We start from the raw sequence: 230,686 nt of genomic DNA, 5'->3' as shown, positions 1-230,686 counted from the left end.
AAGGAGTATCTGGTGATTACGAATTCCAATAAAAAGAGCGCCGGATGCTGCACGAGAACTCAGCCGACGACCTACTCCCGCACCCCGCTACATATGCCCAATTTCTTCGAGAACTGATCGAAGCAAGAACTCAAGCGGCGAGGTCTCGTCCGGCAAGCAACGCCGTCTCCGCAGTGTAGAGATAGACAGTGAAACCGGCTTGAAGCTCTTCAACAAAGGATTGTCGGCGGCGACGCATTTGTTCCGAGCTTTGCCCGATAGATGCCATGCACCAAACTGTGGTGATCGCTGGGGAACGTCGCGGAGATACGCCTGAGCGGTTGGTGGAGCAAGTGATTCGCCTGGCAGGTAATCAGCAAGCTGCCCTCTCGTCGATACACTGGAGTCGAGGATCAGTCCCTGCTGGAGGATTCAACAGTTCACGATGGCTGTTGATAACTTCCTCTAGGTTCCATCCGAAATCGGGTCTTACTGGAACCACGTTCTTTGAGAATACTGAGTGATTCAGAAAGCAGACGCGGACGAGGCGCATCGCCGGGCAACAGCCTGGCAACGACACCGGCATTCAGACTTTGTCTGCCGAGATCAGATAGCTCGCCGACCTGTTCAGGTGTCAGCCAGCCACACGCCTTCAATGATGATGCAACCAACGAGCGCATCGATGCACGCAACCGTGGCATCGCACGAAAACCTCGCAAATAGCAAGAGTTGTCGAGTGCATCCGCTACTCTATGACACCCTTCCTGATGATTAGACATCCATATAAACGGAGCTCTCCGGTCATCAGGACTCCAAACGCGTTTCGAGCGCGCTCATAGAATGCGAGCCGATCAATCCGAATGGGTGCGGGTACCGATGGATCATAACGTCGAATCACATTCATGAAATCGGCTTCGACAGATGGGTCGAATTTTTTGTGGGCATCTACTTTCAGCATGACCAGCGGATCCGCGTAGGTCTCGAAGGGAAATAATGGCGCGATCCCTTCGAGGATATCCGTAACCGAGAGCCCATCGGAGCGAAGCAGCCGCCGGGCCATACTGGCTCCAGGAAAGTTAGAGTCGGCAAGGACCAGTTCATCTCCATGCCCCATCTCGCATAAGAGCTTGAGCAGCTCTGGGCTAACAACAGGTGAGATTCCCCTAAGCATTGCATCAGTCCTTTCGCTTTCGAAGTTACTGCGTGCTTAACTCAAGTCCAATAGATCCGCAGCGCCCCGTCGCTGGCATTACCGACTCCTTGCTGATATTAGCCTTCACTGGGCATCCTTCACACATCGGAAACCTACCGTACCTGAGCGATCGTAGCTGGGAGCCATCAACAGCAGCTTGCCGTGCTGATCGTTCCTGTACGCCTCGGGGAAATACCAGAGCGAACCGGATGGGCGATAGTGGCTGCCTCCGCGCAGAATTGCCGCGCGCGTGTGGTCGTCCACATATTCGTCCGTCCATTGCCACACATTCCCCACCATGTCCATCACGCCAAATGGGCTTGCTCCATTGGGGTGTGCATCCACATCGCTTGCCGGACCCATTACACGGCCATGGTCGGAGATCGGAGCAGGTGCATCGTTGGGATTCGTCCCCCAGTGGCAGGGAGTAATAGATGATGCCGAAATTGGACTTCTGGATGGATCAGGACTGGAATGCGCTGCCGACTGCCAGTCGCAATTGCCCCACGGATAGATGCGGCCGTCGTTTCCCTGCGCAGCATACTGCCATTCCCACTCGTGCGGTAGCCGCTTGCCTGCCCACTTCGCATATTCGCGTGCGTCTTCCAGGGATACCCATGTCACTGGCTTGTTCGCTGTGCCAGCCGGGTAGGTTCCACTCTTCCAGTCCTTCAAGAAATTCAAATCATCTTTGGGATGGTAATGCGATGCGTCAAGAAACTTCTTGAACTCCGCGTTGGTCACTGGGTACTTGTCGATGTAGAAGGGTTTGATCTGCATACGATGTTCGTGGAAGCGTTGCGCGCTGCTCTCCCACGGATACTGCACATCCACACCGATGTCATTCGATCCCTCGATTTCGATACCTTCGACTTTGAAATTGAAGTTGCCGCCTTCGATGCGAATCATCCCTTCGGGCGTAGAAGTTGCCGGCTGTGTGGGAGCGATCTCCACAAGCTTCTGCGGAAGCGCGGTCCACTCGTGTGAATAGTCGGAGAGCGGCTTCGCCGTCATCTGCGCCATCTTTGTCATCAGTTCCTTGATGGGGGCATTGGGTTCACCGGCGACCGCCAGCACGGCGCCGTACCCATGAGCCTCCAGGGCGAACTGCAAGATATCTTCCTTGCCTTCCGTCAACGGCTTCAGCTCCACACCGTGGTAGAGATCGAAATAACGCATGCCGTCCCGGTGCGGCACTGTCATCTGCTCACCGTCGACGTCGTATTCATTGCGATTGACAATCGTCCATACGGTTTGTTCGCCCAACGGCCAGCGGCTCGCATAGATTCCATATCGCGACATGGGGTAGTACGGTTCCCAACCGGTACTTGCGAAGAAGGGGGCCACGGCGCGCTCGATGGTTGCGACCCGGCGCGTTGCCTCTCCATCGCGCGGAGTCACGCCGTTCCAGATTCCCCAGACGTTCTCCCAACTCTCCCATCCTTCGCCATTGAAGAAGGCGTACTGCAAGGCGTCCGCTTTGTCGCGATCCCAGCGGCCTTGAATATTGACCTGGTGACGCGGTTCCAGCCAGCGATACCTGTCAACTTTGGGGGCAAACTCATATTTGTACTGACCCCAGGTGAGGACATTCCAGGCAAGTCCTTCATCAGCAGGGCCGCGCTCCGGCTCAAACGCCAACGGATGATTGATCTTTTCGGCGGCCAACGAAAACGCCAGCGGTACACCTTCCTGCGTATCGCCATTGATGCCGTCCGCATCGATCTCCTTCATGAGCTCGGCGATGGCATTGGGCCACGGCTTGCCGGGATCATGCGTGCCCTGGTCCCACATCATCATAGGAAACAGGACACGCACGCCGCGGCGATGGAAATCCTCCACCATCTTGCGAACACCCTCGACGCCTCCGGGCATCGATCGCACCATGTCAAGCTGATTGCGATCGTCGATGCCTGCGTTGGGATAAACCGCCCAAACCAGGACTGCATCGATGCCGCCATAACGCTTTTCAAGATCATCCAGATACTTGTCGACTGTGTACTGTCCCGCAATCGGGTCATAGAAATAGCGGTCGTGCACCATCATCTGGGGCTGAATAAAGCTGTGTTGGATCCATTGCAGTTGAGGGAGAGCGTAGCGGGACGAATCATACCCGATACGAATGTGCTCCTCCATTCGCCAGTGGGTCATGTCTGCGAGCCAGGCGGCGTGACTTGCAGAAGTACAGGGGACGTATCCTATCCATATCGGGTGACTCGTGTAGCAAGCGGGGGGAGGGAACTGCTGACCTTGCGGCCCAAAGAACAGACCCTGTGCAAACGCGGAACCAGTTAAAATTGCCGCCCCTGCGGCAAGGGCAGATATCCGAACAAAATTGCGAATTCCCGATTTCATTTCGTCTCCTATGTATTCAGGGTGCGCAGCGCCCGCGCGAAGAATCTGGCGGCCATATACGTGGCTCAACATTGGTTAGGGATTGTCAGTCGTGGGATTCTCTAGACTCGCTCGCATCAAGTCACTCTGACAGACTGTTCGGCGATGAATTGCTCCACTTCCTTGAGCGTGGGCATGGAAGGCTGGGCGCCTGGGCGTGTCACCGAAATACCTGCCACTGCGGTCGCAAACCGCGCGCTCTCAATCGCGCTCTTTCCCTTCATCAGGCCTACGGCAAATCCACCATTGAATGCGTCTCCCGCTGCCGTTGTATCGACCGCCCGCACGTCGAACGCTGGCAGGGCTTCGATCCTGCCGTCTCTATCCCCCACCACCACGCCTTCCTGCCCAAGTTTCAGCAAAACCCCCTGGGCTCCCTTTTGCTGCAGGCGCCGCACAGCGCTTCGCGGCTCAAGCTCCGCCGCTCCCGCTCCGTCAGCGGCATAGAAGGTTGCTTCCGTCAGGTTCGGCGTCAGCCACGTAACGTGCTTGAAAAGACCATCGGACAGAGTCGCAGCAGGAGCAGGATCGAGAATGAATGGAATTCCTTCGCGCGAGCAGATCTCACCCAGGTATTCAACTGTGTCCAGCGGAATCTCAAGTTGCGCCAGTACAGCACCCGCATTCCGAATTTCCGAGTAGTGCTGCTCCAGATATGCGGGCGTCAGTGTCGCGTTTGCGCCCGGGGTCACAATAATGCTGTTGTCTCCCGAAGCCGCAACACAAATGACCGCAATGCCTGACGGCCCATCATTTGTTTCTACAAGCTCAGTGTCGACGCCTGCACGATTCAGGTGCATGTGTGCTTCGCGTCCAAACGAATCGCTGCCGACGCGGCCAATCATGCGCACCGGGTATCCGAGCCGCGCGACAGATACTGCCTGGTTGGCCCCTTTGCCGCCAGGATAAATATTGAAGTCGCTGCCCAGAACTGTTTCTCCGGACAACGGCATTCTCTCGGTTACTGAAACCAGATCCGTATTGATGCTGCCCACAACGATAATAGGCTTTGAGTTCTGCAAGTGCGTCTCCTCGTATATCAATCAGCGCAGATTAGAAAGTGGTGCAATTGCAATCGTTCCCAGCCCACTCAAAAACAGAATGAACATCCAGGTCAGCAGTATCCTGGCCCTCGGTGAGGCCGACGCAAACTCATGCCAGATAAACACACCCCACGCTGCGGAGATCATGGTTGCGCCCTGGCCGATGGAGTACGAAACGGCCGGCCCAACAATGTGCGCTTTGGAGGCAAGAAAGTTCGCCAGCGCACCCGTGCACCAGATTGCTCCGCCAAGAATCCCCGCCAAATGCCAGCGCAGCGGCGCCACCCGATAGCTCTGCATCTTCACAGGCAGACCGGCGTCGAGCGGAAAGCGCATGAATAAATAGTTCACAGGCACAGCGCAGACAGCCACCCCAATGGCGAAGAAAAGAACTGCTGCGTACGGCTCAATTGCGTGTTCACCACTCATTGCCCCCGATACCAGCGGATAAAAACTTCCCATCAGCAGTCCAGAGATCAGACTGATGATCAGTCCGCGCCGTGCCGACCTGGGTTGTCCGCTCTCTCTTTGCCGGTAAGCCATTGCATCGAGCACAATGGCACCAACCACCAGCGCGATGCCTCCGAAAAGAAGAAGCGGATTGCCTTTCGGAGAAAGAATGTAGTTGCTGACTGCTCCAACCACCAGCGCGAGCCCGATTCCGACCGGAAATGCGACGGCTAATCCGGCAATATCGATGGCCGCAACCAGCAGCAAATTTGCAATGTTGAAGACTGCGCCCCCTGCAAAGGCCAGCAGAAGTGCCTGGCTCGAAGTCTTTGCTACATCCTGCAGGAACGGCATCCCTGTCGATCCAAAACTTCCAAATGTCAGACCCCACACTACCGCGGCCGCAATCAAGCCAAGAACATAGTCCCAGTAGAAGAGTTGAAAACGGTACCCCGGACACAGCTTGACCGCGTTTGCCCAAGACCCCCAGCACAGCATGCTTACCAACATCAACAACAGCGCAATCCAGTAGGCCTCAGGCTGATACATGGCTCTCCTTCGCATTTCAACAATTGCAGCCGCACGATGCGTGTGCGAAACTCCAGCTTGCTACACAATAAATAGCTGACCACTTATAGCTGGCCACTTGTTGTGGCAGCCAGATCCGGAAGCCAATCGGGTCTGACTGCCTCCAAGTGGGTCGTCTTGTGCTAAAAGTCCAACCGGAGCGCAAGCTGGACCTGTCTGGCGTTTTGGGCAGAAGTAATCTTGCCAAAGACAGACGAAGCGCTCGAGGTGGTTGGGTTGCTAAAGTTTACGTTGTTGAAAAGGTTGAAAAAGTCAGCGCGAAATTGAACTTTCGAGTTTTCACGGAACAACAGAGGAAAGTTCTTCACAAGGCTCATGTCGGTATCGAAATACGAGGGGCCGACAAGGCTGTTGCGTCCGCTGTTGCCGAAGGTTCCGTAGACGGCAGGCGCGACGAGCGGCGAAGCGAAGGCCGTTGTGTTGAAATATCCCGTTCTGGCCCACGAGTCACGGCCACCGCAACCTGCACAGGGGTTCGTGCCCGTCACGTTCAGGCGCAGGGCTCCAATATCCCTGCCCGCTCCGAGCCAGGGTGCTGCGGACCCGGTAGTAACAGAGAACGGAGTACCGCTGCTGTAACTCACAATTCCTGAAACCATCCATCCACCTGCAGCATATTTTGCAGGGCCCAGCTTCTCAAACTGCGGAAGATTCCAAACCCCGTTGACGCTCAACAGATGCTTCTGATTGAAGTCGGACCTGGCATATTCGCCGGCGATGGGACTGGCCGGATTTTGTGCAGTTCCACCATCCGCATCGGCATAGGAGCCCGCGTCGAGAGACTTCGCGAACGTGTAAGCGAATTGCATGGTATAATCCGCGGAAAAGCGCTTCCGTGCGGTGATCTGCATGGAGTTGTAATTGGAGAATCCAATATTGGCTATTCTTGTGATGCCAGCGTAATACTGGGGCAGGAAAGGACGGCGCGACTGCGCATTTGCTGCGGTACCTCCTGCGGAGTAGGGAGCCGCATTGGCCTGGTTCCCATCCCACAACTGGTTTCCGTGACTTCCAACATAGCCGGCCTGCACCATGAAGTCTTTCGGGAACTCATGCTGCACGTTGAAATTGTATTGTTGCGTGAACGCATTCTTGAGATGCGGGTCCGGCGAATAAAACTGCGCCGGAAACGGCCATAGCGGGTTCGTTCCGGGGTTGAGGTAGGGGTATGGGAATGGGTTTGTGTAACCAGTCCCTCCGTAGGGATTGGTGAAAGTATTCGGGGTGAATACCAGTTGCGTCTCGAATGGCGGCGCCTCAATTTCATTGGCCATGGTGATCGCCCCAGGTGCGTTATAGAAGATGCCATAACCTCCGCGAACCGATGTCTTTCCATCGCCGAAGACGTCGTAGGCAAATCCAAGCCGCGGCGCAAAGTCACCTTTGTCCATGAAGATGGTCCCGGACGGAATTCCGGGGTCCCCAGGAAATGCGAGGCCCGGAGGAGCGGTTGGGAATCGCGTGGAATGAAAACTCGGATCGAAGGTAACAGTAGGAGAGTCGTGATTAAATTCTACCCAGGGGAAGAAGAGATCCCACCGTACGCCCAGATTCAGTGTCAGCCGAGACGATGCCTTATATGCATCTTGAGCATAGAATCCCAATTCCACTGAATGCTCGTTACCGTAATAAGGGGTGTACTGTCCGAAGCTGATAGGCTTCCCAATAAGATAGTCGGCCCAATTGTTTCCCGTCTCAATGCCGCTAAAGGTTGGATTTCCGGCGGAGTTCGTGTCGATCCATTCGATGTTCTCGGCTTCACGAAGGGCCATCGCACCGAACTGCCATAGATGCTTTCCCTTGACCCATGACAGCTTTGCGTCGGCTTGTTTCAAAGCCGTATTTTCATACCATGGATTCCCTGAACCAAAACTTGTGACACCAGATACTGACACCAACGGAGAAACGTTGTATCCGCCGGTATTATATTGGGCTCCCATTTGCGTCCCCGTTATGATTGTTCCCTCGGGGGTGCCGGTGGTCGATAGATTTGTGTCCGAAAATCCGAAGTCGCCAATCAGGTTGGACGAGAACGTGTGTGTATCCCTGACGGTAGTACCCCAATTGGAGTTGGAGAAGTTGTCGTAGAACTTAGAGGAAATGATGGAGGAATATGGAGGACCGGTTACGGCCGAGGTAACCATATGGAAGAAACGTACATACGCCTGATCGTTTTTCGTTACGCGGTAATCGCCTCTGATCGTGTATTGGTTGCCGCTGGTAGGAGTTGCCACCTGGTCCGTATACGCCCACTGCCCGGAGGGCTGCAGGGTTGGAGTGGGTATGTAGGTATTCATGAAGGCCACTGACATCGTGTCCCATTCGCTCTTGGGAATTTGATTTGTGCCTGCATATCCATTGGCGGTAGTGTAATTACAGGGAGTGCTGCCAGTACCCGGACCATTGCCATTTGTACCGCATGTGGCGTTATACGGGTCGTGGAGTTGCGCTGTAAGAGCGCTAAAGTCCCCACTACGCTGAGCCGGTGTTATGGTGGCGAGATTCTCAAGAGTTACCTGATGAATTCGCAGGCCCTCGTAGGTGGCGAAGAAGAATACCTTGTTCTTGAGGACCGGTCCGCCGCCAGCGACGCCGAATTGGTTTTGTTTCAATATCGGTTTTGCCGCCGGAGCGGGCGCGAACCAGTTTCTCGCATTGAGCGCGTCGTTACGCAAAAACTCCCATGCCGATCCATGGAAGCTGTTGGTTCCCGCTTTGCTGACGGCTACAAATGCTCCTCCCGACGCATGTCCGTACTCTGCGCCGGCATTGTTTGTTATCAGCGAGAATTCCCCGATCGAGTCAGGATTGGGAAGGTTCGCTGGGCGGTTGTAGAGTCCGGTTACAAAGATAGCGCCGTCAAGTGAGACTTCACTGCCGTTAACGCGGCTTCCATTCACGCTGAAGGTCGGCCCATTGCGCTGGTTTATCACTGCGGGGGGCAGGGTGGCGGCACCTACTCCAGGCACGAGGGTGATGAGTTGCAGCGTATTGCGCGTGTTCAGGGGTAGCTCTTTAATCTGGGTGCTGTCCACCTCAGTACGGACAGTTGCCGAGCTGGTGTCCACCTGCGTTGCCTGCGCGGAGACTTCAACCGTTTCGTTTGTGCTGCCGACTTGCAGCACTACATCAACACGGGCATTTTGTCCGTCCTCAAGAACGATCCCGGACTGAGCGTAAGTTTTGAACCCCGCCCCTGTAGCCTTCAGGCTGTATGTGCCGACCGGCAGAGAAGGAATTGTATATTCGCCAGTCGCCGAGCTGGAAACGGTACGGTCCAGGCCGGTTCCTGTATTTGTAACCTCGATGGATGCACTGGGAATTACGGCTCCGGTTGGGTCTACAACTCTACCGGACATTTGCGCGTTCGTCGCTTGGGCGTTTGCGGAACTTCCCCAATTCATTGCAGTCAAAGCAAGCACCAAGAGCCATCCAGCTAGCCGACGACGTCTCGTTTTCATCTTCATGGTTCAGCCTCCATTTCCAATTCTTCTTTGAGGATTCGGCCGTCTGCGGCCCAGGCATGTGAGTAGCCTTGAAACCTTTCAAATTCTTCTTGTTCTTGTAATGCTGAAGATTCTCGAATCAGGCACTCAATATTTTGAATGCTTTCAAATTGTGATGATGTAGAACCCTACAACTGCATGTGGAATCTTGTCAATGTATTTTCTTTCTTTTTCCGACAGTTCTGTGCGCCTATGAATACAGGTATCTTAAGCCGCACACCTCCCGCCATCCGCATCTGCCAGGATCACCCCATCAATTCTGGTGGCGCAGAGCGCGCATGAAAGCTTTCACTGCAATCTATACTGAATCTGCGCTCACAAACACCTGGTTCCGCTTCCACCGCCGAGGAAAGACATCCCATGGCAACAATGAAAGACATTGCGAAGATTGCCGGCGTCTCGCTCGGAACCGTGTCTCACGTACTCAATGGAAGTGCAGGCGTCCGCGAACCGGTGCGCCGCCGTGTGCTTGATGCAGTCCGCTCCACCGGCTACCAGCCCAGCCAACTTGCGCGCGGTCTGCGACGCGTTCAAACCAACGTCATCGGAATGATCATCCCCGATATCACAAACCCGTTCTTTCCCGCTGTCGTTCGCGGCGCCGAAGATCAGGCGTTCTCCCATGGTTACCGGCTGATTCTCTGCAACACCGACAACGATCACTCAAAGGAGCTGGCCCACCTCAACGAACTTCGCACGTATCTGCCTGCCGGCCTCATCGTAATCCCCTCCACATTCAGCGATCTCACTACACAGGCGAAGTCTTATCGCGAAGTGGGCACGGGAGTCGTGTGTATCGACCGCCTCCCCAAAGATTGGGGAGGTGACACGGTCACTGCCAACAATCAGAAGGGCGCATACAAGGCTACCCAACATCTAATCCAGTTGGGGCATACACAACTCGCCACCATCTCCGGGCCTCTGCACCTGACCAACGCACGTGAGCGGCTCAACGGATTCAAGCAAGCCGTCAAAGAGGCCAGACTTCAGATCGCGTCTGAGTACATACAGGAATCGACCTTCGACAAACAGGGGGGAGTGACAAAGGCCGAGCTGCTGTTGCGTCTCATTCCGCGGCCTACCGCGATCTTCGCCGGCAACGACATGATCGCCCTCGGCGTGCTTGCTGCAATTCGTGATGCGGGCCTTCGCTGCCCCGAAGACGTGTCAGTGTTTGGCTTCGACGATTTGGAACTGGCTGAAACCACAAACCCGTCTCTTTCTTCCGTCTCTCAATCCGGCTACCATCTCGGATCGACGGCAGCGAACATCCTTCTTGAACGCATTCAGGGGTATATGGGGCCGGCCAAGCATATTGTTCTCGAAACATCGCTGAAGCTACGTGATTCGGTCGCTCCTCCTGCGCCTCACTTGCCTATAAGACGCGCAACTGCCGGCAAGCACCGTCCTGCTCCGGGCTAGCGGGATAGGTCCAATGGAAGGTTGCCTGGAGTTTGCAGCAGGAACCACTCTTCCCCTGCCAGCTCCGCAGACTGAAACCCCGAACGTGGTGGAGGCGGTGGCTACGGGCGACTTCGATGGAGACGGAAAGCAGGACGTCGCCGTGCTCGCCGAATATGCACGGGACGTGATTGCACCAGGGTATGGCTTTGAAACGGATGTGCCGTTTATGACCGCTCTGCTCGTTTACTACGGTCATGCAACTACGCCTGGGACCTATACAGTCACCGTTACTGGTACATCTGGAGCGACTACTCGATCTACCGGTCAATACGGTCTTTCACACAAAGTGAGAGGAGGTTCTCTTTTGTATTGTCACTTCTTGTAAATTGAGCGCTTATATCGTAGTATTGTTCGAGTAATTCATCGTATATCGCGCATAAGCAAGTATATTGAGCGCTTATATTGCAGATTGAGATTCGATCACCATGGCCCTTGAACTCGAAAACAAAGTGGTGGTGCTCACAGGCGGTGGAGATGGCATTGGGGCTGAATGCGCTCTGGCCTATGCGCGTGAGGGTGCATGGGTCGCCATCGTCGACAGAAACCTGGAGGCTGCGAAGCAGGTGGCGGAAGATGCCGGATCGCGCTGCTTTGCGATTGGCGCGGATGTCTCGGATGGAACACAGGTGGCGTCGGCGATTGAGAAAGTCCTGCAGACCTGCGGGCGCATCGATGCTGTACACAACAATGCGGGAGTGGCGAGTCCGTCGACTCCGCTGCATGAGACAAGCGAGGCGGAATGGGACCAGCTCTTCCGGGTCAATGTGAAGTCGGTCTATTGGACCACGCGCTTTGCGCTTCCGGCCCTGATGCAATCGAAGGGGACCATTCTCAATACGGCGAGCATGGTGGGGCTAATCGGCCAGGCTGACCACGCGGCCTATGTGGCGACCAAAGGCTCCTTGATTTCGTTGACCAAGGCAATGGCTGTCGATTATGCGCCTCATTCGATACGAGTCAATGCTATCTGCCCTGCCGCGGTATGGACGCCGATGCTGGAGCGCTGGTGCGGGGAGCAGCCGGACCCAACCGCAACGCGGCAGCTTCTTGACACGATTCATCTCCTGGGCCCGTCTCCGCGCGGCGATGTGATTGCTGATGTCGCGATCTTTCTTCTTTCCGAGCGGTCCCGCTTTATGACAGGATGCATTCTGCCCGTCAGTGGAGGCGCTGAGCTGGGATACAGGCGGCTGAACCAGGAGTGAATATGCCAGGCAGTAGTGCGATCACACGGATCACCGCCGTCGACATGCGATACCCGCTGCCTCCAGGAGCGGGTACAGACGCGGTGCACACGAATCCGGAATATAGTCTTGCCGTTACGCATCTGGAGACTGATGATGCGCAATCTGCAACGGGGATCACGCTCACGCTGGGTGAAGGCAATCGGCTCGTGTGCAACGCCATCGAGATTCTCGCCAGGCCCCTGCTGGGCCGCGCGATTGAAGATCTGATGGCGGATTTCGGAAGCGTATCCCGTCAGATCGCAAACGACTCGGCCATGCGCTGGCTTGGTCCGCATAAGGGCGTGGTCCATCTGGCGCTCGCCTCCATTACCAACGCCTGTTTTGACTTGTGGGCGAAGGCCCGTGGCGTTCCCCTTTGGAGGCTTCTGCTGGAGCTGACGCCGGAAGAGCTGGTTGGTACGCTCGATCTGAGCTATCTGGAGGAGGTTCTTCCGCGGCAGTGCGCGATTGATCTGATCCGCTCTCATCAAGTGAGCAGAGCTGAACGAGAAGGCATTCTCAAGAGCGGCTATCCGGGGTATGACACCTCTATCGGCTGGATGGCTTATGACGATGATAAGGTACGCGAATTGACCAAACGCGCGCTGGCGCGAGGGTTCTCCGCATTCAAGCTCAAGGTTGGGTCTGCGGACGAAAGCAGGGACATACGGCGGGCGCACATGCTGCGCGAATGTGCGGGAGACTCCGCAACGCTGATGTTCGATGCGAATCAGCAGTGGAATCTGCCGACAGCTATGAGGATGTGCCGCGACCTGGCGGTACTTCGGCCCTTGTGGATTGAAGAGCCAACGCATCCGGACGATCTGATGGCACACGTCGAACTTGCATCGGCGATTGCCCCGGTAAAGGTGGCCGCGGGCGAGCACATTCCGAACCGGGTTGTGTTCAAGAACTTTCTCCGCTCGGGAGCGATGCACTATGTTCAGGCAGATGCTACTCGTCTCGCGGGGGTTAGTGAGTTCCTTACTGTGAGCCTGCTGGCACGCAGACTTGGGCTTCCTGTGGTTCCGCATGTGGGCGACATGGGCCAGTTGCATCAACACCTGGTCCTGTTCAACCACATTGCGCTGGGACATGAGGTGAACTTTCTGGAGCACATTCCTCATCTGCGTCAGCATTTTGTGCATCCCGCCCAGGTTGAAGGAGGCGTGTACAGAACGCCGCAGGAACCGGGCGCTTCTCTGGATCTTGTGAATCTCTCCGTGATCGTCGCATGACGCCATCGACCTCGAGCGGAGTCATCCTCGCGGCAGTGGCTGGGCTCATGTCCGGCAACTGTATGCTGCCGTCGAAGTTCCTTCGCTCGTGGCGATGGGAGAATATGTGGGCTGTCTTCAGCCTGGTCTCCCTGGTGATACTTCCTTGGGGCCTGGCCTTCTGTTTTGTCCACAACCTCCACGCGATATACAGCTCGCTGCCACTCCCGGTATTTTTCATGCCTGTTCTATTCGGCGCGTGCTGGGGAGTGGCGCAAATTCTGTTCGGAATCTCCGTGGACCGCCTTGGGATGAGCCTCACGTATGCCATCGTCGTCGGTATGGGAGCGGCTCTGGGCACGCTGGTACCGATGATTGCTCTGGAGAAGAGCGAGCTGCACCGCCGCACGGTTGAGGCCGTTGTGCTTGGCATCGTCCTGATGGCCCTGGGCATTGTCCTTACGACACTGGCCGGCCGCCTTCGTGACAACGCGCACGCCGCACTGCCGTCGCATGGCGGAAAGAGTTATCGCGCCCTGATTCTGCTTGCGGTCCTCTGCGGATTTCTGGCGCCGATGCTGAACTATTCCTTCGCATTCGGGCAGCAGATTGCGAAGCAGAGCATCGTCTTTGGCAATTCTCCTGCGCTGGCGAGTTACGCCGTATGGCCTATCGGTCTCGCCGGCGGGTTCATTCCCAATGCCGGCTATGCGGCCTATCTGATCCTTCGGCGACGAAGTCTGCCGCTGTTTGCGAAGGCGTCTCCTGACATCTGGCTCGCATCTGCCATGGCCGTGTTGTGGATGGGCGCGTTCGCTGTCTACGGTATGAGCGCAGCCTTTCTTGGGAACTTAGGAACCTCCATCGGCTGGGCACTCTTTCAGATTTTCATGATCGTTGCGGCGAGCGTCTCGGGGCTACTGACTGGAGAATGGAAGAATGCTTCAGGCAGAGCGTTTGCGTACTTAATCTCTGGCATGTCCCTGCTCATCGCGGCGACGATCTTTCTGACGTTCACCAACCGAACGTAGCATGCTGAAGAACAGAGCAGCCATTGCGGAGCGCTATGGCTTTCTCTCCTCGGGCGGCAGGCTGCGAGGGTTCAATTACCGTGACGAGTTCCTGGTACCGCGCGTCTTCTTAGGCGGCGATGCCGGTCTCTTCTCCCAATTGTCGTATGCGCTCTGGGCAAACCGTGACATGGCATACCGCACATATTGCTCGGTGATGTCCGGCTGGCCTTCCTTGATAAGATCAATGATTCGCTGATGCGCTTCGAGGTCCTTGCCCCACACGGATGCGTCCTGTCCGGAGGACAGTACACGAATGCGCGCAAAGGCGAAGAGTGGAAGGAGAATCCTGCGCGACTGTTCGACAACGTAGACATTGCCCGACAGGTGACAGAGTTCGAGATGGAACTCAAGGTCTCCATCGAGCATGTCTTCGGGACGGTCTTCCCTGAAAGCCTTTCGCATCTTCACGAGGGCTTCTTCGAGAGAGGAGATATCCGCGCCTTTCTTCGTAGCAAGCCGCGCCGCCAGTCCCTCGATGGCGCCACGCAGCTCATACATGTCGAGCACGTTCTGCTCGCTGAGGCTGACCACGCGAGCGCTTCGCCCTGCGGCCTTCGTAACGAACCCGTCCTGTGCGAGCAGATTGATCGCTTCACGAACAGATGCCTGAGCGACGTTGAAACTCTGCGCCCAGGTGCCTTCAACGATGCGCGTACCAGGATGAAGCCTGCCGCACGCAATTTCCTGACGCAGGCGATCCGCAACGGTGTGCTTCACCAGCGTTTCAGGAGGATCGGCATTTGAACGTGCCACTCTTGTTCTCCTCTTCTGATTAATCTCATCCGAGGCTACCGGGAAATCGTTTCACAGTCAATCGGATATAAGCGCTTGAATAGCCGTATATCCTTCTTCCGACAATCGGGGCTTCGGACCATGGGTTGTGTAGATTTACTGACAATAAGCGCTCATAAATCATAGCCCGTCCTGGCGCACATCTGTTGGATTATCTTAAATATATGCAATTATTTATGCATGTCATCCGATAATGCATTTGACAATGGGTCATGTAACCGGGTACAGTTTTTCGCAATATGAGCGCTCAAATTTCGCAGTCGCCTGAGAAAAATCAGGCAGGTAGCTCGATGTTGAAAGCGCTCATTCTTCACAAAGGTTAGATATCGGCGCCGGGATAGTGATCCACGGTGCAGGAGGCAAGCATGATGCAAATAAGAAACGCGCTTCTACGGTTCGAGAGCCACTTTCTGGGAGCGGCGAGAATGCGAACAGTTCTCTGCCTGCTTCTTTTTCCACTGTGTGTTGCGGCGCACGCCCAGGTAGATCAAGGCGCCATTACAGGCACCGTTCACGATCCCTCCGGAGCGGTGATTCCAAACGCACTGGTCACGCTGACGAGCACAGATAGCGGCCTGGCGTTCCAGCGGCAGAGCAACGCGAGCGGCGTCTACATCTTCTCCCCCATTAAGATCGGGAACTACACGTTGAGTGCAGCGGCACCTGGGTTTGCGACGACGACTCGGAAAAACCTTCACCTCGATCTTCAGCAACGACTGGATGTCGATCTACAGTTGCAGCCCGGCGCTACGTCGGAGACGGTTACGGTGACCACGGCCGCTCCTCTGCTCCAGACACAGCAGGCAGCTGTCGGCCAGGTGATCGATACCCAGACCATCAACAACACGCCGCTCAACGGACGCAACTGGGTTTATATCGCTCAGCTGACCGCCGGCGTCGCGCCTCCCTTTGGGAATACGCGGGGCAGCGGCACGGGAGACTTCGTTGCGAACGGCCAGCGCGCCGAGCAGAACAACTTCATTCTCGATGGCGTCGACAACAATACAAACCTCGTCGACTTCCTCAATGGCTCCAGCTTCGTGATGCGGCCTCCGCCGGATGCTCTCGCGGAATTCAACATCCAGACGAGCAACTTCAGCGCTGAGTTTGGCCACTCTGCGGGCGCCGTGATGAACGCGAGCATCAAGTCCGGGACGAACCAGATCCACGGCGACGTATGGGAGTATCTGCGCAACACCAATCTCGACTCGAAGGATTGGGATGCAAGCACCATTCCTCCGTACCACCAGAACCAGTTTGGAGCGACGCTTGGCCTTCCCTTCTGGAGGAACCACCTGTTCTACTTCGGAGATATCGAAGCGAACCGCATCTCCATCGCCAACCCTACAACCACTACGGTTCCCACGGCGTTGATGCGTACCGGCGATTTTTCTGAGTTGCTGAATACCAGCCTCAACAATCAGGGCGTGCCTGTTCAGCTCTATCAGCCGAACTCAGGCGGAGCGCAGACGCTCTCATGCAACGGGACGAATAATGTCTTCTGCTCCAACCAGCTCGACCCGGTCGCGCAGAACATCATCAAGCTTTATCCGATGCCCAACTTTGGCGTCACGGGGCTTACCTATAACAACTACCGCACCAACGTGGGCCGCGCGGACAACACGATACAGTGGGACCAGCGCGTCGACTGGAATGTGAGCGCGAAGGACCAGGCCTACGCTCGCTACAGCTATGCTCACGAAATTATTACGCATGGACTGCCTCTGGGGCCGATCCTTGATGGAAGCGGATTTGGTGGCCAGTTCGATACGAATCTGGCGGAGAACTTCATGCTCAGTGAGACGCATGTCTTTTCTGCGAATCTCGCCAACGAGTTCCGCTTTGGCTACAACTGGATCGTTTCGCAGTACCACCAGCCCAACGCCAATGACTACACCCTGGCGGCTTCGCTCGGTCTGGGCGGTATCCCGAACAACGGGCCCGGCCTGGGCGGTCTTCCGCTTGGCTACTTCGACGGCTCCATCGGAATCAATCAGTGGGGTTCTGTCGGCACGCAGGACGAAGCGCAGAATGTCTATCAGATTCTGGACAACGTAACGCGCACGCTTGGAAACCACTCGCTGCGGGCTGGTGTTTCGGTCCAGTCGATTCGCGTGTTCGACCGCTATGCGGCAGCGCCTACCGGTCAGTACTTCTTCAACGGGCAGTTCACGTCGAAGGTTGGAAGCACAGTGACTACTGGCGCAGGAACCGCAGACTTCCTGATCGGCCAGATGCATCAGGCTGATATCTGGACCAGTCCCAACATCAACGATGCGCAGTGGTATGACGCGGCTTACCTCCAGGACGACTGGAGAGTCACACCGCGGCTTACTTTGAATCTTGGGGTCCGTTATGACCACTATGAGCCGTACAAGGAGAATGCCGGCAACCAGGCGAACTTCATCGCCACGGGAGGCCTGGGCATCGGCACAGGAACCGGCATCTATGAGCTACCCAGCCGGTCTCGCGGTCAGGACCTTGGTTCCGCATTCCTTGCGGCGTTGGCCAAGGACAACGTAACGGTCCAGTACAACTCCAACGATCGTCTGGCGAACGGGCAGAACCTCAACTTTGCTCCGCGCGTCGGCGTCTCGTTCCAACTGGATAATAAGACAGTCGTTCGAGCAGGCACGGGCATGTTCTATGGCGGCCTGCAGAGTCAGGGCAACACGAACCTGGGAACGAACTTCCCCTGGGCCAACGACGTGTATCTCTATGCTCCTAACTGCTCCGTGGGCAACTGTGCCTCGCTGTTGTCTGAAGGCATTTCGCTCAAGGACGGTCTGACAGCAAAGACCAACGTCGGGCTACAGAATTTTGTCTCCAACCCCGGTCTTCATGCGATCGACCCACATATCAAGACGCCGTATACGGTCAACTACAGCCTTGCCGTGGAACGCTCGATCACGCCAAACATGGCTGCAACACTCAGCTATGTCGGGAACGGGTCAAGGCATCTTTCGCTGTACTACGACCCGAACACGATTCGCGGCCTGTTTGCTCCTGGCATATCGACTCAGCAATATATGCCGTTCCCTGATCTTGGTGGCATCGGAACGATTCATTTCGGTGGCGACAGCAATTACAACTCGCTGCAGGCCAAGCTGGAGATGCGTACCGCGCATGGGTTGACCTTTCTCACAACGTATACCTATGCACATGCGTTCGACGATACCAGTGACGCGGGCGGACTCTCTACCGCAGTCGGTGACCGGAACATGGCGCTGATTCCGTATGGCCAGGAGTACACAAACTCGCCGTATGATGTCCGCCACCGCTTCACGCTGAATGGCAATTACCAGCTGCCCTTTGGTCAGGGACGCGCCTACCTGAACAGCTCGCGCTTGGCAGACTATGTGGTGGGCGGCTGGTCGACGAGCCTGGTATTTGCGGTGCAGACAGGCACTCCGTTTACGGTGTCCCCGAGCATCTCGACTGCGAATGGCGGCGGAGCACGCGCGATCCTCGTGGGTGATCCATTCAAGGCCGGTGGAACTCCAGACACAACCAACAACCCCAGTCTAACCTCCTGCCCGACACAGGTAAGGACTCGCAACAACTGGTACAACCCGTGTGCCTTCAGAAATCCGCTTCCTGGAAATCTGATTACAGGATCGACGATCGTCACGGATGAAGCGACTGCCATTGCGTACCTCGGTGGGCGCTCCAACCAAATCTATGGACCTGGCTATTCGCGGGTGGATATGTCGCTGTTCAAAACGTTCCCCACCTTCCGCGAGCAGACGCTGCAGTTCCGTGCCGACGCCTTCAACCTGTTGAATCATCCGACATGGGGCAATCCTTCGAACCAGGGGATTGGACCGCAGGGCGGTCAGATTACGGGAACCAAGTTCTTCCAGAACAACACGCCAGATGCGCGGTTTCTGCAACTCTCGCTGAAGTATCAGTTTTAGCCAACTGACGAGCTGGCCAACCAGCCAGCTCGTCGATTTCACACCGCGGGCCATAGGATACTTCTGTTGGCCCGCGATGCTCCCAACGGCCTTATCCTATGCTCGGGGGATTTCCTTGAATCGAACGCTCGCGTGTTGTCTTGTAGTTGCTGGTTTATCTCTGTCTGGGGCAACATCGACTGCTTACGCTCAACCGCATCGCCAACTTGACACACTTACCTTCGGCAACAGCACGGTCCGCGTGGAGTATGGTCTTCACACAGGGACCATGGATCTGCTTTGGCATGATGGCCACAAGCTGCTCGGTGTCTTCAGTGGAGCACAATTGGCCGATGGCCGCATGTTGTCCTCTACGGGATACAGTTTGCATGTTCTCGAACAAACGACTGCCAGGGACCGCAGCGAGCACGACTATGTCGTCCGGAGCAGCATGGCAGGGATGCCCGACCTGATTCAGCACATCACGCTGTATGACGGCAAACCGTGGCTCACGATACAGGCCGAGCTCGATGGCGAAGCCGCAGGCGTCGGCACGCGGCACTTCGATGCCGTGGCGACGAAAAATCCGGATGCAGTGCAACTCGGCAGCGGGGCACGATTGCGCGTGCTCCACGTACCTTTCGATAACGATATGTGGTTTCGCTTTAACAGCATGGATGTTGCTGCGATGAAGCAAGGGCAGACATATTCGAGCGACGAGGTCACGACGATCTTCGATAACGAAAGCCGCCAGGCGCTGGTGCTCGGATCGATCACGCATGATGTCTGGAAGACTGCGATCGACTTCCATGCCGCAAACGGACGGTTGAAGGATCTCGATGTGTACGGCGGCATCTCGTCGCCTACAGGTGTGCGTACCGACACGCACGACACTGTGCCACATGGGATCGTTCATGGTCAGTGGGTTGCTTCGCCACGCATCTTCATCGGCTCGTTTTCGGATTGGCGTGACGGCCTGGAGGCCTATGCCCGTGCCAATGCAGCGATACATCCTCCGCTTGTATGGCCGGCGGGAGCGCCTATGGGCTGGAACAGCTGGGCTGCTTATGGGGACCACATCAATGCGCATCGCTATCTTGGATCTGCGGCATTTGTCCGGGACAATCTCGTGCCGCAGGGCTTTGGACGCAATGGTGTCGTATATATCAACCTCGACGCCTTCTGGTCGGCGCTCGACGCGGTGCAATTACAGGATGCAGTTGCTGACATCAAGGCCATGCGTGGGGCGAATGGAATACATTTCGAGCCCGGTATCTACTGGACTCCCTTCGCCTATTGGTCCGACGATCTCGATGCGTATGTTGAAGGAACCAACATGAAGTATCGCTATCGTGACATTCTGCTCAAGGCCCCGGATGGTTCTTTTCTGCCGAAGGTGGATGGCGGCCGTCCGATTGATCCCACGCATCCTGGCACGAAGGAGCGCACAGCGTATTACATACAGCACTTCAAGCAACTGGGATTCAGATACCTGAAGATTGATTTTCTTTCGCACGGAGCACTGGAGGGAGCGCACTACGATCCAACGGTGCAAACGGGCATTGAAGCGTACAACATGGGCATGAAGGAGATTGTGGACCAGAATGCCGGACGCATGTTTCTGAGCCTTTCGATTGCACCACTATTTCCGTCGGGATACGGAAATGCTCGCCGCCTCTCCTGCGACACCAAGGGGCACATCAACGGGGAGGAGCAGTCGACGGAATACATGCTGAACTCACTTACTTACGGATGGTGGACCGATAAGAGCCTGTACATCGCCGACCCCGATCATGTTGTGCTCGGAACGAAGGCGGATCAGGGCGCACGTTCCGTAACGGAAGGCAAGAGCAGACTGCTCTCCGCAGTGATCAGCGGTGGGATGATTCTGGACAGTTCACGGCTGGCTGACGATCAGGAAGGGCAGGCGTTTGCGAAAGCTGTGTATAACAATCCAGCTCTCTTTGCCGTTGCCTCTGAGGGGAAAATCTTCCGGCCGCTGGAGGGCGATACCGGCGACAAGGCGACGAATGTATTCGTGCGGCCCTCGGCTCATGGATGGTATGTGGCTGTATTCAACTATGACGATAAGCAATCGCAGACCGTGCACATTCCACTGGCACGAATCGCTGCTGAGTTGAAGGATACGTCGCCAACCGTGAAGGATTTGTCTGGCAACGCCAGGCTCAGCGTAGAGCACGGAGTTATCAACGTCGTTCTACAACCGGCAGAGTCCAGGTTGATTGAAGTGCGGACGCGTCCATCGTGAGGATGCTTCGCTGCCCGCTTCATCGTTAGGTCTCAGCTAGTTTCAAGAACCACAGACGGGAGGACAATTCATTGATTACCGACCGACGCAGCTTCCTGCAGAGTGGCCTGGCGCTGGCTGCGTTGTCGCATATGCCCACGGACCTCACGGCACAGGACCCGACACGACTGACCGACATGCTTTGGTATCACCGGCCAGCCACACGCTGGCTGGGGGCACTGCCCGTCGGCAACGGTCGGCTCGGAGGCATGGTCTTTGGCGGGATCGAGACGGAGCGCATTGCGCTGTCGGAGTCCACGGCGTGGTCTGGCGCGCCCACAACGGGGTGCGTCAACCCAGGCGCGCTTTCGCACCTGCATGAGATACGCGAGCTCTTCTTTTCCGGTAAATACGACGAGGCACAGGCGCTGTGCAGTAAGTATCTTCCCGGCAGCATGAAGAACTTCGGCACGAACTTACCACTGCCGGAGCTACAGTTCGCATTTCAGAACCTCGATGGGCCTGCGGAGTATCGGCGTTCGCTCAACCTGGACGATGCTATCGCCAGAGTTCGCTTTCGCAGCGGCGGCGTTATCTTCACCCGCGAGGTCTTCGCAACTCATGCAGATGGCGTGCTTGCCATGCGATTCACGGCAAGCCATCGAGGTGCGATCGGCTTCAGCATGAGCTTCGGCACAGGCGTGATTCCCAACACGTTTCACTCAGAAGGTCAGGAAACGCTGGTGCTGAACGGTAACTGCTTCGAGCATCAGCACAGCAGCGGTCACGACGGCGTAGCCATTCAGATTCGCGCTCAGGTGCGCGCTCAGGGCGGAAGAATCTTCGCGGAGGGTCAGCGCATCTCCGTTACGGGTGCGGATGCGGCAACTATCCTGCTGGCCATCGGCACGAGCTATCACGGCGGTGTTCCGGAACAGATGTGCAGGCGCGCTTTGCAGGAAGCATCGAGCAAGACGTTTGAGCAACTTCGCCAGGCGCATATCAGCGACTATCAACCGCTGTATCGGCGCATGTCGATCGACCTTGGCCAAAGCTCGTCAAGCGCGCGTCTACAACCTACAGACGCACGGCGCAAGGCCGTCGAGAATGGGGTCGATGACCCGGAGTTGACTGCGCTCTTCTTTCAATACGGCCGCTATCTCACCATCGCGGGCTCGCGCGCTGATTCGATTCTTCCGCTGGCATTGCAGGGTATATGGAACGATGGACTCGCCAGCAGCATGGGCTGGACCGATGACTTTCACCTGGACATTAACACCGAGCAGAACTACTGGCCGACTGAGGTGTGCAATCTTTCTGAGTGTCAGACGCCTTTGTTCGGACTGATTGAACAGCTCGCTTCTGCTGGCAGGTCTACTGCGAAGGAGATGTACGGCTCGCCCGGATGGGTTGCTCATACGGTCACCAACCCATGGGGCTATACGGCGCCGGGCGACGTCGGCTGGGGCATCGTGGTTACTGCTGGCCTCTGGACCGCCGTTCAAATGTGGCAACACTACGAATTTACACGGGACACTATATTTCTCCGTACCCGCGCATATCCGGTGCTTCGTGAAGCAGCCGAGTTCTTCCTGCATTACATGGTGGTGGAACCCAGGCATGGGTGGCTTGTGACCGGGCCATCCGATTCTCCTGAGAACTGGTACATTGCGCCGTCGGGACATCACATCGCGGAGTCCATGGGGAACACGATCGACCGCGTGTTTGTGTATGCCCTCTTCAGCATGATCGCGGAGGCATGTACTACGCTCTCGATCGACGAGGACCTTCGTTCGCGGGTAGAAGCGGCGCGAGCGAAGTTGCCCCCATTTCAGATTGGCCGCCACGGACAGTTGCAGGAGTGGCTGGAAGATTTCGAGGATGCCGAACCGAACCATCGGCACACCTCGCATCTTACGGCGCTCTTTCCCGAAGACCAGATCTCACCGCGTACCACGCCCGCCCTGGCCCGTGCGGCCGAGGTGACGATCCAGCGTCGCATGGATGCTCCGCACTGGGAACAAAGCGAGTGGGGACGCGCGAACCTGGTGGTCTACTATGCGCGGCTGCTCAAAGGTGATGAGGCACACCGTTATCTCGTAAGCCTCATTGCGAAAGCGGCTGATGATAATTTGCTGACTTACTCCAGCGCAGGAGTAGCTGGAGCCGATTCAAATATCTTTGCCATCGATGGAAATACTGCCGGGAGCGCGGGGATCGCTGAAATGCTGTTGCAGTCTCAGGGAGGCGAGATTGAACTTCTTCCTGCCCTGCCGGCAGCATGGGCGAACGGCTCCATCCGCGGCATCTGCGCGCGCGGCGGCTATGTTGTCGATATGGAGTGGCGCAATGGCAGGCTGGACTGGGCCACTATCACCGCGAGACAAACCGGTTCTTCTCCCGTTCGTTATCGGGACCGCATGACGCATATTCGATTGAATGCAGGACAACAGATTCGTCTGCGCCCAGATAGCTTCAACGAAAGCGCAGCCGCGGCAACTGGTCCTGTGATTCATAGGAAGACGCCTTAGACCGGTCACTTGACTGCTAATCCCATCGATACCAGAAAGCCGGAGGATGACTTGAACTTATACCCACACCACTCTTCTTCGTTTTACAACCGCTACAACACCGCTCTGTGCTTTGCCGGAGTGCTTATCGCATGGTTCGCCTGTTCGGCCGTCGTTGCTCAGGCGCAGAAGCAGACGTCCATCCCTGAAGAGATCGAATGGACGTGGGAGGTGCGTCCCTCGCATCCCAATGCCAGCCTTCCTAACGTGCTATTGCTCGGGGATTCCCTCACGCGCAACTATTTTCCTGAGGTGGCAAAAGACCTGAATGATGTGGCGAATGTTTATCTCATGGCCTCATCCACTTCAGTAGGAGACCCGAGACTTCCCCATCAGATTGCGGAGTTCGCGGCGATGGAGCACGTCCGCTTCCGTGTCATTCACTTCAACAATGGCATGCACGGATGGGACTTTACTGAGGCACAGTATCGTGCCGCCTTCCCTGATCTGCTGCATAGCGTGGAGGCCCTGGCACCTGACCACAACTCACTCATCTGGGCGACCATCACGCCGGTGCAAGCGCACACCTTCAACGGTGCAACCAACGAGCGCATCGATGCACGCAATCGAATTGCACTCGCGCAGATCCGTGCCGCGAAAATTAAGGTGGACGACCAGCATGAGTTGATGGAGAAGCACCTGGATACCTATCAGGATACGGTCCACTTTGGCCCCGCGGGTGCAGCACTCATGGGCGATCAGGCGGCAAAGACCATCCGCGAGACATTACATCCATAGTCTGCGCCATGATATAAGTGGTCGCGCAAAATAGGACAGTGTTCCCAGGGACCTATCGAAATAGGCACCGGATCTGCGGTGTTGCGGAGGAGTATGCCCAGCCTCATTTCGGCGTTCGTGTCCGAATGCTTCGCCTCGATCGAGGGATGAGCCAATTTGACCTCGCCGAAGAAGTCGGGTTGTCAGAGGGACAAATCAACAATATTGAGCGCGGTAAGAGCTGGGTAGGAGAACTCACTTTTGCTCTTCTTGCAAAGGCTTTGCATGTCTCACAACCTGCTCTCACCGATTACAGAGAAAATGAAGCCTTCATTAAATCTGGTGGCCTCAAAAGGCGCGCTCCGCGCAAACCCGCCAAGCTCATTGTAAGGAACAGACGTCAAACACTTGTCTCTATTCCTGCGAAGAAGCGATAGAGCATAGACTGACACGTCGAATATCACCTGCGGGCTAGTTACGCGAGGACTTTACCTCAAACGTATGGGGAGAGCAAAGCTCAACCCGAAGATTCACCTGTGCATCATCCTCCACAAGTGGCACAATGTCTCCAATGAAGTCCGCCGTACAGAGCGACAACCGGCGTCTCAGCCCAACGCCAAGCCGATGGAAGGTCATCGTCGTCCTTGCGGTCAGTGCGGCAGCCCTCCTCACCGCAATGTCCTCACCCGCAGGTTCGATTTCACCACAGTCGCTCTGCTCTTCGGGTTCGTCGCGCTGTGTACCATAGCTATCCTGCACGCTCGTTTTCTTATCCTTACCCACAGGGGACACCGGAACACTACCACCTTCCTCGAACGGCGCAATGCCGTCGAACTCCGTCACGCAGAAGAGGCCCCAAGAGAAGAGCCTCGCTCGCTCGTTCGGCTTGGCGAGAGGCAGACGCTCTGCACAGCAGCGTATGAACAGAACGCAATCAAATTGGGCGTTGCATCTCCAGGTCGCAGGGGCTAGGGTGCAGTTGGCACGGCAGGTTTCGTTGTGCCAAAGGCATGTATTGTAACGAGATGAGAGTCGAGTACTTGGTAGCCCTTTTTCACGTCCACTCGGACAAGAGCTTGAAACGCCTTGCCTTTTCCTGTTTGGGGCACCGTGTTCACCTGAGTCAGCGCTTTCGACAGTTCTTCCACACCCGCCGTTGAAGTGACGAGAAGGGCTGCACCTTCGGTGCCTGTGGTGTCGATACCACCCAAGATTGCTATTTGGTGTTCAGGAGTCACACCAGACTGAAAAGTGACGAGAGCGTAGTCCTCTTCGATGCCGTGAGTCACTGGATCGTGCACAGTGGCATACTTTGATTGTTCTCCCGATCGCGGCCGACTGTTCACGATCTGATCGGACCACGGATCGTGCGTCGATGCCACGCTTTCAAACAGAAAATCTCCTGTGGGAATGATTTGCGCAACCGCAGGATTCTCCGAGGAGGACCCAAGCAAGATGACGTTGTGCCGCTCTAAATCGTCAGTACTGATGTCATAGCTGGATTTTACGATTGGCGTAGCGCCCATCTGCGCAAATTGACTAATCAACATGGCCATGGCCCTTAGGTCGCCCGTTCCTGTGTATCCGTTGTCGTAGAAGAGAGAGCCCGCTCTCGCCACAAGAGATGGATTCGAAGCAAACTGACGCGCCAGGTGTGAGTCAACGAGGACGCCTCGATTATCGGCGGCCCCATGCCGAAATCGAAAGAGGTCCCCAGAGCCGTCGATCAAGAACATGGTATCGGCATAAGCGATGATGGGGGTGGAATCCTCTTTGAGGAATGGTGCCCAGAATGATGCGACAGGATCGGCAGAGGTAAGTAACCTCTTTTGCGGCTCCTGGAGATCCTGATGGGTAGATATATGAGCCGTTGAAAGGTGACCAGCGAAGAACCCAACTGCTCCTATCACGAGACCGATCATGACCCATACCGGTCTCAAACCACGACCCTGTTGTGGCTCGTTTACACCTGTATGCCCCACATCCAAAGTCGGAGAACTGGTGGCTGCTCTGTTGTCTATATGGTCATCGAAGGACTCTTGTAATATACCTGCTTGATTTGCTGGGTCTGCAGCCGGTTCTTCGCTCAACCCGGTCCCACGATCTAAGCCCGGCGATCGACTTGGAACGCGTGCCGCAAAAGTCGCCCGGTAGGAGCCCGGAGGAACTTCGATCCGTATTTCGTCACCCGCTCCTTCGTCGTGCAAGTAATGTTGAGCGAGGCGCTTGCGGATCTCTGCTGCCCGTGCCCTGACGACTGGATCGTTGCCGGAATCGTAATCGGACGGACGCCCGAATACTTTGATTCCGATCATTCGTTCCCGAAGCAACTCATTTTCGTTGGCGATAGAGTGCTCGACAATGTACCGGAGCAAGGCCTGACACTGAGCGCTGGAACGAAAGGAATGTCCGGCCAAAACCTTCCCGAGCGCCCTTTCGATCTCAGCCTTTCGCGTTTCGTGGCCATCGTGCGGGACCATCGTACTCACATTCCGCTTTATACACACCCGCGAGTGTGCATGTCCAGGTTCTTTTGGAGGTACAGTACCCCCCTCTCGCCGGGGGTAGCCAGCGTCCGCCCCTGCACCTAAACCTATTTGTATGTGCAGCATGCGTAAGTTCCACGCTGGAGCACCGTAATTCACCTTACGGCTGTGGGGCGGTTCAAGTGTAATCCGCAGAAGCTCAACGAATCGCTTTCGGGAACTGGCTGATTTGGCAGTCGCGTAGACGCCGACGAGAGCGTATTTCGCGCAAACAAGATCAAAAGTCTTTTCGGAGGGCAAAACGATGTACAGAGCTTCTCGGAGCGCCATGCGTAGTATGAAGTTGTCAGTTGAATGGTGGAAGACCTGCAGGGTAGCTGCCCTGTGGCAAACATGCCTTCTGGGCGGCATCCTGTTGTTGTTCGCCCGCACAGGGTTTGCACAGCTATCGACGGCTTCGCTGAGCGGTGCTGTCCGAGATCCCAGCGGTGCTGTGGTTCCCAATGCCAAAGTTGTATTGAGAAATATGGCTACGGGTGTCGAGAACACAACCACTGCCAATAGCGTAGGCGCCTATGTCTTCCTGAATATAACGCCCGATAGTAGATTCACACTTGCGGCGACGGCTCCAGGCTTTGCGGTGCAGAAAATTCCTGAGTTCGCACTTGTAGTCGGGCAGGCCGCGACGATCGATTTTGTTCTGACTGTTGGCTCCCAAAACACCGTAGTGACTGTTCAAGGCACAGCACCACAACTGGAGGCGACGAGTGCCAATCTCGGCACGGTGGTCGGGACGAAACAAGTGAACGATCTTCCCCTGAACGGCCGTGACTTTACTCAGCTTCTTGCCTTCACTCCTGGAGTATCTCCGGTGAACAATGGGCAGGGCGGTCCAGGACAGGGTAGTTATGCAACACCGGAGCCATCCAATCAGAATTCCACGATTCCGTCTGTCAATGGGCAGGGCAACCGAAGCGATTACTTCTTCACGGATGGCCTGAGCAACTTTGGAGCCTTCCACAGCGTGTATGCCGTTCCGCCCATCATCGATGAGATACAGGAATTCAAGGTCGTGTCTCACGCCGACAGTGCGGAATATGGGTCGGTGCTAGGCGGCGTCGTCAATGTAGTCACAAAATCCGGTACCAACGATCTTCACGGTTCGGCATTCGAGTATTTCCGCGATGCGGGCATGGATGCCCATCAAGCTTTTACTGGGACTGCCAGCGCACCCTCTTTTACCCAAAACGAATTTGGCGGAGTCGTCGGAGGTCCGGTCCGGCTCCCGAAACTATACAACGGCAGGAATAAGACATTTTTCTTCGGCGCATATCAGGGATTCCGTTTTTCGCAGACCGAAGCTAACTTTATAAGAGTTCCCACTGCTGCGCAGCTCGCGGGGGATGAGAGCGACTGGCCTACGCAGATCTTCAACCCATTCACAACCGCACCGGATCCACTCCACCCTGGTGAGTTCACCCGTCAGCCCTATGCCGGGAACCAGATTACTCCGGACCCCAACATGGTGGCCTGGGCCAAATTTGTCTACCCTGCGGCCGGGCCTGTGCTCGACGCAGCCGGACATAATGCGACGGATTCAACCCCTACGACGCAGACCATCAACCAATGGACGGCCCGGATTGACCAAAAGCTTGGCAACAATGACACTGTTTGGTTTCGCTATAGCCGTGACACGAGTGTATTAAGCGAATCTGGCGGCGTTCCGGGACTTATCAATTCCGTTATCGTTCCCAACAGAAACTACGGCGGCAGCTATGTGCATGTCTTTAGTCCGAGTCTCGTTCTCCAGCTTGAATTTGGCCGTACTGAGGTCGGGGATAATGCAATATTGGAATTCACGAAGAGTACGCAAGCTCTCATCAGTCAGATTGGGTTCTCGCCATCATTTGTCGGCGACTTCGCGGCGGCACCAGGAAGAAACTTCCTTCCCGGGCTAGATATCGCCGGGGGCGGGGTTGGTGGCTCCTCCACATACGCTTCCCCAGGCGAAAACTACGCGCTACACCCCGATGTTCCCAATGCCAACCAATACGCCGGTGTGTTGACGAAGACATTTGGAAACCACACGATCAGCATTGGCGGAGGGTTCATCACCAATAAGTTTTACAGTCCGATCACGACCGATAACATCACATACGCGGCGGAGCAAACCGGAAACCCTGAAAATTCGGCGCAGGGCGGTAACCCGTTGGCCTCCTTTCTCCTCAACGTCCCAGAAGCCGCAGACCGGCGCAACGTTGTTACGGAAACGCGTCCTGGCGGTGTCATGAGTGAATTTCTGCAAGATTCTTGGAGGGTCACAAACAGCTTGACGATCAATGCCGGGCTTCGCTACGACCTCACGTTTTTCCCACCTGTGGGAACCACGAAGCAAATTGGCGTGAATGGCGGGCCGGAGACCGGCGACATAGATTTCAACACCGGCACCTATATCATTCAGAAGCTTCCTCCTGCCTGCAGTGTGCGCGGCTTCGCGCCGTGCATTCCCGGAAACGGGACCCTCCCGGCAAACGTCGTCGTGTCTCCAAACGATAAGATCATGCACAACACCTACACGAATGTTGGCCCCCACCTCGGCTTTGCCTATAAGCTCGCGGACCGCACGGTCATTCATGGAGCTGCCGGCATCGTCTACGACAATTGGGCGGGGGTATTGCAATTAGCGCAAAATATCGACGGACTGTGGCCCGACATCGGTCAACAGGAGCCCACTGGCTTAAACGTGCCGACTGATGCCTCACCGACACCGACGGTTACGTCTCAGAATCCGCTCGCAAGCAGCGGCAGCGGCACCTTCGTTCCAGCGCCTACGCCATTTACTCAGCAAGGATTTGAATACGATCCGAGAATGAAGAATCCTTATTCGGAACAGTGGAACTTTGGCGTGCAGCGACTGATTAGCTCGTCGACGACAGCGACTGTGAATTATGTCGGATCGAGCACGCACCGACTCGATGTTGGCGGCATCTATGGTGGCGCCCTGACCCCCGGGACTGGCCCGATTCAGCCGCGTCAGCTGTTTCCCTACATTGCACCGACGTTTTACGATCGCAGCACGGGCCGCGGCAATTACAACGCGCTGCAGGCTTCGTTGGAGAGGAGGTTCACCAACGGTCTCTCCTACTCGGTTTCCTACACCTGGTCAAAGTCCATCAATGTCGGAGGCGACGGATACTTCGGCGTTGAAGGCGGCGTTCCGCAAGATCCCTATAATCCGGGGCGCTTCGATCGTTCCGTATCGGGACTTGATTTAACGAACATCCTGGCTGTGAACACTGTGTATGAGATCCCCATTGGAAAGGGCAAGAGGTTTTCCACTGGAAACGGCGTCGTCGATTACATCCTGGGGAACTGGCAGATTAATAATATCTTCCAGGCCCATTCCGGTACAGCCTTTACCCCTCTTGATGGCAATGATGTTGCGAATACGGGAGCGCTTGGTTTCGTTGCATATGAACATTTGAATGTGGTGGGAAATCCAGCGCTTTCGCACAGGAGTGCAGCGAAGTGGTTCAATACGGGCGCGTATGCCGTGCCGGCGTTTGGAACCTACGGCAATGCGGGGCGCAATTCCCTCAGGGGCCCAAGCTATTGGGACTGGGATTCGTCGGTCTTCCGCCAGTTTCCGGTGGGTGAAGGGCGGCAATTCGAGTTTCGAGCCGAGGCCTTCAATTTGGCCAACCACGTGAACCTTGGGCTGCCCGACGGCACCATCACCGACGGGCCGGCTTTCGGCACGATTAGCGGCACTGCATACGGCAACACATCCTTAAACCGGCAGCTTCAGATTGCAGTGAAGTTTATCTTCTAAGGCTGTCAACCTCCGGGCAAATCCAGACCGGTTCGACTGGCGTGGATTTGTCCGGAGTAAATCAGTCCAGCAGTCGGTTCAGGGACCGCCGTAAGGATGTTCCAGTTTTGAGCTGTACGAGCGTTGGCGGCTTGTATTTCCGAGTTGGAGCAGTTCGGTCAATCAATGCAATTCTCAAGTCGAGAAAACGGTAACAGCACATGGTGGGGCGAGGGCGCTCCCATCATTATTCGAGCAAAACGGCGAGCTAGCAGAAATAGCCGCTTTCATGTTCTTGCGCTGTCGGTTGCCTGCCTGACCCTTAGCATGAGCTCAATCTGCGCAATCGTTCCACAGGAGGGTCCGACTCCGAGCGAACTTCTCGGCCAAGCCCAGAAGTTGCTTGAGGCAGGACGGCTCGCCGAAGCTGAATTGGTGCTGGATCGCGCTGAGAAGCAGGCTCCTTCTGATTCGGTGATCCTAACTCTGGATGCCAAAGTCAAAGGTAGGCTGGGCGAATACACCAGTGCTGTCGATCTTCTGAAGCGCGTAATTCAGTTGACCCCACAGCGCGCTGAGGCGCATGTCGATCTCGGGATTGCTCTCGCTGATTCTGGCGACCTGAACGACGCCCTGGCAGAAACGGCAACCGCGATTTCTATCGCTCCAACTCTTGCGATCGCACACTTGAATCGGGCACGGATACTGAGCGACATGGAGCGGGACCGGGAGGCAGACGACGAATTCGCTCTTGCGGCCCGCTTCGCTCCCCACAATCCAGACTGCTTCTTCTACTGGTCCTTGGCCGAGCGGGCGCAGGGAAACTTGGCGAAAGAAGCCGAATTGCTGCGGAAGGTGGTGAAGCTGCAGCCCGGCAACGTCAAGGCGCATATCATGCTTGCGGATTACCTCGTGTTTCAGAATCGGACTGCCGAAGCTGCAGCCGAGTATCGCACCGCCCTGGCAATCGATCCCAATTCAGCGCAAGCCATCTATAAGCTTTCGCGCGCTCTTCACAGCACTGATCCTGAAGAATCAAAGAGGCTGCGCGCCCAGTTTGACCGGCTCAAGGCGCAGAACTCTGTCGTCGATCAGGCCAAGGCGCTTGCCAATGAAGCTTTCCGCGCATTTACGGTGCAGGACTGGCGAGAGTCAATCCGCCTTTATAATGATGCGCTTGAAACCTGCGGAGATTGCGAGATCGAGAGCGCGCTGCACCGTGATCTAGGTCTGACGCTCTGCAGGGACGGCCTGATTGAACAGGGTACTAAGGAACTACACAAAGCACTCGTGCTTGACCCCGAAGATCGGGACGCCGCGAAAGCCCTCGAAACGATTCGCGTAAAGAATAAGACCGAATGAGCGAAGACCGCCCGGCCGGAAGAGGATTCTTGTGCTCAACTTTGCTCGCCCACCTAGCCGGGATGCATGATCGCGGCGTTCACTGACATATTTTCGGGAATGGAGAATTGCGAAAGAATGAACAACTACCGCGCAGTAAAGGGTCCATCGGTGTCTCGTCGAACATTTGCTAAGAGCTCATTATTGGGAATCTTGTCCCTGTTCTTAAAGAAACGTCTCAAGGGAACGACGCTCACAAGGAATACGCCCCCATCCACGTTTATTAATCCGCTGATCGGAGCAAGCACGAGCACCTTGCTGGGTGAGGGCAAGACATTTCCTGGCCCAACAACTCCCTTTGGAATGGTGCAACTGAGTCCGGACACGATTACAGGCGGGGTGAAAGGTCCCGGATACGCCTACGAGGGTGATAGTGCGCCCGGCTATTCATATGAACAACGAACGATCGAAGGTTTCAGCTTCACTCATATGAGTGGGGTCGGTTGGTACGGAGATTTCGGAAATCTCCAGGTAATGCCCACAACCGGGCCGATGAAGCTCGATCGCGGACGAGTGGATCATCCGGGGGAAGGTTGGAGGTCAGCATATCGCCACGCAAGCGAGAGCGCCGAAGCAAACTTTTATGCGGTGACACTCGATGATTACGGCATTGGAGTTGAACTCGCAGCCGCTCCGCGAGCGGGAATGCTGCGGATCAGTTACCCAGAAACAGATTCAGCACGTATTCAGGTGAATTTATCGCGCCGCATCGGAGGAACGTCTACCCGCCAATATGTCCGGATCGCTGGTGACAACGCAATAGAAGGCTGGATGCGGTGTCCATGTTCCGGGGGCGGGTGGGGAAATGGCGATGGCAAAGTCAGCTACACCGCTTATTTCCGCATGGAGTTCTCCATGCCGCTCGAACGATTTGGTATTTGGCAGATTGATGTGCCGGACGACGCATTTCCAGTTCAGCACGGTCTTGCGACCTCTTACTTTCAGACTGACGAATATCAGGAACTTGTCCAAAGCGGACAAGTGATCGCCCATGGCCGGGAGTGGGAGGGCAACCACATCGGCTTTTTTGCGGAATTTCCCTCACTTAATGCGGGCCGCAAGCTGTCGATCAAATCGGCAATTAGTTTTGTCAACGTTGAGGGAGCCCGAAAGAATCTCGCACACGATATTCCCGATTGGGACTTTGAGGATGTGCGCCGACAGGGAAGGGCGCTTTGGGACCAGGCGCTCAACTGTATCGAGATCGAGGGTGCTTCGGAAGATCAAAAGAAGATCTTCTTCACTGCCCTTTATCACGCGATGATTGATCCGCGCGTAATTTCTGACGTCGATGGTCAGTACACTAGGGCAGACGGAAGAGTTCACATCGCCGAAGACTATTCGCCAAGGACCATCTTCAGTGGCTGGGACGTGTTTCGCGGAGAATTCCCTCTCATGACGCTCTTGAACACGCGGCTAGTCTCCGACGAAATCAATTCTCTCGTAACGTTAGCCGAGGTGAGTGGCAAGGGTTATCTCGAACGCTGGGAGATCATGAACTCATACAGCGGATGCATGGATGGAGATCCGGCGACCTCAGTGATTCTCGACGCGTTTGTAAAGGGTATCAGGGGATTCGATCTCGAGAAAGCCTATGCGGCGTGCCGGCAGACAGCGACAGGTACAGGCGACGAGACGAACCGGCCTCAGAACGAATTTTATCTGCAACACGGATTTGTTCCCGAACAGATCTCCTGGACTCTGGACAACGCTTACTTTGACTGGTGCGTCGGACGTTTTGCAGCTTTATTGGGAAAGACAGATGACGCTCAGGTCTTCTCTGCGCGCTCACAAAACTACAAAAAGATTTTCGATCCCCATGTCAAAAGCATGCGAGCGAGAAGTGCAAATGGCGAATGGGTTCCCTGGCTCGGCGAGACGGAATTTGGTCAAGGTTGCACAGAAAGCAACCCGCTTCAGCAAATGTGGTTCGTACCGCATGATGTGCCGGGGCTGATCGAATTGATGGGCGGCGACGAAGAGTTTTCACGTCAGCTCGAGGACATGTTTGAAAAGACGCCACCCACGTTTGGGTGGAACGCCTATTACAACCATTCGAATGAGCCGGTCCACCATATCCCTTATTTATTCGTTTATGCAGGCAAGCCGTGGCTCACGCAGAAGTGGGTGCGGCGCATACTCACAGGTGCCTATCACAACGATGTCAATGGTATCTGTGGGAATGATGACGTCGGGCAGATGTCGGCATGGTTTGTGCTCGGTGCATTGGGCTTTTATCCCGTCTGTCCCGGTAGCGGAGTCTATATTCTCGGAAGTCCACTATTTAGTCGAACCGCAATCCATCTGGATGATCAACACTATAAGAGGAGTGTCTTTGAGATTGTGGCTGAGAAGCAGGCCCCAGACCATCCGTATATCCAATCTGCACTTCTAAATGGAAAGCCGTTGTCGCGCGCATGGCTTCGACACAACGAAATTGCTGCGGGCGGCCGCTTAGAACTGGTCCTGGGGCCCGAGCCCAACTTAACCTGGGCAACCGAGAAAGTGAATCGTCCCCCGAATGCAGGCGCAGAATTGTGAATCTTGATTGTGATTCGAACACGAAGCCAACACAGGACTCGCCGGTTATTCAGGAGACAGGATTGATCCGGCCATCGAACTTGCCGACAAAGGACCCATCGCCTATTCGGTATTTGAGCGCCTGGCTAAAAGTACGAATGGCTTCGCGCAAAAAGCGCGCCTCAAGCCTGTGCTCCGCTCAGTCGGAGGCACGGTTATAACCAGCGCCTCAAACGGGATAAACGATCGGTTGGTTTTGCCCACTGACCGCTCGAACAACACGATCCAAGGGAGAGTGAGCAATGAATAGGGTTGAAGAGCAGTCGACTGAAGTCCTTTCGACGCCAATTTCGAGAGAACGAAGAAAAGTATTGAGAGGGATTGCGGCATCCTGTGCCGGAATTGTGGGCATGACAATCGGATTACCCAACGCCTCGGCGGCTCCGGAAGCCGCTCAGCAGGTAGGGCACCGCGAATCGCAGGTCCCCTGTGTGCGGCGGAAGGTCGTTGCCTCAGACCACGTGACAGTAGTCGAGACCACCGCGGGGAAGGTTCGGGGATTCGAAAGAAGTGGCGTTTTCACCTTCAAAGGCGTGCCCTATGGCGCGTCCACCTCCGGCGCAAACCGCTTTATGCCACCGATGAAACCGGAGCCCTGGGCGGGCACTCGCAATGCATTGGCGTACGGGCGCATCTGCCCACAGGAAGATTCTGCACACTTTAATACTGACGGGAAAAACCTGGCAGGCGCGGACGAAGATGCGTTTCTGCTGCATCGAGGGTGCGCCATCTGCGTACCTGGAGAAGACTGCCTGCGCGTCAACGTTTGGACGCCAGAGATCAATGGATTGGGTAAACGTCCAGTGATGGTCTACATGCACGGGGGCGGGTTCTCTGGCGGTTGTGGCCACGACCTCCTTTCGTACGAAGGCGAGAGTCTGGCCCGGAATCACGACGTTGTAGTCGTGAACCACAATCATCGTTTGAATGTATACGGGTATCTGAATTTGCATGGCCTCGGCGGGAGTGAATTCGCTTCGTCGGCCAATGTGGGAATGCTGGACATAGTGGCTGTGCTCGAGTGGGTGCGCACACATATTTCGATGTTTGGCGGCGATCCGAACAACGTCACGATCTTTGGCCAGTCGGGTGGTGGCGGGAAGGTTGCGGCCCTGCTGGCCATGCCGGCGGCGAAGGGCCTTTTCCATCGCGCAATTATCCAGAGCGGACCATTTGTCAGGGCATTATCGCCAGATTACTCACACCGGGTGGCCGAAACACTGCTCGCAGAACTCGGATTGCAAAAGTCTGAAGTGAAGAAGTTGCAAGAGCTTCCGGTTGACCGTCTGTCGGGAGCCGCCGCGGAGGCCATTCGCAAGACGCCACCGCCACGACCTGCGTATCGCGATTCCTATGGCGAGAGCGACTGGGGCCCGACTGTCGACGGCCGCTGTCTTCCTATTCACCCCTTCGACCCAGGTGCGCCTGCGATCTCTGCCGACGTTCCACTGATCACGGGCACCAATCTCAACGAGAGCGTAAGCGGGGTCGACCATCCACACGCAAATACTATGACCGTCGAAGAGATGAACTGGCGAGTTCATGAGATGTACGGGAGCGACGCCGATGCTATCATCGCAGCGTATAAAGACGATTATCCTAATGCAACCCCATTCGGCATCTACGCGACCATTGCTGCTGCACAATGGCGCATCCCCGCATTCACGCAGGCGGCGAGGAAGGCCGCACTGCGCGGTGCGCCAGCCTACTCTTACATCTATTCCTGGCGCACACCGGTGCTGGACAATCGCCCAGGCTCCTTCCACGCCTCTGTGATCTCGTTTGTTTTAGACAATGCAGAACTTTGTGACCACTACAGTGCAGGCGATCCGGAGGCCTTTACCCTGGCGAAGCAAATGAGTACCGCGTGGGTTAGCTTTGCGCGCACCGGAAATCCGAACCACAGCGGGCTTCCTCATTGGCCGCGCTATACCCAGGAGTCCAGAGCGGTCATGTACTTCGACGCACTCTGTGCAGTTCGCAACAATCCGGAGGAAAGGGGGCTCGAGATCATCATGCGGTTGCAGCCTTCGTAATTCGGCGATTGGATCAGGGAGAGCGTCAAAGAGGAGTACGTGCTGGCCACTTACTCTGTCAACGGATCGATTTTTTACCCATGACTGAAAGCAGCATGAATAGCTTCCTAACCTCCTGAATCGTCCTCCTTGTTCGAGCCCGGTCAGTCATTCCAGGGTTCATTGTCGATATGCGATTTTCTGGAACTCCTCCTGGCATGCATTTGGCTAATGCCTAGACTGGCGGATTTTGCTTGGCGAAGCCAATCTGCGAGAGAGCCGAGCAGAGCAGCTTTTTCAAAGTGCGTCGAAATTCTCAAAAGATTCGTGTGCCCATGTAGCTCTGAGATGGCCGCTGGCATGAACGTCTCTGGGCTTCGCGCAATGGAGCCGCCCAAGATGATTATGTCGGGCGCAAAGGGTAAAAGATAGCTGGCGATCACCGAGCCGAGCTCGTGCCCGAAAGCGAGCATCGTGTCAGTGGCAATGGAGTCGACGCTGAACTGTGCCGCAATCTCCTTGACCGAACAATATCGACCTCCCCGATCCAGATGGAGTTTCATGATTCCGCGGGTGGAGACAAAATCCTCCACGATCCCGCCCTTCCAGGGAAGGGCATAGAGATCGCAATTGTTGGGAAGGACCTTCATCGCGGGAACGGTTCGGTCATTGATCGCGAATGCCGCTCCTATTCCGGTTCCCAAGGTGATCCCTATTGCCCTTGATGCAGATGCTTGTTCAAGCTCGCCAAGGAGGAAGGCATCAGTATCGTTGAGAAAGAGGATGTTCATTTCATCGATGCCGAACCGTAGCGCAAGTTGCTTCCGTACATTGACACCGTACCAAGAGGAGAGCTTGTGTTGCAGCAATGAAATCCCATTGGCATAGTCAAAAGGACCCGGTACTGCAAATGCAATTCCTTTCAGGACTGCACGTGGTGAAACCGCTGCGAATGCCATGCGACTGACTTCCTCGATACGATCAAACAGATAGTCTTCCGAACCCGTTTCGTCCAAGGGCAAACTCACTCGGTTTCCAGTGAAGACGTTACCAATCTGTCTTGCCATGGCGGCTACATGGCTGCCTCCCATGTCGAAGGCTAGAACGACGCCACGGTCTTTTTCTGCGGCTTGATTGGAGGGATCGGAGCGAGAAGTGTTGTGGAGCAATGTTCGCATGCCTCGTTCTAAGTTTGGCTAGATGTTTGCTGGTGTTTGAGAGAATTTTTCTCGATCAGATGCCGACACCGGACGGACGAAAGCCTTGATGGTAGCGCAGAGGGTACCGGGAACTGCGGGTCGAATGGTGTATCGTCCTACCGCTGCGGGAACGATAAAGGTTTCGGCATAGTGGACTACGAACGGCGAAAATTCTTCTGTGGGGCTTTCGACGACCGCTTCCGAACCCTGGACGAGATTGAGAACATTGAGATTGCCGTTGGTGTCGTGAGGGACAGTACTTGTAAACCAATGCCGCCGTGTCTCGATGAATTGTGCCGGATGGAGACCTGTCAGTTCTTCGCGCCAGTCATCTGTTTCGGCGACGGTTTGGCAACGATTCATTAGTGACTGTTCAACCCACTTCGTGGTGCGATCCCAGCAGATATTTTCAATGCCGTGATCGAGATGAATGGGCCGTGGTTGACCGTCTAGCCCAACGCGGCCCCAGTCCCATAGCTTGAAGGTGAAGATATACGGGGTTGCACTGATCTCAAGGACGACAGTGTCTTTACCAGAACAGTGGACCGTTCCGGCCGGGATCAGGAAGTGATCGTGTTTACGGGCTGGGAATTGATTCACATAGCGTGTGGCTTCAAATTTGAAGCTATCGTTTTCCTGAGCGTCTCTCAAATCGTGGATCATGTTTTCACGGTTGATGTCCGTTTTGAGCCCCAGATAGACCCCTCCGTTCTGCTTGGAGTCGAGAATGTAGTAGCTCTCATCCTGGGTGTAGTTCATCCCGAATTCTCGCTGGATATATTCCTTTCCGGGATGCACCTGCAGGGAAAGATTGCCACCTTCAAAGGTGTCCAGAAGATCAAAGCGGATTGGAAATTCAGCCCCGAAACGCGAAACGACTTCTTTCCCGAGCAATTCCTCTGGACGGAAGAGCACAAGATCAAGCGCGGGGATTTCTATTGTGTTTCTCCCAAATCGAAGAAGGAGGCTATTCTCTTCCGGTACGCAGTCAAAGCACCAAGCATAGTTGGTTTGATCACGGGGCAAGTCGAAGACTTCTTCCATCCAATGTCCGCCCCATGGGCCCGGATCAAAGAAGGGGACAACACGGAACGGCTGGCGCACAGCGGCGGTAAGCCCTTTCTCAAAGTTCTCCCTTGTGATCATTTTGGGTACAGCAGGAACGTTTGTATCGAGCAAAAAATCGGCCTTTGGCAAAAACCGAATTTTCAAACGATCTGCCGCTCGCCAATCGATGAAGAAACTGCGCTTGTACTTGAGGGGAGGACGTTCCTCAAAGTTCATAGCCCCTAAATTGCCGATTTCATTCCTACGCTGACGTTGCTGAATTTCCCAGCGCGCCATGTCGGCATAGATGCAGACGTCAAAGACTGGGCTTAGCAGTGATGCTCCGGTTCCTATGACGATCGTGATGCCTTCCGCCGACGAGGCAAGCTCTGTTCTTGCCGATTCGATTTTTTGCGGATCAATGAAATCCCATATTTCGAGTGAGTTCATTCTGCCAAAGACAGGATCGTTGGACAGGTAGGGCTCAATCAAATCATTGATTTGCTCTGGAGAAAAATACCAATCTTCCGCGCGCAACTGGCGATGCGGTCCGAGCTCTTTGCGAAGACATGAGCTGACCTGCTCGATAAGGACGCCGGGATAGCATTCGACGCAAACCAACCCTGATCCTGTAGGAAGTGCGGATCGGATCTGCGCAGCAATGGCTGGCCATCCCTTGATGCAATCACAATCTTGATGCGTAACCTGAAGATAGGGGGTTTTATCGTACATCTCGTCTTCAGTCCTCCCTGGCATCTCTAAAGGTACTATATTGTGACCGAATTAGCCTATTTAGGTCTTTAATTTCTATCTTATCTGGCACTTTATGAGCATTATGGGTTTGGGGCCGATCCGCAGTCCGATCCCGCCTGCGATGAGCATTGTATGGTGATAGAGGTATGGCTCGAGGCAAAGACAAGCAAATACAAAGACGTGAGCAAATTCTTAGCCGCCTGCAGGAAGCAGGAGAGGTAACGATCGAAGACTTGTGCTCCGAACTCGGGGCATCCGTTGTTACGATACGTCGTGATTTGGATGAGCTCGAACAGCGAGCTCTCCTGAAACGTACCCGCGGCGGAGCGATGCCGATCGGCCCTCTGTTCTATGAGCCGTTCAAGAAAGACTCCTCTTTTCAGGACAAGATCGGCAGTTTTGCAGAAGAGAAACGCCGCATTGCCCGAAGAGCATCCGAAATGATTTCTCCAGGAGCAACTGTGGCCCTAACGGGTGGGACAACAACCACGGAAATCATCCGATGCCTCAATACGGTAAGCGGTATTACGATCATAACGAATACTGTGAATGTTGCTATGGAGTTGAGTTCCCGTAAGGACATTGATGTCTATGTCACGGGTGGGCATCTACGCGGCAATTGGTTCACGCTTGTAGGGCCTCTCGCGACAACATCGGCTTCACTGCTGTTTGCGGACATCATGTTTCTCGGGGTCGATGGCATCGACGTAGGTCAGGGGCTGACCTGCATACATCCCCAGGAAGCAGAGGTTCTAAAGCTGCTTGCCAGCCACTCAAAACGCCTGGTTGTGGTTGCGGATTCAAGCAAGATTGGAAATGTGTCTAAGTGGCTGCTTTGCCCGACCCGGGATATACACGAAATCATTACGGACGTCGCTGTTAAAGATGAGGCAATCGCACCCTTTGTAGCGATGGGAATCAAAGTTCATCGGGTGTAATGAGTGCTTAAATCAGGAACGCAACTCGCTTGCAATTGGATTTGAGGTTGCCCTTTTTCCTGTTTTATCCGTGGCATTGTGTAGGCATGACATCAGGTGGATGGGATCATTCTGGTTTTTGATGAGATTGTGACGTTCATAGCAACCCTCATCGTGATCTCTGATGTAGCACATGTTGCAGCCAACGAAATAGAAGCCAATTGCAATGTTTGGTGTGCGAGCGTCCGGAAGCTGATTTTCTTTCGAGAGCATTCCCTCTGAGACGGTGCCTCTGGAAAGGATGGAGGACGCGAGGGAAAAGGCGCAAGCATTTAGGGCTCCTTAAGGCTACCGCCGGGAGCGGCGTTCCAGATTTTGGGTGTTGCGATCTAGCGCAAAATAAGGTGGTTAGATTCGATGGTCTCAATTTAGAAGCCCCTGCCTCAGGGGATGCGAGCAAATCCCATAAAGACCGAATATGGCATATTAAAAATTAATAATCGTCTTTACATTGCAAATAAATCATTAATTAGATACATTTATCTTGTTTCGTATGCGAGCGCCTTTTAAGCGCTCACGATCTACGCGGGAGGCTAAGGAAGATGTACATCGGAATGATTGTTCGCAAAAGAGCCATTTGGAGACTTTTGGCAACATGGGTCACATTTTGCGTAGTTGTGATCGGTTTAGGACCACATTTTCTATGCGCGCAAACAGCTAATGCATCGCTTTCAGGTCATATAACGGACTCGACAGGAGCGGTGATTCCAGATGCGGAGGTCATCCTCACGGAAACCGCAACGCACATTGCCAGTGCAACGAAGTCGAATCGCGAAGGGTTATATACATTTCCGTCGGTCAAGCCTGGCCAGTATGACCTTTCCGTCAAGAAGGCCGGTTTTGGAGATGCCAACATCAACGGCCTTACGCTTACAGTTCAAGCTAACGTGCTTCACGACGTTTCGCTGTCCGTAGGTGCGACTGCCGAAACGATTACGGTCAATTCCGAAACGGGCGAGCTGATGCAAAAGACGAGTTCCGAGTTGGGAACTGTGATTGACCAGAAGGCGATCCACGAATTGCCACTCAATGGCCGGAATTTCACGCAACTGCTTACGCTGACGCCAGGCGCGACTCCCATCAGCACGTCGCAAAGCGCGGGTGTGGGCGTGAATGATTTGGCGGTTCTGAGCGTGCCTACGGCGAGCGTGGCGCAGCCGTCCATTCAGGGACAAACCAACCGCTCCAATTTGTATCTGCTCGATGGCGTTGTCAACACGGAGATGACCGGTAGCGTGTACGTTATTCCTCCGATCGTGGATGCGATGCAGGAGTTCAAAGTGCAGTCCCATGATGACAAGGCTGAGTATGGAAGCGTACTGGGCGGCGTGATCAACGTGGTTACAAAAAGCGGAACGAATTCGCTTCATGGCGCTGCATGGGAATTTGTAAGGAACAATATCTTCGACGCTCGCGATTCATTTGCTGACGAATACAGCGCAGGTCCTTCGCCATTTCGCCAGAATCAGTTTGGTGTCACTGTCGGAGGTCCGGTATTTCTGCCAAAGATATATGACGGGCATAATCGTACGTTCTTCTTCTTCGGATATGAAGGATGGCGCTATGTGCAGGCTGCCGAATCCAAATATATCGTGCCAACGGATGCTGAGCTTTCCGGCGACTTTTCGCATTCAACTTTGGCGCAAAATATCTACGATCCGGCTACAACCTCCGGTAGCTCCAGCACTGGCTATGCGCGCTCGCAGTTTCCGGGAAACATCATCCCTTCAAGCAGACTTAATTCTGTTAGCGCGGGTTTTCTCAAGGCCTACTATGCGCGGCCGAATCTAACCGGCGATCCCGTCTATAACGCGATTGTGACTCGCTCCAGCTCGAATTTCTCGAATCACTACATGGCGCGGGCGGATGAGCAATTGGGAAGCAGGAACTCCATTTTCTTTCGGTATGATCGCCTCAATGTGACGAGCCTTTCACCGACTTCCATCAGCCAGAGCAGCGGAGCGTCCGTGCCTGCACTGAATATCGGCGTGGGATGGACAGGAGTGCTGACTCCAAAATTGTTGGCCGATGTCCGATACGGACTCACGAGGCGACCGTTTGCCCGTTACGTGCAGGACAGCGCGGGCATTGGCCCGATGCAAGGACTTGGATTCAACAGCGTAGGTGGAACTGAGTTTTCTCTTGGTTCACCGTACGGAAGTGGCGGCCTGCAGGCCGCAAATACGATCAACAGCCCAGTGCAGAACTGGTCTCCAAGTCTTACCTGGGTGGTTGGCAATCACACAATGAAGTATGGTATGCAGTACGTCAAGCAGGGCAATGACTCCAATAGTCCGGCATATGGCGGCTATACATTCGCCAATGACCAGACAGGCGATCCAAACCAGGTGGGAACGACAGGAAACTCACTCGCATCTGCTTTGCTGGGGCTTCCGTCGCAGATCAACAATACCACCACGGTAAGCAACAGCAATCGTGTATCGACGTATTCGTTCTATTTCCAGGATGTTTGGGCCATCACAAAGCGTCTCACTATGACTTATGGTCTCCGTTTTGATCATCGCAGGGAATTTTCTCCGTCAAGTTCGACGGTGGTTAGCGGACTTACGACTGATGGCTTGTGGTGGATCGGCCTGGACGCTTTGCCGCCTGCCTGCTCGCAAACGAACGCAGCTCCCTGCATCCCTGGAAACGGAAGCCTTAGCTCCATTGCAAATGGCAACAAGATCATGTTATCGCCCTATGGCCGCGCATGGGGACCGGCTCCCCGATGGCAGGACTGGGGACCTCGCATCGGTTTGGCCTATCAAGTGAACGACAAGATGGTGCTTCGCGGCGGATACGGTATTGTTTATGACCCGCTCATGGGCTTTGAACAAGACTGGAAGGGGTTCGCGGGTTCATGGCCTGCGACTGGTTCTGTAACGGCCTCTGTGGCGATCAATCAACTCGGATCTTCTCCGACGCCGGTTCAAAATACATTTTCCACCGTAGGCATAGCCTTACCCGGCTCCGATCCGTGGAGCACTGTTACGTGGTTTATGGATCCTAAAATCCGTGATCCCCGCTCACAACAATATAACCTGGCATTCGAATATGAAGTGGCTTCTAATCTGTCCCTCTCGGTCGGTTATGTGGGAAGCCACTCCGACCGGCTGAGTGTAACAGGTATTTTCAATACCGCTCAGACCGCCGGCCCCGGAACGCCCGATCAGGTCAACGCTCGTAAGCCATTTCCATGGGTCACTGCTACTCCCTTCATGAGCACAGATCGTGGTTCGGCGGACTATAACGGCCTTCAGGTAAAACTGGATAAGCGGTATTCCAATGGTCTCGAGTACCTGGTATCGTACACATTCTCTAAATCGATTGACGAGGGTGGTAGCGGTCTCTTCGATGTAGAAAACGGACCGGGCGGCAGCTCCGCTCTTCAGAACTATTACGATGTCAGGGAAAGCCGTAGTGTCTCGTCTTATGATGTGCCGCAGTTCCTTTCCATTGCTGGACAATATGAGCTTCCGTTCGGACGCGGCAAGAAAATGTTGACTCATGGGCCGGCGAGCTACATTCTAGGAAACTGGCAATTGAACACAGTCGCGCAGATTCGCTCCGGCCAACCTTACAACCTCAGTGTCGTAGGCGACGTCGCTAACATCGGAACATCATTCTCGTGGTGGAACTATGCGCGTCCGAATGAAATTGCAAGTCCCAAGCCGGCGCACCAAACGGCGCTGGAATGGTACAACCCAGCTTCGTTCGCTGTTCCGGTCAACTCTTACGGAAACTTTCCCAGGAACTCGCTTCGAACGTCTCATGTTGCAACCGCAGACGCTTCCTTGTTCAAAAACTTTCCGTTCAAGGATGAGTTTGCACTGAACTTCAGGGCGGAGGCCTTCAACGTCTTCAATATCCAGAACTATGGTGCTCCAGACACAACGATCACGGACCCCGGCGCAGGCCGGATTACCTCAAATGTCCTGCCCCCGCGGCAGATTCAGTTGGGTCTACACCTGAGCTTCTGAAACGGACCAACGCGATTTGGGCAGGCAATCGCTTGGGTGGTTGCCTGTCCGTCTCTCAAAACTAAGACTAGAAGTGGAGATCAATCCATCATGGGGCATAAGGCAGGGAACCGGAACAGAGCGAGGCATGGCACAGTTCTTACCCGTCGCGAGTTTTGCGAAGCAGGAGCTTCAGCGATTGCCTTTGCGCTGGCGTCTGGCAAATCACTGGCGTCAAGCAACGAATCGGGACCGGCAAATCTCACGGGGGTTCCGACACTCGATGAGCTGGGAACGGAATGGCTCGATTGCAGCCAATTGGCACATATGCCCTCTCTTCATAATTTTCATGAGATGGCTGCCTGTGCGCCGGATCTGATTGGTGTCAACTTTTTACCAGGGGGGCAGCTCTACAAAGACTCAGGGCCTCGCTGGTTTATCTATAACACTCTGCCGCTATGCCGTATGACCGTCGATGGCACGGCGTATGACAGTATGAGCTGCAGGTGGTTTGCCTATCAGGCAGTGAGGCGCGTTCAAACGTCCGATCTCGAAATTGTGACCACGAATCGTCTTGTGATGGAGGACACGACGATTTTGTGGCGTGTCGAATTCAAGAACACGAGTTCGATGGTCAAAACCGTCCGAGTAAAGATCGACATAGACGGCGTTCGCGGCAACGGCGCAGACCATAATCGGCTGATTGCGCGGTCCCAGGAATTCGCGATGAGCGCGATCTACGAATTTCCGGATCGTCCCATCGAAAAGAATGTAGAGGGCGCGAGCGTGGAATGGGAGTTGAATCTCCCTCCAAAGCAACATAGTGAGATCCGGTTTGTGATGAAGGTGAGTAAAGGCAATGCGTCTCCTTCAGGGGCTGTGTCGCCATCGTGGTTTGAATCAGAATGGGATCGTGCGAAGAAAGTATGGATGGATCGATGGAGCAGCGCTTTTACGCCCGGAAACACGTTTTTCTCCGGTAACGCGCCAACACTGCTCACGCAAGATACAGCGGTCCGCGAGATTTACTACCGAAGCGTGCTGACTCTGATGGTCCTGCTTCGAACCAACCTTTGGAGTGACAGGACCTTTATTACAAGCGGTGAGCGGGCGAAGGGAACGGTGTTCTATTGGGATACTTCCCTGTTCTCGACGCTTTTTGCGATGCTTGAGCCGAAGCAGATGAAAGCGCAAATCAAGCTATTCCTTGAACAGGATCCACATGCGGATGCGGTAATTGTATTCAAAACTACCCGGCCTCCCTCGCCTGAGAGGATCGATACTCCGAAAGGATGGGACCTAAGAGGTTATGCCGCGAATGATCTATCCATCTTCCGCCTGGCCTGGTCCTACTTATCCGTAACGCAGGACAAGGAATTTCTCCACGAGAAAATTGCGGATCAGACGGTCAATGAAAGACTCGAGGTTTTGGCGACAGACTGGAAGAAACTATTGTGGACGCCCTCAGACCGTTTGGCAGACTATGGGGAAGCGCCCAATCTCCTAGAGTGTGTTCCTACCTATATTAACAAGGTGCCGTCATTCAATGCCGCCAATGTGTGGATGATGCGTGAGTATGCTGACATTGTGGATCGGGCCGGGAAGCACGACGAGGCAAATGAGCTTCGTCGCGAGTCCGCGGACATGGCGCAGGCGGTGATGACTCTCTATGAGCCGGGAAAGGGTGTATGGGTCAGTCTGCATCGCGATGGATCTCGAGTAGAGATGAGGCATTGCTATGACTTTGCTACTGTCGGCAGGTTTATGGCTGGAGATCTACCCGTCCCGGTACGTCAGGAGATGGTTGCGTTCGTCGAGCGGGAACTGCTGATGGAGAAGTGGATGCGCGCGCAATCCATGCTGGATGTGGCTGCCGCGAACTCCGATCGGCCGGACCATGGTCCGATGGGAGCCTACGATGCGTGGCCTGCTGTGACCGTCGACGCGATGTGCATTCTCGGATACTGGAAGGATGCTCTTACGTTCCTGCGAAGAACCAGAGTAGCGGTCTATGAGGGAGTTTATGCGCAGGCCCACGAATTCTATGGACCGCGACGGCGTGAGTATGATGCTCCGGTTCGAATCGCGCAACGCGAGGGTTGTATGCGAGAATGCACGGGCGGCGGGGCATTTGCCGAGACCATCATCAACACACTCTTTGGCTACATTCCAAAGCTCGAAAAGAAATTGACGCTCCTCGAACCTTATACCCCCCGAGGGTTTACAGGGGAGCTGCGGCACGTGCGCTTCGGGCGAGAGCAGTTCACCATCCGGTCCGGGGATGCCGGACTGTATCTGAGGTTAGAAGCGAAGGCGTGAATTATTCCGTGAACCGAAGAAGCATCTTTGCAATCTCCGGCATGATGGGGACGTTGCGCAGATCTTGAACAGGTCGATCGAGCCAGGCTTGAAGCCAATTTGAAAGAGAAGATTTGTTATGTCTATTCGCCTTCAAAAAGAAAGTACCGTCATCACCCGGGTTGTAGCTTTTGATATGAGGTATTCGCTGCCGCCCGGTGCAGGGTCGGACGCGGTGCATACCGATCCGGAATACAGTTTGGCAGTGACGCACCTGCGAACCGGCAACGGAATGTCCGCTACCGGGTTCGCTCTTACCCTGGGGCCGGGAAACCGTCTGGTTTGCGACGCCATTGAAATTCTGGCCAAGCCATTGTTGGGGAGAGAGATTGAGGAGTTGATGGCGGAATTTGGCGAAGTATCCCGCCAAATCTCGAATGACTCGGCAATGCGTTGGCTCGGCCCCCACAAAGGTGTAGTTCATTTGGCGCTCGCCTCGATCACGAATGCCTGTTTTGATCTTTGGGCCAAAACCCGCGGCGTCCCGCTCTGGAAACTACTGCTGGATCTCCAACCGGAAGAGCTCGTGGCACTGCTCGATCTGAGCTACCTGGAAGACGCACTTTCAGTGGGAGACGCCATCGACCTGATCCGCTCACAGTGGTCGAGCAGGGCCGAGCGGTTGCCCATTCTGGAAAAGGGATATCCGGGGTACGATACGTCCGTTGGATGGATGGCCTATGAGGATGAGAAGGTGCGTGAGTTGACAAGGCGCGCCATGGACAAGGGCTTTTCTGCGTTCAAGTTGAAGGTCGGATCTTCGGATAGAAACCGCGACTTGAGGCGAGCCCAAATGCTGCGCGAGTGTGCGGGAGACTCCGCTACAATCATGTTCGATGCAAACCAACAGTGGGACCTGCCGACGGCGATGCAGATGTGCCGTAGTTTGGCGCGCCTGTGCCCTCTGTGGTTTGAAGAGCCCACTCATCCCGATGACCTGGCCGCGCACATAGAGCTTGCATCCGTCATTGCTCCGGTTAAAATAGCTGCCGGAGAACACATCCCGAACCGCGTGCTGTTCAAGAATTTTCTTCGCGCAGGAGCAATGCATTTTGTGCAGGCTGATGCTACCCGTCTTGCTGGAATCAGCGAGTTCCTTACTGTGAGTTTATTGGCCCGAAAATCAGAGTTGCCGGTCGTCCCCCACGTCGGCGACATGGGACAAGTGCATCAGCATCTGGTGCTGTTCAATCGTATAGGGCTCGGCCATGAGGTGCAGTTCCTGGAGTACATCCCTCATTTGCGATCACATTTTGTATATCCGGCTGACGTGGAAGGAGGCGTTTACAAAACACCGCAAGAGCCGGGGGTCTCGTCCGACTTATTGAATCTTCCGGCGAGCCACGTATGACACCATCGACGATGGTGGGAGTGGCACTCGTGCTAGCGGCCGGACTCATGTCGGGGAACTGCATGTTGCCTTCTAAATTTCTCAGAGCTTGGCGCTGGGAAAACATGTGGGCAGTATTTAGCCTGGTTTCCCTGGTCGTCCTCCCCTGGGGACTGGCATTTGGCCTGGTACATCATCTTCCGGAAGTCTATCGCTCTCTCCCCGCTTCGCAGTTCGTGGTGCCGCTTGCATTCGGCATGGGGTGGGGAATCGCCCAGATTTTGTTCGGCATTTCTGTTGATCGCCTGGGGCTGAGTCTGGCCTATGCCATCATCATTGGTATGGGAGCGGCCTTGGGTACATTGGTGCCCATGATCGCTGCAAGTGGGAGCAAACTTCACCGAGGTACGATTTTGGCCGTCGCTATGGGCATTCTCCTCATGTCCGTGGGGATTGCTTTCACCGCGTGGGCCGGACGTATTCGAGACAACGTCCATCGCAAGGAAGGTTCAACTCTTAGCGATAAGAGCTACCGAGTCTCAATCATGCTCGCGGTCTTGTGCGGTTTTCTGGCGCCGATGATCAATTACTCTTTTGCATTCGGGCAGCAGATTGCAGGGCGAGCTATGGTCTTAGGAAACTCCGGTCCTATGGCGGCCTACGCGGTGTGGCCGATTGGACTAGCCGGTGGCTTTATTCCCAATGCCGGTTATGCCGTGTATCTGCTGTATCGGCGACGAAGCTTGCCCGCATTCAAGCAGGGATATTCCGACCTTCTTCTTTCCTGTGCGATGGCCGTGTTGTGGATGGGAGCGATCGCGGTTTACGGCATGAGTGCTTCGTTTCTGGGGGCGCTGGGAACTTCAATTGGCTGGGGGCTATTTCAGATCTTCATGATTCTCGCGGCGAACGCCTCGGGGTTGCTGACGGGAGAGTGGAAGCGCGCCTCGGGCCGAGCGCATTTGTGTCTCACAAGCGGGATGCTCCTTTTGATAGCTGCAACCGTGTTTCTGACAGTTGCCAATCGATCGTGATGGGGAGTAGATGGATCATTGCTCGGCACGGATCGAGATCGTGCGGGGCCGATCCGACAGACTCGATCGAATGGATTTGGGCCGGATTTTCTTGGGAGTTTTAAATGCGGCTTGATCGCCGGATATACGGAGATGGAAGATGACAACAAGAAGAAGGTTTTGTCAATTGGCGGCCCAAACTACCGCAGCTACAATGTTGGTCGGCAATGGGAGCGTTGCTACCGCGCAGACTGGGGCGGATCATCTTCTGCGACGCCGAGACCGGCCTCTTTTGGGTCTGCAGCAACAATTCGTGGATTTGCGTTTTGGAATGTTCGTGCACTTCAATATGGCGACATTTCAGGATCGCGAATGGGGTGATCCCACAACGCCGCTCGACCTCTTTCGGCCAACAGCGCTGGATACAGACCAATGGGCCGCCGCGGCGCAATCAGCCAATATGACCTGGGCATGTCTTACGACTCGGCACCATGATGGTTTTTGTCTGTGGCCCACAAAAACGGATGCAGCCAGTGTCAGGAAGATCTCCCGCCCGGTCGACATCGTGCGTTCGTACGTGGATTCGTTTCGCAAGGCTGGTCTGCGGATAGGACTTTACTATTCGATCCTGTCACTTCGCGACGATATTCGCCATTTCAACGTGACCCCAGCTAAGGTAGAGCTCATTAAGAATCAGCTTACGGAGCTATTTACCGGCTATGGAGAGATTGACATTCTTATTACGGATGGTTGGAACGCGCCGTGGAGCCGCATTACATATGAAGAAGTTCCATTCCAGGAGATATATGACCACATCAAGAGCCTGCAACCCAACTGCCTGATCTGCGATCTCAATGCGAGTCAGTATCCCCATGATGGGCTCTACTATTCCGACGTAAAGGCGTTTGAGCAAAATGCCGGGCAGAAGGTTCCACAGACCAGCGAGGTGCCCGCTCTTTCCTGTGTGACCCTCACAGAGGGGTGGTTCTGGAAGCAAAAGGACGTGAATGGACCTCTCAAGCCGGTGAAGACGGTCGTCGAAGAGTGGCTCAAGCCGTTGAATCAAAGATACTGTAACCTGATTCTGAATGCTCCTCCTACCCGTGAAGGTCGACTTGCACCGAATGTTGTGAGCCGCCTGAGAGAGATTGGAGAGGCCTGGATAAATCCTGGGCCTATGGCAAAGGTCAGAGAACATATCGGGATTACGACGAAGAATCTAGCGACAGGGAAGCCGATTCACGCCAGCTCCTCCCCCGATGGGGTGGGGCCGGATGAAGCCAATGATGGTAACTTCCGATCAAGTTGGTATCTGGATGAAGGACACGCCTCGGGCTGGCTGGAAGTGGATTTGAGCAAGCACGAGAGCTTCAACGTTGTTTCGCTGGTAGAGCCCGTAGGCGAGTGGGATGATTATCCGCAGAGCCGGATCCGGAGCTATCGATTTCAGTGCTGGGATGGGGTGAGCTGGATTACGCTGATAAGCGGTGCAATCCCCGCGCACACAACAATCCATCGCATTCCGCGCGTCTCATCCCAGAGAGTCCGGCTCCTGTTAGAAAGCAGCACGGAGATGCCTCATATCACCGAGATCGGCGTATATGACGAACCCGATTAAGTGAAGATCGCTCCATATCCGAGAGCGCACGAGAGTGCCGAAAGGCGTATGGCGAGCTGCTCGCAAGCTGGGTATCGCATGCGCGAGATCATTCAACCTGCATTGTGGTCGCCCTGGCTATACAGGTGACCCTTTCAAAAAGCGAAATCGTACCAGCCTGGAGTCATCATGCTAAGACGCAGATTTCTGAAGACTTCTGTTGCAGCATCAGCTGCGATTTTGACAGACAGAGCAACTTTTGCCGCTGTGCCCTGGAAACACCGGCACAACTACAAATTTGACGGAACCATCACGCGGGAGGTGCTCGATAACTACCTGTCACGCTCAATCTGCATGGAAGGGCTGCTCAACGGCAGAGGTGATCTCGACGATAACATTCGCATGCTTACTCATATTGGCGCAAAGTACATTGCGCGAAGCATCTGCCTCTGGGGCGGCGAAGCAAATCTGCTCGAAAACTTCGAGCGGGCCAGGCAACAGCTCCCGCAGGTTCGATCGGCTGATCCTGAGATGGTGCTCGAAGCCTGCATCTTCGAAATTGTTACTCCGGAGGTCGAGCAGGTCCCGGTGCCAGGTTGGGCGTTTACTGCACTTGGACTTCCGGTAGAGAAGCGAAATTTCCGTTATGACGCGATTCTGTACCCGCTGGCGCAGCGCACGCGCTCATGGGGGAGGCACGGCAGCATTCCCGACGTGAGCCAGACGGAGACTCAGCTCTGGTTCTATTTTCTTGCGGCATCCTACATCGACCTTGGTTTCGAGGGTATTCACTGGGGGCAGGTCGAGATCATGGATTATAACGATCCTCATCTGGACCACTACGCCCGTGTCTTCGCACTGGCGCGAGCCTACGCTAAAAAGCATGCACGTCGCGGCATGGTACTTTGCAATGCGCATGTCCCCAGCGGCGGACTGGTGCGCGACGGAGAACTGCTTCTCGACTTCCATGCATTTCCACTGAGGGTCAAAGAAGTCACGCAACATCCTCGACAAGCTATTCTGCAGGTAGGCTACCGCAACGGCATCTTCTTGCGCAGCAAGGGGGGCAGGACATACAGCGGATGGAAGTGCGAACACCTTCCTTACTTTGCAGAACTCGATAACTACGGTGTAAGCAAATATCCGGGCGAGGCTGGCCAGGGAGAGGATTGGGTTTGGGGATACGACGAAATCAGTTGGTTTGCTGCCCAGAGCAAAGAGTATCGGGAAAAGTGGCTTAGGTACGCTTGGAACTGGATCAGGAAAACCGATCCAAACGGCTACCTGGAAATGCCTGGGAGCCGGACGGAGACTTCTCCGCTCAACCACCATCGCTGGTACTACGCCAACGCGCCCAGCGCCGCTTCACCTGATGGTTTGGACGATGAGGTGGCAATTTGTTCTATCTGGAGAAGTGACCGGAACTGAACCAGGAGTGAAATGAGAGCGCGGCGGTTCGTGGCTGCAACACATGCGCTTCGATGATCTGGCATTTCTCATCGAGGTCTCCGCTCTCCCTGCTATTGGCAATGGCATCAACTTTGAGACCACAGCCTGCATACTTTCGCATCACACCAACCAGAGCAGCTGCCGTCCCGGCCACAAAAGGCTCTACTGAGCGCCTTTGCGCTGGCCAGCTCAAACGGCTCTTCCGCATCGCAAATCCTAGTGTGGTGAGTCTGAAGTTTGTCGCATCACTCAAGGTCCAAACCGCAGGTTCTTCGACTGCGCAAGCCGCAAAAACGCGGCTTGCTGCGCTCAGGATGACACCTTTATTTGTGTTGCGGATAGGAGTTTCACCGTCAAACGTTGGTGTATAAATCTGTGAAAAACCTTGATATGATTCGGACCATTTCTTATCCACCCTGAGCTTCAGCGATCCGGTATAGCCCTTTTTGCGTCTCATTCGGGTTCTGCATAATAGGTCAACTTTCTAGACTTATAATGTGGCCGGGCTCGTTCAGAGGCAAGGTCTCTTTTCAACCCCATTCATGGGGTTGGAATGGCATAGCGCCTCATTGTGACGCAACGACCTTTGGGATGGCACTGTAATGGCTGCTTCTTTGATAGTGGAATCAGCGACATACCAGTACCGATGAAACACTTCAACCCCACCGTCAACCCCTTCAATGGGGTTGACGATTACGATGCGATTGCTGTCATCCAGCGACCTTTGGGAATAAACACCAAAGAGCTGACGCCCGAAAATGCTCCAACGACCTTTGGGTTCTCCAACCCCAAATCAACCCCAAATACCATTACCCTGTACCTATTTTCAATAACTTAGCACTCTTTGAAACTAACACCTATGCTGTTTAACTAGTTGAAAATACGATTGTTACGTCACTCGTAAACCAAAGGTCGCGGGTTCAGATCCTGTCAAGACATCGAGCTGCTGGATAAAGAACAAGGTCATTCAGAGTAATGCGCAGCGGTGTGTAATGCTGAACAAAGCCGTCTCTGGCGACCATTTAGAATCAATAGCTTACATAAATTGAGGGTGCCTTACCAAATAGCAATTTACAATTTCTCAAGCCACGTGAGCGCCGGGCAATTTACCTTTCGATTGTGCTGGATGGTGCGAGCGGTCAGTTCCTTTACCACAGCAGCATGAGCCGGCTCATGATAGAGATTGTGGATCTGGAGTAGGTCATTCTTCCTGTCGAACAAAACTGAATCCCCATCGCGGGCGAGTCCGAGCTCCCAGCTTTCTGTAAAAATGCCGGACTGTGAGAAATCGTCTTTATGAATGAACGCCACGTCTTCCCAATTGCCGGCATCGCCATGTAACAGGGCAGAAGCATCTCTTCCCTGTTCACGTCCTGAAGTTGTCAGGCTGAGAAGGCCAGCCAGCGTCGGCAGTAAATCTACATTCGCGACGCATTGATTCACGTTTGTTCCTGGCGCAATGCGGCCAGGCCAGCACATCATCATGCCTACATGGTGAGCAGGCTCGTACAAATTGTTCTTGTAATAAATCCCATGCTCGCCCATGTAATCTCCGTGGTCAGAACAGAAAATGATCATCGTGTTCTGCAAAAGGCCACGGTCGCTGAGTGTTTTCAGTACCCGGCCTACGTTGTCGTCGATACACTTCACTTCGCCAAGGTACTGCGTTTTACGCTTGCGGAAAATCTCTTCCCGCCTCGGATCATCGGGGCAGGTCACACCCTCGCTTGGCAAGTCTTCTTTCTTTTGCTTTTCTGCGGCCCACGCGGGCAGGTTTTTCTGATGAAACGTCACAGGCAGCTTCATATCCTTAGGCGCGAACATGGAGGCATACGGATCTTCAACCGAATAAGGCTGGTGAGGATCAGGGAATGAAAGTACATAGAAGAAGGACTTCTGCCGGGGACGCTCGATGAACTCAATCGCCTTGTCGGCAAGCCAGTTTGTGAAATACTCGCCGGGTTTTGCCACGTCGTATTCTTCGTCAGGGCGACCGTCAGGCCGCGGCGAAATATAAGGCTGGCTCCCGAACATGGCCACGGAACGATTGTCCGGCCACTCCGTGGGCCGCTCGATAATACGCTTCCAGTGCCCCTGGTTATACATCCACTGGTGATCCTGAAAGCCGAAGGACCGCGAGTCAGGTATCCAGTCAGGCCATGTCGGGTCGTTCTTGCCGTCGAGGTGCCACTTGCCCGCGTAGCCTGTTTCATACCCGGCGTTTTCGAAGAGATGGCCCAGCGTGAACTCGTCTGGATTCAGGGGTAGTCCATTGTGATAGGCTCCGTGCGCGTGAGGAAACCGCCCAGTCATATAGCAACCGCGCGAAGGCGTGCATACGGCACTTGTCACGAAGAAGTTGCGAAACGTCGCGCCACGTCTGCCTATTGAATCGATATTGGGAGTACCCGGTAACTGGCCACCATATTGACCAAGTGTCCAGAAGCTCTGCTGATCGGTAATGATAAATAGAACATTAGGCTGTTTCCGTGTTCCTCCAGGGAAGTCCCGTCCAAAGGCAGCCTCCGACAATACCGCGGCCCCGACAGTACCCATAAATGCGCGACGTGAGATGTTCATTCCATTACCCTTCTTCAGTGATTCGCCTTCAGTTTGAGCGCTTCCAGCCACGGACTATCTGGGGTCATCATCGGCTGCGTTTCCAAATGCAGGCCATTATGCGCAGGAATGCTGTATTTCGAAAAATAGCTATTCAACCGCTCCGTCATCTGCCGAATCACCTTTCCGTATCGCGGCTCTTCATACAGGTTCGTAGTCTCGCGGGGATCCGCCTTCAGGTCATATAGCTCGTTGGGAAAATTTACGCCCCGATACGGATAGCGAAGAATCAGCTTGTACCCGTCATTTTTAATCATGCGGGCATTTCCATATTCACAAATGACATCATCTCTCCACTCGCTTTGAGATTTGCCGCGCAAGTATGGAAGATAGGAGCATCCCGGAGAATTGATCCGATGCGCGTCCTGTTCATCAGGCAAAGCCCCTGCCGCATCCAGCAAAGTAACAAATAGATCGCAATGATTCACCGGAATATCCGACGCGAGCCCGGAAACAACTCCGCCTCCGGGCCATGCAATCGCGCACGGAGTGCGAATGGATTCTTCGAAAAAATTCTGCGGAATTGTGCCGTTCCCTTTCTCCCACATTCCATGATGGCCACCATTCAACCCGTGATCGCTGGTATAGACCACGATAGTGTTTTCCATTTGACCTAGAGATTCAAGTGCCTCCAGTACCCGTCCCACTTCGCGGTCAATCGTAGACGCCGCTGCATAATATTCCTGCCTGCGACGATCTTCTTTCTCCGGGTCATCGTAAACAGGGCACAGTGGGATACCGTGGACTTTGGAAAATTTTTCGCGTGGAATGTCGCGGAAAGTCGCATCCCTGTACTCAGCGACCATATCGTCCGGCATCAACGTATGAGGCGAGTGCGTATCTGTATATCCAACAACAAGAAAGAAGGGTTCATGTGCCATCTTATCGTCGTCATAGTGGCTCTTCAAAAACTGAATCGCCCGTTCTGTAAAAAACGGCGATTGCAATCCATCCGCTGTTATATGTTTGCCGTTGTCTGAAAAATTCTGCCGGCCTGCGTGAGGATATTGATTCACCCAGAAACTGAACCACGTATCAAATCCCGGATGCGGAATTCTCTCCTCACCGCAATGCCATTTACCAACAAGCCCGGTATGATAGCCCGCACTTTTCAATAGCTCGGAGATGAGCGTCTGCCCCTTCAGCCACGGATAGGCATAAGCCTGCCTGGTTTCCTCGATCCAGTCGTGAATGCCATGCTGGGACGGCATACGCCCTGTAAAAAAACTTGCCCGGGCTGGAGAACAGACCGGACAAGTTGTATATGCATTCGTCATGAGAACCCCATGACGGGCTATGCGTTCCATATTGGGGGTTTTGACTTCAGAGTTGCCATACGACTGCTGTAGCCACTGGCCATGATCATCCGTTAAGAACACGAGGATATTCGGTCTCGTAGGTGTATCGAGGGCCTTGGCTGCGGCCCCTGCCTGTGTGCTTGCTGGCCCTAGAACGTACGTAGTCGTGAGAGCGCCAAACGCTTTTAGAAAATCGCGTCTATCTGAACTCAAAATAAACTCTCCCCTGAGTGCTCCCTAGAATACGAACTTTCCAGAGATCTGAAGCTGTCGCGACATGCGTTGAAATGTAATCGGAGAGCCGGCCGAAGTAATCGTGCCAGCTGCCAGAGAGCCAATCGACGCATTTGGATTATTGAACTGCGGCGTATTTGAAACATTGAACGCGTCGATTCGCAACTTGAGGCTGCGCGTGTCCGAGGAATTCATCGCAAAGGACTTTGAGAGGCTTACATCGGACATCTTGGTGGATGGACCTTGAAGAATATACCTGCCAGCGTTTCCGAACTGATATTGGGATGGAATGGTAAACGCCGAAGTATTAAACCAGTCATGTATGGAGCGCTGACCGGATGGAAGCTCTCCAGAACCGATGCGATTCGGACGCTGCGAGCCGCTGCCATTCAGAGTGTTGATGGACGAGGTTGGTGTAAATGGAAGTCCCGAGTAGAAATTCGTTATCGTGGACAATTGCCATCCACCAAGAAAAGCATCTGCAACACGAGGCAGCCTGGATCCAAACAGTTGGCCGTGTCCAATCGGCAACACGTAAATGCCCGAAAGGGTAAACCGGTTAGGAAGATTAGAGCTATCGTTCGCATAGTCCGCATGAAGGTTGTTGACATTCTGAGGCGTACCGACGAAGTCTCCATAATCCAGGAAGTGGGACCAGGTGTAGGCTGCAACAAACTGAAGATTCTTTTCCAGACGTTTCTCTGCAGTCATTTGAAGCGAGTTGTAATTCGACGAGTTAGACCCGGCAACTTCACTGATGTCCCCATAAAGTGGGAACGGACGGCGCGATGCAACACTTCCCGGGCCAGGAGTCGGCTGGTTGATGTTGGGTTCCATAAGAAGCGATCTGCCGAGCGTTCCTACATAGTTCAGCGAGAAGAGAATATGGCTGGGAAGATCCTGCTCTACCCCAACGTTATACTGGCTGCCCGATGGAATCTTAAGGTGTTGATCTATAGAGAACAAAGACGCTCCCAGTGTCGGAAAGTTATTGCCAACCGGACGCGTAAAGCCGGTCGAAGCTACATAGGCGCCTTGAAAGTTCGTCGCAGAGTTCGAGATCGAAATGGACCCGTCGAAAGGTGGGTTTGCATTTCCAACATCTTCACCTACGTCCGGCGAATAAAACAGTCCGTAGGCGCCACGAACAATGGTGCTCTGGCTCACGGCATAGGCAAAGCCGACGCGAGGTCCGAAGTTTGTATACCTCGGCTGCACGCCACTGCGCCACGGAACCTGGGGCGTGTTGACGTTATAGACTGCGCCCAGACTGGGAACAAAGTAAGACATCCGGTTCTGAACTTCATTCCACGGAAATTGCGGATACGCCTCCCAGCGCAGACCCAGATTCAAGGTAAGCTTCGCGGTAAGTCTCCAGGTATCCTGCGCATAGGCACTGATGTCGGAGCGCCGCTTTCCAATCGTTCCCGGAACATACGAGATGCCTGCGCTCGCTGGCGCGCCCAGCAACAGGTCGGCAAGGCTGTTTCCTGTCGTTCCACTTACGGCTGGATCCGTGGTGTAGATAGGACCAAATCCCATTGAGCCATGAAGATTGGAGCTTTGAAAGATATTTTCTTGACGGCGGAGGAACTCACCACCAAACTTGAATGTGTGGTTGTTGTGTGACCATGTCACGGCATCATTGATCTGCCAGTTGTTATTTGCGATGAGGGCATAGTAGAACCCACTATCGCCGAGAGTTGCATATCCGGACAAAGTGACCGCAGTAAGTCCAGTCGTTCGGGGATCTCCGGGCTGATTGACACCAGGAATGCCCACCTGCTCGGCAGTATTCAGACCGTAGTCTCCGTTGTAAGCTACCGTATCAAGGCGCGAAAAACCGGCACGAAGCTCGTTAATGACATGCGGTGTCATCGTTCGCGTATAGCCACTCGCCAGTTGCCACAGGGGGTACGTCGCATTGGTGCCCTGCTGATTTCCCAATGCCGGTGCAGGCAGGCTTCCAGGAGTGTAGATGCTGCTGTTCTGATGCGAAATCCGAATAAATGCCAGATCGGAAGGCGTGATGTTTTCGTCTACCTTAAGGTCGAAATAATCTCTGCGATCTGTCGAGGCAGGCGTGTACACATAGTTGTTCACAAGGCCGGAGAGGTTGGGCGAGGGAAAAAGCTTGAGGAGATTGAGCCCGGTCTGGTTAAACCGTGAGGGATTGATCTGGTTGCCAGCAAACTGCGTCCTGCTCGTAACGCCTCCCACGGTAGTGGTCGTCAAAGGATCATAAATTTTATAGGGGTATGCGGAGAAATCGCCCGTCTGGTACGCGGGCATGGGCACCGTTGAAAGATACGTCAGCGCCTGGCTCTTGCGGGTCCCTTCCCAGGAGAAAAAGAAGAAGGTCTTATCCCGGCCGCTGTTGAAATGAGGAAAGACAACCGGGCCGCCGAGAGTTACACCATAGCTGTTGTAGTGAAATGGCTTGATCGGCCCCGCGGGATCAAAGTAATTCTTAGCATCTAGATACTTCGCATTTCGCAGAAATTCAAAAGCACTTCCGTGGAGCTTGTTGCCGCCACTTTTATAAACAACCTCAATGGCTGCGCCGCCATGCCCGAATTCCGGCGCAGGGACGCTGGTCTGCACGCGAAATTCCTGAATCGCTTCGACAGGAGGGTATAGAAGAATTCCCTGTCCATTATGGTTCTCCGTGTCATCAAGGCCATCAACACGATAGTTATTCGAGCGAAATCCAATACCGTTCACCGTATTCGCTACAGTTCCTCGGGTCGCCGTGATAGGCAGAGAACCGGTTAGCTGCGTATTTCCAGGCACGGTTCCAGCCGTCAGCGAGATCAACTGATTGAAGTTCCGGGTATTGAGCGGAAGGTCTTCAACCGTCTTCTCATCCTTGATCGTGTTCAACGTAGACGATTCCGGATCGACTAAGGGGGCCGACGCCTCTACCGTTACTGTCTCTGTTGCCAAACCCAGTTCAAGCTCGAATTGGACAATCTGGGTCTGGCCTACGGTCAGGGTCACCGTTGAGGTAGCGTTTTTGAAGCCGGCCGCCCCTACTTCCACTGTGTACTGTCCAGGGCGAAGAAGCGGCGATGAATAAGATTGGTGCGAGCCAGCAGACGCCGTGACAGCAATGCCCGTCGAATTGCTCGTGATCATCACATGCGCGTTCGGAATGAACGCACCCGACTGGTCATTCACATTGCAGATGATCGTGCCGTCATCCGTTGTCTGTGCAAACAGCTCACGGCCACCGGAGACAGTTACGGCTAACAGCATCGCAACGATGACAGAAATCAGATTTTTCCGCGTCTTCATAATCAGCCCCAATCTCACTTTCGTGATCGAAAGAATATTGAATCATCCAAATCGAAATTATCTAAACATTCCAATTGTTTCTTTTTGATTTTCGCTAGACGCATAGTTATCTTCCTCGACCGCACAGTCAAGGCTTGCTCCGTCAATGACTGTTACGAGCTGCAGCGTCGAAATAAGTTGTTTTATTTCATATAGATATGGATGCAATCGTAACGTTTGCAGACGTACGTTATGCGGTGCTACGCTATCTACTATGCAGCAATCTGGCCCCAACGAGCTACCAAAGGTGGTGCCGGATCGTACGCTTGCGCATCTTGAAGAGGTTCTCAAAAGCCCTGCTTTTTCTTCCAGCAAACGCTGCCAGGAGTTCCTGCGCTACATCGTTGTCGAGACCATAAACGGTCGCGCCGAAGCGATTAAGGAACGCAATATCGCGCTGGATGTCTTTGGAAAAGGAAGGGACTTCGAACCCGGCGAAGACTCGCTCGTGCGAGTCAAGGCGCGTGAAGTCAGAAAGCGTCTATCGGATTATTACGAATCGATAGAGAACTCCGATCTAAGAATCGATCTCCCGATCGGAGGGTATGTTCCGCTCATTCACTCTACGACGAAACCAATTTCGCAGCCCAGCCCGATCCAATCGGAGCTTCGCACGCCGCAAGTCCTGGAACCACCCCGCCTCAGTCGAAGAAAATTCGGCTGGATGCTCGTCAGTGCGCTGGGCCTGACGGGAGCCGCAGCCGTGACACCATTTGTTCTGCGTAGCAGAGAACCGCTGGAACGTCTCTGGCGGCCCGTTTTTGACTCCAAACTCCCGCTTCTCGTCTTTATTCCGGTTCCGCCCGAACGTAACACCAGTCAGATATCTGATCGCGTTGGCATTGGCCCCGCGGCGGTTTTACGCTATGCCGCTGACTTTCTCACCAGGCATCATTACCCTTACAATCTTCGTTTCGGAGCGGATCCCCCTTTTGCGCAGATGCGGGAGCAACCCAGTCTATTGCTTGGTGGATCCTCTTCAATCTGGTCTCAGCGAGTAACCAGCAATCTTCGTTACACAATCAGTCCGCCGGACTCGTCAGGGGGCAGTTACATCCGTGACACAAAAACAGGCAAGATCTGGCAATCCATGAATCCCACGCCTAATGGATATGCCGATCAGGACTACGGCCTGCTCTGCCGGATTTTCGATTCAGAAAGCGGACAGATCATTCTTATCGCGGCTGGTCTCACCACCTTCGCAACCGAAGGAGCCGGCTCCATCCTGTTCGATCCCGCTTTATTCGCCGCGATACTGCGCAACGCCCCCACAGACTGGGAAACCAAAAACTTTCAGGCTGTCATTCATGTATCTATTATCGGAACTACCCCGTCATCTCCAACAATCGTAGCAAGCTATTTCTGGTAGAAAATTCCCGGGCTGACGACCCCCGATGAACAAGGAACAGGTTGCCACTTTGATGGTGTGTCTTGAAGCGTTGAACCAGTACGGGACTGATTCGATATCTCCTCTGATCGTTATTCCATTCAATCAGATAGGAATTGGATGGCACAATAAGTAACTCTTGAACGAAATTCGTGTTTAAGGTGTCAAGAGGCTTCTATGAACCGTTACCACGCTCTTGTTCTGGCAGTTGCGTTGGCCTTGCCATGTGCTAAGGCGCAGCAACCTCGCGGCATCACCGACGCAATCAATAATCTTGCTGATCAACCCGCCACACGCATTGAGTTCTCATACGACGGTTCGCAGCTTCGATCTGCAGAAGACAGTTACCTCTATGGTGGAAATCCGCACCATGCTGTCGCTTTGTACGGTATTACCGTGGACACATCCCATTTTTCACGACCCGTTTTCTATACACCTGAGGTGATGTCGCAGATTATCAATATTTATCACGCGGCCGGATGGCAACATCTGGTGAACGCCAATCTAACTCCGGCGCAAGGAACCAGTCCTGCCGCTCCTGTTACCGACATGTGGCTGCACTTCAATGGTGCGGAAATTGATGATGTCACAGTGTTGGTGCGTGGAGAGCGCGAGATGAATCTAATTCAGATTTCGTGCATGTTGAGGCCGCTAGACTTGCTGCATTTGGGCGGTCACTTTGGCATTCCGCGCGTAGATCCGAACGCCGTGATGGTTCCCGCACCGAACGGAAAATAAGCGCTTTCATGCGATTAAAGAGATACTAAACGCATTCGCCGGAATGCGCAGCGCTGGATTTTTGTGCTGATAACTCAGCGGTACTGCTCGACGCGCTCCAGCAGGGCAATTTTGTGCTCCGGGGGCAGGAAGCTCGCCTCGACCGAGTTCGCAGCGAGCTCGCGCATCTGTTCGAGCGTGAACTCGAATTGCTCCTGCACCAGGACGTACTCTTCGAGCAGGTTGCTGCCGAACATCGGCGGGTCGTCGGAGTTGATCGTCACCATCAGGCCTGATTCGAAGTAGCGCCTGACTGGATGCTCGTTAAGCGAGGCGCAGCAACCGGTGCGCACGTTGCTGGTGACGTTGATCTCAAGCGGGATCTGTTTTTGTGCGAGCACGTCGAGCAGTTCGGGATCGTGTTGCGCGCTCAGGGCGTGGCCCAGCCGCTCCGCGCCAATGTTGATGGCCGACCAGATGCTCGCGGGGCCGACGGATTCGCCCGCGTGGGCCGTGAGCCGCAGCCCGGCTTTGGCCGCTTCGCGGTAGAGGTCGCGGAACAGTTCTGCGCCGCCGCGCGCCTCGTCGCCGCCGATGCCGATGCCAACGATGCTGGGGTACTCGTGGCGCAGCTCGGCGGCCTTGCGAAAGACTTTCGCTGCTTCGTCCGCACCGAAGTGACGCACAGCATCGATCAGCCAGAAGATTGTGGTGCCGAAGTCCCGCTCCGCGCGAATGCGGCCGCGCTCGATTGCCTCGACGTAAGGTTCAACATCCGTCTTCTTCCAGTAGTAGATGATGCCGAATGAGATATAGACCTCGGCGTGGACGACGCCCTGCGCAGCGAGGTCGCGGACCATGTTATAGGTAATCAGCTCGTAGTCGTCGGGGCCGCGCAAGCGCTCGGTCACGGCCTTGAACGAGTTCAGGAAGCCGAGAAAGTTTTCATACTGGTAAAGCCTGCGCGCACTTGCGGCTGTCAAAGGTACAGCATCGTGTCGACGGCTTAGCTCCAGCAGGGTCTCAGGCAGGATGGTGCCTTCCAGGTGCAGATGCAGCTCGCACTTGGGGAGGTTGCGGAGCCATTCGACGACATCGATCTCAGCTTCACGCTTCGTCAGCCTTTGCGCCATCTACTTAGTGTAGCTGTAGAAAGAGCTCAGCCGCGCGCAATCCGTCTGCCGGAACAAACCTCAATCTCCGATCCTTCCGCCAGCAGCACACTCTCAGGTTGGCGTTTGGTGAGCGGGATAAACGCATTGCCATAGAGCCAGCCGAAGTCAACGTCGATTGAGTGCTCGAGGATTGGGTAGGTCTTCCAGCGAGGATGCCGCACTTCGTATTCGGAGGTCCCCCTGCGCCGGTTTGTGTAGCCCCAGTAATGATCGGTAAAGAACTCTTCGGCGCTCTCAGGCTCGATCGCGTTTGCCTGGGGAGATGCTGTAACTTGCATCGTGTTATGCAAACCCTGATAACTCCAACCGTATCGAACCGACTGCCGTTCCCCGGTATGAATCGATTGGTGTGACATTGACGCTGTCGAGTAGTTTTCGCCGTACAACGAGCGGGCTACGAAGGCCAACGCGAGCCGTGGAACGAACTCACGGATGAACACTACACCGCGCCTCCGCTCGCCCGTTGCTGTCGTGTGCACTACATAGAACCGCAGATTCACTTCCTCAAATGTGCGATGGAACGGAACCGGGATTGATTTGAGCCGGGTGTTCTGGAACAGGAAGCCAACAAGACTCACGTAGCAGCGGTCTTTGTAGAGGTCGAACTCTGTCCCTGAGGGAAGGTACGGCTTCAGCATGTTCTCGGAGACTGCGTAGTTCGCCATGATCAGCTTGCGCCACTCTGCCATGAGGAATGTTTTTGACATGGCTATGCCTAGTCGGTGTAGAATTCGCTGCGCTTGCGGCTGTAGAGCACGTAGACGAACAGTCCGATGACGAGCCACACGAAGAAGCGCAGCCACGTCAGTACCGGCAGTCCGGCCATCAGCAGGATGCAGAAGACGATGCTCAGTATCGGGAAGAGTGGACCGAAGGGGACACGGAAGCCGCGTCGCCGCTCCGGCTGTTTTTTGCGCAGCACGATTACTCCCGCAGAGACGAGCACGAATGCGAACAGAGTGCCGATATTCGAGAGCTCGGCCAGCGTGCCAACGTCGAACAGACCGGCAGGAATTGCAACCAGCACTCCGGCAAACCAGGTAGCGAATGCAGGAGTGCGAAAGCGTGGATGCAAGCGCGAGAAGGTGTCGGGCAGTAGGCGGTCGCGGCTCATCGCAAACCAGATGCGCGCTTGTCCAAGCTGGAAGACGAGGATGGAGCTGATCATGCCGATGATCGCGCCGAGCAGCACGATCAGCCGTGTCCAATGCAACAGTGTGTTGGGCGAGGCCAGCGTGAGGCGACGAAGCGCGTTGACGACGGGGGCCGCATCGCCGATGACCGAGCGCCACGGTACCAGGCCTGTCAGCACAAGCGAAACGGCAATGTAGAGCGTAGTGCAGATGACGAGGGTGGCGATGATTCCGATCGGCACGTCGCGCTGCGCGTTACGGCACTCTTCAGATGCTGTCGAAACCGAATCGAAACCGATGTAAGTGAAGAAGATGATCGAGCCGCCCGCCAACATGCCGGACCAGCCGTTCGGCGAGAAGGGATGGTAGTACGACGGGTGAATGAAGTGGAGGCCGACGCCGATGAAGACCAGAATAGCCGCCAGCTTAATCAGCACCATGATGTTGTTCGTGCGAGCCGACTCACGGATGCCACGCACCAGAACGACCGTGAGCAGGATGACGATGAGGAAGGCGGGGATGTTGAAGCCGAAGTGCCAGCCAGGCGCGTAGATGGTGTTGCCGGCGAGGTCAGTCAGACCCTGCGGCAGATAAGCGGGCGAGAGCCATTTGGGGCTCATCGGCACGCCGAGCCAGTCCAGCAGGTCCACGAAGTGCGCAGCAAAGCCCACGCTAACGCTCATGTTGGAGAAGGCGTATTCGAGGATCAGGTCCCAGCCAATGATCCACGCGATCAACTCGCCAAGCGTGGCGTAGGTGTAGGTGTAGGCCGAGCCAGCAATCGGAATCATGCTGGCCAGTTCCGCGTAGCACAGGCCTGTGAAGCAGCACACGACAGCCACTAGCAGCAGCGAGAGCGCCAGAGCGGGTCCCGCGCCGGGGCGTCCGGCGATGTGGCCGTGATGCAGGATGAGGTCGATGACCGGGGACGCGCGCCAGTCAGCAAGCGCGGCGGGGTTTCCGCCGATGGCGGTGCCAATCACGGTGAAGATGCCGGAGCCGATGACCGCGCCAATACCGAGCGCCGTCAGCGACACAGGGCCAAGTGTCTTTTTAAGTGCGTTTTCGGGCTGCTCCGACTCAGAGATCAGCTTGTCGATCGACTTGGTGCGAAATATCTGTCTGGCCAGAGCGCTCGCTCCTGCTCGAAGAAATGGTGCGGAGGCGTTCTAACTATACATTGCGATAGCGTTGTAGAGCATCAGCCCCAGCACGAAGCAGGCCCCATGCCTGGGGCCTGCTTCGCTATCCGTACGCGGCCTTAGCGCTTCGACTGGCCGCGTGCCAACTTGCGGACCTTCGCCTTGCTGGAGCCGCGTGGAGTGGTGCGCTTACCCTTGGGAGCGGCCTTTTTGCGCGCCGCGCGCTTGACCTTCTTGCGTTCTGTCTTGTCTGTAATGCTCTTGGTGTTTGCCATTCAATGAATCTTTCTATTTGCAGAATTTTGGGAACTCTAAAGGCGCTCTAACTGGGCGAACTTCTCCACCAGCTTCTTCACGCCGTGCTGTTGAAATTGTACTGTAATCTTCGCGTCGTCCCCATCTCCTTCGCGCCGGAAGACGATTCCCTCGCCGTATTTTGGATGCCGCACGCGCATGCCCTGCTTAAGACCTGTCTTGCCAGTTGGCTCTGCCACCTCGATAGCGGGGCGAGTAATTTTCTGTCCGCGCGCGGCAAAGAAGCTTGCGATGTTATCCATTGAGCGGTTCGCACTGGTCTTTCCAGTGGATGAAGAACGCGATGCGCGCTCACCGCTCTGATCTTCATCCTCATAGTTATAATGGCGCTCACCTTCGTCGAAGTTTTTGCTGCCGAAGCGATTCGCCTTCGGGTAAGGCGTCGCATAAGCTCCGCGATAGCCCGAGTCGTAGTCGGAGGTAGAGAACTGCGGCCTCGCCGCCGGGCTGCCTAGGTCTTCCATCAGGCGCGACGGAACCTCTTCGAGGAAGCGCGAAGGCACGCTCGACTCGGGCATGTCGTTTCCGTAGCGGCGGCGGTAGCGGGCGCGCGTCATCACGAGCGTGTCCATCGCGCGCGTCATACCGACGTAGCAGAGGCGGCGCTCCTCTTCGAGGCCCGTTGGATCAACCATCGTGCGCGAGCTGGGGAACAGGCCCTCCTCCATGCCGGTCATGAAGACGAGCGGGAACTCTAGGCCCTTGGCGGCGTGTAGTGTCATCAGCGTCACGCGCGCCTCTTCGCTGTAGCTGTCCGCGTCACTGATAAGCGCGGCGTGATCGAGGAACTCATGCAGTGTCTCGCCTCGTTCCTGCGCGTCGCTGGCAGCGTTGGCGAGTTCCTTCAGGTTCTCGATGCGTGAGAAGGCTTCGGGCGTGGCTTCTTCTTCTAGAGCGCGGATGTAGCCGCTGCGGTCGTTCAGAAACTTGATGAGCTCAGGCAGAGTCGCCGGATCTCCTGGATTGCGAAACGCGGGTCTATCTTCTGATGTGCTTACTTCAGAGGGAGTGCTCGTCTCTTCATCGCGCCTACTAACAATTGAAGGGAACTTTTTGTCATGCTTCGTTTTCGACGCGACGGAAGCAAACGGATTGAAGCTTGCTGAGTCAATGCCCTGAGATGAATCGGAGTTGGCAGCATTTTCAGGCGCAATCGTGGACATCTCTTCTGTAGGCCCGAAGTCAAAGCCGAAGTTGAAGCTAGTGTCGAACGATGTGTCGGCACCAGTGTCTTCTGTTGCCGCTGCGATTGCCAGCTCACCATCTGATGCAGCACCGAACCCGAACGATACATCTTCGCTCTGCTCTGCGACTCCTTCGGGCAGGGATGCGTCACCCGCAACATCAGCGCTTAGCTTTTCAGCGAAGTCTGGCTCAAGCATCGCGCGGGCGTCTTCAATCAGGCGACGAAAGTTTCCCAGCGCAGTGAGTGCGCGTGGCGGCAGAAGCTTGTCTTTGATGGCCGCGCCGATCGCGTCCCACGTGCTCATGCCCGACGACAGCGCCATGCGCTCCAGCGTTTCCAGCGTCGTTTTACCGATTCCACGTACCGGAGAATTGATAACGCGCCCGAGTGCAATCGAGTCATGCGGATTCAGCGCCAGTTTCATATAGCTGAGCAGGTCTTTTACTTCTGCGCGATCGTAGAAGCTAAAGCCGCCGACCATGTGGTACTGGATGTTGTAGCGCCGCAGCGCTTCTTCCACCAGTCGCGACTGCGAGTTGGTGCGGTAGAGAACCGCGCACCGCGGCAACCCTTCCTGACCATCTGCTTCACGCAAATATTTTCGAATGTGGTCGGCAACGAAAAGTGCTTCATTCTCGCCGTCAGGTGCTTCATAGTACCCAATCAGGCTGCCACCTTCGCGCGCCGTCCAAAGCGTCTTGCCCTTGCGTTGCGTGTTCTGTGCAACAACTGCTGAGGCGCCTTCAAGGATCACTTGGGTCGAGCGGTAGTTCTGTTCGAGCCTGATGGTCCGCACGTTGGGAAAGTCCTTCTCGAACTCGAGGATGTTCTTGATATCCGCGCCGCGCCAGCTGTAGATGGACTGGTCTTCATCGCCGACGACGCAGACGTTCTTCTCGGGCCCAGCGAGCAGCGTCATCAGCTCGTACTGTGGGTGGTTCGTGTCCTGATACTCGTCAATCAGCAGATAGCGGTAACGCCGGTTGTACCGCTCACGCACTTCGGCGGAGGACTTGAGCAGTCGAACGGTCTCCAGTAGCAGGTCGTCGAAGTCGAGCGCGTTCGCCTTGAGCAACTCCTTCTTGTAGATCTCGAAGACGTGCGCGATCTTCTCTTCCATCGGGTTCGCGCTGGCAAGGAAGTATTGCTGTGGATCGATCATGTGGTTCTTCGCCCAGGAGATTCGTCCCAGCACCACGCGCGGCTTCAGTGTTTTGTCATCGATGCTCAGCCGCTTCAGCGCTGTCTTCACGACGGCCTGCTGATCGGTCTCGTCGTAGATTGCGAATGCGCGTGTCAGTCCCTTGCCATTGATCTGCAACGCTTCAATGTCGCGTCGCAACACGCGTACGCAGAAGCTGTGAAACGTCGCCAGTGTTGGCTTGGCCAATGAATTGTGATTCAGTATCTTCTCGACGCGCTCGGCCATTTCCTTTGCAGCCTTGTTGGTAAAGGTTACGGCGAGAATTGAGTCTGGCAATACTCCGCGCTCTTCGATCAGGTACGCGATTCGATGCGTAATCACACGCGTTTTACCGCTGCCCGCTCCTGCAAGAAGAAGCACTGGTCCATCCACCGCCTGAATGCCTTCCTGCTGTTGCGGGTTCATGTTTTGCAAAAGACGATTCAAAGCGAAGCGCTCCTACTTGAATTTTATCGCCTAGGGCTGTGGGGTTTTTTGTCACGATTTTGTTATAGGGCCAATCCGTGCAAATAATTTGTGCGCAATCTTGTCCCGCTACAAAAAAATAAAAACTTTTTGGAACCAGCAGACTCCAATCTGCGTAATCCAAATCCATCAGGACTCACTGAACTAATCAGTGAGCTTCCATTCGAAATCTCAAAATTCGGAGCAATGTATGAATCGTCGTTATCTCATCGCTGTCGCACTCGTTGCTGCATCTCTCGTAGCCTCGCCGGTTGTGTTTGCATCTCCGATCGTCGGAGTTTCCTCCTTACATGCAATGTTTGGAAGGGGCAAAACGGACAAGGTCAAAGAGGTACGCCTCACTCTTAATAACGGTTCAAGTACGGACCGCCAGGTCCTGGCCGGTGACAAGGCTCTGACCATTGCTGCTGGCACCTCGGTTACGCTCGAACTTCCCGTGGGCACCCGCATTACGACCAATGACGAGGCCAAGTCACTGATCCTTGAGGTTGCCTCGCGGTACAGCGGGACCACTGTCACACTCAAATAATCATCTATGCGCGTCACGCCTTGCCTCACCGGATAGCCGGTTGCAAATAAGATCGCAGCCGGCTACCACTCGTTTATTGCGATCAGGCACTTCTTCGATTGTGTTTTGATATTCTCATCACACATGGTGGAGAACGTAGCTGTCTTTTGCGCATCGGCAAACGGTGTTGATCCTGTTTATCGTCAGTCGGCAGAGATCCTAGGACGCCTGTTGGCTCGACATGGCATTGGTGTCGTCTATGGCGGCGCCAGGGTTGGCTTGATGTGCGCGGTGGCGGAAGCCTCTCTCGCAGCTGGTGGCAGGGTCGTCGGGGTAATCCCTGATGTGTTGGTTGATCTGGAAGTGGCCCATCACGGTATTACCGAACTTCACATTACAGATACTATGCACACTCGTAAGGCGTTGATTGGCCAGCGTGCGGATGCTTTCATCGCACTTCCTGGTGGTTTCGGTACTTTCGAGGAGCTTTTCGAAGTGCTTGCATGGCATTCGCTCCGTCTGCATCAGAAGCCAATCGTTCTCGTGAACATCAACGGTTTCTATGACAAGCTGCTCGATTTCCTCGACCACTGTATCGCAGAGGGCCTGTTGAAACCGAAGAATCGAGAAGCCTTGCTGGTGGCGAACACGGTGGAAGACGCTCTACGTTTGCTAGCAATTACCGCTTAGTTTTGCAGATTGCGCACTGGCAGACGCGGCGGAGGTACTCCCAGGAATAGATTCCGCTCTCATGGCTGTCGTTCCATTTGAATTTGAGAGCGTACTTACCAACCGGCGTGACTTCAACCGGGCGTGGAGGAGCTTCATATATCACGAGCAATGTTTGCGCCTTGGGTTCCGCGACTCCGGGAGCGCGGCCTGATTTTTCGCGTTCATCGTGGCAGGTCGCGCAGGGGCAGGCGTTGCGTAGCCAGGCGAAGGTCCATGCGCTGTGGTGGCCATCCTTCCAGTCGATTTCGACGCCGGTGCCTTCTGACTTCATGACCCGGACTTTTGCTGGTGTCACAGCATCGACATGAAGACGTGCGTCTTCGGCGCTTGCGCGCTGGGCTTCTTCTTCGCTAACAAAGCGGATTCCTTCGTGGCTCATGCCGGCGTCACCTCCTTAAGCGCGTTACGGTCGTAGCGCAGTTTCAAAAAGAGGATGCTGAGCGCGAGCACCAGCGTGACTGCATTGGCTACGATGACGGGCCAGGAGTGAATTGAGAAGCCGTAGGTAAGCCACAGCGCGGTCCCGAGGGAGAAGACAAGAAACATGCCCAGGGAGATGTCACGCGCGGAGCGTAGCTTGAGCACACGCATGAGCTGCGGAAGGAACGAAAGCGTTGTGCACGCAGCCGCAAGGTAACCGATCAGATCAACCGCGCTGTGCATGAGGATGCTGCCTCCGGATTTGTGTGGGGAGAATTGCTTCTGCAGTCTTGCCGCTGTCTGCGTGGCGATGGCCGGTAAAGCGCAGGTTTCTCCAACTTCTATTGTATCGGGATTGACTAACTACATTGGATTGGGTGAGATGCTATGCGGGATCTCTGGTGTGGCGGCTATGAGGCCGCGCGTGTACTCGTGTGTGGGAGAGTCGCAGACTTCGACGCAATTGCCGATCTCGACGATACGTCCGTGGCGCATTACCGCAACGCGGTCGCAGAGGTAGCGAACTAGCGGCATCGAGTGCGAGATGAACAGGTAGGTGAGTCCGTAGGTGCGCTGCAATTCTTTGAGCAGGTTCACGACCTGCGCTCCCACGGAGACATCGAGTGCGCTGACTGGCTCGTCCAGGACGACGAACTCTGGTTTGAGCGCGAGGGCGCGGGCAATGTTGATGCGCTGGCGTTGGCCTCCGCTGAACTCGTGAGGGAAGCGATTGAGCGCTTCTGGCTCGAGATCTACCTCGTGGAGCATTGCGGCGAGGCGGCCTTCAGTGGCGGAGTGGGATTCGCCGTGAATGCGGAATGGTTCGGCGAGAATTTCGCGCACGCGCATTCTTGGGTTGAGGGCGGCGAAGGGGTCCTGGAAGACGATTTGCATTCGCCTCCGCATTGAGCGTAATTGAAGCGGTCCGGCGGCAAGCAGGTCGATTCCGTTGTATTGCAGCGACCCTGCGGAAGGCTCAATAAGCCGCAGAAGCATTCGCGCTACTGTACTTTTGCCTGAGCCGGATTCGCCGACCAGTCCCAGAGTTTCGCCGCGCGCGATGGTGAATGAGACGTCGTCCACTACGCGGGTGCCCGCGCTGTATTCCTTCGAGAGCCCTCGCGCTTCTAGTAGTACTTCGGCGGCCATAAACGGATGCTACCATCGGGAAATCAGGAGAACACTTTCAAGATGCAACAGACAGACGGAGTGCTCGCAGGGAAAACCGCGCTCGTCACAGGGGCCAGCGCGGGCATCGGATGGGCCACAGCGGTTGCTCTCGCGCAGCGCGGCGCGAACCTTGTGGTGACGGCTCGGCGCGAGGAACGGCTTCGCAGACTTTGTGCTGAGGCGGAGTCGCTTGGGGTGAAGGTCGCTTTTCACGCTGGCGATGCTGCTGACGAGGTTACCGCGCAGCAGGCTGTTGAGCTTGCGATCGGTACGTTTGGTCGTCTTGATATTCTTATCAACAACGCTGGCGCGGGGAATTACAAGGGCCTCGTCGATACTTCTGCGGAGGAGTATGACGCGCTGATGAATGCCAATATGCGCAGCGGGTTTCTCTTCTCGCGCTATGCGGCGCCGCACATGATTGCCGCGAAGTGCGGGACGATTTTGTTTGTGTCATCAGTAGCTGGGCTTCAGGGCGTTGCAGGCGAGTCTGTCTATTGCGCGACCAAGTTCGCTCAGGCGGGCTTTTCGCAGGCTCTTGATGCTGAGTTGCGCAAACATGGCATCAAGGTGGGGACGATCTTTCCCGGCGGCGTGAAATCCGAGTTCGCGCTTGGACATGGGCGCACGGAAGAGTTCATTCGCAACTCGCAAATGATGGAGCCTGCTGAGGTGGCTGAAGCGATTGTTTATGCCTGTACGTTGCCGCCTAACGTTCGCATTCCGCAGATGACCGTGCGACACATGGGCTAGCTGATTTTTGGTCGCATCAGATTGAACGCGGTTTCGTGCTGATAGGCGCGCGCGAATGCGGCCAGCCGTGCGTCAGAGTACAGAGTACCGAGAAACGTAATCGAGACGGGCGTTCCCGGGCCTCCGACATTTTCAGGATCTCCATCGCCGGTGTGCAACGGCTGAGGCGCGCCGTCGCCGCGCACGCCATTCGGCACAATCACCGCCGGATGTCCCGTTAGATTGGTTGCGCTTAGCTGAGCGCCGTCCGATGGCGTTACGATCACGTCGACCTGATCAAACACAGAAGCCATCGCTCTCATCGCCAGCGTTCGCGCGCGCTGTGCCTGAATGTAATCGACTGCGGGGTAGAACCGTGCGATACGGAATGTGTTCGGCCACTCGTGTGGGCCCTGCTCGGTGAGCAGGGCGTCGCGGCCTGTGAGTGTGAGTTCGTCGAATGCAGCGGCTGCCTCAGCTTCGAGGACCGGGGTGATGTCGCCGAAGTGGCAGCCATGCGGCATCTCTACCGGAACCAGCTTCACCCCCATGTTCCGGAGAGTATCGAGTGTGCTCAGAGCGTATTTGGCGTCGTAGGTGCGGCTTTCAAAATCTCGTTTTGCCTCGGGAGTGGTTCCGTCAGGTTGACGAGGAGGCTCGAACTCGTCTTTCAGATAGCCAACGCGAAGGGATCTCCAGTTGAACTCGGCGTCCCAGTTGAAGGCGGCGTCGCGCACGCTCAGGTCTTGTTCGTCGGGACCGTAGATGGCGTTCATGACGAGCGCGCAGTCTTCCACGGACCGGGCGATGGGGCCGATCTTATCCATGGTCCAGCTCAGCGCCATGGCTCCGGTGCGCGGCACGAAGCCAAACGTTGGCCTTAGTCCGGTCGCTCCGCACCGCGTGCAGGGCGAGGAGATCGAGCCAAGCGTTTCAGTCCCGATGGCGAAGCCGACGCAGCCTGCTCCTACTGTCGAGGCCGACCCCGCCGATGAACCGCTGGAAGGCTGCCGAGGGTTCCAGGGAGTGCGCGTCATCCCGCCAAACCAGATTGGCCCGCTGGCGAGTGCGCCCATACTGAGTTTCGCAACCAATACCGCGCCTGCCGCGTCCAGACGCCTGACTACAGTTGCGTCGTAATCAAAGCTCTGTTTTTCGAAGCCGCCCGCACCCCAGGTTGTGGGATATCCCTTTACCGCGAGCAGGTCCTTCGCTCCCCAGGGAATGCCATGCAGCGGGCCGCGATAGTTGCCTGCGGCGATTTCGGCATCGGCGGCGACGGCCTGCGCCAGGGCGCGGTCTTCGGTGAAGGTGATGACGAAGTGTAGTTGCGGATCGTACTTTTTGAGGCGGGCCAGATACATCTTCGTCAGCGCAACGCTGGTGACTTTGCGCGTTCTGATCAACTCTGCCAGCTCGCGTACGGAGGCGAACGCAAGATCGTCCGAACCTACACTGGCCTCGGCTAGTCGTGTGACATCTGGCGCGGCGCTGATCTGCATCGGCTTGCGCTCTGTTTCCAGCTTCATGCCGCCGGGTACCGGATCGAAGACAAATGCGGGAGCCACGCTATTCGGCATCTTGAGTGTGCGGATGACCTCGATCGAATCCCGCATTCGCGACAAGCTATCCAGCATCATGGCCTTCTGCTTTGCGGTAATCTTCAGCCCAGCGATTGCGGCTGCGGTATCGATCATCTCAGGCGTAATCTTTTCGAGCGCGCTGCCGCTTACACCCGCGCCTTGCGTGTTCTCCGCATCGACTGTCATGCCAAGCAATACACCCGGCAGCAAAGTGCTACCCACACCAGCAGCGGCGCATGCGGCGAGAAAGCGCCGCCGGTTGAATTCATTCATGTTTTGAGAAGGGTGCAGTTCACGCATGCCGCATTATTGCAGAAGAAAAGCCCCGCAAAAGCGGGGCTCTCGTTTGATATGAATGCGATACCAGTTAGATGTCGAGGTTCTTTACATCGAGGGCGTTTTCTTCGATGAATTTGCGGCGGCTCTCGACGTCTTCACCCATCAAAGTGGTGAATATCTCTTCGCAGGCGGCGATGTCTTCGAGCTTGACCTGGAGGAGCGTGCGGCGGTCCGGGTCCATCGTGGTTTCCCAGAGCTGCGGAGCGGTCATTTCACCGAGGCCCTTATAACGTTGGACCTGGTACTCTTTGCGGCCCTGCTCGATAACGTAGTCGAAGACCTCGCGGACAGTCTTCTTCTCGACCGGATCGTGCGAGCTCTTATTGGTGCGCTTGCCGGGCTTGGCTTCGGCGACGGTGCCTGGGGCACTGGCAGTTGGAGCGACGCCCTCTTCCGATGCGGCTTCTTCGGCTTCTTCTTCGGCTTCGACGGCGGCCTCAGCTTTGCTTTTTGAGGCGTACTCGATGAAGAACGGTCCGGTGAGCTGGCCGTTGAGGAGCGCGTGTTTGGAGAGCATCTGACGGCTTTCCGGTGAGGAAGCGAGCGCCCAGTCGATTACTCGGACCGCGCCCTGCGCGTCGGTGAAGCTGACGGAGTACATCTGCCGCTCTTCGTTCATCTCGACTTCGCCGACGGACTTGAACTGGTACGTCTTCTGCATGGCCACGAGCTTCTCGCGCATGGTCTTGAGCTTTGCGGGCGATTCGAAGTCGGCACGGTGCACCGGGTCTTTGCCCTGATGGCTGAAGAGGTCGGCGAATGCCTCGGTGACTTCTTCGTTGCGAAGGCGCTTCTGGACCTTCTCGAAGAAGCCGAGGAAGTCGTTGAGCTGGCCCATGAATTTGGTGAGGTCGCGACCTTCGAGCCTTGCGCCGCCTTCGCCGTAGCGAATGACCATGCCTTCAGAGGCACGCTTGACCATGACGTTGACGTACTCGCGGTCGTCCTTGATGTACTGCTCAAACTTGCCCTTCTTGATGCGATAGAGCGGCGGCTGCGCGATGAAGACATTGCCGCGCTTGATCAGCTCCGTCATGTGGCGGAAGAAGAAGGTGAGCAGGAGCGTGCGGATGTGCGAGCCGTCCACGTCTGCATCGGTCATCAGGATGATCTTGCCGTAGCGGAGTTTGGTGGCGTCGAAGTCGTCCTTGCCGATGCCGCAGCCGAGGGCAGTGATCATGGCGCGGATTTCCTCGTGGCCCAGCATCTTGTCGTAGCGGGCTTTTTCGACATTGAGGATCTTGCCCTTGAGTGGCAGGATAGCTTGGAACTTACGGTCGCGACCCTGCTTGGCAGTGCCGCCTGCGCTTTCGCCCTCGACCAGATAGAGTTCGCAGCGGTCCGGCTCGCGCTCAGAGCAATCGGCGAGTTTGCCCGGCAGTCCGCCGCCGTCGAGCGCGCCTTTGCGGCGGGTGAGGTCGCGGGCCTTGCGGGCTGCTTCGCGGGCGCGGGCGGCGTCGATTGCCTTGTTGATGATCTTCTTGGCAACAGCGGGTGTCTGTTCGAGGAAAGCGCCCAGCCGCTCGTTCACAAATGCCTGCACCGTGCCGGCGATGTCGGAGTTCAACTTGCCCTTGGTCTGGCCTTCAAACTGCGGCTGGCTGAGCTTCACGCTGATGACAACAACCAGGCCCTCGCGCACGTCGTCGCCCGAGAGGTTTTCCTTCACATCTTTGAACAGACCCAGAGCCTGCCCTGCGGCATTAATGGTGCGGGTCAGAGCGGTTTTGAAGCCCGACAGGTGCGTGCCTCCGTCAACGGTGTTGATGTTGTTGGCGAAGGTGAAGACCGTCTCCGAGTAGCTGTCGTTGTACTGGAGCCCGATCTCCATGACGACGTTGTCGCGCTCGGCTTCCATGTAGATGGGCTTGTCGTGTAGCACGGCCTTGCCCTTGTTGAGGTGCTTGATGAACTCGGCAATGCCGCCGACATACTTGAACTCCTGGTGCTTGCTCTCGCCGGTTTTGGAGTCGGTCGTGCGCTCGTCGGTCAGGTGGATTTCAAGACCCTTGTTCAGAAAGGCCAGCTCGCGCAGCCGCTGCGCCAGCGTGTCGTAGTTGAACTCGGTGACGGAAAAGATGGTCTTATCGGGAAGAAAGTGGATCTTGGTCCCGAGGCGCTTGGTTGGGCCCATCTTGCGCAGCTTGCTGGTCGGAATACCCTTGGAGTAGTCCTGCTCCCAGGCGAAGCCGTCGCGCCAGATCTCGACATCGAACTCTTCGCTGAGCGCGTTGACGCAGCTTACGCCCACGCCATGCAGGCCGCCGGAGACTTTGTAGTTTGAGGAGTCGAACTTGCCGCCGGCGTGGAGCATCGTGAGCACGACCTGTACGGCTGGCATCTTCTCGCCGTTGATGACTTTATCGTCAACCGGAATGCCGCGACCGTCATCGGTGACGGTGATGGAGTTGTCGACGTGGATAGTGACGTCGATGCGTGTCGCGTGCCCGCCTAGTGCCTCGTCCACCGAGTTGTCGACAACTTCATAGACCAGGTGGTGCAGACCCATTTCTCCGGTCGAGCCGATGTACATCGCAGGGCGTAGCCGCACAGCCTCAAGGCCTTCAAGAACGGTAATGTTCTCGGCCGAGTAGCCGCCAGACTGCTCCTTCTTTGAAGCCTGCGTGGCGGTTTTAGCGCTGTCTTCCAGATCCAGAAGGGCTGTTTCGGTGGGGATTGCCGTCGATGCCATGTATCTCCAGTGGTAGTTATGTTCGCCGGGGGCCGTCTGGGCCGGGGCCAGACCGAATCTCAATTTGCTTGATTGCGCGAAACCCGCTTCATTCCAGCGTTTTAGAGGTGTCTCGGTATCGCGTCCGGTAGCTTAAGTGTATCACGTTTAGAGGTGAATTTCAGGTCGTCAGAATCGACCTGCACCCCGCGTGGTTCAAGACTTTTGCACGCAATCGGAGTCTGGGTTAGACCCACCAGAGTCTGGAATATTTTCTTGTATTAGCGCGCAGCGAGCCATCTTGAGAAAGCTGACCGGCAAAATCGCGAAGGTAATCTACTTGGTAATCAATGATTTGGGCGATAAATATGCCATGAGTAATTCAAGGTAACCTGAAAGTGTTATATGCAAAAAATTGCACATTGTTATCATTGTTTCGTTGGTAGGAGGCGTAACTCGATGAGATTCAATCGCTTACTCGTAGCTTCTGTCCTGGGATTGGCGTTCGTGGCCAGCTCCTCTGCATATGCGTGTGACCACGGAGGAAGCTCTTCGAGCGACTCCGGCGGCTGGTCATTCACCGGTTGGTGCCACAACCACTTCGGTCACGACCATGATGGCGGCTGCAATCATCACGACGGTAATGGTGACGGTGGTCAGCACGACTGCAACCCAACCAAGGGCTACAACGGCACGCCATGCTCGACCGGCGGCAGCACATCTGGTTCTGGTACCACCGGCTCCGGCTCGGGCAGCGGAACGGCTGGCAGTGGCAAGGGTATCAGCGGTTAATTCTGTTCCAGAACGGTTATCTCCAGAATCTTCGACATCAGAAGGGGAGCATTATGAAATTGAACAAGCTAGCAATCGCATCGGTACTCAGCATTGCATTTATGGCGACGTCTTCCGCGATCGCTTGTGACAACGCTCACAAGAGCGACGGCAACAGCGGGAATCACTGGTCTTTCCTCGGCTTGGGCTGGTATCACAACAGCCAGGACGGACGCGGCGGCTTCAGTGATGACAACAATGGAAAGGAATGTGATCACGGTCACGGCAACGACAGCAGTGGCTGTGAGGTCAATAGCGGTGGGTCCACGTCCGGCGGAGGTTCCACTTCCGGTGGAGGCTCAACCACGGGCTCTGGTTCCGGCAGCGGAACGGCCGGTAGCGGCAAAGGCATCAGCGGCTAAACCCATACACCCAGTGTCACAACCTAAAGACGCCGTGGCCTGAATCTCCCCGCAGGCTATGGCGTCTTTGTCTTCGATGCCGACCTCGTATATACTCAAGAGGTTGTCCCCAAAGCAGTAACTTTCAGGATCACAATGCCAAAGTTGAAGACACACTCAGGCGCAGCCAAGCGCTTCAAGAAGACCGGCACGGGTAAGTTCAAGCGCGGTCAGTCGAAGATGCGCCATATCCTCACCTCGAAGGCCACGAAGACCAAGCGCAAGCTTGGAGGCATCGTGCTGGTCAGCGAGGCGGATTCGGCAAAGGTCGCCCGCATGATTCCTTACGCCTGATCGGCGCTCGGAATTGAGGTTTTCAGGTCGAGCCGTTCACACAAGAACAAAGGGCCGGTCAAAGCGTAGAGGCCCCTGGAGCATCGCAGAGTTCGCGGACTCCACCGAGACTTGAAGTTGCATAGCGAGTGAAGAGGCCACCTTGCCTCCAGCCGCTTAAACGAAGTACGCAAAAGGAGCAAGGCACATGCCTCGTGTAAAACGTGGTACAAAACGCAACGATCGCCGCAAAAAGATTCTGAAGCGCGCGAGTGGTTACTTCCTCACGAAATCAAAGCTTTATCAGGCGGCTCAGGAGGCGGTTGAGCGCTCGCTCATGTTCGCCTATACGGGCCGCAAGCAGAAGAAACGGCAGTTCCGCTCGCTGTGGATCGTCCGTATTGGCGCGGCGGCAAAGCAGAACGGCCTGAGCTACTCGACCTTCATCGACGGCCTCAAGAAGGCTGGCAACCAGCTCGATCGCAAGGTGCTGGCTGACATCGCCGCCAACGATGCAGCGGGTTTTGCTGCGCTTGCTGAGCAGGCTAAGGCTGCTCTCAAGGATGCGGCAGCCAAGCGGGCCAAAGCCGCCTAAGCAATCCATTTTTTCAAACGATGGCACGGCCCCGGCCGTGCCTCTTCTTTCTAATGAATCTTCCCGGAGGCAGCGCAAGAGGCTTAACACCGATTGGCACCGATCACACCGATTGGAGCGAGTTAGATCTCTCTTCTCCTGTTCGGCTTTCGTCTTGAGATCGGTGAAATCTGTGTAAATCGGTGTTAAGCCTTTCTGTACGCCTCACCGCGATGCGCTCGCCAATCGTCTATGCTTGAATCCATGCCAGCAGCGCCGCCAGCAACGGAACAACTGAATCTGCGGGTTTCGGAAGGACAGACGCCGAGTGCGCCGTTCGAGTCGTGGGGGCGCTATCCCACGTATGGCGCGACTGTGATTCCGCTGCACTGGCAGAATGACTTTTCGGCCATTGCACCAAGCCTCCTCAATGGTGCTCTTCCTGTTGGCATGGGACGGAGCTACGGCGATGCCTGTCTGCTGAAAGATGGCAACCTGCTTGTCACGACCGGCATGAACCGGCTGATAACCTTCGACCCTGAGACCGGGCTGCTTACTGCTGAGGCTGGCATTACGCTGGCCCAGATTCTTGACTTTGCTGTGCCGCGCGGGTTCTTCCTTCCAGTTAGTCCTGGAACGAAGTACGTCACGCTGGGCGGGGCCATAGCGAACGATATTCACGGCAAGAACCATCACATGGCCGGAACGTTTGGCTGCCATGTGACGCAGTTCGAGCTGGTCCGCTCGGACGGGACGCGGAAGCTGTGCTCGCCGATGGAGAATCCTGACTGGTACGCGGCGACCATCGGCGGACTCGGCTTGACGGGCTTCATCTCGTGGGCGACGCTGCGGCTGAAGCCGATTGTCTCGCGGCTGATTGATTATGAGGGGATTCAGTTTCACGGTATCGACGAGTTTCTGGCACTGACCGACGAGAGCAAGGACGTCGAGTACACGGTGAGCTGGGTGGATGTCACCTCGACTGGCAAGAACTTTGCGCGTGGAATCTTTATGCAGGGAGACCACTCGGCCAAGCGCGATACGCTCTTGCCGTCGCCGAAGCCGAAGCTGGTCTTTCCGTTCGACGCGCCGGGCTTTGCGTTAAACCGGTTGAGTGTCAGCCTCTTTAACGCAGCATTCTTCCATAAGCAGTTCTCGAAGCATTCGGTCGCGGTGCAGGACTACGAGCCGTTCTTCTATCCGCTGGACAAGGTGCTGCACTGGAACCGCATGTACGGCAAGCGCGGGCTGCTCCAATTTCAGTACGTGATTCCGTGGGAGCACGCGAAGGAAGGGACGGTCGCCATTCTGCACGAGGTGGCGAAGTCTGGCCTTGCGAGTTTTCTAGCGGTGCTCAAGGCATTTGGCGATGTTCCTTCACCCGGCATGATGAGTTTTCCGAAGCCGGGCATCACGTTGGCGCTCGACTTTCCCATCAAGCAGGACCGGACGTTTCCGCTGGTGCATCGGCTGGCGGACATGGTGTACGAGTTTGGCGGGAGGCTGTATCCGGCGAAGGATGCGGCGATGACCGCGATGCAGTACCAGGCGTTTTATCCGCAGTGGCAGCAGTTTGCGCGCTACCGCGATCCTCTGCTCACTTCCAGCTTCTGGGAGCGAGTTACCGGAGAGACATCAGGAATATGACAGACAGGCAGAATTCGACGACACCGCGGAAGATTCTTGTGCTCGGGGCGACCTCGGGGATTGCCGAGGCTACGTGCAGGATATGGGCTGCGCAGGGGGCGAGCTTCTTCCTGGTGGCGAGGAATGCGGAGAAGCTCGCCGCTGTGGCCGCTGACCTGAAGACACGCGGCGCGAGCTTCGTCGACACAGCGATTGCCGATCTGGACGATACGGACAAGCATCCTGCGCTGCTGGCCCACGCGATCAATTCGTTGACCGGGATGGATGTTGCGTATCTGGCGCATGGGATTCTGGGCGACCAGACTCATGCGGAGCAGGACTTCAATACGGCGGCGCAGATCATCCACACGAACTTCATGGCTCCTGTGTCGCTGGTGACGTGGCTGGCGAACTTCTGTGTACAGCGGCGGTCGGGGACGATTGCGGTGCTGTCTTCGGTGGCTGGGGACCGGGGGCGGAAGTCGAACTACGTGTACGGGTCGTCGAAGGCGGGGCTGTCGGCGTTTCTCGATGGGCTGCGGAACCGGGTGGACCGTGAGGGCGTGAAGGTGGTGACGATCAAGCCGGGACCGGTGCGGACGGCGATGACCGCTGGAATGCCGAAGAGTGAGAAGTTCGCGGATGTGGACGCGGTGGCAGAGGCGATCGTCAAGGCCGTGGCGAAGGGGAAGGACACGGTGTACGTGCCGTTCCAGTGGCGGGGGATCATGTTTGTGGTGCGGCACATCCCGGAGCGGGTGTTCAAGAAGCTCAATCTTTAGGGGTACCCCCTCCCCGTACTTAAGTGCTAAAGTCTTCGAAATACAGGCTTTATTTTGAGGGTACCTGGCTAAAGTCCTGATTCTATTTGGGGTGTGGATCTTTAGTTTCTTCAAAGTCTTCATTTCAAATGATTAAGATCGAAGTTTGGGAAGGCCAAAAGCGAAATACAGGGGTCTCTCCACTCCGCTTCGCTTCGGTCGAGATGACGTGGTTTGTGGCGAGTACTGCCCACTCGCGGTCGAGATGACGTGGTTTTATGTGGGTGCTCACTTCGACGCACAGAGTGCGGTATGGCGAAAACCCATAATTTGCCCCCTATTTCTATTTTAGTTTTCTGAGACTGGAATCCCGCCACGGGTAACCGATTTAGATTGAATTGGTTATGGGGTTTGGGGGCTTGACACGCGGATTTCGCGGGAGATTCTTTTGAAAATTTTGTAAATGTATGCAGGGGAATGAGTTATTTGGGGTGAACTTTGACCACCTCTTCACGGGGTATCCACTACGATCTGGGATAAACTAGTACTTGCGCGTTCTTCCCCTACAAACCATTCCCTTAAGCGCACAGACAGGACATCTACGCCGTGAGTAACTCGACCGCCGTTGCCGTTAAGCCTATCTTCAATATCGCCATTATTGCCCACGTCGACCATGGCAAGACCACGCTGGTGGATGCGATGCTGCGTCAGAGCGGGACGTTCCGCACGAACGAGGCGGTTGCCGATCGTGTGATGGACTCGAACGATCTGGAGCGCGAGCGCGGCATTACGATTCTGGCCAAGAACACGGCCATTCACTACCTCGATTCGAAGATCAATATTGTCGATACGCCGGGCCACGCGGACTTTGGCGGCGAGGTGGAGCGCGCGCTGAAGATGGTCGATGGTGTTGTGTTGCTGGTGGACGCGTCGGAAGGGCCGCTGCCGCAGACGCGCTATGTGCTCTCGAAGGCGTTGGAGGCGAAGCTGACGCCGATTCTGGTCATCAACAAGATTGACCGTCCGGACGCGCGGCCGCAGGAGGTGGTGAACGAGGTCTATGACCTGTTCATCGATCTTGATGCCGATGAGAGCGTGCTCGACTTCCCCATCATCTACACGAACGGTAAGCAGGGCACGGCGACGATGGACCTGGCGCAGCCGGGCACGGACCTGAAGCCGCTGTTTGACCTGATCGTAAACACGATTCCTCCGGCGAAGGGCGATCCTGAGGGCTCGCTTCAGATTCTTGTCACGAATCTTGATTACTCCGACTACCTCGGCCGGTTGGCCATTGCGCGTGTCTTCAACGGCACGCTCAAGACGGGGCAGGAGGTTGCCGTCTCGAAGACGGATGGGAAGCTGGAGACGGTCAAGATTACGAAGCTGTTTACGTTTGACGGCTTGAAGCGGATTGATACGCCGGAGACGCAGCTGGGCGATATCGTCGCCATTGCGGGCGTTTCGGGCATCACGATTGGCGAGTCGTTTACGAATATCGAAAACCCGTCGCCACTGCCGCTGATCAAGATTGATGAGCCGACGATTGCGATTCAGTTCTCGGTGAACAACGGGCCGTTTGCGGGGCGCGAGGGGCAGTATGTGACGAGCCGTAATCTGAAGGAGCGGCTGGATAAAGAGCTGCTGACGAACGTTTCGATTCGCGTGGAAGATACTGGTTCGCCCGATACGTTCAAGGTGCTGGGTCGTGGTGAGCTTCAGCTTTCGGTGCTGATTGAGATGATGCGGCGCGAGGGCTTTGAGCTGATGGTGTCGCGGCCCGAGATTGTGACGCGGCGGATTGACGACCAGTTGATGGAGCCGAATGAGTACCTGACAGTCGATATTCCGGAGACCTTTGTAGGCACGGTGATTGAGCGGCTGGGGCCGCGCAAGGGCGAGATGGTGAAGATGACCAATCATGGCTCGGGGCGCGTGCGGATGGAGTTCAAGATTCCTTCGCGCGGGCTGATTGGGCTGCGGTCGGAGATGCTGACGGAGACGCGCGGCACGATCATCATGAACTCGATTGCGGATGGGTATGTGCCGTATCAGGGTGAGATTCCGCAGCGGCCTACGGGCGCCCTGATTGCTGATCGCGCGGGCACGACCACGATTTACGCGCTGAATGGGCTGCAGGACCGCGGCGTGCTGTTTGTGCCGGATGGGATTGATGTCTACGAGGGCATGATTATCGGCGAGCACTCGCGCGATAACGACCTGGACGTGAACTGCGTGCGTGAGAAGAAGCTGACCAATATGCGCGCGAGCTCGGCTGATGAGGCTCTGCGGCTGGTTCCGTATAAGCAGTTGACGCTCGAGCAGTCGATTGAGTTCATTGCCGATGATGAGCTGGTCGAGGTGACGCCGAAGTCGCTGCGGTTGCGGAAGAAGGTGTTGCAGGCGAATCGCCGGCCTCGGAAGGGGCAGCCGGAGTAACGGCTCGCCGCGGATATCTCAGTGACGAAGACTGAGATATCCGCAGCCTCGGATTTGAAGACGGAGCTACACTCTCAACGGCGCTGGTCTATCCTGCGAATGAGTCCTGAACAGAAGTTCGCTGGGTTGCCTGGCATCTGGGAGGACACGTATGGTTCGGGAACGAGCGTTGAAGATAGTCCTGGCGCTGGTGGGACTACTTTTCGTGGCTTTGTCTTACCCGATGGCGACGATGATGCGACAGGATCCTGCGCTGGCTATGATGTTGAGTCTCTATGTCACGCTAGGGGTTTTTCTGTTGCTGGCAATCCGGAACCCATCGGCGCATCGCAGCCTGATTGCGTTCACGGCGTGGTCCAGTTTGGCGCACGCGGTGGTGATGGGCACTCAGGCGTTGCGCAACATGATTGAGCGTGGAGAACTGATCGGGGTGGGCGTTCTCGTGATTATCGGCATTGCCCTCATCTCACTTACACCACGGCCTGTCGCTCGTTTCAGTGTTAATCAGCTGGGTTGATTCTTCGAGACTCTGAGCCCTGGTTCTCGACTTATGTTCCGGGCTGGGTGTAGGGGGCTTGTGCGATGAGTTTGCGCTCGTTGCCGCGTGGGTCGTCTTCGATGTGTGGAGTGGTATCCCAGAGCATGGTGGAGCGATGGTCCAGGTTGTAGCGCGGCCAGTGTGGGATGGCGCGGTTGTTGGGGTCGCCGGTGCGGGCGAAGGTGATGAAGGTTTCGCTGACTTTGGCGGCAAGGCGTTGCGCTTCTGGCGTGTTACCGGTCATGGATGCGGCGATTTCGACGTTGTCAAAGGCGAAGGGAATGTCGATGGTGTGGGGCGCGCCCCACTTGCCGCCGTCGGCGGGTGATTTCCAGGTGAAGTTATACGTCCATGTTGGGCCGTGCTGCGCGGCGCGGCGGTCGCTTTCGATGACCATGCCGTGCCAGCTTCTGAACCCTGTCGTAACTGCGAAAAATACGTCGCTGGCGGAGTAGGCGGGATACCAGCGACGGTAGTCGGCGATGATGTCTGCGGTTTTGTAGGCGCCGAGGAATTGGCGATAGTGTTCGAGCCGCGTGGGGAGCTCGTCCCAGGTGAGGTTGAAGAGACGTGGGTCGGATGCGCCGATGAGCAGGCGCGTCTCGTCGTGCGTGTTGCCGAGGATCATCGGGACGCTGGCGGAGAGCGCGGGCGCGTCGGGTGAGAATGGGTCGCGGTTGAGGACCTGGCCGTCGAGTACGGGGCCGAAATAGCCGCCGGAGTGGATGGCGTCGACGAGGCGGTCCATCGGGACTTTGCGTGGGTCGCGGATGTCGTTGAGTGTGGCGCGGGTGAGGCCGAGTTGCGCGAGGACGGCTTCGGCGGATGCGGCGGCGTGGGCGGGAGTGCGGGCGGTGAGCTGCTGGCCGCTCATGGTGATGACGCGGTGGAAGAGTCCACGCGCGGCGGGCATGGCCATGAGGGTGGCGCATTTGGCTCCGCCGCCGGATTGGCCGAAGATCATGATGCGGGAGGGGTCGCCGCCGAAGCGGGCGATGTTGTCGCGGACCCACTGGAGCATGAGGACGAGGTCGAGCTGGCCGATGTTGCCGCTTTGGGCAAGGTCTGGTGAGCCGAGTTGGGCCAGGTAGAGGTAGCCGAAGAGATTGAGACGGTGGTTCATGGTGACGACGACTACATCGCCGCGGCGGACGAGGCGCGTGCCGTCGTAGATGGGGCCGTTGCTGCTGCTGGAGGAGTAGGCGCCACCGTGGATGTAGACCATGACGGGACGCTTGCGGTCGTCGAGGGCGGAGGTCCAGATGTTGAGGTGGAGGCAGTCTTCGCTGTTGACGGGGCTGTCTTCGTCGAGATAGCTGAAGGTGGAGCGGCCGATGCGGTGGTGGATGGGCTGTGGTGATTGCGGGCCGAAGGTCACGGTGTCGCGGACGCCGGTCCAGGGAGTGGGCTTTTCGGCGGGCTGGAAGCGGCGGTGGGCGGTGTCGGCGCCGTAGGGGATGCCTTTGAAGACGTAGACACCGTCTTGCACTGTGCCGCGGACTTTGCCGGAGGTGGTGGTGGCGACGGGGCTGGCTTGCGCCCAGGTGCGTTTGGGCGCGATGGTCGCGGCTGCGGCGGCGATGGCGGCGTTGCGCACGAGGGTGCGGCGGGTGAGGAGAGCTTCGTCCACGTGTCCTCCGGTTGAGCGGGAACTTTTTCTTTTTTGAAATGACGTGTGGAGGAGCGGGGAAGACGCAAACGAGGGCTGCGGTGTGCAGCCCTCGTGCCGTGATGCGGAATTGTGTGGTGGATTACTTGTGAGATTTTGCAGTGGCGAAGCGCTTGTTGACCTCGTCCCAGTTGACGGTGTTCCACCAGGCGGCGAGGTAGTCGGGGCGCTTGTTCTGGTACTTGAGGTAGTAGGCGTGCTCCCAAACGTCGTTGCCGAGGATGGGGTAGTGGCCCTGCGAGATGGGGTTGTCCTGGTTGGGCGTGGTGACGATCTTCAGCTTGCCGCCGGTGAAGATGAGCCAGCCCCAGCCGGAGCCGAACTGTTTGGCCGTGGTCTCGTTGAAGAGCTTTTTCATGTCTTCGAAGGAGCCGAAGTCGGCCTTGATCTGCTGGGCGATGTCGCCGGAGGGCTCGCCGCCGCCCTTGGGCTTCATGATCTGCCAGAACATGGAGTGGTTGACGTGGCCGCCGCCGTTGTTGCGGACGGTGGCGCGAACGTCTTCAGGGACGGTGTCGAGGGATTTCAGCAGCTCTTCGGCTGATTTTTTGCTCAGATCCGGATGTTTCTCGACGGCGCCGTTCAGGTTGTTGACGTAGGCCTGATGGTGCTTGTCGTGGTGGAGCTTCATGGTTGCTTCGTCGATGTGAGGTTCAAGGGCAGCGTAGTCGTAGGGCAAAGGGGGAAGTTCGTATGCCACGGTTGTTCTCCTCGTGTTCGCTTGTTTGAAGGCTGCCGGGCGGCAGCGCTTGTGAATGTCTTCAGTTGGGTTCGATGCGCGCGGGGCCGGACACGATGCACGGACGCGAGCGGCAACCTCTGAATCATAACGCAACGTTGGGGATGTATTGTGTAATTTGCCGCAGGTTGTGGTGACGGCTTCGACCGTGTGAACATCTAACGGAGTAACCATGAGCGATCAGAACCCTTCCTACCACTGGCTTGATGATGATGGCCCTGCCTTTGGCTCTCCTGGACTGGAACCTCGTTGGACGTCGAGCAGCAAGGATGCGGTTGTGACCGCGTATGCTGCATCGAGCCGCGTCTGGTTCACGCTTTCGCACGGCATCCTGAACGAAATCTATTACCCGACGATCGACCGTCCGCAGACGCGCGATATGGAGCTGCTGTTCTCTGACGGCGAGACGTTTTTTCACGAAGAGAAGCGCGACCTTGAGTATGACTTCGAGTACATGGATCCTGCGGCTCCGGCAGTGCGCGTGAGGGCGACGGATACGCGCGGGCTGTATACGGTGACCAAGGAGTTCGTCGCGGACCCACATCACCCGGTGGTATTGATGCATGTGAAGCTTGAGGGCGAAGATGCGGTGCTTTCGCGGCTGAAGTGCTATGCGCTGCTGGCACCGCACCTGAATGTGGGCGGGTGGGGAAACTCGGCGCGGTCGGTGGACATGGCTGGGAAACGGTGCCTGCTGGCGTGGAAGGATGGGGTGTCGCTGGCGATGGGGGCGGATTGCGGGTTTACTGCCTCGTCGTGCGGATATGTGGGCGCGAGCGATGGCTACCAGGACGTGGCGCAGCATTTGAAGATGGATTGGCACTTCGGGCAGGCGCTGAATGGCAATATCGCCGTGATGGGCGAGATCGACATCGCGCAGCACCCGGAGTTTACGATTGCGATTGCGTTTGGCGAAGGACCCCATGCGGCGGTGGCGCAGATGAAGCAGAGCCTGGCGTCGGACTTTGGCGAGCACCGCGACCGGTTTATTGCACAGTGGCAGCGGGCGGCCCCGGTGGACAGGCTGGCGGCTGCTTCGACAGACAAAGGCAGGCTGGCGCGGATCAGCCACAAGCTGCTGCTGACGCATGAGGACAAGACATTTTCGGGCGCGTTTATCGCATCGGCTTCGATACCGTGGGGTGCGTCGAAGAGCGATGTGGATCTGGGCGGATATCACCTGGTGTGGACGCGCGATATGGTGCAGACGGCGACAGCGCTACTGGAGTGCGGATGCACGGACGAAGCGCTGCATCCGGGGCGCGCGAGCACGGCGCTGAGAGCGCTGGTGTATTTGGCTTGTACGCAGCGGCCGGATGGAAGCTTCGCGCAGAACTTCTGGATCGATGGCACACCATACTGGTCGGGGATTCAGCTGGATGAGGTCGCGTTTCCGATCATGCTGGCGTGGCGGCTGTGGAAGATGGATGGGCTGGGCAAGTTCGACATCGTTCCGTTTGTCGAAAGGGCCGCGTCGTTTCTGGTGCGGTATGCGCCGATTACGCAGCAGGAGCGGTGGGAGGAGGCCGCGGGATATTCGCCTTCGACGCTGGCGGCGGTGATCTCGGGGCTGATCTGCGCGGCGGACATTATGCGGGCGCGGGGTTCGGAGGAGCAGGCGGAGTTTCTGGAGTCATACGCCGATTGGATTGAAGCGCATCTGGATGAGTGGACGACGACCGACGAGGGCGTGCTGCATCCGCAGATTAAGCGGCACTACATGCGGATTCGTCCGCCGGCTCCGGGCGAGCCGTTTCATAACAACGATATTCCTGTGGGGTCGGTGCAGATTAATAATCGCGAGCCGGGGGAGAAGTCGGTGTTTGAGGCGCGGGAGATTATCGATGCCGGATTTCTGGAGCTGGTGCGGTATGGAATCAGGCGCGCAGACGATCCACTGATTGTGGACTCGCTGAAGGTGGTGGATTACTGCCTGAAGAGCGAAAGCCCGTATGGGCCATGCTGGCGACGTTATAACCACGATGGCTATGGGGAGAGGAAAGATGGCGGCCCGTATGAGGGTTGGGGACAGGGGCGTTCGTGGCCTCTGCTGGCGGGTGAGCGGGCGCATTATGAACTGGCCGCGGGTCGCGATGTGAAACCGCTGATTACGGCGCTCGAGCAGTTCAGCTCGCGTGGCGGCATGTTGCCGGAACAGGTGTGGGACACGGCGGACATGCCGCAGTGCGGGATGTTCCGGGGACGGCCGGCGGGGTCGGCGCAGCCGCTGGTGTGGGCGCACTCGGAGTATCTGAAGCTGCTGTGCTCGGTGACGAATCGCGCGGTGATGGACAGGATATCCGTGGTGGAGCGTCGCTACGCGGTGCCCAAAGACAAACGCACGTTTGCCAACCACACAGAGATATTTCAACTGACGCGGCCGGTTACGTCGATTCCGGCGGGCCACACGCTGCGTATCGTTGATGCGGGCAGGTTCCGGGTCGTTTATTCTATGGATGGCTGGGCCACGACGCTCAGCACCGACTCGCATACGGTCGGAAACCCTGGCTTCGTCGCCAACATCCCCATCGCTGCCGGACAGACAGGTTCGCTGGTGTTTACGCTTTGCTGGGTTGACCAGAATGGCGAACGCTGGCTGGGCAGAAATATTGACGTTTCCATTGTTCCTGGAATCACCTACAGAACTGCTTCCTCCTAAGGCTGAGGATGCGCCTGTGCGCGCGCCGACTGTACACTGGAAGGGAACAGGCCAAATTAATCGAATCAGTGCCGGGAAGCGGCCTACGTTGACCCTGCACGTTGAAGAAGGAAGAGAATGAGCGACCAGCTATCTGACAAGCAGCACGCCCTCGATCAGCTTTCCATTAATGCCCTCCGTTTTCTCGCCGTGGACGCGGTACAGAAGGCCAACTCCGGCCACCCTGGCGCGCCGCTCGGCTGCGCTCCTATCGCGTACCTGCTCTACCACAAGCTGATGCGGTATGATCCCGCGGATCCGAAGTGGATTAACCGCGACCGGTTTGTGCTGTCGAATGGCCACGCCTCGGCGCTGCTGTATGGCGCGTTGCACCTTGCGGGCTATGGCTTGCCGATATCGCAGCTTGAGCAGTTCCGCCAGTATGGCTCGCATACGCCGGGACACCCGGAGTACGGTGAGGCTCCTGGTGTTGAGGTGACGACCGGGCCGCTGGGACAGGGCTTCGGCATGGCTGTGGGCATCGCGACGGCAGAGAAGCATATGGCTGCGGTTTATAACCGCGATGGTCACAATATCGTCAACCACTTCACGTATGTGCTTTGCGGCGATGGCGACCTGATGGAAGGCATCTCGCATGAGACGGCTTCGCTGGCTGGGACGCTGGGACTGGGCAAACTGGTTGTGCTGTATGACGACAACCTGATCTCGCTGGATGGTCCGACGGAGCTGAGCTACACCGAGGACGTGACGCTGCGCTTTGAGGCGTACAACTGGCACGTGCAGATGGTCCACGATGGCAACGACCTGGTGGCGATTGAGGCGGCGATTCGCGCGGCGCAGGCTGAGACGACGCGGCCTTCGCTGATTCGCGTGCGCACGGTGATTGGCTACGGCAGCCCGAAGGCCGGCACGAGCAAAGTGCATGGCGAGGCTTTGGGAGTGGACGCGGTGAAGGCCACGAAGAAGAACCTTGGCTGGCCCGAGGACAAGACCTTCTACGTGCCGGAAGAGGCGGCGGCAAACTGGGGCAAGGCCAAGGCTCGTGGCAAGAAGGAGCATGAAGCGTGGAACGCGGACTTTGCCGAGTACAAAAAGGCTTATCCGGAGCCTGCGGCGGAGTTTGAGCGCGTGATCGCGGCGAAGCTTGCGGATGGTTGGGAGAAGAAGATTCCTGTCTTCCCGACCGACAAGGCTGTGGCTACGCGCAACGCCGGCCAGGTGGTGATGAACGCGGTTGCGGGCGTTGTGCCGGAGTTGTTTGGCGGCGCGGCTGACCTGACGGCTTCGACGAAGACGATCTTCAAGGATTCGCCGAGCTTCCATGTCGATCCCAAGGGACGCAATGTGTTCTTTGGCGTGCGCGAGTTTGGCATGTGCGCGATGGTCAATGGCATGGCTGCACATGGCGGGCTGATTCCGTTCGGTTCGACGTTCTTTGTGTTTTCGGACTATGCGCGCTCGGCGATCCGCATGGCTGCACTGATGAATGTGCACTCGCTGTTTGTGTTTACGCACGACTCGATTGGTCTGGGCGAGGATGGTCCGACGCACCAGCCGATTGAGCAGCTGATGAGCCTGCGGCTGATTCCGCACCTGACGGACTTCCGTCCGGCAGACGCGAACGAGACGGCGGCGTGCTGGCAGTTGGCGCTGGAGCGTAAGAGCGCGAGCTTTATGGCGTTGTCGCGGCAGGACCTGCCGGTGCTGGATGCGGCGAAGTACAAGGTCGCCGAGGGCGTGCGGAAGGGCGCATATGCGCTGGATGCGAGCGGCAAGGACATTATCCTGATCGCTACGGGTTCGGAGGTGTCGCTGGTGCTGAAGGCTGCTGAGGAACTGAAGGCTGCGGGCATCAACGCTTCGGTGGTTTCGATGCCGAGCTTCCGGGTCTTCGAGGAGCAGGATCAGGCTTATCGGGATCAGCTTCTGCCGGAGAGTACGCCGAAGCTGGCGGTTGAAGCGGGCGCGACGCTGGGCTGGTACAAGTACATCGGCCACAATGGCGCGGTGGTTGGCCTGGACCGCTTTGGCGCTTCTGCGCCGGGACCGATTGCGATGGAGAAGCTCGGCATCAGCGTTGCTCACGTGGTTGAAGTAGCGAAGAAGCTGGTCAAGAAGTAAACAGTTGATGGAGTGAGGGCGGAGCAGTGCGCTTCGCCCTCATGTTTTCTCCGATACTACTGGCGTTGTTGCATCGTGTCCGCGTCGAAGCTTGCGCTTCGCGCATCGAAAGGCTATGACACAGGATCAAGCGAATCGCGTGTGGTTTATTACGGGCTGCTCTACGGGCTTTGGCAGAGTGCTGGCCGAAGAGGTGTTGAAGGCTGGTGGCAAGGTGGTAGCCACGGCGCGCAGGCCTGAGCAGATTGCTGACTTTGCGAAACGGTATCCCGAGACGGCGTTGGCGCTACGGCTGGATGTGACTCGTCCGGAGGATGTCGAGAGCGCGGTTGCTGGGGCGATTGAGCGCTTTGGGCGTATCGACGTGCTGGTCAATAATGCTGGCTATGGTGTCGGCGGCGCGATTGAAGAGGTCTCCGAGGCGGAGTTTATGCCGATGTTCGAGACCAATGTCTTCGGGCTGATTCGCGTGACGCGGGCGGTGTTGCCGTATCTGCGCAGGCAGCGCAGTGGGCATATTTTGAACCTATCGTCGATTGGCGGGCTGACGGCGAATCCGGGCTTTGGTTATTACCACACGACTAAATTTGCTGTTGAAGGGTTTTCTGAGGCGCTGGCTCTGGAGCTTGCGCCTTTGGGTGTGCGCGTCACATTGATTGAGCCGGGGCCATTTCGCACGGATTTTCTTGGACGCTCCGGCGTAGTCGCTGAACGGCAGATTCCGGACTATGACAAGACTGCCGGGAATGCGCGCAGGTACTTTGAGGAGCAGGATGGAAAGCAGCCGGGCGATCCGGTGCGGGCTGCTCTGGCAATGATTGAGGTGGTGGAGTCGGCGAATCCTCCCCTGCATTTGCTGTTGGGAGCGGTGGCGCTGAAGCGGCTGCGTGCGAAGCTTGACCTGATGCGGCAGGAGACGGACGCCTGGGAGGCAACGACTGTGGGCGCGGATTTTCCGGAGGCGCGGTGAGCGCAGGGCCGGAGATTAGGACGATCTTCTGGGACGTGGGCGGGGTGCTGCTCACCAATGGATGGGACATCGATCAGCGTGGGCGCGTGCTGACCGCTCTTGGCGTCGATCTTGCTGCTTATGAGGCGGTTCACGATGAAGTGAACTTCTTTTGGGAGCGTGGGTTGATCTCGGCACGGGATTTTTTTGAACGGACGGTGCTGGAGACGAATCCGCAACTTGCGTTGACGTTTGAGCAGTTGTGGAAGCTGGTGTGTGACGAGAGTAAGATGCTTCATCCGGAGTGTTTCGAGATGATTGCTCATCTTCGACGTGCTGGCAGCTACCGTCTGGCAACGCTCAATAACGAGTCGAAGGAACTGAACCGCCATCGCATTGACAGCTTTCACCTGCGGCGTTTTTTCGATTACTTCATCTGCTCGGGCTATATTCACGAGATGAAGCCGTTGCCTGAGATCTACCGCGCTGCGATTGACATCTCTGGTTTTGCCGCCGAGACTGCGATCTTCATCGACGATAAGGCGGAGAACTGCGATGCTGCTCGCAGTTTCGGTATGATCCCGATTCACTTTCAGTCGCCTGCACAACTGCGGGTGTCGCTCGCTCAACTCGGCATAGCCATCTAGCATCAGAAGACAAAGGGAGGACTACACATGGAACTCGGAATCATCGGACTCGGCAAGATGGGCTTCAACATGGCGGAGCGTCTTAAGTTGGCCGGACATAAAGTTGTCGGCTTCGACTTCAACAAAGACGCTACGGCGAAGCTGACCGCGAGTGGCTCAGTGGGCGTGAACTCGTTGGCCGATCTGGTGAAAAACCTCTCTGCGCCGCGCGCCATCTGGATGATGGTGCCGTCGGGCGATCCGGTTGACCAGACGATTGCGAATCTTGAGCCCCTGATGCAGAAGGGCGACACGTTCATTGACGGCGGCAATTCGAATTACAAAGATACACAGCGCCGCCATGCCGCTGAGACTGCCAAAGGATTTCACTACGTTGATTGCGGAACGTCCGGGGGGGTGTGGGGACTGAAGGAAGGCTACAGCCTGATGATCGGCGGCGACAGCGAGGCAGTTGATCGGCTGAACCCTATCTGGGAGGCTCTTGCGCCGGCCAAGGACAAAGGCTGGGGTCATGTTGGGCCTTCGGGTGCGGGGCACTTCGTCAAGATGGTCCACAACGGAATTGAATATGGCATGATGCAGGCTTATGCCGAGGGTTTTTCGATCCTGAAGGCGAAGACGCCGCTTGACCTTGATCTCACGCAGATTGCGCATATCTGGCAGTATGGCTCGGTGGTGCGGTCGTGGCTGCTGGATCTAACAGCGGGCGCGCTCGACAAGAACCCGACGCTTGATGGGCTTGAGGCGTGGGTGCCGGACTCGGGGGAGGGCCGCTGGACTGTGACTGAGGCCATCGACTTGAACATCTCTGCGCCTGTGATTACAGAGTCGCTGATTCGCCGCCTGCGCTCGCGCGAGGAGAACAACTTTACTGACCGCATGATTTCGATCATGCGCGGCGCCTTTGGCGGCCACGAGGTCAAGAAGCTGGACAACTAAAGGCCCCGCACGAGAGGCCCCCAACAAAATGAAAGTACGAGAGGTAAATGATTATGCCGACCGCTGAAGAACTCCACGTCACGCCAGTTGCTACTCCCGCCGCAATGCAGGCGGAGCGCGTTCCCGATCCATGCATCATCGTCATCTTTGGTGCGTCCGGAGACCTGACCAAACGCAAGCTGCTGCCTGCGCTGTATCACCTGGAACAGGCGGGACTGCTGCCGGATAAGATCTCCGTTGTTGGTGTTGCGCGGCGTCCGCTGCAGGATACATTCGCCAACGACATGAAGGAAGGGATTATTGCCGGTGGCGGCGTGGATGAGTCGGACCCGAAGCTGGCGCCGTTTGTGGGGAAGATTCAGTACCACGCGATGAACTTCGATGATCCTTCGGGCTACGATGCGTTGAATACGCTGCTGGGCCAGATCGATCAGAAGAATGGCACGTGCGGAAACCGGCTCTTCTACCTTGCTGTTGCTCCGGAGTATTTCTCGGACATTATTAAATTCCTTGGACAGCACGGCATGTCGAAGCCGTGCGAGCCGACGGAGGGTCGCACACCGTGGGTGCGCGTGATTATTGAGAAGCCGTTCGGGCATGATCTCGAGTCGGCGCGCGCACTGAATGATGAAGTGAATAAAGTCTTCGACGAAGACCAGATCTTCCGTATCGATCACTACCTTGGCAAGGAGACGGTGCAGAATATTCTGGTCTTCCGCTTTGCCAATGGCATCTTCGAGAACTCGTGGAACCGCAACTATATCGATCATGTCGAGATTACGGCGGCGGAGTCGATTGGCATTGAAGGGCGCGGGCCTTTCTATGAGACTGCGGGCGCACTGCGCGATGTGGTGCAGAACCACGTGATGGAGCTGCTGAGCTTTGTTGCGATGGAGCCGCCGGTATCGTTTGAGGCGGCTGCTGTGCGTGCGGAGAAGGTGAAGGTGTGGAAGGCCGTCTCGCCGATTCATCCTGCGGATACGGTTCGTGGACAGTATGGCCCGGGCACGGTGGATGGCCAGCACGTTGTCGGTTATCGGCAGGAGGACCGCGTGCATCCGCGTTCGCAGACCGAGACCTATGCGGCGCTTCGGCTGGAGATTGAGAACTGGCGCTGGGCGGGTGTGCCTTTCTACATTCGAGCGGGTAAGCGTCTGGCCAAGCGGGTGACGGAGATTACGATTCAGTTCAAGTTGCCGCCGCTGCTGCTCTTCAAAGACCACGAAGGCGAGGCCGCTGAGGGCATCAAGCCGAACCTGATCTCGATGCGCATTCAGCCGGATGAGGGCATCAGCCTGCGCTTTGGCGCGAAGGTGCCAGGTGCGGGGATGAACATCAGTCCGGTGAATATGGACTTCAGCTATGCGGAGGCGTTTGGCAAGTCGTCGGCGAATGGGTATGAGCGGCTGCTGCTGGATGCCATGCTGGGCGATGCGACGCTGTTTGCGCACCGCGATGGCGTGGAGGCCACGTGGGCGCTGATGACGCCGATTTTGCAGGCGTGGGCGAAGGACCCGGTGAAGGACTTCCCCAACTATGCAGCGGGAACATGGGGACCTCCGGCGGCGGACGCACTGCTGGAATCGGAGAACCGCAAGTGGCGCAAGTTGTAATTCGATAACGAACAAATCAGGAACTGATAACGACTCATGCCTAGACCAGTTACCGTTGCTTATCGTGTCTCGCCGACGCCTGCGGAGGTTGCGCAGGCTGCGGCGCGTTTGTTTGCCTCGGCCGCAATCGCAGCAGTGGAGAAGCGTGGCCGGGCGCGCATTGCCATCTCTGGTGGCACTACACCCAAGGCGATGTTCGCGTTGCTCGCCGACCCGGCGCAGCCTTTTGCCAGGCAGGTGCCGTGGCAGAAGCTCGACCTGTATTGGGTGGATGAGCGATGCGTTCCACCGACGGATCCGGACTCAAATTACCGCATGACGAACGAGGCGCTGCTCTCGAAGGTGTCGCTGCCGCAGGACCAGGTGCATCGCATGGAGGGTGAGCTTGATCCTGCGGTTGCCGCCGCCCGGTATGAGTCGGTGATTCGGAACAGCTTCCGGCTTGAGGGCGCGGAGACTCCGACGTTCGACTTGATTCTGCTGGGGATGGGCGATGACGGCCATACGGCGTCGTTGTTTCCGCATACGGAAGCGCTGAGCGACCTGACCGATATTGTGACGGCGAACCATGTTCCGCAGAAGGACACGTGGCGCATTACGCTGACGTGGCCGGTGATCAATCAGGGCAGAGAGGTCGCGTTTCTGATTGAGGGAGCGGCGAAGGCGCAGGTGTTGCATGATGTGTTTCTCGGCCAGTATCAGCCGGATACTTATCCTTCGCAGATTATTCGCCCGGCCAGCGGCAAGCTTACGCTGCTACTCGACGCTGCTGCGGCGGCGAAACTTCCACCTGCGGCGGTGCCGGACAACACAGGGACATTGGAGCTCAAATAGATGATTCTTGCTGGTGATATTGGTGGCACGAAGGTCCACCTTGCTCTTTACAGCTTTGTCCATGGCCACCTGGAGCATGTGCGCGAGCAGAAGTTTCCCGCGCATCATTTTTCGAGTCTTGATGGGGTCGTCAATACGTTTCTTGCGGGCGATGAGAAGACGCCTCCGGTTAATAAAGAGGAGGTTGTCGCAGCCTGCTTCGGTTGCCCGGGACCTGTTCGCGAAGGACGCCTGAAGCTGACGAATCTGCCGTGGACACTGGATGTTCAGGAGCTCACCAGATCGCTTTCGATACGCAACGTGTTTTTGATTAACGATCTTGAAGCCAACGGCTATGGGATTCCCGAGCTTGCTCCGGACAAGATGTTTACGCTTCACGTGGGCGACGCGAGTGCGGTGGGGCATCGCGGTCTGGTTTCACCGGGCACGGGGCTTGGCGAGGCGTTGCTGATCTGGGATGGCAAGCACCATCGTCCTATTCCTTCGGAGGGCGGACACTCGGACTTCGCGCCGCGTACGGACCGCGAGATTGCGATGCTTCAGTATCTGCGTCGTACGTTGAATGGGCGCGTTAGCGTTGAGCGCGTGGTGTCAGGGATTGGGATCAAGAATATTTATGCCTATCTGCGCGATGTGGAGAAGCTGGATGAGCCACAGTGGCTGCGCGATCGCATGGCTGCCGAGGACCCGAATGCCGTGATTGGTCAGTGCGCGGAAGATGGATCGAGCTCGATCTGCTTTGAGACGATGAAGACCTTTGCGGCTGCTTACGGTGCAGAGGCAGGCAATGTTGCTCTGAAGGTGCTTTCGATGGGCGGGATCTATCTGGGTGGAGGCATCCCGCCACGCATTCTGAAGACGCTACAGAATGGGGCGTTTATCAGTGCGTTTCTTGATAAGGGTCGCTTGTCGCCGCTGCTTCAGTCGGTTCCAGTGCGTGTGATTCTGGATGATGCCTGCGCACTGCTGGGCGCGGCTGCGTACGCGGAGGCGCGTGCGACGGAGGTTTCGGGGCACTCGGAGCGGGCTGCTTCACTGCAGGGGTGATTTTTCTTGAGTTGTTAATCTGCGCGCATGATTGTCTGGACTTCTTCGTCGCTTATCTGGCTGAAGTCTGAGTAGAACTGGCCTACGGCGAAGAGGTCTTCGGCGCTGTGGACGCACACGATCTCGTCGGCTTCTTCGGCCATGCGGTCGAGCGTGCTGGGCGGAGCGACTGGAACCGCGACTACTATCTTTGCGGGTTTTTGTTCGCGGATGGCGCGAATGGCGGCGAGCATTGTGTATCCGGTGGCGAGGCCATCGTCGACGAGGATGGTCGTCCATTCGGCTAGTGAGAGCGGCGGGCGATTGTCACGGTAGAGTCGCTCGCGACGATGGAGCTCTTCACGTTCGCGTGCGATTGCTTCGTTCAGGGTGTCTTCAGAGATGTTCATGTGAGCGATGGCGCGGTCGTTGAGTACGAGCACGCCGTCACCGGCGATGGCTCCGATGGCGAACTCGGGCTGGCTGGGAGCGCCGAGTTTGTGGGCGGGGAGGATGTCCAGCGGCAACTGAAGCTCACGCGCCGCGGCTGCGGCGACCGGTACGCCTCCGCGTGGGAGCGCGAGGACGATGGTTTGTGGCTGACCGTGATGGCTCTCCAGCAGTCTGGCAAGCCGCTCTCCGGCATGTCGGCGGTCGCGGAACATATTCCTTTTGGATGCGGTGGTTTGCAGTCGAGCGTTTGTCGGGGTTGGGCGCGGTGTAGTACCGTAACGGAGGTTCGTTACAAAAGGCTCCGATACATGCTATTTCGTAATACGCTTCTTGCTCTCGTTGTTCTTGCCCTCCCCATATCCGCAGCAGATGCTCAAAGGCTTCCATCGGGAGTCCAGCCTGAGGCTTACAATCTGACTCTGACGCCCGATTTGAAAGCTGCCACCTTTACCGGGCAAGAGACGATTGACATTACGTTGGACCATCCTAGCCGCAGCATTACGCTGAATGCTGCCGAGATTACATTTCTTTCGGTAAAGTCTGGCGAGCAAGCGGCGGAGGTGTCGCTTGATCCGGCGAAAGAACAGGCGACGTTTACTTTTCCGGAGGCGCTGCCGGCGGGACACGCCAGGCTTGAGATCAGCTATACCGGCATTCTCAATGACAAACTGCGCGGTTTCTATCTCTCGAAGACTGCGCGGCGCAACTATGCTGTCACGCAGTTCGAGCCGACCGATGCTCGTCGCGCTTATCCGAGCTTTGATGAGCCTGCGCTGAAGGCGACTTACGATATTTCTTTAGTGGTGGATAACGGCGATACCGCTATCTCGAATACCAATATCATCTCTGACACGCCGGGGCCGATTGCAGGGAAGCACACGATTCACTTTGCTACAACGCCACGGATGTCTACCTATCTGGTTGCTTTTCTGGTGGGCGATTTCAAGTGCACGGAGGGTAAGTCGGATGGGGTGCCAATTCGTGCCTGCTCTACACCGGACAAGGTTGAGTTGACGAGGTTTGCTGTCGAGGCTGCGGAGCACGTTCTGCACTATTACGACAACTACTTCGGCATCAAGTATCCGATGCCGAAGCTGGATATGGTGGCGCTGCCTGATTTTGAGGCGGGTGCGATGGAGAACTTCGGCTGCATCACGTATCGGGAGACTGATCTGCTGGTTGATGCCAAGCATGGCTCCGTCGATGCCAAGAAGCGCGTCGCGATTGTGGTCGCGCATGAGATGGCACACCAGTGGTTTGGCGACATGGTGACGATGCAGTGGTGGGACAACATCTGGCTGAATGAGGGTTTTGCGACGTGGATGGAGACGAAGGCTGCGCAGAACTGGCATCCAGAGTGGCACTTTGACCAGGATGCGGCGCAGGATCTGGATACTACGCTCAATCTCGACGCGCAAGCCACGACGCGCACGATTCGCGCTAAGGCGAATACGCCGGATGAGATCAATGAGATGTTTGACGGCATCGCCTATGGCAAGGCAGGGGCTGTTCTGGGCATGGTTGAAAACTATGTCGGGCAGGAGACATTCCGGCGCGGCGTGCACAACTATCTGGCTGCGCATCTCTATGGCAACGCCACGGCTGAGGATTTCTGGAATGCTCAGACAGCCACGTCGCATCTGCCAGTGGACAAGATCATGTCGAGCTTTGTGACTCAGCCGGGCGTTCCTCTACTCACGCTGTCGAAGCGGGAGGGGAACAGTGTGCCGGTTGCGCAGAGCCGGTTCTTTTTGTCGGCGACAGTGAAGATGGGCCGCGATCAGCACTGGACTATTCCTGTTTGCCTGAAGACCAGTGGACGGCCCGACTGTCATTTGTTGACGCCGGAGGATTCGACTCTGCCGCTTTCGGACCTCGCTACTGCATCGTCGTTGCTTTTTGCGAATGCGAGCGACAAGGGATACTACCGCACGGAGTACGCACCGGCGCAGTTCAGCGACATTGTTGCCCATGCCGAGACGGACCTTACTCCGGTGGAGCGCATTGGTCTGCTCAGCGACCGCTGGGCATTGGCTCGGTCGGGGCAGGGAACGGTAGGGGATTACCTGAACCTGCTGGCGGCGCTCAAGAACGATCCGAATGCGACGCTGTTCGACATGGCAGAACAGCAGCTTGAGCGAATCGACGCCGATATTGCTACAAGCAGTGACCGCAAAGAATTGGACGCTGTGCTGCGCCGCGAATTTGAGCCTGTTTATCAGGCGCTTGGCAGTCCGAAGAAGAGCGAGCCGCATGATCGGGCGCAGCTGCGTGCCAAGCTCTTTGAGATTCTTGGTGATGCGAAGTCGCCGAGTGTTCTTGCTGAGGCAAAGGAGATCGCTAATCGCGCTTATCCGGCCAGTGGGCCAGCCGACAGGACACTCGATCCTGCACTCGCCGAAGCGGCGGTACGCATTGCTGCTTCGAATGGCGATGCGGCGCTCTATGACCGCATCCTGGAGGCTACGCACGATACTGCTGATCCCGACCTGCAAGCAGAGGCGCTACGCTCCATTACACGCTTCCGTTCGCCAGAGCTGGTCACGCGCACGCTCGACTATGCCGTCTCGGGTAAAGTTCGTAATCAGGACAGTTGGCGCATCTTCGTAGGTCTTTTGGAGCAGTCTGAGACCCAGGATCAGGCCTGGGAGTATATCCAGCAGAATTGGGATAAGGTCCATGCCCAGTTCACGACGAACTCCGGCACGCGCGTCGTCAAAGCTGCGAGCTATTTTTGCACAGGAGAACGGCGCGATCAGGTTTCACAGTTCTTCTCTTCGCACAAGGTGGATGCGGCCGAGCGGACACTGTCCAAGACCGTCGATAGCATCAACGCCTGCATCCAGTTACGGGCAACCCAAGGTCCGGAGCTTCGCCGGTGGCTTGAAACGGGAAGGCAATCGGCGGGGCAATAACGCGGAATGGCATTGCCATGATGAAGTATGTTCCCTACCTAAAAGTGTTATGAAATCGGGCGAAATCTGCGTTGACTTTCCCTTTTTGGGAAAGTACCTTCGCAATTGAGGACACACATGAAGAAATATTGGCTCCTTCTCCCCGTTTTGGCCCTCCTTACCACTGCACGCGTCTTCGGACTGGATGTCGATGGTTGTGTGAGCTCTCCGGAGAACCCAACAGCTATTCTCGCCGTGGTCGGTTCTGCAGGTGCGCTCTTCGTCTCCATGCGTGCTCGCATCAAGGGTCGCCGTAAGTCCAAGTAGCTCAATTTTTTGAATCTGAATCGCGTGTAAGCTCGCAGTCAACTGAATCTGAATCGAATACGGTATGTCTATGATCCCGGCCGTTGCTGAAGCGCGTCCTCTGCTTACCGCAGAAGGGGCGGAACTGACGCATCGCCGGGTTGCCGTGTGTGCGTCCATCCTGGTTATCCTCGGCGTCGCCAATATTAGTTCGACCGCCTCCGCTTTGTGGAGCATATGGACGACGAATGCACTGAAGTCGATCGGCATGTTCATCCCGCTGGTCAGCCTTGTGCTCATTCTCCGGGTGTGGCGGCGACAGAGATGGCAGATGCAAGGCACCTGGTGGGGATTGGTTGTGCTGGTTGTGACCGCCATAGTCGTTCATCTGAGTACTCAGGCCGTACTAATCTTTACCTTTTCCCCGAAATGGTTTGTTGGCATCCCGCCCTACTCACTCGTCGCTTTCGGGTATGTTTCGGGCGCGGTGTTGCTGTTTGGAGGCACGCGCCTGTATCGAGCGGCTCTGTTTCCGATCATTCTGATCTCGTTTGTTGATCCCATTCCACATATATTCAACGTCTTCGTCGATCTTCCGTTGCAGCGAGCTTCGGCACACGTTGCGCGTGCATTTGCGATTGCGCTTGGACAGAAGCTCACGCCGGACCAGATGCGTCTGATGTTCACACCGAAGTTTGGCATGTTTATCGCGCCAGGGTGCAATGGCATACGAGGTGCAAGCACGATGGGCTTTATTGCCCTGATTGCCGGGTATCTCTATCGTTTTCGCTGGCGCGCTCATGCGCTGGTGGTCGTGGGCGCGGTGCTGCTGGGTTACGTTTTCAACTTCGCCCGGCTTTGCACGCTGGTGCTCTACTACCTGGTGGCGTTGCGCGTGACCTGGCTCCAGACCCGTGCCACGATGGGTGACTACATCATCGGTGGATGCTTGTTCCTCGTCGCCACGGTGCTGCTCTTCTATGCGATCCAACGGTTGGGCGAAGAGCCGGGACAGGTGAAGCCCGACGATGAGATGGTTGCGCCATCCCCGTTGAAACCGGGACCGGCGCTTTTTCTTCGGCTTATCGCGATGGTGATCTTTGTAGCGGTCGGGGTGGTGGGCGTGGCGCGCGCGTATGCCAACGGTCGCGCGCATGTGGCAGAGGAGAAGGCAGATGCAACGGCGATGGGACAGTTTCCACAGCATGTTGGGTCCTATACGCTGGTGCGGTTGTGGAACGAGAACTACTACACCGGCCCGCTGATCTACCACTGGGCGGAGTATGCGCCGGCCGATGGCGGCGCGCATATCTCGCTGGGTATCTCGCCTGTGCTGGGCGCGCACGATACGTTGATCTGCCACACGGCGCGCGGAGAAGAGCCCCTATGGGCCGGCCAGATAGCGATTCCTATGGCGGGAGGCGTGCTGGTCGATTTTTCCGGTTCCTTCTTCAACAGTGGGGCAACACAGTATCTTGAGGTCAACACGATCTGCAACGGCGCTTCGTGCGGAGAGTATTCCAGGGATCACAGCCACTTCGGCTTCGTCTACAGCAAACCTGAGCCGCAGTCGATTTTCACGCAGGATCCCGCTCGTCCTATTCCTATTCTGATCCGGGCCGAAACGATCGATACGACGCTGCCTGCCGATGTTGCCCGCACACAACTGACGGCAGATATCCGAACGTTTCTAGCTTCAGTTGATCTCAAGGGCATGACCCAGCCCTACCGGCATGAGTAGGAAGATGCGATTGGGGGCTGTTTTGCAACGATCCATATTGCACTCTGTTTGGTTTTTTGCTGTTGCTGGCGCGGTCAGTGGTTTTCTGGTCCTGCTTGCCGGGTGTGGAAGCGGAGGAACGACGCAATCATCACCGCCACCACCGCCTACGGGCTCCTATAGTGGAGTAGCATTCGGTGGCAAGGCGCTGGCAGGCACGCAGCCAATTGCTGGAGCGACTGTTCATCTTTATGCGGCGGGTACGTCTGGCAATGCCTCAACTGCGACTTCGCTGCTTACGAGTACCGTTACGACGGATGCGACGGGTGCGTTCAGCATTTCAGCGGGCTATGAATGTCCTGTAAGCACCTCGCAATTGCTAGTGACTGTCACGGGTGGCAAGGTTGGCTCGGCTTCTGATAATTCGGCGATTATGTTGGCGACTGCGCCTGGGGCTTGCAACCAGATCACCGCATCTGCGCAGTTCGTGGTCAACGAAGTCACCACAACTGCCACGGTCTATGCGCTCTCGCAGTTTCTCGACGCCAGCGGAGGCTACGGCGCATCTTCGACGAATGCCAAGGGGCTAGCCAATGCTGTCGCTACCATAGCGAATCTTGTCAACCTTACTACCGGCGCGTCACCTGGCGTCGGCTTCCCCGCTACTGGAGGTTCTCCAGCGACGAAGATCAATACCGTAGCCAATCTGCTCAATACCTGTACGACAGCTAATTCCTCATGCAACCAGCTTTTTTCTGCGACTGCATCTGCAGCCGGCTCTGCTCCTACGACTACATTTGGCGCTGCGTTCAATCTGACTCGGAATCCTGGGGGCAATGTGGCGGCGCTCTACGCTCAGGCTGCGGCCAGCACTGCGTTTTCGCCTGCGCTGACTAAAGCACCTGCAGACTGGACGCTCTTCATCAATTACACGGGCGGCGGCATGAACGCTCCTGGGGCTTTGGGCGTTGATTCGAGTGGCAACGTCTGGGTCGCCAGCTATTTCGGCGCGGCCTCAGAGTTTTCGCCCACTGGCAGCCCCGTCTTTGCCAATGGGATTACCGGGGGCGGCCTGTGCAACTCATACGGACTTGCTATCGATTCGAGCAACAATGTCTGGATTACCAGTGAGCAAGCTGCCTCCCCACCGTGCGCGGACAGTGTCGTGGAGATTAATTCCTCCGGACAGTTTGCCTCCGGGACGAAAGGCTACACTTCAGGTGGCCTGAATTACCCAGTCGCGATTGCGATGGATCCTAACTCGACTGCGTGGGTCATCGATTACGGCAACTCGCATGTCACACTGTTGAACTCAACCGGGCAACCGACTTCGGGGACCAGCGGTTATACATCGACTGACTTTGTATTCCCTGTGGCAGTAGCCATAGACGCCAATCACAATGCATGGGTCGCAAACTCTGGCAGCACGACCGTGACTGAGGTTTCACCAGACGGCAAGCAGTTCACCAACGTCTCCTGCTGCGGTTCGCCGTTCGGGCTGGTGTTCGATGAGTCCGGCAATCTCTGGGTGTCGAATTTTTTTGGGGACAGCATCAGTGAGATCTCCAGCAGCGGAACAGTTGTGTCCAGTGGATATACAGGTGGCGCGCTGAATCATCCACAGGGAATGGCTGTGGATGGTGCGGGCAATGTGTGGGTAGCGAACTATCGCGGTCCATCGATTACCGAATTGGCGTCGGCGACTTCCAGTTCGCCGGGCAAAATCCTTTCTCCGGCGGCGGGCTTTTCGCCGGATGCCAGCCTGTTGGAGGCATTTGCGATTGCCGTTGACGCGAGCGGCAACCTATGGGTGACGAACTTCGGCAGCAATACGCTGACGGAGATTGTCGGTTTGGCGGCACCGGTCAAAACGCCACTTCTCGGACCTCCGCAAGCCCCTTAGGGTTTGACGTCGACTGCTGGGTCAATCAGGCAGGCCTATTTTTGCCATGTCCATTCGAGGTAGAACCAATTGCGGGATAACTCTTGGCATGCAGACTGTTGAATGGGCTTGAGCTTCTTTTGGGCATCCCGGATATAAGCCATAACTGAAACCTTCAGTCAAGAGAATAAGCGATTTATGTTTTTGCTTGACAATCATTGCTCAAATGTCTGAAGCTACGCAAACATAGCCAATGTGGTCTGACCTTATGGTGAATTTTCTGTCATGAGGTCAGAACAAAAGAGCGTACAGTTTTACCGCACCGCGCCTGTTTGGTTCACGCGGAAAACCTTTTCAGAAGAGGTCAAGATGACAATGTATTGCAATGAGCACCATGTGCCTTCGGGCATGCCACGCGCACGGAGCTTCGTGTTCCTCGCCGCAGTTCTGGCCGCCGTGGTCATGTTTTTCACACTTCCTGCCAAGGCCCAGCTCGCTGGTAAGGGCGCCATCAACGGTGTCGTGACCGATCCTACGGGAGCTGTTGTTTCCAATGCCACTATCGTGGTCACATCCACCACGCGCGGCACCAGCGTAACGGCGAAGAGCAATAACTCGGGCGACTATTCGGTTTCACCTCTTGATGCCGACATCTATACAGTCACGGTGACGGCTCAGGGCTTTCAGCAAATCAAGCAGGAGAACGTTCACGTTAACTCGCTTGAGGTTGCGACGGTGAATATCAGCCTGCAGGTTGGCACTGAGTCGCAGAGTGTCACCGTGTCGTCGGCTCCGCCTGCGCTTGAGACCAGCAATGCTACGCTCGGCGCAACGATGGAGCAGGAGATGTACTCTGCTCTACCTATTCAAATGGGCGCCTATGGCCAGCCAGATCAGCGCCGCGCGACCGATTTTGCACTGCTGATGCCCGGTGTGCAGGGCAACGAGACCAACGGCAATGCGACGACGAACACGGGCGTAGTGAATGGCTCCGGCAGCCGCGGTGCGGCCAGCGCGGTGTACATCAACGGTATTCCGTTTACGCAGGCTTCAGGTGAGGGCGATCCGCGCTTTGTATGGACTGCGATTTCGGTGGATGCGGTCAATCAGTTTCAGGTGCAGACCAGCGGTTATTCGGCGCTCTATGAAGGCCAGGGCGTGCAGAACTACACCGTCAAGCAGGGCGGGAATAAGTATCACGGTGCGGTCTATGAGTACTTCCGCAACACTGCGCTCGATACCTGGGGCTTCTTCCAGGCAACCAGCCCTGTGACTGGACTTCCAATCAAGCCGGTTGAGCACCAGAACGAATATGGCATCGCGTTGAGCGGCCCGCTGGTTCCTCTTGGCAGCTGGAAGGACAAGCTCTTCTTCTTTGGCAACTACAACGGCTTCCGCTACGCCAGCGCCAAGCCTACGGCTGTCAGCTTCCCAACTGTTGCCCAACAAAATGGCGACTTCAGCGCGGCGGGTGCAAACATCTACGACCCCAGCACGCAGGCATCTTGTACGGCGAATAGCACTACCGGGCCTTGCCGTTATCAGTATGGTTTTGGTCCCGGCTCAGGCTCTGGCCCGGCCGGAAATCCCGTGGTGATTGGGCCGAAGAACGTAATCCCCGCCGGAGAGTTTTCGCAGATTGCACTGAAGATGCAGAGCTACATCCCTACGCTGGCAAATCAGAATCCGCAGAACAACTACATTGCCGCCAATCCTTCGGGGCTGTCGAACTGGTCGACTACCGATCGCATTGATTACATGCTCAGCTCGAAGAACACCCTGACTATGACGGCGGCTATCGGACGCCAGGGCAGTTCCGTTCCCGTGGGGCAGACGACCGCCGGACGCAACACCGCCGGGTTGCCTTACAACTACAGCCAGGCCTATGCGCCGAAGACAGCTGTGGGGATCATCGAAGACACGCACGTCTTCTCTCCTAACGTTGTGAACCAGTTCAAGTATGGCTTTGCACGTTATAACGGGCCAACGATCAATGCGGATCAGAACGCAGCCTACGCAGCGTCCGTCATGGGGATTACCAATCTTCCTGCGGGGCAGGCGCAAGAGGCGTTCCCGATTACGACCTTTAGCGGGACGAACGCCCCGACCCAATGGGCTGGCACGACAGCTTCCGCTGCCATTGCAAACTCATACACGCTGCTCGATAACGTGCAGTGGGTCAAAGGGAATCATTCTGTGACGATCGGCGGACAGATCGCATGGCTGCAATATCAGACGCTGTCGGCCAATAGCGGTGTTACTCCGTTGACGCTCGCGAACGCCGTTACCGAGACTGCGGCAATCACGCCTTCGAGCAACTCCTCGCCGAAATATGCGGCGACGTCGGGCACGGGACTGGCGTATGCCAGCTTCCTGGTGGGGCAGATTGATAAGGCCAGCTTTACGCAGTATCTTGTTCCGGAGTATGGGGCGCGCTTCCGTGCGATTTCTCCTTATATTCAAGACGACTGGAAGGTTAACTCGCGCCTTACCGTCAATCTCGGGCTGCGGTACGACTTCTACCCCTCCTATCGCGAGGCCCACAATAACGTAAGTTTCTTCAATCCGACGCTTACGAACCCCATCACGAACCTGCCCGGCGCAATTCAGTATGGTGGCACCGGAGCAAACACCTGCAACTGCTCGACCCCGGTCAACAATTTTTATAAGAACATAGGACCACGTATTGGCCTGGCATTTCAGAGCGATCCTAAGACGGTTTGGCGCGCAAGCTATGGCGTGATGTACACGCATGGCAATGGCGTCGGGGGCGCGGCCAACTCGCGCACAGGTACCGGAACGCTTGGATTTTCCGCTGCGCCATCGTTTTCGGCAAACGGCTTCCTGCTCTCCACTGCGCCTCTTGGACCAGGGCAGACGGCGATTCCGTCGTTCTCTCCCGCGCTCGGCAGAGCTTCCGGTAACGGATATGGGACCGGCTATACAACCGTCTCCGGATATACCGGTACACCTTCAGGCGTTGGCTATGCGGACCCGTATCTTGGCGGACGCGCCCCGCAGTACATCAACTGGAGCTTCGGCTTCCAACACCAGTGGACGAGCAGCTTCACGTCCAGCATCAACTACGTCGGCTCCGAGGGACACTTCCTCGTCACCGACGGCGGCAACCCGCGTGGCTACTGGTCCAATCAGCTTGATCCCAAGTACCTTTCGCTTAATTCGAATCTAAGTTTGACGGGGTCGTCGCGCGATGCCTATTGCATCGCCAACAGCTTACCTTGTGCACCTGCGGGCCTGTTCACTTCGAGCCAGTCACTAGGTAGTGAGCTGAAACCATTTCCCTTCTACGGTGTCAGCGATACCTATGGCAATGTGGCAAATTCGATTTACCACGGGTTGCAGGTCTCATTGATGAAGGCGCCGTCGCACGGGCTCACGTTTATGCTCAACTACACCTGGTCCAGGGGGATCGATGACGGTGGCACGTTCCGCACCGGCTACGACATACCGGCCCAGTTTGCGATGGATGGCAAATTCCACAAGGCCGACTCCATCGAACGTACCGTGTCTACGTCCAACCAGCCGCACCATGTGGTGCTCACCGCTGTATGGGACATGCCTTTTGGCAAGACCATCCTGGCCAGCAACGAGTGGCAGCGCGCGGTATTCGGAGGGTTCAAGTTCTCCGGTATCTTCCAGGCGAACTCCGGCTCACCGCTGGCTCTCACTGGATCTGCCTGCGGAACCAACCCGGCGCAAAGCACCTGCGAGCCGAGCTACAATCCGGCTTTCAGCGGTAAGGCGCGCATCAATGGCGCATGGGGTGATGGGGTGACGGCGGCGAACACCAAAATTAACTTCATCGATCCGAACACCTTCATTCAGACACCGGCGTACATGTTCGGCGACGCGCCGCGCACCGCGCCCTACAACATCTATGGCCCGGGTAATTACGACGTGGACATCAGCCTCCGTCGTAGCTTCGCGCTGCACCTTTCGGAAGCAAGCAGACTGAGCCTCCAGGCCGATATGTACAACGTCACCAACCACACACAGTTTGGCGGAATTGGAACTACCTTTGGCAGCTCGAACTTCGGACAGGTCAGCAATCAGACCAATCAGTCGCGAGATGTTCAGCTTTCAGGGCGTCTCGAGTTCTAACCTTCAAAACCGCAATAAGAACGACCGCGGATTGAACGGATTGTCACGGATTTGTGCTTCATCCGTGTCATCCGGGCAATCCGCGGTTGGCTTTTGACCTGTTGAAGTGTGTAAGGAGTCTGCGTTACATGATGCGGAAGCGTTCGCGCATCAGGCGCTGGAAGCGCGGCTTCCAGATCAGGTCGTAGGCGAGCTCTTTGTCTGGAAACATAGCGAGTGCGGCTTTGCGGCTGTCGGCGATCATCTGGGCGGCTTCGTCCACTGTAAGCGAGGCGTCCTGTGCGATCACGCTCATGACCATGCCCATCATCATCTGCATGCGGCGGATCAGCTTTGCCTCCTCGGCCCGTTCCTCCGCGCTGACCTCGACCACCTCGGGGTTCCGTTCGTTGAGCTCCATCCGGCCCTCCATTTCGGGACACATTACCAGACACACTAACTAATTGGACGCTGCTGAAGCTTCGCGGATTCCTCCCAATTCGTCCAACAAAAACGTCGTTGCGCCGAACTCGTCGGTGCGGTAGAGCCGCGCGTGCTCGTCCTCGATTCGCTGAAGCACCTCGAACCGAGGATGCCCAAAGGTATTCCCTTTGCCGACGGAAATCACTGCATCTTTCGGGTCAGCAGCGGCGAGGAACGCGGGTGTGGTCGAGGTTTTGCTTCCGTGGTGGCCGACTTTCAGGAGCGTTACCGGCCTCATGCGACCGCTGGCCAGCATTGCGTCTTCGCTGGGGGCTTCGGCGTCGCCTTCGAGCAGCACCGACGAGCGGCCATACTGCATTCTGAGCACGAGCGAATCGTCGTTGACCGGCTCGCCGCCGTTGGTGTAACCAGGCTGCGGAGCAAGCACGATGATCTGTGTGCCGTCCCAGCTCATCTGGGCTCCGGCGTAAAAATGCCGCACGGTGACGCCAAGCTCTTGTGCTTCGGTTAGCAACGCACGGTACGCCTCCGAGTTGGGATCGATGCTGACCCACAGCTCGCGCGGGCGGAAGTTTTGCATCACGGCAGGCATTCCGCCCATGTGGTCGCTGTGTGCGTGGCTCAGCACCAGGATGTCGAGGTGTCGGATTCGCCGAGACCAGAGGTAAGCGGAGACAACATCCTCGCCAACATCAAAGCGGCTGGTTGCCGCGGCGACTTCGTTAATGCCGCCGACAGGGCCACCAGCGTCAATGAGCATGGTCTTGCCGGTGGGTCCGGCGACAAAGATAGAGTCGCCTTGCCCGACGTCGATAGCTGTTACCTCCAATGTTCCGCGTGGAACAATCTGTGACTCTGGCCACAGAACGAGAGCCACTATTACTGGGAGCAGCCCCACTGTGATCCAGGCCCAGCCTCGTGAGCGTCGCACAGCCCAGCAGCAGAAGGCCCAAGCGGCCACGGCCAGTGCCGATATCCACCACACTGGAGCAGGCACGCGCAGGTTCGCCGCGTGGACCGCGCTTACGCGACCAATTACTGTTGTTACTCCGTGCAGAAGGAGTGCAGTGGCGGACCCTGGCAGTATCGCTGCCCAAGGGTTTAACAGCATGGCGCAGAATGTTACGATCGCCATTGGCGCGAGAATGGCAACCAACGGCACGCTGAGCATGTTCGTGGGCAGGGCGAACATGGTTGCACGGTGGAAGTAGATGGCCATTGGCAGCGCCATGACCATCTCGACGACGAGGCCAATCAACACAAGCTCCAGCGTCCAGAGTGTCCAGCGCGCGACCGTTGCCGGGAGCTTGCGCGACCAGCGGCCGAATGCTTGAGCGAAGAGATCACACCAGAGGCGGAGCATCACGCGGAACTGCTGTAGCGGTGGGGCGAATGCGATGTCCAGCCACTCATCGTCGAGCTTGCGCGCGGCTTGTGCATAGGGCAGGAAACTGCGCTCGCCGAGGGGCACGGCGATGCCGGCAATCGCCATGATGGCGAGGAAGGTCATCTGAAAGCTTGCGCCGAAGAGTGCGTTTGGTGACCAGACAAGGACGGCAAGCGCCGCCACTCCAAGGGCGTTCAGGACATTGCGGTCGCGCGAGAGCAGACGCGCTATGAGGAAGACGGCTGTCATGAACAGCGCGCGCTGGACTGGCGCGCCGAAGCCGGTCAGGATGGCGTAGCCGCTGGTGAATGCGAGCGTGGTGAGCGTAGCTATCCACTCGCCTAGGCGCAGACGTCGAGTCAGCCAGAAGATGATCCCAGCTAGCAGAGCAACGTGCATTCCTGATACGACAAATAGATGAAATGAGCCGGTGCGTTCGAAGCCGACGCGCAGTGTCTGGTTCAGGCCTACACGGTCTCCGAAGAGCATTGCGTTCAGCATGCCTGCATCGTCTGTGTTTAGGCGAAGCGTTGCGGGCAGGCTGCGATTGGCGCGCGAGTTCACGTAATGCAGTACGCGTGATGAGGCCCAGCTTTGTGCAGCATAAGCTTCGCATTGCATCTCGGCTGACCAGTCTTTGTCCGCGAGTCGCACGCCTCCATCTTTAGCTGGAAGTGCGCTGGCGTCGTTGCCGAGCAGGGATATCTTTGAGGCACGAACGGTTGCATGTGCGCCAAGGCCTTGCGCCAGCAGATAGTCTGCGTATTGCCATGCTCCGGGGTCGTGGTAGCGCTCGGGTTCGCGCAGGCGCATTGGCGCTTCGACTACGTCGCCACAGTGAAACTCAGGGAATGCTTGGAAGCTGGTGTCGCCGAGATGTGCTTTGTCGGCGACGATGTTGACGCGCACGCCTCCGCTTATGGGGACGAGGCGCGAGATGTCAGGTGTGAGGTACTCGATCTCTTCTACCTGAAGGTCGAGCGAGACGGCGCCGACGGCGGACTCGGCTTCTGCCTCTTCTTTGCCAACCCACCAGCCGGGTTCTTTGTCCTGATCTTTTGCCGGTGCGCGTGGAGGAAGCTCGCGTACTCGTACTACGCGGCCGACTACGGTGCGGCTCAGGCCGTCGGTGTAGCTCAGGAGTGCCTGCTGTGTTGAGGGCGCAGGTTGCATCTGGGCGCACCAGAAACCCACGACGATCCAAACGGCTGCGAGTGGGAACGCGGCGATTCGCAAGGAGCGGCGCAGGGCGAGAAGAAGCAATCCGCAGAGCAGCACGAGAGCGATCAGCAAGACGGATGCGGGCAGCCAGCGGCGCGTCAGCGCTTCTCCCGCGGCAAACCAGCAGGCTGCCACGAGCACGGGCGCGCGACGAAATTCGAGCGCCTCCACCGTTACTCGGGGCCATAGCGTGCTCCACAGCTCGCGTTGGGATGAGAGTTTTTCTGTATGTTCGGTCTTCACTGCTCTGCCTGCCGACCGCTTTCGTTAGGACCAGCTTATCGTTTCAGGACGGCTATCGTCTCCATGTGGAAGGTTTGGGGGAACATATCGAGCAAGTGGAGCTCAGTCAGATGGTAGCCGGAGTCGAGGAGCACCTTAGCATCGCGGGCGAGTGTGACTGGATCGCAGGAGACGTAGGTGATCTGTTGTGGCTGAATCTTTGCGAGCAGTGAGCAGACTTCTGCGCCGACACCGGCGCGCGGAGGATCCATGACGACCAGTTCGGGGCGCTCGCGTTGAATTGATGCTGCGCGCAAGAAGTCAGCCGTTGTAGAGGTGATGGCTTTTTTCCCGGGTCCTTTGAATGTGCTGACCAGGTCGGTTCCGGCGATTTCGATGGCTGTGACTTGTTCGAAGCTTCGCGCAAGCGCACGGGAGAACAGGCCGACACCTGCGTAGAGGTCCCATGCAAGCTGGCCTGTGCGCTGTTTTGTTACGACATGGACCATCTTGTCGATGAGGAAGCGGTTCATCTGGAAGAAGCTGCCTCGGTTGACCCAGTAGTCTTCGCCGGCAACGGAATAGAGGAAACCGTCAGTGCCCCAGCCTGTAAGCGGCTTGGTCTTTTGTGCTTTGCGGGATTGCGCTTTGCCGATGATGACGGCGGGGGCTGCGCCTGCGAGCTCTGGTACGACGCTGTGCAGCCGCTCGCAGAGTTCACCAAATCCGCCTGCATGTTCTTTGGCAGTGAATACTGTCATCTGCAACTTCTTCTCGCCGTCGGAGCAGAAGAACTCAACTTCGACGGCCTCGCGTGCACATCGTCCTGCTGCGGAGGCTTCCGCGCCGATTTCTTTGAAAGCGAGTGCTGCGCGCCAGAGAAGCGGCGCGGCAATGGGGCAGTGTTGAATGGGGAGAAATTCGTTGGTGCCACGGCGGTTGTAGCCGCCCTCCAGCGATCCGTTTGCCGAGTTGATGCGCAGGCGGATACGGTTTCGGTAGCGCCAGGGCTCTGCGGAGTGAACGGTGATTTCTGGAAGCCCGACGATCCCTGCTCGTTCCAATGTCTCGCGCAGGATTTCCTGTTTTATGGCGAATTGCGCAGGGTAGTCCGCGTGCTGGTACTGGCAGCCTCCACACTGGCCAAAGTGTGGGCACTCGGGCTTCACGCGGTTTGGCGATGGTTCGAGGACATGCAGCAGTGCGGCTTCATCGTGGCCGGTGCTTTTCTCGGTTATGTTTGCTTCAATCAGTTCGCCGGGAAGGGTGAAGGGTACAAACACTGCTCGGCCTGTGTCTTTGCCTTCGGTCTGGTGAGCAAGTCCCGCGCCACCGTATACGGGTTTTTCGATGCGGAGTTTCATTCGTGGCCCATGTAGAAAAGGCTCAGGCGTGGCAGTCCGCGCGCCTCCAGCAGGCGCTTCTGGATGAACTGCTGCTGCACCTGCTTAATCTGCACAGCCTGCATCTTGCCGCGGTAAGGTGCTAGCTCGCGCGTGGCCTGTTCGTGCAGGGCCACGAGTTCTTCTTCGGCAGTGGCGGTGAGCAGCGCGGCGAAGAGTTTCTCTTCGAGTGCAGTGAGGGTGCGGTCGAGTTCTTCGAGTGAGTGCGCGGGCTCTTCGCGGATGCCGAGTGCGAGCGCACGGAGGCGTGAGGTGATCTCTGCAGCGACTTTGTCGGCTGGCGGGTCGATCTGCGTGGCTTCGATCTGCGTCGCGTTTGTGGTGAGGTAGCGGCTGATGCGTTCGGCTTCGAAGCCGCTTTCAGCTGCTTCCTGCTTCTGCGTGCCGATGGCTGCTTCCATCGCCTGTTCGACGGCCTCCATGACGCTCTGTGCGCACCAGGCAAGGCCGTTGACCTTCTGCACGCGGCGTGTGCCGCGGAGCGCTTTGGCGTCGTGCTTGTCGAAGGCGTTGTCGATGCCGCGCAGCACTGCTTCGAGTGGCACGCCTGCTTCGCGCCAGGTTTCGATCAAGGCCCAGTCGAGCGTTGTGAGCATCAGCAGGGTTCCGCGGCGCTGCTGGAATCGCTCTTCGATTTCGGTGAAGTAGTTGAAGTAGTTTCGCATCTGCCCATCGAAGGCTATGGGGATAAGTTAGGCGCCGCGCTTCTTCTGGCGTTCGAGGTTGCGCTCGTAGATGATGCGGAGGCCGGTCAGCGTCAACATCTCATCGACTGCGCCGATGTACTTTGAGCCGGAGGCGATCAGTTTTGCCAAACCGCCGGTGGCGACGGTTTTGGTCTCGGGGCCAAGCTCGGCGATCATGCGTTCTAAGATGCCGTCGACAAGGCCAATGTAGCCGTAGTAGAGGCCGATCTGCATGTTATCTACGGTGCCGGTGCCGATGACCTTGGTGGGCTTTTTGATGTCGACGCGCGACAGACGGGCAGCGCGAGCGAAGAGCGCTTCGGCAGAGATGCCGAGGCCGGGCGCGATGGCTCCGCCGAGGAACTCGCCTTTTTTTGAGACAACATCGAAGGTGGTGGCTGTACCCATGTCCACGACGATGCAGGGGCCACCGAACTTTTCAAACGCGGCGACGCAGTCGACGATGCGGTCTGCGCCGGCGTCGCTTGGGTTGTCGGTCAGCACGGGTAGGCCGGTTTTGACGCCGGGTTCAATCATCAGTGGTTTGATCTTGAAGTAGACCTCGCAGACCTGCCTCAACATGGAATCGAGCGGCGGCACGACGGAGGCGATGGCGATTCCGTCCACGGCGGTCATATCGAGGCCGCGCAAGCCGAAGAGACTGCGCAGCATGACTCCGAACTCGTCGGTCGTCTGGCGCGAGGGTGTGGTGATGCGCCAGTTGGCTACCAGCTCGGCTTCGCCTGTGCTGCTGGCCAGCTTATACAGGCCCAGCACCGTGTTTGTGTTGCCAACGTCAATTGCCAGTAGCATCTGGTCTCCTCAAATCTCGCGGACGCCGCCAGAGAGCACGGTTCGTGTGGTCCCATCGTCCGAGCGGATGCGCAAAAATCCGCGTGAATCCAGCCCGTCCGTGATGCCAGTATAGCCGCCGTCTTCATCGACGTGGACGTGCTTGCTTTTGATCCAGGTAGAGGCTGCGGTGAATCGTTCAAGCAGGCCGGGGCCGTTGTGGATGCCTTGGTATTGCCGCGCCAGCAGGCTGATCTCTTTGTCAAGCGAGCGCAGAAGCGAGATGAGAAGGTCGTCTCTCGATACCGTCGCACCGCTTTCTTTGCGCAGCGACGTGGCCAGCGGTTCAATCTCCGGCGGAAAGGCCACGTGGTTCAGGTTGATGCCGACTCCGATGACTGCATACCGGAGCATCGGCGACTCCGCGGCCGTATTCGCGGAGGACGCGCTTTCAACAAGGATGCCACCGCACTTTTTTCGGTTAAGGAGTAGATCGTTCGGCCAGCGGATATCAACTGACATCCCGGTCACGCTATGAATGGCTGCTTGTGTTGCAAGTCCTGTCGCCAGTGGGATCCACATGGCCATGTTCATGGGAATGGGTGGCGTGACGAGTGCGCTGACGTAGAGGCCGTCGCCTGCGGTGGAGTGCCAGGTGTGACCCCCGCGACCGCGACCTGCGGTCTGTTCGTCGGCAACCCAGACTCCGGCTTTCGCGCCTGCCTGAGCGGTTTCGAGCGCGAGAGTGCTGGTTGATTCGACTGAAGGGTAATGCGTGATGCGGCCTGCGAATTCGGTTCCGGTGATTCCTGCTTCAACTTTGTCCAGATCGAACACGCGCGGTTCCTAGTACAAGTCTGCTGTGATGCGCATGCTCAGGTCGACGGCGGTGGCCGAGTGCGTGAGCGCGCCGACGGAGATGAAGTCAACGCCTGCCAGCGCATATTTGCGGATGGTCTTGAGGTTCATGCTCCCGGAGGATTCGATGCTTGCCTTGGGCAGCTCGCCGCGGATTTGTTTGACGGCCTTCTTTGTCTGCGCCGGGGTCATGTTGTCGAGCAGAATGGACTCGGCTCCGCCAGCGATTGCCTGGTCGAGTTCAGCCTGGTTGCGGACCTCGACCTGCACGATCTGGCCGGTCTTGTGCCATTTGAGCGCGCGCTCGAGTACGGTGGGCAGGCCGCCGCCGAGCGAGATGTGGTTGTTCTTGATGAGGATGCCGTCCTGCAGGTCGAGGCGGTGGTTGACGCCGCCGCCGCACGAGACGGCGTATTTGTCGAGCACACGCAGACCGGGGATGGTCTTGCGGGTGTCGAGCACTTTTGTCTTTGTGCCCGCGACGGCTTTGACGAACTCGTTGGTCAGCGTGGCGATGCCACACATGCGCTGCATCAGGTTCAGGATGACGCGCTCGGTCGAGAGCAACGCGGCGGCGTTGTGGCGAATGACCGCGAGCGACTGGCCTTTCTTGACGCGGACGCCGTCGAAGATCTCGGGATGGCTGACGACCTGGAAGCGGCCGACGGAGTTGGGGTTCATCTTGCCGAAGATGTCGAGGATAACCGGAATAGCGCCGAGGCCGGAGACGACGCAGGGCTCCTTGGCGATGATGGTGCCGGAGGCGCGGAGCGTGGGGTTGATGGTGAGCGTCGTTGTGACGTCGTTGGCCACCTTGTCTTCGGCGAGCGCGGCTTCGAGGATGGTGCGGATTTTTTTGCTGTTCCAGTCCATGTGCGGTCCTAGGCAATCTTAGGCACAACTTGCGTGCAATGCTCAACCTGTTTTTTGAAGACGACGCTACTTCGGCAGTGCCTCCAGAGCAGTTTTGGCCTTTTCGTGAAGCATTCGCGTTTCAGCAGACTGCTTGCGCAGGCCATCCACGATATGCGCCGGGGCTTTAGCCATGAAGGCTTCGTTGCCGAGCTGCTTTTCGGCGGCTGCGAGACCTTTTTCGAACTTAGCAAGCTCTTTGGTCAGACGTTCGCGTTCGGCGGCCACGTCGATCTGACGCTCGTAAAGGACGGCCACGTCGAAGTCGGCTGTGCTGCGTGCGTTTGATCCGGTAAGCGGTGTGCCAACGAATTCAACGGCTTGGACGCGGGCGAGGCGCGCGAGCATGTCCTGGCTGGCGTCGACCAGGGCGTTGACGCGGTTGCTTGCGTGAAGCTGAATCGGAGCTGCCTCCTTTTCGGGGACGCCCAGTTCCTTGCGCAGGGCACGGACAGTGACGATCAGGTCCTGCAGCGTCTTCATTGTGGTTTCGGCGGCTGCGTCGGCAGGGAAGTCTCCGGCCTGCGGATAGCAAGTGAGCGCGATGGATTTCGCTGGCGTCTGGTTGTTGTAGAGCGCGTGCCAGACCTCTTCGGTGAGGAACGGCATGAACGGCGAGAGCAGACGCAGGGCGCTCTCGAAAACCGTCACGAGAGAAGACAGCGTGAGTGCCGTGACCTCGTTTTTCTGATGATTGTCGCCGAAGTCAAGGCGAAGTTTGACCAGTTCGAGATACCAGTCGCAGAACTCGCCCCAGAAGAATTGATAGACGGCGCTGGCGGCTTCGTCGAAGCGGTACGCTGCGAGTGCGCGGGCCACTTCATTGGAGACCGCGCTGAGGCGAGAGAATATCCAGCGGGTTTCGAGGGGCGTGTTGTCTGGGAGACTCGCCGTTACTTCGCCGATGGTTTTGGCGGGATCGACTGTATAACCGGCATTCTCGGCGGCGTCGAGTTGCATGAAGAGGAATCGTGCGGCGTTCCATATCTTGTTGGCAAAGGCGCGGTAGCCTTCGGTGCGGGCTTCGCTGAATGCGATGTCTGTGCCAGGCGATGCCATGCTGGCCAGTGTGAAGCGCACGGCATCGGTGCCGTACTTTTCGACGATCTCGATGGGGTTGATGACGTTGCCCTTGGTCTTGGACATCTTCTCGCGGTTGGCGTCGCGGACCAGGCCGTGGATGTAGACCTCGCGGAAGGGAACGGAGTCTTTCAACTCGCGCTTCGAGCCGTCGGGCATGGGTACGTCGAGCATGAAGTGACACCCAAGCATGATCATGCGCGCGACCCAGAAGAAGAGGATGTCGAAGCCGGTTACGAGAAGTTGCGTGGGGTAGAAGGCGGCGAGATCGGGTGTGGGCTTCTGACTTCCATCACCTGGCCAGCCGAAAACGGTGAACGGCAAGAGGCCCGAGGAGAACCACGTGTCGAGCACGTCGGTCTCCTGGGTGATTTCGCTGGAGTTGCAGTGCCGGCAGTGCGTGGGGGTCTCGCGCGCGACGGTGATCTCTTTGCACGCGGCGCAGTGCCACGCGGGAATACGATGGCCCCACCAGAGCTGACGTGAGATGCACCAGTCGTGAATGTTCGTCATCCATTCGAGATAAATCTTCTTGTACATCTCCGGCGTGAATTTGATGGCCGGGTCTTTGCCATTCTGCGATTCGACGGCGTTGATGGCGTTCTGTGCGATGGAGTATTCGCCGTTCATCGGTTTCTTGTTGACGGCGATGAACCACTGGTCGGAGAGGCGCGGCTCGATGACTGCGCCGGTGCGCTGGCTGACGCCAATGGCGAGTGAGTGGTCCTTGATGCCAGCGAGCAGGCCTGCTGTTTCGAGGTCGGCGACGAGCTTTTCGCGCGCGGCGTAGCGGTCGAGCGCGTGATACGGCGAGCCCGGCAGCAGCACGTGGGCAGTCTCGTCGAGGATGGTCAGCGAGGGCAGCTTATGCCGCTGGCCGATGGCGAAGTCGTTGGGATCGTGCGCAGGCGTGACTTTGACTGCGCCGGTACCGAACTCGGGGTTCGCCCAGTCGTCGGCAATGATGGGCACCTCGCGGTCGGGCCCGCCGTTAACGCCGGTGAGCGGTACGCGGACTTTTTTACCGATCAGCGCCTTGTAACGCTCGTCGTTCGGATTGACCGCGACCGCTGTGTCACCCAGCAGAGTCTCAGGCCGCGTGGTGGCGATGGTAATGGAGCCGGTGCCGTCAACGAGCGGATAGCGAATATGGTAGAGCTTGCCCTGGCGCTCCTCGTGGGTGACTTCGAGATCGCTGACGGCGGTCTTGAGAACTGGATCCCAGTTGACGATGTAGGCTCCGCGGTAGATGAGACCCTGCTCCCACAGGCGCACGAAGGCCTCTTTGACTGCGATAGAGAGCCGGTCGTCCATGGTGAAGTACTCGCGCGACCAGTCGACGGATGCGCCGAGCCGCTTCATCTGGCCGAGGATGGCGCCGCCGTAGTGCTCGCGCCAGTCCCACACGCGGGCGACGAACGCCTCGCGGCCAAGTTGCTGACGGGAGGTGCCTTCGGTAGCAAGCTGGCGCTCGACCATCATCTGCGTGGCGATGCCTGCATGGTCGGTGCCAGGGACCCAGAGTGCGGTTTCGCCCCGCATACGATGCCAGCGTGTGAGGATGTCCATCTCGGTCTGGTTGAGCATGTGGCCCATGTGCAGACGGCCGGTGACGTTGGGCGGCGGCAGCAGGATGGTGAACTTATCGTTCGCGTTCTTCGTATCCGTAGGAGTGGCGACGTGGAAAAGCTGTTCACGCACCCAGTATTCGGCCCATCGCTCTTCGATGACAGACGGATCGTATGCTTTTGGCAGTTCGTGACTCATGGTGTTGTTTAAGGGTAGCATCCTAGCGCCGCCTATTTGCTGCCCGAAGCCGCTCTGTAAGGCTGTTGACGATGCTTCGATGCAATTTTTGCCGGTGTTCAAAGCCCCTGACGAGGTCTCTCCGATGCCCAGATGGTTGCTTGCCGCTTCTCTCCTGCTCTATGTTGCAACGCCGCTCCTGGCCATGGCCTCGGAGGATCGCGCGAGCGTGGGGGGAGATATTACGGTTCAGGAAAACGAGACGGCTGGTGATATTGCCTGCGTGTTCTGCTCGGTGCATGTTCACGGCGACGTGAAAGGCGATGTCGCCGTAGTGCTGGGAAGCCTTACAGTGGACTCGGACCATAGCATCAAAGGCGATGTGGCTGTGGTTGGTGGAGACCTGAATATGAGCGATGGGTCAGAGGTTGGCGGCGATGTCGCCGTTGTGGCGGGAAGCGCAAACCTGGCTCCGGACGCGATGATTCACGGATCAAGATCCATCTTGCCGGGGCGTGCATGGTTGCTGGTGCCGTTTGCACCGCTGCTGTTCTTGATTGGAATAATCTGGCTGATTGTTTATCTGGTCAGGCGGCAGCGATATGCGTATGCACAATACCCAGGGGTACGGCGATATTGAATCAAGCGGCAGAGGTATAGAGAGGCAAATAAAGAGCGGGATGGAGAACCATCCCGCTCTTTATTTCTTTTGTTCTGCGTTTCCTCAGAATGGGTTGAGCTTCTTCAGGCCCTTTTTCTTGGGGTGCTTACTGGAGGACTCGTCACCCTTGTCGAACTCCGGCTTGGTCTTCTTGCCGTTTGGATTGGGTTGCTGAGCCGCAGGCTGCGTGCCGGGTTGAATGGTGTTGACGGTGTCAGGTGCTGCGGTTGGCTTCTCGATCGCAGGTAGCGGGGTTGCGTCGGGAGGGCCAACGGCCTTCAGGCCGCCGGTGTCAGCGCCGGAAGTAGCGGGTGCGGCTGCTGGAGCAGAGGACGGCGTAATGATCTGGACGCCCATTGAGGCTCCGGGCGCTCCGGCTGGTGAAGAGGTTGCCGGGGCCACTGTCGAGGTTCCAGTCCCGTTGCCTGGAACAGCTGTGTCGACAGCTGATGAGTTGGTGTCGACACCGGATTCGGTCGGTATGTTCTGGAACGAAAGCGGCGCTGCTGGGGTGGCGGGTGCAGTAGGTGTCGCAGCAGATTGAGCGGGCGTTTGCGCAGGAGCGGCAGCAGTCTGTGGCTGTGCGGGCGCTGGAGCCGCTGCCTCGGTCTTGGGCGGATTCAGCGCGTCCTTGAAATCGCTGATGATACCGCGGGTGATGTCGGGCGCGATCGTGGGTTTAGGGTCGCTAAGCGACGGATCGCCCTGACGGGCTGCCATCACTACGTCCGGCTCATGCAAAAACAGCAGTTTGGCGCGGTCTTCGAGGCGGTAGCTGCGGCGGCTGTTTTCAAGAGCAACGCTGGTAGCGACCTGTTCCGGCGTGGGTGTCGGGATGGGCAGGTTCATCGCTGCGAGACGGTCGCGTGCGTCTTCGACGTGAGGCGCAGCGGAGTGCTCCAACACTACCTTGCGGTATGCGGCAGCAGCCTTGCCATCGTAGTCCTGCTCGAGCTTTGCCTTGGCCGCTTCGGGCAAGTGAAGTGAGCGGGCGTAGTTTGCTTCGGCTTCGTAGGCATCGCCGAGACCGATCAACACCTCGTCCATGTGGCTGAACTCAGGGTACGTGTCTATAACGGTCTGATACCGGGCGATGGTCGCTGGCCAATTATTGTGCGAAGCATAGAAGGTGCCGATCTCTGACTCGCGCGTGGCCAGAACTTCCTGCACTTCGCGCAGGCGCTGTTTGGCCTGCGGAACAAGCGGCGAGTCGGGGAACTGCTGGATCATCAAACGGTACTCTTCTTCCGCGTGCGTGGCCTTGGAGTAGTCACGGTCAGGCTTGTCCATCTGACGGAAGTAGATGTCGCCGACACGCATCTGGGCTTCGGCGGCCTCGGGGGCGTTGGGGAAGAAGGTGATGAAGTCCTTGTACTCGGACTCGGCCTGTGTGAGCGCGGCGGTGCCACCCTCCCGATACCAGCTATCGGCGACAGCGAGTTTGGCGCGCATCTGATACTGCGAGTCGGGATAGGTGTTCAGCAGGGTCTGGAGGTCGAGGCGGGCTACGTCGAAGCGGCCCTTTTTCATCGCGTACTGCGCTTTATCGTAGAGCTCTTTATCTGGAAGCTTTGCGTCTTCGGCTGCCTGTGGGTTGAGCTTGCGCTCCTTGCGCAACTCGCGCTTGGTGTCTTTGGACTGGACGACCTTGTCGGCCTTGCTCTCCTTCTTGCTCTTCTTCGAAGGCTTCGTAGCCGTTAGCGTGACCGATTCGTGCTGCTGACCGTTGGCGTCGGTGGTGGTCTGCGATGAACCTGTGACCTGCGCTGTTGCGGCGATCGGGGCTGCGAGCATGGCTGCGGTTACGAGTCCAGCGAGAACGCTGGCGCGCACAGTTGGGAAGAAGGAACGGTGAGTCATCGACACTGTAAACCCCAATTTGGCCTCGCGCAGACCTGCGCTCAGGCTTCGTACTATTTTAGACGTTCCGGCGGGCCTTGTCCTACTGTTTGCCGGACTTGCGAGCCTTTGATTTGCGGCCTTTTGCGTGGCTGCTTTCTTTGGGTCCGGCTGCGCGTGCCAGTTTCAGCAATTCGCGTGCGTTTTGCGTGGTCTTGCCGGGGCTGAAGACGGCCGATCCGGCGACGAGCATGTCCGCTCCTGCTTCGACGACGCGGGCAACCGTGTCGTGAGCGACGCCGCCGTCGACTTCGATGCGGAAGTTCAGGCCCATGGCTTCGCGGAGTTCGGCCAGATATGCGATTTTGTCGAGCGCAAGTGGCAGAAACTGCTGGCCTCCGAAGCCGGGATTGACGCTCATGACCAGTACGTGGTGGACCATGGGCAGGACTTCGATGAGCGTTTCAACCGGCGTGGCCGGGTTGATGACGACGGCGGGCTGTACCTTGTGCTGCTGAATGAGTTGCAGCGTGCGGTGCAGGTGGCGGCAGACCTCCTGATGGACGCTGATCATGTCGGCCCCGGCCTCGGCGAAGTCTGGGATGAAGGCGTCGGGGTTCTCGATCATCAGGTGGCAGTCGAGCGGCAGCTTCGTGATGGGCCGGATGGCCTTGACCACCGGCGGGCCGAAGGTGATGTTGGGGACAAAGTGCCCGTCCATGACATCGACGTGGACGATGGTGCCTCCGCCGCGCTCGGCTGCGCGGATCTCATCGGCAAGGTGCGCGAAGTTTGCGGCAAGGATGGAAAATGCCAGTTCGATCAAGAGTTCTGCTCCTTGTTGGAAGTCTATCAGCGCAAACGAGGCGTTATTCCGGCTTGCTGACGACGGGCACGGTCTTTTCAACGTCGGGGCGGCCTTCGTGCAGGATGCGCGTCTTAGCTGCCTTTGCGGCTTCGCGGTTGGTTTCGGCTATGGGCTTAGGATCGCCGATCGTCATGCGCGCCGCGCCTCGCAGAATCTTTCGGATGGGCCAGTTGCCGTCGGCGTTCTGGAAGAAGATTTCGCCGGCGCGATGCTTCTCCGGGCGGTAGTACCAGCGGCGCAGCAGCGAGAGATGGTCGCTCAACAGGTTGAGGTCTCCGGGTTCGGATGCTTTTTCTTCGAGACTGGCGAGGATGGTGGTCGCGCGCTCCTCGGGCGAATCTTCTGGAGATGCTTCACCTTCGAGCGGAATGGCCTGAAGCATGAGCGGCTGCGCAAAGAGTGAGCTGCCTACGCTGGTCTGTTCGCGCACCGCGCGGACGCCTAATGTGGAAAGGCGCGCAGGGCCGGAGAGGCATCCGCCACTCAGCAGAAACAGTGCGGCCTCTTCGCTCTGCTCTGCGGCTTCAGCGGCCGCCTGCACGATGATGGCACGCAGGTTGGGGATGGGGCGGACGAGCCAGTCGGCCTGGGCTACCGCGGATTTTACCTTCTGCCATTGCGCGTGAATGGAGGCTGCGCGCTCGAATTCCATCTCCTGTGCTGCCTCATCACGCTGGCGGGTGAGATCGGAGATCATGCTTTCGCCGCGTGTGTCGAAGAAGCGCTTCACGGCTTCGGATTCTGCGGCGTACTGCTCGGGGGTGCAGGCCATCTTGCAGGGCTCAAGGCACTTCTTCATCTCGCCGTAGACGCACCCGGGATGTTCGGGGTAGGGTTCGAGGTCTTCAACGCAGCGGCGCAGTTTGAAGAGATCGAGCACGGCGTCGGAGTAACGCTCGGCCGCAAGCCGCGAGGGGAACGGGCCGTACATCTCGGCGAGGCCGCGCTTTGAAAGCCGATTGGTTGTGTAGACGCGAGGGTGCGCGTTCGCCATGGTGATGCGCAGGAAGTAGGGAGTGTGAAGCTTGAGGCGACGTCGGGCCTCGGTGTGTCCGAGCAGCGCCGCAGCGGCCTGATAGAGGACCAGTTGCGACTCGAACTCGGAGCCGGTGACGGTGTATTCAATACGCGCGACCTTGTCGCGAAGGTTCAGACGCTTCGACTGCGATTCGGGCGGATCGAGCAGGCGGCGCATCCGGCGGCGGAGGTCGGCGGTGCGGGTCAGGTAAGGCTGGTCTTCCGCGCGCGCCCCGCACAGCGCGAAGACGCCCGGCTTTGCTGGGATTGAGCTGAGAAGTTCTCTCGCCTGCTCGGGCGTAAAGCTGATGGTCTGGTCGAAGTGGAACGTCGTTGCCACAGTCAGCATTGTAGACGCGCGGCTATGACCCTGCGATGGTCATTCCATCGATGCGAATCGTGGGTGATGCGCTTGCGCTGCGGAAGACGAGGTCATTGCCAATCGCGACGATGTTTTTGTACATGTCCTTGAAGTTGCCTGCGATGGTGATCTCTTCGACTGGATAGGCAAGTTCGCCGTTTTCAATCCAGAGACCGCTGGCGCCTTGCGAGTAGTCGCCTGTGACGAGGTTGACGCCGAAGCCCATGACTTCGGTGACGTAGAGGCCGCTTTTTACGTCACCGATGATTTGCTCGGCAGTGAGGGTGCCGGGCTCCAGGAAGAAGTTGCCGGCGCCGATGCCAGGGTTTCCGGCGAGGCCGCGCGAGGCATTGCCGGTGGATTGCGTGCCTAGTTTGCGCGCCGTGTAGGTGTTGGTGACGTAGTTTTTCAGGATGCCGCGCTCGATCAGTACGGTGCGGCGCGTGGGCAGGCCTTCGCCGTCGAAGGGACGTGTGCCGAAGCCCCCTATCTTGATATCGCCTTCATCAAACACCAGAGTGCCGTCGTCGATGACAGTGATGTTTTCGCCTGCCACCTGTTCGCCGAGTTTGCCCGCGAAGAAGGATGCGTTGCGGTAGATGGCGTCGCCGTTGGCTGCTTCGAAGATGTTTCCGATGATCGATCTCGCAATCTCAGGGGAGAAGACGACTGGGGCCTTCTGCGTCTTCGCCTGTCGTGCGCCGAGCCGTTGCAGCGTGCGCCGCGCGGCCTCCTGACCAACGGCCTCGGGTGAGTCGAGCTTCTTCGTCGTGCGCGCGGCGGAGAACCAGTAGTTGCGCTGCATGTTGCCGGCTGCGTCCTGCGCGATGGGCTGGGTGGAGAAGCCACAGTAGCTGCTGCGGTACTCGCCCGCGAAGCCGCGTGAGTTCACCATGATCTTGTGCGCGGTGGCGGTATCGAAGTCGCCGCCGCCCGAGTTCTGAATGCGAGTGTCGCAGGCCATCGCTGCGGCCTCGGTGCGTCGCGCGATCTCGATGCGCTCGGCTGGCGGCATCTGGTTCACGTCGTCGAAGAAGAGGTTCAAGTCGCCTTCCAGTTTGCCGTATTCGTTCGGCTCCGGCAGCCCGGCGAAGGGATCTTCGCTGGTGATCTTTGCCAGCGTGATGGCCCCTTCGACGAGACGGTCGATGCTCTCGTGCGAGAAGTCCGACGACGACGTGCTCGCCACGCGCTGTCCGATAAAGACGCGCAGCCCAATGGCCCGCGAACCGGACTCCTTGAGCTGCTCGACTTGACCAAGACGAACGAGCGCGGAGAACTCATCGCCTTCGTAGAGGACAGCTTCGGCGTCGGTGGCCCCGGCCTTCATGGCCCTGGCGACAACGTCAGTAGCGAGCTCTTTCAGCTCGGCAGTGGTAGCGGATGCTGTCTGCGGCACAGTTCAAAACCTCACTGAACAGGGGATGAAGACTGTCTTGCGCTGCGGCCATCGGTCGCATTGATAAAGGCAATGCAGCCCCCGCAGTATTCGGAGTCGGACTTCAGCTTGTGCTCCACATGAGCGGCCGGGCCTTCTCTGGATCGGCGCCTGAATATCTTGACCGCACCGCCGCAGAACTGGCAGCGGAACTCCGTGTCGTTGTCGCCCAGCGCTTCCTCGACCGACTTCACCTTCCAGAAAGGTTCATAACCGCCGGTGGCCCTGACGCGGCGACGCTTCACTTCGCACTCGTAAAATCTTTCCCGTTCCGCTGCCATAGATGCCTCATGTTTCCTGGTGCCGTTGGTCGTGACGTTAGGTGGTACTTTCCAGTGCTGTTTGCCCAGGCAGCCCGCTGGCTGAGTGGATCCTGCAACTTCAGGCCTGCCCCGTCCCTCCGACGGTCATGCGATCGAGCTTCACTGTCGGCATCCCCACGCCGACGGGCACGGATTGTCCAGCCTTGCCGCAGGTGCCGATACCTTCATCGAGCGCGAGATCGTTGCCGACCATCGAGACATACTTGAGCGCTTCGGGGCCGTTGCCAATCAGCGTTGCCCCCTTGACTGGCGCAGTGACCTTGCCGTCTTCAATCAGATACGCTTCCGAGGCCGAGAAAACGAACTTGCCGTTGGTGATGTCCACCTGGCCGCCGCCGAAGTTCACCGCGTAGAGGCCGCGCTTGACGCTCTTAAGGATGTCCTCCGGCATGTCTTCGCCGTTGAGCATATAGGTGTTCGTCATGCGCGGCATGGGGATGTGGTGATAGCTCTCGCGGCGTCCGCTGCCCGTGTTCGGCATTCCCATCAGACGCGCGTTCAGTTTGTCGGAGAGGAAGCCTTTGAGGATGCCGTTTTCAATCAGCACCGTTTCCTGAGTGGGCGTGCCTTCGTCGTCCACGTTCAACGAGCCGCGGCGTCCGGGCATCAGGCCGTTATCAACGACCGTGACTTTGGGGCTGGCCACTTGTTGACCAATCAATCCGGCGAAAGCAGAGGTTTTCTTGCGATTGAAGTCGGCTTCGAGGCCATGGCCGACCGCCTCGTGCAGCAGCACGCCGGGCCAGCCGGGGCCGAGAACGACCTGCATCTCGCCTGCAGGAGCATCGATGGCGCTCAGTTGCAGGATGGCAGTGCGAGCGGCTTCGCGGGCGAAGTGCTCAGGAGACTTCGTGCCCTCGAAGAAATCCATGGTGACGCGGCCGCCGCCGCCCGAGGTTCCCCGCGCCGTATTGGTCCCATCCGTGGCGATGACGAAGATGTTGAGTCGCGCGAGCGGCTGCGTATCTGAGGCGAACGTGCCGTCGGAGGCGGCGACGAGGATGCGGCGCAACTCATCGTTGAAGCCGGCGCGCACCTGCACGATGCGCGGGTCGTACGCGCGGGCGGCCTTATCAGCGCGCTCGATGAGGGCGAGCTTGGCGGAGATCTCAGCATCGCTGGTCGCGCCTGCGATGGGATAGAGCGACTGCGCGGATTCGGGCTGGCGGAAGCCGCTCATCAGTTCCTTAGCTGGTCCGCTGGCGATCAGTGCGGCAGTGCGAGCGGCGCGGAGCAGGCGGTCGCTCGAGAGGTCGTCGGTGTAGGCGTAGCCGGTGCGCTCGCCGGAGACGACGCGCACGCCGCAGCCCACGCTAATGCCTTGGCTTGCGGTCTTGACCAGCGACTCGTCGATGCCGAGCGAGGTCGAGGTGACGGACTCAAAGTAGAGGTCGGCATAATCGCCACCGGCCGAGAGCGCCTCGCCGAGGCATCGTTCCATCAGGCGTTCGGAGACGCCGAGCTTGTCGATGAAGTAGCGTTTGTGGTCCGGGGCGGGTTTCGTCATCTTAAGTTAGATGATAGGCGCGTGCAGGAGGTGCGGCAAATGCCCCGAATGGGCTGGTCAGCGCCCGTGTGAGGGGTTGGGCGAGTCGGATACGCTCATATCGAGCAGCAGCTTTGGCGTATTTGGCGCGTAGCAGTTGCCATCAGAGGAGTAGGTTTTGGCGCAGGCACGTGTGATGGACTTGCGCCGTGGCGACTGCGCGTACTGCCAGACGAGTGCATCGGGAGTTCCACTCTTTGCGATAGACGGAGGGTTGAGCGTGCAGCCATTGGAGGGCGGGCAGGCGTCCTGGTAGACGAAGATGGCGATTGGGTGGAGGTGCTTGGCTGCGACTTGTTCGCGAATGTCCTGTACGGTGGTGATGGTGTGCCCGTGGCCTTCGCTGACAGGCTGGCCGCTGGCGTAGACGCCAGGAAGATAGCCGGAATGAGCGACGGCTTCGGTCCAGGCGAAGAGATAAGCGGCCTGTTCATCGAGCAGTCGCCCGCCTTCTTCCTGGTCGAGAAAGATGATGGTGTGAGCAGGGAAGTGTTCGCGCTGAGCTGCGGCGATGGCAGCGGCAGCGTCTTTTTGGCCAAGCGATTCGGGAGATGTGTGTGCGCGTTGCGCCTTCATAAGCTCGGCGTCCACGCGTCCATTGAACAGAACAAGGAAGCCAAAGCCGTTGCGGATCAGCGCGTCGCGTTTGCCCAGCCACGTGTTTGTGTCTTCGCCGGGAGGTGTGTTGAGCCAGTATCCGGCAAAGGCAAAGTGCTTACGCAATGCTGGCAAATCATTGTCGCCGGGATAGAGGTTCAGGTCGAAGCCAATATAACTTTTGCGCGCCGTCGATGATTGTTGAGCGCGAGCGAATGTTGCGAGTGTGAGCAGGATGAGGCTGGCGGCGAGCAGGTGTTTTCGGGAGACCATGCTTTTCTCAGAGTACACAAGCAGTATGCTAACGTGCTCTCTATAGACTTCGATGTGTGTTTCAAGGAGAGCGGTATGAACACGCAGATGGATCTTCGATATCCGGAGAATGGCCGGCAGACCGTCGAGTTCGAGGCGATGATGTATGCCCGGCACTCGCGGCATCGCGCCGCCCATGTGATGCGGCTTCGTGAGCGGAAGGGCTGGTAGCTGACAGGATGAAGTCCGTGCCTACGCACCGCTCCGTGACAGCCGGACAGGAGCAGACAGCCGAACAGATTGCAACTGCGATTGAGGCATTTCTCGCAGAGCATCCTCATGCGGCCGTGCTCGAGGAGGGGAAGGCCATCTTTGATATGCGCGAGGCGAAGTACTCGCTCGATATGGATCATGGCCGCTGCACGCTGCACTTGTGGAGTGAGCAGCGCAATATTGTTCGGCGCATCACTGGGACACGGACGCGGGATGGCATCCTGCGGATGAGCGCGTTGCGCTTTGGGCAGAGCAAGCCGCAGAGCCTGGAGTTGATTGCCAATCGCGACCGGCGCACGCCCTCGACGCGCGAGGCTACGCGTGTGAAGTATTTACGGGTGCTGGAGCGCGTGCTTGTGCGGAACTTTCCTGAGTTCAAGCCGGAAGCGTTTCGCACGGCGATGGACCTGGAGCATAGCTTTGGTCCAGCGTATGCGCGAGGCTCGCTGGTGCAGGGGCAAAAGGCCTGGGCCGTGATTGGCGTCAACGACGAGGAATCACATGTCGTCGTAGATGGCATTTTGACGCTGGGGATTCTATGGCTGAATTATTGCCGTGAGTTGGGCGATGGACGCAGGGTTTATCAGGGCTTGAAGATGATTGTGCCGCGTGGAATGTCTGCACTGACGCTCTCGCGGCTGGCATGGCTGAATCCTGCTCTGGCGCAGTGGGAGCTGTGGGAGCTGGACCAGGCGACGGAAGAGTTGGAGCAACGTGATGCTGCCGATCATGGCAATCTGCTGACGCGCCTAGTCCGCGCGCCGAATATACAGACTGCGCGTGATCGTTTTGCTGCTTCGGCAGAGCGTGTGATGGCGCTGGTGCCGGAGACGATGCGCGGGGAGGTTGAGCAGCGCATTCGCAGCGGAACGGAGCTGGCTTTTCTGCTGCATGGGCTGGAGTTTGCACGTGTGCGGATGGGTTACTCTGGCAATTCTTTTAATAGCGCTCAGGAGATTACCTTCGGCGCGGGCGCCAATGAGACTTCGTTGACTGATGCAAATGAAATGCAATTGCGCGAGTTGATCTCGCGACTCTTTGCCCGCCGCGTTGTTGGCGGCGACACGCGCGATCCGCTTTATCGGATGCAGCCGGAGCGATGGCTTGAGAGTGTGCTCCGGCGCGATGTTGAACCAATCGATTCGCGGCTCGATCCGAAGCATGTGTATACGCAGGTGCCGGCGTTTGCAGCTTCCGACCGTGGAATGCTGGACTTGTTGAGCGTGTCGCGCGATGGCCGCCTGGCTGTGATTGAGCTGAAGGCGGATGAAGACCTGCACCTTGCACTGCAAGGGCTGGATTACTGGGTGCACGTTCGCTGGCACCATCTGCAGAATCCCGATCAGGTGAGCGGATTGGGAGAGTTTCAACGGCATGGGTACTTCGGTGGCATTTATCTGTCTGCCGATGCTCCGCGGCTTTACCTGGTGGCTCCGGCGCTGCGTGTGCATCCGGCGACGGATATTGTTTTGAAGCATCTGTCGCCGCGGGTGGAGTGGATGCTGGTTGCCCTTGGAGAGCGCTGGCGCGAGCAGGTGAAGGTGATTTGGCGGAAGCGCAGCGGTGAGTGAGTCAGTCGCAGCCTGCGCCGATGGCTTCGAGCGAAGTATTGTCCACGAGCATGTCTTCGGCGACTGCTTCATGGGAAGACTCGAAGAACCGTTCGATTGCGCCGAGTACTGCGGTGCCATTTTTTGATTCGAAGATTTGCTTGCGCAACGCAGCTCCGCCTGGAACGCCATGCGTGAACCAACTGGCGAACTGCTTCATCTTGCCTACGCAGTCGCGGTGGCGTTGCTCGCGCGCGGTTTGACCGGCGGCAGTGATGGCGGCAGCGCGTGCGGCTTCGGCGGCCTCTTCGATGGCTATCTCATCGACCAGCATCTGGAAGTAGGTGCGGATCATGTGGTACCGGTCTTCGTTGGTGGGCACGTCGTAGGTGCCTGCGCCGGTCGCGTCCTTGGTCGCGGTGTACTGCGCGATCTGGCGAAAGATCCACGGATTTGCCGGCGCAGTGCGGCCGATCATCACGGCGTCGCAGCCGGTCTTTTCAACCATCGCGGCAGCGTCTTCCGGAGTGCGGATGTCGCCGTTGCCGATGACGGGAATCTTCACCGCGTCTTTGCAGGCGGCGATGTACTCCCAGCGCGCCTGGCCGGTGTAGCCGTCCTCGCGTGTGCGGGCGTGCAGGGCTACAGCGTTCAGGCCGGAGTCTTCGGCCAGCTTCGCCAGCTCCACGCAGACGATGTTCTTGTCGTTCCAGCCCATGCGGATCTTCACCGTAAAGGGAATCGTCACCGCGGCGCGGATGGCCTTGAAGATGCGCTCGATCTGCGGCAGGTCTTTCAACAGGCCAGAGCCGCCATTGCAGGCAACGACGCGTTTGGCGGGGCAGCCGAGATTTAAGTCGACGATATCGAAGCCCGCATCCTGAACGATGCGTGCCGATTCGGCGAGTGTCTCCGGGTTTGAGCCGAAGAGCTGCGCTGCAATCGGGTGCTCGTCGTCGTAGTAGGTCAGGTAGCGCTTGCGCTTGGTCTCGCGCATTCGAGAGAGTCCGTCGGCGGAGGTGAACTCCGTCATGATAAGGCCGCAGCCGGACTGCTGGTTGGTCGTCTCCTGCGCCACGTCTGCGTCGGTGACGGCGGCGCTGAACTGGCTTGCGTTCTTGATGAAGCGGCGGAAGACGGTGTCGGTCACGCCGGCCATCGGAGCGAGCACGGTCGCCGGTGCGATTTTGACGTTGCCGATAGAGAAGCTGGCAGGCACACGGCTGTGTCTGGGCATCGCGTGCTCAACCGGCGCGTCCCAGCGCTTCTGCTCGAGTGTGTACCGCTTCTTCATTGCTTCTTCGTAGCTTTCTTCGCTGCTTTGGTTGCGGTCTTACGGCGCTCTGTTTTGGGAAGCGAGGCGACATAAGTCTTGGCTTCGTGCAGCAGCCCAAGGTTGTGCGGCGCTGCGATGTTGGGAATGACGACCCACTCGCGCATGGTTCGCTCTCCCATCCGCAGGTGGTGGATCTCGCTGTCGGCGATCAGCTCGGCAATGCGTGTGGCAGGGAGCTTCAACGCTGCGCTTTCGTCAGGCCGGGTGAATGCGAAGACCTTGTTGTCGACTTCAAGCGAGCCGTGGCCGAACTTCACTCCAACGGTGCAACCGGCGATTTTGCTGCCGAGATCTGCTGCGAGCTGCTGGCGAAGGTTCATGTGACGCTCCGGCCACGTTCTCGTACAAAGGCCCCCGCAGATGCGGAGGCCTTTGGTTGATATTGGCTCCGCTTACTTCGCGGCCTCGGCCTTGGCTGCATCGCTCTTGGCAAACTTGCGGCGGAAGCGCTCGACGCGGCCTGCCGTGTCGACCAGCTTCTGCTTGCCGGTGAAGAACGGGTGGCAGTTGGAGCAGATTTCGAGGACGATGTCCCCCTTGTGGGTGGAGCGGGTCTCGAAGTGGCTGCCGCAGGCGCACTTGACGGTGATGGTTTCGTACTTCGGGTGGATTCCCTCTTTGGGCATGGTAATAGCTATCCTTTTGCTGAACTTGTGCCTGTGGGCGCGGATCGCTTGCGAACGGGTGTGGTCACCGTCACATCGAAGAGCCTGTCGCACCGCCGATCATGCAGGCAGTTTCTTTATTTTAGCGTATTTGGACGGAATATCCTAGATTCGCGCTGGATTCGCACAGGCATGCCAGGTCGGGCTGCTGCGATACTGAGACGGTGACGATCGAGGTCTGCCAAAAGTGTGAAGGGTCGGGGCTGCGGATTGTGCGGCGGGACGATGGTACGCAGTTTGCCCAGGAGTGCTCCTGCCGGGGTGAGCGGCGCACAGCGCGACGGCTTGCTCATGCGGCGATTCCGCGCCGTTACGAGCACTGCACGCTCGATAACTACGAGACGAACTTTCCCTCATCGCACCGGTCGCTCCAGGCGGGACTTTTGCGGGCGAGGAAGTTTGTGGAGAGCTATCCGCTTGAGACGGATGGCACTGGCCTGCTGCTGACCGGGGCCATCGGCGTCGGTAAAACGCACCTTGCCGTCGGTATCTTGCAGGCGCTGGTGGCTGAGCGAGGCGCGACGGGCCTGTTCTGCGATTACCGCGACCTGCTCAAGCAGGTGCAGAACAGCTACAACCGGCAGGTCGCTGCGACTGAGCTTGAAATTCTGGCGCCGGTCTTTGAGGCTGAGGTACTGGTTCTGGACGAGCTCGGTGCGTCGAAGCCAACTGACTGGGTATGGGATACGGTCGCCCACATTCTGAATACGCGCTATAACGACCGGCGCACGACCATCATCACGACCAACTATCCGAATCTGCCCCCACTGGGCGCTGACGCGGGAATCAAGGCGGCTGTGCGCGAGGAGACGCTTGGAGACCGCATCGGCGAGCGCATGAGGTCGCGGCTTCAGGAGATGTGCGTTGTGGTTGAGATGCAGGGAGAAGACTTCCGTCAGAAGATCAAGCGGGCAAGCTTCGGCTGAAGCTCTGGAAGGTCGCCTAAAATATCGTCGCGAGCATGAACAGGACGAATGTTATGGCTGCGAACTGATACAGGTAGTCGGACGGAACCGGCATCGCTGCCATAGCGGCCACATCGCGGTCTGGGCAGGGCATTTTGTCGAATTGGCTGTCCATTGCGGTTCTCCTCACTGCCTAACTGATGATTCTTAACGCGATTCTGCTTCAGAAAGTTCTGCGGAGACGTGAAAATATGCAGAATCTTCTGATGGGTTAACGGCTGGGTTCCCTTTTCGGATGAGGAGCTCCCGTGCGGTATAAAATTTCGGCTTATGAGCGACGAGCAGAGTATGGGCAACAGTCCGACAGAGAAGCCAGAGCAGCCTTCCCCGGCCATGTTTGAGACGAAGCCTGCAGGCGACGCACGCATGCCGGCGGTTGCCTGGGTCGTGGCTGGTGTTGTGGTGCTGGCCGTGGTTGTGGTCCTTCTTGTTGTCGGACGCCGCAAGAGCGGGCCTCCAACAAACACAATCCAACCGCTGGCTGCCTATGCGACGAACCTGCCGCTTTCGCAGTTCGCCATGAGCGAGTCGGACAGCTATGTTGGTGGAAAGAGTACGTTTGTTGATGGTCACATTCACAATGCCGGAGACAAGACTGTTATCGGGATTTCGGTGCAGGTCATCTTCCGCAATGACGAGGGAATGCCGCCACGGATCGAGACGCTTCCGATGACCTTCATCCGTACGCGTGAGCCCTATATCGATACCCAGTCAGTGGCCTCCAATCCACTCAAACCTGGAGATGATCGCGATTTCAGGCTCATCTTCGAGTCGATTCCTGATAACTGGAATATGCAGATGCCTGAGGTTCATATCATCGGGGTTGAGACGAAATAGGGCTAAAGGCTTATGACAGGCCTAGGTAGGGCATAGCTTGACTAGTCCCGACTCCCGGCAATACTTTCCGGGCTACTGGTACAAATTGCTTGAGCGAATAGGAGTTGTCGATGTCATTTGTTTCGGATTTTTCTTCTAAGCTCATAAGATTCAATTAGATAAATATTTTGCTTGGGTTTGGCATGCAACCTGCTCTAGGTATATGCGTGATGGCGTCTGTAACGCCGGACGCACTGTTAAAGATCAGGAGCTAGACCATGAAGAAAGCTACGCAGAACATTAGCCTTGCAGTGCTCGTGCTGGGAGGTGCTTTGGGTGTATCAGCGTTTGCCCAGACCGCCAGCACGCCTGAGCCAACATCGACGCAACCCGCTGCTACCAGCAGCATGAATCCGAATGATAGTTCGACCTATGCGACCGGGCAGCCGCTCCAGATGCAGTCGAAGGAAGGCTTCTGGGGTCACGTAAACCCATTCGCCCGCAAGAAGTGGGTGAAGAGGCAGCTTGATCCGATCCGTGATCGTGACAACGAGTTGGATCAGCTTCAGGCCAAGAATGCTAACGATATTCGTGATGTAGACAGCCGTGCTCAGGCTGGAATCCACAAGGCGATGGATGCCGCAGGCACCGCTGACCAACATGCTCAGGACGCGTCAAACCGCGCCAACTCAGCCCAAACGCTTGCTGACAACACCAGCACCCGTGAGAACTCGCTGAATACGACCGTTGGCAACCTGGACAACTATCAGCAGGTTTCAGCGACCACGATTCCTTTTGCTTCTGGTCGCACCTCGCTGGGACCGAAGGGTAAGGCGGACCTCGATAACTTGGCAACCACCTTGCCAAACGAGAAGGGCTACATCATCGAGGTTCAGGGCTATAGCCGTTCGGGCATTGCTAACTCGCAGGCCATGGCAGACGCGGTTGCGCGTTATCTCGTTACCGAGCACCAGGTTCCTGTCTACCGTATCTACAAGACCGGCATGGGACGCGATACCGCCAAGTCCGACGAGGGCGGCGACACGATCCACAACGGCGTTCGCGTGGCTTTGATGCACAACAGCCTCGCAACCATGAACGCGAACTCGGCGGCGAATACGGCACCTGCCGCACCTGCAGCTTCAGCCCAGACCGGGACCAGCAACCCGTCTGAGATGAACAACCAGTAGCCCTCCCCCAAGGGCGGCGTTGTTCTCCTCGCCGCCCTCAAGTTTGCCGGGAATGCGGCCAAGATCGCACCCGCACCAAGCTCTCCTAACCAGAGAGAACCAAGGCAGATTGGCCCCTCGATGAGGGGCCGTTTTTTTGCCTATGTTTTTTGTCGATGTTTCTTATGGCTGGTTCAGATCTGCCCACTTCGAGCTCTATCTCTGGTCCTGTTCCGTCGAATGCCTTATCCCAGGGCGTTTCGCGCAATGACTTCTTTATAGAATGCTGCGCTCAGCTTCGGCGTGCGCTTCTGCGTTTTGAAGTCAACGTAGTGGATACCAAAGCGTTTTTCGTAGCCATCGGCCCACTCGTAATTGTCAAGCAAGCTCCATAGGAAGTAGCCCTTGACCGGCACGCCTTCAGAGACACCGCGGTGGAGCTGCGTCAGATAATTGCGCAGATACATGACACGATCTGTATCGAGTACCGTTCCCTCCGGCGTCATGACATCGGCCGATGATGCGCCGTTCTCTGTGATGTAAAGCTCAGGAATATTCCATATCTGAGTTGCCAGCTTTGGCGCCCAGTAGAGAGCTTCCGGGCCAATGGTGATCCAGGGGCTGTACATGTGTGGGTACGACGCTGGTGGAGGAACGATGGCATAACCTTCAGGCGAATCGCTGGCGCGCACATACGTTGGCTGGTAGATATTGATCCCGGCGAAGTCGAGCTTGCTGGAGATCGTCTTCAGGTCTTCCGGGGTGAACTTCGGCGCATCGGCCCCGAGCCGCTTCAGGTAGGCGTCGGTGTATTCGCCCGTCTGAACGACATTCATGTAGGGGGCATTCTCTTCGCGCATCGCTATTGCGGCTGCTTGAATATGCTCCGGGGTGTTCACTACGGGGGTTACGGCGATGATGTTCTCGGCCAAACCCACCTTCGTGCCGGGCCGCGCGCTCGCGCGAATTGCCTGGACTGCGAGGCCTTGTCCCAGCACAGCGTTGTGGCACACCTGCGCCAGTCCTGCACGGCTGAGCTTCAATCCCGGGGCATGTGTTCCTGTTCCGTAGCCAAGCTCGGTGAAGGTGCTGATCTCGTTGGTGGTCATAAAATGCCGCACGCGGTCGGAGAGGTGCGCGGTCACGTATCCGGCATAGTGCGCGAAGGCTTCCGATGTTGCACGGCTCTGCCAGCCACCCTTGTCCTCGAGCGCCTGCGGCAAGTCCCAGTGGTACAGCGTGGCGTAGGGCTGGATTCCATTGGCGAGCAACTCATCCACCACGCGGTTGTAATGGTCCAGGCCTTTGGGGTTTGGCGCGCCCGTGCCCTCAGGAAAGATGCGCGGCCACGCAATCGAGAAGCGGCACGTGTGCAGGCCAAGCGCCTTCATCAGCTGAACGTCTTCCTTGTAGCGGCGGTAGTCGTCATCAGCCACGTCGCCTGTGTCTCCATCGAAGGTCTTGCCCGGGGTGTGCGAGAAGGTGTCCCAGATGGACACACCACGTCCATCAGCATGCACAGCGCCTTCTACCTGGTACGACGCCGTAGCCGATCCCCATAGAAAGCCTTCGGGGAACTTATGCGCGCTGCCTGCACCGGAGGGGGCTTCGGCGCTGGAGAGCGCCGAAGTAGCAACGGGAAGCGATACTGCTCCAGCGGCAACGCCGAGCAGGCGGCCGAAGCTGCGTCTTGAAAATTTATGGTACATGGGCAGTTCTCCTTCTTTGGTCGCACGAGACGACCTGCGCAGCAATGTGAGAGCGCCGCGACATTACAAAGCTATAACGATTCACCGTGATAAGTAAAACGATTTAGAAGTCGGACCACTGTTTTCATGTGGGGCAGGTCTTCGCGCTAGGTGGGTGGCAGACCGAAGCGTTCGCGCACCAGTTCAAGAGCTTGTTGTTTGTCGGAAATGCTGCCTTCCAGTTGCGCATCTTCGGCGGCTTCGAGCATCGCCTTGAACTCGGGACCCGGTTTGTAGCCCGCTGCGATTAGCTCATAACCTGTCAGCAGAAGCTTCGGGTGGATGATCTCTGGCTGTGCTGCTTCATAATGCCGCTTCGCAAACTCGTAGAGTGAGAGGTCGCAATGCGCGGAGAGGCAGTCCATTCGGTGCAGCGCCAGGTGTTCCTCAAAGTGAGGCAGACGCAGAAAGCGCTTGAGTGTGGACTCGCGCATCTCCATGACATCACCGAAGCGCATATGGTTTTTGACCAGCGCGGCGATTTGCTCTGTGTCATCGGTGGAAAAGCGCAGGCGGCGAAGAATGACCTCCGCTACACGCACACCAACTTCGACGTGGCCATTAAAGCGGATGCGGTCGCCGGCTATAGCTGGATTGGGCGGTTGGAAGGTTGCGGGCTTGCCGATGTCGTGCAGGAGCGCACCCCAGGCGAGCGTCGGCGATGCCCCGGCAGGAAGCTTCTCAAGCAGCAGCATTGTGTGGACCCACACATCGCCTTCCGGATGGAACTGCGGTGGTTGTGCGACGCCGTGCAAGCGTACAACCTCGGGCAGGATCTGCGCGAGCAACCCGGTTGAGTCGAGTAACTCAAATGCAGTACGCGCGCGGCCTTCGGTCAGCATCAGGGTCAGTTCATCGCGGATGCGTTCAGCGCTCACCTGGTGGATGCTTGCCGCGTCCGCGCGCATTGCGGCGAGCGTACACGGTTCAATCTCGAAGCCAAGCCGCGAGGCGAAGCGCACGCCACGCAGCATTCGCAGCTTGTCTTCGGCAAAGCGCACGGTTGGGTCGCCGATAGCGCGGAGAGTCTCCGCCGCGAGATCGCTGCGTCCGCCAACAAAATCGAGCGCGGCCTTCGCCGCGTCTTCGGTTTCTTCAAAGACCACCGGATCGAGCAGCATTCCGTTGATGGTGAAGTCGCGGCGCTGCACATCCTCGCGCGGGTCAGAGGAAAAGCGCACCGCGTCGGGACGGCGGCCATCGCTGTAGACGCCGTCGTGCCGGAAGGTAGCTACCTCAGTTGAAACGTCGCCGTCGCGCACGAGTACCACGCCGAAGTGCGCGCCCACGGTCAGGGCCTTCGGGAAGAGTTCGAGCACTTCATCAGGCGTAGCCGAAGTCGCCACGTCAAAGTCCTTCGGCCCAACTCCAAGCAGCAGGTCGCGCACGCACCCGCCCGCGAAATACGCCTGGTGGCCGTGCTCGCGCAGTAGCAATGCGATTCTGCGAGCGGCAGCGTACTTCGGGTTGTCTGTCACGGGATGAGGCATCGTGTCACCTATGATAAAGAGATGGCTGAAGCGGCGGGACTGATTCTTGGCATTGAAAGCTCGTGCGACGAGACCGCTGCCGCCGTCGTGCGCGCAGGAAGCACCGCGCTCTCCAATGTGGTTGCATCGCAGATGTCGCTGCATGCCAACTACGGCGGAGTCGTCCCGGAGCTGGCCAGCCGCGAGCACCTGCGCAACATCGTACCCGTCGTCCGCGAAGCCCTCGCGCAAGCCAAAGTTGCTCTCGCCGATCTCGACGCTGTTGCCGTGACCGAAGGACCCGGCTTGGCAGGCGCGCTGCTGGTCGGCATTACCTATGCGAAGGCGCTCAGCTTCGGCCTCGGCAAGCCGTTGGTTGCCGTCAACCATCTCGAAGGCCACATCCACGCTGTGCTGCTCGAAGCACGACAGCGAGCGGGTGTTCCGATGGAGCTTCCTCTGCTGGCGCTGGTTGTCTCAGGCGGCCACACGCATCTGTATCTTGCGGAACAGGCGGCGAATGACACGTGGACCTATCGCAATGTGGGTCGCACGGTGGACGACGCGGCGGGCGAGGCCTACGACAAGGTCGCCAAGCTGCTCGGTCTCGGCTACCCAGGTGGTCCGTGGATCGACGCGCTCGCGCCGCATGGCAATCCGCGGGCCGTGCCGTTCGCCTTCGGCCAAATCAAGACTCGCGCCACAAAGGCCGCTCAAGCCGAACACAGCAAGCATTCCTCATCGCAGAAGCCTGGAAAGCCTGCGCCAGCGTTCGACTTCTCTTTCAGTGGTATCAAGACCGCTGCCCGCCGCTATGTCGAAACGCACCACATGAAGCCGGGAATCGAGTATCGCCATGCAGAGCTTGCTGCCAATCCACAGATCAAGCCGCAGTCGCCGGAAGCGGTGCAGCTCTGCAACCCGCAGACACTGGACCTGATCGCCAGCTTCCAGCACGCCGTCGTCGGCAACCTGCTGCGCCAGACCTTCGCTGCTGCCGAGGCGTTCGGTGCGCGTGGCATTATCGTTTCGGGTGGAGTCGCGGCGAATCGTGAGCTTCGCCGCCGCTTTCAGGCAGAAGCCGATCGCCGCAGCCTGCCGGTGGCATTTCCGTCGCTGGCGCTTTCCACCGACAATGCCGCCATGATCGCTGCTGCGGCCTGGCCTAAGTTTCTTGCCGGAAACTTCGCTCCAGAAGACCTTGGGGCGACGCCGCAACTCCGGCTGGGCCAGCAATAGTAAAATCTTCAGGGACACCAACAAAATCAGCACCAGCGCCGTGCCCCGAGCCCGGCAGCGGCAGGGACAAAGCGCACGTGGCACAAGAGAACTCCAGCATCCAGCTCTTCAATACGCTCTCCGGCAAAATCGAATCGCTCGCGCCCCTTCCCGGCCCGGCAATGCGCATCTACTGCTGCGGCCCGACAGTCTACGACTACGGCCACATCGGCAACTTCCGCACGTTCCTGCACGTCGATGTGCTGCGCCGCGTCATTCTGCAGCAGGGTATTTCGGTGCAGCATGTCATGAACGTGACCGATGTGGACGACAAGATCATCCGCAACGCTACCGCTGCTTCGCTGCCCATCTCGCAGTACACGGCCAAGTACGAGAAGGCATTTTTTGAAGACCTCGAAGCACTCTCCATTCAGCGCCCGGAACAGATTGCCCGCGCCACCGAGTCCATCCCCGATATGGTTGGGTTGATCGAAAAGCTCGCGGACAAAGACATCGCCTACCGCGCCGAAGACGGCTCCTGGTACTTCCGCATCGCGCGCTTTCCTGAGTACGGCAAGCTGTCGAAGAAAGACTTCGAGGGGATCGAAGACGGCGCACGCGTCGATGTGGACGAGTACGACAAAGATGCTGCGCGCGATTTCGCCCTCTGGAAGGCCGCCAAGCCCGGCGAGCAGTCCTGGGACACAGCGCTCGGCGCAGGGCGCCCGGGCTGGCATATCGAGTGCTCGGCGATGGCGACGAAGTTCCTTGGCGTGAACATCGACCTCCATGCCGGCGGCGAAGACCTCATGTTCCCGCACCACGAGAACGAGATCGCCCAATCCGAGTCGGCCAACGGGCATACCTTCGTTCGCCACTGGATGCACGTCCGCTTCCTGCTGGTCGAAGGCAAGAAGATGTCGAAGTCCGAGGGCAACTTCTACACGCTCCGCGACCTGTTGCTCAAGGGCCATCGTGCGTCGGCTATCCGCTTCCTGCTCATCTCCGTGCCCTACCGGCACCAGATGAACTTCACCTTCGAGAGCCTGGAAGAGAGCAAGAACGCCATCGACCGCCTCCGCACGTTCCACCGCAGGCTCGTCGAAGGTAAATGGTCTGACGAACCCGCAGACTCCGAGTTGGCAACGCTGATAGCTGAGTCCGAGCGCAAGTATCGAGCCGCACTCGCCAACGACCTGAACACCGCCGAGGCACGCGCAGCAGTCTTCGATATGGTTCGCGCCGTCAACATCGCCGCCGACGCGGGCAAACTCACGAAGCGTGACACAGAATCAGCCCTACAAGTGCTCACACTCTTCGACGGCGTCTTCGCGGTCCTCACTGACAATGATGCTGCCATCACGCGCGCGGCTCTCGCGTGGGCCGAGACTGAAGGCCGCCTCGGCGAAGCATCACCCGAACTGGTTGCGACGCTCTCGCTCTCCGACGCCGACATCGAGGCGCTGGTCGCCGAGCGCACCCAAGCGAAGAAGGCACGCAATTTTGCTCGTGCCGACGCCATCCGCAACGATCTGCTCAGCAAAGGCATCCTCATCGAGGACTCCAAAGACGGCGTGCGCTGGAAGCGGAAGTAACGCCAATCCGATCCAAATGAAGTGTCATCCTGAGCGAAGCCTCTCGCAGTTTTATCGCGAGAGGCGGAGTCGAAGGACCCGCGGTTTCCTCCCGCGGCACCGCCATTTCCTGAAAATGGAACATCGCGTCCACCAGAGCTGAGTCTTTTTCCCAGGGTGCAACGTAGAAGACGGTATTGGTCTGACCTCTTATGCGGATTCCTTCATTTCTTCTCTGCCTCCTCGTGGTGGCCCCGCTCAACGCGGCGGTCATCGGCGCCAGCAAGCCTGCTGAATCCATTACGGCTGCACGCATCGCCATCTTGCCCAAAGGCCAGCGCGCCGCGTGGATGGCGTATCTCAGGCGCTCTGAAGAGCAGATGCGCAAGGACAAGGCCGCGCTGGCCGCTGAGCGCAAGCCCGGTGTCCCGATCCCTCCAGTGCCGAAGGAAGCATTCAGCGGACGCTCGATGCCGCTCCACCGCGATGCAGCGTGGTACGGTAGCGTGGAAGCTCGCCACATCGCCGACGTGATCGTCAGCTTCCAGACTCCGGCCGGCGGCTGGAGCAAGAACCTCGACATGAGCGGACCACTTCGTCAGCCGGGGCAGAGCTACACGACTGACAATATCTCCCGCTTCCTCGGCCCGGACGATTTCGACACCCCCAAAGATCCAAATTGGAACTACGTCGGCACTCTCGACAACGACGCCACAAACACCGAGCTGCACTTCCTCGCGCTCGTCTCCGGCCAGACGCCGGGACACGAAGGCGATAAGTATCGCGCCAGCTTTCTACGTGGCATTCACTATCTGCTGTCCGCGCAGTTTCCCAATGGAGGCTGGCCGCAGGTCTGGCCGCTCGAAGGCGGCTATCACGACGCCATCACCTACAACGACAATGCGGTTACTGAATCAGCCGAGACCTTGACCGATGTGGCTGGAGGGCAAGGCGATTACGCATTTGTTCCGGCAAAGTTGCGCCATGAGGCGGCTGCCGCAGCGGACCATGCTCTCCAGTGCATTCTGGCGACGCAGATTGTGGTTAACGGAAAGAAGACAGTCTGGGCGCAACAACACGACGCGCTCACGCTGCAGCCAGTTTCGGGCAGGAACTTCGAGCCCGCGGCTCTGTCCTCTGGCGAAAGCTCCGATGTGCTGATTTACCTGATGTCACTGCCGCACCCTTCGGCTGCTGTTGTGAGTGCGATTAATGCGGGAGTCGCGTGGCTCAAACAGGCAGCCGTTGATGGAGAAGAGTGGACAGGGGGACGTCGTACGCCCGGAGGCAGGCATCTGGTGGCGCAAGCCGGAGCAGGGCCAATCTGGGCGCGCTACTACAGCCTTACTACGGGCAAGTCTATCTTCGGTGACCGCGATAAGACCATCCACGACAATGTCAACGAACTCTCTCTTGAGCGCCGCAATGGCTACTCCTGGTTCAGCGCTGGTCCTGAACAGGCCATCGAAACGTATACCGCCTGGAGGAAATCACACAGCTAAATGGAAAACATGGGGGGCGCGAGAACTCGTAGCCTTTGATTCTCAGAATGTCCAGGCTTGCCGCAGCACACAGCGATGCGTACTCAGCACTGCTAGCTGGTGCTTGTGGCACTGCAAGCCTACATGTGGATGGTCCAGCCCAGCTCCGCCAGCTTCTCTTCGATATCGGCAAGCGCCAAGGCGAGTGCTGAACGCCGGTGTGGGCTGGATGTTCGCTCCGACAGGATGCGTTCGCGCTGCAACTCCAGCGCCTGCCGCTGCCGTTTACGCTCTGCAGCCTCTGCGTTGGAATCTGGTGTAAGAGGCTTCGGAGTTGCTGCCTGTGCTTGTTGTTCTTCCACGGATTTGCTCTCCCATCCTCGCGACATACTTTAATACTACGCCGCTGGCAATGGACTCTGAAGAGTTAGATGCGTATGCACGACCCGCCGTTATCAGGTCAGAGCCCGCTCTGAACGTTTTGCGAGAAGTGCGTTGGCGATGGCTTGTCCGTGAAAGCGGCCGTTTTCGATGAAGATCTCGTTCGTCCGCTCGCCTGCAACGATGACACCGGCCAGATAAATGCCCGGCACGTTGCTCTCTAAGGTCACCGGGTCGCAGATAGGGCGGCGGTCATTGCCTTCATCCAGCTTTATCCCAAGCTGTTCGATGAAGGTGAAGTCCGGGTGATATCCCGTCAGCGCGAAGACGAAGTGGTTCTTGAGCGTTTTGGGGCCTTCAGGTGTGGACAAGGCAACTTCATCTTCAGAGATGTGTGCGACGGTGCTGTTGAAGTACGCCTTGATCTCGCCGTTTTTGATGCGGTTGTTGATGTCGGGCAAGATCCAGTACTTCACGTGCCTGTGCATCTCAGGCCCGCGATGCACGAGGGTTACATGCGCGCCGTGCCGCCACAGATCGAGAGCCGCAATCGCCGCCGAGTTCTTGCCGCCGATAACCAGCACGTCGAGTCCGTAGAAGGGATGTGGCTCGTCGTAGTAGTGGCGCACCTTGTTCAGGTCTTCGCCAGGGATGCCGAGGTAGTTGGGCAGGTCGTAATAGCCAGTTGCCACGACGAGTCTGCGGGCATGGTGTTCGAGTGCGCGGCCGAAGCGGTCGGTCGTGTGGACGGTGAAATCGCCCTCGCTGCCCGTGACGCGTTCGACGTTCTCATACTGGCGAATGTCGAGGCGATAATGGTCGGCGACTTTGCGGTAGTACTCAAGCGCCTCACTGCGGTTGGGTTTCTGATTTGGGCTGGAGAAAGGCATGTCGCCGATTTCGAGCAACTCCGGCGTCGTGAAGAAGACCATGTTTGCGGGATAGTGAAAGAGCGAGTTGCAGAGACAACCCTTATCCACGAGAAGGGTTGAGAAGCCCGCACGCTGCGCCTCGATCGCGCAGGCCAACCCGGTAGGCCCTGCGCCAATCACAAGCAGATCGACCATCTCTGTGCCTGCGCTATTGCTCATACCTTCATCTTATCGAAGGTGAAAGCAGTGACAGAGACGAAGGGTTATCCGGGAATACAGGCGGAGGCGTATGGCTGGAGAGCCTGCTGGATTCTGTGGATGGTGAGTTCGTGCGGGGTTGCTCGCAGATCACCCGCTCGCACGGCCCTGTACTGATCGGGCATGATTGCCGAAAGTAATGTCTCCGGCACGCCGGTTGACTCAAGGTTCGTCATCAGCAGATCGACTGCTGCCCTCACCTCTGGCGCCGGCCAGTAGTAGCGGATGCGGTCGCTGTAGCTATAACGATGCAGCAGACGCAACTCCTCTGGACTGCCGTGGTAGTGTTTGTGCCAGTGTTCGGGATGCAAAAGCATGACCCGTTCGACGGTCTCGGCCAGGTGCGAGCAGCGACCATGAGGAACTAACTCCTGCTCAATGCGTTCGAGTGCGAAGAGGGCCTCGCGCAGGGCAAAGGTTAGGGCAGGGCCGACCTTCAGAATCGCAAACCCATCGCGGACCAGTTCTTTATATGCGAATGGCTTTTGGTAGTCAGTAGAGTGGGCCTCGAAGACGATATGGTCTTTGTCGCGTAGCAGCTTGCACAGGTCTACAGTTTTGCTTGAGTCGTAATCGACAACACTGGTGTGGTTGAATTCGACTCCGGGCTGCACAACCAATGCAATGACGCGCGGCCATACGTCGCGCAAGCCTGCGGCAAAGAATACTTCGCGATGGATTTCGAGCGTGCGTTCTGCATGAGCATACGACGTCACCTGCAGCTCGTTGAGTGATTCTGTGGCTCCTCCGGGAATCGGTACTTCCGTGCCGATGACGTAGTATCTTGGGGCGCCGCTGCTTGCTTCTTCAGCGGCACGGCATAGGCGCGCCGCCCGCTCGGCGACGACACTGTCGGGTAAGGGGGCCTGGTCGCCCTTGCACGCCATGCTGGCGTCGAGATGGATCTTGGTAAAGCCTGCGCGGGAATACTCGGTGACCATCGCTTCAGCAAGCAACATGGCTTCTTCGGCGGGAAGGTGTTGCCAGGGATTGGGACCGAGATGATCGCCTCCCAGGATGAGCCTCTCCGGGGCAAGGCCATGTACTTTGGCAAGGCCAAGTGCAAACTCGCGGAAATCGTCAGTGCGCATTCCGGTGTATCCGCCGAGCTGGTTGACTTGGTTGGATGTGGCTTCTACCAGCAGGGCGGAGTCGTTCATCACTGCCTGGCGCATCGCAGCCTCAAGCACAAGAGGGTGCGCAGAACACACTGAGTAAATGCCGATGGGAGAACCGCTGCGGTAATAAGTATGAAGCTGGCTGATAATGGTCATGGTCTGTAAAGAGCTATTTGTTGTTGCGAAAAATAATCTTTTATTTCTTTTTACAACAAAACTTGATAAAAAGTAACAAATGGTTTGTGGTTATTTTCCGTCACGGAGTGAGTCATGACTAGAAGGCCTTCTCTCTGCACCCGCCGCGAAGCACTTAAAGGGCTTGCACTCTCTGCTTCGGCTCTTACGCTGGCACCGAAGTCGATGTTTGGAGAAGCTCTAGCTGGGACAACTAAACTCCCGAATATCGTGGTGATTCTTTCCGACGATGTTGGCTATGGCGATCTCGGATGCTATGGGGGAACCGGCGTTCATACCCCGAATATCGACAAGCTCGCAAAGGGAGGGCTGCGGTTTACGGATGCGCACTCTGATGCTGCTACGTGCACTCCGTCGCGTTATGCGCTGATGACCGGTGAGTATGCCTGGCGTAAGCCGGGCGCACATATCCTGCCTGGCGATGCGGCATTGTTGATCGATCCGGCCAAGCCATCGCTGGCGTCCACACTGAAGCGAGCAGGCTATGCCACAGGATGCGTCGGCAAGTGGCATATGGGGCTTGGTAATGGGAATATTGATTGGAACGGCGACATCCGCCCAGGTCCCAATGAGGTTGGGTTCGATTATTCCTTCATCATTCCGGCGACCCCGGATCGCGTGCCGTGCGTCTATGTGGAGAACCATCGCGTGGTGGGTCTCGACCCGAAAGACCCGATTGTTGTGAGTTACAAGGAGAATATCGGGACCGATCCAACCGGGCACGACCATCCGGAACTGCTCAAAATGGGCCTGAGCGACGGTCACGACGGCACGATCGTCGATGGCATCAGCAGGATTGGATTCATGAGCGGTGGCCATTCAGCGCGCTGGGTCGACGAGATGATGGAGAAGACGCTGGCACGGAAAGCGACTTCATTTATCGAGGAACACAAGAGCCAGCCGTTCTTCCTCTACTTTGCTACCAGCGATATTCATGTTCCTCGTGATCCCAACAATCAGTTCGTCAATACAAGCGCCTGCGGGATTCGCTGCGATGCAATTGAGCAGCTCGACTGGGCCGTTGGACAGGTGATGGAGACTCTGGACAAGCTCAACCTCACAGACGATACGCTGATCGTGTTCAGCAGCGACAACGGCCCGATCGTCGATGATGGATATGCCGATGGTTCAGTAGAGCACCTGAATGGGCACAAGCCGGCTGGCGCGTTTCGCGGAGGGAAGTACACGATCTTCGAGGGCGGCACGCGAATGCCTTTCATCACCTCCTGGCCTGGACACATTCAGCCCGGCACGTCCGATGCCCTGGTCGGTCAGGTCGATCTTCTGGCCTCGTTTGGAACTCTTGCGGGTGTGCCAGCCGCTGAACGGGAAGTTCCAGACAGCACGAATCAAATCCAGGCGCTACTGGGGAAGGCGAAGACCGGCCGCGAATACATCGTGGAGGAATCTACCGTTCTGGCGATTCGCAAGGGGCAATGGAAGCTGGTCGATGCAAATCAGCCAGTAGGCCGAGGCCACGGTTCCAGGACAGATACAGAGGGAGTCGAGTATCAACTTTACGATTTAGCCCACGATATCAGCGAAGCAAACAACGTTGCTCAGACGCACCCAGAGATTGTCCGCGAACTCGCCGCAAAATTAAAAGAAATACGTGCGCAAGGACACAGCTAAAAACACGAAGAGCTAGCCTAGTTGTCCAGCACCACGAGTTTATGCGCGATGGCAAACAGCGCCAGTTCGAGACGAGTCGAAACGCCGGTTTTGTCAAAGATATTCGAGAGGTGCCGCTTGACCGTCTCTTCACTGATGGAGAACTGCTTGGCAACATCTTTGTTGCTGCATCCTTCGACGATGCAGGTGACGACTTCAAGCTCGCGCGGAGTCAGCCCATAAGTCTTGCGCTCGGGTACTGCCGCCGCCTCTTTCATCAACTCATTCAACTTGGAGACTAGATTGGCGACACGCTCGCCACCGATCCAGTAATCACCGGAGAGAACGGCGCGCAGGGACTTCGACAGATCGCCGGCGACGGCGTCTTTCAGCACGATGCCACGCGCGCCAATCTGCAGGGCCTCAATGATCTGCTGTGTCGAGATGGTGCTGGTGAGCATGATGATCTTGACACGCGGCGATTTGCTCATGATGGCGCGCATCGCTTCGAGGCCAGGCAGACGCGGCATCAACAGGTCGAGCAGCAGGATGTCCGGTTCGAGCTCGAGTGTCTGTGTAATGGCGACATCGCCATCCTCGGCCTCGCCGACGACTTCGAAGCCATTCTCATTTTCGAGCATGTTTCTGACGCCAAAGCGGACAACTGGATGATCGTCTGCGACGACGACGCGAATGGGGGTTACACCTGCTCCGGCCTCAGAGGTTTTTTTCACAGCTTCCTTCATGCGTGACATCTCCTCGAAATGTTCCACGGCTCAACTATTGCTCTGCCTATACATACGTGCGATCAGAATACGCTGCAAGCGTTTAGATGCCAGCAGGAATTCATGAAGAGTAGCTACATGATTAGCCTCTATCCCTTTTGTTTCCATTATGTTTGCAATACTTTGCAACTCCACTGCTCCCACCATGCCGCACCCTCCCTTGATGGCGTGCGCCTCGCGTCGATAGGCTGCGTCGTCCTGGCCAGCGGCCGCTTTTTGCATCGCATCAATCCGATTTTCAGCATCGCTCAGGCACATGGAATAGAGCTTTTCCAACTGCGATGCACTCATCGAGTTGGCGAGTTTTTGATAGATCGACTCGTTGAGCGCCCCTGATACTTCGTTGCCTTCAATTGCAGGCTGGCTTGTGTCGACGAGAGCAGCGAATTGCTCCATGGAGAACGGCTTCAGCAGAAACGCGTCGAACGCGTCCGCGAGATCGCTCTCCGGTCGACTGCCGCTCATGGCCAACAAGAGTGTCTGCGCTCCACATGTGCTGCGAAGCCGCCGGGCCAGCTCGTCACCGCGGATGCCGGGCATCTGCATATCCACGAGAATCACCGTGGGCATGGTTCCGGCTCCCTCGTTGAGATGCGTAAGCGCAGCATCTCCTGAATCGGCAGTATCCACCCTGTGGCCTTCGCTTTCGAGAAGCAGGCGGAGCACCTCACGGCTCACCTCGTCGTCATCGATCACCAGAATCTGGAGTGCGTTGTTCATCGAGGCAAAGGTTATCAATTGTGGAAACCCTTTGCCACTGCCATGCGGGGAGGCGGTACAGTAATTGCCATGGGGCAGGAAGAGCAGCAGACGCAACAGAACGCGGTCGCACGGCTTGCGCAGGAGATTGCGGCCTTGTCCGGGCGCGTTGCGGCCATCGAGCGCCATCTTACCGCTTCAGGCGCGGTTGTTCAGGATCAACCGTCGCGCGAAGCCGCGCAGGTTCCACCTCCACCTCCAAAGCCTGTTCTTGAGCAGGTTCCCCAGCTTTCGTCGAAGCCGGCGTCTTCGCTTGAAAAGCGTATAGGCTCGCAGATCTTCAATCGCATCGGCATCATCGCGTTGCTGATCGCAGCAGCGCTGTTTCTGAAGCACGCAATGGACAATCACTGGATTGGACCGTTAGGACGCGTGCTCATAGGACTCGTCGCAGGCTCGGCAATCGTGCTCTGGTCCGAGCGCTTTCGTCGCAAAGGTTTCGATGTATTTTCCTACTCGCTCAAGGCCATTGGGAGCGGGGTTCTCTATCTTGCGCTCTGGGCCGCGTTTCAGGTCTTTCATCTGATGCCAGCAGGAGTGGCGCTTGCTGCCATGGTTCTCGTCACTGCGTGGAATGCCTTGATGGCCTGGTCACAATCGAGCGAGTTACTCGCCATCTATGCGCTCGCCGGGGCTTTTGCCACGCCTCTCCTGCTTGCCACCGGAGGGAACCACGAGACGTTTCTCTTCACCTACATCCTGGTGATCGACATTGCCACGGTGGCGCTTGTTCGGCTCAAGCCATGGCAGCGGCTCCTGCTTGGGGCCTTCCCCGCAACGATAGCGTTCTTCGTCGGCTGGTATGTGCAGTTCAACTCTTCGACTGAACTTGCGGTGACCTCGCTTTTTGTTGCGCTCTTCTTTGTCATCTTTATTGTGCCGTCCATTGACGAACGTGACGAACGCAAAGGCCACTCGCAGGGTTCCGCTGCGATTGCCTCGATCTTTCTCCCGCTGGCGAATGCGGTGTTTCTTGCGCTGGCGTTCTATTCGCTGCTCGAAGATTCCGGCCATCATGCGCTTCTGCCATGGATGGCCGTTCTGTTTGGCGCGCTGTATCTCGGCTTGATGCGCCTGCCGCAAGCGCGCGTTACCTTTGCCGTACACCTCTCGCTTGCCGTCGTCTTTCTTACCATCGCTATTCCACTCAAAGCCAGCGGCAACTGGATTACAGTTGGCTGGTTTGCTGAGGGCGTAGCGCTGCTCTGGATAGCGGCGCGCATGATGACATCTACCACGGAGAGCACTGCGATAAGCTCTCATCGTGTTCTTCGCGTGCTGGCGCTCTGCGCGCTTTTGCTAGGGTTTTTCAGCTTGAGCAGCCCGCTTGTCTGGCTCGGCCAACCCGGGCAGACGGCTTTTCTGAATCTCCGATTTGCTACATCGCTCTTTGGAATTGCCGCTTTAGCTGCTTCCACGTGGATCGCTCTTCGCGCAAGTACGTCGTCCGATGTAGCGTCGCCTTCATGGCGCACAATCGTCGGCTTTTCGATTATTGCGCTGAACCTGGTTGCGATATCTGCCTGCGTGCATGAGATAGACACTGCCTTCCACCCTGTTTACGGCAATGTTGAAGCCGTTCTCCAGAGGTCACTCATCATCTCGGGCTTTCTGATGCTTTATGGAGCAGCTCTTCTTGCCGTCGGCTTCTGGAAGCGCAGCGCGTTTATTCGATGGCAGGCAATCATCCTGCTCGTCTTTACGATCGGTAAAACTTTCATCTATGACCTGCGCGATCTGAGCCAGGGTTATCGTGTCATCAGTTTTCTCGGTCTTGGAGTGCTGCTCATGGTTGTCAGCTTTGCTTATCAAAAGGACTGGCTTGCCTTTCGCGCATCCGAGCCGGAGCAGCCCCACTCATCAGAGCCAACCACTGGAGTCGATCAGTGAAAGCGGTTCTCCTTCTGGCACTCCTGTTCTGGCGCGCAGTCCCGACTTCCGTAGCACAGACGGCCGACCCGCACTATTTTCGCTATGAGCGTTCTGTTGCCGCAACCGGGGCGGGACAAGCTTGCGCTGTTCTCGATGCTCAGACCTTTGCACATGCGGCAGCCTCGCTTAAGGACATTCGTCTTTACGAGGGAATCGGAACATCGACGCCGCGCGAGGTTCCCTATGCAATCACGCTCAGTCAGCCGGTGCAGCCCGATAATGTTCCTGCGCGCGTCGTCAATCTTGGTTTCCATAGCGGCAGTATTGTCTTCGATCTCGAAATGCCGCCGCGACCATATACCGAAGTCATGCTTGATCTTGCAGGACAAGACTATATTGCGACCGCCAGTGTCTCCGGTTCGAACAGCCCAGGCGCCGCGGCAACAAACCTCGGCGAGTTCACCCTCTTCGACCTGACTTCGCAGCATCTCTCCCGCAACAAGACACTGCATCTTCAGGAGTCAACCTTCCCGTGGCTGCATGTCGTCCTGACCGCTTCGCCGGCGCCTGGGACTCATGACTTTAGGCTGGACCCGAAGATCGTTCGCGGCGCAAGCGTTCCTCCCAGTCGCGAAGCCCAGATTCTCTATGCGCCTGCGGCCCAGACCAGCACAATTGTTAATCACGAACGGCAGAGCATCGCTACCTTCACACTACCTCAGCGTGTTCCAGTTGAACGCATCACCTTCGATCTGGCTCCGACGTTTACAGGAAACTTCAGTCGCGATGTTCGTATTTATGACCGCCCTGAAGGTGCACCGGCTACCTCCGGGGAGAGTTTGTCGGGGACCATTCTTCGTGTGCATCTCACGCAGGGTGGACGGGAGATTCGTCAGGAGGAGCTCAGCGTTCCTGCCACGATTGGCTCCAATCTGCAAAATCCGGCCACGGTAGAAGTCGTTGTTGAGAACGGGGACGATATTCCCTTACCCATCACCGCGGTTCGGCTGGAGATGCGCGAACGCAACCTTTGCTTCAATGCGCCCTCTGCACAGCCTCTCGTCCTGTATTACGGCGATCCCGTGCTCGATGCGCCGATCTATGATTTTGCCCGGCTATTTTCCGCAACAGCCCACACCACGCGGGCGCAGCTTGGAGCAGAGCAGATGAATCCTGACTATCAGGCGCGGCCAGATACACGGCCCATTACCGAGCGCTATCCCGACCTGCTCTGGATAGCCCTGCTGGCGGTCATCTGCTCTCTGGGCTTCGTCGCCATCCGCGCAGCAAAAACCCTCCCCCGCTAGTGTCCTGCCCCTGAAGTTCGCGTAACAAGAGTGGGTGATTTCCACACCCACTCTTGACACCGCTGATAACCTTAAATCAGGAGAAGAGGAAGCCCGGCGACTGGCCGGGCTTCCCCACTTAAGCAGAGTTTGGCATCAAACGTGCGCAAGTATCCGATACTTATCCCCTTTATTTCGAATACTTTGGTACTCAAGTACGGGGAGGGGGTACCTACCGCATCGCGGCATCCACCTCGCTCAGCCAGTTCGGAGACTTGAGCAGCTCGCGTGGTTTGGAACCATCCGCCGGACCGACCAGACCGTCGTTGTACATCAGGTCGATCAGATGTGCCGCGCGACCATAGCCGATGCGGAGACGACGCTGGAGCAGAGAAGTGCTCGCCTTGCCGAACTCGAAGACCAGCCGCACTGCATCGTCGTACATCGGGTCGTTGTCTTCGCCATCTGACTCGCTGCTGATTTCTTTCCCTGCCTCATCTTTGGGGCCTTCGAGGAAGCCATGGACGTACTCAGCCTCGCCCTGCTCCTTCCAGAAAGAGGTAACGGCGGAGATCTCCTTTTCTGTGACGAAGGGCGCGTGAACGCGCTGCACGCGGCTCGTGCCCGGAGGCAGATACAGCATGTCGCCGCGCCCAAGCAGGCTTTCGGCGCCGTTCGAGTCGATGATGGTGCGTGAATCCACCTTTGTTGCGAGGCGGAAGCTCATGCGTGTAGGAACATTGGCCTTGATAAGGCCAGTGATGACGTCGACAGACGGGCGTTGCGTCGCGAGAATCAGGTGAATGCCGACGGCGCGGGCCATTTGGGCGAGGCGCGTAATGGACTCTTCGACGTTCGCGCGATCGAGCATCATCAGGTCGGCGAGCTCGTCAATGATGATGATGATGTAGGGCAAAGGTTCCTGGTTCACATCCTCGAACAGGTACTCGCTGCCGTGCTCGAAGAGCTTGTTGAACTGGTCGATGTTACGCACGTGGTTGGCGGCGAGCAGTTTCAGCCGCCGCTCCATCTCACGCACGGCATTGCGCAGCGCATTAGCCGCAAGCTTTGCCTCGGTGATGATGGGCGTGAACAGATGCGGGATACCTTCGTACATGCCAAGCTCGACGCGCTTCGGATCGACGAGGATCATGCGCACCTGCTCAGGCGTGTTCTTGAAGAGCACGCTCATAATCATTGCGTTGATCGCGACGGATTTTCCTGAACCGGTCGAGCCTGCGATGAGAACGTGAGGCATGGCGGCGAGGTCGGCTGTGACGATGCGCCCGTTGATGTCTTTGCCAAGTGCGATGGCGAGGCGGCTCTTGGATTGCGCGAAGCTCTCGCACTCGACCACATCGCGCAGCCAAATCGTTTCGCGGGAGCTGTTTGGTACCTGGATGCCGACAGTGTTTTTGCCCGGCATCCGCTCGATGAGAATCGACTCGGCAGCCATGGCGAGGCAAAGGTCGTCGCCCAGACCGGTGATGCGTGCGACCTTTACACCCGCGTCAGGGCGAAACTCGAAGGTGGTTACGACGGGACCCGGGTTGATCTGCGTAACCTGGCCGTTGACGCCAAACTCGGCGCACTTTTCTACAAGTACTCGTGCCTCTTCACGCAGAACCTCTTCGCGCACGATGGTGTGGTCGTCGTCGCGGTGGAGCAACGATGATGGAGGCAGCTTGTAGCCGCGTACGCTCTTCGGCACGATTGTTACTGGCTTGATGTCTGCATCAGCACGTTTGCCAAATGAGATTCCTGCGTCGGCGGGAGTAGCGGAAGGGACCTCGGCTGCGGGAGTCTTCGGTTCCTGCAGCTTTTTCGGCACCGGCGCAGGAGCCGGCGGTTGGACTGGTTTGTCGAAGAAGTTGCGACTGGCGAAGTTTGATTCGTCATCGACAGCTCGGATTGGTGCGGCTGCCTTTGCTAACGCCTCCGCATAAGGAGCAGCGGCTGCGGTTGCTGTGCTCAAAGGCGTAACTGGTGGGGCATCGACGAGTGTGCGCGGCATCGACTGCCACACGGAAGATGGCTCAGATACGGGCTCCCATTCAGGCTCAGTTGAAGCAGGTTCGATGCGCTTCCGGCGGCTAAGCCATCCGAAGAGGCTGCCAAGCAATGTGTTAGCAGGCTCCTTGGATTTTGCCGCGACCGCCTCAGACTTATCGCGAGCACGGCGGGCTTTCGCCTCAGCCATCTCACGCTTGCTGCCAAAGTTTTCGGGGTCGATTTCGAGGCCCTTCCGACGCGCTTTGCGTCTAGACCGCCACTCCCATAGACGCTGCATAAAACCGAATCGCGCTGTGGTCCACTCGCGTGCAGTGTTGAAGGTAAACGTTGTGGCCAAATAGAGCGACAAGGCAACCATCATCAGCAGCACGATGGATGCGCCGGGAAGATTCAAATATTCGACGAGAAAATCGGAGAGCAGCCTTCCGCTCACGCCTGCAATCGGGAGTGTATGACGCCACAGCAGGTTGCCCGGGAGCAGCCCGATGGCCGCTGGGGCAAACACTACCCACATCCCAAGCCCAATCGTCTTTGCCAATGGAGATCCCGCAGGCCGTGAGCGCATCCAGCAGATTCCAAGGCGTCCCAGCACGAGCGGAAGAAAGAATGCTGCGATGCCGATCAGTTGAAGCAGCGCGTCGGCCACATATGCGCCGATCTGACCAGTCCAGTTATGCGCGGGCCTTCCTGTGACATAGGAGCCGATGGTATTGAAAGAGGGGTCAGTCGGCGTGTAGCTGGCCAGCGCAAGCAGCAGCAGGGTAGCGCCGAAGAGCACGACCAGACCGAGAACCTCATTCACGCGGCGGTGTCGCGTAGGCGAAGAAACAAGTCGCAGGGGTTTCATTGGGGAGCCTTCATTTGGGGTGCGCGCGGCATTTCTCGTGCCGATGCAGGTCCCCACACCGGAGCCGGATGCGGCGGAAGAGATGGCATCGAAGCCGTAAACCACCAGAGCATCCTTGATTATCCCAAAGTACAAAAGCAAAAGCGGGGATTGTCGATCGTGGGGTATCCGAATACAAACCTGCACGTACATCAGGCATCTATCTGGATAACAAACCGCCGCCCGGTGCCTGTGATGGACCGGCGGTCCTTAGCACCGGCTGACAGGGGCGCGGGATTTTCGCGATTTCTCCTGCTTGCCGCCGGAAGGGAGAATCGCACCGACCGGTGGACCCTGTTTAGCCGTTTACCTCCGGCTGAACCACTACAGGTGCTTTGGTCCATAGTGCAGATAAAACACGACTGCAGCGGCGATGAAGCAGTAAACTCCAAACCAATACCAGCGTCCCTGTTCAAGCCAACTGCTGAGCCATTTCAGCGCGACCAGCCCGGCGAAAAATGCGAACACCATGCCCAGTAGGCTCACCATCAAACTGCTGTGCAGGTCGATGGGCACTCCGCTTGCGACTGCATCATGTGAGGCATGTACAAGCCGCAGGACTTCGCGTGCGACGACCGGAGGAGTCAGGACTACGGCCAGCGCGAAGCTGAACCGCTCAGCGCGCTCTTTGCTCGCACCCGTCAGGATGCCGGTTGAGATGGTCGCGCCCGACCGTGAGAATCCGCGAAACGGGAGGCAGAGCCCCTGAATTGCGCCCATCCATCCGGCTTGCCCCATGGTCACGCTGTCGCCGTAAACTTTTGCAGCAGAGGCGGCTAGTCGTTTCTCCATCAGTCCTGCAATGAGGATCAAAACACCTACAGCGAGCAGGGCTGGCGCAATAAGATCCAGCCGGCCGAAGAGAAGCTCGATCTCAGCTTTGGACGCTCCTTTGAACATAGTCTTTTCAATCAAGATGTTCAGCGCTTCTCCTATGATGCCCGTCAGCACAGTAGCCCAGATGACACGCACGAGGAATCGCTTGAACGAGTCAGCAGAAGAGAAGTAGGTCCGCTTCCACTGGCTCCAGAAATAGGCAATCACGGCGAACATCGTGCCTGTATGCAGCATGACCAGCAGCAATGTCATCTCAGGCGAGGAGGGGTCCAGTCCCATCAATTTTTCAGCAACTACAACATGCGCAGAACTGGAAACAGGCAGCAGCTCTGCCATACCTTGCACTATGGCAAGAATAATCACTTGGAGGATCGACATAACTCAATCCTAAACGGTCAAGGGTGTCAGGAAAGTGATTTTTCGAAGACAGCTTGAGTCTTAGTTTGGGTAAAGCCTTCGCGTAGATAGAACTGATGAGCCCGTTCGCGCGTCATCCGCGACGTCACGCGCAATAAAGCGATACCCTTGCTTCTGCTCCATGCTTCGACTTCTGCACATAGACGCCTGCCAACGCCCATGCTACGCACTTCGCTTCGGACGACAAGTCCAGTAATGAGCGTATGTGCCGGCGATTGCAAATGATGAGTGACCGCAGCTTCGATCCAACCAACCATGTTCGTGTTAATGCAAGCTACAAGCGCAACCTGGGTATCTTTGCATGCCGCAAGCCTCGAAATCCTTTCTGAGACGGCTTCAGCAGAGATTTCATAGCCTAGCTGCTTACTTAACTCCGCGACCTGTTTGGCATCTTCCGCGACGATAGGTCTTATCAGCAGCGAAGCCGCAATTGCTTCAGTCTCTGTCACTGCCATAGACGGGAATCTCCTGCTGCACTTTATATGCAATGGCTGCGGCGCGGGCCGTGTAGTCCGATTTCGGATATTGTTGTTGCATCAACTGAGCAAGGTCAGCGGTCCTCTTAGCAGCATCGTCAGCCTTCTTTTTGTCATCCTCGACCATATACATCGTGACCAGCACCCCTTGCCGGTACGTGGCGTTGTACAACGCTTCTGGAGCTTTCGGGCTATCGGGATACTGCCGCGCATATTTTTCGTAGAGCCCAGTCTCCATCTCTGGACACTTCGGCAGCCCCTGCCAGTCGCCGCAGAGTTTGTTGTCGATAAGGTCATATGCCGCGCGAGCTGCATAGGACGTGCCGGGATAGTTCTTCATGACCCGCTTCATTGCGCCCTCGTAAATCTGCGGACGAAGATAAGCCTGCTGCTCCTTTGCACTGGGCAGCGTGCTGTTGTCCTGCTTGTCGAGCTGCCAGCGGATGTCGGCCGCGCGCCATGCTGCTTCGGCTGCCAGGGGAGAGTTCGGAAAGTAATCCGGAACACGCTTGTAGAGCAGGTGGGCTGCCTCAGCTGCTCCTTTGGGAGCATGAGGCTGCTCTGCTTGAGCCTCCGTGTTCGCCGCCGCCCCGAACAGGATCATGTCTCCACCTGGAGTGGACGGCGACACAATGCCCTTGTTCCGGATCCATCCGGACTCAGGCGTCGGCGCGCTGTCGTCGCCGAACTCTGGCTTATCAGAATCATCTTCCTGCGCTTCGTCTCCTGCGTCAGTGTTGGCAAATACCTTGACCCAGGGTCCGCTGCGCTGCATAATGACGACTTCGTGGCCGGGAGTTACAAGCGAAACCCTCTGTGAGTTAGGATCCGCTTCGACATATACGATGGCCTCGTGCAACAGCGTCGCCCGCGCCGACCGGTCATAGCCTGAAGCGGCTTTCTGTGCTCTTGTCTGGCTCAATGCAAGACCTGTGACGAGCAATGTTGCACTCACCCATGTCGAAACCAATCGCTTAAGAACTCGCATAGCAACCAATTAGACGCTCCAACAAATGTTAGAGAAAGCCTAACTTACTTAGTACTGCGCGCGAAGCAGAAAATCAATGATGCGGGTGAGCAGCAGATTTATCCTCAAGACTCTTTCGCAACTCGGGTTCAAGATTCCCGCCGCTCAGTACCACAACAACCTTGTTCGCCTTGGGCAGTTCATCTGCATGGAACAGCGCTGCGGCCAGGGATACAGCACCGCTTGGCTCTGGGACTAGCGATGTGACTTGCAGCATGGTGCGAATGGCAGCAAGGATCTCATCTTCGGCGACAGCAGTCACCCCATCGACGTAACTGAGTATGTGTTTAAAGTTAAGTGTGCCAAGTGTCTGAGTCCGTAGACCATCGCAGATAGTACGTGTGGTCTTGCTTGCTGGCCATTCGGCCAATTTTTTTGACTCGAAGCTCTCCTTTGCATCGGCTGCCAATTCTGGCTCCGCTCCCCAGACCTTTACGTGCGGAGCGGCCAATTTGATGGCTGTTGCCACTCCGCTTAGCAACCCTCCTCCACTTACTGGGGCAATCACCAAGCCTACTCCGGGTAACTGTTCCACTATCTCTAGTCCACAGGTGGCCTGGCCTGCAATGATTGCCGCGTCATCGTAAGGTGGAATGATGGTGTAGCCGAACTTCGCGGCCAATTCCTCAGCTTTTGCGCGCCGCTCGGAGGATGCTGGACCGACTTCGACGATCTCAGCGCCAAGCGATGTCGTGGCTGCTTTCTTTACTGCAGGAGCGTTCTCTGGCATGACGATGACCGCCTTAGTGCCCAGACCCCGCGCGGCATACGCCACCCCTTGTGCATGATTTCCGCTCGAATAAGTGATTACCCCGAGGCGCAGGGCTTCGGGCGTGAGCCGAGCCATCATGTTGTATGCTCCGCGTAGCTTGAAGCTGCCTATCGGTTGCTCACTCTCGGCTTTGATGTAAAGGTCAAACTCCGGCTCGACAGCTTTTGCCATGCGCAGCCTTGCGCGTGAAACGCGGTAGAGTGGAGTGCGCACCACAACTCCGGCAATCCGTTTCTCCGCGGCACGTATCTCTTCCAGTGTCACCAACTTATCCATCTATACCTTCTCGGCTGCACGGAGCCGGCATTTATCATAGGCGTTGTAGCGAGTCCCCGGCTAAAAAACGCGTCCCATCCCGAAGAACCACTTCCTGTGGCTGCTGTCGCCAATGCTTATGCCGCCATAGATAGGGCCAATCAGCGTTTTGACGATCAACGCTCCGGCCACATCGTTTGGAAGTGAAGGGGTGCCTGATGGGCTATTCCATGTCTTTGCCATTTCATAAAATCCTGCAGCATATATGCTGTCACCGATCACCGGATTCAGCTTCGTCACTTGAAAGAGATAGGCGCCTTGGAGGAGAAAGTAATCATCGCCCAAGAGCTCACCGCGATCATACGCGCTCATGCGTAGCGGTCCACCGATCTCAAATCCGGCGAGACCAAGGTTCTGCGAGTTAAAGCTCGTGCCTCCATTTGCCATGACCGCGATTGTCCCCCGTTCACGTAGAGGGAAAAAATGTGCGAGATAAGTGTTCATCTGCGTATAGCCGCCGTTCTGGTTGGGGCGTTGCGTGTAGTAGTCAAGTGAAGATTGCACGATCGATCCCCGCGAAGGGATTTCAACGTCATTCTGACCAAAGTAGTTGAGGCGGGCCGAACTCACCAGTGGATGAAGGCTGAACTCCTTCTGTTCCGGTTCGCCGATCGTTCTGGTGTCGCCATACCATTGATAATCTTCGCCCAGCCGCAGTTCGGTCCGAGTGTTGAACTGATACCCGATGTCCGCTCCGAAGCCTTTTCTGTGCTCTGTGTACTGTGAGAGCTGACTGCTGCCCTGGAAGAAGTATGCCGTCGTGTAGGTCACATAGGCACGGCCTGCTACGAAGTAACCCTTTCTGAAATGGAGGAAGTGTATCGGCTTGTAAAATTCCCCGCTCATTCCTGCCAGCGGGCCCACGGAACCGTCCAGGCGCAGCTCGGAGCCAGGCCCTGTGATGTCTGTGAAAGTCGCCCTCGCACCTAGTCCCAGTAGCAGATGATTCGAGTCGTTGGCAGAAAGAGTTGGCCCTAAGTTAAGAAATGGTGGCGCATGTTTTTTGGTGTGCGGACGGATTAGCAAACCTGTTTTCCCGCCCATGTCAATCATGTTGTAACTTATGCTTTCATAGGTCCCTGTGCCCAGCAGCTCCGCTATCGTAGTTTCTACTTTGTCCGGGTCTAGCGGGTGGCCTACAAACTTTGCAAATTCGTTTTGGACCTCTGCCTTCTGAGCACCGTTCAAGCCGTAGATATAGATGAAAGCGGGCACCGGAACCCGCGTCTTGCGACGAGCATTGCGCTGCGCGACGTATGCTTTCCAGTCCGCGTCGTTCAGGGCATACTTTTCAAGCTCGGCTGCATGTTCCTGTGCGATCTTGTATCCCTGCGGAATAATCTCTGCACTCTTTGTGAAGTCGCCAGATGTGAACTTGCTTACATTGGCCTTCAGCAGAATGTCGGCATTTTTCATGTTCTCCTTCTCGTTCGCTGCAATCATGATTGAGAGGTTTCTGCCTGCTACTCCGACCAGAGAATTCAGACTGCTGCGATCCACCGTACCAGTGTCGAGGTACACCGCAATTACCACCTGCGCGCCCATCTTTCTGGCTACATCGACTGGAAGGTTGTCCACCGCTGCGCCATCAGAGTAGATTTCGTTTCCATGCGTTACTGGGGCGAAGACGCCAGGGATTGACATGCTTGCGCGCATTGCTTGTGCCAGCGAGCCGTCATGGAACACGTGGGCTGTTCCAGAAACCATCTCTGTTGCTACGCAGCGAAAAGGGATTGGGAGGTCGTCGAAATTCTTGAGGTCATAATAAGGAAGCATCTCGCGGTCTAGCAGCAATCCCACGCCTGCGCCGGAGTTCAAGCCGCTTGGCAGTCCGAACCCATGCTTGAATCCGAATTCCAAGCGATTAGGGAATGCCACACGGTCTTCCTTGCGGCGGTAGCCAAGCGTGTCGAAAGGCGCTTGTCCACCCAGTACTGTCGGCCAGTCGATGCCAGCGACGAACTGCACAATCTGGTCGGGACTATTACCCGAGGCATACAGGCCTCCTACTAGGCCACCCATGCTCGTTCCGGCCACATCATCTACTGGTATATGGTGCTCTTCCAGCCACTGCAGGACACCAATATGGGCAAACCCGAGTGCACCGCCACCTTCGAGCACCAATCCAATCCGCTTTCGCTCGCGTACAGCAGGCTGCTGTGAGTGCGCATTTAGATCAGCAAACAGCAGACACGAGAGCAAGAAGAAGATTGTTACGGCTTGGATATGGCAAAGAAAGGCGATACGGTGGCGAGAAGAGTTCATAGATGAATAACCGCCGTACGACGAATCCGTCGCTTCATTTTACGGCGAAGTCGTGTAGGAAGAGCCCTCTTCAGCGGTTGGAATCATATCCATCACTGGCTTGAAGCGCTATCGTGCCAACGTCTCTGCCAAAGACATCAAGCGCAGCATGAAATAGCGGCTACTCTAGAGCCGCCGCTTTACCAATTATGATGAGGCGTCAAATTTCCAGAATCACAGGCATGATCAGCGGCCTTCTGCTCGTGTTCTTCTGAATGTACCGCTTTAGATCGCTGCGAATCTTTTCCTTGATGACGCCATAATCAGCCTTTTCTTCTGCCGACGAAACATCCAGCGTCTTTTGCACCACCTGTTTTGCTTCGGAGATCAATCCATCTTCGGCGATGGCCATGCCGCGTACAACGATCTCCGGTGCATTTTCCACCCGCCCAGTACGTTTGTCGATCGCGATGATTGGCAGTATGATTCCATCTTCGCTTAGGTGTCTCCGATCTTTGATGACCAGGTCTTCGACTACATCAGTCGAGGCGCCACCCGAGTCGATACAAACGCGCTCAACCGGAACCTTGCCTGTCTTTACGGCAGAATCGCGGCCCATCTCAAGAATGTCACCATCTTCAAGAAGAATTGTCTTTTCTACAACTCCCATTCCTACGGCCAGTTCTATATGGCGCTTCAGATGCCTGTAGTCTCCATGGACAGGAATGAAGAACTTTGGTCGAACGAGGTTAATCATCAGGCGCAACTCTTCCTGGCTGCCATGCCCACTCACATGAATCAGCCCCGAAGCACCATCGTCGTAGATCACTTCTGCATCGCGCCGTTCCAGATGGTCGATCATCCGGTATATCGACTTTTCATTGCCCGGTATCACGCGCGAGCTCAGCAGAACTGTGTCGCCTGCCTCAATGTGCGCGTGCTTGTGATTGTTGACAGCCGCTCGGCTCAACGCGCTCATTGGCTCGCCTTGCGTCCCGCTAATCATTACGAGAAGCTTGTGCGCAGGTGTGTCCTTGATTTGCCCAGGATTGATAACGAGTCCAGGCGGAGGGTCCAGGTACCCCAGGTCCTGCGCGATTTCGGTCGAGTTGTCGAGCGAGCGGCCGATCACGGCAACTTTGCGGCCGTGCTCATGGGCTAACTCCATTGCCAACCTGATGCGATGAATTGATGACGAGAAACAACTGAAAAAAAGCTTCTGCTTCGTCTGAGCAAAGATCTCGTCGAGCCGAGGTCGCACGGCTTTCTCGCTGGGTGTATAGCCGCGCCGGTCCACGTTGGTTGAATCCTGCAACAGAGCGAGAACGCCTTGTTTGCCCAACTCGGCAAATGCATGAAGGTCAAAGGGCTTGTTATCCGGAGGCGACAGATCGACCTTGAAGTCACCTGTATGCAGAACAACGCCTACCGGCGTATGAATCGCCAACGCCACACAATCGACTAGGGAATGGGTCACGCGAATCGGCACGACCGAAAATGGCCCCAATATTATACGTTCACCTGGAACCATCTCAATCAGATCAGCATCATCCAGCAGCTCATGTTCTTCGAGTTTCCCCTCGACATAAGCCAAGGTGAATTCAGTGCCATACACCGGCACGTTTAGTTCCGAGAGGATCCATGGAAGGCCGCCAATATGGTCCTCGTGACCATGCGTCAGCAGGATGCCGCGTACTTTGTCGCGGTTCTCTGTCAAATAGCTAATGTCGGGAACGACAATATCGACGCCTAATAACTCTTCTTCAGGAAACATCAATCCTGCGTCAATGACGATGATGTCATCCTGCCAGCGCAGAACCATGCAGTTCATCCCGAACTCGCCCAGTCCCCCCAGCGGAATCAGCTTCAACTTATCTTGTGCCATGAACTTTAAATCTTAGCACCCGGCCGATTCAGCTGCTTTGCATGGGCGTACAATCTTTGCGCTATGTGCAACCTTGCTGGCCGCTAGGGAGCAACTCAGCGGCCAGCAACTGTGATTGGGGGCATCACTTTCCAGCAAATAGCTTCAGGTCGATTGAGTCTCCCATCAGCTTGTAGCCAGAGTCACCAGGATGAAGGTCGTCGGTTGAGCCAGCCGCATCGGAGAAGGCCGGAGGATTGGCTGAGTCACGAGTGACCTTCTCGAAGTCGATGTAGCCGTCGAGCTGATTGGTGGTGCGAATCCACTGGTTGACGGCCTCGCGGACCTTCTCGCCTGCGGGAGACGAATACTTTGCTCCCATGTAGGGCGTAAGGGTTGCTCCATAGACCTTTATCCCGTGCGTGTGGGCACGAGTGGCAAGCTGACTGAGTCCTGCTATCAAATCGTCAGCCGTTACAACATCATAGGGGTCCTCAAGTGAATAGGCGTGGCCGATGTCATTGATGCTTTCTAGAATGATGAGGTATTTGACACCAGATTGTGAGAGCACATCGCGGTCAAAGCGGGCAAGCGCGCTCGGGCCGGTGTTGTCGTGTAGCACGCGATTGCCGCCAATACCTTCGTTCAGCACACTGAGCTGTGCGGTCTTCTTATCGGCCTGAAGGCGCCTGGCGAGAACATCGGGCCAGCGAAGGTTGGCATCACGTGTGCTGTGTGCGCCATCGGTGATGCTATCGCCGAACGTTACGATGGCAGCACTCTTATCGCTTGCCATCACATCGACTCCTTTGAGAAAGGGCCAAGAATAGATTTTTTCGGCGGAGTTGAGCGTCTTGTCGCTCACGATATTGCCCGATGCCATGTAGTTGGTCTGGTCGGCGAAGTTGTGGATCGAAACCTGACGCATGGGTTGCTGAGGCACAAATAGACTGACAGCGAGATCGCTGAGCGCGGGGACCTTCAAGTTGACGGGGTCACTAACCGCGAGTGCTCCGGGTGGAACCGTAACCGAAGCGCGTCCACTGAAAGTGAGGGTCTGCGCCGAAGCAGTGTCGATGGCATCGCTGCCTGCGCTTCGCGCAATGCTCGCGGCGCCTATGGTTAGCGAGTCCAATCCGAACTCGTTGCTGACGATGATGCGAACGGAGTTGCCTCCGAGTGAGATGTGAACGATTTCGCGGAAGGTAGTGTCCACCGCTCCAAACTTGTCGTTCACATTACGAAGAGCAACGGGAGATGTTGCCCAGGTACCGACCCAGTGGTCAGATTGGTTGGCGGCTAAAGCTGAATTTTGATTGAAGCAGAAGAGACTGAAGAGAAGAAGTGCTAGGCAGGGAAGTCCCTTAAATCGAAGTACCATGTCCATCCTGAGTGCGATTGTATCGGCGCATCCATGGTATATGTTTTTCTTCGCTGCTGGACGTTGACGTATAGTTGCGGGGGAATAGTTTTATCCGAAATCCAATACTGTAATGCGCGACCCACAACATAGAGAAAGGCCGAAAGGACAGAGGAAACAATGACGATGAGGTGGCTACAGGTTATGCTTCTTAGCATGACTACCGTGATCGCAACAGCACAGGTTTCAGTGACGAAGGCGGCCTTTGGCACCACGCCCGATGGCAAGACAGTGGATATCTACACTCTGAAAGGCGATGGCATCGAGGCGCGCATCATGACGTATGGGGCACGTGTTGTCTCAATCTCAACCCCAGATCGGGATGGCAAGATGGCCGATGTGGTGCTCGGCTACAACGGTCTAGATGGATATCTTGACGATTCGAGCACCTACTTTGGTGCAATCGTCGGTCGCTACGGTAACCGTATCGCACATGGGAGCTTCCGCCTTGCGGGCAAGACTTATCAGATACCGAAGAACGACCATGGCATCAATGCTCTGCATGGCGGCACTGTTGGTTTCGACAAGCTTGTGTGGGATGGCAAAGAGATTCCTGGTGGTGTGGAGATGACGCTAGTCAGCAAGGACGGCGACCAGGGCTTCCCCGGCACATTGACGGCGCATGTGCGCTACACGCTGCATCACTCGGCTCTGCGCATCGACTACAGCATGTCTACCGACAAGCCTACGGTCGTGAACCTGACGAACCATTCTTATTTCAACCTCGATGGCGACAAAGGCACGATCCTCGATGAGGAGATGATGATTCCTGCGGACCAATACACGCCAGTGGATGCTGGACTGATTCCGACGGGTGTGCTCGCTTCTGTAGAAGGCACGCCGTTTGACTTTCGCAAGCCAACGGTCGTAGGCTCGCGCATCCACGATGACAATGAGCAATTGAAACTGGCCGGAGGCTATGACTTCAACTGGGTGCTCCGCGGGAAAACCGGCGAGATGAAGACTGCTGCGCGCGTCTATGATCCAAACAGTGGCCGTGTCCTCACCGTAACGACGACCGAGCCCGGTGTGCAGTTTTACACGGGTAATTTTTTGAACGGAACGAAGTATGGCAAGGACCAGCAGGGCTATGAGAAGAACGGAGCGCTCTGTCTGGAGACACAGCATTTCCCTGATTCGCCTAACCATCCCAACTTTCCTTCTACCGAACTGAAGCCAGGAATTACCAGACACAGCACGACCGTCTTTACTTTTTCGACGCGCGCGAAGTAAGGTGTTGCGCGGTATAGTTTCGAACGCTACGCCGCGCAAGGACCCTTTGGGATGAATAAAGTCGTTCACTCTGCGGATGAAGCGGTCGCCGATATCCCCTCCGGCTCGACCATCATGTTCGGCGGTTTCGGGCTTTGCGGCATCCCGGAGAACCTGATTGCCGCGCTGGTTCGTAAGCGCATCATGGGGTTGCACACGATCAGTAACAACATGGGCGTCGACGGTTTTGGTCTGGGGCTGATGCTGGAGGCGGGAATGATCGTCTCGCACGTCGGCAGTTACGTGGGCGAAAACCGCCGCCTCGAACAATTGGTATTAAGTAACCAACTGGACCTGACCCTTGTACCGCAGGGAACGCTAGCTGAGCGTATTCGTGCTGGAGGCGCGGGCATTCCAGCCTTCTACACTCCTACGGGGTTGGGAACGGTTGTCGCCGAAGGCAAGGAGACGCGCGAGATCAGCGGCAGAACATATGTTCTGGAACATGCACTACACGCCGATTTCGCGCTCATAAAAGCTTGGAGAGGTGACCACTACGGAAATCTCATCTATCGCATGACTGCGAGAAACTTCAATCCTGTAATGGCGGCGGCAGCGGACATTACGATTGCCGAGGTTGAGGAACTGGTTGAGCCGGGTGAACTGAACCCAGACAACATCGTTACGCCAGGAATCTATGTCAACTGCATTATTCAAGGCGAGAAGTATCTGAAGCCGATCGAAGCGAAGTTCATCCAGTCGGGAGGCGTAGCGTGACCGCCAAAGAAAAGATTGCGCGGCGAATCGCACGCGAGATCAAAGATGGTTTCTATGTGAACCTCGGCATCGGCTTGCCGACAATGATTGCGTCGTACATCCCTGCTGGCGTGAACGTGATGTTCCAGTCTGAGAATGGGATGCTTGGTGTTGGTCCTCCGCCTGCTGAAGACGAAGCTGATCCAGATTTGGTTAATGCAGGCAAGCAACCCGTGACGGAGATTCCAGGCTGCGCGTTTTTCGCGAGCCACGAGTCGTTTGCCATGATTCGCGGAGGCCACATGGATGTGAGCGTGCTTGGCGCGATGCAGGTGGATGAGCACGGCGATCTTGCCAACTGGACTATTCCTGGCAAGATGGTGAAGGGTATGGGCGGAGCAATGGATCTGGTTGCGGGAGCGCGGCGCGTTGTCGTTGCGATGGAGCATCAGGCCAAGGATGGCTCACCGAAGATTCTGAAGCAATGCACGCTGCCGCTTACGGGCAGAAACGTCGTCCACGATATTGTGACTGAACTCGGATGGATTCGCGTGACTCGCAATGGACTGGTTCTGGCTGAGATAGCCGATGGTATGAGTGTTGCTGATGTGCAAGATCGTACGGAGCCGAAGCTGGTGATTGCTCCTGATCTTCGAGTGATGACAGTGTGATCTTTGCGCGATGCCAAACCTTGACTCCATAATGAAGGCCCGCGAAGAGGCGCTTGGTATCTTCTTATCCGCGCTTAGGGCATCGCGCATTGGGCCCGCGATGGGGCGGTGTTTCCACTGCGATGGTACGGTGCTGGAGATTGGCGACAACAGATATCAAACCACGGAATATGAGCGGTTGGTGTTGATTGCGATTGGCAAGGCTGCGGGCTCGATGTCTACTGCCTTTCTCGATCAAACAAGCACAATTGCGGAGAGGTTCGAAGGCATTATTGCTGGTCATCCGAGTGAGGAGCCATTGCCTGCACGATTCCGCAAATATCGCGGAGGACATCCCACTCCGAATGAGGCATCAATTGCGGCTGCTGAAGACACCCTGCGAACGCTTGAATCTCTGACAGAGCGTGACCTCGTCGTCTTCCTCATCAGTGGCGGAGGATCCGCGATGGTTGAGCAGTTCTTGCTGACCAGTGCTTCGCTCGATGTTGTCATCGAGACGCACAAGGCACTCGTTGAGTGTGGTGCGCCGATTACACAGATTAATGTTGTTCGCAAGCACCTTTCCGCGGTTAAGGGCGGACGGCTCGCGGCTGCTGCTGCCCCTGCGGAACAGGTGACGGTCTTTGTCTCAGATGTACCTGCAGGCGAACTTGATGCGCTCTCGTCCGGGCCGACAATGCCCGACCGCAGCACGATGGACGATGTGTATCAAATTGCAAATAGATATGAACTCGCGAAGCGCTTGCCTGCGCCAGTTGCTGGGTTGCTTGAGTCTCATGCGCTGACCGAAACGCCAAAGCTGGGCGACATAACCTTTGAGCGGTCGCAGTGGGTGGTCCTGCTGGACAGCGCCTGCCTTGAGCACGCGGCGGCCGTACAGGCGAGAGAGTTAGGCTGGCATGTCGAGGTAGACAACACCTGTGACGACTGGAGCACCGAGCGTGCCGCAGAGCATCTGCTGCATCGACTTAGGGAGATGAGGAGCGCGCGAGAGCGTGTCTGTCTGCTCTCAGCGGGCGAAGTGACTGTGTGTGTGCCTTCCTCCGTGAAGGGAAACGGCGGACGTAACCAACACTTTGCGCTGCTGTGCAGCGAGAAAATTGCAGACAGCGACATCGTGGTGCTCAGCGGTGGCAGCGATGGTATCGACGGTAACAGCGAAGCCGCAGGCGCAATCGTCGATGGCACAACAGTAAGTCGAGCGGATGTAGTTGGATTTCCGGTTAACCGTGCTCTTCAAGAGTTCAATTCAGGCGCACTGCTTGCACTACTGGGCGACAATATCACGACCGGGCCGACTGGCAACAATCTGAGGGACCTTCGCATTCTACTTGCGCCTTGACCTTCGAAGGACAGTTGTCGTTGACAACGTCGGTCCGGCTAAATGTGTGAAATCAATTACCAATTGGAATATATATTGAAACTTGATCTGACGCCTAACCGTAATCAGGAACATAGCTAAAAGGAACGGGGAGCCTATGCCTTCAGTTCAGTTGTGTTTTGGTGTCATTCTGGCAACAGCAGCTACTTTTTCAAGCACCTCTTACGGTCAAGCTGTGGCGATCCATCCTGAGAAACCGTTACCGAGCGTCGTTGCTGGAATCCCAGTGAACTACGATCAGGCAAAAGTTGGCACGTATACTCTGCCAGATCCTCTCGTTCTTCAGAACGGCAAGCCCGTGCGGGATGCAAAGACGTGGTTCACGAAACGACGGCCAGAGATTGTGAAGTTCTACGAAGAAGACCAGTATGGCCGGAGCCCCAGACGACCAAAAGACATGACCTTTGACGTCTTCGACAAGGGAACTCCCGCGTTTGATGGCAAGGCCATTCGTAAGCAGGTGACGATCTATTTTTCAAAAGACAAGAATGGGCCAAAAATGGACCTACTGGTCTATGTCCCCGCTGCTTCTGCTGCGGCTCATAAATCCGTTCCCCTGTTGCTCAATATCTCATTTACGGCCAACTCAAACACCGTGGACGATCCTGGTGTAAAGCCGGGTGAAGTGTGGGACTTGAAGCTGCATAAGCTTGTCCCGGCTATCAAAGGCAGGGGATTCGGTCACCTGAATGTTCCCATGTTGTTGAACGCTGGGTTTGGAGTGGCTACGTTTTACTATGGCGATGTTGATCCCGACGATCCGCAGGGACTCCCATATGGAGTCCGTGCGCTTTACATGAAGTCAGAACAGACCGAGCGTGCTCCCGATGCCTGGGGTTCAATTGCAGCATGGGCGTGGGGCATGAGCCGCGCTATGGACTATCTCGAAACTGACAAGGACGTCGACGCAAAGCGCGTGGCCATCACAGGCATCTCTCGTTTGGGCAAGACAGTTATGTGGGCTGGTGCGCACGATACTCGCTTTGCCATGGTGCTTGCCAGTTGTTCGGGCGAAGGCGGCGCTGCATTAAGTCGCCGTAATTATGGCGAGACAATTGCGCACCTCACCGCTCCTACGCGCTATCCGTATCAGTTCGCCCGCAACTATGCAAAGTACGCGCAGCATGTGGACCAGTTGCCGGTCGATGCCAACATGCTGGTGTCACTCATTGCTCCAAGGCCGTTGCTGTTGCAAACCGGAGACAAAGATTACTGGTCCGATCCGAAGGGAGAATTTCTCGCCGAAGTTGCTGCTGGTCCTGTGTATAAGTTACTCGGCAAAGATGGGCTCGATACCGATCAGTGGCCGCCTGCAGGGGTGCCAATTCTTCACGATCTTGGCTATTACATGCACGATGGTGGGCATGGCATGGTGCCTTCAGATTGGAAGATTTATCTCGAGTTCATGAAGATGCACTTAAAGCCGGAGCCCATAGCAGAGACTTCGCCGGCATTAACGGCTGTCATTAGCACTGATCCTCCGCTTAGCGAGCGCCTTCACGCACAAGAAGTGCGATTGCATCTGCCAGTTCCGGCAAATTTGAAGTTGCCGACACTTTGGCTGGTTGGCGACTCAACCGTGCGCAACGGTCACGGCGACGGAGCCGGAGGGCAGTGGGGATGGGGCGATCCGCTTTCCTCGTTTTTCGATCCGTCAAAGATCAATGTGGTGAACCGCGCAATAGGCGGTCTAAGCAGCCGCAATTTCATCACAGAGGGACATTGGGCAGAAGACCTTGCCATGATGAAACCCGGTGATGTTGTACTCATCCAGTTCGGCCACAACGATGGCGGTCCGCTTGACGACCCGGCACGTGCGCGCGGCTCGATTCCTGGCATCGGTGACGAGACCAAAGACGTGGACAATCCCGTGCTCAAAATTCACGAGACGGTTCACACCTATGGTTGGTATCTCCGTAAGTACGTGGAAGATGCGCGTGCCAGAGGGGTTACTCCAATCATCTGCACACTCATTCCGCGAAAGATATGGAGAGACGGCAAGATTGTCCGAAACGATGACACCTACGCCGGTTGGGCGCGTGAGGTCGCCACTCAGGAACACGTCGGGTTGATTGATCTAAATAAGCGCATCGCTGACCGCTATGACGCTATGGGTGAGGCAGCAGTGGAACCACTCTTTGCTGATCCTCACACGCATACTTCATTGATTGGCGCAAAATTGAATGCCGAAGTTGTTGTCGAAGGCCTGAAGGCATTGCCAAACGATCCCGTTGCTGGAGACTTTTCGGCCAATGGTGACGCAGTCTCCTTGGCCAGATAAATTTCTTCCTGCAAATGTCGCTAGCAAGTCGAAACTTCGAACAGGTATTCGGCTCCTCCTTCTGAAATGGACAACGTTTTCCGACTGTCAGTTACCTTCTGAAGATTTCTATAAAGAGTGTCTCCTGTTTTTGTATAACTTTTACGTAGCCAGCTAAAGTTATTCCTATCAATATTTAGCGGCGCTGGCATTTCTTTGCGTCGAACATAAATTTTTCTTGACAGGCGTGCCTCACCACGAGTACTTTTCTTTGCGTACTTCTAAACCGATTTAGTGAAACGGTTGAGACCAACGTTGTAATGGTGTTCGAGAAGCTTTCTTGCTCGGATGCTTCACGACGTGCACTCTCAGTTCGGATTCGCATAGTTTTAGGTGTTTTGCATTTTTCATGTATTCCGAAGGGGCAGTAAGAACGGCTTCTTCGTAAAGAGAAACGCAGTTTCACCAGTTTGTACGACTTCAACAGTGAGGCAAAATTTATGAGACAACGAACTTCGTTCGTGGTCACACTTATGGCGGTCTTTGTGATGTTTGCATGTGCGGGCCTCTATGCACAGCAGAACTCTGAGATCACCGGCACAGTGACCGACAAGCAGGGCGCAGCAATTCCAGGCGCCGAAGTAACCCTTACCCAGACCGCAACAGGCTTCACCTCACAGACACAGAGCAACGCGACTGGTCTGTATATCTTCCCTGCGTTGAACCTAGGCACCTACGATCTGAAGGTCACGGCAAAGGGCTTCCAGGCTTACATACAGCATGGCCTGCAATTAAATATCTCTCAAGTGCTGCGCTCCGATGTCAGCTTGGACGTGGGTAGTGTGAACACGACAGTTGAAGTTTCGGCGAATGCCCTGACAGTTCAGGCAGACTCGAACGTCGTCAGCACGCTCATCAGTTCTGAGCAGATAAGCCAGATCGCAACCCAGAACCGCAACTTCGCAGCGCTGGCTGCAATTGGCCTTGGAGCGAGCTCCCTGATGCCGGACAACAACACGCCGTCCTCTGGCGCCGGAGGCAGCAGCTTCAACTTCAGCATCAACGGACTGCGCCAGAGTCACAACATCTGGCTTATCGACGGTGGCGAGTCTGACGATCGCGGCGGTGCTGGCGGCATGGCGAGTATGCCTTCGCAGGATGCCATCGCCCAGTTTGAGGTACTCTCCAGTAACTATCCCCCGGACTATGGCATTTCGTCCGGTGCGACCATCAGCCTCGGACTCAAACAAGGCACGAAGGCGTTTCATGGCGAGCTTTGGGAGTTCAACCGTAACACGGTCTATGACGCGAACTACTTCCTCAATAAGCAAAGCAATACGGCACGTCCCGGACTGAACTACAACATCTACGGTTTCAACCTCGGCGGCCCGGTTACGATTCCCGGCGTCTACAACAGAGACCGCTCCAAGACCTTCTTCTTCTGGAACGAGGAGTGGCGCAAGATTAAGCAATCCCCTTCGCCGAGCACCAATAACACGTTACCCGCTGCGGACTTTCCAGTTGCTGGCCAGTCACTGCAGTACGTCGCTCCCGCTTTTGCATCCAATTCAAAGATCCTCGTTCCGGGCACTGTTACGGATCCCGCCCTCGTCGGACCCAACGGAACCTGGACAAAACTGGGTTTGGTACCTGGAACTCCCTTCCCAAATAACACAATTCCTGCGTCTATCATCGATCCGAACGCGATAGCCTACCTCTCTACCGGTGTCGTTCCCAAACCGAACCTCGCCAACGGTCAGGTGCTCACTACGGCACCGACGCCGCTTACCGTTCGTGATGACGTTGTTCGAATTGATCATCGCGTCACCGATAAATGGCAGATTCTGGGTCACTATATCCATGATTCCGTCACGCAAACTCAGGGCGGCCCGATGTTGGGGTGGTCTGGCGGAAGCTATAACACCATTACGAGCGTCGTCAACAATCCCGCGAACAGCGCTGCGGTCAAGCTCACCGGAACCATATCTCCAAACCTCCTGGTTGAGGCCAGCTTCAACTACGACGGCAACGTCATCAACATTATCAACAGTGCGAACTCGCAAAAGCCTTCGGGCTTCACTGCTGGGCGCTTCTTCAACAATCCTTCAAAAAATCTGCCCAACATGCAATGGAACGGCCAATATGGCGGGACACAGGAAAATCCAGCATCGGGTCCATGGCATAACGCCGCTCAAGACTACGAGCCCAAGATCGATATTTCTTACTTGTTTGGCAAGCATTCCATGAAGTTAGGTCTCAGCTACAACCGCTATACCAAGAACCAGCAGCTCTTTGGGAATCCCGGCGGCGCTTATCAGTTCAATAATCTAACCGGCGGAACCTACAATGGTGTCACATACTCTGGCGATCCATTCATGGACATGGTGCTCGGTCTCTCCAGCAGCTTCTCGCAGGCGCAGGCTCTGCCCATTCGTCACTACGTCAACGAGACCCCATCGGCCTATATCGAGGACAACTGGAAAGTAACTCAGAGCCTCAGCCTTCAGTTGGGTCTTCGTTACGACGCACTTCCCCATGCATGGGAGCGCGGTAACAACGTCTCTAACTTCGATCCCAATCTGTATCTCTCCAGCCAGGCTCCTGCCTACATAGCGAGTTCGACTCCCGGTGTCTATACCGGTCAGCTGGACCCGAGTGGGCCGGGCTTTGCTACAGTCAATGGCGCTCAGTACTACCTGAATGGCATCTATCTGGCAGGAGTAAACGGCGCGCCTCGTGGGCTCGTCACCAACGATTATGGAACGCTGCAGCCTCGCGTGGGCTTCTCTGACGATCTCTTCGGAGACGGAAGGACGATTCTTCGCGGCGGCTTCGGTACCTTCTACGAGCGCATGCAGGGCAACGATATCTACAACGCTGCCACGACTGCGCCTTTCTTCAACAATCCATCTGCATCGAACGTTTATCTCACCAACCCGAGCACAAGCTGGATCACTGGGCAGACAGCTGCACAGCCGTTCTTCGCTCAGTCAGCAACCACACTGGCCAAGAGATATCCTGCGCCTGCGGTGGCTCAGTTCAGCCTGGGCGTCCAGCGAGAATTAGCTCCGTCGGTTGTCGCCGTCGTCCAGTACGTCGGCAACATCGCATGGCATCAGAATATTGAGCGCCGTATCAACAACTATTCTCTCAACACTCCCATGGCCATCCGTGCATGGAACGGTGACTCAAACAACGTCTCCGGAACCAATACATTCCCCAAAACCTCACCCGGCGTTGCGCAAGAACAAGCGAACGGTGACTACTACCGCACCTTCCAGGGCTGGGGGCAGATTACCCAGCAAGAGAACACCACCAATGGAAACTACAATGGCTTCCAGGTAGGTGTTCGCTCACAGAACTGGCACAACCTCAGCGGTGAAGTTGACTATACCTGGTCGCACGAGATTGATCTCACCAACAGCGACCTGCAAAACGTCAGCAACCCGTTCAACCTCAAGTATGACAAAGGCTCAGGCCCATACGACCGGCGCCAGATCCTTAGCCTGAACTATATTTACAAGCTTCCTTTCTTCGCCAGCCCGGGTCTAACGCACACCGTATTGGGTGGATGGGAAATTGCTGGTACAGCGGTTCTCCAGTCAGGAACGATCGTGAATAACGGCAATCTCGGCGACCTTGGCCCACAGCTAAGTGTCGGTTATGACACGATCGGCCTCGGTGGTGGCTATAACAACCGTCCGGATGTAGTCGGCAAGATCCACTACGTCAAGAAGCAGAAGCAGTGGTTTGATCAGTCTGTCTTTGCAGCGCCTACGCCGGCATGGGCAGGCAGTCTCACCCAGGGCTTCGGCGATGCCCGCAAAGACGTAGCCGTTGGCCCAGGTCGCGTCAACTTCGACACTTCGGTCTATAAATCCTTTGCGATTACGGAACGGGCTCACTTCGAGCTTCGCTTCGAGTCGTTCAACACCTTCAACCACACAGAGTTCAACAATATCGGCGATAGTTTCCAGGGTTTCAATGCTGATGGAAGTGCCAAGGGCAGCTTTGGTCAAGTCACCAGCACCTTTGACCCAAGAACCCTGGAACTCGGCGGTAAGTTCGTCTTCTAAACCAAGACGACCTCCCAACTCACAGGCGCGGCAGACCCATCCTGCCGCGCCGTTTTTTATTGGTGCCAGGCTCTTGTTGTGCATATATGCGGCGAGTAGCTTAGAAGATGGAGTAGAGAACAGATTGAACCGGTTTGGAAAACTTTGGTCGGGCGCGCTCGTGGTCCTGTCAGCTGCTCTGTTTATTGGACCTGCTTCTTCTCTCTATGCTCAACAGGGTGAGCCGGAGCAAGCGCTTGAGCTTGAGCGTGCGGGTAAGAACACCGAGGCCGAGGCAGCCTGGCGTGTTGTAGCGCAGCGTGAACCGCGGAATGCCGAGGCGTTCGCGCATCTCGGGTTGGTGCAAGCGCGTCAGGACCACTACGCTGATGCAGTGACTAGCTACAGGCGCGCGCTTGCATTGAATCCCGCGCTGCCGGGGCTTGAGCTGAATCTCGGATTAGCTCTATTTAAAGCGCAGGATTTCAAGGGTGCAATTCAGCCCTTTACGGCAGCGCTCAAGGAACATCCTGGCGATGAACGTATCATCATTCTGCTGGGTATGGCCCACTATGGCATGGGTGACTATCTTGTTGCCATTCCCTATCTACGTCGCGCGGCAGACTACGACCGAACTAGCCTGCCGTTGCGACTGGCGCTTGCGCACAGTTGCATGTGGAGCAAGCAATATCAATGCGTACTGGACGTCTATAAACAGATACTCGCGCTCAATGCAGATTCTGCTGAAGCAGACATGCTTGCAGGCGAAGCGCTGGATCAGAAGGGCGACAGTACGGGAGCAATCGAGCAGTTTCGCGCTGCGGTGAAGTCCAATCCGAAGGAGCCAAATGCACACTTCGGCCTCGGCTATCTGCTCTGGACCCAAAGCCACTATCCAGAGGCTGCAGAGCAGTTTCTGGCAGAGCTTGAGAACGATCCTAACCATGCACAGGCACGGGTATATCTTGGCGATTGCTATGTTCAGACGAACCAATATGACAAAGCAAAGCCAGTACTGGAGAAAATCGTTGCAGATGGGCATGCGCAGGCAATGGTCTATCGTGATCTCGGGGCTATCTATGCTAACGAAGGACGCAATGAAGACGCCGTACGCGAGCTCAAGCAGGCAATTGCACTTGATGCTGGCGATGTTACATCGCATTGGAGACTAGCCAGACTCTATCAAGCGATGGGCCAGAAGGATGAGGCAAAGGTCGAGTTTCAGAAGGCCAGTACGCTCGTCAAGCGCGACAACAACCAAACGCTGTATGACAAGCTAGCGTCGTCTCAGGCCCAACAAGCCTCAGTAAGTAGTAAGTAAAGTCCCGACTAGGCTCAGTGGCTATTTGTGGTCTGTTGCGAGCTCTTCATCTGGTCCTTGAGGTCCTTTGCCGACTTTTCAACCGCATCCGCTTTCTTGATTACGTCGATCGAGAGCGTATCTTTGTTGCTTTTCGCCACTGCTGCTTTCAGGTCCTGGGCTAGTTGGTAGAGCTTGTCGATCTGCGCCTGGAGTTGTACCTGCTCAGGTGTGAGCTGCGCTGCGGCCGTTGTTGATTGTTTGTCTGCCACAGTCGTTTTTGCGGGAGCAGACACGTGTTGAGACACCGTGGACGGCTGTATCTGTGGCTTCGTTTGTGCCCATACGCAAGTTGTAAACACAAACAAAAGCATCGATGCCAGTGTCATGCCGGCTTTGATCGCGGGATCCCTCATTCGGGCTGGCACCTTTCTCTTTTGACGAAACATTCTCATCCTATTGAAGTTTCTCCAAATTCTTAATGGCTTTGGCAAGCTTTTGTATCTCCGCCACCTTCTGCGCATTCATGGCCGGATTGTTATCCGCCGCGCTCTCCTTGAGGCTTTGCCGAAGCTGCTCGGCGAGAGCTGCAATCTTGTCAGTGTCCTCGGCAATTTGCATCCGCCGCTGAGCATTTTTGATTCGCGCAATCTCCTGCTCGCGCGCTTTCTGCTGCGGGTTCTGCTCATAGATCTTTTGCAGGTCGGGAGGACGTGGCACGGGATCAGGAAGATAAATAGGGTTCTGCTGTTGTACTCCGCCGTTTCCTTCCGCGGTTGCCGTGACGTTTAGAGTTGTAACGAGCAGCAGAATAGTTGCCGCAGTCGCAATCAATTTCGTCGGATGAGTGGGGCCATGCATGATCGCCTCCATTCTTCTGTTTTTGATTGAAGCAGATTCAGAATATCTTCGTCCATAGTTCTCAAACTGAATTCATTGTGATCTCGCAGCAGGCTGGTGATGTGCTGCAAGCGTTCGCTTAAGGTAAGCATCCGATATCTCCGGATACACCTTGATCCAATGGTTGCGCATCCTTGCCCGCACTTCTTTGTCCGCCGTGTCTGAGACGATCACGTTGGTCGGTTCGACAGGCATGTGACAGTCGATGCAATCTTTCGTGATGGCTTGCCCCAGCTTTTTCGAAACCGGGCAACTCTGCCATTGGTGGCAAGTCAGGCAGCGTGTCGAATACGCCACTGCCTGCTTTTCCGGAGCATGAACGTTGTGGCACGTCGAGCAAGTCATTTTACTGGACGCGAGATAGCAGCGGCTGCGTTCGAGCAGTCCCACCTGGTTCCCATGCACATCGGGATGGTCGGATGTGGCCGAGGCGAGCGGGCGGAAGTATTGACTGAGCGGCTGTCCGGGAATGTATGTAAATGCGGGAGCCAACGACTGCCGCTGTGTTCCGTTGTGGCACAAAGCGCAGAGATCCACCTGCCGGTCACGCGAGAAATGAGCGGGATTTAGGATTCCCTGACTTGCACCGGCAGCCGCGCCTGCCTTCTGCCGTGCGATGTGTTCAAGGCCGGGCCCGTGGCAGCGTTCGCAGGTAATTCCAGTAACCAGGCTGGCGCGATCGTATTCGTTTGTCGAAGGATCCTGCGAGAGTGGTTCAACATAGCTGGCGTGGCACTCAAGACAGCCAGGATTGATGGGACGCGAGAAGTCCGCGGTGCCGTCGACGTAGCCCGGACTATTGATCCAGCGATGGCCGTTGGTCCAGTAGCTGATCGGGAGTTCGAAGAGGTGATCGCCTTGCCAGTAAAGGTAAGTTGTACCACGTACACCTGAGCCCGTTACCACGTCGATCGGTTCCGTGCGAGTCGCCGTGTTGCCGCTCCAACCAGTCGTGGCCGACTCGTAGTAGCTGCCATCTTTCTTAGTCATGATGAATTGAAGAGCCGGCTGCCCCGCAGGGTTGTTAGAAGGAATGATCGTCAAAACATTTGCGTCAGGTTTGAAAGAGCCGAGCACAGAGTCACGTGAGGCCTGTCGAGAGGTGAAGTGGTGAGCTGTGTGAAAGTAAGATTCGCTCTCTTTCTGGTGGCAGGAGACGCATGCGGCATCACCCGCGTAGCCGAGCCGTTCGCTGCGCTTTGGAGAATTAGCGTCTTGTGGCAGAAACAGGGCAGCAGCAGTGGCCGTCAGTGCTGCCAGGCAGAGGACGATCATTGTCCGGATTTGCCGCACTCCCTCTGACCGCCTCCCACACCACTCTAGTGCTAGAGCGCAGCACAGGCAAGATATTTCATTCGCTCAAACGATTCAGATAAGGCTAAGGTGCTCTGTCAGGCACGGAGTGCGTCGGTGGCTGGAGTAGCGTGGCGACGATGCCAGCTCGGAGACCAGAAAAAGCACTGCGGAAGCGATCGCTCTAGCTCGATGCGCGTGTTGTTTACTGCCATGGCCTCGTCTATCGGGCTCATGGGCTAGCCACATTGTATGAATTCGGCTAGGTCCCTGAAGTGACTTAAGTCAGCGTGTAATTGTCCTTTGCTCAAACGATTCAGGCAGTTGACGGTATGCTAGTTGTGTTCAAAATTCCTCCTTAAGGAGCCCGGTGTTCTGATGCCTGCTCAATTCTTGTCAAAAGCTGTGTTGCTTGCTCTTCTGTTCTCTCCGGCCGTGCATGCCGAGATCCGGCTACCACAGATACTGAGTAATCATGCTGTGCTTCAGCGGAATGTTCCCATTCACATCTGGGGCTGGGCGACTCCAGGTGCGCACCTGATGGTGCACTTCGACAAGCAGGTGCAACCGGCTGTCGCTGACGAAGCGGGAGAGTGGAGCGCGTGGTTAACTCCTGTATCTGCTGGTGGACCGTACACGTTGACTGTGGACGGCGACGGAACCGTTACGAGGGACGACATCCTCGTGGGCGATGTGTGGCTTGCGTCCGGGCAGAGCAACATGCAGTTTCCGCTGAAGGGTTTCGACAGTGCTCCTTTGAAGAATGGGGCGGCGGAGATCGCCAGGGCGAGCCACCCCAGGATTCGCTTGCTGCTGGTGCCGCTGGTGGCGGCGGACTTTCCGCAGAGCGACGTGAAGGCGACGTGGACGGAGTGCACTCCGGAGACGGCGGTGGACTTCTCGGCGGTGGCCTACTTCTTTGGGAGGGAGATTTCGGAGAAGGAGGATGTGCCGGTTGGGTTGATCGACTCGTCGTGGGGAGGGACGCCGGCGGACTCGTGGGTTTCGATGGATACGCTGGGGACGGATGTCAACCTGCTGCCGGCGTTCCATGCGCGGGCTCTCTTTGGGGACCAAGAGGTGCGGAGGGGTGAGATCGAGGAGATCAATCGGGCCAAGCGGGCGGCCGGGCTTCCGCTGCCTGCTCCGGGGTGGCATCCGAACCAGGTGTCGTGGCGTCCGGCGGCGCTGTACAACGCGATGATCGCGCCGCTCACGCCTTACTCGATCCGGGGGTTCCTGTGGTACCAGGGGGAGACGAACAGTGGGGAGGATCGGTACCTGAACTACGGGGAGCTCTTCCCGGCGCTGATCCGGGATTGGCGGGAGCGGTTCGGGCAGGGGGACCTGCCGTTTATCTACGCGCAGATCTCTTCGTTCATCTCGCCGGAGGAGCACTGGGGGGTGGTGCGGGATGCGCAGCGGCGGGCGCTGGGGTTGCGGAACACGGCGATGGCGGTGACGATCGACGTGGGGAACCCGAAGAACGTGCACCCGGCGGACAAGCAGACGGTGGGGGCGAGGATGGCGCTGGCGGCGCGGGGGATGGTGTACGGGGAGAAGGTGGAGTTCCGGTCGCCCGAGTTCCGGGAGGTGACGAATGAGCCGGGGGCGTTGCGGGTCTGGTTTGATGACGCGGCGGGGTTGAACTCGCGGGGACCGCTGACGGCGTTCGAGGTTGCGGGGGAGAACCACCAGTTCTTTCGGGCGACGGCCCGGGTTGAGGGGGAGTCGGTGGTGGTTTCGAGTCCGACGGTGCCGTGGCCGAAGTACGTGAGGTACGGGTGGGACAATGCGGCGACGGGGTCGTTGTACAACGCGGCGGGGCTTCCGGTGGGGACGTTTACCTCGGAGGTGGCGCCGAAGTTCTGACCCCCTCCCCCGTACTTTTGGTGCAAAGTCTTCATTTGGTTTGGGTTAAGGTTGGACTTGGGCCGGGTGCCTGCCTGTAACGTATTGATTTTATGGAGAGACAGCGTTTGGCTCCTGGTAAAGTCTTGATTTGGAATGAGAAAAGCCCCGGTTTGTGCCGGGGCTTCCTTTTGTCTGATCTGTCTCTATTTTAATGGGTGGAGCAAAACTAAACCGCCAACTTGCGGAGATTTATTTGGCGGTTGTTTTGTTGGAGTTGTGGGGATTTGCGCGAGTTGAGGGGCTTGACAGCTCCTGGCCAGGTCTTTGGTTGGTACACGTCGTCGCCACGGCAGACGGTTAACGGCTTGTCTTACCAACGCGAATACAGGAGCGGTTAAAGCTTTGGAGCTATATACTTGACTCGCCTTTCCTTCGCTTGCGAGTTTATGGCTTGAACGGTACCAGCGTCCGTATCCATGATGATCGGATGGATGCGGCCGATCGCAGCGGAAAGGTATTTTGAGGTACGTTGACACCTTTGGAGGATATTCTTCTGAGCCGAGTCGCAAGTATTTCGAACCAGGGGTTGTCTAACGCGAAGAAGGCCAAGCAGGACGAGTTCTACACCCAGTACGTCGATATCCAGAAAGAGGTCGAGGCCTACCTGGAGTTCGATCCCGACACCTTCCGCGGCAAGGTCGTCTACTGCAACTGCGACGACCCGTTCGAGAGCAACTTCTTCAAGTACTTCGCTGCCAACTTCAACAAGCTCGGCCTCAAAAAGCTCATCACCACCAGCTACGACGGCTCTCCCATCGCCGGGCAGGGCACGTTGTTCCCGGAATACAACGAAGGGAATGGCAAGCGCCAGAAGCCCAAGGCGCTGGCCGTCATCCTCGACCATGTGAAGGACGAGGACGGAGACGGCGCGGCGAACATAGACGACGTGAAGCTCTTTCTCAAGCGCAACAAGGCCGCCCGGATTGCCTTGAAAGCAGACGAGAAATACGCTGGTGGGGACTTCCGTGGCGCCGATTGCATCGCGCTTCTGAAAGAGGCGGACATCGTGGTCACCAACCCGCCCTTTTCTCTCTTTAAGGAGTACGTCGCTCAACTCGTCGAGCGCGGGAAGAAGTTCCTGATCATCGGTAACGTGCAGGCGATAACTTACCTAGAGATCTTTCCGCTCATCAAGGAGAACAAGTTATGGCTGGGCGTCACCATCCACAGCGGCGACCGCGAGTTCCGCGTTCCTGCCCATTACCCGCTGAACGCGGCCGGTTGGCGCGTCGACGAAAACGGTGTCAAGTACATCCGCGTTAAGGGCGTCCGCTGGTACACAAACCTGGACCATGGACGTCGCCATCAGCGGTTGGCGTGCATGACCATGGCCGATAACTTGCGGTTCAGCAAGCATAAGGAGATCAAGGGCAAGGCGGAGTACGACCGATACTACAACTTCGACGCCATCGAAGTGCCGTTCAGCGACGCGATTCCCAGCGACTATGACGGCGTCATGGGCGTCCCTATCTCTTTCCTTGATAAGTACAACCCCGACCAGTTCGAGATTGTCGGAAACAGTGACGACGGAAACATGATGACTGACATTGGGGTCCGCGTCCTTGGTCAGGAGTTCATCACCGCATATCGCTCGCGTGGAGGTACTGGACACTACAGCCCGGGCATGCGGATGCTTGGTCTGCTTGAACCTCAGCCGCGGGTTATTTACAAGCGCATTCTGATTCGCCAACGTCTCCGCACCCGGTCTACAGGAAGGACGAAAAAGTGAAGACCACGTTGAGAACCGACATTACCGTCGCCGATATTTGCGCCGGATTTGTGTACAACGAGTTGGAGGGCAAAGGGCTGTTCGGGCTGGGTGGCAAGCTCACCATCCAGCCGGAGTACCAGCGCAACTACATTTACTCCGACGGCGGTGGCAAGAAAGAGGCGGCGGTTATCGAATCGCTGCTCAAGGGGTATCCACTTGGCCTGATCTACTTCAATAAAGTCGGCGACGGGAAATTCGAAGTGCTGGACGGCCAGCAACGGATCACCAGTATTGGGAGGTTCGTTACCAACAAGTTTGCGATCATGGATAACGGCAACCCGAAGAACTTCGACAGCCTGCCTACCGACCAGCAAGCCAGGATTCGGGACTCGAAATTGCTGATCTACGAGTGCGAGGGCACGGAGACCGAGATTAAGCAGTGGTTCGAGACGATCAACATTGCTGGCGTGCCTCTGAACACGCAAGAGCTGTTGAACGCCATTTACTCCGGGCCGTTCGTGACGCTTGCGAAAGCTGAGTTCAGCAACAGCCAGAACGCGAACATTCAGAAGTGGAGCGCGTACATCAAGGGCAGCGCAAATCGGCAGGATTTTCTGGAGCGGGCGCTGGAATGGGTGAGCAAAGGCAACATTGGCGGCTATATGAGCCAGCATCGCAACGACAACAACATCACGGAACTGAAAAATTACTTCAACAGCGTGATCGACTGGGTTTCAGCGGTCTTTAAAGATGTCAAAAAAGAGATGCAGGGTCTGGAATGGGGCAAGTTCTATGAGCAATATCACTCCCAGTCCTACGACCCGGAAACGGTGTCCGCCGACGTGAAGCGACTATACGGCGATCCGTACATCAAGCAAAAACGCGGGATATTCGAATTCATCCTCGGCGGCCAGCAGGATTTGAGGCTTCTGGAAGTACGCGTGTTCGACGATGCCACGAAGCACTCGGTTTACGAGAAGCAAACGAGCGCGGCAGAGGAGAAGGGCGAATCCAACTGCCCGCTCTGCGCAATGGGGCACGATGCGAACAAGAGCAGAATCTATAAGCTCAAGGAAATGGACGCGGACCACGTTTCCGCATGGAGCAAGGGCGGAGGAAGCTCGGCTGACAACTGCCAGATGCTCTGCACTACGCACAATCGAGCCAAAGGTAATCGATAATATGGGCTTGCCACAGGGGGAAGTCGACAATTGTGGTCGTTACGCCCTTCGGGCTTCACTCCAGCCTTCGGCAGAGCGGTGGCCGCTTCGCGGCGGTTCTCTTATGGCACGGCTGAAGCCGTGCCCTTCCACCGAGAAACCGGGTCGTTACGCCCTTCGGGCTTCACTCCGGCCCTTCGGCTTTGCTCAGGGCAGAGCGGTAGCGCCTTCGGCGCAGCGTTTTATTGGCACACGTAAACGTGTGCCCTTCCAGTTGCGGCGGATTTTTGCGTGGCGTTTTATTTGGCATGCGTAAACGTGTGCCCTTCCAGCGAGTCGGATGGTAGAGAAGCGGGTTTCTTCCACAGCAGCGAACAAGTTCGCCGGGGACCTCGGTTTCTCCGCTATGGCGCTGTGCGCCTTCGGTCGAAATGACAGGGGTGGGGGTGGAAAGCGGTTCGCGCGATGCGCGAATGAACCCAGGTCTCAGAGGCGAGACCCTTCGACAGGCTCAGGGCAGGCTATGGGGCACCCGCACTCGGAATATCCCGGGGGCTAAAGCCCCCTGCTTTTTGTTGCTGGTTGTTGCCCGGACTGAAGTCCGGGCCTATCTCAGGAACAACGACAAGAGCGAGGTAATTCTCCACTCTGCCGTTCCGTGACGTGGGTTTGTGGGGGCCGCTCCGCGGCGGTTCTCTTATGGCACGGCTGAAGTCGTGCCCTTCACCGAGAAATTAGCTGTCTGCAATCAATTCGGCGGTGCTGTGAGGTGGTGTGTTGGATTTTCGCTGTCGCGAAAATGGACCCACCTTAGGCGCTTCGCGCCGTCGATGGGACCCCGGAATTTTACTTTCCAATCCTTCGCAAAGCGCGAAGGATGGGGCACCTGAGCAAAAGCGAATACAGGGGTCTCTCCACTTCGCCGCGCGATACTGCTGCGCGGCTGCGGTCGAGATGACGTGCTTTTGTGGTGGGCTGACGGCTGCTGCTTTAGACGCTGGAGTATTTTTTGCAGAGGCGATTGATTTCGGCGATGGTGGGCGGGATGCCTGGGGTGTCGAGCTCTTCGCCTTCGTAGGACATGTAGCCCTTGAAGCCGGCGTCGGCGAACATCTTCCAGACGCGGTCCATGTCGATGGGGGTGCCGTCGTCGAATTTGGTGCGGATGTGCGTGTTGGTTGCGTAGGGGATGCAGGAGGCGATCTGCTGGTAGTAGTCGCCGGCTTTGGGGTCGAAGTGGGTGATGTCGAGGTTGATGCCGGCGTAGGGTGAGTTGACGCGGTGCATGATCTCGAGGCAGACGTCGGCGCGCTGGGAGACGCCGTAGTGGTCTTCGAGGCCGACCATGATGCCTTTGGTGGCGGAGTAGTCGGCGGCGGCCTTCATGGTTTCGACGACCCAGGTGGTGGCGTCGGTGAGGGAGCTGCCCTTGGGGAGCGGGCCGGCGAAGATGCGGAGATGCGATGCGCCGAGGCGGTCGGTGACGTCGATCCACTTTTTGATCTGGACGAGGGAGTCGGCGCGCTTGGCGGGGTCGGCCTGGACCATGCTGGTGCCGCAGGCTGCGCCGGAGAATCGGACGGCGCGTTTGTAGGCGAGCCAGCGAAGGTTTTCGATGTAGCCGGGGTCGGTGGACTTCATGTAGTAGACGGTCATGTCGATGGCGTCGAGACGGAGGTCGACGGCTTTGTCGATGAACTTTTCAAGCGTGAAGCCTTGCTTGAATGCGTTGCGGTAGGTGTAGGCGCAGCAGCCGGAGAAGAGGCGCGCGGATTTTGTTGACGATGCCTGCTGGGCTTCGATGGAGGGCGTGCCGAGGACTTCGATGGCGGTTGCGGCGATGGCCCCCGCGCTGACGGTCTTGAGGAAACTGCGACGGTTGATGTGGGAATGGATGGGCATCGTGCGCTCCGGGGGTGAGATTTTTTTGATAGGACGAGGTTACAACAAATACTAATGATAAGGAAAAGATAGTGAAAGATGGGCTGTATCGAGTCGGGGCGGTTTAGAGGAGGAGCATGCAGTCGCCGTAGGAGAAGAAGCGATATTTTTCGTGGACGGCGTGGTTGTAGGCGGCGAGGACTGCTTCGGTGCCGTGGTCGCGGTTGGCGAAGGCCGCGACGAGCATCAGGAGGGTGGATTCGGGGAGGTGGAAGTTGGTGAGCAGGCCGGTGATGATCTTGAATTCGTAGCCGGGGCTCAGGAAGATGCTGGTTTCGCCGGAGTGGGGCGCGAGCAGCTGGCCGGCTGCCTGCTGGGCGCAGTGTTCGAGGGTGCGGGTGGTGGTGGTGCCGGCGGCGATGATGCGGCGGCCTTCGCGCTGGGCGCGGTTGATGGCTTCGGCGGTGGCGGCGGGCAGGGTGTAGTGCTCGGAGTGGAGGCGGATGTCGGCGAGGTCGTCGACGCGGACGGGCTGGAAGGTGCCGAGGCCGACGTGGAGGGTGAGGTATTCGACCTGGATGCTGTTTTGCTGGAGCTGGGCGAGGATCTCGGGCGTGAAGTGCAGGCCGGCGGTGGGCGCGGCGGCGCTGCCGGGTTGGTGTGACTCCGCTTTTCGGGCATAGACGGTCTGGTAGCGGTCGCGGTCTTCGGCGCGGTCTTCTCGATGGATGTAGGGCGGGAGCGGCATGTGGCCGATCTGGTCGAGGACGGCGTGGAAGTTTTCGACTGGATTGAAGCGCAGGGTGCGTTCGCCGAAGTCTGTGGCGTCGATGACTTCGGCTTCGAGGACGGGTTGCGTTTGATTTGGCGCGTGGAAGAGGAGGCGTTCGCCGGGCTGGATTTTGCGGCTGGGGCGGACGAGTACGGACCAGTCGGTGGCGCCGAGGTGCTGGGTGAGGAGGACTTCGATGCGGCCGGTGGGGTCGGGCGAGTTGGGCTGCGTGTGCGTGCTGCGGGCGCGGGTGGCGTAGAGGCGCGCGGGGATGACTCGGCTGTCGTTGAGGATGAGGAGGTCGCCGGGACGGAGGATGGTGGGGAGGTTGCGGAAGTGGTCGTCGCGGAAGTGGCCGGTGGCGCGGTCGAGGAGCATCATGCGGCTGGAGCCGCGGACAGCGGGAGGAGCTTGGGCGATGAGTTCTTCGGGGAGATCGAAGTGGAAGTCTTTGACGAGCACTTGGTTGATTTTAACGATTGTTGGGGATGGCGCTTTGCGCTGAAAACAAATCCGCCCCTGTTTTGTTCAGGGGCGGATTGGAGATGCGAAGTGGGTCAGCGGCTAGAAGTGGATGAAGAAGCCGATGCCGGGTTCGAAGGTGCTGGTGTGTTTGAGGATGGTGAGGTAGTTCTGGCCGAAGTCGGGTGCGATGTAGAACTTCTGACGGAACTGAGCGCGCAGGCCGAAGTGCTTTGAGCCGAGGTTGGTGTTGGCGCCGACGGCGTAATAGTAGGTGGCGCGTCCCTGGCTCAGCAAACCCTGACCACCGTTGGTGGTGGGACGAAAGGCGGTTGTGCCGCCGCCGCCAGCGACGAAGGGCGTGAGACCGAAGTACTGATGAAGCTGGGCGACGTAGCCGAAGGTGTATTCCTTGGCGTTGTTCTGCACACCGAAGACGCCTGGAGTTCCGGAGACGCCGGTGAATTTCTGGTCGTAGCGGGAGTAGCCGTAGTTGAACTCGAAGCCGACGAGGGGCTTGAAAGTGTAGCGGACGGTGATGAGCGCGCCGACGGTCTTACTGGGGTCGATGGATACGTTGGCCGCGGGCTGGGTGCTGTTCTGCACGGGGCCGGTGGACGACTGCGTGATCGAGCCGACGCCGCTGACGCCGATGTCGACGTGCGAGAGCGCGTCGGAGATGGGGCCGGGGATGGTGGGGGAATCGTACTGGGCTTGAGCGGTTGGTCCAGCCAGGACTGCGGCGACACAAAGCAGGGCGGCGAAGACACACGACAGGCGGGGCGGATTCAACATCAAGACAGGAACTCCCTTGCGGCAAAACTGTGTCTGTTTAGTTTACTCTGCGCGGGCGTCTGGCGGGGCGGGCTCGACGGTGAGATTGAGGCCGTGGACGCCTTTGACGGTGACGGTGGCGCCTTTGGGCAGGGTGGGCAGGCCATGGAGGGTGGCTTGCCAGAGCTCGCCGCGGATTTCGACCTGGCCGGTGGGGGCGAGTGCGGTGCGAGTGATGGCTGTGCCTCCGATGAGCGCTTCGGGACCCATGAGGTGCTTGTTGCGGTAGGCCTTGAAGGCGAGGTAGGCGAGGCCGAAGGAGATGGCTCCGAAGCCGATGCCTGCGCCTAGCGCTGTGGCGAGGTGCACGCGGAGCTGCGGGATGGGCGCATCGACGAGTGTGGCCAGGCCGAAGACGAGGGCGATGGTTCCGGTGAGAGCGAGGATGCCGTGGCTGGCGAATTTGGTCTCGAGCACCATGAGGACGATGGCGGCGATGAGTAAGAGGATGGCGGTGTGGCGAATGGGGAGCAGGTCGAGGCCGAAGAGTGCGAGCAGGACGAAGAGTGTGCCGAGTGTGCCGGGGACGATGGTGCCGGGGACGTTGAATTCGAGATAGATGAGCAGGCCGCCGACGACGAGCAGCAGGACGGCGAGGTTGGGATTGGTGAGGCGCGAGAGGAGGCGCTCGCGGGTGGAGGGCTCGATGGTGACGATGGCGGCGTTGGCGGTGTGGAGGGTTTCGGTGGCGCCGTTGAAGCGGTGGATGGTGCGGTTGTCGAGCGAGTTGAGGAGGGACTGGTCGCTGGGGGAGATGAGGTCGATGAGGTGGAGGTTGAGGGCTTCGGTGTCGCTGTAGGACTTTGAGTTGCGGACGGTGTCTTCGGCGGCGGTGACGTTGCGGCCGCGGCGCTCGGTGAAGGAGCGAAGGAAGGCTGCGGCGTCGTTCTCGATCTTTTGCTTGAGGATGGGGCCCATCGTCTGGCCTTCGAGGATGGGATGGGATGCGCCGGCGTTGGTGCCGGGAGCCATGGCGGCGATGTCGGCGGATTCGAGGATGAAGAAGCCGGCGGACCCGGCGCGCGCTCCCGTGGGGGAGATGTAGACGATGACGGGGACCGGGGAGTTTTCGATGTCCTGCACCATGACGCGGGTGGAGTCGAGCAGGCCGCCGGGTGTGCCGAGCGAGACGATGACGGCGCGGGCGTTGCGGCGGGCGGCTTCGTCGAGTCCGCGCTGGAGATAGCTGGCGGAGATGGGCTGGATGGTGTCGTGGATGGTGAGCTTGATGACTTCGCCCTGGGGTGCTGCGTTTGCGAACAGTGGGGTGAGGAGGGCGAGGACGATCAGAGAGATTGCGAACAGCGGAGTATTGGATCTTCGCTGCCGCGAAGATGAACCCACCTTAGGCGCTTCGCGCCGAAGATGGGGCACCCGGTGGGTGGTGGCGGGGAAGGGAAAAGCAGATTCCTCCGCTGCGCTACGGAATGGAAATGGAGATGATGCGCCGCGGAATGGAAATGTAGAGGTCTTCACGGGAGGGTCTTTCCGCGGGACTGGAGGGCCTGCTTCATGCCGAGGGCGGCGGAGTTTTTGGGGTCGAGCTTGAGGGCGTTGCTGACGTCTGCGGCTGCGGCGTCGAGTTGGTTGGCCTGATATTCGAGGTGCGCGAGAACGAGATATGCGGGAGCGTTGGGCTGGAGCCTGAGCGAGGCTTCGGCTTCGGTGCGCGCCTGCTGATTGTTGCCAGTGCGTTCGCGGACCTGCGCGAGGCCTGCGTGGGCTTCGGAGCTGGATGGGTCGGCTTTGAGCGCGGACTGGAACTGCTGCTCGGCCTCGGGGATGAGGCCTTCGCCGAGATATTCGTGGCCCAGCTCGGTGTATTGCTTTGCCTGCTGGTCTTTGGGCAGGGTGGCCATGCGCATGGCGCGCATCTGGTCGATCTCAAAGGCGGCCTGACGGAAGGAGGCTTCGGAGTAGGTGCGGCGGATGCGTTCGAGCGGATCGAAGGATGAAGGGTCAGTGTCGGTGGTGTTCGCTGCGGTCTTTGCGTCGGGCTTTTTGCCGGTGGCGATGGAGGCTTTGAGTTGCGCGGCTTCGGCGTCGGTGGGCCGGAGCTTCAGGGTTTGATTGACTTCAGTGGTGGCTCCGGCGAAATCTCCCTGACGGTAGAGCGAGACGGCGAGGTTGTAGTGGTAGTCGGGGTCGTTGGGGTCGGCTGCAGAGGCGCGGCGGAAGAGTGGGACGGCGTTGCGTCCCTGGCGCGCGGTGGCGACGGCCTGATTGTTGACGACTTCGGGAAGCGGAAGACGGCTGGCGACGAAGGCGAATGCTGATTCGGCTTCAGCGTACTTGCCAGAGTTGAAGCGGGCGAGGCCGAGGTAGAAGTTGGCTTCGAGAGCGCGGCGGTCGGAGTGGGGAACCTTGGCGAGTGTTGCGGCGGCGTTGTCGAAGTCGCGATTGGCATACTGCGCTTTGCCGAGTGCGAGCAGGGCAGCGGAGTAGTCGGGCGCGAGGCGGACGGCGTCCTGGAGGCGATTGACGCGCTCGTCGGGTGTGGTGGCGTTGTTGCCGCGGATGTAGTCCTCGAATGCGCTGAGGGGCACGGAGGGCGCGCTCAGGAATGTCTGCTCGGCAATGGAGAAGTTGGGAACGATATCGTTGGCGACCTTCCAGGCGATGGCGTTTTCGACATCGAAGAGGCGCGCGAGCTCGCTTGAGTCGGCAAGCGGATGTGACATGTGGAGCTGGTTGACGTTGAGGACCTGCGCCTGCGCGGAGATGCGTCCGTTGGTGACGTTGTAGCTGCCGATGATGACGTAGTTGGCGTCGAGTGTTTGCGCGATGCGGATGGTGGTGGCGCGGGTGGGACGGAAGTCGGACGGCAGGCCGAGGTGGTCGAGCGCGTACTGGAGGTCGTCGTGGTTGATGGGGAGAAAGCCGGCGGAGGCGAGCCGCTGGTTGAGCGTGTCGGGGAAGGACTCGCCGATCCATGCGAGGTTTTGCTGGCCGGTGTGGTTGTCGAATGGAAGGACGAGGACGAGACGGCCCGAGTTCTCGATGGTTTCGGCGCTGGGGCTAGTCTGCGCGAGGGCGTGGATGGTTGAGAAGAGGAACGCGATGGGAAGCCAGGAGTGCTTCAGGAGATGGCGGAGTTTGGACGGGCTCGGCACAGGTTCAGTATATAGAGCGCTCGTGCGAGGTATGCCACTCGCGATGGACAATGAGGCCGCGATGGATGGGGCGTATCCCAGGGGCTAAAGCCCCGTTCCTTTTTGTGCCGGTATTGCCCGGACTGAAGTCCCGGCCTATCTCAGAGGCAGCGACAAAGGTGTGAGTGAGGCGTTGACGATGCGGGGGAAGCGGAGGATGGCGGCCCACTCGGCGTTGCGGTGAGCTTGCCAGACGATGTTGCCGTGGAGCAGCGCGGCGACTTCGGTGGGGTCGAGGTCCTGGTGGTAGTCGAAGTACTTCGCGTCGGATGCCCTGTTTGCGCGAGCGAGATTGATGCCGCGCGGGTCGATCTTGGTGGAGAAGATGAGCGCTGTGTCGTAGGAGCCGGGGTCGGCGGCGGCTTTTTCGATTTCACCGAAGGAGAAGTTGTCGATGGCGACGGTTTTGATGGGCGTGCGTGTGTAGCCTAGCTCGGGGCGTGCAAGCTCGCTGGTTGCGGGCCAGGCGGTGAGCACGATGGCTTTGGGGTAACGGTGCTCAATGATGTGGACGGCTTCTACGTGCAGGACGACCATGTCGCGGTAGGCGAGATTGTCTTCGGGTGCGAAGGGGTAGGGCGGGTAGATCCAGATGCCGCTGAGGAATGCGGCTGCAGTGAGCGCGGCCAGGAGCCACCATCGGCGCAGGTGGCGATGCCAGGTCGTCACGCAGAGCAGGATGATGAGCGGATAGACCGGAAGAAGATAGCGCGTGAGCAGCGCTCCGCCGAGGATGGAGAAGGCGATCCAGTTGGCGATGAAGATGACGGCGATGGCCTGCAAGGCGGGCTTTTGCAGGCCCTTCGGTGACTCGGGTGTGGCTGGAATGAACAATGCGGCCGCAGCGCAGATGACGGCGACGTAGAGGTTCATGTGCACGGTGAGGTGCAGGAGGCGGTGCCAGAGGCTGAGCGCGATGCGATGTAAGCCGAGGTTCGCGGTAGCGTTGTAGCGAAGGAATTGTGGGTTGCCGAAGATGAATCCTGTGGCGTGGTAGTGGTAGGCGTACCAGGCTGCGAGTGGAAGGATGGGGATGAGTAGAGCGATGATCCATCTAGTGTGTTCGCGGCGTGGAATGGCTCGGCTGCTGCGGATGAGGAGGAATGTCTCCCAGAGGGCGAGCGCGACTGGCGTGACGATGGCTGTTTCTTTCGACAGTGCGGCGAGCGAGAAGAGAAAGGCTACGGAGATTTGATTGCGCGTGGAAGACGCTGGCTCGGGTTCGAGGTAGAAGGCGAAGGCCCAGAGGGTGAAGGCGGCGGCGAAGATGTCGGCGTGGGCGAGTGTGCTTTGCGCGAACCAGATGGGGTAGATCGCGGTAAGGATTGCTGTGACGGCGGCGACGGATCTTGTGCAGAGCGATCGCGCGAGCTTGAAGACGCCGAGCAGGGCTGCTGCGCTCACCATGCAGACGAGGGTGCGGGTGCCGCTGGGGACGAATCCTGAGAGATGCCACCAGGCTGCGAGCAGGATGGATGGCAGCGGCGGGTGCGCGTTGGTCAGCGTGGTTTGCGGAATGAGCGAGCCGGTGCGGTAGAAGTCCCACGCGGCGGGGATGTAGTAGCCGGCCTCGTCCCAGAAGTAGGGAAGACGCAACAGCGTGAGGTGCGAGAAGTAAACGACCGCGAAGAAGAGCGGGTAGAGCTTCCAGGGCGGGATGTCGCCGAGGGGCTTTCGGGCGTTGCGCAGGCGTTTCACGTGGAGCTAATGGACGGGACCGCCAGGTTGAGGAACCTGCTCCAGCGTGAGCGTTCCGAAAGCCTGCTCGTACTGAGCGAGATTATGACCGAGTACGTTCCAGAGCGCCTTGGCTTGCTGCGGGCTGAGATAGATGCCCTGGAAGTTGCGCATGTTGAGCTCGTCCGGTTTTTCCTGCGACATGGTGCCGAAGACGAGGAAGAAGTCCCAGACGCTCATGCGGACCTGGACGCTGTTGGCGTAGCCCTCGCGGTAGTCGGGGGTGTTGGTGATGTTGACGGTGGTCTGGTCCGGACCTTTGGGCGCGTGCGGCTGGTTCATTGTTGTTCCTGGTGCTCGATGGATTTGAGATTGGTGCGAAAGGGGGGACTTGAACCCCCACGGATTTCTCCGCCAGATCCTAAGTCTGGTGCGTCTGCCAATTTCGCCACTTTCGCGTCTTTGCTGCCGGGTGCTTCGTCCACCATGAGCAGATTGGTGGCTGCTTCAACGCTAAGCGGGTGGTGGCTGTTCGTCAAGGCTGCTTCGGCTGTGTTTTCATACAGAGTCTGAACTTAATTGGCGATTGTGGGTAGGATGTCTGGCGCGAGGGTAGGATTTGTTGTGCAGTGAAACGTAGTGCTGAGCGATTGGTCGCGTTAGAGAAAAGATTCAACAGAATAAATAAGGTGAGACCACCAAATGCAATTTAACCGAAGGAACTTCATCGCCGGTGCGCTTGGCACCGGTGTGTTAAGTGTGGCGCCATCTAAAGCGATTGCTGAAGAGACAACTCACCAGCAGTCGTCGTCAGCGGATTGGCTATTGGACGCCTCTGGTTACAAAGCACAGATCACACATCAGGACGGCGGCAAAGAAGTCGTCCTGTCGAATGGGCTGCTGCGCCGTGTATTTCGTCTCGCTCCGAACGCGGCAACTGTAGCGTTCGACAACCTGATGACAGGCGAAAGCGTTTTGCGAAGTGTGCGGCCTGAAGCAACACTTACTCTGGATGACTATGCTCTCTCCGTGGGAGGCCTGCACGGACAACCTGTCGAGAACTACTTTCTGCCAGAGTGGCTCGATCAAATGACAGCAGCCCCGCGTGATTTTCAGTTCCTTCGTCTGGAAGAAGGAAGGACTCGCGCACGTTTTCCGTGGAAGCGAGTTGCGGAGTGGTCAACGGAGGAGTTGCCATGGCCGCCGCCCGGTGTTTCCTTGACCTTTCACTATGGGGCCGGGCCGCAATCGCCAATCAAGAATGTTCTGGTGCGCGTGCGTTATGAACTGTATGACGGCATTCCGCTGTTGGCAAAGCAGATTGAGGTTGAAAACGATGGCTCTTCTCCAATCGTTCTGAATTCATTCCAGGCTGAAATATTGGCAATTGTCGAGTCCGGTGTCGAGAAACTATCTCCTGAATCGGACAATGAGCTTCTCGACAAAGTCCTTCCTATTCATGTGGAAACGGACTACGACTTTGGCGGAAACATGGGCGCCGCTCAGGACAATCCTGCAGTCCGCTGGAAGGGCGATCCATCTTACGGCGATCGCTACTATGAGCACCAAACGCCATGCTTGCTGGAGTGCGCTCCTCCCGTTGGCCCCGAAATTGAAATAGCGTCGGGGAAGACATGGGGCTCCTTTACGGTGTTTGAGCTTCTTCACGACAGCAGTGATGCTGAACGGCGTGGACTGGCGATGCGCAAGATGATGACGGTACTTGCGCCATGGATACAAGAGAATCCGATTTACATGCACGCGCGATATGCGGAGCCTGACAAAGTAAAACTCGTCATTGACCAGTGCGCCGATGTTGGTTTCGAGATGGTGATCCTCAGCTTTGGAAGCGGCTTCAACATCGAAAACACGAGTGCTGATTATTTGAAAGAGATGAAAGAGCTGGCCGATTATGCCAAACAGAAGGGCATCGCAATCGGTGGCTATTCACTGCTTGCAAGCCGGGGTGGAAGACGCGAGGACCTTGTTATCGATGTGAAAACGGACAGACCGGGCGGGGGTAAATTTGGCCCATCGCCTTGTCTCGGCAGCCACTGGGCGGAAGATTACTTCAAAACGCTGCGCAGCTTTTTCCCATACACGGGAATGAACGTCTTTGAAAACGACGGCTCCTATCCAGGAGATTTCTGCGCATCTACCGAGCATCCGGGGCATAAAGGATATCTCGATTCACAATGGCGGCAGTGGGAGATTATGAGCGAGTTCTATCGCTGGTGCCGGGGACAGGGCATTTATCTCACCGTGCCCGACTGGTACTTTCTCAATGGGCAAAGCAAGACTGGGATGGGCTATACGGAAAATGACTGGTCTCTGCCACGTGAATATCAGCCATTGATCGAACGGCAGGACATCTATGACGGAACGTGGGAGAAGACACCGAGCATGGGTTGGATGCATGTCCCCCTCATGCAATATCACGGTGGAGGTTCGGCAGCAACGGTTGAGCCGCTGCACCAAAACCTTGCCCATTACGAGACCAGGCTTGCAGACCTGTTGGGAGCGGGGGTGCAGGCTGCATGGCGCGGAGACCGTCTCTACGACACGGATGAAACAAAACAGGCTGTGCGCAAATGGGTCAGCTTCTACAAAGAAAACCGGGCCATTCTGGATAGCGACATTATTCACCTGCGCCGACCGGATGGTAAGGATTGGGACGGCATCCTGCATGCGAATCCGCGTCTGAAAACTCGCGGCCTGGCTATGATCTATAACCCCTTGCACGATGAAATTACACGCGAGATTAAATTGCCTCTGTACTACACGGGGCTTACAAAGACAGCGCAGATTCAAATACAGGATGGGCCTGCGAAGACCTATCACCTGGAGCGGGACTATTCGGCTTTGGTTCCAGTGCGTATCGATGGGAAGAGTCGCACATGGATAACTGTTAGCTAGAGTCTGCGTGTACTGGCGGAACGCCGGCGTGCGCACGGCGCCATCCGGCGGCATTTTCATACGAAGCGTGAACTTAATCGGGAATTGTAGTTAGAATGGCTGGCACGAGGGTAGGATGCGTAGATTTGTTGTGCAGCAGTTGAAGCGTGGTGCGGGAACGATTGGTGCGGTTTTGCTGGCTTCGATGCCTTGTTATGCGAACGCTGCGGCGTTGCGGTCGCCGTGGGATGGCGTTGCGGTGAAGGCCACGAGTGCTTCCTATGACTGCCCTGCAGTGGAGCACCTGCCGGTTGATTTTGTGACGAATGGGTTTTATAGGACGGATGATCCGACGCATTCGATTGTCGATCCGGCGATGATGAAGGCGTACCACGAGAGTTCGGCGCCAGAGAAGCGCGATGGCGATGAGGTGGTCGCGGCGGCGGATGCTTATCGGACGACGGGCTCGCTGGCGGCGGCTCGATGTGTGATTGCACACATGGAAGCGAATGCGCGCGGGCGGGCGTTGACGGGGAAGATGTCGTCGAACCAGGCGTACTACGTGCAGGGATGGGTGCTGGGTGGAGAGGCGATTGCGTATCTGAAGGTACGGGAGTCGGGCGTGATTTCGCCGGAGCAGGCAGCGGTGATTTTGCCGTGGCTGAAGAAGGTGTCGCAGCAGACGAAGGACTATTACGACGCGAAAGAGGCGAAGGATGCCGCAGCGCAGAACAACCACTATTACTGGGCCGGGGTGGAGCTGGCGGCGGTGGGAATCGCGACGAATGATCGTAAGGACTTCGACTGGGCGATGAGTGCGGCGAAGCAGGGGATTGCGGCCATTCAGCCGGATGGTACGCTGCCGAACGAGATGCACCGCGCCATGCGTGCACTGCACTATCACCTCTATGCTGCGGGTCCGCTGGTGCTGATGGCTGAGCTCGGGATGTCGAATGGTGTGGACCTGTATGCGGTGAATGGTGGTGCGTTGAAGCATCTGGTGCGCGTGTCGATGGCGGGGATGGTTGATCCGACGTTGTTTGAGAAGGCGACGGGGGTCAAGCAGGAGATGGGTTCTCCTTCCAACGAGCGGATTGGGTGGGCGGAGTCGTTTAATCGCAGGTTTCCTGATCCGGTGATTACGAAGCTGCTGAGCGAGTGCAAGGATAAAGGCTATATGTATCTGGGTGGATTGCCGCCTGCTTAGGGTTGCGATTTTATGCTGGATTTTCTTGGATGTAACCGTGTACTTTTATTCGTGACTTATTCTTAGATTCGCTCAGGAGATCGTTCTTCATGAATTTGTTTCGTCGATGTGCTCTGTTCGCTGCGCTTGCTGCGTTCGCGTTGATTTCAACTCCGCTGCGCGGGCAAAGCTCCGGTATCGCAATGACTCCGCCGATGGGGTGGAATAGCTGGAACCACTTCCACCGCAATGTGACCGATGCGATTATCCGCCAGCAGGCCGATGCGATGGTGTCGAGTGGGATGCGCGATGCGGGCTACATCTACATCAACATCGACGACACCTGGGAAGGTGGCCGGGATGCGCAGGGGAACATCCTGACGAACAGCAAATTTCCCGACATGAAGGCGCTTGCGGATTATGTGCACAGCAAAGGATTGAAGCTGGGTATCTATTCTTCGCCGGGTGCGAAGACGTGTGCGGGGTTTGAAGGCAGCCTGGGCTATGAGGAGCAGGATGCGAAGACGTATGCGGCGTGGGGCATCGATTATCTGAAGTACGATCTGTGCGGGCTTGGAGTGCAGATGAAGGCGGCTGGCTCGCATGAGGCGGCGCACAAGATCATGGTGGATGCGTACGTGAAGATGCGGGATGCGCTGCGCAGCACGGGGCGGCCGATTGTTTATAGCCTCTGCCAGTATGGCGTGGACGATGTGTGGAAGTGGGGGCCGAGCGTGGGCGGCAATCTGTGGCGCACGACGGGTGATATCAACGACACCTATGCGCGTATGGCCGACATAGGATTCAATCAGCAGCTTGGGCTTGCGCCTTATGCCGGGCCGGGACATTGGAACGATCCGGACATGCTGGAGGTGGGCAATGGCGGCATGACCACCGATGAATACAAGACCCACATGAGCCTGTGGGCAATTCTTGCTGCGCCTCTGCTGGCGGGCAACGATCTGACGACGATGACGCCGGAGACGCTGGCGATTCTGACCAACCACGATGTGATTGCTGTCGATCAGGACAAGCTAGGCAAGCAGGGCGATCGCGTGTCCGCGGATGGCTTGACGGAGATGTGGGCGCGACCGCTCGAAGGCGGCGCGGAGGCTGTGGGGATCTTCAATCGTGGCACGTCAACGGCGACGACCGAGGTGGACTTTCACAAGCTGGGGTTCTCTGGCTCGGTGAAGGCGCGCGACCTGTGGCTGCATAAGGACCTGGGCAGCATCAAGGGACCTTACAGCGTCACGATTCCTGCGCATGGTGTGGTGATGTTGCGCGTGTGGAAGTAAGCTCGTTCAACACAAAATAGAAGGCCCGCTGGGAGATTCCAGCGGGCCTTCTGCTGTTGGCGGCTCTGTACTACGCCTGATGTTTGCGTAGTTGCTCGTTCATGATGAGGAAGGCGCCGAGGCCGTGGAAGTCGTCGGTGTTGCGCGGGCGGTCGAGGTAGAACTGGAGATCGCCGACGTTGGTGCCGCCGCAGATGTTATGCAGATGCGTCGAGCCATCGCTGTCGCGTGAGAGCTGCGTGAGCACGCCTTTGTAGCCTTTGTTCATCACGCTGGCGTAGCGCTTGTGGATGTAGCCGCGCTCGATGGCGCGCGAGAGGGTGTAGGTGTACATCGACGAGCTTGAGGTCTCGAGCCAGTTGCCGGGCGTGGTGGCTTTGTCGACGACTTCGTACCATCGGCCGGTGGCGGGGTCCTGGTATTTCTCGTAGGCTGCGGCGAGCTGCTGGACGAGTTTGATGAGGTCTCCGCGCTGGGCGTGATGGTGCGGCAGAACCTCGAGCACTTCGATGAGCGCCATGCCGTACCAGCCGATGGCGCGGCACCAGAAGAAGGACGAGTGGTGCGTGGCGGGCTGCGCCCATGGTTGCTGTCCGGACTCGTCGTATGCGTGGTAGAGCAGGCCGCTGGCGGGGTCGTTGAGGTGCTTCGCGTAGATGAGGAGCTGTTTGACGGCTTCGTCGCAGGCGTACTTTTTGTCGTTGAATGCCTGGCCGTAGCGGACGAGGAAGGGCATCGACATGTACATGCCGTCGAGCCAGAGCTGGTGCTGGCGCGAGTAGGCGTGCCAGAAGCCGCCATCGGTGGTGCGCGGGTAGTTGTCGAAGGTGTGACGGATGGTGTCGGCTGCGGTCTTGTACTTTTGCTTGCCGGTTTCTTGGTGGAGCACGATGAGGAGGTTGCCGGGGAGCATGTAGTCGAGTGCGGTGATCTTGCGGTCGATCTCGCCGGCATCGTTGACGTGGCTGTCGATCCAGCCCTGGATGTAGTCGAGATGCTTCTTGTCGCCGGTGCGTTTGTAGAAGAGATATTGGCCGTAGAGATAGAGCGCGATGGCGTAGCCCCAGGTGCCGAGGTTGGCGGGATCTGGTGTGCGGTGCATGGTTGAAGTGATGAGGGCTTCGGACCAGTCTTGCGTGGGGTTTGCTGCAGAGGCGTCTGAGGCCTGGCTCGACGGCAGGAGGGAACTCGCGCTAGCGAATCTGGCGGCAAAGGGAAGAGTGGCGCACATTTTGAGGGCTTCGCGTCGGGTCGTCTGCTTCATCGGTTCTCCTATTGCTGTGGGTTGGCCCATTTTACTGACAATCCGTGAATTTGTTTAGAGAAAAAACAATTTCCACTGCAAGCGTCCATGGATGAACTGCGGATGTTCTGCGGTGGAGCGTTTGTACCGCGTTTTATTGGCTATGATAGAGGGAGTCATTTGTGGCTGGACCAATTCCCCGGCTACGATCACTGGACAAAATAAAGACTGATGCGAGGCCCCTGGTGGGTCCGCTTTGATTTGGAGAAGAGATGGCTGAGGCGACTTGCGATATTGGATTGATCGGGCTGGCCGTGATGGGCCAGAACCTGGTCTTGAACATGAACGACCACGGATACAAGGTGGCCGTCTACAACAGGACCACCTCGAAGGTGGACGACTTTATTAATAACGAGGCCAAGGGAACCAAGGTGGTGGGAACGCACTCGGCCCAGGAGCTGTGCGCCTCGCTGAAGACGCCACGACGCGTCATGCTGATGGTGAAGGCAGGAGACGTTGTCGATCAGACGATCGAGCATGTGCTGCCGTATCTGGAAAAGGGCGACATCTTGATTGACGGCGGCAACTCGCTGTACACCGATACGAATCGTCGCACGAAGGCTTTGGCTGAGAAGGGCATTCTGTTCGTCGGCACTGGCGTTTCGGGTGGCGAAGAGGGCGCGCGCTTCGGCCCGTCAATCATGCCTGGCGGCAACAAGGCTGCATGGCCGCACGTGAAGGAGATCTTCCAGGCCATTGCTGCGAAGGTGGAAGATGGCACTCCTTGCTGCGACTGGGTGGGCGAGGATGGTGCGGGCCACTACGTGAAGATGGTCCACAACGGCATTGAGTACGGCGATATGCAGCTGATCGGCGAGGCTTATCAGTTGCTGAAGGACGGCCTGGGGCTGGGTGCCGATGAACTGGCGGGCATCTTTGCCGAGTGGAACAAGGGCGAGCTGGACAGCTTCCTGATCGAGATTACGGCGGAGATCTTTGCCAAGAAGGATGAGGATGGCAAGCCGCTCGTTGACAAGATTCTCGATACGGCCGGGCAGAAGGGAACGGGCAAGTGGACGGCGATCTCGGCGCTTGACCTGGGCCAGCCGGTGACGCTGATCGGCGAGAGCGTCTTTGCGCGCTGCCTGTCGGCGCTGAAGGACGAGCGCGTTGCGGCTTCGAAGGTGCTCGAAGGGCCGGCGAAGACGAAGACGGTTGCGGACAAGAAGGAGTTCATCGAAGACGTTCGGCGCGCGCTGTATTGCTCGAAGGTCATCAGCTATGCTCAGGGCTACATGCTGCTGCGCGCCGCTGAAAAGGAGATGGGCTGGAACCTGAACATGGGCGGTATCGCGCTGATGTGGCGCGGCGGCTGCATTATTCGCAGCGTGTTCCTGGGCAATATTAAGGCTGCTTATGACAAGAATCCGCAGCTCTCGAACTTGCTGCTGGACAGCTTCTTCTCGGGCGCGCTGAACAAGTATCACCAGTCGTGGCGCAAGGCGCTGGTTCATGCGGTCGAGATTGGCGTGCCCACGCCTGCGTTTTCGACGGCGCTGGCGTTCTACGATGGCTACCGCACGGACCGTCTGCCGGCGAACCTGTTGCAGGCGCAGCGTGACTTCTTCGGCGCGCACACCTATGAGCGTGTCGATAAGCCCCGCGGCGAGTTCTTCCACACCAACTGGACCGGACGCGGAGGACGCGTCTCTTCGTCCACCTACAACGCTTAGCAATGGTGACGGAGGCTCAGCTTCCGGGTACTTTCAGCCCTTCGCTGCTTCGGCCCTGATGAGTGATTGACTCACAGGATCGAAGCGGCGGAGGGCTTTGTCTTGGATATGAATTGTTGGCCTAAGCCATTTATTATTAGCGACATAATTCATGAAGTGAGCCGCCTGGAATTTATTGTGCTTGACTTAACTCTAAAATATAGAGTACTCTGTCATCGAATTTAGCTCTGCCATTTACGGCACATATAAGGAGGAACGCGATGCAAAGCCATGCTGCTGATTCGGAGCTACGCGAGAGACTCGGTTTGATCGAGAGCATGATCGCCGAAGGGCGCAGGACGACGGAGCGCTGGGGATGGGCGTTTGTCCTGTGGGGTGTCGTCTACATTGCCGCCATCGGATGGTCGGCGAAGATTAACAACGGCTGGCCATGGCTGGTCTGCGTGGCTGTTGGGCTGGTTGTCACGGGCGTTGGTGCGTCATTGAGGGTACGTCATCGTCCGGTGACGATACTTGGGCGCGCGATTGGCTCGATCTGGATTGGCCTGTCCGTCTCGATGGCTGTGCTTTTTACGACGCTTGGCGTCACCGGACGGCTGGTGGACCAGCATGTCTCTGTGGCGATGGCAGCGGCGATGCTTGGATTGGCGAATGGCGCGTCGGGGATGGTCTTGCACTGGAAGCCTCAGATTGCCTGTGCGGTTGTATGGTGGGCGGCTGCAGTGGCTGCATGCTTTGGCTCGGAAGAGCAGTGCGGGATTGTATTTATCGCCGCGATTTTTTTCTGCCAGATTGTGTTTGGCGTTTATGCGATGGTTGCCGAGGCGCGGAAGCGGAATGGTCTGAGCCATGCCTGATCTGCCTGAACTCAATCCTGTGATCCACGGCAGACTGCGCCTGGCCGTGCTCTCGCTGCTGAGTGGAGTGGAGGGAGCCGAGTTTACCTGGCTTCGCGCGAAGACAGGGGCGACGGACGGCAATCTGGGCGCGCAACTGGCTACGCTGGAGGGAGCCGGATATGTGGCCGTTGAGAAGAAGTTTGTGCTGCGCAAGCCACAGACGCAATATCGTCTGACCGAAGGCGGACGCGAGGCGCTGGCTGAATATGTGCAGGCGCTGAAGCAACTGCTTGGGATGGGGAATGACGGAGCGGCGTTGTAGCTTTATTGCGTACGTCGAGGTGCTTAAAAGCGAACAGCCAGGGCCGCATCAGGGCGGGTTGGCTGTTCGTGTTCCAGGGCGAAATGTCTTTACTTAATGGGTAAGGTGCTGCCAGGCGTCGTAGGTGTAGATGCCGACGATACAGACGGTCATCACCGCTGCTGCGATGCCAAAGACTTTGACAAATGGAGCGATCTTATTGACCTTGCGTACGATCTCGTTCTGCTCCTGGTGCTCGGTGGACTCGACCTCATCGTTGAGAAAGAGCTGATCTTCTTCGTAGCGCTGGAGTTGTGCCTTATAGGCCAACAGCGCCAGGAAGCATGCGACGATGATCGCCCAGATCACGAGCAATGTGAGAATCGAACTCATCATAATTCAGGTCCCTCCGCCCCTTATTGACAGGGCCGACATGGTTGGCAACGCCTGAAAGCGTGCCCGGCAGGAGAGAGCCCGGGTTGGCGCCGTGGCGCGTCCGCCGCCATCATACGCCTGTGCAGCGAAAATGAACCAGCGATTTTCTTGGCACGGTGTAGTACTAGTGATGGGCGATGAGATGCAGACCCAGGGCGGCCATCAGAGTGACGGCTATCAGCACGAGAAGCAGCATGCCGGCGATGAACCACGCAGCCCGCATCGCGCCACGCGCGGATGGCTTGGTAATGCCCATCGTGTTGATGAAGGCATTCGAGATGAACTCCAGTATCTTCATGGCTCTCTATGGATGATTGCGGATGGCCCTGCGGCTCAAATGGTAACAGGAACGGTATGTTTCCGGGCCAAGGTGAATCCGTTCAGGGATGTGGCGCATCTCCATATAAGAGAGCATTGTGCGCCTGCGTAAGGGCTTGCAGGCAAGTAGGCAGGCGCATACACTTAAATAGTAGGTACGAAGGAGATTTCCATGTCCACAGCATCTGTTACCCCCGAGGTTGTCGCCGCTCCTCCCGCTTCGACACCTGTCACCCTGACCCCGGCGGCTATCGCCAAGGTGAAGGAGATCATGGCGACCCAGAATCCGGTTCCGGCCGGTCTGCGCATTGGTGTGGTTGGCGGCGGATGTTCCGGCTTCCAGTACTCGATGTCGTTCGAGAACCAGGCGGGCATGATGGACAAGGTCTACAAGTTCGACGACCTGAAGGTATTTGTCGATGCCACCTCGGCGGCGTACTTGGTGAACTGCCAGGTGGATTACATCGAGACGCTCGAAGCTGCTGGCTTCAAGTTTGAGAACGCCGCGGTGAAGAGCACCTGCGGCTGCGGCTCCTCGTTCAGCGTGTAAAAGTTTTGCTTTAGAAAAGCGACGCCCCGGATACGTCCGGGGCGTTTTTCTTTTGACCGATCGCTGTCTCATGCGCCCGGGGTGCGTAGGGCTGCGAGCAGGAAATTGGTGAGGAAGCGGGTGTCTTCTTCGACTGAGCGGCCTTCGGAGTAGATGCGGCGCTCGTTGAAGCCACGGATTGCGTCCATCGTGGCCCAGGCTGCGGCGATGTGGTCTCCGGCGGGGATTTCGCCTGCGTCGGCTGCTTCGGCCAGCAGGGTTGCGAGATACTCGACGGCGGCTCTTTGCCAGGCGATGCTCTGTTTGCGGTGGTGGCTGGTGCGTCCCATGCTGAGGATGACGCGGTAGAGCGATTGCTGCTCGTCCCAGAAGGCGATGCGCACGCGGATGAAGGCGGCAAATTTGCCGGCGAAGGTGGACTCGCGCGCGACGTGTTCGTGGGTGAGTTCGCGCAGCTCGGCCAGTGCGTGCTGGACCGTGGCCTTGTAGATGGCGTCCTTCGATTTGAAATACAGGTAGAGCGTGCCTTTGGCCAGGCCGGCTTCGTGGGCGATGTCGTCCATGCGTGTGGCTTCGAAGCCCTTGTTGCCGAAGACGCGGGTGGATGCGGCCAGGATCTCCGAGCGCCGGAAGGCGGTGAGGACGCGCGCTTTGCCGTCCGCTGATTTGCGAGAGGTGCGGGTGCGGACGGGGGGTGAGGTTGACGGTGCCATCGCAGGTTCGACCGAAATCAAGGATATACAGTGAGGAAGCCGGCCGCAATGACTGCTCGGTCATTTTTTGGCGGAGGCCTGTTTTCAGCGGGTTATGGAGTGGTGGAAAAAGTGCGTGCATCAAAATGACTGATGAGTCATCATATATGACTGGCGAGTCATTTTATGTCAACCCTGCTCGATGAACTCGAAGAACCAGAGATTGCGCTAGTTGAGGAGCCGCTTGTTGAGGCTGCTCCTCAGGCCGGCCCTGACCTGGCTGAGAAGAACCTGGAGCGCACAGAGGCGCGGGCGTTCAACCCGTGGATTGTGGCTCTGGTTGTGACGATGGGGACGTTCATGGAGGTGCTCGACACCTCGATTGCGAACGTTGCTCTGCCGCACATCTCAGGGAGCCTGTCGGCATCGCAGGACGAGGGCGCGTGGGTGCTGACGAGCTATCTGGTGGCCAATGCGATTGTGCTGCCGATCAGTGGATGGCTTTCGGCGCTGATGGGCAGGAAGAATTTTTACCTGACGTCGGTGTTTTTCTTTACGGTCTTCTCGGCTGTGTGCGGGCTTGCGCCTACGCTTGCAGTGCTGGTGGTGTTTCGCGTGGCGCAGGGGCTGGCCGGCGGAGGATTGCAGCCTTCGGTGCAGGCGATTCTGGCCGATACGTTTTCGCCGCAGAAGCGCGGCATGGCGATGGCGCTCTACACGGTGGCGATTCTGGTAGCCCCGGTGCTGGGGCCGACGCTCGGTGGGTGGATTACGGACAACTACTCATGGCGGTGGATTTTCTACATCAACATTCCGGTGGGCGTCGCTTGCGTGCTGCTGACGCGGATGGTGCTGGAAGATCCGCCGCACATGAAGGAAGCAAAGATCAAGGCTCGCAGGACTGCTGTCGATTGGGGCGGGCTGGGCTTCATCTCGATTGGGTTGGCGACGCTGGAGATTGTGCTCGACAAGGGGCAGGAGCTGGATTGGTTTGGCTCGCCGTTCATTGTGCTGTTTGCGACGATTGCCGTGGTGGCGCTGGTATCGGCTGTGTGGTGGGAGCTGACGCGGAAGAATCCGGTGGTGAATCTGCGGCTGTTGAAGGAACGAAACTTTCTCTTCTGCTGCCTCATCATTCTGGGCCTGTACGGCGTGCTGTATGCGTCGACGTATCTGCTGCCGCTGTTGATGCAGCAGTTGATGGGATACGACGCGACGACCTCGGGGCTCGTGCTCTCGCCTGCGGGGTTGTTCACGATGGCGGAGGTGCCGGTTGTCGGCTATATGCTGACCCGTGGATATGATCCGCGAAAGATGGTCTTCGGTGGACTGCTGCTGATGGCGTCGTCGCTGTGGTGGATGGCGTCGATGAGCCTGGACGCGGCGGAGTGGAACTTCATTGTGCCGCGCATCGTGCAGGTGCTGGGCATGGGGCTGATTACGGTGCCGGTGAGCACGATGATCTTCCGGTTTATTCCGAAGACGGAGAGCTCGCAGGCGGCGGGGTTGTACGCGCTGGTGCGGAACGAGGGCGGCAGCTTGGGGATTGCCGCGGTGAGCACGCTGCTGCAGCGGCGGGCGCAGATGTTTCAGCAAACGCTGGGGCAGCATATTACGGCTTCAAACGGGCTGGTGCAGCAGGCGGTGGGGCAGGCTGTGGCCGGGCCGGGAAATGCCGCGGATAATCACTACTTCGCACTGGCTGAGATCTACGCGGCGATGCAGCGGCAGGCGATGATGCTCTCGTACATGGAGCAGTTCAAGATACTGTGCGGTGTGCTGGTGTGCATGTTGCCGCTGGTGTTTTTCCTGAAGCGGCCACCTGTTGATAAGCATATTGCGCTCGATGCACATTAGGTTCGTGATTTTAGGGAAGATTGTTTGGGCTTTCGGATGTTGTGTATAGTGCCTCTTTATGCACCTTAAAACGCTGCTCTTAGTTGGCCTCATGGGAGTGCTCTGCTCGGTGACACTTCGGGCGGACGATGTGTCAAAGGATGTTGAAAAGGCGGTCAAGCGCAGCCGGTTAGATCAGGCGGGCACAAAGCCGTTTCATCTGAAGGCCGAGATTACTCCTGTTTCTGATCGTGACAAGGCATTAAATCGATCAGGAGAGATTGAGATCTGGTGGAAGTCTCCTGAGGCCTGGCGTCGCGAGGTGAGGTCACCCGAGTTTCATCAGGTTGAGATTGTGAATGATGGACAAGTCTGGCAGAAGAATGAAGGGGAATATTTTCCTGAGTGGTTGCGGAGTCTGGCAGTAGAGCTGATCGATCCAGTGCCTCCCCTTGACCATGTTTTGCAAGAGGTTAAATCGGCCGACGTTCGGAGCTTCATGGGCCAGACGAACGCCCAGTGGATGACTATGGGCAGCGATGGGACGGTGTCAAAGGGGATTGGCGCCGGGGTTGCGCTGTCCAACAGTACAGGGTTGTTGGTTTATGGAAGCGATGTGGGCTGGAGTGGGGACTTTCACGACTATCAGGAATTCCATGGGCGCATGGTTGCTCGCGCGATCGGCGATGCGAAGATTGTGTTGCTGGAGGACCTGGGGTCGGAACCGGCGGATTTCTTCGATGCCACAGCCAGCGGAGGGGATGCACAACAGATCAGCACTCTGGTTGTAGATGAGCCCGCACTGCGTAAAAACATGATTGCGAGCGATCCGGTGCCGTGGCCGTCTTTAGCGAATGGGCCGTTGACTGGCGTACTGACTACGGAGATTGTCGTAGATCGAGAAGGCCGCGTGAGAAATGTTGGGACAATAGTTAGCGACAACCCTGGTTTAAGCGATGTTGCGCGGGCTTGGATCATGCAGCAAAGATTCAAACCCTATCTTGTGAATGGTGTGCCGGTGCAGGTTGTGAGCACGATGACGCTGCCCTTCACAACGACTCGGCCTGCTGGAACGGAAAACTTCGACAGCGCACGGAATTACTTTGAGCGCGGAAGAAAGGCCGGATTTCCAGCAGCGGGCGCTGGGACGCCCTATTCGCTCAGCGCTACGTTTCAAGCTATGGGGAGTGATGGAAAGGTCGCCGACGGCAGATACGAAGACATCTGGGTGAACGAAGGCGAGTGGAGGCGAGAGGCATGGTTCGGCAAGAGCCACTATGTGCGGACTCAGAACGGAGATAAGCGATATCAGCTTGCGGAAGGACCAGATGCGGCTCTGCTGAGACTGGTGTTCAAGGTGATCGAACCAATTCCGGCGCTGGATACGTTTGTTGAGTCGGATTGGCGGATGAAGCGTGAAGATATCGCGGATATCTCCACGGTACGGGTTGCTACCGGGCCGGAAGATGCCTCCGGGAAGATGGTCGAAGGGAATTCAAGAGCGTTCTGGTTCGATCAGAACGGATGGCTGTTGCAGGCGGTGGACGCGGGGGTTCACATTACTCGGGGCAATTTCGTGGAATTTGACGGAGCGCAGGTGGCGCAGTCAATCGTAGTGCGAGCGAAGGGTGGAGTTGTGATGATAGTCAAGGTTGGCAGCCTGCAGGAAAGCAGCACAATTAACAAAAGCGACTTTGTCTTGAAAGGCCATGAATATAAACGCCAGTTTACGGATGAAGTGCGTTAGACCGTGTTCGGTAGATTCAAGTTAAGTGCACATTAGGTTGTAGATGCCTGGAGGGGGCGAATTCTGCCGCGGAACGTCTAAGATGGACGTGGGTGTGCGGAGGCGTAGCCGGGCAATATGACTGAGTTTGTGGTGAAGCTGGCCGATGAGCGTGGGCGGGTGCAGGAGCAGATGCATACTGCTGCGACGGCTGAAGAGTTGCGTGCGCGGTTTACGCAGGCGGGCTACTACGTCTATTCGGTGAAGGCGCGCGGGCCGATGGGCGGGGGCCAGAAGAAGGTGAAACTGGAGACGTTTCTGGTGTTCAACCAGCAGTTTCTGACGCTGATTCGCGCGGGGTTGCCGATTCTTGGCTCGCTGGACCTGCTGGCCAAGCGGCAGAAGGTCGTGCACTTTCGCGGACAGCTTGAGGATGTCACTGCGCGGGTGAAGACGGGCGAGGCGCTGTCGGAGGCGTTTGAGGCGCAGGGTGGGTTTCCGGTCGTGTATACGACGACGCTGCTGGCGGGCGAGCGCTCGGGAAATCTGGAAGAGGTGTTGCAGCGGTATCTGGACTTTCAGCGCGTGTCGCTGACGTTTCGCAAGAAGCTGAAGGCGAGTTTGATCTATCCGGCGCTGCTGGTTGTGATGGTGGTTGCACTGTTCATCTTTCTGATTACGTTTGTGGTGCCGAGGTTTGCGCAGTTGTATGAGCAGTTGGGGACGAAGCTGCCTTCGCTAACGCTGTTTCTGCTGGCGCTCGGCAAGAACGCGCAGCATTACGGAATTTATGTGGCTGTGGTGGTGGCTGCTGCGGGTTTCCTGATTTATCGCTGGGCAAAGACGGATGCAGGTGCAACGGCGTTGGATAAGGTGCGGATCTCGCTGCCGGTGTTTGGGCCGGTGTGGCTGAAGTACCAGGTGGGGCTGTTTGCCAGGACGCTTTCGACGCTGCTCTCGGGCGGGTTGCCGCTGGTGCCGTCGCTTGAGACGGCGGCGCGGTCGATCGATTCGCGGCAGATTGGCAATGCTGTCTTCAAAGGCGTGGAGACGGTGCGTGAGGGCAAGGGGCTTTCGGCGAGTCTGGAGAAGACGAAGGTGTTTCCGGAGCTGGCGATCGAGATGATTGAGGTGGGCGAATCGACAGGCGCGCTGCCCGGGATGCTGAACTCGGTCGCGGAGTTTTTTGAAGAGGACGTGCAGACGAACCTGACGGCTGCGATGAGCCTGATTGAGCCGGCGATTCTGGTGGTGATGGGCATCGTCGTGGTGACGATTCTGATTGCGCTGTATCTGCCGATCTTTAGCCTGAGCGCGGGCGGGATGGGGCACTGAGCTTGCACGGCACGAGGTGGACTGCGTGCCGCGCATCAAGGCGATGATCTAGCGGCGGTCGGGTGGTTCCCAGACCCACGGGGGAAGCGGTTGTGTAGATGGGATGCGGGCGGCGGCTCCGGGTGGGGTGGTGATGCTGGCTGGGTTCTGGCGCAGTTCGTTGAAGGCTTGCTGCACCGGTTCGGGCATGGTCTGGATCTGGGCTTCGGCGTCGTGGAGGATTTCGGCGATGATCTCGGGGTGGAGTGCGGCGACGTCGTAGGCTTCGGCGGGGTCTTTTTTGAGGTTGTAGAGTTCGGTGTGCGGTAGCCATGAGCTTTTGCGAGCGGGGCCGTGGTCGTTGATGTAGATTTCGCCGCCGTCGAGCTGCGCAAAGCGGGCCTTCCAGTCGCCCTTGCGAGCACAGTGGAAGTCCATCCCCTGCGCGGTCATGGGCGTGAAGTAGAGCAGGGATTTGCGGGTGGGCTCTTCGGGCGCGCCGAGCAGAGTGTGCTTCATGTCGATGCCGTCGAGCGGCTTCGGTGATGCGGGCAGATCGCAGAGCGAGCTAAGCGTGGGGAGGATGTCGAGGTTTGACATCCATGTACTCGAGACTTGACCAGCTTGGATAGCGGCTGGCCAGTGCGCGATGAGCGGGACGCGAAATCCGCCGTCGAAGGTCGAGCCTTTTCTGCCGCGCAGAAAACCGGGGCAGCCCTGGAACCAGGGGCCGTGGTCGCTGGTGAAGAGGACGAGCGTGTCTTCGAGCAGGCCTTTGGTGCGCAGGGATTGAACGACCTGGCCGACGGCCCAGTCGAGCTCATGGATGGCGTCGCCTTGCTCGCCGAAGCCGGATTTTCCGCGAAAGCGCGGCGAGGAGCGGGCTGGATCGTGCGGATAGGAGAAGGCGAAGTAGAGGAAGAAGGGCTTGTCTGGATGCTGTTCGTGCTGCTGATTGAGGGACGTAAGCGCTTCTTCGGTGTAACGCGAAGTTAGAACGGTACGGTCGGTGTCCTCTTCGAGAATCTGGGTGTCGCGGATGAGCGGCAGCGGATACATATCAACGCTGTAGGGGACGCCGTAGTAGGAGTCGAAGCCGCGATGGGTGGGCAGGTACTCGGGCGCGTCGCCGAGGTGCCATTTGCCGATGGCTTTGGTGGCGAAGCCGCGCTGGTGGAAGAGGTCGCCGAGCGTGGTCTCGTCGAGCGCGAGGCCGGTGGTGGAGTGGGGCATAAAGGCTCCGCGTGCGCCGCTGCGGGTGCCGTAGCGGCCGGTGAGCAGCGCGGCGCGCGAGGCCGAGCAGATGGGATGCGCGGAGTTGAAGTGGGTGAAGCGGATGCCTTCGGCGGCGAGGCGGTCCAGATTTGGCGTGGGCAGATGTGAGCCGTAGCAGCCGAGGTCGCCGTAGCCGAGGTCGTCGCAGATGAACAGAACGACGTTGCGTGGGCGCTTGCCGGTGTCGGGGCGGTGCGTGGCTTGTGGCGCGGGGGCAGCGGCCTGGGCTTTGGGAAGCGCAATGGTCGCGGCTACGGAGGCGAGAAAGTTGCGGCGGTTGATGGTCATTGGGCCCGTGCCTTCGGTGAGGTTGTTTGCGCCACAAGGATACTCGATTGTTCGTTGATTGGATGGCGCAGGGTGTACGTTCCCGCTCTTCGCGAAGGATGGGGGCCCGGCGTTGTCTCTGCCGATCTTCAGTTTGAGCGCGGTTGGGATGCAGTAGGCTGTTTACGCAATGTAGGAGAGTGCGACGATATGTTTCTCACGCGAAAGGCAGAATTCTTTTTTATGGCAGGATTTCTGTTTGCTGCGATTCATTTTGTGGCTTTGCGCGATGTGGCCGGTCAGGCGACGCGTGGGACGACGAGGAACACGTTGGCAACCGCTAAGGTGCCTGCATCTGTAAAGGCCCGTATTTATCGCGAGTTGAATGCCGAATACGAGGCGTCAGGTGGCTTGGCGCATTCGGTTTTGGGCGCCTTTGAAGTGGACATGATCAGGTTGAGCCCGGAGGGAAACAAGGCTATTCGTGTTTGGGGGTCGAATGGAGACTCCGGAACGGGCGTGTGCGGTGCGACCGGAAATTGTCCGGTATGGGTATTTGACCGGCAGACAGGTGATCTTATGTTGTCTGCCGATGGTTGGGACTTCAAAGTGGAACCAACGATTCATCACGGCCGCTATGACATTGTTACAAGAGCAAATATGAGTTCTGGTACTGGAGTGCGTGATTTGTATGAATTTGATGGCCCGCGTATCAACGGGCTCACGAAGCAAATGAGAAATATCCCGGAGGTCAGGCTCGGTGAGAACCCATGTCCCAGAAGCAGGACGTGGGTTCTCACCTGGCTTTATGCCGTAGCCGAGATCATGCGGCGGGCAGCGAGCGAGAGCATCAGGCGGGAGAAGCCGCTGAAGACCATGCTGATGCCGACCAGTGTCCCGATGGCCCAGACGCTGCTGACCGGCCAGGTGCGCCAGACCATGAAGGCGAGGATGAGGGTGATGATGGCGTCGAAGAGCGTCCAACCCCAGCCGGGCGCGGGGTGCAGATGGATGGCCATGATGAACTCAAGCGCTGATTCAAATAGCAGATAGATGGCGAGCGCGAGGGTCAGGGTCAGCAGGCCGGAGACCGGATGCAGCGCCAGGTCGATACCGATGATGATGTAGATGATGCCGAGCAATATCTCCCAGATTTTTCTGCTGGTGGCGTGGACCTTCCAGGCAAAGATGAGGTGGAAGACGCCGCTGATGATGAGCAGCCAGCCAACGAAGATTGTGACGCCGATGCCGCTGATTCCAGGTGCGGCGATGGCGATCAGGCCGAGGATGATGAGCAGGATGCTGAGGGCGATGGACCATCCCAGGGACTTGTGGACGATGGCGGCGATGGGGTTGGGCGAAGTACTCATGTTGGCGCGTCCTCCGAAAGATGTAGATGAACTGGTGTCCGGGGCGTCAAAGAGACATAGCTTTCGATACAGCGCATCCTGAATAATAGAGCTTGGCCAGGTTGATACCAGCCCCGGCCAGGGCCCGCGTAGCCAGTTTTTGTGGAACTCACTGATTTGGTTGCTGGAATGGACAGGCCGGTTGCCCCAGAGTTATGTTGCCGAGAGTATATCGACCGGACTAGAGATGCTCGGGAGTTAACCGGAAAGTGTAAGTGACGGTTGGGTGGAAGAGGAGTCTTACGGATATGGCAATGGCGCCGTTGGCGATACCAATCAATGAGCCCGGAATGGACGAGATGGAGCGCGCGCAGATGCTTGCGCGGCGCTATCATGCGGAGTTTGTTGACCTGAAGAACTTCAAGATCTCGCACGACCTGTTCAAGAGCGTGCCGGTGGACATGATGTTCCGCTACAACTTCGTGCCGCTGGAGCAGGAGAATGGGCGGCTGGCGATTGCGGTGTCGGACCCATCGAAGCTGATGGTGCTCGACGAGATCGCTGGCCTGCTGGGGCAGCGGCTGGTGACGCGGGTGGCGACGCTCTCGCAGATTACCGAGCTGCTCAAAAAGACGGAGCAGTCGCAGCGCGTGTTGGACGAGGCCAGCGAGGGCCTGGCGTTCGATGTGCTTTCGAGCGAGGACCTTGGCGACGAGAACATCTCCATCGAGCGGCTGACGAGCGAGGACGACATCTCGCCAATCATTCGGCTGGTGGATACGACGATCTTCACGGCACTGGAACGGCGCGCCTCGGACATTCACCTGGAGACGTTCGATGACTCGCTGCTGGTGAAGTACCGCATCGACGGCGTGTTGCAGCAGGCGATGGCTCCGATTGCGCGGGAGCATCACCAGACGATTCTTTCGCGCATCAAGGTCATGAGCGAACTGGACATCGCCGAGCGGCGCGTGCCGCAGGACGGGCGTTTTCGTGTGCGGTACAAAGGGCGGCTGATCGACTTTCGCGTCTCGATTATGCCGACGGTGCATGGCGAAAACGCTGTGCTGCGCGTGCTCGACAAGGAGTCGATGTCGGAGAAGTTCAAGAAGCTGTCGCTGGATGTAGTGGGCTTCGCGGCGCGCGATCTTGAGCGCTTTCGCCGCTACATCAAAGAGCCTTACGGCATGGTGCTGGTGACGGGACCGACGGGTTCCGGTAAGACGACGACTCTGTATGCCGCGCTGAACGAGATCAAGTCTGAAGAAGACAAGATCATCACGATTGAAGACCCGGTCGAGTACCAGATTCGCGGCATCACGCAGATTCCGGTGAATGAGAAGAAGGGGCTGACGTTTGCGCGCGGACTGCGCTCAATCCTGCGCCACGACCCGGACAAGATTCTGGTGGGCGAAATCCGCGACGCGGAGACGGCGCAGATTGCGATCAACTCGGCGCTGACCGGGCACCTCGTCTTCACCACGGTCCACGCGAACAATGTGGTCGATGTGCTGGGGCGCTTCCTGAACATGGGCGTCGAGCCGTACAACTTTGTCTCGGCGTTGAACTGCATTCTGGCACAGCGGCTGGTGCGGCAGATCTGCGACTTCTGCGTGCACAATGTTCGTTATAGCGATGCCGACCTGATAGCGAGCGGGTTGGAGCCGAACGAGTGGCGCGACTTTACGTTCCGTGAAGGAGCAGGGTGCATTGAGTGCGGCGGTACGGGCTATCGCGGGCGGACTGCAATTCACGAACTGCTGGAGCTGGACGACGAGATTCGCGAGATGCTGCTGGCAAAGAAGCCGGGCAGCGAGATTCGCAAGAAGGCGCGCGACAAGGGAATGGCGTTTCTGCGCGACTCGGCGCTGGAGCGCGTCCGTGCAGGGGTTACGACGCTCAAAGAGATTAATAAAGTTACGTTTATTGAGGCTGGACGGTAGGGAAAAGTCCAGGGCTCAGGGTGTAGGGTTGAGGCAGGTGCAGGGAGCAGTGTAGTCAATGGGCCTTTCGAGAGAGTTGGCCCAGAACAAGGTAGTCTTGGACGAATGGAATTTTTGCCGAAAACATTAGGGACAAGGCCGCGGCTGGCCATCGAGGTCCGGGCCGAAGGTGTCGTGGCGGCGCGGGCAGAGGACGCGGCTGCGATCCTGACGGCCGTGTCGCGCGCCGATCTGGCCGAAGGCGCAGTTGCCCCGGGATTGAAGGCGGGCAATGTGGCCGACCGCGCCGGCGTTGCAGGCGCGATTCGCTCGGCGCTGGAAGGCGTGGCTGGGCGCGGAATGGACCGTTCGCGCGATGTGACGCTGGTGGTTCCGGACGCCGCGGTGCGTGTGCTGCTGCTGGACTTCGATTCGCTGCCATCAAAAGAGACTGAAGCGATGCCGGTGGTGCGCTTTCGCCTGAAGAAGCTTGTGCCGTTCGACGTGGATACCGCTGCGGTGAGCTATCAGGTGATGTCATCGAGTAAAGACGCAGTGCGCGTGTTGGCAATCGCGATGCCGAAGGATGTTCTGGATGAGTATGAAGCCGCGGTGACGGCTGCTGGCTACCAGCCTGGCGCAGTGCTGTCGAGCACACTGGCCGCGCTGGCAGGACTGGATGAGTCAGAGGCGCCAGTGCTTGTGGTCAATGCCAGTGAAGGTTCGGTAACGACGGCGATTGTTCAGGCTGGCATCTTGCTGCTGCATCGGTCGGTGGATATGGGTGGCGAGGCGGAGGTAGAGAGTCGCGCCGCTGTTCATGCGGGCGGAGAGAGCGATCCGTTTGAAGCCGAGGCGGCGATGCAGACCGGTGTGGTGCAATCAGAGACAGCGCACGAGTCGGCTACCCGCGAGGTGGTGCAGGCCGTGAGTGTAGCGGCAGCGTACTTTGAAGATACGTTGCAGACGACGCCTGACACGTTACTTTCTGCAGGGACGTTGGGCGCGGAGATGCTCGCGGCGCTGATGCAGGAGAACGGTATGGAAGGGCTGCGCGTGCGCGAGACGGTGGATGCAGGTGTGATTGAGACCGGAGCAGTGACGGCGGCGGTGCCGCGCGGCTGGCTGGCCGGTGTGCGGGGGGCGCTCAGAAACTGATGAAGATCGCAGTCAATCTTGCGACACGTCCCTTTGTTGAGTTGCGGCCTCTATTCGCGCGACTGCGGCTGGCGATGCTGCTGCTGGTCGCGCTGGCTGTTGCGCTGGGCTTTGCTCTTCATGTCCTGGACGCCAAAGCTGCTGTTGCTGGCGCGAAGATGAACGCCTTGAAGGCAAAGACGACGGAGTTCCAGCACGAACGCCAGATGAATGAAGCGCGCATGCACCAGCCGGAAAATATGGCGGTGCTGGAGCGGTCGCGGTTTCTCAATACGCTCTTCGCGGAGAAGAGCTTCAGCTGGACCGCCGTGATGATGGACCTGGAGCGTGTGCTTCCGATGGGCGTTCAGGTGACGAGCATCGATCCGGTGATGACGAAGGAAGGCGACGTGAACATCCGGCTGCGCGTAAGCGGCGACCGCGAGAAGGCAGTGCAACTGGTGCGGAACCTTGAGACCTCGCAGCGGTTTGTGTCTCCGCGTCTAAGCGGCGAGACTGCGATGACGCAAGCAGAGGCGAGCCGTGGCGGACCGATGGCAGCTCCTGGCGGTGTCGTGTTTGAGATTCTGAGCGGCTACAACCCACTGCCGGAGACGACAGCTTCAAGCGATAAAGCCTCGCAAAAGAGTTCAAGTGGTAAGCCATCTCAAAAGAGTTCAAGCAGTAGGTCTGCACAAAAGAAGTCTGGAGGGACGCGATGACCGTGATGACGAAGCGTCCCGCGACGACGGAGCAGACGACAGAGAAGCTGCGCGGGCTTGTGAATCTGCTGAACCTGCACTTCGCCGGAGTGGCTGTGCTGGTGCTGGTGAATCTTTACCTGCTGGCGCATATCTTCTTTGCGTGGAGTGCGGCGAGCAGCCAAAATGCAGATGCGCTGGAGCAGCAGACCGTCGCGATGAAGACCGCGGAGATTGCCAAGAAGCCTTTGGAAGGGCTGGACACGAAGCTGGCCGATGCGACGACCGATGCAAACAAGTTCTACAAGCAGCGGCTTCCGTTTGCGACGTCTGAGGTTGCGGGCGAACTTGGCGCGCTGGCGAAGAAGGATGGCGTGAGGCTGACGCGCGTGGGCTACACGTACGCTCCAGTGATGGCTGGCTCGTCGGGCGCCCTGACTGAAGTGCGGATGGATGCGGGGCTGACAGGCGACTATCGTCCGCTGGTGACGTTCATCAATGCGCTTGAACGCGACAAGATGTTTTTCCTGATCGATGGTGTGTCGCTGACCGGAGAGCAGAGTGGGACGGTAGGGTTGCGGCTGCGGATGACGACATATCTGCGGCAGCCAGTCGGCTCCGAGACGACAGAGAAGAGCGTGGATGCTGCGGATAGCGCTCCGGCGGGAGGTGGGCGATGAATATCACTCCCGACACCCAGAAGAAGGCCGCTCTGATTGCAGTGTTCGTTCTGCTGATGGCTGGCGTTCTGTACTACAACCTGCGTGACGACAGCGCGCCTGCGCCTTCTGCTGCGCCTGTGGTAACGACGACGGGCACGGGCGGCTCTGCTGGCGCAACCAATGGCGCGGCGAAGAATGTGGGCACGACTGCGGCGCAGCTTGATCCGACGCTGAGGATGGGGCCGATGCTGCGGACCGAGTCGCTGGTGTATTCGGGCAGCGGGCGGAACATCTTTTCGGCTGCATCTGCTCCGGTCGATATCCCGAAGCCGATTGCGCCGGCGCGTCCGAAGGGGCCGGTTGTGCCGGTGTACACGCCTCCGGTGGGACCACCACCACCGCCGCCGATTGACCTGAAGTTCTTTGGTACGGAGACCTCGGCTGGTGGACAGAAGCGCGCGTTTCTGCTGAAGGGCGAGGATGTGTACCTTGCGTCGGCAGGCGATATCGTCGCGCGGCGGTACAAGGTGGACTCGATCGGGGCGAACGGCATCGTGGTCGAAGACCTGACCGACAACAACAAGCAGACACTGCCGCTGCTGGGGCGTTGAGGATCGGATGAACACTGAGGAAAGAGCGGGCGAGCAGGGCTTCCTGCTGCTGGGACTGATGGTGGCGATCTTCCTGATCCTCCTCGCGCTCAGTGTGGCTGCTCCGAAGATGGCGCGCGGCCTCAGGCGCGAGCGCGAGGTCGAGACGGTGCGTCGCGGCAACCAGTATGTCAGGGCGATTCAGTTGTATTACCGGAAGTTCGGTCACTATCCGGGTTCGATGGACCAACTGGAGAAGTCGAACAACATCCGCTTTCTGCGCCAGGAATACATTGATCCGATGACAGGCAAATCGGACTGGCGGATCATCAAGGTGGGCGAGAACAAGACCACAGTGAAGGGATTTTTCGGCAAGCCGCTGGCCGGGATTCAGACCTCTGGGCTTGGCTCGGCGGCTGGGATGGCTTCGTCGTTTGGCTCGGCGGGAACTCCCGGCTCGCAATCGGGCGGCTCGGCGTTTGGGAACAGTGGTGGGACGGGGTCTTCGCTTGGGGGCGGCTCGTCGTTTGGCTCGAGCTCGTCTTCGTTCTCCTCGGGTGGATTGGGTTCGAGTGGTGGTCTGGGCTCGGGCACATCCGGTGAGGCTGGCTCTTCAGGACAGGGCTCGTCGAACTCCACAGGTGGAGTTCCAAGCACGTCGGCTTCGAGCTTCACTGGGAGCGAAGGTCCGGTGATGGGGGTTGGGCTGCCGAAGGATGGTGACTCGATCGTCGTGTTGAACGAGCAGACGACCTACAACACGTGGGAGTTCATCTACGACCCAAGGATCGAGCAGTTGAAGGCGCAGGGCGCGATGATGGGCGCTGGCTCGGCGACTGCGGCTGGCTTCGGGTCAGGGTCTGCGTCGGGCTTTGGTTCAGGCTCAAACTCGAATTCGAACTCTGGGTTTGGTTCAGGATCGAGCTCCGGCTTTGGCTCGGGGTCGTCTTTCGGCAACAGCGGCGGGTTGGGATCGAGTTCGCCTTCATCGAACGGCTCTAGCTCACCTTCTCCGAGTACGAACAATCCGCAGTGATTCCATTCGAGCAAACAAAGAATCGGGCTGAGGAGTTGATCCTCAGCCCGATGGTTTTTGATTCGGCAACTTAGCGGTGCCCGCCACCGCCGCCGTGTCCGCCGCCGCCTCCGCCGTGGAAGCTGCTGCCGCCTCCGCCGTGGAAGCTGCCGCCTCCACCACCATGGAAGCTACCACCGCCGCCATAGCTGCGCGGTGCACTGTAGCTACGCGGAGCGCTGTAGTTACCGCGTGGCGCGCTGGAATAGCTGCGCGGTGCAGCGTAGTGGGATGCTGCGCCATAGTTGCCGCGGAACTGGCCGCTCGGTGCACGGTTGAAGTTCGAGCCACGCGATGCAAAGCTCGAAGCGCGGTTGAAGCTTGCGCCGCCACGGTTGGCGAAACTGCGGCCGTTTACGTATGAGCCGCGGTTGCCAGCCCACGCCGTTCCTCGTGCCGTGCCGCGCACGTAGCCAATGCCGCCGCCGCGCCCGGAGAAGCCGTGATACGGGCGGTCGTAGGCGCCACGAATGCCGCCCCAGTTACGGAAGTTGTTGTAGGCGCGGTTGTAGCAGAAGAAGCCGTGGTTCCAGTAGCCTCCGTAGAAGCCTACGCCGAAGTAGCCCCAGCCGTAGTTGATGCCGCCGTAGTAGCCGACGTATGGGCCCCAGTATCCGGCGTTCCAGAAGTAGCCGTAAGGTCCCCAGCCCCAGTAGCCAGGCGTCCAAAGCGCGTTGACGTAGGGAGGCAGAACCCAGGTGCCATTAACCCAGACGTAGCCGTCAGCGGTCCACGCCCAGTAGCCCGGAGTCCAGATGTAGCCGTAGCCCGGCGAAGGCGGCTGCTGATAGTCAGGAATGGCTGGCGGGGCCTGCTGCGTGACGGGGCCCTGTGGCTGCTGATTGCCATAGGCCTCGCTGTAGGACTGGTTGTTCTGTTGATTGTTCTGGGCGTACTGGTCCTGATTGGGGTCGTACTGATCCTGCGCCATCGCGGCAATCGGCGCGGCGATGAGCGCTCCAGCGATGGCTGTTATCGTGAGGGTGTTTCTGAGGGCACGGGTGAACGTCATGGTTTACCTTCTCGCTCGGTCCTTCGTTTGGCCGGCAGAGCATGGGAGCGCCGGGTTTCGCGGACCGCGAGATCGAGTTCCGGCCCGGCAGTCTGCTCCGGGTCCAGCACTCGGTTAATTAGACACGAACCTGGAAAAATTGTTGCACGGAAATGAATGGATATTCATAGCAAAAGGGTTGCAAGGTTTAACCCCAACCTTCAACGATTTCAGGCCTTCCGCATGTCGTCTGGGATTGTGTCGAGATTTGCGATGACGGCGCTGCTAGAGTGGAAGGATGTTTGTGCCTCAAGCCTCTTCAAGACACTTTTTATTTGCGCCGACGCAGCGGATTCACTTCATCGGGATCGGCGGGATTGGGATGAGCGGGATCGCTGAGATCCTGCTGACGATGGGGTATTCGGTCTCGGGCAGCGACCTGAAGCGGTCGGCGGTGACGGAGCGGCTGGTGGGGCTCGGCGCGCGGGTGTTTGAAGGACACGCGGCTTCAAATGTGGCGGCGAGCGATGTGGTGGTGACGAGCTCGGCTGTATCGAAGACGAACCCCGAGGTGGTGGAGGCGCGGGCGCGGAAGATTCCGGTGATTCAGCGGGCCGAGATGCTGGCGGAGTTGATGCGGCTGAAGTACGGCATCGCGGTGGCGGGGATGCATGGCAAGACGACGACGACTTCGATGGTGGCGGCGGTGCTGGCGGGCGGTGGGCTCGATCCGACGGTGGTGGTGGGCGGGCGCGTGGACGCGATGGGGTCGAATGCGCGGCTGGGGAACTCGCAGTATCTGGTGGCCGAGGCCGATGAGAGCGACCGCTCGTTTCTGAAGCTGTCGCCGGTGTTGGCTATTGTGACGAACCTCGATCGCGAGCACATGGATTGCTATCGCGATATGGCGGATGTGGAGAGCGCGTTTGAGGAGTTCATGGACCGCGTGCCATTTTATGGTGCGACGACGGCCTGCATGGATAACGAGCTGCTGCGTGAGGTGTTGCCGCGGGTGCGACGGAAGGTGTTCACGTATGGCGAGCACGCGGATGCGGATTTTCGGCTGCAGATTTTGCCGAAGCAGGATGGGTGCCGCTCGTCGTTTGAGGTGCATTACAAGGGGCTGGCGCTGGGACAGTTTCGGCTGCATGTTCCGGGGCGGCACAATGTGCTGAATGCAACGGCGGCGGTGGCGATTGGGGTGCAGTTGGGCGTCGCTCCTGACCAGATTGCGGCGGGACTGGAGACGTTTCGCGGCGTGGACCGGCGCTTTCAGGTGAAGGGCGAGGTGCGCGGCGTGACGGTGGTGGATGATTATGGGCACCATCCGACGGAGATTGTTGCCACGCTGAGTGCGGCGAAGGATTGTGGATATAAGCGCGTGCTGGTGCTGTTTCAGCCGCATCGTTTTACGCGGACGCGTGATCTGATGACGGAGTTTGCGCAGGCGTTTGGCGATGCGGATCGTGTGGAGGTGTTGGATATCTACGCGGCGAGTGAAGAGCCGATTGCCGGCGTGACGGCTGAGGCTCTGGTGCGGGAGATTGCGCGGCCTGGGGTGAAGTACGCTGCTTCGGTTGCCGAGGCGATTGAGGCGCTGGCTGGCGAGGCTCGTGCGGGTGACGTGATTCTGACGCTGGGTGCGGGGAGTGTGTCGCAGGCTGGGTCGATGTTGCTCGAAGCGCTAACTAAGGGCTAGCACCGATTTGCGCGGGTGTCACCGATTCCCGGGAGGCCTCTTTGGGTGAGTTCCTGAATGGGTACGTGGGGGATGAAGGTGAGCCGGGAGGGCTGTCTGGCGGGTTATAGTCAGGATGGCGATTCTCGCGGCCTTGCTCGGGTTTGCGAAATAGCAGCGGAATGTCGAAGCGTGGTACGGCGGTGCTGGATGCGCCGGAGCAGGACTATGCTCCGGAGACGGCGGCGCCGAGACGGTCGTCTGTGACGCCGAAGCGAAAGCTGCGCCGTGACTTCACGGAAGACTTTGCCGATGAGTGGGGTGATCCTCTCGGCGGAGACGACATACCTGTCGCGCGTCCGCGTGGGCTACGACTGAAATTTCGCTGGGGGCTGCCACGCACGAAGTGGGGACGCATTGCGGCTGGCGTTGCGGCGCTGGCATGCATGGGGGTGTGTGCCCTGGCGGGGATGGCCACACGTAACTGGCTGATGCACGATGCGCGGTTTGTGGTGCCGTCGGCTTCGGCGATTGAGTTTGTGGGCAATGTTCATGCGACGCGCGACCAGCTGCTGAATGTGTTTGGCGAGGACGTGGAGCGGAACATCTTTTATGTGCCGCTGGCCGAGCGTCGAGCGGAGCTGGAGCAGATTCCGTGGGTCGCTCATGCGACGGTGATGCGGTTGCTGCCGAACCATCTGCGCGTGTCGGTTGTGGAGCGGACGCCGGTGGCGTTTGTGCGCAACGGATCGCGGATTGGTCTGGTGGATGCGAACGGCGTGCTGCTGGGGATGCCTCCAGGCGCGAATGGCGATGCGCATTATTCGTTTCCTGTGGTGACGGGGATCTCGGCGAGCGACCCGCTTTCGACGCGGGCGGCGCGGATGAAGATATTCGAGCAGTTCACGAGTGAGTTGCAAGGCGGCGGGGACAAGGCACTCAATGGCATCAGCGAGGTTGATCTGTCGAGCCCGGAGGATTTGAAGGCTCTGATCTCGACCGATGGCTCGGACATCCTGGTTCACTTTGGTGAGGACCATTTCCTCGAGCGGTATCAGAAGTTCGAAGAGCACCTGCCGGAGTGGAGGACGCTCTATCCGAAGCTGGCGTCGGTGGACATGCGCTACGACACGCAGGCTGTGCTGGAGATGCAGCCGGGTACGGCTCAGGATGCCGGCGCTGCTGCTCCCGCTCCTTCCGCTGCTGCGCCTGCTTCGACTCCAGTCGCTCCAGCTGTTCCGGAGAAGGCTGAAACGCATGCAACAACGCATCCGGAGGCGAAGGTCGTTCATGCTCCGGTGCGGCACGCGGCGAAGCATCCTGTCGTAAGGAACACTGTGGCGAAGTCTGGCGCGAAATCTTCGAAGTCAGTGAAGGCTGTGAGCGAGGTTGCATACAGTGTTCCAGCGAAGAAGGCAGGAGCAAAGCCGCGCGCTCATGCTCCTGCGAAAAAGACGAAGGGACATGCGGCAGCGAAGCGCACGGCTGCTGCGCATAAAAAACATTCTTCTCAGGCGGTCCAACGATGAACCAGAAGCAGGAGAATCTGATTACCGTGCTCGATGCGGGAAGCACGAAGAGCACGGTGCTGGTGGCAGAGGTACAGGACGGCGTACTGCGCTATCGCGGACACGGCGTGGAGCCTTCGCTGGGGATGCGCAAGGGACTGATCGCCGAGCTTGGGCCGGCGGCGGAGGCGATCAATCGCGCTGCGTTGACGGCGGAGCGCACGGCGCGGGCGACGATTGAGACGGCAGTCGTGGGCATTGGCGGCACGCATGTGCGCGGGGTGAACTCGCGCGGCGGCATCAGCCTGGGCAGCCGTATGCGCGAGATTACGCGCGAAGAGGTGAGGGCTGCGGTGGACCGCGCGCGCGCCGTGGCGCTGCCTCCGGACCGCGAGGTGCTGCACCTGTTGCCGCAGGAGTTCATTCTAGATGAACAGGCGGGGATTCACGATCCGGTGGGGATGGTGGGGACGAAGCTCGAAGTGAATCTGCACCTTTCGACCTGCTCGGGCGGCGTGGCGCAGAGCGTGGTGACGTGCGCGAACCGCGCGGGGCTCGAAGTGCTCGATACGGTGTTTGAGGGCATCGCTTCGGCGGAGGCTGTGCTGAGCGCGGATGAGCGCGAGCTGGGTGTCTGCATGGCCGACATCGGGTCGAGCACGACGGAGATCGCCGTGTACTTCGAGGGCTCGATTGCGCACACGGCGGTGCTGCCGATTGGCGGCGATCACTTCACGAATGATCTTGCCGTGGGCCTGCACGTTGCAGTCGAAGAGGCTGAGTACTTGAAGAAGACATACGGGCACTCGGTGGTGACGGCGGTGCCGCAGTTGAATGAGATTGAAGTTGGAGGCGACCTCGCGATGTCGGGCGGCCAGCCTGCGCGTGTGGTGCGGCAGCGCTTTCTGGCGGAGATTCTGGAGCCGCGTGCGCGAGAGTTCTTCACCATGCTGCGGACCAACCTGCGCGACGGCGGAGTGCTTGAGGCACTTGGCGCGGGCTGCGTGTTTACCGGCGGCGGCGCGAATATGTCGGGGCTGCTCGATAACGCGGAGAGCCTGCTGCGTGTTCCCGCGCGGATTGGTTCGCCGGTGCCGCTGTCGCGAATGCCGGATGAGCTGGCTCGTCCGGAGTTCTCTGCCGTAATTGGGATGCTGCTCTATACGCATCGCACGCAGGTGCGCAGAGCGAGCGAAGAACAGGGATTGCGGAAGAAGTTGAAGTCGATCTTTGCAGGAAGCTTTTAGCCGAGTTGGACGTTGTGGTAGAGAAGCAGGTTTCTCCGCTTCGCAGCGGACGATGAAGCTGTCCACTGCTCCGGTCGAAATGACAGATTGGTGCGGATACTACTGCTTTGATCTCCAGTTCAGATAAACAGGATTCCCGAGGAGCTGGATTCTGCCGTCGGGGGTGAGGACGTCGGTTTCGAGCCAGTGCTGTGCGCCGTCGCTTGGCCATGTGGCGTGGAAGGTCTGGTCTGCGGCGGTGATGGATTGATCGGGTAGAGCGGCGATGGATTTGCCGTCGAGCAGGAAGTCGACCTTCGAGCCTGTGCAGGCTGCGGTGTGGATAGTGATCTCGACGCTCGTGCCTGTGGGTGCGGTGAGCAGGTCGCCCATGTGCGCGGTCTGGTTGCTGGCGGTTGCGGTGACTTCGAGCAGACGGTCGCGCGAGGCGGTGGTGTCGACGAAGACGTGGCCTTCGCGGATGGCTTTGAGGATTGCCGGTACTGAGAGCTCGGTCGCGTAGACGACCGTCGTGGGAATGCCGATGGTGTTGCGTTCACCGGGCTTCGGGACGGGCCGATGCGTGTCGCTGCCGCCGATGGCCGTGATGCGAAGGCCGCGGTTGAGCTGCGCGCGCCAGTAGCCGGTGTGGTTCTGGCCTCGGTCGGAGTTGTCGCCGTTGACGGCTTCCATCGCGTCGGTGAGGCGCATGTCGAAGTTCTTCGGCGACCAGCCGCAGCCCATGCAGATCTCGCCCGTAGGGCTGGCGGGATGGTTGATGCTGGCAAGCGCGCCGACGCGATGGGCGGCACGGAAGATGGAGTTCATATCGGGCGCGCGCGGGCTGCCCAGCTCGAAGTCGATAAAGTCAGTGGTGCCGAAGATGTTGAAGTGGCCGGAGTAGGTGGTGAGTTCGCGGCCGGGGATAAGGAGCAGCTTGTCGAAGTAGGGCTGCATCTCGCGCTCGTCGTTGAAGTGCGAGATGGTGTTGTGGTCGGTGACGGCGACGAAGTCGAGGCCGTCGCGGACGGCGGTCTCAAGCGTGATGAAGAGCGGGCAGGGAACAGATTTGCCGGACTGGCTGGGGCAGGTGCCGTCGCTGTGCGCAGTGTGCATGTGCAGGTCGCCGCGATACCAGCGCGCCTCGGTGCTGAGCGGGTGGTCGATGAAGCTCTCTGTACCTCCTGCTTCTCCTTTGCGCGTGAAGTAGATGTCTGCGGTGAAGGTGGAGGATTTGCCTGGGCGCAGATTGGCGACGCCAATCAGCAGATACCAGCGGCCTGCGGGGATGGGGCCGGGCAGGTACGAAGGTGTCGCATCGGGGATGCCGATAGTAAAGCTCGATTTGTTACCTCCGCTCCAGCCACGGAAGCGCTCAGGATCGCGCGCGCCGAGATCGAGCGTGGCGTGGTCCTCTTTGCCGGTGTAGTGGAAGTCGACGGTGATGCGTTCGAGACCTGCGGGGACGGTGAAGGGGACTTCGAGATAGGCGTTCTGCTGCGCTCGCGTGATGGTGCCGTGGAGCGCGATATCAGGAGATTTTTTCTGCGCAAGCGACGTGGAAGACACAAGCATGGCAAGCAGGGTTATCGATAAAGCGCTGGGAAATTTCATCCCATACATTGTTGTTCAGATTTGCCTAACCGTAAACCTTGGCTTGGTTAATGCGCGTAAAAGGCAAAAGGTGGGCCATTTCCCTTGCAAAAACTTGCAGAGTTGCACTTTGGTAAATCCACATGTGCAAAAGGAGCGCTTCTAAGGGGCTGATTCGATTGACCACGAACGGCCTCGCGAGCAGCTCGGATTTGGGCTGCTGATTGCTTTATTCAAAAGTGGTTTTGAGTCATCGACGACGAGCGCATAGTTCAAAGCCGTACGAAAGCTCATTTCGGGCTCAATGCAAATCACAAAGAGGCAAATTGAAATGCTGAAGAAAATCCTTCTCCTTAGCTCTGCACTTGCTTTTATGTCGGCGGCTACTCTTGCTCACGCCGATACAATCTTCGTTCTCAACCAGGATGGCTGCAGTGGTACTTGCGGTGTTGCCCCCTTTGGCACAGTTGATCTGTCCCAGACCAACTCAACCACGGTAACCGTGACGGTCACGCTGAATCAGGCGAACGGCACAGAGCGCTTTGCTGGAACCGGCGCGGGCGATGCGTTGGAATTCAACCTCTCGAGTAACCCTGCGATCACGATTGGTAACATTACGACTGGATTCGGCGTTGGACCCTCTCCGGATACAGCCTCTACCTTTGGCTCGTTCGATTATTCGGTAACCTGCACGGCTTGCCAGGGTGGCAAGAGCAGCAACCCGGCAGGGCCGCTGTCATTTACCGTTACATCCGCCAGCGGAGTGACGATCGCTGACTTCACTGCAAATACAGGCGGCTACTACTTTGCCTCCGATATCTTTGGCAACAACGGCAAGACGGGTAATGTTGCCGCTAACAGCTTCAGCAATACGCCTTCGGTGCCGGAGCCGTCGTCGCTGCTTCTGTTCGGAACCGGTGTCCTGAGCGCTGCTGGCTTGCTGCGTCGCCGCTTCTTCTAAACGATTCGCAAGGTCGAATCACGACTGCCCCGCTTTCGCCACCGTTTGGCTGATAGCGGGGCAGTTTTTATTGAATTGCCGCGTCAGCACTGTCGCCATTGGAAGGCTGTTCGGGAGCTTGTCTCTAAATCATCTTCTATCTTGGTTTCCAGGTGGAGTATGCTTGGTGCCTCTGAGGAAACAGCCGCAGCTCCTCTTCTGGATCCCCAGACAAGCACATTTCATGGGTTTAGGTGATCTTGATGATGACAACGTTTTCACGGTCCTTTAGCCGCGCTCTCATACTTATTGCCGTCTTTTCGCTAGCCGCACTTCCGCGGTTTTCTTCTGCGCAAACCGCTCAGCAAAACGCGCTGAACCTAAACGTAGGCTTCAACGGCGCCGACTTTTCCGGCACCGACAATCAACTCCCTTATATCGACCAGTTCTATAGCACCACAGAGGCTTTTTACTCCGGCCTGGGGCGTTCCATGCCGGGAGTCACGCGTTGCCACGCTTACGTCTCTTGGGATGTCGCGGAGGAGCCTTCCGGCTCGGGCAATGACAGCATTCAAGGCTCGCTTGTCTGGCTGCAGGACTGGCTCGCAGCGTATCAGGGGCACTGCCAGCAGGCGCTGATCACCTTCAAGTGGGTAGTCGGCGTCAGTTGCCATTACTACACGGGATGCGCACAGGGCACGGACGTTGAGGCTATCCCACATCCTGTAGAAGTCGGCAATGCTCTCGCGGCGTTTCTTTCGGCCTCGTGGCCAGGATGGACCGGAACTTTCGCGTTCACACCATGGAACGAACCGAACAACGCTGCCACCAGCGGAGATGGCTTCGACAATGGCGATGAGATAGGAGCGCGCACCGACGCCGATTACTACCTCTCCATGCGCTACTACTGCATACCCTCCAATAACTGCGACATCGCTGCCGGGGATTTTGCTTCCAACGGGAATGGATGGGAGGATTTTGTCCAGCAATGCGCCGACGACACGACGACGCTTTGCCCGAATGGCAGCTATATCGACACCCTCAAGTACTATCTCAACCACGATGCCACCGCATACGGACTTCCTTCCGGCTTCCGTCCTGAATACTTCTCCTACCATGCGTGGTCCGATGCTAACGATTATCTGCACTACCTGCAGAACCCTGGCAGCACGCCGAATTGCTACACCGTCACTAGTTCCAACTGCGTTACACGTCTGGTCTACGACGCTTTCTCTACTGCCATACACTCCGGCAACAGCTCCTGGACGAACGTTCACTTCTGGGACACTGAAGTCGGTGTAGGTCAGAACGGAAGCACATATGCCACGAATCCCACGAACGATCAGCAGGCGCAGACCGCAGCTTTCCTGCTCGACCTTACCGGGACAGTAAGCAGCCGCTTCTGGCGCCTCTATTACACGCGGATATGGGAGCCTGATGGTCAGTGGTGGTCGATGTTTTGTGGCGATGGCAGTACGCCCAAGCCGTCGTTCACTACCTGGGCAGACCGAGAGATCTCTTATACGCCAACAGGCTCTACCTGCCCATAATCGAAGTCTTTTGTCGTTGTTGAACGGAAACAGTATGTTCGGCGTCCTTGAGGTGTCCGGCAGCGATTCTGCTGGATTCCTCAGAGACAAATCAATCTCAAGTTCAAGGTGAGCTTAGCTATGACAATGTCTTCACGGCCCTTTATCCCCGCGTTTATGCTGTTTGCTTTTGTCTCGCTCATGGTGGCACTCCCACATGTTGCCCATGCGCAGACGGATCCTCCAAATGTGCGGAACCTGAACATCGGATTCAACGGGGCCGACTTCTCCGGCCCGGATGATCAACTTCCTTACATCGACCAGTTCTACGGCAGCACCAAAGCCCGCCACAGCGGACAGGGCCGCTCCATGCCCGATGTGCGCCGCTGCCATGCCTACGTCTCGTGGGACGTTGCCGAGGAGCCTGTCGGCTCCGGCAGCGACAGCAGCCAGGGCTCGCGTGTCTGGCTGCAGGACTGGCTGCAAGCCTATGCGGGCCACTGCGACCAGGCGCTGATCACGTTCAAGTGGGTGGTTGGCGTCAGTTGCCACTACTACACGGGATGCTCGCAGGGCACCGATGTCGAAGCCGTTCCTCAGCCGGTGGAAGTGGGTAATGCTCTCAAGGCATTCCTTGCAACTTCGTGGCCTGGATGGACTGGAAGCTTCGCCTTCACGCCCTGGAATGAGCCGAACAACGCTGCTGCTTCCGGTGACGGCTTCAATAACAAAATCAAGATAAGCCCGCAGGCAGACGCTGACTTCTACCTCGCCATGCGCTACTACTGCACTCCTTCCCAGCACTGCGAGATTGCCGCGGGAGACTTCTCTTCCAATGGCAACGCCTGGGAAGACTACGTTCAGAAGTGTGCCGATGACACGACCTCGCTCTGCGTCAACGGCAGCTATATGGACACCCTCAAGTACTATCTCGACCACGACGCCACAACCTACGGCTTGCCCGCAGGTTTCCGTCCTGAGTACTTCGCCTACCATGCGTGGTCCGACGCCAACGATTATCTGCACTATCTGCAGAACCCTGGCAGCACGACGAATTGCTACACCGTCACCAGTGCAGACTGCGTTACACGCCTGGTCTACGAGGCATTCTCCACGGACCTGTACGTGGGCAACAGCTCCTGGACGGACGTGAACTTCTGGGATACCGAAGTCGGTGCCGGTCAGGCGGGCAACACGTATACGGTCAGCCCCACGAACGATCAGCAGGCCCAGACGGCGGCCTTCCTGCTCAACCTGACAGGAACGGTAAGTAGCAGCCGCTTCTGGCGTCTGTACTACACCCGCATCTGGGAGCCTGACGGCATGTGGTGGTCGATGTTCTGCAGCGACGGCAGCGCGAAACCCTCTTTCGCTGTGTGGGTTAACCGCGAAACCTCATACACGCCCACCGGATCTGCGTGTCCGGCGAACTAACAGAACAATTACTGCCTCGCTATGCTGGATACGTTCCAGCTAGCGGGGCAATTCGTTTTTAGTGTCCTTAAGCGGGATAGAGGGCGTCTTATTCAGTAGCGTTCAGTAGCGAGGAACCGTGGAGTCGATGGTGCGTGACCAGCCGTCGATGCCTCCTGCGAGAGACTGGACGTGCTCAAAGCCCTGATTACGGAGCCACATAGTGACGCTCAGTGAGCGCATACCGTGGTGGCAGAGGACTACGATAGGGGCGTCGGGGTCTAGTTCGGCATGGGCGCGGGAGGGAACGTCACCCATCGGCATCAGCACAGAGTCGGGCAGCGAGGCGGCCTGAAACTCCCACGGCTCACGAACATCGAGCAAAAGCGGTGCATTGGGCTGCTGGCGCTGGAGAGCAAAGTCCTGAAGGGAGATTTCGGGTTCGAGCATGATTCAAGGATAATTCTAAGTGGAAGTGAATTGGGCTTCAGGCGCGCTTTCTGATGGAGAGCGGCCGAACGACGTCATGGATGATGTGGCGTCGATTGCTTTGGTCGAAATGACAGAGTTCTGTGGCATGAAGAAGGCAGGTGGATGGTTTGGAAAAAGTTCTGATTGTTGAAGACGAACTTCACGCGCGGACGGGGCTGACGGAGTTGGTGGCGAGCTGGGGCTATCGGGCTGAAGGCGCGGCTGATGGCGTCGAAGGTCTGGAGAAGGCCGTCGAGTGGGGGCCGTCGATTGTCGTTACCGACCTGAAGATGCCGCGGATGGATGGCATGGAGCTGCTGCACAAGATTGGCATGCTGCCGCAGCGCATTGCCGTGGTGATGCTGACGGCGCAAGGGTCGATCGAGTCGGCTGTCGAGGCGATGCGGATGGGCGCGTACGACTACATTCCGAAACCCGTTGATCCGGTGCGGCTGAAGACGATTCTGCACAACGCGAGCGATCAGCGCGAGGCCGATGTGGAGATGGAAGTGACGCGGCGCCAGGTGCGGTCGGCTGGACGTCTGGGGCCTCTGGTGGGCAACTCGCCGCAGATGATGGAGGTCTTCTCGCTGATCGAGCGTGTGGCGCCGTCGAACGTGTCGGTGCTGGTGACGGGCGAGAGCGGCACAGGCAAGGAGCTGGTGGCGCGCGCGCTGCACGAGCTGAGCGCGCGGCGGCTGAAGCCGTTCGTCGCGGTCAACTGCGCGGCGATTCCGGAGACGCTGATCGAGAGCGAGATCTTCGGCCACGAAAAAGGCGCGTTTACCGGAGCGCAGGAGCGCAGGGCTGGATGCTTTGAGCTTGCTGAAGAAGGGACGCTGCTGCTCGACGAGATTGGCGAGATGCCCGCAGCGACGCAGGCCAAGCTGCTCCGCGTGCTTGAAGACAGAAAGCTGCGGCGGCTGGGCAGCAAGGTCGAGACGCCGGTCGATGTGCGTGTGGTTGCGGCTACGAACAAGGACCCGGAGCAGGCGGTGGCCAGCGGCGAGCTGCGCGGCGATCTTTATTACCGGCTGAATGTGTTCAACATCAGGATGCCCACGCTGCGCGAGCACTTGATGGATGTGTCGGCGATTGCGGAAAAGCTGATCGACGACATGAATGAGCGGCACAACTGCACGGTGGCTGGGCTGAAGGACGCGCTGATTCGCAGGCTCGAAGACTATCAGTGGCCGGGCAATGTGCGCGAGCTGCGCAATACGATTGAGCGCGCGGTGATTCTTGCGGGCAATGGAATGCTAGGTATCGAGCATCTTCCTCCCAACTTTGGCGAGCCCGGCTCGGTTCCGTCTTCAGCTGGTGGCCGTGCGCCAATGACGGCTACGGGCGGGTCGGCGGACGCTGCTGCTGCGGCTTCGCGCGAGGTGCAGCGTTATCTTGACGAGCAGAACACAGTGCGCGTAGAGGTTGGCACGACCGTAGATGAAGCAGAGCGGCAGCTTATTTTGAAGACGCTTTCGTCAACGCACAACAACAAGACGAAGGCAGCCGAGATTCTGGGCATCAGCGCGAAGACACTGCAGAACAAGCTGAAGGAGTACTCGAACTCTTCGAACGATTAGGGTGGAGTAGGACGGAGCAGGGATGCGGCTGAAGACTAAGCTGGTGCTGTGGCTGACGGCGCTGATGTTCGCGATTGTGCTGCTGTTGTCGGCGCTATTCGTGGGCGAGCTGCTGCGCCAGAGGATTGAGCAGACGGCCGCGACCAACGACGTGATGGCGCATGAAGTGTTGCTCGCGACGCGTTCTTCAGTGGAGCTTGGGCTGCGGCAGCAGCCGCCGACAGACACGTCGGACAAAGGTGTGCATGACGCCGTGGTGCTCGTGCTCCAGCAGCAATCTACGCTGATCGAGCTGATGAACGCCATCGTGCGCTACTCGCCAACCGTGCAGGACGTGAGCGTGACGGACGCTTACGGGACCACGATCATTAGCACGGACCCCGATGCAGTGGGGCACCCATTTCCGTTTCGCACGAGCCTGACGCGAGTGCAGACGGGAGGCATGGTTCTGCAGACACGCGAAGTCTTCGGGCCGCCGCGTGTGCTCGACATCTCGCAGACGCTCGAACGCAATGGGTTTCCATTCCTCATTGTGCATGTCGGCGTGCGCTCGACATTTTTGAAGAACTCGTACGAGCCATGGCTGCGCGCTGCGCTGTGGTTTGCACTGCTGGCCGGGTTGGCTTCAATGGTGGCGGCGGCGCTTACGGCCAACGCAGCATTGCGGCCGATCGAGCAGATCAGCAGCCAGTTGGAACGGTTGACACTGCGTGCGGGAGAAGGCGCAGAGCCGACGCCGGCGGCCAGCAGCGGCAGCGACGCCGTCGTGCGCGTGGCGAAGACGATCAGCCGCCTGGGAGAGCAGATGCGCTCGACCGAGGCTGGCTACAGCGCGTTGCAGGCGAACCTGAACCAGATGCTCGACACGCTGCGCGATGGCGTGATGCTGTTCACGGCGGACAGGCGCGCGGTGATGGTGTCGGACGCAGTCGCGTATTTCCTCAACAGCCCCGCAGAAGTGGAGGGCACGAGCAGCAGCATGGTGGGCAAGCAGCTCGAA

Annotated in this window: 173 protein-coding genes and 1 tRNA gene (1 of these 174 running past the window's edge); 93 read left to right on the top strand and 81 right to left on the bottom strand. The window is 57.5% G+C overall.

All coding sequences use genetic code 11. The features are described 5' to 3' along the window. Positions 1–724 precede the first annotated feature (724 nt). From fucU to IEX36_RS09210, 5 genes are all read right to left on the bottom strand, one after another. Positions 725–1,150 (bottom strand): L-fucose mutarotase, encoded by a 426-nt coding sequence (fucU, locus tag IEX36_RS09230; protein WP_188759047.1) that lies wholly within the window; start codon positions 1,148–1,150, stop codon positions 725–727. Between the two features lie 105 nt (positions 1,151–1,255). Beyond that, the gene (locus IEX36_RS09225; RefSeq protein ID WP_229668832.1) at positions 1,256–3,322 is read right to left on the bottom strand and encodes a formylglycine-generating enzyme family protein; all 2,067 of its coding nucleotides are present in this window, start codon (positions 3,320–3,322) and stop codon (positions 1,256–1,258) included. 320 nt (positions 3,323–3,642) lie between these two features. After that, entirely contained in the window at positions 3,643–4,587 is a 945-nt protein-coding gene (gene rbsK / locus IEX36_RS09220) for a ribokinase (RefSeq protein ID WP_188759045.1), read from the bottom strand. Positions 4,588–4,608: 21 nt separating this feature from the next. Further along, on the bottom strand, positions 4,609–5,607 hold the full coding sequence (locus IEX36_RS09215; protein WP_188759044.1) for a GRP family sugar transporter: 999 nt from the start codon (positions 5,605–5,607) through the stop codon (positions 4,609–4,611). A 161-nt stretch (positions 5,608–5,768) separates the two neighbouring features. Further along, complete coding sequence (locus tag IEX36_RS09210) at positions 5,769–9,005, bottom strand: TonB-dependent receptor (RefSeq protein ID WP_188759043.1); 3,237 nt, start codon at positions 9,003–9,005, stop codon at positions 5,769–5,771. 507 nt (positions 9,006–9,512) lie between these two features. On the opposite strand from IEX36_RS09210, the gene IEX36_RS09205 reads away from it, so the two are divergent. From IEX36_RS09205 to IEX36_RS09185, 5 genes are all read left to right on the top strand, one after another. After that, positions 9,513–10,574, top strand: a complete 1,062-nt coding sequence (locus tag IEX36_RS09205) for a LacI family DNA-binding transcriptional regulator (protein WP_229668831.1) — start codon at positions 9,513–9,515, stop codon at positions 10,572–10,574. A gap of 13 nt (positions 10,575–10,587) precedes the next feature. Next, positions 10,588–10,941, top strand: a complete 354-nt coding sequence (locus tag IEX36_RS09200) for an FG-GAP and VCBS repeat-containing protein (protein WP_188759042.1) — start codon at positions 10,588–10,590, stop codon at positions 10,939–10,941. A 100-nt stretch (positions 10,942–11,041) separates the two neighbouring features. Continuing rightward, positions 11,042–11,821 (top strand): SDR family NAD(P)-dependent oxidoreductase, encoded by a 780-nt coding sequence (locus IEX36_RS09195; RefSeq protein ID WP_188759041.1) that lies wholly within the window; start codon positions 11,042–11,044, stop codon positions 11,819–11,821. Positions 11,822–11,823: 2 nt separating this feature from the next. Next, the gene (locus tag IEX36_RS09190; RefSeq protein ID WP_188759040.1) at positions 11,824–13,080 is read left to right on the top strand and encodes an enolase C-terminal domain-like protein; all 1,257 of its coding nucleotides are present in this window, start codon (positions 11,824–11,826) and stop codon (positions 13,078–13,080) included. Further along, positions 13,077–14,090 (top strand): L-rhamnose/proton symporter RhaT, encoded by a 1,014-nt coding sequence (locus IEX36_RS09185; protein WP_188759039.1) that lies wholly within the window; start codon positions 13,077–13,079, stop codon positions 14,088–14,090. Before IEX36_RS09190 ends, IEX36_RS09185 begins: the two co-directional genes overlap by 4 nt. 75 nt (positions 14,091–14,165) lie before the next feature. Here the strand turns inward: IEX36_RS09185 and IEX36_RS09180 are convergent, their stop codons facing one another. After that, entirely contained in the window at positions 14,166–14,885 is a 720-nt protein-coding gene (locus IEX36_RS09180) for a GntR family transcriptional regulator (RefSeq protein WP_188759038.1), read from the bottom strand. Positions 14,886–15,349: 464 nt separating this feature from the next. Between IEX36_RS09180 and IEX36_RS09175 the strand changes: the two genes are divergently transcribed. The 5 genes from IEX36_RS09175 (at position 15,350) to IEX36_RS09155 (ending at position 24,792) form a co-directional block, all read left to right on the top strand. Next, positions 15,350–18,841, top strand: a complete 3,492-nt coding sequence (locus IEX36_RS09175) for an outer membrane beta-barrel protein (protein ID WP_229668830.1) — start codon at positions 15,350–15,352, stop codon at positions 18,839–18,841. 268 nt (positions 18,842–19,109) lie between these two features. After that, positions 19,110–21,089, top strand: coding sequence for an alpha-galactosidase (locus IEX36_RS09170; protein ID WP_188759037.1), 1,980 nt, complete (start codon positions 19,110–19,112; stop codon positions 21,087–21,089). A 71-nt stretch (positions 21,090–21,160) separates the two neighbouring features. Continuing rightward, positions 21,161–23,599 carry a glycoside hydrolase family 95 protein gene (locus IEX36_RS09165; RefSeq protein ID WP_229668829.1) on the top strand — a complete coding sequence of 813 codons (2,439 nt, stop codon included), beginning with the start codon at positions 21,161–21,163 and terminating at the stop codon, positions 23,597–23,599. A gap of 51 nt (positions 23,600–23,650) precedes the next feature. Further along, positions 23,651–24,376, top strand: coding sequence for an SGNH/GDSL hydrolase family protein (locus tag IEX36_RS09160; protein WP_188759036.1), 726 nt, complete (start codon positions 23,651–23,653; stop codon positions 24,374–24,376). A 17-nt stretch (positions 24,377–24,393) separates the two neighbouring features. Continuing rightward, entirely contained in the window at positions 24,394–24,792 is a 399-nt protein-coding gene (locus IEX36_RS09155; protein ID WP_308422291.1) for a helix-turn-helix domain-containing protein, read from the top strand. Positions 24,793–24,826: 34 nt separating this feature from the next. Here IEX36_RS09155 and IEX36_RS09150 read toward each other — a convergent pair whose 3' ends face one another. Next, positions 24,827–25,198 (bottom strand): hypothetical protein, encoded by a 372-nt coding sequence (locus IEX36_RS09150; protein ID WP_188759034.1) that lies wholly within the window; start codon positions 25,196–25,198, stop codon positions 24,827–24,829. Positions 25,199–25,323: 125 nt separating this feature from the next. Continuing rightward, on the bottom strand, positions 25,324–26,844 hold the full coding sequence (locus IEX36_RS09145) for a hypothetical protein (protein ID WP_188759033.1): 1,521 nt from the start codon (positions 26,842–26,844) through the stop codon (positions 25,324–25,326). Positions 26,845–27,178: 334 nt separating this feature from the next. Between IEX36_RS09145 and IEX36_RS09140 the strand changes: the two genes are divergently transcribed. The 4 genes from IEX36_RS09140 to IEX36_RS09125 all read left to right on the top strand — a co-directional run bounded on the left by IEX36_RS09140 (position 27,179) and on the right by IEX36_RS09125 (position 36,669). Then, entirely contained in the window at positions 27,179–30,673 is a 3,495-nt protein-coding gene (locus IEX36_RS09140) for a TonB-dependent receptor (RefSeq protein WP_188759032.1), read from the top strand. 144 nt (positions 30,674–30,817) lie between these two features. Beyond that, positions 30,818–32,014 carry a tetratricopeptide repeat protein gene (locus IEX36_RS09135; protein ID WP_188759031.1) on the top strand — a complete coding sequence of 399 codons (1,197 nt, stop codon included), beginning with the start codon at positions 30,818–30,820 and terminating at the stop codon, positions 32,012–32,014. 117 nt (positions 32,015–32,131) lie between these two features. Next, positions 32,132–34,594, top strand: coding sequence for a GH92 family glycosyl hydrolase (locus IEX36_RS09130; RefSeq protein ID WP_188759030.1), 2,463 nt, complete (start codon positions 32,132–32,134; stop codon positions 34,592–34,594). Positions 34,595–34,983: 389 nt separating this feature from the next. Next, positions 34,984–36,669 (top strand): carboxylesterase/lipase family protein, encoded by a 1,686-nt coding sequence (locus IEX36_RS09125; protein ID WP_188759029.1) that lies wholly within the window; start codon positions 34,984–34,986, stop codon positions 36,667–36,669. Positions 36,670–36,812: 143 nt separating this feature from the next. Here IEX36_RS09125 and IEX36_RS09120 read toward each other — a convergent pair whose 3' ends face one another. Both IEX36_RS09120 and IEX36_RS09115 read right to left on the bottom strand, forming a co-directional pair. Next, positions 36,813–37,826, bottom strand: coding sequence for an ROK family protein (locus tag IEX36_RS09120; RefSeq protein ID WP_188759028.1), 1,014 nt, complete (start codon positions 37,824–37,826; stop codon positions 36,813–36,815). 18 nt (positions 37,827–37,844) lie between these two features. Continuing rightward, positions 37,845–39,626, bottom strand: coding sequence for a class I mannose-6-phosphate isomerase (locus IEX36_RS09115; RefSeq protein ID WP_188759027.1), 1,782 nt, complete (start codon positions 39,624–39,626; stop codon positions 37,845–37,847). Between the two features lie 167 nt (positions 39,627–39,793). Here IEX36_RS09115 and IEX36_RS09110 point away from each other — a divergent pair, with 167 nt between their 5' ends. From IEX36_RS09110 to IEX36_RS09080, 7 genes are all read left to right on the top strand, one after another. Further along, entirely contained in the window at positions 39,794–40,585 is a 792-nt protein-coding gene (locus tag IEX36_RS09110) for a DeoR/GlpR family DNA-binding transcription regulator (RefSeq protein ID WP_188759026.1), read from the top strand. A gap of 581 nt (positions 40,586–41,166) precedes the next feature. Continuing rightward, positions 41,167–44,607 (top strand): TonB-dependent receptor, encoded by a 3,441-nt coding sequence (locus tag IEX36_RS09105; protein WP_308422290.1) that lies wholly within the window; start codon positions 41,167–41,169, stop codon positions 44,605–44,607. A 90-nt stretch (positions 44,608–44,697) separates the two neighbouring features. Continuing rightward, positions 44,698–46,905, top strand: a complete 2,208-nt coding sequence (locus IEX36_RS09100) for a hypothetical protein (protein ID WP_188759024.1) — start codon at positions 44,698–44,700, stop codon at positions 46,903–46,905. Positions 46,906–47,023: 118 nt separating this feature from the next. Next, positions 47,024–48,295, top strand: coding sequence for an enolase C-terminal domain-like protein (locus tag IEX36_RS09095; RefSeq protein ID WP_188759023.1), 1,272 nt, complete (start codon positions 47,024–47,026; stop codon positions 48,293–48,295). Beyond that, on the top strand, positions 48,292–49,308 hold the full coding sequence (locus IEX36_RS09090; RefSeq protein ID WP_188759022.1) for an L-rhamnose/proton symporter RhaT: 1,017 nt from the start codon (positions 48,292–48,294) through the stop codon (positions 49,306–49,308). The genes IEX36_RS09095 and IEX36_RS09090 overlap by 4 nt, the downstream gene beginning before the upstream one ends. A 139-nt stretch (positions 49,309–49,447) precedes the next feature. Beyond that, positions 49,448–50,905 carry an alpha-L-fucosidase gene (locus IEX36_RS09085; RefSeq protein WP_188759021.1) on the top strand — a complete coding sequence of 486 codons (1,458 nt, stop codon included), beginning with the start codon at positions 49,448–49,450 and terminating at the stop codon, positions 50,903–50,905. Between the two features lie 168 nt (positions 50,906–51,073). Next, positions 51,074–52,312 carry a hypothetical protein gene (locus tag IEX36_RS09080; RefSeq protein ID WP_188759020.1) on the top strand — a complete coding sequence of 413 codons (1,239 nt, stop codon included), beginning with the start codon at positions 51,074–51,076 and terminating at the stop codon, positions 52,310–52,312. Here the strand turns inward: IEX36_RS09080 and IEX36_RS17715 are convergent. From IEX36_RS17715 to IEX36_RS09060, 4 genes are all read right to left on the bottom strand, one after another. Beyond that, positions 52,287–52,748: a hypothetical protein gene (locus IEX36_RS17715; protein ID WP_373283033.1), complete on the bottom strand. Its 462-nt coding sequence runs from the start codon at positions 52,746–52,748 to the stop codon at positions 52,287–52,289. The two genes, IEX36_RS09080 and IEX36_RS17715, sit on opposite strands and share 26 nt — an antisense overlap. Positions 52,749–53,404: 656 nt before the next feature. Further along, entirely contained in the window at positions 53,405–54,964 is a 1,560-nt protein-coding gene (locus tag IEX36_RS09070; RefSeq protein WP_229668828.1) for a sulfatase family protein, read from the bottom strand. Next, the gene (locus tag IEX36_RS09065; RefSeq protein WP_229668827.1) at positions 54,928–56,331 is read right to left on the bottom strand and encodes a sulfatase-like hydrolase/transferase; all 1,404 of its coding nucleotides are present in this window, start codon (positions 56,329–56,331) and stop codon (positions 54,928–54,930) included. The genes IEX36_RS09070 and IEX36_RS09065 overlap by 37 nt, the downstream gene beginning before the upstream one ends. 156 nt (positions 56,332–56,487) lie before the next feature. After that, a complete protein-coding gene (locus IEX36_RS09060) occupies positions 56,488–59,781 on the bottom strand; it encodes a TonB-dependent receptor domain-containing protein (RefSeq protein ID WP_188759017.1) in 3,294 nt (1,097 codons plus the stop codon). A 286-nt stretch (positions 59,782–60,067) separates the two neighbouring features. Here IEX36_RS09060 and IEX36_RS09055 point away from each other — a divergent pair, with 286 nt between their 5' ends. Together IEX36_RS09055 and IEX36_RS09050 are read left to right on the top strand one after the other, a co-directional pair. After that, entirely contained in the window at positions 60,068–61,189 is a 1,122-nt protein-coding gene (locus IEX36_RS09055; RefSeq protein WP_229668826.1) for a hypothetical protein, read from the top strand. 195 nt (positions 61,190–61,384) lie between these two features. After that, positions 61,385–61,945 (top strand): hypothetical protein, encoded by a 561-nt coding sequence (locus IEX36_RS09050; protein WP_188759015.1) that lies wholly within the window; start codon positions 61,385–61,387, stop codon positions 61,943–61,945. 74 nt (positions 61,946–62,019) lie between these two features. On the opposite strand, the gene add is transcribed toward IEX36_RS09050, so the two are convergent. The 5 genes from add to IEX36_RS09025 form a co-directional block, all read right to left on the bottom strand. After that, complete coding sequence (gene add / locus IEX36_RS09045; RefSeq protein ID WP_188759014.1) at positions 62,020–63,057, bottom strand: adenosine deaminase; 1,038 nt, start codon at positions 63,055–63,057, stop codon at positions 62,020–62,022. Between the two features lie 26 nt (positions 63,058–63,083). Next, entirely contained in the window at positions 63,084–63,806 is a 723-nt protein-coding gene (locus IEX36_RS09040; protein WP_188759013.1) for a YqjF family protein, read from the bottom strand. Between the two features lie 8 nt (positions 63,807–63,814). After that, on the bottom strand, positions 63,815–65,350 hold the full coding sequence (locus tag IEX36_RS09035; RefSeq protein ID WP_373283043.1) for an amino acid permease: 1,536 nt from the start codon (positions 65,348–65,350) through the stop codon (positions 63,815–63,817). Between the two features lie 143 nt (positions 65,351–65,493). After that, a complete protein-coding gene (locus IEX36_RS09030) occupies positions 65,494–65,649 on the bottom strand; it encodes a hypothetical protein (RefSeq protein ID WP_188759012.1) in 156 nt (51 codons plus the stop codon). Between the two features lie 36 nt (positions 65,650–65,685). Continuing rightward, entirely contained in the window at positions 65,686–68,484 is a 2,799-nt protein-coding gene (locus IEX36_RS09025; RefSeq protein ID WP_188759913.1) for an ATP-dependent helicase, read from the bottom strand. Positions 68,485–68,734: 250 nt separating this feature from the next. On the opposite strand from IEX36_RS09025, the gene IEX36_RS09020 reads away from it, so the two are divergent. Continuing rightward, positions 68,735–69,073: a hypothetical protein gene (locus IEX36_RS09020; RefSeq protein ID WP_188759011.1), complete on the top strand. Its 339-nt coding sequence runs from the start codon at positions 68,735–68,737 to the stop codon at positions 69,071–69,073. 123 nt (positions 69,074–69,196) lie between these two features. After that, positions 69,197–69,742: an LOG family protein gene (locus tag IEX36_RS09015; protein WP_188759010.1), complete on the top strand. Its 546-nt coding sequence runs from the start codon at positions 69,197–69,199 to the stop codon at positions 69,740–69,742. Here IEX36_RS09015 and IEX36_RS09010 read toward each other — a convergent pair. The 3 genes from IEX36_RS09010 to IEX36_RS09000 all read right to left on the bottom strand — a co-directional run bounded on the left by IEX36_RS09010 (position 69,732) and on the right by IEX36_RS09000 (position 71,353). Continuing rightward, positions 69,732–70,163 (bottom strand): DUF971 domain-containing protein, encoded by a 432-nt coding sequence (locus IEX36_RS09010; protein ID WP_188759009.1) that lies wholly within the window; start codon positions 70,161–70,163, stop codon positions 69,732–69,734. The two genes, IEX36_RS09015 and IEX36_RS09010, sit on opposite strands and share 11 nt — an antisense overlap. Further along, a complete protein-coding gene (locus IEX36_RS09005; RefSeq protein ID WP_188759008.1) occupies positions 70,160–70,447 on the bottom strand; it encodes a SemiSWEET transporter in 288 nt (95 codons plus the stop codon). Before IEX36_RS09005 ends, IEX36_RS09010 begins: the two co-directional genes overlap by 4 nt. Before the next feature lie 120 nt (positions 70,448–70,567). Continuing rightward, a complete protein-coding gene (locus IEX36_RS09000; protein ID WP_188759007.1) occupies positions 70,568–71,353 on the bottom strand; it encodes an ATP-binding cassette domain-containing protein in 786 nt (261 codons plus the stop codon). Between the two features lie 42 nt (positions 71,354–71,395). On the opposite strand from IEX36_RS09000, the gene IEX36_RS08995 reads away from it, so the two are divergent. After that, on the top strand, positions 71,396–72,127 hold the full coding sequence (locus IEX36_RS08995; RefSeq protein WP_188759006.1) for an SDR family oxidoreductase: 732 nt from the start codon (positions 71,396–71,398) through the stop codon (positions 72,125–72,127). On the opposite strand, the gene IEX36_RS08990 is transcribed toward IEX36_RS08995, so the two are convergent. Both IEX36_RS08990 and gyrB read right to left on the bottom strand, forming a co-directional pair. Next, entirely contained in the window at positions 72,124–73,989 is a 1,866-nt protein-coding gene (locus IEX36_RS08990; protein ID WP_229668824.1) for an amidase, read from the bottom strand. The two genes, IEX36_RS08995 and IEX36_RS08990, sit on opposite strands and share 4 nt — an antisense overlap. Before the next feature lie 67 nt (positions 73,990–74,056). After that, positions 74,057–76,720 carry a DNA topoisomerase (ATP-hydrolyzing) subunit B gene (gene gyrB, locus IEX36_RS08985; protein WP_188759005.1) on the bottom strand — a complete coding sequence of 888 codons (2,664 nt, stop codon included), beginning with the start codon at positions 76,718–76,720 and terminating at the stop codon, positions 74,057–74,059. Positions 76,721–77,158: 438 nt separating this feature from the next. Here gyrB and IEX36_RS08980 point away from each other — a divergent pair, with 438 nt between their 5' ends. The 8 genes from IEX36_RS08980 (at position 77,159) to IEX36_RS08945 (ending at position 84,121) form a co-directional block, all read left to right on the top strand. Then, positions 77,159–77,491 (top strand): hypothetical protein, encoded by a 333-nt coding sequence (locus IEX36_RS08980; RefSeq protein WP_188759004.1) that lies wholly within the window; start codon positions 77,159–77,161, stop codon positions 77,489–77,491. Between the two features lie 53 nt (positions 77,492–77,544). Next, positions 77,545–77,892, top strand: coding sequence for a hypothetical protein (locus IEX36_RS08975; protein WP_188759003.1), 348 nt, complete (start codon positions 77,545–77,547; stop codon positions 77,890–77,892). A 135-nt stretch (positions 77,893–78,027) separates the two neighbouring features. Beyond that, the gene (rpmI, locus tag IEX36_RS08970) at positions 78,028–78,225 is read left to right on the top strand and encodes a 50S ribosomal protein L35 (RefSeq protein WP_188759002.1); all 198 of its coding nucleotides are present in this window, start codon (positions 78,028–78,030) and stop codon (positions 78,223–78,225) included. A gap of 187 nt (positions 78,226–78,412) precedes the next feature. After that, a complete protein-coding gene (gene rplT / locus IEX36_RS08965; RefSeq protein ID WP_188759001.1) occupies positions 78,413–78,799 on the top strand; it encodes a 50S ribosomal protein L20 in 387 nt (128 codons plus the stop codon). Positions 78,800–79,042: 243 nt separating this feature from the next. Next, complete coding sequence (locus IEX36_RS08960) at positions 79,043–80,425, top strand: FAD-binding oxidoreductase (RefSeq protein ID WP_188759000.1); 1,383 nt, start codon at positions 79,043–79,045, stop codon at positions 80,423–80,425. Continuing rightward, complete coding sequence (locus IEX36_RS08955; RefSeq protein ID WP_188758999.1) at positions 80,422–81,186, top strand: SDR family oxidoreductase; 765 nt, start codon at positions 80,422–80,424, stop codon at positions 81,184–81,186. The genes IEX36_RS08960 and IEX36_RS08955 overlap by 4 nt, the downstream gene beginning before the upstream one ends. A 585-nt stretch (positions 81,187–81,771) precedes the next feature. Next, positions 81,772–83,604 (top strand): translational GTPase TypA, encoded by a 1,833-nt coding sequence (gene typA / locus IEX36_RS08950; RefSeq protein ID WP_188758998.1) that lies wholly within the window; start codon positions 81,772–81,774, stop codon positions 83,602–83,604. A 151-nt stretch (positions 83,605–83,755) separates the two neighbouring features. Then, positions 83,756–84,121: a DUF6632 domain-containing protein gene (locus IEX36_RS08945; RefSeq protein WP_229668823.1), complete on the top strand. Its 366-nt coding sequence runs from the start codon at positions 83,756–83,758 to the stop codon at positions 84,119–84,121. 31 nt (positions 84,122–84,152) lie between these two features. Here the strand turns inward: IEX36_RS08945 and IEX36_RS08940 are convergent, their stop codons facing one another. Beyond that, positions 84,153–85,772 (bottom strand): carboxylesterase/lipase family protein, encoded by a 1,620-nt coding sequence (locus IEX36_RS08940; protein ID WP_188758996.1) that lies wholly within the window; start codon positions 85,770–85,772, stop codon positions 84,153–84,155. 121 nt (positions 85,773–85,893) lie between these two features. Continuing rightward, positions 85,894–86,511, bottom strand: a complete 618-nt coding sequence (locus IEX36_RS08935) for a superoxide dismutase (protein WP_188758995.1) — start codon at positions 86,509–86,511, stop codon at positions 85,894–85,896. A 211-nt stretch (positions 86,512–86,722) separates the two neighbouring features. Here IEX36_RS08935 and IEX36_RS08930 point away from each other — a divergent pair, with 211 nt between their 5' ends. From IEX36_RS08930 to glk, 8 genes are all read left to right on the top strand, one after another. Continuing rightward, positions 86,723–89,209, top strand: coding sequence for a glycoside hydrolase family 15 protein (locus IEX36_RS08930; RefSeq protein ID WP_188758994.1), 2,487 nt, complete (start codon positions 86,723–86,725; stop codon positions 89,207–89,209). Positions 89,210–89,326: 117 nt separating this feature from the next. Next, positions 89,327–91,330, top strand: a complete 2,004-nt coding sequence (gene tkt, locus IEX36_RS08925) for a transketolase (protein ID WP_188758993.1) — start codon at positions 89,327–89,329, stop codon at positions 91,328–91,330. A 115-nt stretch (positions 91,331–91,445) separates the two neighbouring features. After that, positions 91,446–92,300, top strand: a complete 855-nt coding sequence (locus IEX36_RS08920; protein ID WP_188758992.1) for an oxidoreductase — start codon at positions 91,446–91,448, stop codon at positions 92,298–92,300. Beyond that, positions 92,297–92,926 carry an HAD-IA family hydrolase gene (locus IEX36_RS08915; protein WP_188758991.1) on the top strand — a complete coding sequence of 210 codons (630 nt, stop codon included), beginning with the start codon at positions 92,297–92,299 and terminating at the stop codon, positions 92,924–92,926. Before IEX36_RS08920 ends, IEX36_RS08915 begins: the two co-directional genes overlap by 4 nt. Positions 92,927–92,953: 27 nt before the next feature. Continuing rightward, positions 92,954–93,865 carry a phosphogluconate dehydrogenase (NAD(+)-dependent, decarboxylating) gene (gene gnd / locus IEX36_RS08910; RefSeq protein WP_188758990.1) on the top strand — a complete coding sequence of 304 codons (912 nt, stop codon included), beginning with the start codon at positions 92,954–92,956 and terminating at the stop codon, positions 93,863–93,865. 53 nt (positions 93,866–93,918) lie between these two features. Next, a complete protein-coding gene (zwf, locus tag IEX36_RS08905) occupies positions 93,919–95,478 on the top strand; it encodes a glucose-6-phosphate dehydrogenase (RefSeq protein WP_229668972.1) in 1,560 nt (519 codons plus the stop codon). Positions 95,479–95,514: 36 nt separating this feature from the next. Next, entirely contained in the window at positions 95,515–96,312 is a 798-nt protein-coding gene (gene pgl, locus IEX36_RS08900) for a 6-phosphogluconolactonase (protein WP_188758988.1), read from the top strand. Then, positions 96,313–97,359, top strand: a complete 1,047-nt coding sequence (gene glk / locus IEX36_RS08895; RefSeq protein WP_188758987.1) for a glucokinase — start codon at positions 96,313–96,315, stop codon at positions 97,357–97,359. 14 nt (positions 97,360–97,373) lie between these two features. Here glk and IEX36_RS08890 read toward each other — a convergent pair whose 3' ends face one another. Further along, a complete protein-coding gene (locus tag IEX36_RS08890) occupies positions 97,374–98,003 on the bottom strand; it encodes a phosphoribosyltransferase (protein WP_188758986.1) in 630 nt (209 codons plus the stop codon). A 96-nt stretch (positions 98,004–98,099) separates the two neighbouring features. Here IEX36_RS08890 and IEX36_RS08885 point away from each other — a divergent pair, with 96 nt between their 5' ends. From IEX36_RS08885 to IEX36_RS08865, 5 genes are all read left to right on the top strand, one after another. Beyond that, a complete protein-coding gene (locus IEX36_RS08885; RefSeq protein WP_188758985.1) occupies positions 98,100–100,706 on the top strand; it encodes a M1 family metallopeptidase in 2,607 nt (868 codons plus the stop codon). Positions 100,707–100,823: 117 nt separating this feature from the next. Continuing rightward, complete coding sequence (locus IEX36_RS08880) at positions 100,824–101,012, top strand: PExPT-CTERM protein (RefSeq protein ID WP_188758984.1); 189 nt, start codon at positions 100,824–100,826, stop codon at positions 101,010–101,012. A gap of 64 nt (positions 101,013–101,076) precedes the next feature. Next, positions 101,077–102,732, top strand: a complete 1,656-nt coding sequence (xrtJ, locus tag IEX36_RS08875) for an exosortase J (RefSeq protein ID WP_229668822.1) — start codon at positions 101,077–101,079, stop codon at positions 102,730–102,732. A gap of 37 nt (positions 102,733–102,769) precedes the next feature. Next, positions 102,770–104,614, top strand: coding sequence for an NHL repeat-containing protein (locus IEX36_RS08870; RefSeq protein WP_188758983.1), 1,845 nt, complete (start codon positions 102,770–102,772; stop codon positions 104,612–104,614). Positions 104,615–104,962: 348 nt separating this feature from the next. After that, entirely contained in the window at positions 104,963–108,715 is a 3,753-nt protein-coding gene (locus IEX36_RS08865) for a TonB-dependent receptor (protein ID WP_188758982.1), read from the top strand. Positions 108,716–108,839: 124 nt separating this feature from the next. Here the strand turns inward: IEX36_RS08865 and IEX36_RS08860 are convergent, their stop codons facing one another. The 8 genes from IEX36_RS08860 to IEX36_RS08825 all read right to left on the bottom strand — a co-directional run bounded on the left by IEX36_RS08860 (position 108,840) and on the right by IEX36_RS08825 (position 119,466). Next, positions 108,840–109,115 (bottom strand): hypothetical protein, encoded by a 276-nt coding sequence (locus tag IEX36_RS08860; RefSeq protein ID WP_188758981.1) that lies wholly within the window; start codon positions 109,113–109,115, stop codon positions 108,840–108,842. Between the two features lie 39 nt (positions 109,116–109,154). Next, positions 109,155–111,989 (bottom strand): ComEC/Rec2 family competence protein, encoded by a 2,835-nt coding sequence (locus IEX36_RS08855; protein WP_229668821.1) that lies wholly within the window; start codon positions 111,987–111,989, stop codon positions 109,155–109,157. Positions 111,990–112,024: 35 nt separating this feature from the next. Then, positions 112,025–113,332, bottom strand: a complete 1,308-nt coding sequence (gene rlmD / locus IEX36_RS08850; RefSeq protein ID WP_188758980.1) for a 23S rRNA (uracil(1939)-C(5))-methyltransferase RlmD — start codon at positions 113,330–113,332, stop codon at positions 112,025–112,027. Further along, a complete protein-coding gene (locus IEX36_RS08845; protein ID WP_188758979.1) occupies positions 113,329–114,036 on the bottom strand; it encodes a hypothetical protein in 708 nt (235 codons plus the stop codon). Before IEX36_RS08845 ends, rlmD begins: the two co-directional genes overlap by 4 nt. 27 nt (positions 114,037–114,063) lie before the next feature. After that, positions 114,064–114,870 carry a type III pantothenate kinase gene (locus IEX36_RS08840; protein WP_188758978.1) on the bottom strand — a complete coding sequence of 269 codons (807 nt, stop codon included), beginning with the start codon at positions 114,868–114,870 and terminating at the stop codon, positions 114,064–114,066. 9 nt (positions 114,871–114,879) lie between these two features. Further along, positions 114,880–115,686 (bottom strand): biotin--[acetyl-CoA-carboxylase] ligase, encoded by an 807-nt coding sequence (locus tag IEX36_RS08835; RefSeq protein WP_188758977.1) that lies wholly within the window; start codon positions 115,684–115,686, stop codon positions 114,880–114,882. Positions 115,687–115,695: 9 nt separating this feature from the next. Beyond that, positions 115,696–116,580, bottom strand: coding sequence for a carboxylating nicotinate-nucleotide diphosphorylase (gene nadC, locus IEX36_RS08830; protein WP_188758976.1), 885 nt, complete (start codon positions 116,578–116,580; stop codon positions 115,696–115,698). Between the two features lie 66 nt (positions 116,581–116,646). Beyond that, positions 116,647–119,466 (bottom strand): valine--tRNA ligase, encoded by a 2,820-nt coding sequence (locus tag IEX36_RS08825; protein WP_188758975.1) that lies wholly within the window; start codon positions 119,464–119,466, stop codon positions 116,647–116,649. Positions 119,467–119,590: 124 nt separating this feature from the next. Here IEX36_RS08825 and IEX36_RS08820 point away from each other — a divergent pair, with 124 nt between their 5' ends. Then, positions 119,591–120,085 (top strand): bactofilin family protein, encoded by a 495-nt coding sequence (locus IEX36_RS08820; protein ID WP_188758974.1) that lies wholly within the window; start codon positions 119,591–119,593, stop codon positions 120,083–120,085. An 84-nt stretch (positions 120,086–120,169) separates the two neighbouring features. Here the strand turns inward: IEX36_RS08820 and bamD are convergent, their stop codons facing one another. The 7 genes from bamD to IEX36_RS08785 form a co-directional block, all read right to left on the bottom strand. Further along, complete coding sequence (gene bamD, locus IEX36_RS08815; protein ID WP_188758973.1) at positions 120,170–121,966, bottom strand: outer membrane protein assembly factor BamD; 1,797 nt, start codon at positions 121,964–121,966, stop codon at positions 120,170–120,172. An 82-nt stretch (positions 121,967–122,048) separates the two neighbouring features. Then, positions 122,049–122,771 (bottom strand): ribulose-phosphate 3-epimerase, encoded by a 723-nt coding sequence (gene rpe / locus IEX36_RS08810; protein WP_188758972.1) that lies wholly within the window; start codon positions 122,769–122,771, stop codon positions 122,049–122,051. Positions 122,772–122,814: 43 nt separating this feature from the next. Beyond that, entirely contained in the window at positions 122,815–124,179 is a 1,365-nt protein-coding gene (locus IEX36_RS08805) for a UvrB/UvrC motif-containing protein (RefSeq protein WP_188758971.1), read from the bottom strand. 13 nt (positions 124,180–124,192) lie between these two features. Next, entirely contained in the window at positions 124,193–125,521 is a 1,329-nt protein-coding gene (locus tag IEX36_RS08800; RefSeq protein WP_188759909.1) for a TldD/PmbA family protein, read from the bottom strand. Between the two features lie 80 nt (positions 125,522–125,601). Continuing rightward, positions 125,602–125,910 (bottom strand): hypothetical protein, encoded by a 309-nt coding sequence (locus tag IEX36_RS08795; RefSeq protein ID WP_188758970.1) that lies wholly within the window; start codon positions 125,908–125,910, stop codon positions 125,602–125,604. Between the two features lie 100 nt (positions 125,911–126,010). Further along, positions 126,011–127,459 (bottom strand): metalloprotease TldD, encoded by a 1,449-nt coding sequence (gene tldD, locus IEX36_RS08790; RefSeq protein WP_188758969.1) that lies wholly within the window; start codon positions 127,457–127,459, stop codon positions 126,011–126,013. Between the two features lie 57 nt (positions 127,460–127,516). Continuing rightward, a complete protein-coding gene (locus IEX36_RS08785; RefSeq protein WP_188758968.1) occupies positions 127,517–128,368 on the bottom strand; it encodes a glycoside hydrolase domain-containing protein in 852 nt (283 codons plus the stop codon). 75 nt (positions 128,369–128,443) lie between these two features. On the opposite strand from IEX36_RS08785, the gene IEX36_RS17620 reads away from it, so the two are divergent. Then, positions 128,444–128,578 carry a DinB family protein gene (locus IEX36_RS17620; RefSeq protein WP_263364909.1) on the top strand — a complete coding sequence of 45 codons (135 nt, stop codon included), beginning with the start codon at positions 128,444–128,446 and terminating at the stop codon, positions 128,576–128,578. A 17-nt stretch (positions 128,579–128,595) separates the two neighbouring features. Continuing rightward, a complete protein-coding gene (locus IEX36_RS08780) occupies positions 128,596–130,191 on the top strand; it encodes a hypothetical protein (protein WP_229668819.1) in 1,596 nt (531 codons plus the stop codon). Position 130,192: 1 nt separating this feature from the next. Here the strand turns inward: IEX36_RS08780 and IEX36_RS08775 are convergent, their stop codons facing one another. The 3 genes from IEX36_RS08775 to rpmE all read right to left on the bottom strand — a co-directional run bounded on the left by IEX36_RS08775 (position 130,193) and on the right by rpmE (position 132,132). Continuing rightward, positions 130,193–131,464, bottom strand: a complete 1,272-nt coding sequence (locus tag IEX36_RS08775) for a tRNA dihydrouridine synthase (RefSeq protein ID WP_188758966.1) — start codon at positions 131,462–131,464, stop codon at positions 130,193–130,195. After that, entirely contained in the window at positions 131,461–131,826 is a 366-nt protein-coding gene (locus IEX36_RS08770) for a hypothetical protein (protein ID WP_188758965.1), read from the bottom strand. The genes IEX36_RS08775 and IEX36_RS08770 overlap by 4 nt, the downstream gene beginning before the upstream one ends. A 72-nt stretch (positions 131,827–131,898) precedes the next feature. Beyond that, a complete protein-coding gene (gene rpmE, locus IEX36_RS08765) occupies positions 131,899–132,132 on the bottom strand; it encodes a 50S ribosomal protein L31 (protein WP_188758964.1) in 234 nt (77 codons plus the stop codon). Positions 132,133–132,335: 203 nt separating this feature from the next. Between rpmE and IEX36_RS08760 the strand changes: the two genes are divergently transcribed. Then, on the top strand, positions 132,336–133,097 hold the full coding sequence (locus IEX36_RS08760) for an ATP-binding protein (protein ID WP_188758963.1): 762 nt from the start codon (positions 132,336–132,338) through the stop codon (positions 133,095–133,097). 16 nt (positions 133,098–133,113) lie between these two features. Here IEX36_RS08760 and IEX36_RS08755 read toward each other — a convergent pair whose 3' ends face one another. Then, positions 133,114–133,251, bottom strand: coding sequence for a hypothetical protein (locus IEX36_RS08755; RefSeq protein ID WP_188758962.1), 138 nt, complete (start codon positions 133,249–133,251; stop codon positions 133,114–133,116). Positions 133,252–133,406: 155 nt separating this feature from the next. Between IEX36_RS08755 and IEX36_RS08750 the strand changes: the two genes are divergently transcribed. After that, a complete protein-coding gene (locus IEX36_RS08750; protein WP_188758961.1) occupies positions 133,407–133,973 on the top strand; it encodes a DUF2393 family protein in 567 nt (188 codons plus the stop codon). A 257-nt stretch (positions 133,974–134,230) separates the two neighbouring features. Continuing rightward, positions 134,231–135,142 carry an OmpA family protein gene (locus IEX36_RS08745; protein ID WP_188758960.1) on the top strand — a complete coding sequence of 304 codons (912 nt, stop codon included), beginning with the start codon at positions 134,231–134,233 and terminating at the stop codon, positions 135,140–135,142. A 224-nt stretch (positions 135,143–135,366) separates the two neighbouring features. Here the strand turns inward: IEX36_RS08745 and IEX36_RS08740 are convergent, their stop codons facing one another. After that, the gene (locus IEX36_RS08740) at positions 135,367–136,830 is read right to left on the bottom strand and encodes a GH1 family beta-glucosidase (RefSeq protein WP_188758959.1); all 1,464 of its coding nucleotides are present in this window, start codon (positions 136,828–136,830) and stop codon (positions 135,367–135,369) included. A gap of 146 nt (positions 136,831–136,976) precedes the next feature. Further along, positions 136,977–138,359 (bottom strand): CCA tRNA nucleotidyltransferase, encoded by a 1,383-nt coding sequence (locus IEX36_RS08735; protein WP_188758958.1) that lies wholly within the window; start codon positions 138,357–138,359, stop codon positions 136,977–136,979. Positions 138,360–138,380: 21 nt separating this feature from the next. Here IEX36_RS08735 and tsaD point away from each other — a divergent pair, with 21 nt between their 5' ends. From tsaD to pelA, 3 genes are all read left to right on the top strand, one after another. After that, positions 138,381–139,577 carry a tRNA (adenosine(37)-N6)-threonylcarbamoyltransferase complex transferase subunit TsaD gene (gene tsaD, locus IEX36_RS08730; protein ID WP_188758957.1) on the top strand — a complete coding sequence of 399 codons (1,197 nt, stop codon included), beginning with the start codon at positions 138,381–138,383 and terminating at the stop codon, positions 139,575–139,577. A gap of 77 nt (positions 139,578–139,654) precedes the next feature. Then, complete coding sequence (gene cysS, locus IEX36_RS08725; RefSeq protein WP_188758956.1) at positions 139,655–141,151, top strand: cysteine--tRNA ligase; 1,497 nt, start codon at positions 139,655–139,657, stop codon at positions 141,149–141,151. Positions 141,152–141,342: 191 nt separating this feature from the next. Then, positions 141,343–142,632 carry a pectate lyase gene (gene pelA, locus IEX36_RS08720; RefSeq protein WP_188758955.1) on the top strand — a complete coding sequence of 430 codons (1,290 nt, stop codon included), beginning with the start codon at positions 141,343–141,345 and terminating at the stop codon, positions 142,630–142,632. A gap of 119 nt (positions 142,633–142,751) precedes the next feature. Here the strand turns inward: pelA and IEX36_RS08715 are convergent, their stop codons facing one another. The 3 genes from IEX36_RS08715 to IEX36_RS08705 form a co-directional block, all read right to left on the bottom strand. Beyond that, positions 142,752–142,973, bottom strand: coding sequence for a hypothetical protein (locus tag IEX36_RS08715; RefSeq protein ID WP_188758954.1), 222 nt, complete (start codon positions 142,971–142,973; stop codon positions 142,752–142,754). 93 nt (positions 142,974–143,066) lie between these two features. After that, positions 143,067–144,083 carry a YpdA family putative bacillithiol disulfide reductase gene (locus tag IEX36_RS08710; RefSeq protein ID WP_188758953.1) on the bottom strand — a complete coding sequence of 339 codons (1,017 nt, stop codon included), beginning with the start codon at positions 144,081–144,083 and terminating at the stop codon, positions 143,067–143,069. Between the two features lie 44 nt (positions 144,084–144,127). Continuing rightward, positions 144,128–145,396 (bottom strand): D-tagatose-bisphosphate aldolase, class II, non-catalytic subunit, encoded by a 1,269-nt coding sequence (locus IEX36_RS08705; RefSeq protein ID WP_188758952.1) that lies wholly within the window; start codon positions 145,394–145,396, stop codon positions 144,128–144,130. Positions 145,397–145,510: 114 nt separating this feature from the next. On the opposite strand from IEX36_RS08705, the gene IEX36_RS08700 reads away from it, so the two are divergent. Further along, the gene (locus IEX36_RS08700; protein ID WP_188758951.1) at positions 145,511–147,067 is read left to right on the top strand and encodes a sulfatase family protein; all 1,557 of its coding nucleotides are present in this window, start codon (positions 145,511–145,513) and stop codon (positions 147,065–147,067) included. A gap of 17 nt (positions 147,068–147,084) precedes the next feature. Here the strand turns inward: IEX36_RS08700 and IEX36_RS08695 are convergent, their stop codons facing one another. Then, positions 147,085–147,792: a response regulator gene (locus IEX36_RS08695; RefSeq protein ID WP_188758950.1), complete on the bottom strand. Its 708-nt coding sequence runs from the start codon at positions 147,790–147,792 to the stop codon at positions 147,085–147,087. Positions 147,793–147,822: 30 nt separating this feature from the next. Next, positions 147,823–148,719 (bottom strand): response regulator, encoded by an 897-nt coding sequence (locus IEX36_RS08690; RefSeq protein WP_188758949.1) that lies wholly within the window; start codon positions 148,717–148,719, stop codon positions 147,823–147,825. Between IEX36_RS08690 and IEX36_RS08685 the strand changes: the two genes are divergently transcribed. After that, positions 148,687–150,480, top strand: a complete 1,794-nt coding sequence (locus tag IEX36_RS08685; RefSeq protein ID WP_188758948.1) for a DUF2339 domain-containing protein — start codon at positions 148,687–148,689, stop codon at positions 150,478–150,480. The two genes, IEX36_RS08690 and IEX36_RS08685, sit on opposite strands and share 33 nt — an antisense overlap. Further along, complete coding sequence (locus tag IEX36_RS08680; protein ID WP_188758947.1) at positions 150,477–151,769, top strand: DUF3999 family protein; 1,293 nt, start codon at positions 150,477–150,479, stop codon at positions 151,767–151,769. Before IEX36_RS08685 ends, IEX36_RS08680 begins: the two co-directional genes overlap by 4 nt. A gap of 211 nt (positions 151,770–151,980) precedes the next feature. Here the strand turns inward: IEX36_RS08680 and IEX36_RS08675 are convergent, their stop codons facing one another. The 8 genes from IEX36_RS08675 to IEX36_RS08640 all read right to left on the bottom strand — a co-directional run bounded on the left by IEX36_RS08675 (position 151,981) and on the right by IEX36_RS08640 (position 163,815). Next, positions 151,981–154,608, bottom strand: a complete 2,628-nt coding sequence (locus tag IEX36_RS08675) for a DNA translocase FtsK (RefSeq protein WP_188758946.1) — start codon at positions 154,606–154,608, stop codon at positions 151,981–151,983. Between the two features lie 363 nt (positions 154,609–154,971). Then, the gene (locus IEX36_RS08670; protein ID WP_188758945.1) at positions 154,972–155,862 is read right to left on the bottom strand and encodes an undecaprenyl-diphosphate phosphatase; all 891 of its coding nucleotides are present in this window, start codon (positions 155,860–155,862) and stop codon (positions 154,972–154,974) included. A 26-nt stretch (positions 155,863–155,888) separates the two neighbouring features. Further along, complete coding sequence (locus IEX36_RS08665) at positions 155,889–156,356, bottom strand: GNAT family N-acetyltransferase (protein WP_188758944.1); 468 nt, start codon at positions 156,354–156,356, stop codon at positions 155,889–155,891. Continuing rightward, complete coding sequence (locus IEX36_RS08660) at positions 156,337–157,299, bottom strand: hypothetical protein (RefSeq protein ID WP_229668818.1); 963 nt, start codon at positions 157,297–157,299, stop codon at positions 156,337–156,339. Before IEX36_RS08660 ends, IEX36_RS08665 begins: the two co-directional genes overlap by 20 nt. A gap of 139 nt (positions 157,300–157,438) precedes the next feature. After that, a complete protein-coding gene (locus IEX36_RS08655) occupies positions 157,439–158,452 on the bottom strand; it encodes a threonine ammonia-lyase (RefSeq protein WP_188758943.1) in 1,014 nt (337 codons plus the stop codon). Between the two features lie 60 nt (positions 158,453–158,512). Beyond that, positions 158,513–160,756 carry a patatin-like phospholipase family protein gene (locus IEX36_RS08650; RefSeq protein WP_188758942.1) on the bottom strand — a complete coding sequence of 748 codons (2,244 nt, stop codon included), beginning with the start codon at positions 160,754–160,756 and terminating at the stop codon, positions 158,513–158,515. A 199-nt stretch (positions 160,757–160,955) separates the two neighbouring features. Further along, positions 160,956–162,620 carry a ribonuclease J gene (locus IEX36_RS08645; RefSeq protein ID WP_188758941.1) on the bottom strand — a complete coding sequence of 555 codons (1,665 nt, stop codon included), beginning with the start codon at positions 162,618–162,620 and terminating at the stop codon, positions 160,956–160,958. 124 nt (positions 162,621–162,744) lie between these two features. Next, the gene (locus tag IEX36_RS08640) at positions 162,745–163,815 is read right to left on the bottom strand and encodes an SGNH/GDSL hydrolase family protein (protein ID WP_229668817.1); all 1,071 of its coding nucleotides are present in this window, start codon (positions 163,813–163,815) and stop codon (positions 162,745–162,747) included. 360 nt (positions 163,816–164,175) lie between these two features. Here IEX36_RS08640 and IEX36_RS08635 point away from each other — a divergent pair, with 360 nt between their 5' ends. From IEX36_RS08635 to IEX36_RS08605, 7 genes are all read left to right on the top strand, one after another. Then, positions 164,176–165,252, top strand: a complete 1,077-nt coding sequence (locus IEX36_RS08635; RefSeq protein ID WP_229668816.1) for an aldose epimerase family protein — start codon at positions 164,176–164,178, stop codon at positions 165,250–165,252. A gap of 51 nt (positions 165,253–165,303) precedes the next feature. Then, positions 165,304–166,008, top strand: coding sequence for a CoA transferase subunit A (locus IEX36_RS08630; protein ID WP_188758938.1), 705 nt, complete (start codon positions 165,304–165,306; stop codon positions 166,006–166,008). Next, on the top strand, positions 166,005–166,658 hold the full coding sequence (locus tag IEX36_RS08625; protein ID WP_188758937.1) for a CoA transferase subunit B: 654 nt from the start codon (positions 166,005–166,007) through the stop codon (positions 166,656–166,658). Before IEX36_RS08630 ends, IEX36_RS08625 begins: the two co-directional genes overlap by 4 nt. A 10-nt stretch (positions 166,659–166,668) precedes the next feature. Further along, positions 166,669–168,000 (top strand): glycerate kinase type-2 family protein, encoded by a 1,332-nt coding sequence (locus IEX36_RS08620; protein WP_229668815.1) that lies wholly within the window; start codon positions 166,669–166,671, stop codon positions 167,998–168,000. A 136-nt stretch (positions 168,001–168,136) separates the two neighbouring features. After that, positions 168,137–170,320 (top strand): rhamnogalacturonan acetylesterase, encoded by a 2,184-nt coding sequence (locus tag IEX36_RS17465; protein WP_229668814.1) that lies wholly within the window; start codon positions 168,137–168,139, stop codon positions 170,318–170,320. Positions 170,321–170,799: 479 nt separating this feature from the next. Then, positions 170,800–174,375: a carboxypeptidase-like regulatory domain-containing protein gene (locus IEX36_RS17770; protein ID WP_188758935.1), complete on the top strand. Its 3,576-nt coding sequence runs from the start codon at positions 170,800–170,802 to the stop codon at positions 174,373–174,375. 124 nt (positions 174,376–174,499) lie between these two features. After that, the gene (locus IEX36_RS08605; protein ID WP_188758934.1) at positions 174,500–175,675 is read left to right on the top strand and encodes a tetratricopeptide repeat protein; all 1,176 of its coding nucleotides are present in this window, start codon (positions 174,500–174,502) and stop codon (positions 175,673–175,675) included. 14 nt (positions 175,676–175,689) lie between these two features. Here the strand turns inward: IEX36_RS08605 and IEX36_RS08600 are convergent, their stop codons facing one another. From IEX36_RS08600 to IEX36_RS08590, 3 genes are all read right to left on the bottom strand, one after another. Continuing rightward, positions 175,690–176,109 carry a hypothetical protein gene (locus IEX36_RS08600; RefSeq protein ID WP_229668813.1) on the bottom strand — a complete coding sequence of 140 codons (420 nt, stop codon included), beginning with the start codon at positions 176,107–176,109 and terminating at the stop codon, positions 175,690–175,692. Position 176,110: 1 nt separating this feature from the next. Beyond that, positions 176,111–176,515, bottom strand: coding sequence for a hypothetical protein (locus tag IEX36_RS08595; RefSeq protein WP_188758932.1), 405 nt, complete (start codon positions 176,513–176,515; stop codon positions 176,111–176,113). Between the two features lie 72 nt (positions 176,516–176,587). After that, positions 176,588–177,847, bottom strand: coding sequence for a multiheme c-type cytochrome (locus tag IEX36_RS08590; protein ID WP_188758931.1), 1,260 nt, complete (start codon positions 177,845–177,847; stop codon positions 176,588–176,590). 378 nt (positions 177,848–178,225) lie between these two features. Between IEX36_RS08590 and IEX36_RS08585 the strand changes: the two genes are divergently transcribed. The 3 genes from IEX36_RS08585 to IEX36_RS08575 all read left to right on the top strand — a co-directional run bounded on the left by IEX36_RS08585 (position 178,226) and on the right by IEX36_RS08575 (position 182,653). After that, on the top strand, positions 178,226–179,719 hold the full coding sequence (locus IEX36_RS08585; RefSeq protein ID WP_188758930.1) for a sialate O-acetylesterase: 1,494 nt from the start codon (positions 178,226–178,228) through the stop codon (positions 179,717–179,719). 568 nt (positions 179,720–180,287) lie between these two features. After that, positions 180,288–181,490, top strand: a complete 1,203-nt coding sequence (locus IEX36_RS08580) for an adenine-specific methyltransferase EcoRI family protein (RefSeq protein WP_229668812.1) — start codon at positions 180,288–180,290, stop codon at positions 181,488–181,490. Continuing rightward, positions 181,487–182,653, top strand: a complete 1,167-nt coding sequence (locus IEX36_RS08575; protein WP_188758929.1) for a GmrSD restriction endonuclease domain-containing protein — start codon at positions 181,487–181,489, stop codon at positions 182,651–182,653. The genes IEX36_RS08580 and IEX36_RS08575 overlap by 4 nt, the downstream gene beginning before the upstream one ends. Positions 182,654–183,622: 969 nt before the next feature. Here the strand turns inward: IEX36_RS08575 and IEX36_RS08570 are convergent. From IEX36_RS08570 to IEX36_RS08535, 8 genes are all read right to left on the bottom strand, one after another. Further along, positions 183,623–184,534: a sugar phosphate isomerase/epimerase family protein gene (locus IEX36_RS08570; RefSeq protein WP_229668811.1), complete on the bottom strand. Its 912-nt coding sequence runs from the start codon at positions 184,532–184,534 to the stop codon at positions 183,623–183,625. Positions 184,535–184,637: 103 nt separating this feature from the next. Continuing rightward, a complete protein-coding gene (gene queA, locus IEX36_RS08565) occupies positions 184,638–185,747 on the bottom strand; it encodes a tRNA preQ1(34) S-adenosylmethionine ribosyltransferase-isomerase QueA (protein WP_188758928.1) in 1,110 nt (369 codons plus the stop codon). Between the two features lie 102 nt (positions 185,748–185,849). Then, entirely contained in the window at positions 185,850–186,542 is a 693-nt protein-coding gene (locus tag IEX36_RS08560; RefSeq protein WP_188758927.1) for a putative outer membrane beta-barrel protein, read from the bottom strand. A gap of 42 nt (positions 186,543–186,584) precedes the next feature. Further along, entirely contained in the window at positions 186,585–187,925 is a 1,341-nt protein-coding gene (locus IEX36_RS08555; protein WP_229668810.1) for an NfeD family protein, read from the bottom strand. Between the two features lie 128 nt (positions 187,926–188,053). Continuing rightward, complete coding sequence (locus IEX36_RS08550; protein WP_229668809.1) at positions 188,054–189,694, bottom strand: tetratricopeptide repeat protein; 1,641 nt, start codon at positions 189,692–189,694, stop codon at positions 188,054–188,056. Between the two features lie 135 nt (positions 189,695–189,829). Continuing rightward, a complete protein-coding gene (locus IEX36_RS08545; protein WP_229668808.1) occupies positions 189,830–191,431 on the bottom strand; it encodes an ArnT family glycosyltransferase in 1,602 nt (533 codons plus the stop codon). Positions 191,432–191,437: 6 nt separating this feature from the next. Next, complete coding sequence (locus tag IEX36_RS08540) at positions 191,438–191,752, bottom strand: DUF3467 domain-containing protein (RefSeq protein ID WP_188758926.1); 315 nt, start codon at positions 191,750–191,752, stop codon at positions 191,438–191,440. A 31-nt stretch (positions 191,753–191,783) separates the two neighbouring features. After that, positions 191,784–191,868 (bottom strand) — tRNA-Leu (locus IEX36_RS08535). A 244-nt stretch (positions 191,869–192,112) separates the two neighbouring features. Between IEX36_RS08535 and IEX36_RS08530 the strand changes: the two genes are divergently transcribed. From IEX36_RS08530 to IEX36_RS08520, 3 genes are all read left to right on the top strand, one after another. Continuing rightward, positions 192,113–194,326: a hypothetical protein gene (locus tag IEX36_RS08530; RefSeq protein ID WP_229668807.1), complete on the top strand. Its 2,214-nt coding sequence runs from the start codon at positions 192,113–192,115 to the stop codon at positions 194,324–194,326. A gap of 115 nt (positions 194,327–194,441) precedes the next feature. After that, positions 194,442–195,512, top strand: coding sequence for an alginate lyase family protein (locus tag IEX36_RS08525; RefSeq protein ID WP_188758925.1), 1,071 nt, complete (start codon positions 194,442–194,444; stop codon positions 195,510–195,512). Between the two features lie 89 nt (positions 195,513–195,601). Next, a complete protein-coding gene (locus tag IEX36_RS08520; RefSeq protein WP_188758924.1) occupies positions 195,602–196,789 on the top strand; it encodes a glycoside hydrolase family 27 protein in 1,188 nt (395 codons plus the stop codon). A gap of 70 nt (positions 196,790–196,859) precedes the next feature. Here the strand turns inward: IEX36_RS08520 and IEX36_RS08515 are convergent, their stop codons facing one another. After that, positions 196,860–198,053 carry a glycoside hydrolase family 88/105 protein gene (locus IEX36_RS08515; RefSeq protein ID WP_188758923.1) on the bottom strand — a complete coding sequence of 398 codons (1,194 nt, stop codon included), beginning with the start codon at positions 198,051–198,053 and terminating at the stop codon, positions 196,860–196,862. A 251-nt stretch (positions 198,054–198,304) separates the two neighbouring features. On the opposite strand from IEX36_RS08515, the gene gnd (IEX36_RS08510) reads away from it, so the two are divergent. The 3 genes from gnd (IEX36_RS08510) (at position 198,305) to IEX36_RS08500 (ending at position 200,926) form a co-directional block, all read left to right on the top strand. Further along, positions 198,305–199,765 carry a decarboxylating NADP(+)-dependent phosphogluconate dehydrogenase gene (gnd, locus tag IEX36_RS08510; protein WP_188758922.1) on the top strand — a complete coding sequence of 487 codons (1,461 nt, stop codon included), beginning with the start codon at positions 198,305–198,307 and terminating at the stop codon, positions 199,763–199,765. A gap of 260 nt (positions 199,766–200,025) precedes the next feature. Continuing rightward, on the top strand, positions 200,026–200,622 hold the full coding sequence (locus tag IEX36_RS08505; RefSeq protein WP_188758921.1) for a hypothetical protein: 597 nt from the start codon (positions 200,026–200,028) through the stop codon (positions 200,620–200,622). Continuing rightward, positions 200,615–200,926 (top strand): winged helix-turn-helix domain-containing protein, encoded by a 312-nt coding sequence (locus tag IEX36_RS08500; protein ID WP_188758920.1) that lies wholly within the window; start codon positions 200,615–200,617, stop codon positions 200,924–200,926. Before IEX36_RS08505 ends, IEX36_RS08500 begins: the two co-directional genes overlap by 8 nt. A gap of 93 nt (positions 200,927–201,019) precedes the next feature. Here IEX36_RS08500 and IEX36_RS08495 read toward each other — a convergent pair whose 3' ends face one another. After that, on the bottom strand, positions 201,020–201,301 hold the full coding sequence (locus IEX36_RS08495) for a hypothetical protein (protein ID WP_188758919.1): 282 nt from the start codon (positions 201,299–201,301) through the stop codon (positions 201,020–201,022). Between the two features lie 163 nt (positions 201,302–201,464). Next, on the bottom strand, positions 201,465–201,638 hold the full coding sequence (locus IEX36_RS08490) for a hypothetical protein (RefSeq protein WP_188758918.1): 174 nt from the start codon (positions 201,636–201,638) through the stop codon (positions 201,465–201,467). A 192-nt stretch (positions 201,639–201,830) separates the two neighbouring features. Here IEX36_RS08490 and IEX36_RS08485 point away from each other — a divergent pair, with 192 nt between their 5' ends. After that, positions 201,831–202,208, top strand: coding sequence for a HesB/IscA family protein (locus tag IEX36_RS08485; RefSeq protein WP_188758917.1), 378 nt, complete (start codon positions 201,831–201,833; stop codon positions 202,206–202,208). Positions 202,209–202,276: 68 nt separating this feature from the next. Here IEX36_RS08485 and IEX36_RS08480 read toward each other — a convergent pair whose 3' ends face one another. Next, on the bottom strand, positions 202,277–202,921 hold the full coding sequence (locus IEX36_RS08480) for a TetR/AcrR family transcriptional regulator (protein ID WP_188758916.1): 645 nt from the start codon (positions 202,919–202,921) through the stop codon (positions 202,277–202,279). A gap of 165 nt (positions 202,922–203,086) precedes the next feature. Here IEX36_RS08480 and IEX36_RS08475 point away from each other — a divergent pair, with 165 nt between their 5' ends. The 3 genes from IEX36_RS08475 (at position 203,087) to IEX36_RS08465 (ending at position 207,797) form a co-directional block, all read left to right on the top strand. Further along, positions 203,087–204,757 carry a DHA2 family efflux MFS transporter permease subunit gene (locus IEX36_RS08475; RefSeq protein WP_188758915.1) on the top strand — a complete coding sequence of 557 codons (1,671 nt, stop codon included), beginning with the start codon at positions 203,087–203,089 and terminating at the stop codon, positions 204,755–204,757. A 109-nt stretch (positions 204,758–204,866) separates the two neighbouring features. Next, the gene (locus IEX36_RS08470) at positions 204,867–206,483 is read left to right on the top strand and encodes an energy transducer TonB (RefSeq protein ID WP_229668806.1); all 1,617 of its coding nucleotides are present in this window, start codon (positions 204,867–204,869) and stop codon (positions 206,481–206,483) included. Positions 206,484–206,600: 117 nt separating this feature from the next. Next, entirely contained in the window at positions 206,601–207,797 is a 1,197-nt protein-coding gene (locus tag IEX36_RS08465) for a type II secretion system F family protein (RefSeq protein ID WP_188758913.1), read from the top strand. A 48-nt stretch (positions 207,798–207,845) separates the two neighbouring features. On the opposite strand, the gene IEX36_RS08460 is transcribed toward IEX36_RS08465, so the two are convergent. Together IEX36_RS08460 and IEX36_RS08455 are read right to left on the bottom strand one after the other, a co-directional pair. Continuing rightward, complete coding sequence (locus tag IEX36_RS08460) at positions 207,846–209,339, bottom strand: sulfatase-like hydrolase/transferase (RefSeq protein WP_188758912.1); 1,494 nt, start codon at positions 209,337–209,339, stop codon at positions 207,846–207,848. A gap of 785 nt (positions 209,340–210,124) precedes the next feature. Then, positions 210,125–210,688: an HdeD family acid-resistance protein gene (locus IEX36_RS08455; protein WP_188758911.1), complete on the bottom strand. Its 564-nt coding sequence runs from the start codon at positions 210,686–210,688 to the stop codon at positions 210,125–210,127. A gap of 287 nt (positions 210,689–210,975) precedes the next feature. Between IEX36_RS08455 and IEX36_RS08450 the strand changes: the two genes are divergently transcribed. The 6 genes from IEX36_RS08450 to IEX36_RS08425 all read left to right on the top strand — a co-directional run bounded on the left by IEX36_RS08450 (position 210,976) and on the right by IEX36_RS08425 (position 216,715). Beyond that, complete coding sequence (locus IEX36_RS08450; RefSeq protein WP_188758910.1) at positions 210,976–212,610, top strand: GspE/PulE family protein; 1,635 nt, start codon at positions 210,976–210,978, stop codon at positions 212,608–212,610. Positions 212,611–212,715: 105 nt separating this feature from the next. Further along, a complete protein-coding gene (locus tag IEX36_RS08445) occupies positions 212,716–213,747 on the top strand; it encodes a type IV pilus biogenesis protein PilM (protein ID WP_188758909.1) in 1,032 nt (343 codons plus the stop codon). Then, the gene (locus IEX36_RS08440) at positions 213,747–214,448 is read left to right on the top strand and encodes a PilN family protein (protein ID WP_188758908.1); all 702 of its coding nucleotides are present in this window, start codon (positions 213,747–213,749) and stop codon (positions 214,446–214,448) included. The genes IEX36_RS08445 and IEX36_RS08440 overlap by 1 nt, the downstream gene beginning before the upstream one ends. Continuing rightward, positions 214,445–215,107, top strand: coding sequence for a hypothetical protein (locus IEX36_RS08435; RefSeq protein WP_188758907.1), 663 nt, complete (start codon positions 214,445–214,447; stop codon positions 215,105–215,107). The genes IEX36_RS08440 and IEX36_RS08435 overlap by 4 nt, the downstream gene beginning before the upstream one ends. Then, positions 215,104–215,700 (top strand): hypothetical protein, encoded by a 597-nt coding sequence (locus tag IEX36_RS08430; protein WP_188758906.1) that lies wholly within the window; start codon positions 215,104–215,106, stop codon positions 215,698–215,700. Before IEX36_RS08435 ends, IEX36_RS08430 begins: the two co-directional genes overlap by 4 nt. 7 nt (positions 215,701–215,707) lie before the next feature. Next, the gene (locus tag IEX36_RS08425; protein ID WP_188758905.1) at positions 215,708–216,715 is read left to right on the top strand and encodes a type II secretion system protein; all 1,008 of its coding nucleotides are present in this window, start codon (positions 215,708–215,710) and stop codon (positions 216,713–216,715) included. 70 nt (positions 216,716–216,785) lie between these two features. On the opposite strand, the gene IEX36_RS17660 is transcribed toward IEX36_RS08425, so the two are convergent. Further along, complete coding sequence (locus tag IEX36_RS17660; RefSeq protein WP_308422288.1) at positions 216,786–217,766, bottom strand: YXWGXW repeat-containing protein; 981 nt, start codon at positions 217,764–217,766, stop codon at positions 216,786–216,788. A 277-nt stretch (positions 217,767–218,043) separates the two neighbouring features. On the opposite strand from IEX36_RS17660, the gene murC reads away from it, so the two are divergent. From murC to ftsA, 3 genes are all read left to right on the top strand, one after another. Further along, positions 218,044–219,444, top strand: a complete 1,401-nt coding sequence (murC, locus tag IEX36_RS08415) for a UDP-N-acetylmuramate--L-alanine ligase (RefSeq protein ID WP_188758904.1) — start codon at positions 218,044–218,046, stop codon at positions 219,442–219,444. 161 nt (positions 219,445–219,605) lie between these two features. Beyond that, positions 219,606–220,952 carry a cell division protein FtsQ/DivIB gene (locus IEX36_RS08410; RefSeq protein ID WP_188758903.1) on the top strand — a complete coding sequence of 449 codons (1,347 nt, stop codon included), beginning with the start codon at positions 219,606–219,608 and terminating at the stop codon, positions 220,950–220,952. Further along, positions 220,949–222,178, top strand: a complete 1,230-nt coding sequence (gene ftsA, locus IEX36_RS08405) for a cell division protein FtsA (protein WP_188758902.1) — start codon at positions 220,949–220,951, stop codon at positions 222,176–222,178. The genes IEX36_RS08410 and ftsA overlap by 4 nt, the downstream gene beginning before the upstream one ends. Before the next feature lie 99 nt (positions 222,179–222,277). Here the strand turns inward: ftsA and IEX36_RS08400 are convergent, their stop codons facing one another. After that, on the bottom strand, positions 222,278–223,732 hold the full coding sequence (locus tag IEX36_RS08400; RefSeq protein ID WP_229668805.1) for a CehA/McbA family metallohydrolase: 1,455 nt from the start codon (positions 223,730–223,732) through the stop codon (positions 222,278–222,280). Between the two features lie 349 nt (positions 223,733–224,081). Between IEX36_RS08400 and IEX36_RS08395 the strand changes: the two genes are divergently transcribed. From IEX36_RS08395 to IEX36_RS08385, 3 genes are all read left to right on the top strand, one after another. Next, on the top strand, positions 224,082–224,711 hold the full coding sequence (locus IEX36_RS08395) for a PEP-CTERM sorting domain-containing protein (RefSeq protein ID WP_188758900.1): 630 nt from the start codon (positions 224,082–224,084) through the stop codon (positions 224,709–224,711). Between the two features lie 242 nt (positions 224,712–224,953). Continuing rightward, positions 224,954–226,240 carry a hypothetical protein gene (locus IEX36_RS08390; RefSeq protein ID WP_188758899.1) on the top strand — a complete coding sequence of 429 codons (1,287 nt, stop codon included), beginning with the start codon at positions 224,954–224,956 and terminating at the stop codon, positions 226,238–226,240. Between the two features lie 120 nt (positions 226,241–226,360). Beyond that, complete coding sequence (locus IEX36_RS08385; RefSeq protein WP_188758898.1) at positions 226,361–227,653, top strand: hypothetical protein; 1,293 nt, start codon at positions 226,361–226,363, stop codon at positions 227,651–227,653. Positions 227,654–227,755: 102 nt separating this feature from the next. On the opposite strand, the gene IEX36_RS08380 is transcribed toward IEX36_RS08385, so the two are convergent. Next, positions 227,756–228,082: a rhodanese-like domain-containing protein gene (locus IEX36_RS08380; protein ID WP_188758897.1), complete on the bottom strand. Its 327-nt coding sequence runs from the start codon at positions 228,080–228,082 to the stop codon at positions 227,756–227,758. 140 nt (positions 228,083–228,222) lie between these two features. On the opposite strand from IEX36_RS08380, the gene IEX36_RS08375 reads away from it, so the two are divergent. Further along, positions 228,223–229,686, top strand: a complete 1,464-nt coding sequence (locus IEX36_RS08375) for a sigma-54-dependent transcriptional regulator (protein ID WP_188758896.1) — start codon at positions 228,223–228,225, stop codon at positions 229,684–229,686. Between the two features lie 22 nt (positions 229,687–229,708). Further along, positions 229,709–230,686, top strand: the 5' portion of a protein-coding gene (locus IEX36_RS08370) for a sensor histidine kinase (RefSeq protein ID WP_188758895.1). Its footprint extends 963 nt past the window's final position; only the first 978 of its 1,941 coding nucleotides appear in the window; it begins with the start codon at positions 229,709–229,711; its stop codon lies off the right edge, out of view.

It is taken from the genome of Edaphobacter acidisoli, from assembly GCF_014642855.1.
Classification (GTDB): Bacteria; Acidobacteriota; Terriglobia; order Terriglobales; family Acidobacteriaceae; genus Edaphobacter; species Edaphobacter acidisoli.
This window is presented reverse-complemented; position numbering and strand designations above follow the sequence as displayed.

What these genes read in the sequence shown, in the direction of transcription:
- fucU (WP_188759047.1), bottom strand. Translation starts at nt 1,150, where the DNA reads ATGCTTAGGGGAATCTCACCTGTTGTTAGCCCAGAGCTGCTCAAGCTC.
- IEX36_RS09225 (WP_229668832.1), bottom strand. Translation starts at nt 3,322, where the DNA reads ATGACCCACTGGCGAATGGAGGAGCACATTCGTATCGGGTATGATTCG.
- IEX36_RS09215 (WP_188759044.1), bottom strand. Translation starts at nt 5,607, where the DNA reads ATGTATCAGCCTGAGGCCTACTGGATTGCGCTGTTGTTGATGTTGGTA.
- IEX36_RS09210 (WP_188759043.1), bottom strand. Translation starts at nt 9,005, where the DNA reads ATGTCCGGTAGAGTTGTAGACCCAACCGGAGCCGTAATTCCCAGTGCA.
- IEX36_RS09205 (WP_229668831.1), top strand. Translation starts at nt 9,513, where the DNA reads ATGGCAACAATGAAAGACATTGCGAAGATTGCCGGCGTCTCGCTCGGA.
- IEX36_RS09200 (WP_188759042.1), top strand. Translation starts at nt 10,588, where the DNA reads ATGGAAGGTTGCCTGGAGTTTGCAGCAGGAACCACTCTTCCCCTGCCA.
- IEX36_RS09195 (WP_188759041.1), top strand. Translation starts at nt 11,042, where the DNA reads ATGGCCCTTGAACTCGAAAACAAAGTGGTGGTGCTCACAGGCGGTGGA.
- IEX36_RS09190 (WP_188759040.1), top strand. Translation starts at nt 11,824, where the DNA reads ATGCCAGGCAGTAGTGCGATCACACGGATCACCGCCGTCGACATGCGA.
- IEX36_RS09185 (WP_188759039.1), top strand. Translation starts at nt 13,077, where the DNA reads ATGACGCCATCGACCTCGAGCGGAGTCATCCTCGCGGCAGTGGCTGGG.
- IEX36_RS09175 (WP_229668830.1), top strand. Translation starts at nt 15,350, where the DNA reads ATGCGAACAGTTCTCTGCCTGCTTCTTTTTCCACTGTGTGTTGCGGCG.
- IEX36_RS09170 (WP_188759037.1), top strand. Translation starts at nt 19,110, where the DNA reads ATGGATCTGCTTTGGCATGATGGCCACAAGCTGCTCGGTGTCTTCAGT.
- IEX36_RS09140 (WP_188759032.1), top strand. Translation starts at nt 27,179, where the DNA reads ATGAAGTTGTCAGTTGAATGGTGGAAGACCTGCAGGGTAGCTGCCCTG.
- IEX36_RS09130 (WP_188759030.1), top strand. Translation starts at nt 32,132, where the DNA reads ATGAACAACTACCGCGCAGTAAAGGGTCCATCGGTGTCTCGTCGAACA.
- IEX36_RS09125 (WP_188759029.1), top strand. Translation starts at nt 34,984, where the DNA reads ATGACAATCGGATTACCCAACGCCTCGGCGGCTCCGGAAGCCGCTCAG.
- IEX36_RS09120 (WP_188759028.1), bottom strand. Translation starts at nt 37,826, where the DNA reads ATGCGAACATTGCTCCACAACACTTCTCGCTCCGATCCCTCCAATCAA.
- IEX36_RS09115 (WP_188759027.1), bottom strand. Translation starts at nt 39,626, where the DNA reads ATGTACGATAAAACCCCCTATCTTCAGGTTACGCATCAAGATTGTGAT.
- IEX36_RS09110 (WP_188759026.1), top strand. Translation starts at nt 39,794, where the DNA reads ATGGCTCGAGGCAAAGACAAGCAAATACAAAGACGTGAGCAAATTCTT.
- IEX36_RS09105 (WP_308422290.1), top strand. Translation starts at nt 41,167, where the DNA reads ATGTACATCGGAATGATTGTTCGCAAAAGAGCCATTTGGAGACTTTTG.
- IEX36_RS09100 (WP_188759024.1), top strand. Translation starts at nt 44,698, where the DNA reads ATGGGGCATAAGGCAGGGAACCGGAACAGAGCGAGGCATGGCACAGTT.
- IEX36_RS09095 (WP_188759023.1), top strand. Translation starts at nt 47,024, where the DNA reads ATGTCTATTCGCCTTCAAAAAGAAAGTACCGTCATCACCCGGGTTGTA.
- IEX36_RS09090 (WP_188759022.1), top strand. Translation starts at nt 48,292, where the DNA reads ATGACACCATCGACGATGGTGGGAGTGGCACTCGTGCTAGCGGCCGGA.
- IEX36_RS09085 (WP_188759021.1), top strand. Translation starts at nt 49,448, where the DNA reads ATGACAACAAGAAGAAGGTTTTGTCAATTGGCGGCCCAAACTACCGCA.
- IEX36_RS09080 (WP_188759020.1), top strand. Translation starts at nt 51,074, where the DNA reads ATGCTAAGACGCAGATTTCTGAAGACTTCTGTTGCAGCATCAGCTGCG.
- IEX36_RS09060 (WP_188759017.1), bottom strand. Translation starts at nt 59,781, where the DNA reads ATGAAGACGCGGAAAAATCTGATTTCTGTCATCGTTGCGATGCTGTTA.
- IEX36_RS09050 (WP_188759015.1), top strand. Translation starts at nt 61,385, where the DNA reads ATGAACCGTTACCACGCTCTTGTTCTGGCAGTTGCGTTGGCCTTGCCA.
- add (WP_188759014.1), bottom strand. Translation starts at nt 63,057, where the DNA reads ATGGCGCAAAGGCTGACGAAGCGTGAAGCTGAGATCGATGTCGTCGAA.
- IEX36_RS09040 (WP_188759013.1), bottom strand. Translation starts at nt 63,806, where the DNA reads ATGTCAAAAACATTCCTCATGGCAGAGTGGCGCAAGCTGATCATGGCG.
- IEX36_RS09030 (WP_188759012.1), bottom strand. Translation starts at nt 65,649, where the DNA reads ATGGCAAACACCAAGAGCATTACAGACAAGACAGAACGCAAGAAGGTC.
- IEX36_RS09025 (WP_188759913.1), bottom strand. Translation starts at nt 68,484, where the DNA reads ATGAACCCGCAACAGCAGGAAGGCATTCAGGCGGTGGATGGACCAGTG.
- IEX36_RS09020 (WP_188759011.1), top strand. Translation starts at nt 68,735, where the DNA reads ATGAATCGTCGTTATCTCATCGCTGTCGCACTCGTTGCTGCATCTCTC.
- IEX36_RS09015 (WP_188759010.1), top strand. Translation starts at nt 69,197, where the DNA reads ATGGTGGAGAACGTAGCTGTCTTTTGCGCATCGGCAAACGGTGTTGAT.
- IEX36_RS09010 (WP_188759009.1), bottom strand. Translation starts at nt 70,163, where the DNA reads ATGAGCCACGAAGGAATCCGCTTTGTTAGCGAAGAAGAAGCCCAGCGC.
- IEX36_RS09005 (WP_188759008.1), bottom strand. Translation starts at nt 70,447, where the DNA reads ATGCACAGCGCGGTTGATCTGATCGGTTACCTTGCGGCTGCGTGCACA.
- IEX36_RS09000 (WP_188759007.1), bottom strand. Translation starts at nt 71,353, where the DNA reads ATGGCCGCCGAAGTACTACTAGAAGCGCGAGGGCTCTCGAAGGAATAC.
- IEX36_RS08995 (WP_188759006.1), top strand. Translation starts at nt 71,396, where the DNA reads ATGCAACAGACAGACGGAGTGCTCGCAGGGAAAACCGCGCTCGTCACA.
- IEX36_RS08990 (WP_229668824.1), bottom strand. Translation starts at nt 73,989, where the DNA reads ATGCGTGAACTGCACCCTTCTCAAAACATGAATGAATTCAACCGGCGG.
- gyrB (WP_188759005.1), bottom strand. Translation starts at nt 76,720, where the DNA reads ATGGCATCGACGGCAATCCCCACCGAAACAGCCCTTCTGGATCTGGAA.
- IEX36_RS08980 (WP_188759004.1), top strand. Translation starts at nt 77,159, where the DNA reads ATGAGATTCAATCGCTTACTCGTAGCTTCTGTCCTGGGATTGGCGTTC.
- IEX36_RS08975 (WP_188759003.1), top strand. Translation starts at nt 77,545, where the DNA reads ATGAAATTGAACAAGCTAGCAATCGCATCGGTACTCAGCATTGCATTT.
- rpmI (WP_188759002.1), top strand. Translation starts at nt 78,028, where the DNA reads ATGCCAAAGTTGAAGACACACTCAGGCGCAGCCAAGCGCTTCAAGAAG.
- rplT (WP_188759001.1), top strand. Translation starts at nt 78,413, where the DNA reads ATGCCTCGTGTAAAACGTGGTACAAAACGCAACGATCGCCGCAAAAAG.
- IEX36_RS08960 (WP_188759000.1), top strand. Translation starts at nt 79,043, where the DNA reads ATGCCAGCAGCGCCGCCAGCAACGGAACAACTGAATCTGCGGGTTTCG.
- IEX36_RS08955 (WP_188758999.1), top strand. Translation starts at nt 80,422, where the DNA reads ATGACAGACAGGCAGAATTCGACGACACCGCGGAAGATTCTTGTGCTC.
- IEX36_RS08945 (WP_229668823.1), top strand. Translation starts at nt 83,756, where the DNA reads ATGGTTCGGGAACGAGCGTTGAAGATAGTCCTGGCGCTGGTGGGACTA.
- IEX36_RS08930 (WP_188758994.1), top strand. Translation starts at nt 86,723, where the DNA reads ATGAGCGATCAGAACCCTTCCTACCACTGGCTTGATGATGATGGCCCT.
- tkt (WP_188758993.1), top strand. Translation starts at nt 89,327, where the DNA reads ATGAGCGACCAGCTATCTGACAAGCAGCACGCCCTCGATCAGCTTTCC.
- IEX36_RS08920 (WP_188758992.1), top strand. Translation starts at nt 91,446, where the DNA reads ATGACACAGGATCAAGCGAATCGCGTGTGGTTTATTACGGGCTGCTCT.
- gnd (WP_188758990.1), top strand. Translation starts at nt 92,954, where the DNA reads ATGGAACTCGGAATCATCGGACTCGGCAAGATGGGCTTCAACATGGCG.
- zwf (WP_229668972.1), top strand. Translation starts at nt 93,919, where the DNA reads ATGCCGACCGCTGAAGAACTCCACGTCACGCCAGTTGCTACTCCCGCC.
- pgl (WP_188758988.1), top strand. Translation starts at nt 95,515, where the DNA reads ATGCCTAGACCAGTTACCGTTGCTTATCGTGTCTCGCCGACGCCTGCG.
- glk (WP_188758987.1), top strand. Translation starts at nt 96,313, where the DNA reads ATGATTCTTGCTGGTGATATTGGTGGCACGAAGGTCCACCTTGCTCTT.
- IEX36_RS08890 (WP_188758986.1), bottom strand. Translation starts at nt 98,003, where the DNA reads ATGTTCCGCGACCGCCGACATGCCGGAGAGCGGCTTGCCAGACTGCTG.
- IEX36_RS08885 (WP_188758985.1), top strand. Translation starts at nt 98,100, where the DNA reads ATGCTATTTCGTAATACGCTTCTTGCTCTCGTTGTTCTTGCCCTCCCC.
- IEX36_RS08880 (WP_188758984.1), top strand. Translation starts at nt 100,824, where the DNA reads ATGAAGAAATATTGGCTCCTTCTCCCCGTTTTGGCCCTCCTTACCACT.
- xrtJ (WP_229668822.1), top strand. Translation starts at nt 101,077, where the DNA reads ATGTCTATGATCCCGGCCGTTGCTGAAGCGCGTCCTCTGCTTACCGCA.
- IEX36_RS08865 (WP_188758982.1), top strand. Translation starts at nt 104,963, where the DNA reads ATGACAATGTATTGCAATGAGCACCATGTGCCTTCGGGCATGCCACGC.
- IEX36_RS08860 (WP_188758981.1), bottom strand. Translation starts at nt 109,115, where the DNA reads ATGGAGCTCAACGAACGGAACCCCGAGGTGGTCGAGGTCAGCGCGGAG.
- rlmD (WP_188758980.1), bottom strand. Translation starts at nt 113,332, where the DNA reads ATGAAACTCCGCATCGAAAAACCCGTATACGGTGGCGCGGGACTTGCT.
- IEX36_RS08845 (WP_188758979.1), bottom strand. Translation starts at nt 114,036, where the DNA reads ATGCGAAACTACTTCAACTACTTCACCGAAATCGAAGAGCGATTCCAG.
- IEX36_RS08840 (WP_188758978.1), bottom strand. Translation starts at nt 114,870, where the DNA reads ATGCTACTGGCAATTGACGTTGGCAACACAAACACGGTGCTGGGCCTG.
- nadC (WP_188758976.1), bottom strand. Translation starts at nt 116,580, where the DNA reads ATGGACTGGAACAGCAAAAAAATCCGCACCATCCTCGAAGCCGCGCTC.
- IEX36_RS08825 (WP_188758975.1), bottom strand. Translation starts at nt 119,466, where the DNA reads ATGAGTCACGAACTGCCAAAAGCATACGATCCGTCTGTCATCGAAGAG.
- IEX36_RS08820 (WP_188758974.1), top strand. Translation starts at nt 119,591, where the DNA reads ATGCCCAGATGGTTGCTTGCCGCTTCTCTCCTGCTCTATGTTGCAACG.
- bamD (WP_188758973.1), bottom strand. Translation starts at nt 121,966, where the DNA reads ATGACTCACCGTTCCTTCTTCCCAACTGTGCGCGCCAGCGTTCTCGCT.
- IEX36_RS08805 (WP_188758971.1), bottom strand. Translation starts at nt 124,179, where the DNA reads ATGCTGACTGTGGCAACGACGTTCCACTTCGACCAGACCATCAGCTTT.
- IEX36_RS08800 (WP_188759909.1), bottom strand. Translation starts at nt 125,521, where the DNA reads ATGAAGGCCGGGGCCACCGACGCCGAAGCTGTCCTCTACGAAGGCGAT.
- IEX36_RS08795 (WP_188758970.1), bottom strand. Translation starts at nt 125,910, where the DNA reads ATGGCAGCGGAACGGGAAAGATTTTACGAGTGCGAAGTGAAGCGTCGC.
- tldD (WP_188758969.1), bottom strand. Translation starts at nt 127,459, where the DNA reads ATGACGAAACCCGCCCCGGACCACAAACGCTACTTCATCGACAAGCTC.
- IEX36_RS08785 (WP_188758968.1), bottom strand. Translation starts at nt 128,368, where the DNA reads ATGGTCTCCCGAAAACACCTGCTCGCCGCCAGCCTCATCCTGCTCACA.
- IEX36_RS17620 (WP_263364909.1), top strand. Translation starts at nt 128,444, where the DNA reads ATGAACACGCAGATGGATCTTCGATATCCGGAGAATGGCCGGCAGACC.
- IEX36_RS08775 (WP_188758966.1), bottom strand. Translation starts at nt 131,464, where the DNA reads ATGAAGAAGCGGTACACACTCGAGCAGAAGCGCTGGGACGCGCCGGTT.
- IEX36_RS08770 (WP_188758965.1), bottom strand. Translation starts at nt 131,826, where the DNA reads ATGAACCTTCGCCAGCAGCTCGCAGCAGATCTCGGCAGCAAAATCGCC.
- rpmE (WP_188758964.1), bottom strand. Translation starts at nt 132,132, where the DNA reads ATGCCCAAAGAGGGAATCCACCCGAAGTACGAAACCATCACCGTCAAG.
- IEX36_RS08755 (WP_188758962.1), bottom strand. Translation starts at nt 133,251, where the DNA reads ATGGACAGCCAATTCGACAAAATGCCCTGCCCAGACCGCGATGTGGCC.
- IEX36_RS08750 (WP_188758961.1), top strand. Translation starts at nt 133,407, where the DNA reads ATGAGCGACGAGCAGAGTATGGGCAACAGTCCGACAGAGAAGCCAGAG.
- IEX36_RS08745 (WP_188758960.1), top strand. Translation starts at nt 134,231, where the DNA reads ATGAAGAAAGCTACGCAGAACATTAGCCTTGCAGTGCTCGTGCTGGGA.
- IEX36_RS08740 (WP_188758959.1), bottom strand. Translation starts at nt 136,830, where the DNA reads ATGTACCATAAATTTTCAAGACGCAGCTTCGGCCGCCTGCTCGGCGTT.
- IEX36_RS08735 (WP_188758958.1), bottom strand. Translation starts at nt 138,359, where the DNA reads ATGCCTCATCCCGTGACAGACAACCCGAAGTACGCTGCCGCTCGCAGA.
- tsaD (WP_188758957.1), top strand. Translation starts at nt 138,381, where the DNA reads ATGGCTGAAGCGGCGGGACTGATTCTTGGCATTGAAAGCTCGTGCGAC.
- pelA (WP_188758955.1), top strand. Translation starts at nt 141,343, where the DNA reads ATGCGGATTCCTTCATTTCTTCTCTGCCTCCTCGTGGTGGCCCCGCTC.
- IEX36_RS08710 (WP_188758953.1), bottom strand. Translation starts at nt 144,083, where the DNA reads ATGAGCAATAGCGCAGGCACAGAGATGGTCGATCTGCTTGTGATTGGC.
- IEX36_RS08705 (WP_188758952.1), bottom strand. Translation starts at nt 145,396, where the DNA reads ATGACCATTATCAGCCAGCTTCATACTTATTACCGCAGCGGTTCTCCC.
- IEX36_RS08700 (WP_188758951.1), top strand. Translation starts at nt 145,511, where the DNA reads ATGACTAGAAGGCCTTCTCTCTGCACCCGCCGCGAAGCACTTAAAGGG.
- IEX36_RS08695 (WP_188758950.1), bottom strand. Translation starts at nt 147,792, where the DNA reads ATGAAGGAAGCTGTGAAAAAAACCTCTGAGGCCGGAGCAGGTGTAACC.
- IEX36_RS08690 (WP_188758949.1), bottom strand. Translation starts at nt 148,719, where the DNA reads ATGGCGCTCGATGGCCGCAACGCGCCCGGACAAGGCCGCAATCTCCTG.
- IEX36_RS08675 (WP_188758946.1), bottom strand. Translation starts at nt 154,608, where the DNA reads ATGAAACCCCTGCGACTTGTTTCTTCGCCTACGCGACACCGCCGCGTG.
- IEX36_RS08670 (WP_188758945.1), bottom strand. Translation starts at nt 155,862, where the DNA reads ATGTCGATCCTCCAAGTGATTATTCTTGCCATAGTGCAAGGTATGGCA.
- IEX36_RS08665 (WP_188758944.1), bottom strand. Translation starts at nt 156,356, where the DNA reads ATGGCAGTGACAGAGACTGAAGCAATTGCGGCTTCGCTGCTGATAAGA.
- IEX36_RS08655 (WP_188758943.1), bottom strand. Translation starts at nt 158,452, where the DNA reads ATGGATAAGTTGGTGACACTGGAAGAGATACGTGCCGCGGAGAAACGG.
- IEX36_RS08650 (WP_188758942.1), bottom strand. Translation starts at nt 160,756, where the DNA reads ATGAACTCTTCTCGCCACCGTATCGCCTTTCTTTGCCATATCCAAGCC.
- IEX36_RS08645 (WP_188758941.1), bottom strand. Translation starts at nt 162,620, where the DNA reads ATGGCACAAGATAAGTTGAAGCTGATTCCGCTGGGGGGACTGGGCGAG.
- IEX36_RS08635 (WP_229668816.1), top strand. Translation starts at nt 164,176, where the DNA reads ATGACTACCGTGATCGCAACAGCACAGGTTTCAGTGACGAAGGCGGCC.
- IEX36_RS08630 (WP_188758938.1), top strand. Translation starts at nt 165,304, where the DNA reads ATGAATAAAGTCGTTCACTCTGCGGATGAAGCGGTCGCCGATATCCCC.
- IEX36_RS08620 (WP_229668815.1), top strand. Translation starts at nt 166,669, where the DNA reads ATGCCAAACCTTGACTCCATAATGAAGGCCCGCGAAGAGGCGCTTGGT.
- IEX36_RS17465 (WP_229668814.1), top strand. Translation starts at nt 168,137, where the DNA reads ATGCCTTCAGTTCAGTTGTGTTTTGGTGTCATTCTGGCAACAGCAGCT.
- IEX36_RS17770 (WP_188758935.1), top strand. Translation starts at nt 170,800, where the DNA reads ATGAGACAACGAACTTCGTTCGTGGTCACACTTATGGCGGTCTTTGTG.
- IEX36_RS08600 (WP_229668813.1), bottom strand. Translation starts at nt 176,109, where the DNA reads ATGAGAATGTTTCGTCAAAAGAGAAAGGTGCCAGCCCGAATGAGGGAT.
- IEX36_RS08595 (WP_188758932.1), bottom strand. Translation starts at nt 176,515, where the DNA reads ATGCATGGCCCCACTCATCCGACGAAATTGATTGCGACTGCGGCAACT.
- IEX36_RS08585 (WP_188758930.1), top strand. Translation starts at nt 178,226, where the DNA reads ATGCCTGCTCAATTCTTGTCAAAAGCTGTGTTGCTTGCTCTTCTGTTC.
- IEX36_RS08570 (WP_229668811.1), bottom strand. Translation starts at nt 184,534, where the DNA reads ATGCCCATCCATTCCCACATCAACCGTCGCAGTTTCCTCAAGACCGTC.
- IEX36_RS08560 (WP_188758927.1), bottom strand. Translation starts at nt 186,542, where the DNA reads ATGTTGAATCCGCCCCGCCTGTCGTGTGTCTTCGCCGCCCTGCTTTGT.
- IEX36_RS08540 (WP_188758926.1), bottom strand. Translation starts at nt 191,752, where the DNA reads ATGAACCAGCCGCACGCGCCCAAAGGTCCGGACCAGACCACCGTCAAC.
- IEX36_RS08530 (WP_229668807.1), top strand. Translation starts at nt 192,113, where the DNA reads ATGCAATTTAACCGAAGGAACTTCATCGCCGGTGCGCTTGGCACCGGT.
- IEX36_RS08525 (WP_188758925.1), top strand. Translation starts at nt 194,442, where the DNA reads ATGCGTAGATTTGTTGTGCAGCAGTTGAAGCGTGGTGCGGGAACGATT.
- IEX36_RS08520 (WP_188758924.1), top strand. Translation starts at nt 195,602, where the DNA reads ATGAATTTGTTTCGTCGATGTGCTCTGTTCGCTGCGCTTGCTGCGTTC.
- IEX36_RS08515 (WP_188758923.1), bottom strand. Translation starts at nt 198,053, where the DNA reads ATGAAGCAGACGACCCGACGCGAAGCCCTCAAAATGTGCGCCACTCTT.
- gnd (WP_188758922.1), top strand. Translation starts at nt 198,305, where the DNA reads ATGGCTGAGGCGACTTGCGATATTGGATTGATCGGGCTGGCCGTGATG.
- IEX36_RS08505 (WP_188758921.1), top strand. Translation starts at nt 200,026, where the DNA reads ATGCAAAGCCATGCTGCTGATTCGGAGCTACGCGAGAGACTCGGTTTG.
- IEX36_RS08500 (WP_188758920.1), top strand. Translation starts at nt 200,615, where the DNA reads ATGCCTGATCTGCCTGAACTCAATCCTGTGATCCACGGCAGACTGCGC.
- IEX36_RS08495 (WP_188758919.1), bottom strand. Translation starts at nt 201,301, where the DNA reads ATGATGAGTTCGATTCTCACATTGCTCGTGATCTGGGCGATCATCGTC.
- IEX36_RS08490 (WP_188758918.1), bottom strand. Translation starts at nt 201,638, where the DNA reads ATGAAGATACTGGAGTTCATCTCGAATGCCTTCATCAACACGATGGGC.
- IEX36_RS08485 (WP_188758917.1), top strand. Translation starts at nt 201,831, where the DNA reads ATGTCCACAGCATCTGTTACCCCCGAGGTTGTCGCCGCTCCTCCCGCT.
- IEX36_RS08480 (WP_188758916.1), bottom strand. Translation starts at nt 202,921, where the DNA reads ATGGCACCGTCAACCTCACCCCCCGTCCGCACCCGCACCTCTCGCAAA.
- IEX36_RS08475 (WP_188758915.1), top strand. Translation starts at nt 203,087, where the DNA reads ATGTCAACCCTGCTCGATGAACTCGAAGAACCAGAGATTGCGCTAGTT.
- IEX36_RS08465 (WP_188758913.1), top strand. Translation starts at nt 206,601, where the DNA reads ATGACTGAGTTTGTGGTGAAGCTGGCCGATGAGCGTGGGCGGGTGCAG.
- IEX36_RS08460 (WP_188758912.1), bottom strand. Translation starts at nt 209,339, where the DNA reads ATGACCATCAACCGCCGCAACTTTCTCGCCTCCGTAGCCGCGACCATT.
- IEX36_RS08455 (WP_188758911.1), bottom strand. Translation starts at nt 210,688, where the DNA reads ATGAGTACTTCGCCCAACCCCATCGCCGCCATCGTCCACAAGTCCCTG.
- IEX36_RS08450 (WP_188758910.1), top strand. Translation starts at nt 210,976, where the DNA reads ATGGCAATGGCGCCGTTGGCGATACCAATCAATGAGCCCGGAATGGAC.
- IEX36_RS08445 (WP_188758909.1), top strand. Translation starts at nt 212,716, where the DNA reads ATGGAATTTTTGCCGAAAACATTAGGGACAAGGCCGCGGCTGGCCATC.
- IEX36_RS08440 (WP_188758908.1), top strand. Translation starts at nt 213,747, where the DNA reads ATGAAGATCGCAGTCAATCTTGCGACACGTCCCTTTGTTGAGTTGCGG.
- IEX36_RS08435 (WP_188758907.1), top strand. Translation starts at nt 214,445, where the DNA reads ATGACCGTGATGACGAAGCGTCCCGCGACGACGGAGCAGACGACAGAG.
- IEX36_RS08430 (WP_188758906.1), top strand. Translation starts at nt 215,104, where the DNA reads ATGAATATCACTCCCGACACCCAGAAGAAGGCCGCTCTGATTGCAGTG.
- IEX36_RS08425 (WP_188758905.1), top strand. Translation starts at nt 215,708, where the DNA reads ATGAACACTGAGGAAAGAGCGGGCGAGCAGGGCTTCCTGCTGCTGGGA.
- IEX36_RS17660 (WP_308422288.1), bottom strand. Translation starts at nt 217,766, where the DNA reads ATGACGTTCACCCGTGCCCTCAGAAACACCCTCACGATAACAGCCATC.
- murC (WP_188758904.1), top strand. Translation starts at nt 218,044, where the DNA reads ATGTTTGTGCCTCAAGCCTCTTCAAGACACTTTTTATTTGCGCCGACG.
- IEX36_RS08410 (WP_188758903.1), top strand. Translation starts at nt 219,606, where the DNA reads ATGTCGAAGCGTGGTACGGCGGTGCTGGATGCGCCGGAGCAGGACTAT.
- ftsA (WP_188758902.1), top strand. Translation starts at nt 220,949, where the DNA reads ATGAACCAGAAGCAGGAGAATCTGATTACCGTGCTCGATGCGGGAAGC.
- IEX36_RS08400 (WP_229668805.1), bottom strand. Translation starts at nt 223,732, where the DNA reads ATGCTTGTGTCTTCCACGTCGCTTGCGCAGAAAAAATCTCCTGATATC.
- IEX36_RS08395 (WP_188758900.1), top strand. Translation starts at nt 224,082, where the DNA reads ATGCTGAAGAAAATCCTTCTCCTTAGCTCTGCACTTGCTTTTATGTCG.
- IEX36_RS08390 (WP_188758899.1), top strand. Translation starts at nt 224,954, where the DNA reads ATGATGACAACGTTTTCACGGTCCTTTAGCCGCGCTCTCATACTTATT.
- IEX36_RS08385 (WP_188758898.1), top strand. Translation starts at nt 226,361, where the DNA reads ATGACAATGTCTTCACGGCCCTTTATCCCCGCGTTTATGCTGTTTGCT.
- IEX36_RS08380 (WP_188758897.1), bottom strand. Translation starts at nt 228,082, where the DNA reads ATGCTCGAACCCGAAATCTCCCTTCAGGACTTTGCTCTCCAGCGCCAG.